Raw genomic sequence first — 222,675 nt, 5'->3', positions numbered from 1 at the left:
GCGGGGCGCTCGTCGATCGCCTTCGCCCAGCGCTGCACGTTCTTGTAATCCTGCACCGAAAGGAACTCGCCGGAATCATTGTACATGCGGCCGAGCGCCAGTCCGCCATACCAGGGCCAGACCGCCATGTCGGCGATCGAGTAGCCGGCGCCGGAAAGATATTCGGTTTCGGCCAGGCGGCGGTCGAGCACGTCGAGCTGGCGCTTGGTTTCCATGGCAAAGCGGTCGATGGCGTATTCGATCTTGGTCGGCGCGTACGCATAGAAATGACCGAAGCCGCCGCCGAGATAAGGGGCAGAGCCCATCTGCCAGAACAGCCAGGACAGGGTCTCGGCGCGCGCCGGCTGGTCGGTCGGCAGGAACTCGCCGAACTTTTCGGCGAGATAGGTGAGGATCGAACCGGACTCGAAGACGCGGATGGGCGTGGCGCCGCTGCGGTCCATCAGTGCGGGGATCTTAGAGTTCGGATTGACCTCGACGAAGCCGCTGCCGAACTGGTCGCCATCGTTGATCCTGATCAGCCAGGCGTCGTATTCGGCGCCCTTGTGGCCAAGCGCCAGCAGTTCCTCCAGCATGATCGTCACCTTGACGCCGTTCGGCGTCGCCAGCGAATAGAGCTGCAACGGGTGCTTGCCCACCGGCAGCACCTTGTCATGCGTCGGGCCGGCGATCGGGCGGTTGATGCTGGCGAAGGCGCCGCCGCTCGGCTTATTCCAGGTCCATACTTTCGGCGGAGTGTATTCGGTCATCGCAGGGCCTCGTATTGTGGGGAGAGACAGGTTGGAAGCGGGACTGGCAGTTGCACCTACAGCTAGGGCTGCAAACGGGAAAGTTCAACTTGCGTTGAACTATTGTCAATGACCATCCCTCTCATCTTCCCTTCGGGCTTCGAAAGGATGGAGGGGATGCCCCCCCTTGCGCCTTGGTTCGCGTGCCATACCTATAGGAACGTGACCCCCAAGCCCGTCCAGGACAAGAGCATGCCCATCAATCCCAACAGACGCTCCGTCGTGGCGGTGCGCGCCACCATTCCAGACGATGCCTTTACTGCCGGGGCATTAGGCACGCTGCGCGAAGGCAGCGGCGTCGTTATCCGCGACAATGGGTTGGTGCTGACCATCGGCTATCTCATTACCGAGGCGGAAGAGGTGTGGCTTACGACCCATGACGGCCGCGTCGTGCCGGCGCATGCGCTGGCCTACGACCAGGAATCGGGCTTTGGCCTGGTTCAGGCGCTGGCGCCGCTTGGCCTGCCGGCGGTGGCGCTGGGCGACGCCGGCAGAGCCAAAATCGGGGACAACGTGGTGCTCGCCGACGGCATCGGCCAGTCGGTTCAGGCCAGGATCGTCACCAAGCAGGAATTCGCCGGCTATTGGGAATACCTGCTCGAGGAAGCGATCTTCATTGCGCCGGCGCATCCTTCCTGGGGCGGCGCGGCGCTGTTCGATGCAAAGGGCGCGCTGCTCGGCGTCGGGTCGCTGCGCCTGCAGATGAGCCGCAACGGCGAGGTCGCCGATATCAACATGGTGGTGCCGATCGACCTGTTGCCGCCCATCCTCGACGATCTCCTGACGCGCGGCCAGGTGGCGCGGCCGCCACGGCCATGGCTCGGCGCCCTCTCGGCCGAAAGCGACGGCCGGGTGGTGGTGATGAGCGTGACCGAAGGCGGTCCGGCCGCCAAGGCGGGCCTGCGCGAGGGCGACGTCATCTCCGACATACGAGACGGCGCGGTCGACGGGCTGGCCGATTTCTATCGCAAACTATGGGAGAGCGGTTCGGCCGGGGCCGAGATCCCGATGCGGGTCCTGCGCGACGGCCGTGAAACCTGGCTGCGCGTCAAATCCGCCGATCGCGACAGTTTCCTGAAGAAGCCGCAGTTGCAGTGAGCGCGTTACCTTCTCGGCAGCAGAGAAGGAAAGCCTTCAGCCCAGTCCGAAAAGAAAAGCCGCCGTCGCTTGCGCGAGGGCGGCTTTTCCCTGGGACGACGTCAGGAAAAAACGATCAAGGGATTCAAGATACCGTTCTATCTCCTTGTTCGGGCTTGAGAAGATCAAGCCGCGGCCTTGTGCTTCCTGACGGCGTGCTTGTGGCTGTGCTTGCGTACAGGCTTCTTCACATGCCTGCTGGCGTGCTTGCGATGCTTGACATGCTTGTGCGCGGCCGCCTTGACCGGCTTCTTCACGGCAGCGGCAGCGAGCGGAGCCGCGGTCGAGGCTGCCGCGGTGGTGGCGGCCGCGTTGGCGGTGCTGGCGCCGAGAACCGGCATTGCGAGACCGAGTGCAATGGCCAGGCCGAGCGCGGAGAGGAGAGGCTTGTTCATGAAAGGCTTCCTTGTTTCAGAGATAGATGGTGGACGTCACTGGTTCAGATCGACCGGTGTCACGCCCAGAAGTTTCAAGGCGTTGGCGAAGGTACGGATGCCCTGCGCCTCCTTGCGTTCGGCACAAAAACGGCTGGCCTTGTTCTGGAGCGCGGTTGCCTCGGCCAGATGGATCGCACTGGCACCGAGGTCGTTTTTCGTCTCGATGGCTCCGTCGAGTTGAAGACCGAGCCGGCTGCAGGACTCGCTGCGGGTAACCGCCGCTTCCGCACCCGACGGTGCGACCGCATTGATGGCAAACGAAATGCCAAGCAGGGCACCCATCCATCCGGTCGAACGTGGTTTCATTTTCGGGACCATCCCTTTGCGTTGCGCCGCGACCGGTTCCGGCCGCCGCGGGGGTGGTTATCGCAGCACCGCTTTTCTCCAGTTTTTCCCGGACGTTGAATCTTGTTTCTGAAGTGTGTCTGGAGGGCGCTTCTCCCTCCTCCGCTGTGGGAAAACGTAAGAGCGCTGCGCCCGCTGCGGCGCTTCTGCCTCTTTCCCCGCCGCTGTCATTCGCGTATGGGCCGGGGCAACTCCCGCACCCTCACATCAGCCTCCCGGACCACTCATGATCAGACTTGAAAACATCGGCAAGCAGAACGGCCGTCAGCTTGTCTTCATCGAGGCGTCGGCCGCCTTGCAGAAAGGCGAAAAGGTCGGGCTCGTCGGCCCCAACGGCGCCGGCAAGACAACACTGTTTCGCATGATCACCGGGCAGGAACAGCCCGACGAGGGCCAGGTGCAGGTCGATCGCGGCGTCACGATCGGCTATTTCAGCCAGGATGTCGGCGATATGGACGGCCGTAGCGCGGTGGCCGAAGTGATGAACGGCGCCGGGCCGGTGAGCGAAGTGGCGGCCGAGATGGCGGCGCTGGAGGCGGCTATGGCTGATCCCGACCAGGCGGACCGGATGGACGAGATCATCGAACGCTATGGCGAGGCGCAGCACCGCTTCGAGGAACTCGACGGCTATGCGCTCGACGGCCGGGCGCGGGAAGTGCTCGACGGTCTCGGTTTCTCGCAGGAGATGATGGATGGTGACGTCGGAAAACTCTCCGGCGGCTGGAAGATGCGCGTGGCGCTGGCACGCATTCTGCTGATGCGGCCCGACGCCATGCTGCTCGACGAGCCGAGCAACCATCTCGACCTGGAAAGCCTGATCTGGCTCGAGCAGTTCCTGAAGAATTATGACGGCGCGCTCCTGATGACCTCGCACGACCGCGAGTTCATGAACCGCATCGTCAACAAGGTGGTGGAGATCGACGGCGGGTCGCTTACCGCCTATTCCGGCAATTACGAATTCTACCAGCAGCAGCGCGCGATCGCGGACAAGCAGCAGCAGGCGCAGTTCGAGCGCCAGCAGGCGATGCTGGCCAAGGAGATCGCCTTTATCGAACGGTTCAAGGCGCGCGCGTCGCATGCGGCCCAGGTGCAGAGCCGGGTGAAGAAGCTCGACAAGATCGATCGCGTCGAGCCGCCGAAGCGCCGCCAGACGGTGAATTTCGAGTTCCAGCCGGCGCCGCGCTGCGGCGAGGACGTCGTGACGTTGAAGAACGTCCACAAGGCCTATGGCAGCCGTTCGATCTATGAAGGGCTCGACTTCCAGGTGCGCCGGCGCGAGCGCTGGTGCATCATGGGCGTCAATGGCGCGGGCAAGTCGACGTTGTTGAAGTTGGTGGCCGGCGCGTCCGATCCCGACCAGGGTTCGGTGGCGCGCGGGCCTAGCGTGAAAATGGGCTATTTCGCCCAGCATGCCATGGAGCTGCTCGACGGCGAGCGCACCGTGTTCCAGACGCTGGAGGACAATTTTCCGCAGGCCGGCCAGGCGCCGCTTCGGGCACTCGCCGGCTGCTTCGGTTTTTCCGGTGACGAGATCGAGAAGAAGTGCCGGGTGCTTTCGGGCGGCGAAAAGGCGCGGCTGGTGATGGCGCTGATGCTGTTCGACCCGCCCAACCTCCTGGTGCTGGACGAGCCGACCAACCATCTCGACATCGTCACCAAGCAGATGCTGATCGAGGCGCTGTCGCAATATGAGGGCACGATGCTGTTCGTCTCGCACGACCGCCATTTCCTCGCGGCGCTGTCCAATCGCGTGCTGGAACTGACGCCGGAAGGCATCCACACCTATGGCGGCGGCTACACCGAATATGTCGAGCGCACCGGGCAGGAGGCACCGGGGCTGAGGGGATAAGCACAGAGGCTATTCTCCGGAAGCGGCCGTGGCACGCTGCGCCGTCATTTCCGAAAAGAGCCAATCGCGAAAAGCCTTCACCTTGCGCCGGCGGACCGCGTCCGGCGGGTAGACCAGGTAGAAGCTGGAAACCGATTTCAGCGCGTGGCCGAAAGGGCGGACAAGCCTTCCGGTGGCGAGGTCGGCCGCCACGAGCATGGTCCGGCCAAGTACCACGCCTTCACCTTGCACGGCCGACTCGACGGCGAAAGTGGCGGAATCGAAGGTAATCCCGCTCCGCGGATCCACGCCTTCCACTCCCGCGCTGGACAGCCAGGCCGCCCAGCCGATCGGGAAACCATCATGGATCAGCGTGTGATGCCTGAGATCGTCGGGCTTCTCCAGGGGCCAGGCGCCTTGCATGAGCCTCGGGCTGCACACTGGAAACACCTCCTCGCCAGTGAGGAATTCCGATGTGAGACCCGGATAGTTTCCGGCGCCATAGCGGATGGCGACGTCGATGCCGTCGCCAAGGAAATTGGTCAACTTGCCGGTCGTCGAAATCCTGACGTCGATGTCGCCATGCGCGCGATGAAAGCGATAGAGCCGCGGCACCAGCCATTTTCCCGCGAAGCCGTCGGAGGTGGAGACGTTCAATGTCGAGCCCGCATGGGCGGCCGTCGCCGATTGGGTGGCGGCCGCAAGCTGGTCGAGCATCTCGTGGACCGCCCTCGCATAGGGCTCGCCCACGGCGGTGAGGCGCACCGAGCGCGTCGCGCGCTCGAACAGAAGCACGCCGAGCTGTTCCTCAAGGTGCTTGATCGCCCGGCTGACGGCGCCGTGCGTGACGTTGAGCTCGTCGGCTGCCCTGGAGAAATTCAAATGCCGCGCGGCGGCCTCGAAGGCCGGCAGCGCGTTGAGTGGGGGAAGTCTGCGGATCATGGCCAATCTGTGAGATTTGATCACAAATCCTTGCCAAAGTTTGGATTGTCTGTCCAGCGCATGCTGGACAGAATGCTCGCAGGATTTGTGATCAAACGTCACGAGAGCAGCATGGCTACCGTTCACCCCTTCCTCTGGTTCAATCTCAACGCCGAAGAGGCGCGCGACTTCTATCTGTCTGTGTTCAAGAATGGCCGGGCGCTTGAGGCGATCGAATTCACCGATTTCGTCGGCGGCACGAATAAAACGGTGCCGCACGCGATTTTCGACTTCGAGCTCGAGGGCCAGCGCTTCACCGCGCTCAATGCCGGCTCGATGCCGCCGTTCAACGAGCGGATCTCGCTCTACATCGAGACCAAGGACCAGGCCGAGACAGATTATTACTGGAACGCGCTGACGGCGGGCGGCGGCGCAGAAAAGCCTTGCGGCTGGCTGAGGGACAAATTCGGCGTCTACTGGCAGGTGATCCCCGAAGCGGCGCTGCGCCTGATGAACGACCCGGACCGCGACAAGGCGGGCCGGGCGCGGCAGGCGATGTACAAGATGAGCAAGATCATTGTCGCCCACATTGAGGCGGCCCACGCCGGCAAGGCGTAATCCAGCAGTCCATCCTGAAGACGGAGGTTCCCATGGCATCGCTCAAGGGCAAGAGAATTATTGTCGTCGGAGGCAGTTCCGGCATAGGGCTCGGCGTAGCGGCAGCCGCGCTGGAGCGCGGCGCGGAGCTGGTGATCGTCGGCCGCTCGGGCGAAAAGCTCAAGGCCGCGGAACGGACGCTCGGCCCGGGCGGTCGCGTGCGAAGCCTTTCCGCTGATATGACGAAAGAGGCGGATATTGCCCGGATATTCGACGAAACCGGTGCCTTCGACCACCTCGTCTCGACGGCCGGCACGCCGCCGCCCAACGACCCGATCGGCCAGACCGACATGGACTTCGTGCGACGCTTCGTCGACAACAAGCTGATCGGCGCCGTGATGCTCGCCAAACATGGCGGGCGCATGCTGAAAGCCGGAGGGTCCATGACCTTCACCTCAGGCATCAACAAGGACCGCCCGCCGGTTCCTGGAGGCTCGATTGTTTCCGCGATCGCCGGTTCATTCGGCTATTTCGCCCGGGCGCTGGCGCTGGAACTGGCCCCGACGCGCGTCAACATCGTGTCGCCGGGATGGGTCGACACGCCGATGTGGGACGAACTCGTCGGTGAGGCCAAATCCGGTTTTTTCGCCGGCATGGCCGCCCGCCTGCCCGCGAGGAAGGTCGCTACGCCCGCCGACGTCGCCCCTGCCTATCTCTACCTCATGGAAAGCGAATTCACGACCGGCGAGACGATCCGCATCGATGGCGGACAGAACCTGATCTAGTTGGCATCGCAGGGTCGTCAAACGTCACGCTTCGATGCGACGCCACCTGGGTTTGAACGATACCGTCCGCAGTCCGGCGTCGCGCACGCGATTGACGAATGCGTCGTTGACGAACACCGGGGACGCGCGCATCGGCAGCTTGAAAATTTCGGCGGTGCCGATCTTGTCCGCATCGAATTCGTATCGCTCGATCGCGAGAATGGCGCCGTCATCAAAATAGACGATTCCAGACCGCTCCTCGTCCAGCGCATCGATCACGGTGGTCGCGTTGAAAAGCCAGACCTCTTCCCCGCGCAACGGGATCAGCTGGCCATAGGGCAGCAGATATGCCTTCAGCGCGTCGACGGCAGGCTTGCGCAAAAGCGGCGCATGCTCGCCAAGCCAAGGGAAGTCCGAATAGAGGGGGTCGCCCTCCGACACGCGACGCATGACCGGTGGATCCCAGTTCTCGAGGGGTGTTCCGTCAAGGGAGGAGAAGACCTCGTAGTAGGCCTCGTCGACCGGAAGCACCCATTCCTGGCCCTCGACAACCGCGAATTCGTAAATGGTCGTCATCGCCGGCGTTCCCAAGTTCAGGCCTGCTTCCGCTTCTGCGATCCCATCAAACGCTGGCCTGCCTTCAGAAGCATCAAAGCATATCATCTATGGATATTTTGTCGTGGCCGGGGGGCTCGGCTCGCCCGCGAGTTCGTTCGGCAGCGGCAAACTCGAGCACTGCAAATGTATCCTGCGGGCGAATATCTTGCGCTCCTTTTGCTCGTGCTCCTTGATGGCTGCCGCGAGACCCAATCCGTAAGGGCCAAGGAAGACACCGGTCCCCCAACCGGGATGCTCTTTTTCACGCGCATCATAGTTCGAGGCCTCGACCCGGGCCTGTGGGCATTCCGGCGATATCCATTTCGGGTCTTGCGTCGAAAGCGAGGCCCCATAATCCACCGGAGAGCTCACACATCCAGTTGCCACCGTGGCTAGCACCACCAACACCACAAGTCTCATCCCGGGTCTTCTCCGCGGCATTTTCGAGAGCACAGACCCTCCTTGCTACACGGGGAAGGCCGGCGCAAGGCGGTTGACCCGGCAGGCCATCCGGCCGATAGGTCCGCTAAAAACCTCGAGAACCCCATGACCACACAGCTCCACGATGCGACGACGGCCGCAGCTGAGCCCGTTTCCGATGCCGACGCCGCCTGGCAGGACGACATCCGCGCCGGCGTGCGCCATGTGCGCGACCTGGCCGTGCAGCCGCTGTCGCCAGGCGAACGCGCGACGGCCCAGGAAGCAGCCTCCCGCCACAAGGTGCGTATCCCCAAATCCTATCTCGACCTGATCGACTGGGAAGACCCCGCCGATCCTATCCGGGCGCAAGTCATCCCGTCTCCCGACGAGCTGGTGACCGGCGAAGGCGAGCTCGACGACCCGATCGGCGACCACGCCTTCAGTCCGGTGCCCAGGCTGACGCATCGCCATGCCGACCGGGTGCTGCTGTTTCCCACCTATCAATGCGCGGTCTATTGCCGCTTCTGCTTCCGCAAGGAGTCCCTGACCTCGATCGGACGCGGCTATACGCGCGAAGCCCTGGAGCCGGCGCTCGCCTATATCGCTTCCCACCCCGAGATCCGCGAGGTGATCCTGACCGGCGGCGACCCGCTCTCGCTGCCCGACAAGGCGCTCAACGAAATCCGCGCCCGCATCGAGGCGATCGCGCATGTGCGGCTGATGCGCATCCACACCCGCGTGCCGGTCGCGCTGCCTTCACGCATCACGCCAGGGCTGATCGCTGCCTTGCAAGGCCGGCTGATGATCACGGTCGTCACCCATTTCAACCATCCGCGCGAGATCACCGATGCGACCGAGGCGGCCTGCCGCGGCTTGCGGCAGGCGGGATTCGTGCTGCTCAACCAGAGCGTCCTGCTCAAGGGCGTCAACGACACTGTCGAGGTGCAGGAGGAACTCTGCCGCGAGCTGATGTACCGCCTGGGGGTAAAGCCCTATTACCTTCACCACGGCGACCTCGCGCGCGGCATGGCGCACCGCCGCACCACGATCGCCGAAGGCCAGGCGCTGGTGGCCGCGCTGCGCGCGCGCCTGTCCGGCATCTGCAATCCGGTCTACGTGCTCGACCTGCCCGACGGTGGCGGCAAGGTGCCGATCGGGCCGGGTTACGTGGAAGACCGCGACGGCGGCAACTGGCGCATTCGTGGGCAGGATGGAAAGGTGAGGGAATATACCGAAGTGGTGAGCCAGCTCTGAGCCGACATTCTCGGCGGACGGCCATGCAATCAGGCGTTGTCGCGCCCCGGCATAAATGCATATTGTGAGCGGTTCGCGGATTGCGGGGGCATGGCGGGTGGCAGCAGCAGACAGCGGTCAAAGCGTTGTGCCGCAAAGGCAATTCGTCGATGCCGGGGTTCGGCGCTGCGTGCTGGACACGGTGGGCCTCGCGCCCCGGCAAGCCGTTGCGTTGTGGCAGGAGAATATCGGCCTGCTCTACGACGTTCGCCTGCGCAACGCCGGCGATGACCGGTTTCATTTTCACGCCGATGCCTTTCACTTCGGCGAGATCGTCCTCACCTCGTATGGATGCATCGCGCAAAGCTTCGACCGCTCGCGCGCCCGGATCAGCCGCGACGGCCTCGACCACATCACTGTGCAGGTCTGCCTGCGCGGAAGCCATGGACGGCGCGATGGCGCATCGGATGAAAAGGCCTCATCCGGGGACCTGATCGTGGCCGACCTGGCACAGGCCCAGTCGACAGGCACCTCCGATTTCGACAGCCTCAACCTGACCATGCCGCGCCGCCTGCTGGCGCCATTCCTGAAGGCGCCGGACGAGCACAATATGCGCGTCATTTCCGGCAACGCGCCGTTGGCGGCGCTGTTGCGTGGGCATCTTGTGGGCCTCTACGGGGCCGCGCCCGCAATGAGCCGTCAGGACGCCGAGGCGGTGATCGGGCCGACGCTGGAACTCGCCGCCGCAGCCGTGAATTCGGCCGTGGCGGAGGAAAACGCCGCCTCGGTCCACCTGGCGCTGACCAGCGAGATCCGTCGCCACATCGACGCGCATATCCGCAGCCGGCACCTCACCGCCGAGGCCATCGCCGCCATGTTCGGCATGTCCATGCGCAAGCTCTATTACCTCTTCGAACCTCATGGCGGTCTTTCCAGATATATCCAGGAGGAGAGGCTGCGCCGCTGCCGCGCCGAGCTCGCCGATCCCGGCCGCCGGCACGAAAGCATTGCCGAGATCGCCGGTCGCTATGGTTTCGGTCACCGCAAGAGCTTCGTGCGCGCCTTCCGCCGCTCCTTCGACATGACCCCGCGGGAGATGCGGGCACATGCCGCCCATGGGCGCAGCCAGTCCCTCGGCCATGGCGAGAACCGCACCATGTGGCACTGGATCCGCGAACTGCGATAGAGGCGGCGTGCCAGCCGAAAGACAAATGAATCAATGGACAAGCGGTGTCCGATCAGCAGGCATGTGAAGAGCCTTCCCGTGCTTTCCGAGGCGATTTCCCCGATCGGTTGCACCAGCGGCCACATTCCCTGCGCCTCATGCCACATTTGCGCGGAGCCCTCACATAGGTCTTGAAATTCTGCCGCAGCCCGCGCGAAAAGCGGCCGAAGGCTCACACCACGTCGAGGGCACTGGAGGGGTTCATGGCACTGTCTAGAGCGGAGAGGCAGCAAACGGCGCCCGCCATCGGCGGCACCCCGTGAGGTTCTGAGCGGGGATCGAACGCAGGTGGCCGACCAGGACACCATCATAGTTCTGTCCACGGACGCGATCGCGGCCCGAGAGCGCGAAGCTGCCGTGCGCGAGTTCTATGGCCGCATCTGCATGCGGCTGGACCTTGCGCCGCTTGAACGCGGCGAGTTGCGGCTGAGCGCCTCCACCACCATCCTGCCAGGGGTGAGCGTGGCCCACGGGCAGGTCGCGCCCATGGCTTGGGAACGCACGGCCGCGCTCCAGCAGGACGCCAATGACGACCTGGTGGTGTCCTGGATCGCGGGCGGGTGGCGTTTCGATACGGCACGGCACGAGGCGGTTGAGACCTCGCCCGGTGCGCCCTGCATCATGCCGATGGACCGGAGCTGGCGAGCGAGGGCGCAGAACGGCGATTGGACGATCTGCGCGCGATTTGCCCGATCGACGCTCACTCCTCTCCTTCGCCATGTCGGCGATCTCAGGCCGGATGCCATCAATCCCGGCACGCCTGAAGCGCGGCTTCTGCTGGCCTATGTCGAGGCGGTGGCGGGTGGGGCGATCGGCCCCGGTCTGGCGCCGCTGGCCGCCCAGCACATTGCCGATCTGTTCGCCGCGGCGGTCGGCGCCAACCGCGAGGTTGACCAGGTGGTCGCCGGCCGCGGCGTTCGTACCGCCCGCATGCATGCCATCAAGCGTTATATCGAGGAGAACCTGCACCGAGCGCGCCTCTCGGCAGAGACGGCGGGCCGGGGGCTGGGGCTCAGCCCGCGCTACATCAGGCGCCTTTTCGCCGAAGAGGGGCAGGGGTTTTCCGACTATGTCATGCAAAGACGGCTGGAGCGGGTCCACCGGCAGCTCGCCAGCCCGCTTTTTTCAGCAAGGCCGATCGCCGACCTCGCTTTCGAGGCGGGGCTGGTCGAACCCTCGACCTTCTACCGGCAGTTCCGGTCCCGCTATGGCATGACCCCATCGGAGGTGCGCGCCGGCCGCGCGCCGTGAGACGCATGCGGCCGCTCACGCATGGCAAACCCGGTCACCTGTTCCGTCAGTGCCACTTGCCTGTGCCGCCAGTGCGATACGCCTTTATCCCCGGTGCGGGCATGGTCGCGCCGGCGGACGCGGGTGCAACGGCATGCGCGGGAGCGGGGGCGAGCGGCCAGGCCTCCGTGACATCGGAAAGCTGGCCCTGGAGATAAAAATGCGTGCGGCGAGAAGCTTGATACTGGGCATTACGGTTTTCTGCGCAATTCTTCCGACCGAGGTCTTCGCGGCCTACAAATGCATGAATCCGGCAATCTGCAGGGCGGTCTGCGGCAGCGAAACATGCGGCAAGATCGCCGCGCGCGATCCCGACATGAAGGCGCTGGACCTGTCCAAAGGCGCGTCCGGGCAGATCGCCGCTTCCAGCAGCGGGTCTTCGTCCGGGACCAGCTCGAGAAAAACCTACACCTGTTCGAACCCGGCGATCTGCATCGCGGTCTGCGGCAAGAAGACCTGTCCGTAACCAGAACGGACTCGGCGTATCATCAGAGGCGCCGGCGCGCTGCGCCGGCGCCTTTCGTGCGTGCACGCGGTCGGCGTGCCGGAACGCGGCGGCATTCCCAGCCTGGTTCCTCTCGCTAATATTCGTGGGCGAGGACTTCAGTCCTGGCCGCCGAGCCCCTGATTTTTCTCCTTCAAAAGAATCTCATCGCGCCCGGGAATAAAGCGCGGGGCTGCAGGGTCTTCACTGTAGCGGGCCAATCTGACGGCCCGCGCCGAGGAAACGAAACAAGGACCTAGCCAAAATGACCAAGCTCGCTCTCAGCGTGGCTGCCATGATGCTTGCCTCGAGCGCTGCCTTCGCCGGCAGCGATCATGGCGCCAATAACGCCAACCAGCCGGTCGCTCCGGTCGACACCAATGCCACCGGCTCGATCGCCTACACCGCACGCCCCAATGGCGCCGACACCAAGATAAAGACGGGGCCGAGCCAGGGGTCGGTGCAGGACATCATCACCAGACACAACAACGACAGCCTCTGGGGTCGCTGAATTCATGGGGCCGGGCCGGCTCCCGACGGGTACCGGCCTCTCCTCGTCATTCCTTCCAGGACTTTGGCCATTCGCGACTTTTAGCCACCACCTCGAACAGGAGATCACCATGTTCACCATGACACGCCGCACAGTGCTTGGCACCGCCGCCGCTGCTGCCGCCTTCGGCCTTGCCGGTAAGCTTGAATTCATCCGTCCGGCCTTCGCGCAAGCTCCGGTGGAGCCCACCGTCGGCTTCTACGGATACAAGGTCGGCGATATCGAGATCACCGCCATCTATGACGGCATCTGGCGCAAGCCGCACGACCCGGCCTTCATCAAGGATGTCTCGGTCGAGGACACCAAGGCAGCACTCGCCAAAGCGGGGCTGACCACCGACTTCATGCCCATCCCGCTCACTGTCGTCGTGCTCAAGATGGGCGGCAAGCTGATCATGATGGATGCCGGCTCGGGCGTCGGCCAGTGGCAGGCCAATGCCACGCATCTGCCGGCCAACATGGCCGCGGCCGGCATCGACTACAACGCGATCGACACCGTCATGATCTCGCATTTCCACCCCGATCATGTCTGGGGCCTGATGGAAAAGGGCACCAACGCGCCGGTGTTCCCCAATGCCGAGCTCATCGTCAACGCCACCGAATACAAGTGGTGGACCGACCCAAGCCGGCTGGCCAAGCTGCCCGAGGGCCGCAAGCCGGCGGGCAAGCGCATCGCCGAGAACTTTCCGAAATGGAAGAACTGGAAGCTGGTCGAGGACGGCGCCGAGGTCACGCCCGGCATCCAGATCATCGCCGCGCCCGGCCACACACCAGGCCATTCTGTCTACCTGGCCAACTCCGGCAAGGAGCAGATCATGATCTCGGCCGACACTATGTATGTGCCGGCGCTGCTGGCGCCGCATCCGGAGTGGCAGGGCGCTTACGACCAGGACGGACCGACGGCAATCGCCACGCGCCACAAGATCATCGACCGGGTGATATCGGACAATATCCGCATTTCCGGGTCGCACTTCCCGTTCCCGGGCACCGGCACCTTCGTCAAGGACGGCAAGGCATACGGATTTACCCCGGTCCAGATCTGAGCACGAGCTTCCAACGCAAGCGAGAAAGACAATGAAACGATCCCTTTTGAGCAGAAATGCCCTGTCGGGCAGACATGCCCTGTTCGGCCTGCTCGGCGCCATTGCCGTGCTGACCGTGCTTCCCGTTGCGACAATCATGCCGGCCCATGCGGTCGACGACATCGAAGGCGCCGACGCGCCGGATCTCACCGCCATCAAGGCCAAGATCGATGCCAAGGACTATTCCGGCGCATTGGCCGAGCTGCGCGATCTGGCGCAGGACACGCAGCAGGCGGACGTCTACAACCTGCTCGGCTTCACCCTGCGCAAGACCGGCGACTACAAGACCGCGCTCACCTACTACACCAAGGCGCTGGAGCTGAAGCCCGACCACAGAGCCGCCCGCGAATATCTGGGCGAGCTCTATGTCGAGACCGGCGACATGGACAAGGCCAAGGAGCAGCTGGCCTCCCTGCAGCAGCTGTGCCCGGCCGGGTGCGACGAGCTTTCCGACCTGCGGCAGGCCATCGACACCAAGGTGACGAAGTAGGACCTTTTCTCTTCCCCACAAATGGGGAGAGCTGGCTCGGCGTAGCCGAGACGGAGCAGGGGCGTTGGCACCGAACTCGCCCCTTCGTCCACCACGGTTGGGCGCTCGTGGCTGGCGCGCTTTGCCGGAGCCGGCATCCTCTCCCTCGCGCCGGCTCCGGCCTTTTCAACATCAGGCGCTTGGCGCCTGCCCGTGCCAAAAAGATCGGAGGCTGACCATGACATTGACCGAACGCTCCGCGAAGCTGCAGGGTCTTGCCGCTAAATACCACCTCGGGGACGTGGGCCTGCTTGCCGGCCGCCTGCTTCTGTCTCTCATCTTTTTGCATGAGGGCGCCACGCGGGCCGCCCATTTCAATGCCGCCGCCAAAGCCATGGCAGCGCTTGGTGTCAACCTGCCGCTGTTTGTCGCCACCGTAGCGTTGCAACTGGGGGCAGGGCTCTCCCTCGCGTCAGGCCTGCTGACGCGGCTTGGCGCCATCGCGCTCGGCCTGTTCTGTTTGGCAACGGCCATGCTGTTCCACACCAATTTCGGCAGCCAGAACGAACTGCTGCATTTCGAAAAGGACCTGGCGATATCGGGCGGCATGTTCGTGCTGGCCGTTGCCGGGGCCGGCAGGGTCTCGCTGGACCGGCTGTTGGCGCTCCATCTGCGGCAGCGCCAGCGCGGCGAGGACATGCCGGCCGCGTTGCCCACAGCGGAGACCCAATTGCCAGTGGACGTGAAGCAGCTGGTTTGAACGGCGCCGCCTTCGCATTCGCCCAGCGGAGCGCCGCGCCTATTTCCCGCGCTTTGCTGGAACCAGCCTTGACCCCCCGCATTGCTTTAGCAGGGGCTCAAGGAGCGCGGCGTGAAAGCATTGTTGGGACTGGTCTGCGGTTTCGTTTTGACCCTTGCGGTGTTCGGTAGCGGTCTGGCCTTCGCCGTCTGGCTAATCACCGCGAACCCACCGCGCCAGGCACCGGCCACCGTCAGTATGGCGGAGCTTTGGACCAAAACGGCGCGGCCGGTGGACAGAACGGCGCAGAATCTCGAGCGCCTGCCGGCCGAGCAGCCCGCGCCCGCCAATATCGAGCCCAAGCGCCAGGCCGGGGAGACCGATCCCACCGCCACCGGCGCCATCGCGCCCGCCACGGCCGAACTGCCGCAGCCGCATGTCGCCTGGTGCGCGAGCCGCTACCGCTCCTACCGGCCGCAGGACAACAGCTACATGTCCTATAGCGGGCAGCAGCGCCCCTGCATCTCGCCCTATCTCGACGCCGACCGTGCCGCGCCGCCCGCCGCCGAGGCCAGCTACGTCGAGGACAACGGCACTGGGCCGGGCGCCTATGCGGCCGCTGGCGATGATGACCATGTCGCCTCCTGCTTCAGCCGCTACCGCTCCTACCGCCCGGAAGACAACAGCTACCAGCCCTATTCCGGCGGGCCGAGGCGGCAATGCCAATAGCGGGCGCTGCGCTTTCCGGCTGCATTCCACGCAAAATTCCACTCCGGCAAGGGTTTCTACCACGCTGCCTACCACGCCCACACAAACACCACGCCCTTATCAAGCCGCCAACAGCGCAACAACGGACCGAGACGGTCGTGCGCTGAACGACCTGTCACTGCAAGATCCAGTGGGATCGCGGTTGGCCGGTTTCGCCTGAAACAACAAACACGGTCCCATGAACGCGGGCGGGCGGCGCGTCGGGGCCAAATGTCAACTTCAAAAGATGGAAACCGAAATGAAGAAGATCGTATTGACCGTTGCCTCGTTGTTGTTCGCCTCCGGCATGGCTTTTGCCGGCAGCGACCACTTTGGCTCCGACTTCATCCCTGCCGCAAGCAGCTATCCAACCGCCCATGCCATGATGTCGGGCGGCGCCAAGGCGGTTGTCCCGAGCGTCACAAACAGCATCACTGACAGCGCAATGGGGGCAAACTCGAACTCCGACATGCCTGCACAGGGCTATGGTCAGGGCGTCTGGGGACGCTGACAACAAAGCCGGCCGCCGCGGCCGGCATCCAGGCGGCGGGGGGACCCGCCGCCTGGATCATTTCGCTCCATGACCGGGCTCTGCCCGGCGCGCCTCGTGTCATCCCAATCTCCAACGACCCGGCCCGGCGATCACGCAAATTCTTTGGATCGTTCGGAGGCGGGCGGCGTTCAGATGCTACCCAATGGAGGATTTGAGAAATGGGCGACGACCAACGGCATGGGAAAATCCGGGAGCGCGCCTATCGGATCTGGGAGCGCGAAGGCGGCGGCGACCCCGAGCAGCACTGGCATCGCGCGGAGGCCGAGATCGACAGGGAGCTGTCGATGGCGGCGGGCAACGCGCCGCCGCGCGAGATTGCCAGCACCGACGTGCTTACGGTCGAGGAGCTGGCCATGCGCACCGGCATATCAGGCAAGCAGGCACAGGACCTGATCGACAGGCTGGGCAACGACCGCGCCGCGATCGAACAGGCAGCACTCGGGCTGAAGGGCAAGCGGCGGCGAAATCCCGGTCAGGGAGAGGCCAAATGATCCGCAAACTCAAGGACGGAAAATACCGGCTCTATTCGCGCAAGAAGGATGAGAAGACGGGCAAGCGACGGAACCTGGGGACTTTCGATAGCCGCGAGGCGGCGGAGAAGCATGAGCGCGAGGTGCAGTATTTCAAGCGCCATTGAGGAAATCGACTCGTTGGTCCTTTATTCTCGGCGTTGTCCCTGCCGCTCACAAAATCCGACCCACCAATTGTAGGCTGCATTGGATTTTGGAACACGAGGCAGATGCCAATCGTGATGCGAAGATGCGGCCCTTGCCCTCGCCACGAGGACATATAGGGCATATAGTTGAAGATCGCCGGCTCGGACCTGACAAGCTGGCGATTGAGAGCGGAGACGTCGCTTTAACTACGGCGCGCTTCTAACTCGGGTTGTTTCACACGCTCTCATAATTGCCCGCCGCGGCCGGCCTCTGCTTTGCGCGATCCCGGTCGCTATTGCATCTATCACTGAAGGAGAACTGAGCTTTTCACTGGAGGAGAAGTCGTCATGCATTACCTTCCCAGACGTGAATTCATCGTTCAAGGCGGGGCAGCCCTCGCAGCGTTGGCGTCCTTTCAATCGCGGATTGCCTCTGCCTTTCCAAGCCGGGCCGGCGAGGAAGTCATCAAATGGTTGGATCAGCTGCCGCCGAACCCGGTTCCGGAAGTCATCAAAAATCAGCTGGTGTGGGAGGATCTCGATTCCTGGGTGACGCCCAACGACAAGTTCTTTTCAATCGCGCATTTCGACCGGCCGGTGATCGACGAAAGCACCTGGAAACTCGAAATCGGCGGCTCCGTTAAAAAGCCGACAACCCTGACGCTCGCCGACATCAAGGCTCGACCGCGCCAGGAAGTCACCTTCACGGTCGAATGTTCGGGCAATACCGGTCTGCCGTTTTTCAATGGCGGCATTGGCAATGCGCGCTGGGCGGGCACGCCGCTCGCGCCGATCCTCACGGAGGCCGGAGTCCTCGACACTGGTATCGAGGTCGTCTTCTGGGGCACCGATAAAGGGGAAATCAAGCGGGCCGACGACGTCAAGTTCACGCAGAATTTTGCGCGCAGCATGTCACTTCCCGACGCCATGGATCCCAAAAACATCCTTTGCTACGAGATGAATGGGTCCCCCTTGCCTCCTGACAACGGCTTCCCGCTGCGGCTGATTGCGCCGGGATGGTACGGGATCGCGAACGTCAAATGGATCAAGCGCATAGACGTGAACGATCAGCGCTTCGAGAACCGGTTCATGGGACGCGATTATGTCACGCTGCGCGAGGAAGACCACAACGGCGAGACAGTATGGGTGGAAACTTCGGTCGGGCGGGCGAGGCTGAAATCGGCACCGGCCCGGGTCACTCATATCGGCGATGACTACCGGATCGTCGGGGCCGCCTGGGGCGCACCGGTCGACCGGGTCGAGGTGAAGATCGATGACGGGCCATGGATGCCGGCGGCCATCGACGAAACCGACAAGGCGGACTTTGCCTGGAAACTATGGTCCGTCGACTGGCCCAAGCCTTCCGCCGGAGAGCACGCCGTCACCTCGCGCGCGGTTGATACGGGAGGGCAGGTCCAACCCGCAATGGACGATCCCATCATTGCCAAGAAGCATACCTATTGGGAAAGCAACGGTCAGGTGACGCGACGTATCAACATTCACTGACTGGCGGGCAGTCGTATCAAAGTGTCTGAGAGCGATGTGCCCCCATGTCTTTGGCATGGGGTCACCCACATCCGACCAGGCGCCGGCCTGAAGCTGGCCAGAGACGATGCGATGACGACTCCATCGCAGCGCCAAGAGCGGTGTTTAGTGACCTGCGCGGACGCGGAGAAAACTTGAACGGCTGGCGTTCCTCGTCCTTCGCCGAGCCCGGTGGCCGTCACCGAGCTCGACTTTATGCGCGACGAGGACGGCGCCACGCCGTGACCCAATGGACCAAGGACCAGCTGAAAGGAGTGCCGGAGCACCGAGACTGAAGGGCCCGACCGTGGCCCTTTTCGAAAGGAGAGTGAGATGATCCGAAAGTGCCCGGACAAGGGCAATTCGCCGTGCCTGAGGGTGGTAGTGCTTAGTGACTTCGGCCAACCGAGAGTCTAGGCTGGCATCGGTTCTGTCAGCGCGAAGACCGTCACATGCCCCGCTTTCTTGCCGTCTACACCATGAAGCCTGAAGACCTTGCCCGCTTTCGCAGCCTGCCCAAGCCCGAGCAAGATGCGATTGATAGCGTCGGCCTACAGCAGTGGACGGACTGGGAGGAGAGAAATGCCGCATCTTTCCCCGATCGCGGCGGCATGGTCGGGAGGACGACGCGCGTTACCAAGGATGGGGTCGCAGACGCCGTGAACCCTTTCTGCGGCTACATTGTCGTCGAGGCCGATACAATCGATGCCGCCGCCCGCCTGTTCGAAAGCCATCCGCATTTCACCGTCTTCCCGGGAGACGGCGTGGACATCATGCCTTTCGTCACTGACCCTCAATGACTTGAAACTCCGGCTGTCGCTTTCTGATGTCGAAGGCTGTCTGTCAGCTCTCGGGGAACTTTTCCCCCGCGGAACCGATCCTGGCGGTTCGCGTCAGATTCAGGTTGAGAGCACGCTGACTTCCTGAAGTCCCCAAAACGTTTCCGGCCCCTTTGAGTTCTCGGGGAGGGATCGTTGGGGCGGCGCTGATCAAGCCGGTCGCGCCTCTTCGACGTTGCGCGCGCTCCAATGGCGCCAGATGACGGGAATGGTCAGAACCAGGCCGAGTAGGGACGAATAGAGTTCGGGCGCCACCAGAAGCAGGGCGGCCAAGACCAGCAACACGTTTTCCCATGGCCGGGTGCGCACGAGCAGGTAGCGCGAGAGGGCGGCCCCCAGGCAGGTGATGCCGAGCACGCAGCCAAAGAAAGCCAGGAAGAAGTTCGGCCAGGTGAAATCTTTCGTCACCAGCAGAAGCGACGGCGAGAAGACAAAGACAAAGGGCACCAGCGCCTTGCCGAGCCCGAGCCGAAAGGCAGTGTTGCCGGTCTTGAATGGATCAGCTCCCGCCATGCCGGCGGCAGCGTAGGCAGCCAGCGCAACCGGCGGCGTGATGTCAGCCAGCAGGCCATAATAGAAAACGAAGAAGTGGGCGACGATCGGCTCGGTGCCGAGCATCACCAGTGCCGGCGCGGCAATCGTCACCATGATGATGTAGTTCGCTGTCGTCGGGATGCCGCAACCCATCAGGATGCAGACCACGCCGGTCATGATCAGCGTGAACAAAAGGGTCAGCCCGTGCGTCGAGAAGATCGCTTCGGGGATAAAGGTGCCGAACAGCAGCGACAGATGGCCTGCCGTCGAAGTGACGATGTAGGACAGCTTGAAGCCGACGCCGGTCAGGGTGACGACGCCGACGACGATGCCGACCGTGGCGGCGGCAGCGCCGACGGCGAGCGCATACTTGGCGCCGTCGCGCAGGCACACCACGATGTCGGCGACAGACATGCGCCGGCGCGGGTTAAACAGGCCGACCAGGATGCACAGGGTAATGCCCCAGAAGGCAGCCATGTAAGGCGTATAACCCGCAAGAAGCACGCCGATCAGGACGACGAGAGGGATGATGGTCGGCCAGTCCCGTTTCAATGCCTCGACCACGTCGGGCATCTCGTCCGGCCGCAGGCCGCGCAAGCCGGTGCGCTTGGCCTCGAAATGCACCTGCATGAACACGCCGAAGAAGTGCATGAAGGCCGGCACTATCGCTGCCAGGATGATGGTCGTGTAGGGCAGTTCGAGGAACTCGATCATCAGGAAGGCGGCGGCTCCCATGATCGGCGGCGTCACCTGCCCGCCGGTGGAGGAAGCCGCCTCCACCGCGGCGGCGAAATGCTTCTTGTAGCCGAGCCGGATCATCGCCGGGATGGTAAGCGAGCCGACGGTGACGGTGTTGGCGACCGACGAGCCAGAGATCATGCCAAACAGGGCCGAGCCGAAGATCGATACCTTGGCCGGACCACCGGCGTAGCGGCCGGCGACCCATGCCGCGCAGTCGAGAAAGAGCTGGCCGAGACCGATGCGGGTGGCGAAGACGCCAAACAGGACGAAGTGGAAAACGTAGGTGGCGACGACGCCGAGCGCGATGCCGTAGATGCCTTGCGTCGTCAGGTAGAGGTGGTCGACGAGCTGGGAGACGGACGCGCCGGGATGCACCAGGATGCTCGGCATATAGGGGCCGAACAGCGCATAAGCCATGAAGAGGATGGCGATGATGGGCAGCGGGATGCCGACGGACCGGCGCGTCGCTTCCAGCAGGAGCAGAATGAGGGTCAGCCCGAGCACCACGTCCGTCGTCGTGGGGTTGCCGACGCGGAAGGCAAGATCGTCGAGCGGGATCATCGGCACGTGCAGGACCGCTATCACCGCGGCAAGCGCCAGCAGCCAGTCGAAAACCGGTATGCCGAGCGGCCGCAGAAAGCTGGATTGGGCGGGCTGGTCGTAGCCCTTCTTCACCAGAGGGAAGACGAGGAAGATCAGCGACAGCACCATCGACAGGTGGATGCCCCGGTGCAGCATCTCCTGCAGCAAGCCGAATCCAGCCGTGTAATAGTGAAACAGCGACAAGGCCACCAGGAGGAAGCCGACCAGCCAGCCGGCGGCCCGGGTCAGCGGCCGGAACCGGATCTCGGAGTCGAATTTCTCCTCCAGTTCGCGAGCCTTTTCCTCGTCGAACTCCATGCCGGAAAGCCTGATTTTGTCGTCGTCGCTCATAGTCGGTTCCGTATCCTGAATCCCCAGACAAACGAGGCGGAAAGCACGCCTTCCGCCTCGTTGTCGCCAGTCTGTTGATGGCCTCTTATTTCAGGGCGCCGACTTCCTTGTAGAATTTCTCCGCGCCCGGATGGAACGGAATGCCGGCGCTGGTGACCGCGTTCTGGAGCGTGATCAGCTTGCCCTTGGCATGACCAGCCTGCAGCGCCTTCTGGGTCTCGTCGCTGTAGAGCGACTTGACGATCTTGTAGATGAGGTCATCGGTCTGCTTGGCGCTGGTCACCCATTGCGCGGCGACCGAAATGGTCTTGGTCTCGCCGACATTCTTGTAGGTGCCCGCGGGCACGATGTCGGTCGAGAAGAACTTCTGTTCGGACAGGAGCTTGTCGGCCTCGGGGCCGGTGATCGGCACCAGCGTGATGTTCTTGGTGCTGGCAAGCTCGACGATGGCGCCGGTCGGATAGCCGCCGACGAAGAAATAGGCGTCCATGGCGCCGTCCTGCAGGCGCTCGCCGGCCGGGCCGGGCTTGAGATATTCGGGCTTTACGTCCTTCTCCGTTAGACCGTAGGCGCCGAGCACCAGGCGCGCATCAACGATGGTGCCGGAACCCGGCTCGTCGAGGGAGACGCGCTTGCCCTTCAGATCCGCCACAGTCTTGATGCCGGCGTCGGCGCGCGCGACCAGATGGATGGTTTCAGGATAGAGCGTCGCAATGAGGCGCAGATCCTCTACCTTGGGCTTGCCCTCGTAGAGGCCGGTGCCCGAATGCGCCCAGTAGGCGACATCGGATTGCGTGAAGCCCGATTCGGAAGCGCCCGACTGGATGGCGCTGATGTTGGCCACCGAACCGTTGGAGGACGTGGCGCTGGCAACCAGGCCCTCGACGCCGGCCGGCCCCGTCGCCGAGATCGCGTTGGCGATCAGCCCGCCCACCGGATAGTAGGTGCCGGACGTGCCGCCGGTGCCGATACGGAAAAAAGCCTGCTGCGCGCGCGCCGGCGAAAACCCTGCCGCGGCCAGCGCCAAAGTGCCCGCGCCGACGGAAAAGACGCGACGGTTGATCGAAACAGTCATACTACCTCCCGGTCAAAGATCGGCAGGATGTTGCATCAACCCAAGGATTGTCAACCTGCGCGCGCCTTTCGGGAGGGGATCTGTCGTCGCTGGCGGTGCCCCCTCCCTGTTGCCGTCATGGCGCATTTTGAGATCTAGCTTGTCGATTGAACGGCGGTAATCCGCTTGCTGACGCGGCGCTATCAACACATTCCGCGTGTTGTCAGCCGGCATCCGCAACTGGCGGTTAGCCGACCCTCCAATTTCTGGCGGCTTCCAAGGTGCCAGCCGTCTTTATTAACCATTTGTTAACCATTCGGCCGGCACCCTTTAACCATTGAGTAAGGATTCGCCAGCCGTGACCTTTGCCGCTCCCCTGGAGACCAAATCCATTCGCTTTCGCGCCCGTTCGTTCGTCGCTTTCACGCTGACGCCGGAGGCGCCGATCGGTGCTTGGCTGGAGGGGCTGGATCATTGGATCGGCAATTCGCCGGGCTATTTCTCAGGGCGGCCGGTGGTGCTCGATCTCAATGCGCTGAAGCCTGCGGCCGACGAGATCGCGGCGCTGGTCGCTTCGCTCGGCACGCGTGGCATCCGGGTCTATGCCATCGAGCTCGAAGGGGCCTCGCTCGGGCCCGAGCTGCCGCCGCTGCTGGCCGGCGCCAAGGAGGCCACTTCAGATGGCCTGCTGGCGCAGCCCGGCCGCAACGGCAAGGCAGGCCTGGCGGAAGAGGCCGGCAAGACGGAAGCGGTGTCTTCGGAACGCGGCAAGGAAACGGGCAAGCCCGACGAGGGCAGGGCCGAGGCTGGAAGGGTCAAGGCAGCCAAGACAGAACAGCAAGCCGGCGCGGCGGAGCCGGCCCTGGCCGGAACGCTGATGGTCAAGTCGCCCCTTCGCTCGGGCCAGTCGATCTTTCATCCGCATGGCGATGTCATCGTGCTTGGATCGGTCGCTTCCGGTTCCGAGATCATTGCGGCGGGCTCGATCCATGTCTACGGCACGCTGCGCGGCCGCGCCATTGCGGGCTCGGAAGGCAATATTTCGGCGCGCATCTTCTGCCGCAGGAACGAGGCCGAACTGCTCGCCATCGACGGCTGGTACACCACGGCGGAGGACATGGAAGGCGCCTCGCGCGGCAAGCCGGTGCAGGCCTTCCTCGAAGACGGCGTGCTGCGCGTCGTGCCGCTGAACTAGGGCGCCGGGATGAAAACGCCGGACCAGTTCTTGTTTTGCGCGACCGCGAACAGGACGTTCAGGTCCGCAAGGTTGGGACCGGTTTCGCGTGGGATGATGGCAGGTTCCAACAATAGCCGTGCGATGCACGGAGCAATAACAAACGACAACATCAGGCGACGGAGGCTTTTTTCATGGGCAAGGTAGTGGTGGTCACCTCAGGCAAGGGAGGTGTCGGCAAGACGACCTCGACGGCCGCATTGGGGGCCGCGGTCGCCAGGACCGGCAAGAAAGTGGCGCTGGTCGATTTCGACGTCGGCCTGCGCAATCTCGACCTGATCATGGGCGCCGAACGGCGCGTGGTGTTCGACCTCGTCAATGTCATCCAGGGCACGGCCAAGCTGTCGCAGGCGCTGATCCGCGACAAGCGCGTCGATACGCTGTTCCTGCTGCCGGCCTCGCAGACGCGCGACAAGGACGCGCTGACCGAAGAAGGCGTCGGCGAGGTGATCGAGAAGCTGCGCTCGGTGTTTGACTATGTGTTCTGCGACAGCCCGGCCGGCATCGAGCGCGGCGCGCAGCTCGCCATGCGCTTCGCTGACGAGGCGGTCATCGTCACCAATCCGGAAGTGTCGTCGGTGCGCGATTCCGACCGCATCATCGGCCTGCTCGACGCCCGCACCATGCGTGCCGAACAGGGCGAGCAAATCGCCAAGCACGTGCTGGTGACGCGTTACGATGCCGGCCGCGCGGCTCGCGGCGAGATGCTGTCCATCGACGACGTGCTGGAAATCCTGTCGGTGCCGCTGCTCGGCATCATCCCGGAGAGCCAGGATGTGCTCAGGGCCTCCAACCTCGGTTCGCCGGTGACGCTGAGCGATCCGCTGAACGCCGCCGCCAAAGCCTATATCGAAGCGGCGCGGAGACTGGAAGGCGAAGACCTGCCGGTCGTGGTTCCCTTCGAGCGCAAGGGCTTCCTCGACAGGCTGCTCGGAAGGAGGGCGGCATGAACATTCTCGACCTCTTCAAGCGGCGCTCCAGCGCGCCCGTGGCGCGTGAGCGGCTGCAGGTGCTGCTCGCCTACGAACGCCGCAGCCGTGGCCAGCCCGATCTCGTCTCCGTGCTGCGCGAGGAGATCATGGCCGTCATCGCCAAGCACGTGCAGATCGACCAGGACTATCTGCAAATCTCGATGGACCGCGGCGAGACCATGTCGACGCTGGAAATCGACATCCAGATCCCCAACAAAAGCGCCGTGCCGCTGGCCATGGCGGGCTGACTTTTACCCTCCCCTTGTGGGGAGGGTCGCTGCAAGCAGCGGGCGGAGTTGGCGCGGCGCTACAGGACGAGCATCCTCCAGCGCCAGCGCCTCAGTCCTACCTTCCACGAGGGGAAGGTAGGATCCAGGATTTTCCGCATCAGATTCCACCCAGAAATTGGGTGCGTCAATTCTGCAAAAAGACGGCCGCGGCACTGGTCGCCCGCCGCATCCCAATCCCAAATGTCCAACTTTACGCTCCCCCTAATGGGGGGCTTCCCCTGCGCAATCAGTGGATGTAAGCATACATATTAGCCAATTATTAAATACTGAATGGGGTATGCGTAAAGGGCATTCGTTATGAATTTCAAGGGTCTGATCAAGCGTGCCGAAGACGTAGATGATGCACTCCAGGAGCTGCAGGCCGATCTGGCGGACGCTCTGGATGCCAGCCTCGATACCGAATACGACGCGCCGCCGGACAGCGGCTATATCCCAGATTCCGCGCCAGGAGCCGAGGCCTCGGCACCCGAGGCCAATGCGGATGATGCGGATAATCCGGACGGCGCGGGCAACGCCGACGATACCGAAACCGCACCACGACTGACGCCCCATACCCAGACCCGGATGGCGGCATTGAGTGCCTTCGAAGGGATGTTCCATGACGCCAGGAACTATATGGACGAGATCAACGGCAAATTGTCGGAGATCGCTACCTCACACCATTTGACGCGCGAGTTCCTCAACATCCTCCACACCGATATTCTTCGCGCCAACGAGCTGGAGCTCGCAAATGGCGACCTGGTCGCGGAACAAAGAACGCTGTCGGAAAAGCTGCACGACACGGCAAGAAAGCTGCGCGAGCGTGAAAGCGCCTGCGAATTGCTGCAACAGCGCGAGACAAGCCTGGTCCAGGACAGGGAGGCGCTTCGCGCAGCGCTCGCAGCGGCCAGGCTGGAACTTGCCGAAACGGCCAATGCGGGCGCAAAACGCGACGCGGAGTTCGGCGACATCGCCAAGCGGCTGACGGCCAGGGCGGTCGAGGCCAACAGGCGCCTGCGCGAGAGCAAGATGCTGCGGGAAAAACATGTCAGCCTGTCGATCGAGCTTGATAAGGCGCTGAAGCGGGAAACCCAGACGCGCCACAGGCTCGACGAGCTCTCGACGATCCATGCCAGCGAAGCAGCGCGGCTTGCCGAACTGCTGGCCGCGCTCGGCAAGAGCGAGAAGGAGGAGATAAGGCTCCAGAAGTCACTCGAGACTGCCCAGGCAAAGCTGTCGGAAATGACCGAAGCGGCCAGCATGATGGAAGGCGACAGGCAAGCTGAACTCGCGCGCAGCCAGATGGAAATGCGCGGATTGCGTTCCGAGATCCAGGACCTGCAATCACGGCTGGAGCGGGCCTCGCACGAGAACAGCGAGGCCACAGCCGAGATCGCCAGGCTCAAGACCGACTTGAACGACACCCTGGCCGAAAAGAAAATCGCCGATCAAAAGTTGTCCTCGCTCACCGACGAGAACGAAAACGACAAGACGAGCCTTTCGAAAGCGAACGCCAATCTTTCGCAGCTTGCGCTGCAACAAGCATCGGAACAGATACAGCTGGATGTCCAGAGGCAGGAATGCGAGGACCTCAAAGCTGAAATCGCGTCGCTCAATGCCCGGATCAAGGAATTGCTGCCTTACGAGCGGCTCCACAAGGCCACCAACGGCAGATCGCGCGAGGCCGACGTGGTCGACATCGCCGCCGTGGTGGCGGAGAAAGCTCGTGGAACGGGCAGGCGGCGCATCCGCAGGAACCTCCGCGCCACGCCGTAGCTCATTTCGCCGGCATGGCCGCAGGTCCCGCTGCGGGGCAGCGTTCCGCGCCCGCTGCCTCAACGCGATCGCACGCCGCCGCCGCGGCGCAAATCGCTGAACTGAGGGAGCGGAAGGCCGTCCGTCAAGACGGCGCCAAGCCATCTGCTTGGCTGCGAAGCGTTAGCCGCAGCAAGGTTGGGGTCCGGCCGAAGGTCCGCAGCAGGCCTTGGCTTTCCTTTCCTCCTCCAGCCAGCGGTCGCGCGGCTTGCAGCTTGCCGGCCGCGGCGAAAGCTCGACATGCACCGCATCACCCGCGAGCCGGGGGAGCGCGGCGCGGTAGAGCTGCATCGGGCGCACGCCGTCGCTGACTTCGAAAGTAAGCTTGGCGGAATGGTCGAGGCCGACATGCTCCGTCACCTTGCGGATGATCGCCGAGAATTTCCCGGCCGGCATATGCGTGCGGTCCTCCTCGACGTCCCAGAGCTGCACGAAGATCTCGGCCCAGGATTCCGGGTTTGCACCGCAGTCCAGCGCAGCGAACTGGCCGGCCTTCACCTCGGTGACGTGGTAACCAGGTCGCACCGGCCGGCCGTCATAGAAGAACACCAGCGGCCGGTCCTTGTAGCCCGCCAGAAACTCCAGCAGGCCAGCGATGGTGATGTCGTCGGGATCAACGACGTCAGCGGGTTCAAATTCCCGATTGTCAGAAACGAGCATGTGCGGTAATCCTTGTTTCAACGTTTTTAGGATTGTTGAAATATGGATGAACGTCAAGCCCTTTCCGCCTTTGCGGCCCTTTCGCAAGAAACTCGCCTGCGCATCTTGCGGCATCTGGTGATTGCCGGTCCGGACGGGATTGCCGCCGGCGCCATCGCCGAAAAAGTCGAGGTCTCGGCCTCGAATGTGAGCTTCCACCTGAAGGAGCTCGAGCGGGCAGGGCTGGTCAGCGTGCGGCGCGATTCGCGCTCCATGGTCTACAGCGCCGAATATGACGCGTTGAGCGGCCTCATCCGTTTCCTGATGGAGGATTGCTGCTCCGGCCGGCTGGAGATCCGCGCTTCGGCGTTGGCTCCAGACTGCTGCGCCGCCGATGTGAAGGGACCGGTTCAGTGATCGTCGCGCCGACAGCCCGGGCGATCGTCCCGACCGCGCCGCATCAGCAATCCGAAATCCAACCTCTTGCCGTCGAGGCCAAGCCATGACCGCTACGATCTTCCACAATCCCGACTGCGGCACCTCGCGCAACACGCTTGCCATGATCCACGCGAGCGGCGAGAAGCCTGACATCATGGAGTATCTGAAACATCCGCCCAGCCGGGACCGCTTGCGCCAGCTGGTCGCCGCCATGGGAATTCCCGCGCGCGCCTTGCTGCGCGAAAAGGGTACGCCCTATGCCGAACTCGGCCTGGGTGACGCCAAATGGACCGATGAACAGCTGATCGACGCCATGCTGAGGCATCCGATCCTGATCAACCGGCCGATCGTCGAGACGCCCAAGGGGACGCGGCTGTGCCGTCCGTCCGAGCTCGTGCTCGATCTGCTCGACCATCCGGTGGCCCGCTTCGCCAAGGAAGGCGGCGAGGTAGTGATCCATGACCGTGGCATCAAGTGATCGAAGCCTTTCCGATCTCGAATTCCCGGAGCGCTCGCCGCTGACCGCCATTGCCGCCCTCGGCGTCACCCAGATCATCGGCTACGGCACGCTGTACTACAGTTTCAGCATTCTCGCCGCCGATATGGCCAGGGATCTGGACTGGCCGACCGAATGGATTTTCGGCGCGCTCTCGGCGGCTCTGCTGGTTGGCGGCCTGACGGCGCCCTGGCTCGGAAACTGGATCGACCGCTTCGGCGCCGGCAAGATCATGACCGCCGGCTCGATCCTTGCCGCGGCTGCGCTCGCCGCCTGTGCCTACGCGCCGGCGGCCGGGGCCTTCGTGGCGGCGCTGATCGTGCTGGAAGTGGCATCGAACCTGGTCCAGTACGGCGCCGCTTTCGCGCTGCTTGTGCAGATAAGGCCGCGCGCGGCGCAACGTAGCATCACCTATCTCACCCTCATCGCCGGCTTCGCATCGACCGTGTTCTGGCCGATCACCTCGGCCCTGCACACGCAGATGTCATGGCGAACCATCTATCTCGTCTTCGCGGGGCTGAACCTGCTCGTCTGCCTGCCGCTGCACGCCTGGCTCTCCCACGGGCTGGCCAAGAGCAGGCGCTCGGCGACCGAGCCGCCACGGCATGTCCAGGGATCGCTTCCGGCCTCGGCGCGGCCGCTCGGCTTCGCGTTGATGGTCATCGCCTTTTCGCTGCAGAACCTGCTTGGCGCCGCTGTCCTGGTGCATATGGTGCCGCTGCTTTCCGGACTTGGCCTCGGGGCGACCGCCGCCGTCGTCGGAACGCTGTTCGGGCCGTCACAAGTGTTGAGCCGCTTCATCAACATGATCTTCGGCATCAACCTGCCGCCATTGACGCTGGCCATCATCTCGGCCGGCCTGATGACGAGCGGGGTCGTCGTGCTGAACTGCACGGCGCCTTCCGTCGCAGGCGCGATGGTTTTCGCCGTCGTCTTCGGCATGGGCAATGGGCTTTTCAGCATCGTCATCGGCGCCCTGCCGCTGACATTGTTCGGCAGTGCGGACTATGGCCGTCTGCAGGGGCGCGTCACATCGGCCCGGCTGCTCGTTTCGGCCGTCGCGCCGTTTGCGCTGGCCTTTGCCATCGTCAATGTCGGCACTGCCTGGTCGCTGGGGGCCATGGCGTTTCTGGGCGGCACCGCGCTGTTGGTCCTGACAGCGATCACGAGACTGCCGAACGCGCGCAACGGCCGCGTCTGAGGGCGGCCGGCTCGTCCGGCCCTTTCTTGCCCCATCGAGATGCCGGTCCTGCCTCACGACGGACGGGCCGGTTCGCCCTATCTCCCATGACGCAGCGTTTGCCTGATGGTGCACGGAGGACGGGATCAAGTGACATCGACGCCGGTTGTCGGTCGTGAAGCGGCGCCTTTGCCTGTGATGGCGCTGTTGGGGGCCATGGTGTCGATCCAGATCGGCGCTACTTTCGCCAAGAGCCTGTTTCCGGTGATCGGCGCGCAGGGCACGACGACGCTGAGGCTGGTCGTCGGCGCGCTGATGCTGATCGCCGTGCTGCGGCCCTGGCAGATGCGGCCTTCGCGCGCCACCATGCCGTGGCTGGTCGCTTATGGGGTAACGCTGTGCGCGCTCAACCTCCTGTTCTACGCCGCGCTCGCCACGATTCCGCTCGGCGTTGCGGTGGCGCTGGAGTTTTCGGGACCGCTGCTGGTGGCGACGCTGACCTCGCGGCGCGCCGGCGACTTTGCCTGGATCGCGTTGGCGGTCGCCGGCATCGTGCTGTTGTCGCCCTTCATCCGTTCGTTCCAGCCGCTCGATCCGACTGGGGTGATGCTGGCGCTGGCGGCCGGCGGTTTCTGGGCGCTCTACATCGTGCTGGCGCAGAAGGCGGGCGCGGAGCTCGGCACCCGCACCACCGCCTACGGCATGGCGATCGCCGCCGTGCTGGTGCTTCCTTTCGGCGTGGCGCAGGCGGGAGCTGGCCTTCTCGCGCCGTCGATCCTGGTCAGTGCCTTGCTCGTCGGCCTGTTCTCGAGCGCGCTGCCGTTCTTTCTGGAGATGGTGGCGCTGACCCGGATGCCGGCCCGCATCTACGGCACGCTGACCTGCCTGGAGCCAGGGCTCGGCGCGCTGGCCGGCTTCCTGTTCCTGCATGAGAGCCTGACCGCGCCGCAACTGGCCGGCATCGCCGCCGTCATCGTCGCGGCCGCCGGCACCGCACTGACGTCGAAGCCGCCGGTGCCGTCGCCGGAGTAGGGGCGGGTCAACGTACAGGTTCGTGCTGCAAAGCCGTTTCGTGACCGTCGTTCAGAACTTCACGCCCAGATCGACCTTGGCGCCCTGGTCGACCGTGCCACTGCCGAACTGGCCGGTATAGGACAGGCCGAGCGTCGCATTGGCCGACATGTTGAGATCGAGGCCGGCCTCGATCACCGCGGCATCCCTGGCGATCGGCACGCCGGCGATGGTGAATTGATCGCCGCCGGCGAAGGCGAAAGCGGAGGTCGGCGTGACATCGCCGAAGGCGTGACGCCAGCCGAGCATGCCGCGAGCGGTGGCATCGATGCCGCCAAGCGCGAAGTCGGTCGCGCCGCGAAGGCCGAGCGTGGTGAAGGTGGCGTCGTTGTTTGTGCTGGCGCTGGTCAACGCCGCGGCACCACCCGTTTCGGTGAAGCCGTCGGTGTGCACGCTGACATAGGCGAGGTTGGCGAAGGGTTCGAAATGGAAGCCACCGGCATCAGCCTTGTAAGCGAGTTCGCCGAACACTTGCGCGGTGCCGGCGTCGTAGTCCGCCGACAGTTGATCGGCAAAGCCGTTGAAAGCAGCCGAGCGCCTGGTCGAGATGCTGCTCCAGCTATAGGCTGCACCGCTGCGGAAGGCGATGGCGCCCCAGTTCGTGCCGCCATAGAGACCGAGATGGTAGCTGTCGCTCTTGCCTGACGAATCGCGGTCGTCGGCATCGAAGGAGGAATGGCCGTAGCCGCCGAGCACGCCGACACGCCAGCCGCCGACCAAAGTGTCGGCGCCGGCCAGCAGGCCGCCGGTCGAGCGATCGAAGGCGGCGGCATTGCCGTCGCTGTCGGTGTTGCTCCACGAACCGAACACCTGGCCCCAGACAGCGAAGCGGTCGGTATCGGCCGCCACCATTTCCGGTCCACCCTCGCCATAGGCCATGACCGGCAGCGCCGCAGCGCCGCCATCGCCAAAGGCAGCAGCAATGCGATTGCTGGCCACGTCGCGGACGAAGCGGCTGTCTTCAAGCAGCATGCTCTTGGCCGAGGCGTGGATTTCGCCGGAAAGCTGGTCGAAGGCGTCCTGGGCGGCTGCTTCGCTCGGCAAAGCAAATATCGCATCGAACAGCGGATTGCCGCTGCCAAGACTTTCGGCACCACCGCCGGTGGCGATCTGGTTTGGCGTCAGGCCGACATCGGCGAAGGACTTTGCCTGCACCGCGTCGATGTAGACATGCGTCGGATCGTAATTGGCGTAAAGGCCGGTGAAAAGGCCCAGTCCGCTGATTGTGTAGGTGCCGATGACGCCCGCGTCGGCCTGCAGAACCGTGTAATGCGTGCCCGGCACGTAAGGCGCTGCGTCCGTCTTGACCATTTGGAGGATCGCGCCGGAGGCGATGCTCGCCGTGCCCGTCGCGTGGACGAGATCGGACTGGCCGGTCGAGGTCAGCTCGACCTGGTAGATCGAGCCGGCCGCCTGGTCGAGATCGCCGGCGACGTGGAGCGTACCGATCGAATTGCCGGGTGCGATGATGCCGCCCGACCGCGCCATGACGCCGCCCACCGTGCCGTTGCCGCCCAATATGCCGCCGAAGATCGTCACCAGCGAGTTGGCCAGCGAACCGTTCACGGCCAGTCGCCCGCCATCCACATTGGTGGCACCGGTGAAGCCGCTCGAATCGGCGGTAAGGTTCGTCGTGCCGGCGATCTGGTTGATCGCGCCGACACCGCCGATCGCCGATGCGAAGGCGTAGTTCGTGTCGGTGTGGTTGAAGTTGATCGCACCCGCGCCCGGCCCGAACTGGACGCTAGCCGCATTGAGCGTGCCCGCGGCCGCCGCTGGCGATCCGCTCGCCGCACCGATGTTGAGCGTGCCGACGGAGCCCGCCATGGCGGCGATGTTGACCACGCCGCCGCTCGACACCGCGCCGCCATTGGCAATCGTCAGCGCGCCTGTTCCACTAACGCCGATATTGAGATCTCCGCTGCTGGCCCATGTCGAGCCGGCGTCGCTGACGTTGGCCATGCCGATGGATCCGGCATAAAAGCCCAGATAACCATCGGTGTTGGCGACCTTGCCACCGTTCGAGACGGTCAATGATCCCGTGCCACCCTGACCGACCTGAAGGAGGTTGCTGCTGGTCCAGCTCGAGCCTGCGCCGCTGACGATTGCCGTGCCCAGGGCCCCGGCGTCAAAACCCAGATAGCCAGCAGCGCTGGAGACGATACCTCCGTTTGAGATCGCCAGCGTGCCGGTGCCGTCTTCGCCGAGATAAAGGGAAGCATTGTTGGCCCAAACCGAGCCGACGCCGTCGACTGTCACCGAGCCGATGGCGCCCGCGGCGGAGCCTACGGTGCTCACCAGGTTGACGACGCTGCCGCCGTTCGAGATCGTCAACTTGCCCGTGCCGGAATCGCCGATGCGCAGGTCCGAGAAATTGATCCAGTGCGAACCCGACCCATCAACGGTGGCGATGCCTGTGGAACCCCCAGCCTTGCCCAAATAGCCGGTCTGATTGCTGGCGGTGCCGCCATTGGTGATCGCCAGCGTGCCCGTACCTTGGTCGCCGACGCTCAGGTTCGAACTGTTTGCCCAAATCGAGCCGGCACCGTCGACCGCTACCGTGCCGAGCGAACCCGCGGCGTAGCCAATCAAGCCCAAGCCATTGCTGACCATGCCGCCGTTCGAAACCGTCACCGTGCCCGTGCCAAAGCCTCCGACATAGAGGTCCCCGCTGTTCGTCCACTTCGATCCCGCGCCGTCAACCGCCGCCATGCCGGTCGAACCGGCAATGTAGCCGATATAGCCCCAGCCATTGCTGACCGTGCCGCTGTTCGAGATCGTCAGAGTACCCGTGCCGAAACCGCCTACGAACAGGTCCGAGCTGTTGTTCCAGGCCGACCCCCCACCGTCGACCGTTACCGTGCCCGTCGAGCCCGACAATGTGCCCACATAGCCTGTGGTATCGCTGACCTTGCCGCCGTTCGAGATATTCAGCGTGCCGGTACCCTGATCGCCGACGAACAGGTTGGAACTGTTTGTCCAGGTCGATCCCGTGCCGTCGACCGTCACCGTGCCGGCGGAACCCGAATCGAAACCAACGAAGCCCAGGCCACTGCTGACCGCGCCGCCGTTGAGGATGTTCATTTCGCCGGTGCCGGCGGAACCGACAACAAGAGCTACGCTGGCCCAGGTCGAGCCTATACCGTCGACCGTTGCCGTGCCGGTGGAGCCCGCAACGTTGGCTAAAATGCCGTTCTGATTGCTGACCGCGCCCTTGTTCGAGACCGCCAGCGTACCCGTGCCCTGATCGCCAACGATGAGGTCCGAGCTGTTGGTCCAGGTCGAGCCGGCGTTTTCGACGAACACAGTGCCGGTCGAATCTGCTTTCGCGCCAATGACCGCCGAGCTGTTCTTGACGACCCCGCCGTGGGAGATCGCCAGTGTTCCGGTACCGAAATCGCCCACAGCCAGATTGGAGCTGTTGGTCCAGGTCGAGCCGGCGCCGTCGACGAACACGAAACCGGTTGAACCTGCTTTCGCGCCGATATTCCCCGAGGCGTTGCTGACCACGCCGCCGCTCCCAACCAAGAGCGTGCCGCTGCCGCTATCGCCGACGAATAGATCCGAGCTGTTGGTCCAGGTCGAGCCGGAACCGGTGACCGTCGCGAAGCCGATAGAGTCCGTCAGCGCGCCGATCGTGCCGATGGCGCTACTGACCGCGCCGCCGCCCAAGATTGTGAGCGCACCCTGGCCTTGGTCGCCGATGAACAGGTTGGAAGTGTTTGTCCAGGACGATCCGTTACCGTCGACCGCCACCGTGCCAGTGGAGCCCGCGGCATAGCCCGCATATCCCACCGAACTGGTGACTTTGCCGCCATTCGTTATCGTCAGCGTGCCGAAACCCCCGTTGCCGACCGCGAGCGCGGCGTTGGCCCAGGTGGAGCCAACGCCATCGACGGTTGCCGTGCCACTGGAACCCGCCAGGTTACCCAAAATGCCGCTCAGGTTGCTGACTTTGCCGCCGTTCGAAACCGTCAGCGTACCGGTGCCCTGATCGCCGATGAACAGGTGGGAAGCGTTGGTCCAGGTCGAGCCCGTGCCGTCGACGATGACCGTACCCGTGGAGTTTGAATTCTTGGCAATTGTGCCTACGCTGTCGGTCACCTTGCCGCCGGCGGAAACGATCATCGCGCCCGTGCCAGTCTGTCCAACCGTCAGGTTCCCGCTGTTGGTCCATGTCGACCCCGTGCCGGAGACATTGACTGTGCCGTGGGAGCCGGCATTCGCGGCGACAACGCCGGTCACATCCGTCGCCGTTGCTCCGCTGAAGATGTCCAGAAATCCGGTGCCCTGATCGCCGACAGTTACCTGGGAAGCATTCGTCCAGGCCGAGCCTAGCCCCGTCACCACAACGGTGCCGGAGGCCGAGAAACTCCCGCCAATATTGGCAAGATCATCCGACAACAGGCCGCCATTTGAAACCGTCACCGATCCGGTGCCGCCGAAACCGACATAGAGATTGCCCGCGCTGTTCCATTGCGACCCGGTGCCGTCGACCGTGGCCGTTCCAACGGAGCCGGAATTATAACCGACAAAACTACTGCCATCATTCATAACACCGCCGCTGGCAACGTTCAGCGTGCCGGTGCCGCCATATCCAAGGGCGAAACTAGCGAAAGTACTCCACGAGGAGCCGACGCCGGTGATCGTTGCCGATGCATTGGCGGTTGCCGAATATGCCAATGTACCGTCTTGGCTGGTCAGAGTGCCGGCATTCGAAATGGTCAGATCACCGGTCGAGGAAGAGCCATTTGCTATGGTGACACCGGCGGCAAAAGCATTTGCGCCGTTGATGACAGTCGGGTTGACGGCGCTTGTGTTGATAGTGACATTATCGGCCGCTGTCGGCACCGACGCTGGGGTCCAGTTTCCGGCCGTGAACCAGTTCGTGGAGGCAGCACCGGTCCAGATCTCGGCTGCCGCCGCGGTGAGCGGCTGACCAAGACCGACCAGCGCGGTCGAAGCCAGCAACAGATACTTCATCCCCGTCGCCTTGCGGCCTGCAAATGTGTTCTGCGGCATCCAAACCCCTGACATGACAGTCGTTTCACCCTGAGGCTGACATGTCATTGGAGCCCGGGCTTGTCTTGGGCAGGGCCGCACTGGAATTGGACTGGAGCGAAAAGCCGTGCCTTTTGCGCGCACTGTGGCAGTTCTGCGCCACGAGCGCGCAGGCGCCGCTCCACCGGCCTCTCAAAGAGAGAATCGGACCCCGCGCCAGGGCCGGCCACAGAAAATGCCGCAATCCTATCTGGCGCTGGTCGGCGTGTAGCCGAAACGGCGACGAAAGCAGCGATTGAAATACGATACATCGCTGAACCCGCTCGTCATCGCGACATCGCTGACCCGCATGTCGCTGTGTCTCTGAGAAAGCATCCTGTGGGCGCTCTGCAAACGCAGCTCGAGAACGCGCTCGGAGAAGCTCACTCCCGTTTCCTGAAGGAGATCATGGACGTAGCGCGCCGACAGGGCGAGCTGTTGCGCGACACCTTGGGCGGAGATGCCAGGATCGGCGAAATCCTCGGCAATCGTTGCCAGGATCGCCTCCAGCCTGGCGGCGCGCAGGCCGCGAAGGCCGACCAATTCGGCAGCCCGGCCTTTCGCCCCGGTCACCAGGCCGATCAGGTCCACGATCGTGTCCGTCGCATGGGTTATGAGATCGGCCGAGGCGATCGGGCTGCCGCTTTCAAGAAGCTGGCAATAGCGCTTGAGAAGATCGAGGGCTTCGTTGTCGGCGCCGATCTTCAACCCCAGCCGGTCGTCGATCTGCGGGAAGGCGCGCATGAGGACAGCGCGTGGGACCACCACATTGGTCCAGCTATTGCTGTCGGCACCGGTCATTTTCAGCGCCTCCGAGGCCGTGACGAGGACCGCTTCTCCCCGACCGACGGCATATTCGCGGCCGACCTGCACGCCCGACAAGAGGGTGTCGGCCTTGTTGATCAGCAGCAAATAGCCGTCATTGTCGTCCTCGGCGATGTTGCTCGCCTTCCTTGTCGCCTGCTTGATCGTTCCGGACATCTGGCCGAGAACCAGTGAACCGACAGCCGTGGCTTCGATCGAGGCCTCGAAGGGCAGGTTTTCCGATATGCCGTATTCCACCGACCATATTTCCGCGACGTGGATGTCCTGCCAGAGGGAAAATCGCTCGCGTTCGCCAAGATGCGGTGGCAACTGAGCCGATGAAAACACCGTCTTTCGCGACAATGGAAAACCTCGATAAAGTATCCGCGCTTAAAAAATACCGATCGCCATACTTTCAATCGGCAGAATAACCGGCAACAGTGGCCGCTGGCGTCAAGCAATCGAGTTGAATCTTAATCGAGATCGGCCAGGAGTGGCGTCATCCAAAAGTATGACGCCACAAAATTCTCCGAGGCGAGATCGCAGTGTGTCTGGAGGCGTGGTGGAGAGGCTGAGCAGCGAAGTCCTTGGTTCCATTATCGGCGATATTTACGATTGCGTTTTGAACCCGGAAGGCTGGGCCGGCGTCATGACCCGGATCACGACCGCCATGGACGCGGCCTATACGACCATCGCGCTCGCCAGCACCGCCGACAATCATGGCCGCTTCGCCGCTCAATCGCCCTGGGATCCCGTGCAAATGCGCGTGCTCCAGGATTATGACTTTGACGCAATTCCCGGTCTGAAGACGGCGGTCGTCGGCGATGTCGACACACCCGTCGCGACGCTGTCGTTGATGAGCGAAGCCGAACTCGGGCAGACGGCATTTTTTCAGAACTGGGCCAAACCGCAGGGACTGCGCGAAGCCTGCATCATTAAGTTCGTCCACACATCGGACCGCATCGGGCTCATGGGTTGCACCACATGGGCCGACAGGGGGACCATATCAGCCGAAGACCAACATTTCCTGGCGTTGCTCTCGCCGCATCTGCGCCGTGCTTCCCTGATCGGAGACCTGCTCGACCAGGCTCGCGTTACCGCCAGCCTTTACCGCCAGGCGCTCGACAATCTCGCAGTGCCTGTCGTGCTTGCCGGCGCCAACGGGGCCATCCTCCATGCCAATGGCGCTGCCGAACGGATGTTGTCGGCGCAAGGTCCGATTCTTTCCAGGAACGGCCTGCTCCAGGCGCAGAATCCGGCGGTCGCCCGCGCCCTGCTGGAAGCGATCGCCAGCGCCGCGAACGCGGATGCTTCGCTTGGCGCCCGGGGCATAGGACTGCCGGTCTCGGCCCCAGGCCAGCCGCCCGCCGTCGCCTATGTGCTGCCGCTGACCGAAGGAACCGCGCGCGCGGCTTTCCGGCCGGCATGCGCGGCTGTCTTCATATCGACCACGACGTCGGCTTCTCCTCTCCCGGAGGCCGTCCTGACCACGCTGTTCGACCTTACGCCCGCGGAGGCGCGGGTCCTGCTGCGGATCGGCAGCGGATTGTCGGCGTCGAAGAGCGCTTTGTCGCTCGGCATCGGCGAAAACACCTTGAAGACACACCTCAATCGTATCTTCGCCAAAACCGGGACGAGACGCCAAGCCGACCTCGTCAAGCTCGTCTCGGACATAGGCACGCCCCTGGCAGCGCATTGAGGCTGAAGGCGTAGTCCGCAGCGCGAGATCGGCTCACCGCCTCCAGAGCGGCTCCGGCGCGAAGCGCTCGCTCGCCGGGATCGCGCCTGGCCGCCCCCCTCTGGCCTGCCGGCCATCTCCCCCTCAAGGGGGGAGATTACTCGCTTCCACCGCTCAGATCAGCTTCTCCAGCGTGATCGGCAAGTCGCGCACCCTTTTCCCCGTCGCGTGGAACACCGCGTTGGCGATCGCCGGCGCCACGCCGACGATGGGCAGTTCGCCGACGCCCTTGCCGCCGAGCACAGAGGAGTGCGGGTCGGGGATGCCGACCGAAATCACCTCGATGTCGGGAATGTCGGCATTGGTCGGCACCAGATAGTCGGCGAGGTTGTTGTTGACGATGCGGCCGTGGCGGCGGTCGATGATGCCTTCTTCCAGCAACGCCTGGCCGATGCCCATGATGATGCCGCCCTTCCACTGGCTTTCCGCCAGCTTCGGATTGTAGAGCCGTCCCGAATCCAGCGCCGACACGACGCGCGAGACCCGCACGGTGCCGAAATCCTCGTCGACGCGGACCTCGATGAAATGCGCGCACCAGGAGTGGCGGGAATAGTCGCCTTCGGTGTGCGGCAGCGCCATGGCGATGGTGGTGTAGTTCCTGTAGCGGTCCTCGGCGCTCGAATTGGCCGGCATGGTATCGCCTGTCGCCTCGATGCGATCGCGGCCGACGCTTTTGAGGAGCTCGGCGATCGACACATCGGGGCCGTCGCCACGCGGTGCGGTGATGCGGCCATTGGCGACGACCAGCGTGTTGGCCTGCAGCGCATGGAAGGGCGAGCGCGGGTCGCTGATCGCCAACCCGACCAACTGGTCGAGCGCCGAGGTCGCGGCCTTGTAGACGGCGCCCGTCATGACGCCGGCCAGGCGCGAGCCGCCTGCGACGCCGGCGCGGGGAAAGCGGGAATCGCCCAGCTTCACCACGACGTCGTCGGCCGGCACGCCCACCGTCTCGGCCGCCGTCTGCGCCAGGATGGTGTAGGTGCCCTGGCCCATGTCGATCGAGGAGCTTTCGACCTCCACCGAGCCGTCGGCCAGGATGCGCACGATCGCCTCGCCATAGGCGCGCCGCACCGGATAGGTACCGGCGGCTACGCCCCAGCCGATCAGCTGGTTGCCGTCGCGCATCGAACGCGGCTCCGGTGAGCGCCTGGCCCAGCCGAAGCGCTCGGCGCCCGTGGCAAAAGCCTCGCGCAACTGCCTGGTGGACCAGGCTTTTTTCACTTCCGGGTCCTGCTCGGCATAGTTCCGCAGCCGGATCTCCAGCGGGTCGATGCCAACCTCATAGGCGAGCTCGTCGATGGCGCTTTCGATGCCGAAGGCCGAAGGGTTCTCGCCCGGCGCGCGCATGGCGCCCGGCACCACGGAATTCACCCGCACGACGTTCTGCCGGGACGAAAAGTTCGGCGTCGCGTACATGATCGAGGTAACCGAGGCCAACGGCTCCACCCACATGCCATCGATCGACGTTTCATTGACGCCGCGATGCACGATCGACTGGATTTTTCCTTCCGCATCCGCGCCGAGCGCCACCGTCTGGCGCGTCGCGGCGCGGCCGCCATAGCCGGTGAAGGTCTGCGGGCGCGTCATCACCAGGCGCACCGGCCGGCCGAGCATTTTGGCTGCACTCGCGGCAACCGCGCCGTGGCCGAGCGCCAGCGCCTTGGAGCCGAAGCCGCCGCCGATATAGGGCGAGACCAGCCGCACATTCTCGAACGGCACATCGAACCACTCGGCATAGGTGCGCGCCATCCCATCGAGCCATTGGCTCGGCTCCCACACGGTGAGCCGGTCGCCCTCCCAGCGGGCGATCAGGCCGTGCGGCTCCATCGGCGCCTGGTATTCGCGCGGCGTGTTGTAGGCGGCGCAGATCCGGACCGGGGCGGACGCAAAGGCAGCCTGCGCGTCGCCCCATTCCTTGGTCATGGCCTCGATCGGAATGCCGTCGCCGGCTTTGGCATCGTTGAGGTCGACGATGGCCGGCGTCTCGTCATAGTCGACCTTGACCAGGGCCGCTGCCGCAACCGCCTGCTCGAAGGTTTCCGCGACCACGGCGGCGATATGCTGGCCCGAAAAGCTGATGTCGCGCGCCAGCGGGCAATAAGGCTTGTCGGGCGGGGGCGTGCCGAACCAGTCCGACGCGGTTTTCAGGGCCATGATGGTGTCCGGCGTCAGCACTTGCAGCACGCCGGGCGCCGCCTCAGCCTGCGCCGTATCGATGGCGCGCACCTTGCCGGACGCGATCGTGCTGTCGACCAGCACGCCATAGGCCAGGTCTTCGAGCTGCTGTTCGACGGCGTATTTGGCTGCGCCGGTGATCTTGGCCGGGCCGTCGACGCGCGACAGCCGGCCTCCGACGGCTTGTGCCAGCACGCCGTCGGAGGCGTCGCCATGTCTTGCGATGTGAACGGTCATGCCGCTTCTCCCAGTTTGAGGATCGCTCTGGCCACCACGCGCGGCGCGAGCTCGATCTTGTAGTGGTTGGCGCCATGGTCGACGGCGCCCTCGACGGCGAGCAGGCTGGCCGCGCGGACAACCTCAGGCTCCAGCACCTTGCCTTTAAGCGCCTCTTCCACGGTGCGCGCCCGCCAGGGCTTGGTGGCAACGCCGCCGAGCGCGACGCGCAGGTCGCGGACGGTGCGCCCGTCGGCCTCGAGTTCGAGGCCGACGGCGGCACTGGCGGCGGCGAACTCGTAAGACTGCCGGTCGCGGACCTTCACGTAGCTCGAGCGGCGGGCGGCGGCGGATCCCGGGATTTCGATGGCGGTGATCATCTCGCCCGGTTCGATCGCGTGTTCCTTCTGAGGCGTGGTGCCGGGCAGCAGGAAAAAGTCGTCGACCAAGACGCGGCGTTCTCCGAGATGGACCACCGCATCGAAGGCGACCAGCGCGGTGGCGAGGTCGCCGGGATAGGTGGCGATGCAGGCCTCGCTGGTGCCGAGCACCGCATGGCCCCTGGTGACGCCGCCGATCGCCGAACAGCCGCTGCCGGGCTCGCGCTTGTTGCAGGCGGCAAAATTCGAGGGATCGCGGAAATAGGGGCAGCGTGTGCGCTGCATCAGATTGCCGCCGACGGTCGCCATGTTGCGGAGCTGCGCCGAAGCCGCCTGCCACAGCGCCTCCGAGACGGCGGGAAAGCCGCCCTTGATGCCGGCGTGGTCGGCGACATGGCTCATCCTGGCGAGCGCGCCGATGACGGCGCCGCGCTCGTCGATCTCGATGGTATCGAGCCCCTTGAGATGGCTGATGTCGACCAGGCTATCGGGCTCGGCGACGCCGCATTTGGCGAGGTCGATCAGCGTCGTGCCGCCGGCCAGCAGCATGGCGCCGGGCAGGGCGGCCGCTTGGCGTGCGGCGTCGACCGAGGCGGCGCGAAGATAGGAAAAATCCCTCATGACGCGGCCTCCAGCGCTGCCTGGCGCACGGCGGCGATGATGTGCGGATAGGCGCCGCAGCGGCAGAGATTGCCGGCCATGTATTCGCGGATCTCGTCATCGGAGCCGGCATGGCCTTCGCGGATGCAGGCGACCGCCGACATGATCTGGCCAGATGTGCAATAGCCGCACTGGAAGGCGTCCTGATCGAGGAAGGCAGCCTGCACGGGATGCAGTTCGCCCTCCCGTGCAAGCCCCTCTATGGTGGTGACGGTGCGGCCTTCGGCCTGTGCCGCCAGCGTCAGGCAAGCCAGCACGCGCTCGCCGTCGACATGCACCGTGCAGGCGCCGCACTGACCGTGGTCGCAGCCCTTCTTGGTGCCTGTCAGGCCGAGGCGGTCGCGCAAGGCGTCGAGCAGCGTGACGCGCGGTTCGAGGTCCAGCGTATGCGGCTGGCCGTTGATATCGAGATGGACGGGGATTGTGGTGTTCGTCATGGGCGTCTGGCTCCAGTTGCTTGACGCTGAGGGAAATGAAGTGGTGTCGGGCGGGGAAGGGCAAGGCGCAATGTGGTCAGCTTGGCCGATCTCCCCCCGCGGGGGGAGATTACGCTCTTCGGCGCCTTCACCAATCCCTGACGAATATCGGCCTTGGCTTGCAAGCTTTCAGCACGTGACATACCGGTTCCCCTGATTATATGATAAAGGTGCTCCACTAAAGCGGAGGCGCCTCCGTTTATTACGTGGGGGCTGACCCGATGGGGTTCAAGCCCCATATTTCGACAGTGGAGAAAAAATTGGCCGCAGAGCCGTCCGCCATCCCCGACCAGAAGACCGCAGAGGCCAAGCCGTTGCGCGCCGACGCGCAGCGCAACCGCGACCGGCTGGTCGAGGTGGCGGCCTCGGTCTTCGCCGAGCGCGGGATCGATGCCTCGCTGGAGGAGATCGCGCGCCGCGCGGGCGTCGGCATCGGCACGCTCTACCGCCATTTCCCGACGCGCGAGCACCTGGTCGAGGTGGTCTACCGGCGCGAGGTGGAAGGGCTGTGCGCGGCCGCCGACGAACTGGCGACAAAGCATCCGTCCGACGTCGCGCTGGAAGAATGGATGCGGCGCTTCGTCGACTATATCGCCACCAAGCGAGGGCTTGCGACCAGCCTGCGCATCCTGTTGACGGCGAATGCCAATCTCTATTCCGACACGTCGGGTCGGGTCTCGGCGGCGTTGCGGCAATTGGTCGAGGCGGCGGTGGCCGACGGCACCATCCGTGGCGATGTCGACGCGTCCGACGTGCTGCACGCGCTGGGCGGCATCTATTCGGCGCCCGACACCCCGGATTGGCGCGATCGCTCGCGCCGGCTGGTCCGGCTGCTGATGGACGGATTGCGGTTCGGCGCCGCCAAGGCTAGGTGAGGGCGACTGGAGACTGGCCTGCGGCTAGCGGGCACGTCCGCGATTTGGGGGCATCTTATGTATGTGGGCCGTTCCTACAAGGTGATGGATTTCGCGCTCTGGTCGCGGCGCAGCGTCATCTACATGGTGGTGGTGAGCGGACTGGCGGTGGCCGCCTACCGTTTTCCCGGACTTGCCGGGTTCTCGGTGCCGTGGTCTGTCGTGCTGGTGCTCGGCACCACGGTGTCACTGGTGGCCGGCTTCAAGAATTCGCAGGTGTTTACCCGCAGCGGTGAAGCGCTGCAGGCGTTTGCGCAAATCACGGCCAGCAGCCGGTTGTGGTCCAATTTCTGCAGGGACTTCACCGACGCCCCGACAGCGAAGCAACTCATCTATCGCCACATCGCCTGGATGACGGCGCTGCGTTTCGCGCTGCGGCGGCCGATGCCATGGGAATCCATGGCGCGGGCCGCCAATATCGAATACCGGCGGCGTTACCATGTCCAGGAGGATACGGGCTCGATTGCCGACGAATTGCGGCCGTTGCTGGCCGAGCAGACCGAGGGCGTCCTGAAATCGCCCCGCCCGGCGATCGCCTTGCTCGAAATGCAATCGGTGCAGGTCAACGGCTTGTTCAAGGATGCCAAGATTCCTCCGCAGATCTATGGCGAACTGACAAAACTCATCCGCGACTTCCACGACCAGCAGGCGCGCTGCGACCGCATCAAGAACAATCCCTATCCCCGCCAATACGCCATCGTCAGTTCCATGTTCGTCATGATCTTCTGCACGCTGTTGCCGTTCGGCGTCGTTCCGGTCTTCGCTGAGATGGGCAAATTCGGCGGGGCGCTGGGCTCGATCGCGATCTGGCTGACGATCCCGTTCAGCACGCTGCTGGGCTGGGCATACATGTCGCTCGACCAGGTCGGCGAGAGCAGCGCCAACCCTTTCGAGGGCAACGCCAACGATGTGCCGATTTCGCAGATCTGCCGCGACATCGAGATCGAGATGCGGACCGGGCTCGGCGAGGTCGACCTTCCCGCGCCATTGCTGCCTGTCAACGACATCGCGACGTAAACGCCAGCGCGCTTGGCGGCGATGAGCAGGGCGAACGGCCGGCTTCATTGCGCCTGGGCGGCGCGCCGCTCCGCCGTCGAAGCGTCAGGTCTTTTCGGGCGTGCACCAGGGGCAGCCCTTGGCGGGTTGCGACGGCTCGTCGCCGCGCCGTGTCGGCTCCGCCTCGATCGGCTCCCGTGTGTCGGGACCGTGCGTATCACTCGTCCGTGTCATGGTTCTTCTCCTCGATGGGTTGCATCGGCGATTCAAACTGCTTGCGCAATGCTCTGTTTTTGCAGAGTTTTCTCCAAGCGCTTTGCTTTCTCCCGGCCCGCCTGCCTGTTGGAAATCACGCGCAGCCAAGGCGCCAGATGGAAGGCGCTCATCAGCAGGTACATGGCCGGCATGCCGGTGAGCGGCGAAGAGGTGCCCATGCACAGCATCGCCTCATCGCCGCCGAAGATGCCGGCCAGCAGCGCCATCAGGGCGAAGGTCGGCGCTGCGGCGAGGCCCAGCCAGTCGGCGATGCCGAGGCGGGCCGCGTCCTGATCGGGACAGGGAAGGGCGTCTGTATGGATGTCGCTCATGTCTTTCTCCTCGGTTGCGCATTGGCGCGAGCCCGGAAAGCAGCAGCAGTCCTGGGAAAGCTGCCGTCTTGCGAAGAGCGTCCGGCTGCGCTTGCGTCGAGCCGGCGCTCTAGCCAGGCTCTACTGGACGTCCTTGTTGCGGAACGCCGCCTCGCCGGCAGCAGACACTTCGTCCCATTTCCTGTCCGGTGTGGTGTCGGCGTCGTAATTGTCGCTCCAGTTCCACCATTTGTAGGTCGGGGTCTGCGGATAGCCTTCGGGCGAGTCCTCCCAGACCTCCTGGCGGCCGAGCGGCGTGGCGTCGAGGTAGCTCCAGACGGTGCCCATCGCCTCGTCGCCGCGGTTGTTGATCAGATAGGTGCGGAAGATGCGGTCCCCGTCGCGGATGAAGACGTTGTGGCCGTGCCATTCGTCGACGCCGAAGTCTTTGTCGAAGCTGTCGGTGATGGTGTACCAGGGCATTGCCCAGCCCATCCGCTTCTTCAGCCGCGCAATGTCGGCCTGCGGCGCGCGCGAGGCGTAGGCCAGCGTGGTGTCGCGGGCGTTGAGATGGGCGAGGTTGGAGACCTGGTCGGCGCCCAGCGAGCAGCCGCGGCAGGCGTGATCGGGCCAACCATACACACCCGGCTCGAAGAAGGCGCGGTAGACGATCAGCTGGCGGCGGCCCTCGAACAGGTCGAGCAGGCTCGCCTTTCCGTTGGGTCCTTCGAACGTGTAATCCCTCTCGACGGCCATCCACGGCATGCGCCGGCGCTCGGCGGCCAACGCATCCTTGGCGCGGAGCGTCGCCTTCTCCTTTACGAGCAACTGCTGGCGCGCCGCCTCCCATGCTTGCTGGGAAACGATCGGCGGTGTGTGCATTTGCTTGGTCATGGCTTTTGCCTCGCTGTTCCGGTTTGATGTGACGCGACTGACATAGCGCCGGACAGCGGGATGGTGAGAGTTACAAGTGTGGCGGGATTCGCCGTGGCGGGATTTTTTTGATGGATTCGCTGATCACGGCCGCGGGGCTGTTGCTGGCGGCGGGTGACCCGCTCGGCGCGCTCGACCGCGTGGCGTTGCGCGAGGACGCGCCGGCGCTGGCGCTGCGCGGCATCGCCATGGCGCAGCTCGGCGATCTCGACCGGGCCAGGGCTCTGCTGCGGCGGGCGGGGCGCACCTTCGGGCCGAGGGAAGCGGTGGCGCGCGCCAGATGCGTCATCGCCGAAGCCGAGATCGCGCTGGTTTCGCGCGACCTCGGCTGGCCGGCCAAGGCGCTCGACGCGGCGCGGGCGACGCTGGAAAAGCAAGGCGACCGGCTGAACGCCGCGCATGCGCGGCACCTGGAAGTGCGATTCCTGTTGCTGATCGGCCGTCTCGACGAGGCCGAGCAGGTGCTGGCCGGGCTCGATGCGACGCCGTTTCCGCCGGCTTCGCGGGCCGCGCACGAGCTGGTCGTCGCCGGCATCGCCATGCGGCGCCTCAGGACGAAGACCGCGCGCGCGGCACTCGAGCGGGCCCGCCACGCCGCATGGCGGGCCGGCATTCCCGGACTGATGGCCGAGGTCGACAGCGCGTTCCGGGTGCTGGCAACGCCGGCGGCGCGGCTGATCGCGAACGGCCAGGAGCATCCGCTGCTGCTCGAGGAAGTCGAGACCTTGCAGGCATCGGAAGCGCTGGTGGTCGACGGTCTTCGTTATGCCGTGCGCAGACAGGAGGCGCGGGCCTCTCTGGCGACGCGCCCGGTGCTGTTTGCGCTGGCGCGCGCGTTGGCCGAGGCCTGGCCCGGCGACATGCCGCGTGCGGCGCTCATCGCCAGGGCCTTCGGCGGCAGGCACGCCGATGAATCACATCGCGCCCGGCTGCGGGTCGAGATCGGCCGGCTGCGCGCCGAGCTGCGCGGGCTGGCCGACATCCAGGCGACGAAGCGCGGTTTTTCGCTGGCGCCGATACGGGGCGGCGAAGTGGTGGTGCTGGCGCGGCCTCTCGAGGAGCGGCATGCGGCAGTGCTCGCCTTCCTCGCCGACGGCGAAGCCTGGTCGAGCTCGGCACTGGCGCTGGCGCTCGCATCCAGCCAGCGCAGCGTGCAGCGCGCGCTGGAGCAGCTTGCCGAGACCGGCAAGGTGCAATGGTTCGGCCACGGCCGGGCGCGCCGCTGGATGACGCCGCCGGTGGCGGGTTTCACGACCACCTTGTTACTCCCGGCGCCGTTGCCGAACGGCTAGGAATGGATCACACGATCAAGGGTGAGGATGAAGACATGAAACATGCGGCGGCCGAAATCCTGCGTGAATACGGCCCCTTTGCGGGCGTGGACAGCGTGCATGGGGTGAGCTTCGATGGGCAGAACGTCTGGTTTGCCTCGGGCAAGGGGCTCACCGCCTTCGACCCGGAGAGCGGGCAGGCGGTGCGCTCGATCGATGTCGCCGCGCATGCCGGGACGGCCTATGATGGCCAGTACCTCTACCAGCTCGCCAAGGACCGGATCCAGAAGATCGATCCCGGCACCGGCGCGGTGCTGTCCACCATTCCGGCGCCCGGCGGCGGCGGCGATTCCGGCCTCACCTGGGCCGAGGGCACGTTGTGGGTGGGGCAGAACCGCCAGCGCAAGATCCACCAGATCGACCCTGAGACCGGGGCGATCCTGCGCGTCATCGAATCCAACCGCTTCGTCACCGGCGTGACCTGGGTCGATGGCGAGCTGTGGCACGGCACCTGGGAAGGCGACCAGAGCGATGTGCGGCGCGTCGACCCGGAGAACGGAGACGTGCTGGAACGGCTCGACATGCCGCCCGGCAAGGGCGTGTCGGGGCTCGAATCCGACGGCGGCGACCGCTTCTTCTGCGGCGGCGGCCCGGGCGGCGTGGTGAGGACCGTGCGCCGACCGAAATGAGGGCTGATCTTTGCGGTGAGCTCACGTGCCGACGCCTGCGGACAAGCGACAGGAGCATCGTCTGTGTCGATCACAGATTCGGCAATTTGTCCGCCGCCGGCTGGCCGTTGCCCGATGCCGGGCCTAGATAGGCTGGACCATCTTCGCAGAGGACCAGACCATGCCTGAACAGATTTCGTTGAACGACGGCTCGACCATTCCCCGGCTCGGCCTTGGCGTGTGGCAAGTCGATCCCGCTATCACCGCCAAGGTGGTGGGTTGGGGGATCAAGGCCGGCTACAGGCTGATCGACACCGCCGAAGGCTACCAGAACGAGAAGGGCGTCGGGGAGGCGATCCGGAGCGCGGGCGTGCCGAGAGGCGAGCTGTTCATCACCTCGAAGCTGCGCAACGGCGCGCACCAGCGCGATGCCGCATTGCGCGCCTTCGACGATACGATGGACAAGCTCGGCATCGAACAGATCGACCTGTTCCTCATCCACTGGCCGGTGCCCAGCCAGGACAAATATGTCGAGGCCTGGCAGACATTGATCGAGCTGCAGAAAGCCGGCCGGATCAAATCGGTCGGCGTGTCGAATTTCAACCGGGATCACCTGGAGCGCATCATCGGCGAAACCGGCGTCACGCCAGCCGTCAACCAGATCGAGCTGCATCCGCGTTTCCAGCAGCGCGAGATCAGGGAGCTCCATGCCCGGCACAACATCCACACCGAAAGCTGGAGCCCCCTCGGTAGCGGCAGGCTGCTCGGCGACCCGACCATAGCAGGCATCGCCGCAAAGCACGGCAAGTCCGCGGCGCAGACGATGATCCGCTGGCATCTCCAGGAAGGGCTGATCGTCATCCCGAAATCGGTCCACCAGGACCGCATATCGGCCAATTTCGACGTCTTCGATTTCGAACTGGACGCGCAGGACCTGAAGGCCATCCGCGGCATGGATTCAGCCGACGGCCGCGTCGGGCCGAACCCTGCGACGGCGGCGTTCTTGTTTTGAGGCCACCAACGTTTTTACTCTACGGCGCCCCCCTCTGTCCTGCCGGACATCTCCCCCACGAGGGGGGAGATCGGCTGTCGTGAATCGCCAATTTTCAACTTTGAAAAATGTGGCGCTGGAGCCAAAGCTGCCAATCTCCCCCCTTGTGGGGGAGATGCCCGGCAGGGCAGAGGGGGGCGCTGTCCCGCCAGCCTGTCAGGGCGCGTCTGCCAAACCAGCCGCGATAACGATATGCTGGCAGACATTGTCTATGTCGCGGATGACATCGTCATTCCAGAAGCGCAAGACGATCCAGCCATCCTGTTCCAAGCGTTTGGTTCTGGCCTCGTCAGCATTGGCAAGACCCGGGTCGCCATGTTGTGAACCGTCGACCTCTGCAATCAGCTTTTTCTCCGGGCAGGCGAAGTCTACGATGTAGCCGGCGATGGGGAATTGCCTGCGAAAGCCCAGGCCCATCAGCCTATGCGCACGCAGCTCGTTCCAGAGCTTTAGTTCGGCATCGGTCATGATCCTGCGCATCGATTTCGCGTTAGCGCGGTGTCTTGGGGGCAAGGGTGTGTGTGGCATGGTGTGAGAGGCTTGATGCTGAAGTTGGTCACCAACGTTTTTACTCTACGGCGCCCCCCTCTGTCCTGCCGGACATCTCCCCCACGAGGGGGGAGATTGGCAGCTTTGGCTCCGGCGCTACATTCTTCAACGTTGAAGATTGGCGAAAGCATTCGCGACAGCCGATCTCCCCCCTTGTGGGGGAGATGCCCGGCAGGGCAGAGGGGGCTGTCCCGCCGGCGTCTCAGGAGATCAGCAGCTTCAGTGCCTCAAATCCCCGAGCCGTCCAGCTGCTGGGCGTCGTCGCCTTCCCAGGGCGAGGGCATGGAGGCGCGGGCGAGGTTGGCCGAGGGCATCGGCATCCAGCATTTCAGCTCCGGCTCGGCATATTCGACGATGCGGCCCGGCGAGGAGTCCGACGCGCGCCAGCCTTCTTCGCCGAACTGGTCGCCATCCGACCAATAGGCGAGGTCGACTTCCGCCGGCCCCTGCTCGGACGGCCGGACCGTGACGAGGATCCGGCTGCCGTCCTTGGGCGCGCTTGACATGTGGCGCCAGCGGTCGGGCTCATCCATCGCTCATCCTCCTCGAGATCCATTGCCATGCTTCGAGAGGGATAGTCGCCTCGCGTCCGGAAGCGGTCAACCCGGACTTTTCGCAAAACCGGTCCTTGCGGTCGCGACCGCATTGTCGGATTCGATCGGCGCTATCCGTCCTTGGCGTGCATGCCGCAACAAGGAGCGAGGCGATGGCGAGTGACAAGGTCGGGCCGAAACCGCACGGGGCGGACGCGGAGATGAAACTGTTCTTCAGCCGCAACCCCAATCCGCGCCTGGGAGTCGCGGTGGCCCGTCACCTCGGGGCGAAGGTCGCGTTCGAATTCGCTTCGCCTATGGCGCCGGGGCAGGCGGAGCGGTTCCGCCCGCTCAATCCCAATCTTTCCCTGCCCTTGCTGGCCTGGCCTGGAGGGAGCCTCTGGGAAGCGGACGCCATAGCCTGCCGGCTTTCGCGCGACATGGGTTCGGATTTCTGGCGCGCGGGCGACGACGAACCCGAGATGATCCGTTGGCTGAGCTGGGGCAAGGAAGAGTTCGTCAGGGCCTGTGACATCGTGCATTTCGAGCGCGGCACCAAGCAGCGCTATGGCATCGGTCCGATCGACGCGGAAAAGGTCGCGGAGGGACTGGAACAGTTCCACAGGACGGCGCTGATCCTCGAGGCGGCACTTGGCCGGCGGCCATGGCTGGCCGGGACTTCGGTTTCCTATGCCGATTTCCGCATGGCGACGTTCCTACCCTTCAACGACGCCGCCCGCTTGCCGCTCGGCGACTATCCCGAGATCGAGCGCTGGTATCGCCGGCTCGAAGAGATCGAGGCCTGGCGCGATCCGTTCCAGGGGCTGGACGCGCCCGCATTGGCGCCGGTCCCCGGACGGTGATGCCCGCGTGAGACGACGCGGGAGCGGCCGACCAGGCTTCAGGATTTGATTCGCGATTCCGCTTCAACTGCTTGTTTTCACGTGCATCCGAAACGATTGCGCGCTTGTCATGCGATCGTTCAGCCGGTCCGAGGTTCGCATCAGGCAGGCAGCATTCGCACAACTGTGCGCAACGCCCAACCGGCGGCCATCGGCGCTCGACGCTTTGCAATCGGATTGATAAGTCCCTCTGCGAAGGAGCGGCTGAGTCTGACATGACCGTTGCGATCGAGATGGGACAGACGACCGCCGGCGCGCCGGCGGCGCTGGACCTTGAGGAACTGCTGGCGACGCGGCTTTTGGTGCAGGGCAATTCGGGCTCCGGCAAATCTCATTTGTTGCGCCGGCTGCTGGAGCAGAGCGCGCCCTGGGTGCAGCAGACCATCATCGACCCCGAAGGCGACTTCGTGTCGCTGGGCGAACGCTTCGGCCATCTGGTGATCGATGCCGAGGAACATACCGAGCGCGGGTTGCAGAGCGCCGGCGAGCGGGCGCGCATCCACCGCGTCTCCACGGTGCTCAATCTCGAAGGGCTCGACGCCGAGAACCAGATGCGGCGCGCCGCCGCCTTCCTCGGCGGGCTGTTCGAGGTGGCGCGCGACCATTGGTACCCCATGCTGGTGGTGGTGGATGAGGCGCAGCTTTTCGCGCCGGCGGTGGCCGGCGAGGTTTCCGACGAAGCGAGAAAGCTTTCGCTCGGCGCCATGACCAATCTGATGTGCCGCGGCCGCAAGCGCGGGCTTGCCGGCATCATCGCCACGCAGCGCCTTGCCAAGCTTGCCAAGAATGTCGCGGCGGAGGCTTCCAATTTCCTCATGGGCCGCACCTTTCTCGACATCGACATGGCGCGCGCGGCAGACCTGCTTGGCATGGAGCGGCGACAGGCGGAGGCCTTTCGCGACCTGGAGCGCGGGCATTTCATGGCGCTGGGCCCGGCATTGTCGCGCCGTCCGCTCGGCCTGCGCATCGGCCCGACGGATACCAGCCCGCGCAACGGCACGCCGCGCCTGATGCCGTTGCCGGAAGCGGCATTGGAGGACGCCCGCGCGATCATCCTGGCGGCACCGCCGCCGGAGGCCGTGCGGCCGCAGCGGCGGGTGACATCGCCGGACCTGCTCGACCAGCTGATGGCGGCGAAGTCCGCGGCGCTGGAGATCCGCCCCGAACCGGCCGAGCCGGCGCCCAGCGCCGAGGACCTGGCGGAGCGGCGCGAGCGTATGGACCGCATCCTGCGCGCCATATTGGCGGAGCCCGACGCGGGCTTCCGCGTCATCGGCGTGCTCTACCAGGAGTTCGTGGTGCGCTGCCGCATCGAGGGGCTGGCGTCGGTCGTGCCCGATCTGCAGGAGTTCCGCCGCATGCTGACGCGCGCCCGCGCCGGCGTGGGTTCCGATATGGCCGAGGACGATGCGTGGCGCGACGTCTCCGTGCGCGCCTCGCTGCTGCCCGAGGACATGCAGGGCGTGTTCATGATGATCGCCCGCGCGGCAAAGGAAGGCTGGCCCTGCCCGAGCGACGCCGCGATCGCCCGCGCCTATGGCTCGCACTCCATGCGCCGCGCCCGGCGCCTGCTCACCTACATCGAGGAGCAGGGCCTGATCGTGTGCCAGCTCGACGGCACCGGCCGGCGCACCGTGACGCTGGTGGAACTCGCCTGGGCGACGGCGCCGGGCGACCCCAATGCGGCGCCGGGCGACCGCAACGCGGCGCCGGGCGATCCCAATGCCGAGGAGGCGGAGCAGGGCAGCCTGGCGCTGTGATGGCGTGGGCGGGACGGTTGCGGTTGTCCACTGGAACATAACGAGAACATGTGATACTCTATCGCATCGGTGAGTCTTGCGCGGTACGGTCGAGGGCGATGGGAAAAATTTCACAGATTCGTGGGTCGAAATTGCCTGCCGTCTTGCGCTCGGCGGCTGATGCATTGCGAGCGGCGCGCGCGGAGCTGTCGAAGGCTCGCCTTCTGGCACGCGCATGGTGCGAGACGATCGACGAATGCGACCGCGAAACCTATGCGGTTTCGCTGACCCGGCGCGCGCTGGAGGCCTTGTCGGCGGCCCTCGGCATTTCTCCGGCGATCTGCCCCTCGCTCGCCTTCGAAACGGAAGCGCTGGACGAGCCGGCCTCCGCGCTTGCGCACAGCATCGGAGAGACCGCCGCGCGGCTGCCGATCCTCGAAGCGCTGCATCTCGTCACCAGCCTCTATCCGGTCCTGCTGCCGACCAGGGAGCGCGGTGAGCGCGGTGCCTTCTACACGCCGCCGGCGCTGGTCAACCGCCTGCTCGACCAGGCCGAGGAAGAGGGCCTGGACTGGCGCAGCGCGCGGGTTCTCGATCCCGCCGCCGGCGGTGGGACGTTTCTGTTTCATGCCGCGCACCGCATGATCGCCGCGCTCGGCGATTGCGAGCCCGCCTTCGCGCTCAGCCATGTCGGCACCAGGCTTGCCGGTTTCGAGCTCGATCCTCTCGCGGCGCGGCTGGCGCAAGGCGCCCTGGAGATCGCGCTCGCCGATATTGCGACCAGGGCCGGGCGCGCCGCCCCGGCCATGGTGACGGCCTGCGACACGCTTGAAGCCGATCCGGAACCCGTCTTCGATCTCGTCGTCGGCAATCCGCCCTATGGGCGGGTCTCGCTGCCGTCGCGATTGCGCGAGCGCTATGCGCGCGGCCTCTACGGGCACGCCAATCTCTACGGCGTTTTCACCGACGCCGCGCTGCGCTGGACCAAGCCTGGCGGCCTCATCGCCTTCCTGACGCCGACAAGCTTTCTCGGCGGCCAATACTACTCGGCGCTGCGCAGCCTTCTGGCCAACGAGGCGCCGCCCGTCGCGATCGACTTCGTGCATGCGCGGCGCGGCGTTTTCGAGGATGTGCTGCAGGAGACGCTGCTTGCCGTCTATGTCAACGGCGCGCAGCCGCGGCGCGCGCAGATCCACTACCTGACCGTCGCCTCCGAGACCGATGCCGGGATTGCCCGCAACGGCACGATAGGCTTGCCATCCGACCGCGCCATGCCTTGGCTTGCGCCGCGCACGCCGGAGCACAGCCGGCTCATCGCCCGGGCCGAGACGATGACGCATCGCCTCGTCGACTGGGGCTATGGGGTTTCGACCGGCCCGCTGGTCTGGAACCGCTTCAAGGGTCAATTGCGCGATCGCGCCGGCGGCAAGGGCGTGCATCCGTTGATCTGGGCCGAAGCCGTGACCTCCGACGGCCAGTTCGCCTATCGCGCGCGCAAGAAGAACCACGCCCCTTACTTCAAGCTGGAGGCCGGGGACGGTTGGCTGCTTGTCGAGGAACCCTGCATCCTCGTCCAGCGTACCACCGCCAAGGAACAGGCTCGGCGCCTGATCGCCGCCGAACTTCGCCAGGAATTCATCGATGCGCATGGCGGCGTCGTCGTCGAAAACCATCTCAACATGGTCCGCGCGACCGGCGGCATCAAGGTGCCGGCGGCGGTGGTGGCGGCGCTTTTGAACAGCCGCGTCATCGATGATCTTTTCCGCTGCATCAGCGGCAGCGTCGCCGTTTCCGCCTTCGAGCTGGAAGCGCTGCCGCTGCCGCCGCCCAAGAGCACCAGCACGTTGGCGAAGCTCGTCGCAGCCGGTGCAACGCGCGAAAAAATCGAGGCGGAATGCAGCCGCCTCTACGGTGAGCCTGCATGACGGCACGGCCGCCCTATGCGACGCGCGATCTTGTCGCCGGGCGCTTGCCGCTGATCTTTCCGGAAGGCACGCCGAACCGCATCTATTGCATCCGCGAACTTGCCGCCAGCACCGTGTTCGCCGCTCTCTACATCGGCGCCGTCGAGGGTTCGGGGCGATTCCTGGGCCCTGTCCATGTTTATCGCATGACCCGCGAGCAGGCGGCGCTGGCGGACGATGCAGATCGGGATGCCTACGCCGCAACTGTCCTGCGCAAGAACGGCGCCGTCGCGGGATCACGCTGGTACGCGGACAATACGCGCGAGCCCATCCGCGACGAGACGCTGCGGGACGGGCTGGTGGCGATCGGCGCGGTGCTGCGTCGCGAGGATCTGCCGACGACTTCAGGCCAGCCCCGCTACGCGCTGAGGGCGGCGTTTGCAGCCCTGTTCGACCCGGCGCTGGAAGGCGAGGCGCTGGAAACCGCCATCGCGGACTTCCAGGAAACGCATCTCAGCAAGGGCGCGCTGGCCCGCGTGACCATCATGCGCGCCGGCGCCGTCGCCAACACCGCCGGCATCCGCGTCACGTTTCCGAACGGCGACACGAGGCTTTTGGCGCCGGGACCGAGTTCGGTCATCGCGCAAGCCGTCATCGAGGTGTTCGCCAAACGGTTTCTCGCCGCCCCTGCCATGTTGTGGCTGAGCGAGAGCGGCAACAAGGTGGTCCTGCGCGACGACGCCATCGCCAGTGCGATCGGCCTCAAGATCGAGGCCGACAGGAACCTGCCCGACATCATCCTTGCCGATCTCGGCCGCAAGGAGCCGTTGATCCTGTTCGTGGAAGTGGTGGCGACCGATGGCGCGATCACGGATCGCCGGCGCGATGCCCTCCATGCCGTCACGGACGCGGCCGGTTTCGACCGAAAACAGATCGCGTTCCTGACCGCCTATCAGGACCGCCAGTCCGCCGGCTTCAAGAAGACCGTCGCGCAGCTTGCCTGGGGTTCGTTCGCCTGGTTCGTCTCCGAACCCGGCCAACTCCTCGTGCTTCATGACGGCGCGGCCGACGGGCGTCCATTCGGCAGCTTGCCTTGGACAGTGATGTAATAACGCTTCCCCAGCGTCACTAGGACAGCCGGTCGATACACGGATTATCCGGTGTTGCGCTCCGTTGGCGGCCTAGCCTGCTATGTTTAATGTTGGAGTTATTGTATAGGAATAAGGTCTGGCGAATAGCACTTCGTTTGTTGGGAACGAGTAGCATTTCGTTTGATGGCGAGGGGAGCGCCAAACGATGAAGTTCAACTTCGATGGACCTCCAGTGGATGAATCCGAGGCTGACATCCCGCTCGCCTGCCAGCGCCAATTGTTGCCTCTCGTGGGCGAAATCGTCGAGGCGGCTGTCGCGGCCGGCTGGGACAAGGATGATGTGCTTCTGGCTTTTGTGGAACTCGCGTGGGATCTTTACGAAAAAGGTCGCGGGGACCCGCAATAGACGGCCGTGAACGACTGGCTCCGCGCCGCGCCGTTGCGTGCCACTGATGCCGAACAACGCTGTCGAACCACAGGGCCGACACAGCCTCGCATGTGAACTCCTCCTTCGTGACCGATGCGTTGCCGGCTTACGCCCGGGCCGACGAATCCGGAAGCGAAGATCCGTCAAGGCTTATCGCTATTGACAGAAATGCTGCTGAACTTCCTTCGACGGTCAGTTCTTCTTTCTTATCTCGAATAAAGAATTTTCTTTGCGCGTGGAAGTTCTTTTCAATTCGAGGCGTGTGCGTTACGTTGATTCCGGGTCAGGGGAAGGGGATACCAAGCGGCGGTAAGCCGGCTGAGGCAACACGTATGAAACATGCGGGCGGGGCTCGGGAAAGCGGCGATTCCCAGGGCGTCGATCAAGAGCGGACAGCTCGATACGTCCTGGATATCATTCCGGAAAGTGCTGGTCCCAGAAGAGCCACCGCCCGCGGAAGCGTCATCTATTCCGTCCGCAGTCCGGGATCGCAGAAATTCCTGGCCAGGGAGCATTCCACGGGGATTGTGCTGAGGCCGGCACGCAAGCTGAGAGCCTCGCTCGGCAGTGACAGGATCACGCAGTACGATGCGCCGGTCGGCTGTCTCGTCGTCAATCCGGCGGGCGTCGACAGCACGCTGGCCTGGTCGCAGACCAGGGAGAACGCCGTCGTTTCGATCTCTCCCGAAGCGCTGTCCGAGCTGGCGGCCCATGAGTTCGACCTCCCGGACGTCAAGCTCGAGCCGCCCGCGTTCGGCACGGTTGACCTGAGGGCGCTCAACATAGCCCAGATGATCACTGCCGAACTGACCGACAGGCTGCCGCCGAACGAGCTCTATCTGGACTCGCTGCTGACGGTGTTCGGGGTGCATCTGCTGCGCGGTTATACGGGTCGCAAGAGGCAGGCCGCGTCGCCCAAAGGCGGGCTCTCCGCCGTTGGCGCCCGACGCGTGCGAGAGTATCTCGACCAGAACTTCGTGCGGAAAGTCATGGTCGCCGAACTCGCGTCGGTCGCGGGGGTGTCACCAAATCATTTCATAGCAAGGTTCGCCGGGACATTCGGCATGCCGCCGCATCGGTATCTGATCAACCTGCGCCTCGATCTCGCGGAAAAGCTGCTGGCCGGCGGAGAGTTGCCGATTGCCGAGGTTGCCTACCTTGCCGGATTTTCGGATCAGAGCCACCTGGCCGCGACCATGAAGAGATACAGGGGAAGGACGCCAGGCGGGCTGGTGACGCTATCCGCAGGAATTGAAAGCCCGACCATGGCAAAGTAGCAACAGCTGCTGGCCAGCGATCCAAGACCGGAATTTCCTACAAGGCTTCCGGAGTTTTTCAAAATACGTCCGTCACCACCTGTGCCCCAAGCTTTGCTGGAGTCATTTGGAATGCCATTCAGTTCGCGCATTGCTTGCCATCCGGCCGGATCGATCACATGAGCGGGGTTGGCGATGCGGGCCCGCTTCGATCAATCACGAATTGTTTTTCAGGGGAACGGGGAGGGAGGCCTCGGGTTGAAGTTCATCTTGGAAATATCGGGAGGCCGAAAAATGCCGGGCGATGATGGTCCCCCCGGATCGGTTTCCGGAGCCAATCCGGCCCGGCAGCCGCCGCGCAACGTGAAGGGCGGGCTTTCCGTCCGCAGTGCGCGCAAGGTGCAGGAGTTCCTGAACGAGAACTTCTCGCGCAAGCTGGCGCTTGCCGAAATGGCCGCCGTCTGCGGATTTTCATCGTACCACTTCGTGCGCGCCTTCTCCAAGACGTTCGGCATGCCGCCGCATCAATATGTTCTCGATCTCAGGCTGGACTTCGCGGAAAGACTTCTTGCCGACAGCCGCATGACCATCGCCGACATCGCCCATCTCAGCGGGTTTTCGAGCCAGAGCCACTTCACCACCATGATGAAGAAATACCGGCAGATGACGCCGATGCAGGCGCGGGCGGCCAAGTTTAACGCAAATATTAGATGAAGCCGCGCTCTCGTCATTATTTGATTACTTGATTTTAAAGCAGTTGCTAAGGTAACGAGCCGTTAACCTCCGCGTATATGCTCGTATCTTTTCTCACAAGACAGCAATTTCGTGAAATACCGCGAAGGGGAATCATGTCTTCCTGCTGTGGAGTGGAAGTGTCAGACATTTCGTGCCGGCCAGCGGAGAGGGAACCATGACCGACAATCATATTTCGGGCGGCCATATTTCGGGCGGCTCGCTCCTTGTTCAGCGCCGTGCGGCGCATTTCGCCAGTCACTGGATCGCGAATGGCGATTCCCGGTCCCGCTCGGCCCGGCGCCGCTTGATGGCGGTCCTGCGCATGGCGCATCGTGCGCTGGGCATGGGGCGCAAGCGCTTGGGGCTGGGAACGCTGGGCGTCGGCGGGGCGCTCGGGACAGCCGTGACGCTGGGCGCCTTCGCGATCGGCATGGCCGCGACGCCGGCTCAGGCGCAATATCAGGCCGGCGGCGGGTCCGCGGTAGGCGGCAATGCCGTCGCCATCGGTAACGGTGCTCAAGCGAATGGCGCGAACACCGTGGCGTTGGGCACCGCCAACAGCGCAACGGGCGATGCTACGATCGCCATCGGCTATGCGATGAGTGTCAATGGCCTCAATTCCATCGGCATTGGTGTTTTCGCGAGTGCGACCGGCGTCAACGCCCTCGCGTTAGGCGGGAACGCCCATGCCAACGGAGACGCAGCAAGCTCCATTGGCGTCAACTCGGTTGCAGCCGCAGGCGCGGCCGCCTTTGGCCTGAATGCGCGTGCCGACGGATTGAACTCCACGGCGATCGGCTACGTTACCCGGGCGACCGGGCTGCGCGCCACCGCGCTCGGGTTTGGGGCAACAGCATCCGGGCTGGATTCGATTGCGCAAGGTAACAGCGCCGTCGCAACCAACCAGAATGCCATCGCCATCGGCTTCCAGGCGACCGCGACCGCGATCAACGCCGTCAACCTTGGCAACCGAACCGTTGCGGGAATGGGCGCCCTTCAAGAGAGCGCCATCGCCATCGGCACGGACGTACTGGCGTCTCAGGTTGACGCCACTGCGATCGGACGCCAAAGCAAGGCAACGGGCACGAGCGCCACGGCGATGGGTAAGAACGCCAGCGCCTGGGGCAACCAGTCGATCGCGCTCGGGCTGGGCGCGATTGCAGGCGTTCAGGCCAACACGGCTCTGCCCAACAGCATCGCCATCGGCACCAACGCGCTCTCTTCCGGCGCTTTCGCCACCGCGATGGGCGCTGCCTCGGTTGCGAGTGGTAACAACAGCACAGCGGTCGGCAACACGGCCGCTGCCAGTGGCACCAACGCGCTTGCGGTGGGCTTTCAGACCATATCCAGCGGCAACAATTCGGCAGCCTTAGGCGTAACCGCTACGGCGTCGGCCAACGGCGCGATGGTGTTGGGCAACGGCTCCACCGCTTCGGGTGTTAATTCCGTCGTGGTGGGCACAAGCGCGCTCGCGGATCACCTCAATGGAGTGGCTATCGGCATTCTGAGCAAAGCCACTGAAACCAACGCCGTCGCGATCGGCCCCCAAGCCGGTGCGACTGGGGTAAATTCGACGGCGCTCGGCAACCTCGCGACGGCTTCGGGTGGCTTCTCGCTGGCCCTGGGCAATTCGGCAGTGTCGAGTGGCGTGGGGTCGATCGCGACGGGCTCGGGAGCCCAAGCCACTGCCGTCTCCGCTACTGCGCTCGGTAACAACGCGACGGCGACCGCAGCGCAAGCAACCGCGCTGGGACTGGGCGCAACGGCCAGCGCCACGAGCGCCATCGCGGTCGGCACGAGCGCCAGGGCGGATTCCGTCGAAGCGGTCGCCATGGGCACCAATGCGGTGGCGACCGGCGGCAAGGCCGTCTCCATCGGCTCCGGCAACACCGCCTATGGCGACGGCGCGGTATCGATCGGCGATCCGAGCTATGCCAGCGGCACCGGCGCCTTCACCGGCGGCGCCAACAACATCGCCAACAGCGACGGCACGGCGACCGCCACCGCGGCCAACATGGCCAACGGCGCCGTCGCCATCGGCAACAGCAACAAGGCGATCGGGCAGGGCTCGGTCGCACTGGGCAACGGCTCGACGGCGGGCGCGGCCGGCCTCGCCGGGAATATCGCACTGGGCGATGGCGCCACGGCGGCGGCAAGCTCCGGCGACGTGGCGCTCGGCTCGGGCAGCGTCACAGACGTCGCCGTTGGCACGGCCAGCGGGGTGGTCAACGGCACCACCTACGCCTTCCAGGGCACCAACCCGACCTCGACGGTCAGCATCGGCGCACCCGGCGCGGAACGCACCATCACCAACCTGGCAGCTGGGCGGATCAGCGCGCTCTCGACCGACGCCGTCAACGGCTCGCAGCTCTTCGCCACCAACCAGGCGGTCGATGCCATCGGCGCCGTCGTCAACAACATCAATGTCGGCGGCGGCATCAAGTATTTCCATGCCAACTCGACGCTGGCGGATTCGCAGGCGCTGGGAGCCGATTCCGTCGCTGTCGGCCCGAATGCGGTCGCCAACAATGCCGGCGATGTCGCGATCGGCCTGAATTCGACGTCGGGCGCCACGACCAATGTCGGCGGCACGACGATCGGCGGCGTCAACTATACCTTCGCCGGCGGCACGCCGGCGGGCGCCTTCTCGGTCGGCTCGGCCGGCGCCGAGCGCCAGATCCAGAACGTCGCGGCCGGACAGTTGAACGGCGGTTCGACGGATGCGGTCAACGGCTCGCAGCTCTTCGCCACCAACCAGCAGGTGACGCAGAACACGACCGACATTGCCAATATCGGCGCTGGCGTGACCAATCTCGGCAACACGATCAACAACATCACCGGCGACACCTCGACCGTCTTCACCGACGCCAATGGCGAAGGCATCCGCTATGCCCGCACCAATGAGTTCGGGCTGGCGCAGACCGATTCCTTCGCCCAGGGCGTCGGCTCCACAGCGGTCGGCTACAATGCGACCGCCACCGGCGTCAGCGCGCTGGCGCTCGGCCGCGACAGCAATGCCAGCATCGACGGCGGCGTGGCCCTCGGCTCGGGTTCGCTCTCCGATCGCCCGATCGCTCCGGCTACCGGGCAACTGCCCGCCGGCCCGTCCAACTTCATCGAGTACAACACAACCGACAAGGCGCTGCTCGGCGCCGTTTCGGTCGGCAACGCCACCTCCTACCGGCAGATCACCAATGTCGCCGACGGCACGCAGGACCAGGACGCGGTGACGGTGCGCCAGCTCGCGGGCGCCATCGGCGCCGTGTCGGCCACCTCGACCAAGTATTTCCATGCCAATTCGGTGGCGGGCGACTCGCTGGCGGTCGGCGCGGAATCGGTCGCGGTCGGCCCGACCACGGTTGTCAACGGCGATAACGGCATCGGCATCGGCAACGGCGCCATCGTCGACCAGACGGCGCCCGGCGGAACCGCCATCGGCCAGAACGCCCATGTGATGCTGGCGGACGGTCTGGCCTTCGGCACCAATTCGCTCGCCTCCGGCATCCAGTCGGTGGCGCTCGGCGCCGGCGCCCAAAGCACCTTTATCAACAGCGTGGCGCTGGGCGCGCAGTCCATCACCTCGGTCGGCGCGCAGGCCGGCTACGCGGCCTTTGCCCTGACCGCCCCGCAGACCTCGGTGGGCGAGGTGTCGATCGGCGACGCCGGAGCTGAACGCAAGCTCACCAATGTCGCGGCGGGCTCGGCCGACACCGACGGCGTCAACGTCTCGCAGCTGCGCGGCGTGTCGCAAAACGTGACCAACCTGTTCGGCGGCACCACCACGCTCAACCCCGACGGCTCGATCACCGGGCCGACCTACACCGTCCAGGGCAACACCTACACGACCGTCTATGACGGGCTCACGGCGGTCGACAATGCCTTGACCACCATCAGCAATGGCGGCGGCATCAAGTACTTCCACGCCAATTCGTCGCTGGCCGACAGTATCGCCGGCGGCACCGACGCCGTGGCGATCGGACCCGAAAGCGTGGCGAGCGGCAACGACAGCCTGGCCGCCGGCCATGGCTCGACGGCTACCGGGGCGGGCGCGGTCGCGCTCGGCCAGGGCGCGCAGGCCAACAACGCCAACGATGTGGCGCTCGGCTCCGGCTCGGTGACGCAGACCGCCGTCGGCACCTCCAGCACCGTCATCAACGGCAAGACCTACGCCTTTGCCGGCACCACGCCGACCGGAACAGTCAGCGTCGGCGATGCCGGCGCGGAGAGGACGATCACCAATGTCGCAGCCGGACGGATCGCCGCCGACAGCACCGACGCGATCAACGGTTCACAGCTCTTCGCCTCCAACCAGGCGATCGAGGCCCTGCAAACCGGCGTCGGAAATCTCAACCAGAATGCGGTGACCTATGACACGCAGGGCAGCGCCAAGACGAACACCATCACGCTGCAAGGCGGCGACGTCAACGCGCCGGTCGTCATCTCCAACGTCGGACCCGGCGTCGCCGGCACCGACGCGGTCAATGTCAACCAGCTGACCAAGGGCCTGGACACCGCCATCAGCACATCCAACAGCTATACTGACAAGGTGGCGGCCACGACCCTGCAACAGGCCAACGACTATACCGACCAGAAACTCGGCCAGCTGAATTCGGACATCAGCGGCATCCGCGACGAAGCCCGGCAAGCGGCGGCAATCGGCCTCGCCGCCGCCTCGCTGCGCTACGACGACCGTCCCGGAAAGCTGAGCGTCGCGGCGGGCGGCGGCTTCTGGCGGGACGCCAGCGCCTTTGCCTTCGGCGCGGGCTACACCAGCGAGGACGGCCGCATCCGCGGCAACGTCTCGGGCACGGCGGCGGGCGGAAATGTCGGTGTCGGCGCCGGCCTGAGCTTCACGTTGAACTGAGGCGGGAATGAACGGGGCAACCAGCCGTCATGCCCGGCTTTTCCTCCTGACCTGCCTGGCGCTTGCCGGCGGCCTGTCCTTGGCCGCCGGGCCAGCCGCCGCGCAAGCGACCGCGCCCTACAGGATCAAACCGTCCGACGTGGCGGTGCCGCCGGATGTGAAACTGGGCCAATACCAGCGCACCATCCGGCCCTTCGAGAATTGGACGCTGATCTGCGACGAGAACCTCAAGGCGCGCAAGAAGGTCTGCAATGTCTCGCAGGTGATCGAGGACGGGGCCGGCAAGATGGCCTTCAGCTGGTCGCTCGCCGCCACGCAGGACGGCAAGCCCTACATGATCCTGCGCACCGCGCCGAACGCCAAAAGCGACGGGCTGGTGTCGCTGAAGTTCGACGGGCGCGACCCGATCGACGTCCACTTGAATGGCTGCAACGAAGTGGTCTGCGTCGGCATGCTGCCGGTGGGGCCCGTCATGCGCCAGCAGATAGTGCAGAAAGCGACGCCAGCGATCTCCTACCCGACCGTCGACGGCCAGACGATTACCGTGACCGCAACGCTCAAGGGGCTGTCCGAGGCCCTTGCGCCAATCAAATAACCGAGGCAGCACCGTGAACCAGCAAGACCCGTTCATCTCCCCAGCGCGCGGCCCGAGCGTGGAGCCGGACCGCAAGAGGATCGTCGAGCCCGATCGCAAGAGGGTCGCCGAGCCGCAGCGGCGGTGGCCGCGCGTCCTAGCCTTCTCGCTGCTGGGGCTGGCCATGATCGGCATCGGCTTCGCTGCCGCCAACTATGCCGCGATCGCCGGTCTCGTCGGCACCCCGACGGCCGCACAGGCCGGGACCGCGCCGCCCGCATTGCCGGACTCGCCTTTCCTCGAACATGTCAAACAGGCCGGCGTGCAGGCCTGCTCGACGATCTTTCCCGTGCTCGGACAGGTTCTGACGACGGGCTCGAAATACAGCGTCAAATCCTTGTGGAACGACCAGGCCGCCGACAAGCACGCCGTGCAGGCCCTCGTCGGCATGGATTATGCGACGGAAAAATACAGCGGACCGGCCGCCGGCGTGGTTTTCGCATCGCCCACCGCTTCCGGCTGCGAAGGCGCGATGGTGCGGGTGGCGCCGTTCGCCAGCCCGTGTTCGGAGATCCCGTCCGTTCTTCCGCAAGGCAGCAAGATCACCGACCATCTCGGCCAGGTCGAAGTGTATGAACTGGGCGGCAATTCGGGTGAAGCGCTTCTGCTGCCGACCGGCAATAGCTGCGTGGTGATTTCCATCGCGTCGGCGTCGAAGTGAGACACGGGATAGGCGAATGGGCGAGGGCTCCTGGAAAGGATTGCAGACCATGATATCGCGACGTCTGGCAGTTTTGTGCATGGCCCTGCTGTGGAGCGGGCAGGTTGTCTCGGCCGACCTTGTGGCGCCGCCGGAGCCGGAGCCGAAGGAGGAAAAGGGCATCTGGGGGGCGATCGCCTATTCCAGCATCGATACCAAGCACGGCTTCTTCTGGGGCGCCGACAAGCGCCAGGAGGCGAAGGACGCCGCGATGAAATATTGCGAGAACGCCGGCGGCAAGGGCTGCACTGTTGTCACGGTGTTCCGCAATCATCGCCATTGGACAGACGACGACGAGACGGGCTTTCCCTACAAGCACTGCGGCGCCCTGGCCGTGGCTAAGGAGAAGCAGAGCGACCGGCTGACGCCCTGGGGCGCGAACTCCGCCGAGACCCGCAAGGACGCGGAAGATCTCGCTCTGCATGCCTGCGAGGCGGCGGGAACCGAATGCAAGATCCGCGAGTGGGTCTGTACCTGAAGCGCGCCGCGCTCACACGGCGCGCTTTGGAATTGCTTTTGCACGCTGCGTGAGGCAGATGACCATGCCCGCGGCCCCGAAAATCCCATCCGGTTTTCGGGGCCATGCGCGTGAACCCCGAAAGAGAAAGTCGCCATCGTTGTTTGACAGATTTGTTCTTCTGAAGGCGGCCGCAATCTGCGCGGCGGCGCTGGCCGCATCGAGTGCCTGTGCGCAACAACAGCAGGCGGCCACGCTTCCAAACGGCGCGTCGTCGCTCCAGGAGACCTATCAGGACTGGAGCCTGGCCTGCACCATCCAGGACAATGCACGCGCCTGCTCGGTTTCGCAGGACCAGACGCAGAAGAACGGCCAGAGGCTGCTGGCTGTGGAGCTGCGCGCGGGACCGAAGGGTGGATTGACCGGAACCCTGCTTCTGCCGTTCGGCATCCTGTTCGACCCAGGCGTGACGATCCAGATCGACGACCAGCCGCCCCTCGGCCAGTTGCGGTTCCGCACCTGCCTGCCGAACGGATGCGTGGCGCAGTTTCCGATCGACCGGGCGCTGGCGCAGAAGCTGAAGGCGGGCGGCGTATTGACGCTCAACGTCGTCACCGACGCCGAGACCAAGCTCAACTTCCCCGTCTCCCTGAAAGGCCTCGGCGCCGCCCTCGACCGCGTCGCGGCGCTGAGCGGGCGCTGAGGCGGGACGAAGTCGGCTTTAGTCCAGCTCGCGCGGCCTTTGGGCCGCAGCGCCGGAGCCCCACAAGGCGCGCCTGAGCAGGTTCCGTCCGCCCTTGCGCGGGACAAGATTGATATCGCTGACAAGCTTTGCGCCGCCCTCGCGCCGCTCCAATGTGATCTTGCGGCTGTGGAAGGCTTCCAGCTCGGCGCGATGCGCGACGCTTATGATGGTCACCTTCGGTAATTCATGGATGACCGTCTCCATCATCTTGTCCTGGCTCTTCTCATCGAGCGCAGACGTCGCTTCGTCCAGAACGACGATATCGGGATGATGCAGCAGGAGGCGCGCGAAGGCGAGCCGCTGCTTTTCGCCACCCGACAGGGTCTGGTCCCAGGGCGCGTCTTCCTCGATCCGGTCCTTGAGATAATCGAGCCCCACCTTGTCGAGGGCGGCGTTGATCTTCTCCAGCGTCCAGTTGTCGGCGGCGGCCGGATAGGCGACCGCGCGGCGCAGCGTTCCGGAGGGGATGTAGGGACGTTGCGGCAACATGAACAGCCGCCTGCCGGGGTGGAAGTCGACGCTGCCGCCACCCCACGGCCAAAGGCCTGCGACGGCCCGCACCAGCGTGCTCTTGCCCGAACCGGATTCGCCGGCCACCAGCACCCGCTCGCCAGGCTCGATCTCGACCTCGGTTTCCTTGACCACGCCGGTGCCGTCGTCGAGCGACACCGAGAGATTGTCCAGGCTGAGCATCGCACCGTCTTCGGTTTCGCCGTGCCTGATGCGGCCCAGCGCGTCGCTGCGTTCGGCGCGCTCCAGCCCGTCAAGCGACATCATCAGCGAGGCAATACGCCGTGCCGAGGCGTTCCAGTCGGCGAGGCGGGGATAGTTGTCGACCAGCCATCCGAACGCGGCCTGCACGATGGCGAAGGCTGAGGCGGCCTGCATGATCTGTCCAAGGGTCATGCTGCCTTCGAGAAATTTTGGCGCGCAAAGCAAGATCGGCACGACCGGCGCAAACAGGCTCGACCCTTGCGACACCAGCGCTGTGCGCATGTGCTGGCCTGTCAGCAGCGCCCATTGCCGGAGCACCGTGCCGAACGTCTTGTCGATGCCGCTGCGCTCCTCCTCCTCGCCGCCGAGCAAGGCGATGCTCTCGCCGTTTTCGCGCACGCGCGTCAGCGTGTAGCGGAAATCGGCTTCCGCCTGGTTCTTCTGCTCGGAGAGCCGCACGAAATGGCGGCCGATGACCACCATCGAAGTGGAGGTGATGGCGGCGTAGATCACCGCGGTCACGACCAGGAAGCCGGGAATGGTGACGCTCCAGCTTCCGATCGGCAAAGTCAGCGCCCCGCCGATCGTCCACAGCACCACGATGAAAGTGGAGGCCGACAAAAACGCGTTGATCACGCCGGAGATGAAATCGACGGGCGATTCCGTGGCGATCCGCAAATCCTCCGCGATGCGTGCCTCGGGGTTCGTGTGGTCGCCGCCCACGAGGTTCAGCTGATAGTAGCGGCCGCTTGCGAGCCAGCGCGCGATGATGGCGGTGGTCGACCAGGAACGCCAGCGGCGCTGGATCGTCATGCGAAGGTAGACTTGCGCGACGACAAGGCTTGCGCTTCCAACCACCAGCGGCGGGAACACGGCGCTGAGCACATAGACGGTGTGGGCATCGCGCTGCTCGATGGCGTCGAAGATCGAGCGGTTCCAGATGTTGATCCCATACTGGAAACCGACATTGATGCATATCAGCATCAACAGCCCGATCGTGAACGGCCAGGCCAGCTTGTCGCCGCGCGTGCTCCAGTAGCCGCGCGCGCTGATCCAGAAGCGCCTCAGCAGGTATCGCTTGCGCGCCTGCTCGGCCTCCTGCGGCGTCAGCTCCGGACCGGGTTCGATGGCCCCGGGCGGCGGCGCAGCCTCGCCCACGACCTCGGACGCAACTTCGACTGTCGAGGCCTTCTCCTGGTGCGACTTCTCTGCCTTGCGCCGCCTGGCGCCGTCGACCGTTTTCGGCATGAGTTCAGCCTCGGATGTAACGGCGACAACGGCCTAAAAATCAAAAAGTTTCACCAGGCCCGCTCCAGACGGCGCCATGGGTCTCCCCGTGCTCCCCTGCTCGACCCGCGATGCCGCCAGCCGCCGCTGGACAATTCGCCAGCCGGCGGGCCCGTTTAGCGACGGTCTCCTCGCAGCCGGAACGAGACCGTGTGCTTGGAACCAATGATGGGCGAGACTGTTTAGCCATGAACTTCGATGCGACGCCGACGTCCCGGCCCGGTCGGGTGAGCAGCGAGCTTGAGGAGCCCCTTGTCATGAAGATTTCGTCCAGATTTCGTTCAGTCGCCATCGCCGTCATCACTGCCGCGGGCGTTGGCTTTGCCAGTGTCGCGCACGCCGACACCGGAACGATCCGCTTCTCCATCTACAAGGCGGCCTTCTTCATCGGCGGCGCCGGAGGCGAGGGCACGCTGACCTTCCATGGCCGCCGGTATCCGATCTCGGTCGGCGGCATTTCGGGCGGCCTCGCCTTCGGTGCCTCCAAGACCTATTTCCGGGGCACCGTGCGCCATATCAAGCGCGCCCGGGACGTGACGGGTGTGTACGGCGCGGCGGGCGGCGGCGGCGCGCTCGGCAAAGGCGCCCAGGTGATCGTCATGACCAACGACAAGGGCGCCCAGCTCGAGCTCACGGGCAGACAGGTAGGGCTGCAAGTCAACGCCGATCTCAGCGGCATGAGCATCACGGTGAAGTGAGGGCGATCACTGCGTCGGTGTTTCCAGGGATGAGCCGGCGGCCCCTCCCTACCGCTCCTCCACGATCCGCAGATAGGCCGCCGTCACGAACAGCACGATCAGGCCGAACAGGATCCTTCTTGCCCCCTCCGGCATCTGCAAAATCGTCAGCAGCGTCGTCAGCACGGTCAGGATCAAGGCACCGATGATGGTGCCGGTATAGCCGCCGCGGCCGCCGAAGATGGAGGTGCCGCCGATGACGGCGGCGGCCACGGAGGGCAGCACCAGCGGTTCGGCGAGGGACAGGGAAGGGGCCTTGATCAAGCCGATATAGAGCAAGCCGGTGATGCCGGCGAGCAGGCTGGAGAGGACGTAGAGCGCGGTGATGACCTGCCAGTAGCGCACGCCGGAAAGGCGGGTCGCGCGCTCATTGTCGCCGACGGCGTAGAGCAGGCGGCCGAAACCGGTGCGGTTGAGGCCGAAGACGATCAGCACCGCGACGGGGACGAACAGAAGCAGCGCGTTGGGAAACCCTGCGGTCACGCCGGTGCCGAGCCAGGCGAGGAAATCGGGGATCTTGGCGCCCGAGGCGATCACCGTGCGTTGATAGACCTGCAGGAAGCCGGTGCCGATCAGGCTGGTGCCCAGCGTCATGATCAGCGGATGGACGCGGAAGACGCCGACGCCGATGCCGTTGACGAGGCCGATCAGCACCGCCGGCATCATCGCCAGGAGGAAGGCCACGGCTGGGTCCTGGTTGACGGCTTGCGTAGCCATGATGAAGGCGCTCATCGTCGCCACCGTGCCGACAGAGAGATCGATGCCGCCGGTCAGCATGGTCATGGTCTGGCAGCCGGCAAGGATCGCCAAGGGAATGGCGAATTTGATGGTGTTGGCGATCCAGCGCTCGTTGACGATGCCGGGGCGCAGGATCTGCAAAATCACAACCAGGATGACCAGCAGGATGACCAGCGGAATCAGCGGCCGGTCGGCCATGAAGCGTTTGACACGGCGGCCGAAGGGGACGGGTTGGGGCGTGATTGCTGACGTGCTCATGGGGTGGCTCTTGTCTGCAAATGTAGCGCCCTACGGCGGCCCCCTCTGTCCTGCCGGACATCTCCCCCTCTAGGGGGGAGATCGGACGGGGTGACGGCTTTCGCAAATTGTCGGCGTTGCAAGAATGAGCGAGACGCCGAAGCTGCCAATCTCCCCCCTTGAGGGGGAGATGTCCGGCAGGACAGAGGGGGGCGCCGTAGAGCGCTATGCGCCAATTCATTCTCCCTCATCATTGCCGACCCCGCATCGTAATGAAAGCCCCGAACATCACCACGGCGACCATGATCAGGCCCTCGATGATGGCGGTGACGTTGGGGTCGATGGCAAGCAGGGTGAGGTCGGTGCGCACCAGGCGCAGCACGAAGACGGCGGCGATGGGGCCGAGCAGGCCGCCCTTGCCGCCGCCCAGCGCCACGCCGCCCAGCACCACGGCCGCGACGCTGGCGAGCAGATAGGGGCCGGGAATAGGAGCGCCGATGCCGGTGCTCATGGTCAGCGCCAGGCCGCCCATGGCCGCGAACAGGCCCGACAACGCATAGGCGATGATGCGGGTGCGCTTGACCGGCACGCCGCTGCGGAACGCCGCCAGCTCGCTCGAGCCGATGGCGTAGATGGACAGGCCGAGGCGCGAGCGCCTCAGCGGTATCCAGACGATGCAGAGGCAGATGATCAGCACCAGCAGAGCCTTCGGCAGCCAGGCGTCGATGTTCTGCGGCAGGCCGGGTATCGGGACCGTGCCTGAAATCATCGCCTTCAGCCATTCGGCGGCGGCGCCGCCCGGCGCGCCGAGCACCAGAAGAGCCGCCCCTTGCAGCACGAACAGCATGGCGAGCGTCACCACGATGTCGGGGACACGGGTGGCGACAATGAGCAGGCCGTTGAGCGCGCCGAGCACAAAACCCATGGCCAGTACGAAAGGCACCACGAACAGCGCGTATTCTTCCGAGGCGCCGGCCATCATCGAGGCGGCGGTGACGCTGGTCAGCGCCATCATGGCGGCGACCGACAGGTCGATGCCGCCGGCGATGACGACGACGGTCTGCGCGGCCACGGCAAAGGCGTAGGGCAAGACGGCCCGCGCGAGCGAGCCGAAATCGCCGCTGCCATAGCCGGGCTGGATCAGCTTGGTGACGACGAACAGCACGACGAGGAGGGCGAACAGGCCGGCGACCCAGCCCTGGCGGCGCAGGAGATGGCTCATGGCGTCGCCTCCGGTGCATCCGGGGTATTTGCTGTGGGGTCCGCCAAAATGCCGACATCGGCCTTGGCGCCGCGCGGCAGGCCGTAGGCGGCGCGCATCAGTGCCGGCTCGTCCGCCTCCTCGACCGGGAAGATATCGACGACGCGGCCGCCGAAGATGACGATGACGCGATCGCAGACGCGCTGCACCTCTTCGAGTTCCGAGGTGTAGAACAGCACCGACTTGCCGTGGCCGGCGAGCTCGCGCAGCAATTTATAGATCTCCTGCTTGGTGCCGACATCGATGCCGCGCGTCGGGTCGAAGCACAGGATGGTGCGGGCATCCGCCGCTATCCAGCGGGCGATGGTCACCTTCTGCTGGTTGCCGCCGGACAGGCGCTGCACCTCGCCTTGCGCGCGGGTGTCGATCTGGAGGCGCGCGATGGCGCTCGCCACCGTGGCGCGCTCCTTGCGCATGGCGATCGGCCCCCAGTTGCGCAAGGCGGCGCTGAAGGGCAGCGCGATGTTCTCGCGCACCGAGCGCTGCATGGCGAGGGCCTCGGAGCGGTCGCCCGGCACATAGGCGATGCCGGCGCGGATGGCGTCGATCGGATGGGTGAATTTCGCCGGCTGGGCGTCGACCTCGATCGTGCCGCCGGACGGTTTGATCGAGCCGGCAAGGGCGGCGAACAATTCATCCTGGCCCTGGCCTTCGAGCGCGACGACGCCGGCGACCTCGCCGTCGGCGAGATCGAAGGAGACGTCGTTGAGCTTGGTGCCGACACGCAGATTGCGCACGGCGAGACGCGGGCGGACAGGGGCCGACGTGGCGGCCTGGCCGGCGGCGCGGGCTGCCATCTTGGTCTTCTCGATGCGGGCGCCGAGCATCAGCTCGACGATCTTTTCCTCCACGCCGGGCTCGATGTCGAGAACGCCGACGGTCGCGCCGTCGCGCAGCACGGTGGCGCGGTCGCAGAGCGCCGAAATCTCGACGAAGCGGTGCGAGATGAAGATCACGGCGCGGCCGCTGTCGCCTTGGCGACGCACGACTTCCAGCACCTTTTCAGCGAGGTTGGCGGGGAGCGCCGCGGTCATCTCGTCGAGCAGCAGCACGTCGGGCTCGACGGCGAGCGCCCGCGCCAGATCGAGCACGCGCAGCACCGCCAGCGGAATGTCGCGCGCGGTGTCGCGCAGGTCGAGGTCGGGAATACCAAGTTCGCGCACCCAGGCACGGAACGGCTCGACGGGCGTGCCGGTGAGCCGCAGATTGGACAGTATGTCGAGATCGGGGATCAAGGACGGTTCTTGGTAGACCGGCAAAAGGCCAGCGCGGCGCGCGGCGGCGGGCGAGCGTATGTCGCGCGCCTCGCCGCGGATCAGCACGCGCCCGGCGGAGGCAGGAACCGCGCCGGTCAGGATCTTCACCAGCGTCGACTTGCCGGCGCCATTGGCGCCCATCAGGGCATGCACCTCACCCGGCAGGACGGACAGCGACGCGTCGCGCAGCGCGGCAACCGCACCGTAATTCTTGGCGACGCCGGAGGCGTCGAGGAGGGGACTGGTGGTCAAATTGCTGTCCCTATCAGAAACTCAATTGCTGGCGCTCTACGGCGCCCCCCTCTGTCCTGCCGGACATCTCCCCACAAGGGGGGGAGATCGGCCGTAACTTCGGCTTTCGCCAATTTTCAACGTGGCAAGACGAGAGCCGGCGCCGAAACTGCCAATCTCCCCCCAAGTGGGGGAGATGTCCGGCAGGACAGAGGGGGGCGCCGTAGAGCGCTAACCTATCAAACCTTTGGTTGGCGAGGACGGCAAACGCCATTCTCGCTAGCCAATCAAAATAGCCCTTACTCCCCCGGCCCCTTGCACGCCACGATCTGGTCCTTGGTGTAGGTCGTCCAGTCGGGGATCGAGATCGAGACCGGCCATTCGGGGCTGAGCGACGGATCGGCGGCGGCCTTCAGCTTGGCCTTGCCTTCCTCGGTGGCGTTTTCCCAGAGCTGCGGCTCGACCAGAACGGTCTGCTGCGCCGGCTTCTTGCCGTCGAGGATCTGGAGCGCGAGCGTCACGCCGGCGCCGCCGATCGAGCCGGGATTGGTCACGGCCGCCCCGACCAGGTCCTTGACCGAATTCAGCTGGCCGACGAAACCGGCATTGTCGGCGCCGACCACGGGCACCATCGGCGCCTGCGATTCCACCAGCGCGTCGACGATGACGTTGTCGATGCCCGAGGTCCATACGCCGTTGAACGGCGTGCCGGTGGCGAGGAAGGACAGCATCTGCTGCTTTGCCTGGTCCTGCTGCCAGCCGGTGAACACTTCCTGTGCGACCTTCACGTCGGGGAATTCGGCCAGCGCCTTCTTGAAGCCCTTGTCCCGATCCGAGTCGGCCGAGGCGCCGGCGGCGCCGCGCATGTAAAACACCTCACCCTTGCCGCCCATCTGCTGGAACAGCCATTTGGCGCCGAGATAGGCATATTGTTCCTGGTTGTTGGAGATGATGTAGGCCGAGGGTTCGGTGACCGCCTGGTCGACGGCGACGACGACGATGCCGGCCTTGGTGGCTTCCTCCAGCCCCGCCTTGATGCCGGCGGGATCAGCCGGATTGACGACGATGGCGTCGACCTTGGCGCTGATCAGGTTGCGGATGTCCTCGAGCTGCCCGGCGGCGTCAGTGTTGCGGTGGGCGATGTTGAGCTTGCTCACTTCGCCCGAGGCCAGCGCCTGCGCCTTCATGGCGCAGACCATCTCCTCGCGCCAGCCATTGCCCTGCACGGTGTTGGAGATGCCGATCGTGTATTTGCCCTCGGCGGACGAGGCGCCCATCGAGGCCAGCAAGGCAGCGCCGGCAAGGAGCGGCACCATGGTCAGGTATTTCTTCATTTCAGATTTCCTCCACTTTGATTTTCGTTTCGATTCCAAGTCGTTACACCGGGCCGCGCAGAAAGAGATTCAGGCGGCGCCTCGATGTTGTTTTTGCGCCTTCATTTGACGAAGGGACGCAGCACGTCGCGGGCAAGCAGGAAACCGCGCTTGACCTTATCGTCGCTGCCCTCGAACCACCGGTCCTCGTGCTCGATGATGATCGGGCCGTCGTAGCCGGCACGATAGAGGCCGGAGAAGAAGCCGTTCCAGCCGACATCGCCCAGCCCCGGCATGCGCGGCACCTGCCAGCCTATGCCAGACGAAAGGATTCCGCGCTCGTACAAACCATCATGATCAATCATCAGGTCCTTGGCATGGACATGCAGCATGTAGGGGCCGAATTCCCTGATGAAGCGGGCCTGGTCGATCATCTGCCAGACCAGGTGCGAAGGATCGAAATTCATCCCGACATCGCCGCCCCAGGTTTCGAGGATGCGGCGCCAGACCAGCGGCGAATAGGCGATGTTGTGGCCGCCCGGCCATTCGTCATAGCTGAAGATCATCGGGCAGTTCTCGAAAGCGAGCTTGACGCCGTGATCGCGCGCATGGGCGACGATATCGGGCCAGATTTCGAGCGCGTGCTGCCAGTTGACGTCGACGGTCTTCGAGGCATCGCCGCCGCAGAAGGTGTTGACCAGGGGCACGCCCATATTCGCGGCCAGCACGATCACCTGCTTCAGATGGTCGATCACCGTCTTGCGGTGGGCGGCATCGGGATGCAGCGGGTTGGGATAATAGCCGAGACCGGAAATGGTCAGCCCCTTGCCGGCAAGGTTTGCCGCGATATCCCTGGCCTGCGCCGGCGAGGTCGCGGCGGCGTCGATGTGGCTGGTGCCGGCATAGCGGCGGCTGGCGCCCGAGGCTTTCGGCCAGCAGGCGATTTCCAGCGCCTCGAAGCCGGCCGAGCTTGCCCAGTCGGCGACCGCGTCGAGCGGCGTCTCCGCGAACGGTGCGGTGAGCAGTCCAAGCCTCATAATGCCTCCCCCGGTCGTGAATTCACGACCGATTCCTACTATGCAGATCGTGCCGGTTGCTTCAACCGCTCATCTGCCGGTTGCGCGCATGCATGCCTGACGGTTGCCATCGGATCGTCCGACAACAGCCCGTCGAGCGCCGATGTGACGGCCTTGCGGAACATGTCGTTGGCGGCGAGGGCGGGATCGAAGATGGCGTCGATCGCCAGGATGCCCGCGGCCAGCGCCGGGATGTCGCGTCCGCTTGCCTCCGCTAAGCCAGCGACCTTGCCGGCATAGGGGTCCGACACCGGCCAGCGCCGGCCGAACCGGGATGAAGCCTGGATCAGATAGGCCATCCAGCCGGCGACGGATACCGACAGCAGCGCAATGCCTTTTTCCTCGCCCAGCCGATCGCGGATCGGGTTGAGCAGGCGCTGCACGATCTTTTGCGAGCCGTCGGTGGCGATCTGGTGGTTGCGGTGGCGGATCGCGGTATTCTGCAGACGGCCAAGGCTCTGCTCGACATAGGCTGATGGGTCCATGCCGGGCACCGGCTTCAACGTTGGCAGCGTCTCCTCGACGAGCATGCGGCGCACGAAGGCCGATAGCAGCGGGTCCGCCATCGCATCGAAAGTGTGTTCGAGGCCGGCCAGCACGCCGAGATAGCTGAGTGTCGTCTGAGCGCCGTTCAGCACACGCATCTTGAGATGCTCGAATGGCGTGACGTCGTCGACGAAGGTTGCCCCCACCAGGTCCCAGCGCGGCGCGCGGCCGGCGAATTTCTGTTCGATCACCCATTGCCGGAACGGCTCGCCGGCGACGACGGCTCCATCGCGATAGCCGAAAAGCTGCTCGACGCCGTCGAGATCGGCCTTCGTGCTCGCGGGCACGATGCGGTCGACCATGGCGCAGGGGAAGGCGGCATTGGCCGCGATCCAGCCGGCAAGGCCGTTGCCGCGCCGTTCGGCAAAAGTCCGCACGACATTTTCCAGGATGGTGCCGTTCGCCGGGATGTTGTCGCACGAGAGCAGCGTCAGCGGCCGGCCGTGCGTGGCCATGCGTTGCTCCAGCGCCCGCGCCAGAATGCCGGGCACGCTGCGCGGCATCAGCGGGTTTGCGAGATCGTGGACGATGTCGGGATGGTCGAGGTCGAGCGCGCCGCTGGCCGGAATATGGCAATAGCCCTTTTCGGTAACGGTCAGCGTCACGAATTCGATGTCCGGGGAGGAGAGCACTTCGAGCGCGGGCATAGCGCTCGCCTGGCTATCGACAATGCGCACGATGCTGCCGATGACGCGGGCCTCGACATGGGAATCCTGGCGGATGAGCCTGGTGTAGAGCCCGTCCTGAGGGCCGAGCGTATCGGCGAGCGCCGGCGGACGGATGTTGATGCCGACCACGCCCCAGCGGCCGAAGCTCCGCGCCAGGAGGTCGTCGGTGTATTCGGCCTGGTGGCAGCGGTGGAAGGCACCGACGCCGAGGTGCGCCATGCCTGCCTGGAGCAAGGCACGGTTATAGCCGGGCCTTTGCACCGTCGCCGGCAGGCGGCCGAGCAAGGCCGGACCGAGCGTCTCGGGCGCGGCTGTGCTCACCGGTTGGCTCCGATCACCCACTGTTCCTGGTCGATCAGCGAGCCGGTCATCGGTCCCGCGGCGTCGGAGAGAAGGAAGACGGCGAGCCTGGCCACGTCCTCCGCCGAGAACAGCCGGCCGAAGGGCTGCGCGGCGTTGGCGGCATCGAGCCAGCCGGCGCCGTGGCCGAGCGTCTCGGCCTGGATGACGCGCTCGGCGGGCGTATCGGTCCAGCCGACATTGATGCCGTTGACGCGGATGCGGTCGAAGCGGTGGGCGTTGGCGGCGTTCCTGGTCAGCGTCGCCAGCGCGCCCTTGGTGGCGGAATAGACGGCGAGCTCGGGCGAACCGCAATGGGCATTGATCGACAGGATGTTGACGATCGCGCCGCCCTGGCCCCGCTTCCGCATGTCGGCAATCGCCGCCTGCATGAGGAAGAAAGGGGCGCGGGCATTGACGGCGAACAGCGAGGCCCAGTCGTCGGGGGTCGCATCGAGGAAGGAGGCCCGGTCGGTCAGGCCGGCGGCATTGACGAGACCGTCGATACGGCCGAAGCGGTCGATGCAGGCTTGCGCCAGGAGGGCAGGGGCTGCCGGGTCGGAAAGCTCGGCGGCGATGAAGTGTGCCGGCGTGCCCGCTTGCGAGAGCTCCGCAGCAACGGCCTCGCCGCGCGTCCCGTCGCGGCCAGTGACCAGCAGGCCGCCGGCGCCGGCACGCGCCAAGGTTTCGGCGACTGCCCGGCCGATGCCTTGCGTCGCGCCGGTGACCAGCACCATCTTGCCGTCGAGCTGAAGCTCCATTCCTCCTCCCGGAACAAAGTTTCTATTTCTGAAGATATGGAATGTCAGTTCCCGTTAGTCAACCGCGCAATCATTCTGCCCGTTGGGCCACGACACCATGGACCAAAGCCATGCCGACGGCGAGCGACGCCGCCAGCGAGCGGAAGCCTGCGAAGTCCTGTTCCACAACTTCCAGCCAGGTGTCCGAGAACTTGACCAGCGGAGAAAAAGTGCTGTCGGTGATGGTGACGATCCGCGCGCGCCGCTCGTGGGCGACCGCGACGAGGTCGGGCGTGATCGAATTGTAGGGACTGAAGGAGACCGCCAGCACCGCGTCGCGTCTGCCGATGCAGCCGACCTGGTCGAGCGCGGTGGAGCCGACATTGTCGACCAGCACATTGCGCACGCCTTGCTGCGACAAGGTCAGCGAGAGATAGCTGGTGACGGGAAAGGCGCGCTTGGAGCCGATGACGTAGATCAGCTCGGCGGCCGAAAGCAACGCCACCATTTTCTCGAAGCTCTCGATATCGAAGCCGGTTTCGATGCGGCCGAGCGAGGCCTGCGAGGCGCCGACCATGCCGCGCAGGAAATGCAGGTCGGCATTGGATACGCGCGGCGTGCGTTCCTGGCCGCGCCCTTCCGGCCAGGACGCCTTGACATGGTCCTTGAACAGGCCCTGGAAATCGGAAAAGCCGGCATAGCCGAAGATCTGGGCGAAGCGCACCAGCGTCGAAGGCTGCACCCCTGCCTGCGCGGCGACCTGTGCGATGGTGCCGAGCGCGACGTCGCTCGGATGCTGCCACAGGAAGATCGCGACCTGGCGCAGCCGCTTGGGAAAATGGACCGTGCCCGACGACAGCACCGCGCGCAGCTCCTCGTAAGTCTGCGGCTTGATATAGCCGAGCGCCGCCAGCGAGCGCCCGCGCTTGCGGGTCGTCGCCTCGTCGGCGCTGGACCGTCCGGATGATTTGCGCGCCCCGCTCATGATTTCAGGCTAGCGCGATACGATCGTTTTACAATATGAAAATTGGAAATCCTGTTCGAGGGTGGTAGCTGTTCTGCAGCGAAGAAGTTCGATGCATTCAACATAGCACCCTATGGCGCCCCCCTCTGTCCTGCCGGACATCTCCCCCACAGGTGGGGAGATTGGCGGCGTCGACCGCGACGCCTTTCATGCAACGCTGGCAATTTGGCGAAAGCCGGCGTGACATCCGATCTCCCCCCTTGTGGGGGAGATGTCCGGCAGGACAGAGGGGGGCGCTACAGAACTCGACGGTGGGTGCTGGCTTAACATCCTTAAATCGGAGGAGACAAATATGGTCTATGCGACATCGGACGGATCGGCGGGCAAGCGTTTGCGCGTCGGCATGGTGGGAGGCGGGCAGGGCGCTTTCATCGGCGCGGTGCATCGCCTCGCCATGCGGCTCGACGACCAGATCGCGCTGGTGGCCGGAGCGCTGTCGTCCGACCCCGGGAACGCCGCCGCCTCGGCCGCCGAGATCGGCATCGCGCCGGAGCGCAGCTATGCCGATTACCGCATGATGGCAAAGGCGGAGGCGGCGCGCCCGGATGGCATCGAGGCGGTCGTCATCGTCACGCCCAACCACCTGCACGCGCCGGTCGCGACAGCCTTTCTGGAAGCCGGCATCGATGTGATCTGCGACAAGCCGCTGTCGACGACGCTGGGCGAGGCGCAAGCCCTGGTGGCGCTGACGCGGGAGAAAAATCGCCGCTTCGTCGTGACCCTCAACAACACCGGCTACGCCATGGTGCGCCAGGCGCGCGAGATGGTGGCGGCGGGCGAACTCGGCCGCATCGTCTCCGTGCACGGCGCCTATATCCAGGACTGGCTGACCAGGCCGATCGATGCCGACGGCCAGAAACAGGCGGAATGGCGCACCGACCCGGCGCGCGCCGGCCAGTCGGCGGTGCTGGCCGATATCGGCGTGCATGCCTTCAATCTGGCGAGTTTCATCAGCGGCCGCGAGGCCGAGACGGTGTCGGCCGACCTGTTCACCGCCGTGCCGGGACGGCGGCTCGATGATAACGCGCATGTGCTGGTGCGCTGGGCGGGCGGGGCACGCGGCACGATCCTGGCCAGCCAGACGTCGCCCGGCCACTATAATGATCTCTCCGTGCGCATCTATGGCGACAAGGCGGGGCTTGAATGGTCGGGCACGCGGCCCGAGGAACTGCGCTTCTCCAGATATGGCGAGGAAACCCGCACGCTCGTGCGCGGCGGCCATGGCTCGACCGAGCAAAGCCGGCGCGTGTCACGCATGCCGGCCGCCCATCCCGAAGGCTATATCGAGGCCTTCGCCAATTTCTACCGCGACGCCGCCGACATCATCCGCGCGCATCGTTCGGGCGCTGCTGTCGATGCGGCCCGGGCGGCGCAGGTGCCCGATGTGGTCGACGGCGCGCGCGGCGTGAAGTTCGTCGCCGCGGCGGTGGAGTCGAACGCGGCTGATGGGGCGTGGACGGCGGCGAGGTTTGGGTGAGGGTGTGCCATCCAATGTGAAGTACGCCATCGCGGCCACGTCGACGGTGCCGCGCGGTTGATGGCGATCAAGAGTTGGCCGTCCATTCGGGCCGCGCTGAGTTCCGCCATTTTTCAGCTCGTTGCGAGGCTGGTTTCGAGGGCAGCAGCCGGTTGACTCTGCTTCCAAATCGTTGCCGCCGACCTTGCGCGAGGTGATTGCGACGCTATGTCAGGCGCATCCGCGTTGCTCCCCGCCCGCGCATTCGGCAATCTGTCGCTTCTTCGGCGTTGAAGGCTTGCTCCGATGGAACTCGGTCTCATTGGATACTACAGCGACTTCGTGGTTTACCCCCTGGCGATCGCCCTGCTGGCTGTGGCCGGGCTTATCGAGGCCGGCGAAGAGAGCGCGCCAGGCTGGCTGGCGACGGCGCTGGCGTGCCTGTGTCTGTGGACGCTGATCGAATACGTCATGCACCGCTTCGTCCTTCACCACATTCCCTGGATCAGGGATCTGCACGCCCGCCATCATGTCGAGGAGCGCAGTCCGGTGGGCACGCCGACCTGGCTCAGCCTCGGCGTGCATGCGCTTGTCGCGTTCTTTCCCGTATGGATGGTCTCGGATTTCGCGGTCGCCAGCGCGGCGAGCTGCGGGCTGATGCTGGGCTACCTATGGTACGTCAGCATCCACCATGTGATCCATCACTGGCATCCCACTCATCCGAGCTATCTCTACACGCTGAAGCGCCGCCACGCGCTGCATCATCATGTCGACGAAAACGTCAATTTCGGCGTGACGTCGCTGTTCTGGGATCGGGTCTTCGGCACGATGCGGCTCTGAAGCCAACTGGTGTGCGCCATTCGGGAAGCGCAGACAGCCATTCCCGCTTACAATTCCTTCTGCGCCAATTCCCTGAACTCGTCGGGCACCGAGCGGGCCGCCTCCAGCGCCACGGTGCCGTAGCCGACGGCCTGTTTGCCGAAACGCTCGCGGATCTTGTCGATGGCGCGGTCGGCGCCGAAGCGTGCGAGGCCCTTCCTGGTGCCGGGGCGGCGCTTTTCGTCGGCGAGGCCGAGCGGCAGTTCGAACTGCAATTCGGCACTTTCCTCCAGATGCGAGACCGAGATCGCCAGCAGCGAAATCGTCCTGTCATGCGGATGATCGGCAAGCACGCCCCGGACCAGGTCTGTCGCGATCTCGGCCAGCATCACCGTCGCCGAGATCGGCTGGTCGAGCGTGATCGAGCGGGTGACGGCGCTGAGGTCGGCGAAGCGCACGCGCACCGTCACCGTGCGGCCGGGGCGCGCCTTGGCGCGCAGCCGGCTGGCGACCCGGTCGGCCAGATGCAGCAGGACGGGTATGTAGACGCATTCCAGTGCCGGCTTGCGGCCAAGCGCCGACTGGGCACCGGCCGAATGGGCGCGGCGACGTGTTTCCAATTTGCGCGGATCGCGGTTCCCCGACAAGGCGGCAAGCTTTTCGCCGGCGGCAGGGCCGAGCAGCCGCGCCAGCGCGCCGCTGTGCGTCCTGGCCAGTTCGCCGATTGTCTGGACGCCGATCTCGGCCAGCCGCGCGCTGGTCGCCGGGCCGACGCCCCACATCAGGGAGACCGGCAGGTCATGCAGGAAGGCGATCTCGGTGCCGGGCTCGACCACCACCAGCCCATCGGGCTTGGCCACCTGCGAGGCGATCTTGGCCAGGTGCTTGGTGCGCGCCACGCCGATCGAGATCGGCAGGCCGAGTTCGCTTCGCACGCGGCGGCGAATGGTCGAGGCGATCTCCCGCGGCTGGCCGAACAGATGCGTGCAACCGGCGACATCGGCGAAGGCCTCGTCGATGGAGATGCGCTCGACCAGCGGCGTGAAATCGTCGAGCACCTTCATCGCGGCGTCGCCGAGCCGCTGGTAGTCGCGGAAATTTCCGCCGACGAAAATCAACTGCGGGCAGAGCTCGCGCGCCTTGCGCCCCGGCATGCCGCCGCGCACGCCGAAGGCGCGGGCTTCGTAGGAGGCGGCGAGCACGACGCCGCCGCCGACCGCGATCGGCTTGCCGCGCAGCGACGGGTCGAGAAGCTGCTCGACCGAGGCGTAGAAAGCGTCGAGATCGGCATGCAGGATGGTGGGCTCCATCCCCGGTTCCTCGCGACGTTGTAGAGTATGGAACATAAAGAGAACAAACATTGCTCGCTGTCAAGCTAGGTCGCGATCCGCCGGAACATTGTCGCTCACAATCGCGTTGACGGCCGAAGGGCGCCGCGTGCGGAGGCTGGCATGGGCAACTTTGAAATGATCGATCTGGTTTGCGTCGTCAACGCCTGCTCGACCGACCGCGCCGCGGGGCGGCTGGTTTCGATGGCCAAGGCCGTGGAGGAATTGCGGGTGCTGACCGGCGATTTCGTCTCGGCCGACGAAACAGTCGCGAATGCGCTGAGTGAAGTCGCGCTGCAGTGCGGCTGCGCCGTGCTGTTCGATGAGCAGGCGGGCGCCGACATATTGCGCACGCCATAGCTCGTCGCCGGCGTGCTGCAATGCATCACGCAACCGTTCCAATTGCTTGTTTTTGCGCTATTCCGAACAGAGGGCCGTGACGCACTTTCTAACGCGCGTTGCCTGTGCGGGTCGTTGTCCCCGAGGCCACCTTGGCGACATCCATCAACCGAGATGCTCCGCCCGCAGCGCCTGCTTGAGGCGCTCCAGCGCCGGCTCGCCGTCGGCAGCGAGCTTATCGGCGATCCTTGCCAGATCATCGTCGGCCTTGCGGTGCTTGCTGCCCCAGGCGCCGAGCGTGGCCAGCACGGGCAAAAGGTCGATGCCGGCCTCGGTCAGGCGATAGATCGCCTTCAGCCCATGCGTGGGATCACCGCTGCGGGTGAGGATGCCTTCGTCCTGCAATGTCTGGAGGCGCTCGGCCAGCGTACGCGAGGAAATGCCCTCATCGGATTGCAGGAATTCGCGAAAGTGCTTTTTTCCGGCGAAGACCAGGTCGCGGATGATGAGCAGCGTCCAGCGGTCGCCGAGCAGTTCGAGCGACAGGTTGATGGGGCAGCCAGACCGGTCCCGTGTCGACATGTGTATGGTTCCATTTTTAAATCGCTTTACTATTGACATCATTTTCATCTCAGGTCAATAGTTCCAAATGTAAACCATCGGCAACCGTGCCGGCCGGACGGGTAAAACGAGCCGCTCGGCCCTTGACTGGGAGAACCATAATGAAAAAGCTGATCCTCCAGATGCAGATGTCGGTCGACGGTTTTGTCGGCGCCGCCGGGGATCATCGCTGGCAGCTCTGGGAATGGGGCGACGACAGCGCCTGGGACGAGGAGCTGAAGCGGGACTTCAACGCCGTCTTCGCCGGCATCGATACCATCCTCTTGAGCCGCAAGATGGCCGAGGAAGGCTACCTTACCCATTGGGGCAATGCGGCGAAGAGATATCCGCGCGACCCGTTCTATGCTTTCGCCCAGCGCATCGTCGAGGCGAGGAAGGTGGTGCCGAGCGACAGGCTCAAGGCCTCGCGATGGGAGGGCACGACAGTGGTCAGCGGCGACCTGCCGCGGGAGGTCGACTTGCTGAAGAGGGGTGAGGGCGGCGACATCGCGGTGTTCGGCGGCGCCGGCTTCGCCTCGGCGCTGATCGCGGCCAGGCTGGTCGACGAGTTCCAGCTGTTCATCAACCCGGCCGTGCTGGGCGCCGGCCGCCGCATCTTCGACCAAGGCGGGTTCGGCAGGCTGCGGCTGCTCGGCTCGAAATCCTATGCGAGCGGCATGGTGGTGAGCCGCTACGCGCCGGCCGGCTAATCGAAAGGCATTGCACTGATATCATGCCTGCCGTTGAGCTTGGGCATGGCAGTCGGCGATGCAGCACCAAGCGCGGTTGTGCCTTAGCCCCAGGGGCGAAGGGAACACGCGCCTCGATGTACTCTTGGTCAACACCTTGGCCTCACCAATTCACTTCGCATCATGAAAAATGATGCCCACCGTGTGCCGCATGCCCGAGCGCAGGCGGCTGACGCCGTGGCGCAGATTGACGCGGTAATTGCCCTTGGTGCCCTGCACCGGCCGATTGTGGACGGCGAAGGAGACGGCATCGCCCTGGCGCAAGGGCACCACTTCCACCCGGCTCTGCATGCGCGGCCGCTGTTCGGTCAGGGCGAACTCGCCGCCGGTGAAATCCTCGCCGGGTTCTGAAAGCAGAACCGCCACCTGCACCGGAAAAGCGAGGTCGCCATAGAGGTCCTGGTGCAGGCAGTTGAAGTCGCCGGGCACATATTGCAGCAGAAGTGGCGTCGGCCTGACCTGGCCGGCGGCGTGGCACTGCTTGAGAAAGGCGGCATGCGTTTCGGGATAGCGCGTGGCGATGCCCATGCGTTCGTTCCACCGGTTGGCGACCTCGGCGAGCCTGGGATAGAGCGCCGTGCGCAGCCCGCCGATCAGGTCTGGCAAGGGGTAGCGGAAATAGCGGTATTCGCCCTTGCCGAAGCCGTGCCTGGCCATGTGGATATGGCTGCGGAAATGTTCTTCATGCGGATAGAGCCCGGCGAGTTGTCGGCACTCCTGCGGCGTGAGCAGCTTTTCCATCACCGCACAGCCGAAGCCGTCGAGTTCGGCGGCTAGGGCTGGCCAGTCGTAAGCGGCAACGCGTTCCTCGGCGGCTTTCACCACCGATGCCGCAACCTTGGCATGGGCGTTCATATTGCGGCCTCTTTGTCGAGCAAAGCGTGCTTGCGCTCAGTGCCCCAGCGGTAGCCGGAGGGCGTGCCGTCGGCGCGGACGACGCGGTGGCAGGGAATGCCGAGCGCGATCGCGTTAGCGGCGCAGGCCGTCGCCACGGCGCGGGCGCCGTTCTGTTGGCCGAGACGCTGGGCAAGGGCGGCGTAGGTGATGGTTGCGCCGCGGCGGATGCTGCGAAGCTCGCCCCAAACTTTTTGCTGGAACGGCGTGCCGTGGCTGATGTCGAGCGGCAGGTCCAGGCCGGCGGCGGGCGTTTCGATGAAACGCGTTATCGCCGCAAGATCGCCTTGCAAGGCGGTCTCGTCCTCGACCAGCATCCTGCCGGGGAAGCGGCTGGCGAGATCCTGCGCCAGCGCCTCGGCGTCGGAGTCGATCAGGATGGCGCAGACGCCGAGGGAACCGCGCGCGGCGAGGATTTTGCCGATCGCGGATTGGGCGATGGCGTAGGTGATGGTGTCGGCGCCGGAGGCTGTCGCCGGCGTGTGGGTTTGCATGAGGTTCATTGCTTCACTCCTTCTGTGTGCCTGAACCCTAGCCGCGTGCCTTCCGTTCCTCACTCCGATGCTTGCTTTCAAATTCAATTTCCGGAACGGTGCGGAGGTAAGTACCCTACGGCGCCCCCCTCTGTCCTGCCGGACATCTCCCCCACGAGGGGGGAGATTGGCAATTTCGGCGCCCCACTCATTCCTGCAACGTCGTAGATTGGCGAAGGCGGTTGTGACAGCCAATCTCCCCCCAAGTGGGGGAGATGTCCGGCAGGACAGAGGGGGGCGCCGTAGAGCGCTGATTTATGCGATACGAATGACAGCAACCTCGCCAAGCAAAAAAACCTCGCCTGATAACAGCCGCAGTTCGATCTCGCCGGTCGCGCCACGGCTCCACTCGGCCTTGCCGCTCTCGACAAGCTCCCCGAGCGCAGCCATCACCAGCGACCGCGCATCTTTGGCGCGTCTGACGGCGCCGCGATGGGGGATCCCAATGTCCGCATCGGTGGTGGAAGACCTTGCCATCGCGCCCATTGCCGCTCCTCCTCAGGCCTCGCGGCCGAGCAGCGCGCGCTTGCGCTCCGCGCCCCAGGCGTAGCCGGACAGGGCGCCGTCCTTGCGGATCACGCGGTGGCAGGGAATGGCGACCGCGAGCGCGTTGGCGGCGCAGGCGCCGGCAACGGCGCGGGTCGCCTTCGGCGCGCCGATGCGCCCTGCTATCTCGGCATAGGAGACGGTGCGGCCGGCCGGGATGTCCCGCAGGGCCTGCCAGACGCGCTGCCGGAACGCGGTGCCGCGCAGGTCGAGCGGCAGGTCGAGACCAAGCCTTGGAGCCTCGACGAAACCGACGACGCGGGCGACGAGCGCCTCATAATCGCGGTCGGCGCCGATCAGGCGCGCCTTGGGGAAACGGTCCTGCAGGTCGCGCACCAGCGCGTCCGGGTCGTCGCCGAGCAGGATCGCGGCGACGCCCTTCCTGCTCGACGCGACAAGGATGGCGCCGAGCGAGCATTCGCCGACGGCGAAGCGGATCTCCTCGCTGGCGCCGCCGGCGCGGTAGCGCGTCGGCGTCATGCCGAGCATGCCGGCCGACTTCTCATAGAAGCGTCCGCTCGAATTGAAGCCGGCATCGTAGATCGCCGCTGTCACGCTGGCGCCGTCTTCCAGGCGCCGGCGCACCCTTTCGGCGCGCCGGGCGGCCGCGTAGTCCTTTGGCGTCAGGCCGGTGACGGCCTTGAAGGTGCGGTGGAAATAGCCGGCGCTGCGGCCGGCGGCGGCGGCCAGTTCACCGAGCGACGGTTCCTCCTCGCTCTGTTCGATCCTGCGGCAGGCCTCGGCCACCATCGCGGCGTTGCAGGCCTCGAGCGAAGGTCCGTCGGGATTGCAGCGCCGGCAGGCGCGAAAGCCGGTCGCCCTGGCCTCGTCCAGCGTGTCGTGGAGCTGCACGTTCTTCGGGTTGGCGCGCCGCGACGGGCAGGAGGGCCGGCAATAGACGCCGGTCGTCGCCACCGAATACCAGAAGCTGCCATCGGCCGATTTGTCGCGCGCCACGACTTGCGTCCAGCGCGGATCGTCGGCGACCGGCAGCGGCGCGGGTTTGAGATCCTTGGCAAGGGTGATGAACATGGCCGGCATTGAAGCCGCAGACGACCCGCGTCGCCACCCGTTTCCTGCCAATTGAGAGGTGGACGCGAGCGTATTCGTCGGGACACACAAAGGATATGACAAGATTGATCCGGAGAAGGTGTGATGGAAAACATTCGACCCCTTAAGACCGAGGCCGATTACGATCGGGCGATTGCCGAAATCATCCAATATTTCGAGAACGAGCCGGAAATCGGCTCTCTTGGCGATTACCGGTTTGATGTTCTCGCGACCTTGATCGACGCTTATGAGGATAAGCACTACCCTATCGAAGCACCCACATCCCGTTGAAGGTTATTCACTCACACATTCAACCTGTCGCGAAAGGCGAAAGCCGCCGCACCCGGTGCCCGATCGCTGTTCCCCGAGCCCTCGTTTCTACGCCGCCCGTTTGGGCTCGACCGCGAACGGGCTGAGGCCGAGCCAGGTCTGCATCTTCCTTGCGATGTGCTGATCTCCGGTCAAGGCGACCTTCGCGCCGGCCTTCTCGACGGTGATCAATCCCATCCAGATCGCCGTCATCGTGTGCAGGTCGGTCGAGACGTAGAGGTCGATATCGAAGCCCGGATCGTACCAGCACAGATCGACCTCGCCATGCTTTTCGACGATCAGCCACCACGACCGTTTGGACGCCGGCAGCTCCTGGTACAGGAATTGTATCACGGTGCGCCCGTCGGGCAGCGGCGAGGGGTTCAGATTGCGCCGCATGTCCCACATCAGCAGCGACGGATCGAGGTTCTTGAGGGACAGCCGGGACTCGACCCATTTCTGTCCCCAAAAGCCCATCGCCTCGACGACGGGGCGCAAATCCCGGCCGGCCTCCGTCAGCCGGTATTCGGAGATGCCCTTCTCGCCCGGCACCTCCTTGCGCTCGACGATCCCGGCGAGCTCGAGCTCCTTCAGCCGTTGCGACAGAAGGCTGGGCGACATTTTGGGGACGCCGCGGCGCAGGTCGTTGAAACGGGTCGAACCCGCCACCAATTCGCGCATCAGCACCATCGTCCAGCGGGTGCACAGCACCTCGGCGGCCATCGATAGCGGGCAGAACTGCTTGTATCCGTGCTGGGCCATGATCCGACGTCCTCCCTCGAAACTGGGCTGAACATTAGGCCTTCATGAAGGAAGCGGCCAGTACGGAAACTGTACCGGCCCGGTACAGATCGCGGACTGGCCGGCGCCGGCCCTGCCATGCGAGCCCTTTGACCGGCCGCGGGGATCTCCCCTGTGCGCCGTAACAGGGAGAAGACCATGACCACATACGTCATTGCAGACATCAAGGTGAAGAACCCGCAGTGGATGCCGGCCTACGCCGCATCGGTGCACGACCTCGTCCACAAGCATGGCGGCAAGTATCTGTCGCGCAGCGGCAATGTGAAGACGCTTGAAGGCAAGCCGCTCGACACCACTCTGATCGCGCTGATGGCATTCCCGTCGGAAGCGGCGGCGCGCGCCTTCGCCAACGATCCGGCCTACGCGCCCTTCGTCTCGGCCCGTCAGGACGGTAGCGACAGCCGCTTCCAGATGATCGACAACACAGACCTGGCGGGGACGATCCCGTATCTGCCGAAGGGATGAAGCTTTCCTCCATCCGTCGCATCGCTTTCGGGCTCTCCGAGCAACGACAATCACGGCGCTTGCCTGCCGCGCCTCCGTATTTCCGGCGGCCGGCGCGCTGGGCCTTTTCAAGAAGAATGGAATGAACATGATACGCAAATTCCACGACGGGCTTCTCATGGCGGGGGCCATGCTGGCCGTCTGCGCCACTTTCGCCCAGGCCCATCAGGACGAGGTCGCATTTACATCCGGCGCGAATCCACTGGCCGGTAAGGTGCGGGCGGCGAACGGCCGGTTCCTCGACGTCAAGGTCGCCACGGACGAAGGCTATGCGCCCATTCCCTGCGCCAGCGGCATCACCGGCGGCGCGATGGGCATTCACTATGTCAACGGGCAATACCTGAAGGACGACAAGATCGACATCGCCCGTCCCGAGGCCGTGATGTACGAGCCGATGGCCGACGGCACACTGAAGCTGGTGGCGGTCGAATACATCACCGCCAAGGGGCCGGCGTCACTGGACGGCCAATTGTTCAACTTCAACAGTGCGCCCAACCGTTACGGCCTGGGCGAATTCTACGAGCTGCATGTCTGGGCCTGGAAGGGCAACCCGACCGGCACCTTCGCCGACATGAACCCGAAAGTGTCGTGCGAACACGCGGTGGCGCCCAGCCAGTAAGCAATGAAGCCAGGCGGTGAAGGCCGCCTGGCTCGACGCTGTCCGCTCCGGCCCGTTATCGCGGCGCGGGATTGGGGGCCGCCGATCCCGTATCGGAAGACTGTTGGGCCACGTCGGAAGCCTGCTGCCCCGATGCCGGTAGAACGAAGCGTCCGGTCAGGTACCAGAGCAGAGAGACCACGATGATCGACAGGTAGCCGTCCACGGCATAGTGCCAGCCGGTATAGACCGAGCCGAACAGGATGAGTGCGGCGAACGACCAGCCGGCAACGGCCCAGCGGCGACCAAAGCCGGTGAGGAAGAAGGCATTGAGCGTGACGATGGCGACATGCATGCTCGGCATTGCTGTGATGCCGCTGCCCAGCGCGGAGCTGCCGCTGTCGTGTGCATCGAGCAGATAGCTGGCGGCGAACCGCACCGGCAAGGCATACGGGTCTGCCATCAGCGCTGCGAGCACCCCGGCAAATCGGCTGCCGCCATAGAACCGGTCGTAGAATATCGGCCCGCTGGATGACAGCATGATTGGAAGAACGGTGCCACACAACATCATGGTGAGCGCGAACGCCCAGAGATAGCGGATGCGCCGGGCGGGACTGTTCCAGAAGGCGACGAAGAGCACGACGCCAAGCCATTGCATGAACCACCAGGACATATAGGCCTTGAAAACCAGCATGGAGGCGGGCTCTGAAACGATGCCGTGCGTCCATACCCAAGGATCGACGCCGTGCAGCCAACGATCGAGGTCGGCCAGCATGGGATCGGCATAGTAAGGCACGATCTCCGGTATGGTGATCCTGAATGTCGTGAAAGCGATGATGCCGAGAAAGAATAGCAAGACGACCCGCGCGGCCGCCGGCCCGCGTTCCTTGAGTATGTGCACCATGAATCTTGTCGGCCTGGGCCCGCCATACACCAATGCCGTTAACCCGAGGCCAACCACCAGCAGCACCGGCAGCAAGCCGAGGAATGTCCCGAAGTACTTTATGGACAGCAGAAGATATCGCTCAGGCCGCAGGCAAAGCGCCGTCGCGACGCAGACCAGGCACAGGCCCGTCAGCAGCCAGCTGCTTCTGGTTGTCGCCACGCCAAGATCAACAGTGGAAACCGATCGGAGATCGCCGCCCTGTGTTCCGGTGTAACCACTCATCAGGGAGGTCCCGCCAGCTTTCGAACTTGTCATGAATGTTCTGGCGGCAACGTATTAATATCTTGTTGCACCCGTAATGGTGTCTGGTTTCCAATGTAATACTCAATAGTGTAGTATTGTATTCAAATACGGGCTGAGGACGATGGCGGTGCTGGCCCTGTGTTGGGTTGCTGCCAAGAGGCCTTTCGTCACGCACGTGCAATCGAGAGGGACCACTGCCTGGACGGCGATGGTCCCTCTCATTCAAGCCGCCTTGATCAGGCCGAGCTGGGTCAACGCCGCGACGCCGTCGTCGAGGCCGATCTCCTCGACGATCCTGCCCTCGATCACCTTCAGCACCGTGGTGCCGGTGAAGCGCATGGTGCGGCCGGTGGCGGCGGGCAGCGAACCGACGAGGAAATCGCTGAAGGCCGGACCGGCATGGGTGCCGCCGCCTTCCCACTGGCCGACGACATAGTCGCCTTCGGCGATGAGGTCGGCGGTGGCCCAGAAGTTGAGGTCCGGGAAGGCAGCGCGGAAATCGGTCATGAAGGCCTTGATGTCCTCGCGGCCGCGGCGCGGTTCATGCAGCGAATATTTGAGGAGCATGTCGGGCGCGGCGATGGCGTCGACGACGGAAAGATCGCAGGTTTCACCCCAGAAATCAGTGAACCATCTAACGACGACGGCCTTGTTGTCTTCCTGTTTGGTCATGGGAAAAGTCCTCTTGTGTTTGCACGAGATCGCCAGGGCGGGCGGCGACCCCGCGCAAACACTAGGAGGATCGGCGGGCGGGCAAACTCCGCTTCTTGCCCGCCAATCGAAAGTCGGGACCGCAAGCGAGGAACGCGGCGGAGGCACCGGCGTGGTAACGCTTTCTTCTCTGGTTTTGCCGCAGATTGTCCCCGGCGGGGTTGGACGAAACGGAAGATGGCGGGTCAGGACAAGAAAAGCCGTGATGGAACGTTCTGGGAGAAGGCCCTGGGGCGCGCCCAACTTGGCGTCTGGGACTGGGACCTTCGGACAGGCGAGTGTTTCTATTCCGCCACCTGGGCGCGGATGCTGGGCTATGACGAGGACGAGCTCGCCAACAGCAGCGACCTCTGGCTGCGGCTTACCCATCCCGACGATCGCGAGCAGGCGCTGGCCAGCGGCGACCGTCACATCGCCGGCCTGACCGACACCATCGAGACCGAGCTCAGGCTCCGGCACAAGCAAGGCCACTGGGTCTGGGTGCTCGACCGCGGCGGCATCGTCGAACGCGACGGCGACGGCCAGCCGATCCGGCTGATGGGCGTGCAGACCGATATTTCGAAACAGAAGGCGGCAGAGGCCGCGCTGGAACAGGTCAACATCCGCTTCCGCCTGGCGCTCGCGGCCAGCGGCACCGGCATCTGGCACTACGACATCGCCAGCAACAAAAGCTATTGGGATTTCCGCACCAGGGAAATTTTCGGCCTTGTCGCCGTTACCGACGAGGTGACGGCCGACCTGTGGCACAGCTACCTGCATCCCGACGACAAGCAGGCGGCCGAACGCGCCCACAGGGCGCCGCTGGAAACCGACGGCGTCATTGCCGCGCAATATCGCATCATCAGGCGCGACGGCGATATCCGTCATGTCGAATCGCTGGTGCGTTTCGTCGCCGCCGCCGGTGCCGCCGGCCAGATCCTCGGCACGGTGCGCGACATCACCGAAGACAAGCTGCGCGAACAGGAACTGGCCCATGCCGCCCGCCACGACGCGCTGACCGGCCTGTGGAACCGCGCCGCCTTCGACAGGCTGCTTGGCGAGCATATTGCGGTGGGGGCGCCGCTGGCGGTGTTCTATGTCGATCTCGATTACTTCAAGGCGCTCAATGATTTCGCCGGGCATGCCGCCGGCGATCTGGCGCTGAAGAGCGTCGCGGGGGGCATACGCGGCTGCCTGCCGTCGTCGGCGCATGCGGCGCGCCTGGGCGGTGACGAGTTCGCGCTGCTGGTGCCGCATTGCGACGCGGTGCAGGCCGAGCGGATCGCCGGGGCCGTGCTTGGGGCGGTGCGCGAGGCCGATCTCGGTCCGGCCGCGTCATCGCGCCGACTGGCGGCCTCGATCGGCATCGCCTTCATCGATGACGCCACGACCACCGTGGCCGATGCGCTGGCTTGCGCCGACGACGCCTGCTACGCGGCCAAGGCGGCGGGGCGCAACCGCTTCGCGGTGTTTTCGGCCGCGGCGCGATCGGGAGCCGCCGGCCTCAATGCGGCGCGCATCGCAGCCGACACCGTCGATGCCATGGACGACGGGCGGCTGAAACTGTTCGGCCAGGAAATCCATCTCCTGGGAAAGCCATGGCAAGAGTGCCGGCACGTCGAAGTGCTGGCGAGGCTCGCCGCGCGCAACGGGCGGCTGGTGCCGCCGAGCGAATTCATCCCGGTGGCCGAGCGTTTCGGCATCGCCTCGAAACTCGACCGCTGGATCATCCGCACGGCGCTTTTGCGGCACGGACCGGCGCTGCGTGCCGGGGCGCTGACGCTGGGCTTCAACCTGTCGGCTCAGACATTGAGCGATCCGGGGCTGTGGGATTTCGTCGACAACACCATCGAGGAAACCGGTGCGCCGCATTCCGGCATCGGATTCGAGATCACCGAAACCGCGGCCGTCACCAATTTCGATGCCGCGGAGGACTTCGTGCGCAAGGCGCGTGAGCGACGCTGCCGGGTCAGCCTCGACGATTTCGGCGCCGGCATGAGCTCGTTCGAGTATCTCAGGCGCTTTCCCGTCGATGCGATCAAGATCGACGGCTCGTTCATCGAACATATCACCGACAGCCGCTTCGACCGCGAGATCGTGCTGGCGATGACCGGCATTGCCAGGAGCCTCGACTTCGCCGTGGTGGGCGAAAAGATCGAACGGCACGATACGCTGGCCATGCTCCAGGACATGGGGGTCGCCTACGGTCAGGGCTTCTTTCTGCATCGTCCCGAGCCGCTGGAGGCGATCGTTTCGCGCGCGACGGCCGGAACGCCCGACAGGCGGCGCGCCTGAAGCGGGCAAGCCGCCCGCCAGAATCGCCGAGCCACTCCAACACTCCATTAGGCAATCCCGAAGAGCTGTATTAGGCAATCCCGAAGAGCTGTTAAGCACGGCCCCTGGAACGGCTCCGGGCGGTCGGCCGGGCGCGGCGGAACGATCACTGGCGGTCGGCGAACCGTGCCGATCGCGGAAACTCCAACACCTCTGCCTCCGATCGCCTGTGCTGCGCCTCCGCGACCGCTTCGATCAGCAGGTCGAGGGCTTCGCATGCCGAGCGGCTTGTCTCGTCATCGCCGCGCAAATAGTGATAGGCGCGTTCGAGATGCACCCGGGCGGCTGAAAAATCGCTGGTCAATGATCCCTCCATTACCTCGCCCTAATATATCTTGGCCGGTCTGGCGGAACACAGGGTAAATATCCACAGGCGGATTTTATTCAAATGCCGGGATTCCGATAAGGAAGAGCGAGGCCGTGGAACTGCCGATCTCCTCCACAAGGGGGAGATCGGCAGTTCCACCGGCCGCTGTCAGGAGAGACAACGCCCAACTCTTTGCCATGCCTTGCCACGCAGCTAGAGTGCTGGCTCCCTTGTACGAGGATGGCAGCCATGATCGTCCAGGCCTGCATCAATGGCGCACGACCGCGCGATTTTCATCCGAAATTGCCGCTGACGGCGCAGGCGATGGCGAGCGATGCGGCCGCCTGCATCGCCGCGGGCGCGGCCGAGCTGCACATCCATCCGCGCGGCGTGGACGGGCGCGAGAGCCTGGCCGCCGTGGACACGACCGTGCTGGCGGTGCGCCGGGCCTGTCCCGGCACGCTGATCGGCGTGTCGACAGGCGCCTGGATCGAGAATGACGTCGAGCGCACCCGCGCCGCGATCGCCGGCTGGCGCGAACTGCCCGATTATGCTTCGGTCAATCTTTCGGAGGCCGACGCGCCCGCCGTGATGGAGCTTTTGCGCCAGCGCGGCGTCGGCATCGAGGCCGGCCTTGCCACAACGGAAGATGCCCAGCGGTTCGTCAGTCTTGCCGATCACGGCCGGGTGCTGCGCATCCTGATCGAGATCGACATACAGGAATTGCCCGCCGCACTCGCCGAGGCGCACGGCATCGCCGCCGCGCTGGACCGCGCCGGGGTGCGGCGGCCGATCCTGCTGCACGGCGCCGATGCCACGGTCTGGCCGTTCGTGGAGCTCGCGCGTCGAAGGCGCTGGTCGACGCGGGTCGGACTGGAAGACGGCAGGACGCTTCCCGATGGAAAGGTGGCGCTGGACAATGCGGAGATCGTCGCGGCGACGGCGGCGGTGTTTTGGTCGAAAACCTGAAGGGTCTCAAGCGCCTTGGCTGTGCAGCCGGTGCGACAAGCCGACCCGACCTGCTCCGCCATAAATCGTTCTCACTCGAGGCGCACTAAATAAAGGCAAATTCGGCCTGGCGCGGGGAGCCTTGTGCAACTGCCGCGGAGTTCCTGCATGTCACTGTCCGGTACCACAACTCGCTACGGAAGCCTTGCCCAGGCATTCCACTGGTTGACGGCACTGCTCGTGCTCATCGCCTTCCTGGTCTCGGCAGGCGGTCCTCCTACACGCGTTTATTCAGCGCCCAGGGCCTCGATGCTGCTGCTTCATGAGTCGCTCGGCTTCGCGGTTTTCTGGCTGCTGGTGATCCGCCTGGCCTGGCGGCTGTTCGATCGCATTCCCGACGCTCCGTCCATGCCCGCCTGGATGTATGTCGGGTCGAAGGCGGTACATTGGGCGCTCTACGCGTTGATGTTCGCTGTGCCGGTGACCGCCATGCTCGGCGCATGGTTTGGCGGCCATCCGGTCACGGTGTACGGCTTCGGTCCGATCGGTCCGCTTTTCGCCCCATGGGACGTCGGCGCTTCGCTGGCGGAAATCCACGGCACGCTTGGGGACATCCTCATGTGGTTGGCCGGCCTGCACGCCGCGGCGGCCGTCTTCCACCACGTTCTTCTGCGAGATCGCGTGCTCAGCCAGATGCTGCCCGGCTTGGCTGCTCCAGAATGATCCGGATCGCCTGATCCACCACGGGATGCAGGCCGCTGGCCTGGAAGGACAGGCGGTTGCCGGAGCCGACATTGCTGGTCATGGCGATGGTAAGACCGGTCGCCGGATCATGCAGCATGACCGCGACATAGCCCGGAATGCTGCCCTGATGGCCGTAGAAGGCGCGGTCGGCATAGGCGCTCTGGAACATGCCGGCGCCGGTCTCGCGCATGCGGGTGCCCGGGAAGCTCGCCGGCACGCGGCGTTCGAACATCTCGGCGAAGAAAGGCGGCGACAAGAGCTTGCCGGAGAACAGGCTGCGCATGAAGCTCACCATGTCGGACGGCGTCGACACCATGTCGCCGCAGCCATAGGCGGCGCCGAATGGGAAGGAATCGGAAGAATCCTGCAATTCGTCGGAGTAGGGCAGCACGCCGTCCATGCGCCACATCTCGCCGCCGGAAGCGATGTCTGTCGGTGCGCCCGGCGCCAGCGGCGGCCGGTGGTAGTAGCCGCGCACCATCGACCTTTCCGGGAATGCTTCGGCGGCTGGCGACCAGGTGTTTTCCAGGGCGAGCGGCCGCAGGACCGCGCTTCTGACGTAGGCGCCGAGCGACTGGCCGGTGACGGCCTCGATCACCATGCCGGCCAACACATAGCCGGTGTTGTTGTAGACAGCGGGTCCGCCCGGTGCCTTCTGTTTGTCGGAGGCGAAGGCGATGTCGACCAGCTGCTGCGGCGTCCATTGCCGGCCCGGATCCATCGGTATGTAATATTCGAATTCCGGCAGGCCGCTGCGATGGTTGATCAGCTGGCGCACCGAAATATTCCCTGCGCCCGGCAGATCCGGGAACCAGGAGGAGATCGGCGCGCCGAGCTCGAGCTTGCCGGTCTCGGCGAGCTTGACCAGGGCGGCGGCGACGAAGGTCTTGGTGCAGCTGCCGATCTTGAACAACTGGTCCGGTGTGACTGATGTGCCATGTGCGCGATCGGCTAGGCCCGCGGTGAGGGCGATTGGCGCGGCGCCTGTCGAATAGGCCAGCGAGGCACCCACCGCGCCGTCGGCGAGGTAGCTGTTGAGGAGGGAGGTCAGGTCTTTCGGCATTGATATCGCTTTCTTTTTTCCTTCTCCCCCTGTGGGAGAAGGTGGCCTCGCGAAGCGAGGTCGGATGAGGGGTGCTCCAGGGAACACCAACGTCTCATTCCGCTGGAACACCCCTCATCCGTCTCGGCGCTGCGCGCCGATCCACCTTCCCCCATATGGGGGAAGGACAGGGAGCGCTGCCCTCACTCAGCCACATCGACCGCGGCGAAATTCTGTCGGCCGAAGGGGTCAAGGATGTAGTTGAGCACGCTCTTGCGGATCGGGATCGCCACCAGCGAATGGGCGATCGGCGCCACCGGCACCTCGGCCTTCAGGATTGCCTGCGCCCTGCCGTAGATCGCGGCGCGTTCTTTCGGGTCGGCGGCGATGCGGCCTTCATCCAGCAGCTTCTCGAAATCCTTGTCGCACCAGCGCGACCGGTTCGAGCCACCCTTCACGCCGTCGCAGGACAGGAGATAGCTCAGCATGTTGTCGGGATCGCCATTGTCGCTGCTGCCGCCGAGCAGGAAAGCGTCCTGCTCGCCCGCGGCGGTGCGCTTGAGATATTCGCCCCATTCGAAGCTGACGATCTCGGACTGCACGCCGACCTTCGCCCAGTCGGCCTGGATCATCTCAGCCATGCGCTTGGCGTTGGGGTTGTAGGGGCGCGACACCGGCATCGCCCACAGGCTGATCTTGAGGCCGCTTTCGTGGCCTGCTTCCTTCAGCAGTTTCTTCGCGCCGTCGGGATCGTAGTCGATGCCGGCATCGGTGACGGCGCCGAGCTGCGCCGGCGGCACGACGCTGCCGGCAACGGTGCCGGCGCCGGCATAGACGGCATCGACGATTGCCTTGCGGTCGACGGCCTTGGCAAGCGCGGTGCGCACGCGGACATCGCCCAGCGGCTGATGTTCGACGTTGAAGCCGAGGATGCCGATATTCTGGCCCTTGAGGTCGAGGACCGTGATGTCTGGATCGGCGCGCAATTCGGCGACGGCACTGGGCGGAGGCGGGGCCGCCACCTGGCATTCATTGGCCTTGAGGCGCTCGACGCGGGTGGTCGGCTCGGGCGTGACGGCGAAGACCAGCGTGTCGATCTTCGGCGCGCCGCGCCAGTAATCCTTGTTGGCGGCGTAGCGCACCTGGCTGTCGGGCACATAGGCCTCGAGCATGAACGGGCCGGTCCCGACCGGCTGGCTGTCGATCAGCTCCGGCGTGCCGGCGGCCACCATCTTTTCGGTCTGCTCCAGCGACAAGATCGAGAGGTAGTCGAGCGCCAGCCCGGCCAGGAAGGTGACGTTGGGGGCCGTCAGCGTGAAGCGCACGGCGTAATCGTCGACCTTGTCTATTTTGTCGATCAGCGTGCCCATGCCCAGCGCGTTGAAGTATTCGTAAGAGCCGCCGCCGAGCTTGTGGTAGGGATTGTTGGCGTCGCGCTGGCGGTTGAACGTGTAAAGGACGTCGTCCGCGTTGAACTCGCGCGTCGGCGTGAAATGCTCGTTCGACTGGAATTTCACGCCTTGGCTCAGGTGGAATGTGTAGGTCTTGCCGTCCGGCGAGACATCCCAGCTCTCGGCCAGCGCCGGTCCGACTTCGGTCGTGCCCGGCTTGAACTCCACCAGCCGGTTGAAGATCGTCTTGGCGGCGGCATCCATGGTGGAGTCGGCGATGCCGATCGCCGGGTTGAAGGTCTCGGGATTGGCCTCCGAGCAATAGACGAGCGTCTTGGCATGAGCCTGCCCGCCGAGAAGGACGGACGAGGCCAGAAGGGTCGAGCCAAGCACTGTGCGCAGAATGGTGGATTTCATCGCAAACGCTCCTGATGACACTTTTTCTGGTTGAGGGAAGGGCATGAAATTCATGGCGTCGCCGCCGGGGCCAGGAAGCGGTCGGGCGCCAGCCCCGCGGCGGTGACGCCAAGCGCGGTGACATCGTCGGGCAAGGGTTGGCCGCGCATCAGCGCCGAGCCGAGCCGCGCCAATGTCAGCGACACCTGGAAACCATAGCCGCCCTGGCCGCCGAGCCAGAAGAGGCCGGGCAGGCGCGGGTCGAAGCCGGCGACCGGCGTGCGGTCGGGCGCGAAGGTGCGCAGGCCGGCCCAGGGCGTCGACGGGCGGCCTATGCGCATGGACGTTGCCTGCTCGATCCGGTCGACGGCGATGGCGACGTCGATGTCTTCCGGCCAGGCGTCGCAAGGCTCGGAATCGGTTTCGTCGGCCAGCGAGCCGATCAGCCTGCCCGCGTCTGGCTTGAAGTAGAATTGTTCGTGCAGATCGACCACCAGCGGCCAGCCGGCAATGTCGGCCCCCGCGGGCGGGTCGAACAGGAAGGCGGTGCGCCGCTTGGGCTGGAAGCCGAGGCCGGTGAGCCCCGCCAGGCCGGCCACGACATCGACCCAGGCGCCGGCGGCGTTGACGACGATGTCGGCGGGATAGGCGCCGGCACTGGTGGCGACGCGCAAGCCATTGCCGGCGGTCGCGATCTCGCGCACCTCTTCGCCCGTGCGCATGATGCCGCCCCTGGCCTTCAGTGCCGAAGCGCAGGCCGCAAGCATCTTGCCGGTATCGACGTCCACCGCACCCGGTTCATGGACACCGCCGCATGTGGTTTGCGGATCGATGACGGGAACCAGCGCATGCAGCTCAGCGGCGGAGAGGCGGCGTACGCTCGGCACCATGGCCTGCAATTCGCCGGCCAGCCGGTCGACGGCCGCGCCGTCATCGGCGCGGCCGACATGCAGCGCGCCACGTTGATGCGCGACGAAGCCGCCGTCGAAGATCGCGCGGCGGCTCGCCAGCGTCAGCGCTCGCACCACGCGGTTGCCATAAGTCTCGGTGAACAGGGCAGCCGAGCGGCCGCTGGCATGATAGCCGGGCTGGCTCTCGCGCTCGATCAGGGTGACGTCAGCCCAATCCGCCACCTCGGCGGCAAGCGAGAGGCCGGCAATGCCGCCGCCGATGACAACGATTTTTGGGAGGGAATTCGACTGCATCGATTAGTCGTAAAAATAATTTCTTATCCGGTCAATATTTAGCGTATAAGAAAATTGTTGATGTTGTTGATGGCGACGGGGAGTTCAACTACCTAGGGATGGAGCTGCGCGATCCCGCAGCATGGAGCTGACATGTCGGAGCAACCGAACCTGGGTGATTGCCTGCGCGGCTTGAGGAAGACGCATGGCTGGACCCTTCAGGAGGTGAGCAGGCTCACCGGGGTCGCAGTGTCGACGCTGTCCAAGGTCGAGAACGACCAGATGTCGCTGAGTTACGACAAGCTGCTGCAGATCTGCGAAGGGCTCGGCATCCATGTAACGGAACTGCTCAGCGGCGACCGCAAGCAGCCGGCGGCGCGCACCCGCCGCTCCGTGACGTCACCGTCCAACACACTGCGCCAACTGACCCGCAATTACGACTACCGGTACCTGGCCACCGACCTGGTGCGCAAGCGCATGGTGCCGATCCACGCCTATGCGCGCGCCCGCACGCCCGAGGAGTTCGGGCCGCTGACGAAACATGCCGGCGAGGAATTTTTGATCGTGCTCAAGGGCGAGATCGAGCTGCACACCGACCAGTACGCGCCGGTGCGGCTGAAACAGGGCGAGAGCGTCTATATCGATTCCACCATGGGCCACGCCTACCTCTCTGTGGGCGACGGCGACGCCGAAATGCTGTGCGTCTGCTCCGGCGACGAGCCCGACATGGAAGGCACGCTGCTCAGCGTGCTGGAGACGGTGGAAGGCTAGGGCGGTTGGCGCGTCGCATTTTTCTGCAGGTCGGTTCAGCCTTTCTGGTTCGAAGCGGCCGACGAAACCGGCTATATGACCGCTGAGACCGCAACTCCCGCCAACCCCCTTGAGAGGAAAACCCAATGAGTTCAGAAAAAGTGGCTGTCATCGTGGCGGGCGGCAGCGGCATGGGGGCGGCAGCGGCCAAGCGGCTGGCGGCGGACGGGTTCAAGGTCGCCATCCTGTCTTCGTCCGGCAAGGGCGAGGCGCTGGCCAAGGAACTGGGCGGCATCGGTGTCACCGGCTCCAACCAGTCGAACGAGGATCTGCGGCGCCTCGCGGACCTGACGCTGGAGCACTATGGCCGCATCGACGTTCTGGTCAACAGCGGCGGCCACGGGCCGCGCGCGCCGATCCTGGAGATCACCGACGAACAGTGGCACGCCGGCATGGACGTCTACCTGCTCAACGTCATCCGGCCGGTGCGCATCGTGGCGCCGCAGATGGTCAAGCAGAAGGCCGGCGCCATCATCAACATCTCGACCGCCTGGGTGGTGGAGCCGAGCCCGATGTTCCCGACCTCGGCCGTGTTCCGCGCCGGCCTTGCCGCCTAACCAAGATCTTCGCCAATACTTATGCAGCGGACAATGTGCGCATGAACAATGTGCTGCCCGGCTGGATCGACAGCCTGCCGGCGACGGAAGAACGCCGCGACTCCGTGCCGATGCAGCGCTACGGCACGTCGGAAGAGATCGCCGCGACCATCGCCTTCCTGGCTTCGGACGGCGCCGGCTACATCACCGGCCAGAACATCCGCGTCGACGGCGGGATCATTCGCGCTATTTGAGGCGGGTCCGGGAGGGGAGGCCTGTCCGACGCGCGCCGCGGAGGGGGTCCGGCATCCCGCCTGGCGCGACGACATCTCGCACCAAGGAGGAAAAATGCGGCTTCTGATACTTGGCACCGGCTGGATGGCGCAGGAACATGCACGGCAATTCAGCGCCATCGATGGCGTCGACATTGTCGGGGCCGTCGACCTCGATCCGGCGCGCGTCGGCGAATTCGCCGACGGCTTCAACATCCCCAACCGCTTCACCGCGCTGGACGAGGCGCTCAAATGGGGCGCTTTCGACGCCGTGGCCAATGTCACGCCGGACCGCATCCACCACCCGACCACCATGCAGCTGATCGCGGCCGGCAAGCCGGTGCTGTGCGAGAAGCCGCTGGCCGAGAATTTCGGCAAGGCGATCGAGATGGCCGAGGCCGCCGAGAAAGCCGGCATCGTCAACATGGTGAACCTCACCTACCGCAATGTCGCTGCGCTGCAGAAAGCCCGCCGGATGGTGCAGGCCGGCGAGATCGGCACGGTCCGGCATGTCGAGGCGTCCTATCTGCAGAGCTGGCTGGTGTCGAAATTCTGGGGCGACTGGCGCAGCGACCCGAAATGGCTCTGGCGGCTGTCGCGCGGCCACGGCTCCAACGGCGTGCTTGGCGATGTCGGCATCCACATCCTCGATTTCGCCAGCTATGGCGCGGCCCTCGGCATCGATCATGTGTTCTGCCGGCTGCGTTCCTTCGACAAGGCGCCGGGCAACCGCATCGGCGACTACGGGCTCGACGCCAATGACAGTTTCGCCATGACGGTGGATTTCTCCAACGGCGCCTTCGGCGTGGTGCATGCCAGCCGCTGGGCGACCGGCCATCTCAACGAATTGCGCCTGCGCATCTATGGCGATCGAGGCGGTCTCGAAGTGGTGCACAATCTCGACGGCTCGTCGCTCAAGGCTTGCCTCGGCGAAAATGTCGACGACGGGATATGGGAAGAGCTCGACGCCGGCACGGTGGCCACCAACTACCAGCGTTTCGCCGACGCGGTGCGGACCGGCGTGCAGGCCGAACCGTCCTTCCGCCACGCCGCCGAACTGCAGAAGGTGCTGGATCTGGCCGTGGTGTCGGACGAGAAGCGGGCGGAGCTCGCGGCGAGCGCGCAGACGCGGTGAGGGTGGCGCCTTCCTCTCAGGGACCGGTCACGAGGCCAAAAACCAGTTTTTGCAAATTGCCGCCATTGCCGAATTCGACGCGGTCGAAATCGCGGCTTGCCCGCCGCTGCGCCTGCGACAATTCGGAGAGGCGCCTGGTCATCTCGGTCCGGATCTTGGCGCATTTGGGATCGTCGGCAACGCTGAGGCCGACGGTCGCCGCCTCGATCTTGCGCACCATGGCGATGATATCGGCGCCATGCACTTTCTCATGGGCGGCGACGCCGGCGATGAAGCTGTCCCAGCTCTTCTGCACGGCCGGCGGCAGGGAGCCTGACGGCTTCGGCAAGGCATAGGTGATGATCAGCTTCGGCCTGGCCGATGCCAGGACGCAATCGCCGCCCTTGTTCTGGTAGTCCCTGGTCCAGGTCAGCTTGAAATTGGTGTAGGCGATGGTGCGCGTTTTGGCGCCGCGGATCAGCGGTCCGTTCTCGCCGATCGACCGGTAGAGCTCCTGTCCGGTCCGGCCTGAAATGGCGTAGGGCTCGACCGTCTCGACGGGCTTCCATTGGGCATGGGCGACAAGCGGCAAGGCGAGCACCGCGACCAGCGACAGGCACAGACGAACACACGCTCTCAACACCGCTCTCCGCGAAACCAGGACCGGCGCCGACGCCAATGCCATCTTGTGGCTTTTCCTATATGCTGCCGGCGGGTGCTGCAAATGTGTTGGGGGGAGGCGCTGGCGCCGTGCGGTAAGACCAGGATGGGTATGGGGTTGAAGAAGTTCCCTCGGTTCGTCATCCTAGGGCGGAGCAAGGAGCGAAGCGACGCGGCGCAGACCCTAGGATGACGAAGATAGGGTGAGGCTTCCAAACCAACGGCCTTGCCGGCGCCGGCGCGTCGCCGTAAGTCGTGCTCATGATCACCTTCCGCAAGGCCCTGGCCTCCGACCTGCCTGCCCTCGTGGCCATGCTGGCGGACGATCCGCTTGGCGCGGCCAGAGAGGATGCCTCGCTGCCGCTGGCGCAGGGCTATGTCGATGCCTTCAACGCCATCGATGCCGACCCCAACCAGTTGCTGGCGGTGGCGGTCGATGGCGCCGACGTGGTCGGCACCTTGCAGATCAGCTTCCTTGCCGGGCTGTCGCGGAAGGGCGCCTGGCGCGGTCAGATCGAGGCGGTGCGGGTCGCCGGGCACCGCCGTTCCGAAGGCATAGGCAGGCTGATGATCGAATGGGCTGTTGATCAATGCCGGGCGCGCGGTTGCGGCCTCGTCCAGCTCACCACCGACAAGACCAGAGCGGACGCGCACCGCTTCTATGAAAGCCTCGGCTTCACCGGCACCCATCTCGGCTACAAGAAGACCTTGTAGCGCAGGCGGGGCCGTCGCTTTCCGCTAAGGCGGGCGGCTGGCGCATGCGGGAAGGCTAGCAGGCCCTATTCAATTTGCGGCGAGACCAGATATAGGTCAGCTAAGTTGACCTATATTCGATGCGTCCGGGGAGGCGTGCTTGACCCTTATGAACCTGTTGGCGTCGCGCTCGTCGCGCATGAAGGCCTCGGAAATCCGCGAGCTGCTGAAGCTGCTCGACCAGCCGGACATCATCTCCTTCGCAGGCGGCATTCCCGATCCGGCGCTGTTTCCGGCCGAGGCGATCCGCGACGCCTATGCCGACGTGCTCGGCGGCGGCGAGGCGGGGGCCGCGCTTCAGTACCAGGTGAGCGAGGGCTATCTGCCGCTGCGGCGATGGATCGCCGGGCAGATGGGCAAGCTCGGCGTCGCCTGCGAGGAAGCCAACATCTTCATCACTTCGGGCTCGCAGCAGGCGCTCGATTATATCGGCAAGCTGCTGCTGTCGCCCGGCGACACCGCACTGGTGACGTGGCCGACCTATCTCGGCGCGCTGCAAGCCTTCAACGCCTATGAACCGCGCTACGACCGGCTGCGGCCGGAAGGCGGCAACATGACGCCGGATGCCTATCGCGCGGCGGCGGCGGCGAATGGCGGCCGGGTCAAGTTCGCCTATCTGGTGCCGGATTTCGCCAACCCGACCGGCAACACGCTGGACAGGCAGCAGCGCGAGGCGGTGCTCGACCTTGCCGGCGAGCTCGACATCGCCATCGTCGAGGACGCCGCCTACCGGGCGCTGCGCTATGATGGCGAAAGCGTGCCGCCGATCCTGGCGCTGGACTGCGCCCGATCCGGCGGCATCGACAAGGCGCGCACGCTCTATTGCGGCTCGTTCTCGAAGATCCTGTCGCCGGGCATGCGCGTCGGCTGGGTCTGCGCGCCGCGTCACGTGGTGGAGAAGCTGGTGCTGATGAAGCAGGCTTCCGACCTGCACAGCCCGTCGATCAACCAGATGGTGATGCACCGGGCGGCCGAAGCGGTGTTCGAGGCCCAGGTCGAAAAGCTGATCGGCGCCTATCGCGAACGCCGCGACGGCCTGCTCGGCGCGCTCGCGGCCAACATGCCGGAAGGCGTGACCTGGAGCCGCCCGGAAGGCGGCATGTTCGTCTGGGTGACGCTGCCGGAAGGCGCTGACGCCACCACGCTCCTGGCGCGCTCGGTGAAGGAGGCGCGTGTCGCCTTCGTGCCCGGCAGCGCCTTCTTCGCCGATGGCACCGGGCGCAACACGCTGCGGCTGTCCTTCACGCTCGCTGACCGGCGCGCGGTGAGCGAGGGCATTCCGCGGCTGGCGGCGCTGCTCAAGGCTTAAGGCGCCGGCCAAACGACGGCGCATCGCTCCAGCGGCGAACAAACCCGGGTTGCCCTGACTTGTTGCGGGTGCAAAATAGCCTTGTGTCCACGAACGCGGGTTCATGCGCCATGACCGACCTTTCCGGTATCTACCGCGACTACATTGCCTGCCTCAACCGGCAGGACTGGCCGAACCTCGGGCAGTTCGTCGACGACGACGTGTCCCACAATGGCAGGCGGATCGGTCTCTCCGGCTACCGCGCGATGCTGGAGAAGGATTTCGACGACATTCCGGATCTTCGTTTCGATATCCGGCTGCTGGTCTGCGATCCGCCTCATGTCGCGAGCCGCCTGATGTTCGACTGCACGCCCAGGGGAAATTTCCTCGGGCTTGCCGTAGACGGCCGGAAAGTGTCCTTCGCCGAGAACGTCTTCTATGAATTTCGCGGCGCGAAGATCCGGCTCGTGTGGTCCATCATCGACAAGGCCGCCATCGAAGCCCAGCTTTGAACCACGAACCTCTCCTGGCGTGCTCGGTGAAGGAAGCGCGTGTCGCCTTCGTGCCCGGCAGCGCCTTCTTCGCCGATGGCACCGGGCGTAACACGCTGCGGCTGTCCTTCACCTTGGCCGACCGCCGCGCTGTGACCAAGGGCATTCCCAGATTGGCCAAGCTGCTGAGGAACTAGCAACCGACCGGATTCCTGGCCCCGGGGCGTCAGGCCGGCTTGTCGGCGGCCCTTGTGCGCCTGGCAAGGCGTGCGGTAAATGCGGGCGTGCCTTTGCCGGTCGAATGAGGATGTCATGGTCTCCGCAACGCCCAGAGTGACGCTGCTTCTCGGCAGCGCGCCCGACGTCGTGCGCTGCGCCGCCTGGCCGAAGGAGACCTTCGCCAGCATCGTCGCCATCAACAATGCCTGGCGTGTGCGCCCCGACTGGGACGTGCTGGTGCATGCCGGCGATTTCCCGTCCAACCGGATGCCGCCTCTGGAACCGCTGCGGCAGGCCGAGATCTTCAGCGCCGCGCATTACGTGCCGGCCCAGAATACTTTCGGCGGCTTCGTCTATGCCGGCGCCACCATGTCGCTGACGGCGGCCTATTGGGCCGTCCACAGCCAGAGGCCGGACGTGCTCGCCTTCCTCGGCTGCGACATGATCTACGACACGGCCGGCGACACCCATTTCTACGGCATCGGCCGCGCCGACCCGCTGCGCGACGATGTCACGCTGCAGAGCCTCGAGGCCAAATCCGCCCGCCTGCTCATTCATGCGCTGCGACGCGGCACGCTCTGCATCAACCTGTCGGACCTGCCGCAAAGCCGCCTGGTCTTCCCAAGGCTGTCCTTCGAGGAATTGCGGTTACTGTCCCCCGAGCGCCTCGCCGGCATGAAGATGGATGCGCGTGCGGGCATCCATCACCATAGGGTCGAGGCGGCCGAGCAAATCGAGCGCGAGCTCGGCTATTTCTACGAGGATGGCATGTACTGGAACCATCTCGACGAAATCGACCGCGCGCAGCTAGCCGACATCGACCGGCTCTGGATCTCGGCGATCGGTCCGCCTGCGGCTGAGCCGACCGAAGAATGCAGCGCGGCGGAATAGCGCCGTCGGCAGCCCATGTCGGGAGGATCGACGGTTCCCGCGGCTCCCACCAGCAGTTTCACGCCAAATTGCCTAATTTCGGGCCGCTTTTCGGCTAAACTCGTCGGCATCTTGGCTGGAAGTGGAGGAAGCCATGAGCTTGCGCCTCGGTTTCGCCGTGCTGGTGCTGTTCGGCCTCGCCAATCAGGCGGCGGCTTTCGAGATTTCAAGCCCGTCGGTTTCCAACGGCAAATGGGCCGAAAAATATCTCGGCGACAAGGCCGGCGGCTGCAGCGGGCAAAGCGTATCGATCGCCTTGAGATGGAAGGACCCGCCGGCAGGCACCAAGAGCTACGCGCTCACCATGTTCGACCCCGACGCCGGCGGCGGCAAGGGTTTCTGGCACTGGCTGGCCTGGAACATCCCGGCAAGCGCGAAGGGCCTGGCCGAAGGGGCTGGCTCGAAGCGCGGCAAAGGCTTGCCCAAGGGTACGGTGCTCGGCAAGGGTGGCATCGGCCGCGCAGGCTATTTCGGGCCATGCCCGCCGCCCGGCAGCGGCACGCATCACTATGTCTTCACGCTCTATGCGCTCGGCGCGCCGAAGCTGCGCGCGCCGGAGAATCCCTCTCCGGAAATGGTGGCAGTGGCCGCGAAGAGCCAGGCGCTCGGCGAGACCAGCGTGACGTACACCTATGGGCGGTAGGCATGACCGGTTCAGGCAGTCGCCCGGGCCACCAGCGCATTGACGACGCTGTTGGCAAACACGTTCCAAGAGATCGTTTGAATTCCGTTCCGGTGGCCATCTGGCGGCTTTGCGCGCGGCCTCGGCCGGCGCGTCAGCGCGTCCAGAAATCGCGATGCGGCGCGATCAGCTCGTCCTCGATCTCGGGGAAGGGGCCAAAGACCTCGATCTTCTTCTGGCCCGAGGCGAGCACTGTGCGCGAGGGCAGGCTCATCGTCGGATTCTCGGCGTGATCGCCGGTGAGCGCCAGGAGCTTCGTCTCCTCGAAGCCGTAGACCAGGCGGCCGATATTGGCCCAGTAGAGCGTTCCGGCGCACATCGCACAGGGTTCGCCGGTCGAGACCAGCGTGCAGGACCAGAGGAAATCCGGCTCGTAGGCAGCCGCGGCGCGCCGGGCGAGCTCCGTCTCGGCATGGCGCACCGTGTCGAGGTTTCCCTGGCGCATAAGCACGCGATCGTCCGGCCCGACCAGTACGCAGCCGAACGGATGATGGCCGTGCACGGCCGCGTCGCGAGCGACGGCGTCGGCAGCACGGAGGTGGGCGAGCATCTGGTCGCGGGTCATTGCGCAATCCTAACACGACGGGCGAGGAGAGGAACCGACGCCCGGCGACCGGCTTCGTAGGGCTGAGAGTGCGCCGATCGGCGGGCATTGGCAAGCTTCGCCCGGCGGGCAAAACCCGAGCGCGGACCATCGCCTGATCAGGTTTGAAGCACTGTTCTCCGCTCTCGTATCCCTGTATACGAAATTGAAATGATCTGTTTTGAGGAATTGATGAGCCCACCGCCTGGGACCGTGCCGTTTTTCAGCCAGTGGGAGACGCCCGATATGACTTCGGCCGTCCTTGCCGATGGCGCCGAGGTGGCGCTGCGGCACGATCCGCTGTGGGAGAACTCGGGCGCGCGCACACTCGACGAATACGCGCTGTGGGCCGCCAATGTCTGCGGCATGGCGTGCCTCAAGATGATCCTGGCGGCGCGCGGCCAGATCGTGCCGACGATCGAACTGGCCAGGCGCTGCACCGGATATGGCGGCTATGTCGTCACCGAGGGATCGATCAAGGGCCTGATCTACGCCCCGTTCGTCAGCTTCGTGAAGGCGGAATTCGGCCTCGAGGCAGAGGTGATGACCAATGTCGCGACAGCCGACATTGAGGCGATCCTCGGGCGGTCGCGCTTCTTCATCGCCTCGGTCAGCAGCTCGATCCGCTGGCCCGAGCGCGAGCCCCCGTCCAAGGGCGGCCATCTGGTGCTGGTCATGTCGGCATCCGATGAGGGTTTTCGTTTTCACAATCCGTCCGGCCATACCGGCGCCACACGGGCAAATGCAGTGTTGGCGCCGGCCGATTTCGACCGCTTCTTTGCCAATCGCGGCATTGCCGTCAGCATTTGATCTCGAGGGATTTCGATGAAGGACAAGGCTTTTCAATGAAGAACAAGATTAGGGTCGCCGTCCTCTATGGCGGGCGTTCGGCCGAGCATGACGTGTCGCGCCTTTCGGCCGCCAATGTGCTGAAGGCCATCGACCGGACGCGCTACGAGGTGGTGCCGATCGCCATTTCCAGGGACGGTCGATGGCTGCTGCAATCTTCGTCCGAAGCCGGCGACGACAGAGCAGGGGCGCCGGTGTCAGAAGAAGGCGTGGAGGTCGCATTGTTGCCCGGTGGCAGAGGCAGGTTGGTGGCCGCACCAGGCGGCGGAGCACAGCCCGACCTGCCGCCGGTCGACGTCGTCTTTCCCGTGCTGCACGGTCCTTTCGGCGAGGACGGCTCGGTGCAGGGCTATGCCGAGGTCGCCGACGTCGCATATGTCGGCTGCGGCATTCTCGCCTCGGCCGCCGCCATGGACAAGGATATCGCCAAGCGGCTGCTGCGCGAGGCCGGGCTGCCGGTTGCCCGTTCCGTCACCGTGCATCGAAACGATGTCGGGCCGTTCCAGGAGATCGCCGGCGCGCTCGGCCTGCCTTTCTTCGCCAAGCCGGCGCGCCAGGGCTCGTCCTTCGGCGTCAGCAAGGTGAACGACCGGGACGGCTTCGAACGGGCCGTCGAGACGGCTTTCCGCTACGACGGCAAGGTCCTGATCGAGGAGTTCGTCGACGGCCGCGAGATCGAATGCTCGGTGCTGGAGCGAGCCGACGGAGCGCTGACCGTATCGCTGCCCGGCGAAATCATTCCGGCCGGCAAGCACGGCTTCTACACTTATGAAGCCAAATATCTCGACGCCGACGGCGCCGTGGTGAACGTGCCCGCCGATGTCCCGGCCGCGGTCGCCGACGAGGCAAGGGAGATGGCGGCACGGGCTTTCCAGGCGCTCGGCTGCGAGGCGATGGCCCGCGTCGACTTCTTCCTGCGGGCTGACGGCTCGCTGCTGGTCAACGAGGTCAACACGCTGCCCGGCTTCACCGACATCTCGATGTATGCCAAGGCGCTGGCGGCGATCGGCATCGGCTACAGCCAGGTCATCGACGTGCTGATCGAGCACGCACTGGCGCGGCATGCCGCGCGAAAGTCCTGACGTTCGGCGCGGCATTGACGCCGGATCATGCGAAGCTAGATTCGAACCCTTGGCGAGAGGAAAGCTTGCATGGAAGAACTGCATCGCGGCCGGCTCATCGATCATATCCAACTGGTGGTCAGGGACATCGCCGCCAGCCGCCGCTTCTACGAGGCGGTGTTTCGAGTGCTCGACATTCCGATCGGCGGCAGCGCTGCCGATTATTTCTGGGCCGACGAGCTTTTCATTTCAACCGCCGACAGCCGCGCGGCCCGGGGAGAGTTGACCGGTCGCCATCATCTGGCATTCCAGGCGAAGGACCGCGCCATGGTCGATGCGTTCTACAAGGCCGGGCTGGACGGCGGCGGCAGGGACAATGGCGGGCCGGGTGAACGCCGGTACCACCCCGGCTACTACGCCGCTTTCCTTCTCGACCCGGACGGCAACAACATCGAAGCGGTGCATCACGGGGCGGCCAACCGCAGTGCCGCCTCGGTGAAAATCACGTTCTAGAATGCGCCGACAAGAGGCGGGTGGTTTTGCCTTGATGTGGCCGGTCTCGTTGATCCCGATCGGGTGGAGGGAGCTCGATCCACGCGGAGGCGACCCGTCCGTGGGGCAGGCCTTGAAGGCCATGTGAGGCATAGTTACATCAACCATTAAGCGTGCGTTTGCACGCGAATACAACGCTTTGGCCAAGCTTCATCTATGGAGGTTGTCATGGCAAATACACTCATGGAAGGAAAGAAAGGCCAGGACTGGCTCAATCTGGTCCTTGCCGTCTGCCTGTTCATCTCACCCTGGATAATCGGCTTCGCTGCTGAAACCGCTCCCGCATGGAACGCCTGGATTGTCGGCGTCGTGCTGGGCGCGGTGGCCGTGGCGGCGCTTGCCGCCTTCGCCGAGTGGGAGGAATGGGTAGGTGTCGTTCTCGGGCTCTGGCTGATCGTGTCGCCCTGGCTGCTCAAATTCATGGCGAACACGAATGCGATGGCCACCCACGTCATTCTCGGCGTGCTGGTGGTTGCCGTATCGGGTTGGGCCGTCTGGGACGTCCGTCACCCGCACGCACATGCGTGACCGCTGACCAAGGACGGGGCCGGCGCGCGAGCGGGGCCCCTTCCGGCTTTGAACGTCTGCCCATTGCGTTTGCCGCCGGCTGCGAAGGGCAGGGTCGCCGGCTTGCAATCTGAGGCCAGGCCATGGATTTCGACGGACCGAACGCCATATCCTGCACAGCATATCCCGCGTAATCCAGGGAGTTTTGAGCGTGACCCTCGCGCGGATGGCGGTTCTGGCAGCGGCCTTCATGGCCGCCGCGGCCGCCAGTCACTCTTCCGTGACCGCGGAGGCTACGGAGAAGGTCGCGTTGCGCGTCGTGATCGACGGCGCCATCGGCCCGGCGAGCGCCAGGCAGCTCAACGAAGCGCTGGCCAAAGCCGCCGAGCGGCACGCCGAAGCCGTTGTCCTCGAGATCGACACGCCGGGCGGGCTGGTCACCTCGATGCGCGAAATGATCGCCGATATCCTTGCCTCGCCGGTTCCCGTCATCGGCTATGTCGCGCCCGCCGGCGCGCATGCGGCAAGTGCCGGAACCTATATCCTTTATGCCACCCATGTCGCGGCGATGGCGCCCGGCACCAATCTGGGCGCCGCCACGCCGGTCGAGCTTGGCGGGTTGCCGCCCCTTCCCGGTGGCGACGAGAAGGACAAGGGCGACCAGAAGAATGCCACCGGGCCTCCGGCCGGCGACCCGATGGTGACAAAGGTGACGAACGACGCGGTCGCCTTGATCCGTTCGCTCGCCGAACTGCGCGGCCGCAATGCCGACTGGGGCGAAAAGGCGGTGCGCGAGGCAGCCAGCCTTTCCGCCAATGCGGCACTTCAGGCACATGTAGTCGACCTCGTCGCCCGCGACACCGCCGAACTGCTCCAGCTTGCCGACGGCCGCACGGTCGAGGTGGCCGGCAAGCAACAGGTGCTGGCGACCAAGGGCGTGGCGGTCGAGACGCTCGATCCCGGCTGGCTGATCCTGCTTCTCGCCGTCATCACCGATCCCAACATCGCCGTCGTCCTGATGCTGGCCGGCGTCTACGGCCTCGTCTTCGAGTTCACCAGCCCAGGCGCCGTGGCGCCCGGCGTGATCGGGACCACCTGCCTGCTGCTCGGGCTCTATGCCCTCAATCTACTGCCGATCAGCTATACCGGCCTCGCCCTGATGCTGCTTGGCATCGCCTTCCTCGTCATCGAGGCCTTCAACCCGACCGTGGTGCTCGGGCTTGGAGGCGTGGCAGCCTTCCTGCTCGGCGCCGCCATGCTGCTCAAGGTCGAGGGCCCGGGCTTCGAGATGTCGTGGGCGCTCATCGGCACCGCCGCGGCGCTGACGCTTGGCCTGGCGCTGCTGGCCGGCAGCTATCTGTGGAGGGCGCGCAGGAGCCTGCCGCGTGTCGGCGCGCAGGCCATGCACGGGCTGCCGGCCAGGATTCTCGACTGGTCGGGTAGCGAAGGCCATGTGCTCGCGCAGGGCGAGCGCTGGCGGGCGAAAGCCGATGAACCGCTCGCCCCCGGCGACAGCGTCGAGGTGGCCGACGTCAGGGATCTCGTGCTGACGGTCCGGCGCAGGAACAATGGAGCAAGGCAATGATCATCGGTTACGTCGCCTATCTGGTGCTCGCCCTCATCGTGCTGATCTTCCTGTCCGCCGCCATTCGCATCCTGCGGGAATATGAGCGCGGCGTGGTCTTCACGCTCGGCCGCTTCACCGGGGTGAAGGGCCCCGGCCTCATCCTCCTCGTCCCCTTCGTCCAGCAGATGGTGCGGGTCGACCTGCGCGTGGTGGTCCAGGACGTGCCGCCGCAGGACGTGATCTCGCGCGACAACGTCTCGGTGAAGGTGAACGCGGTGCTGTATTTCCGCATCGTCGACGCCGAGCGGGCCGTCATCCAGGTCGAGGACTTCATGGCCGCGACAAACCAGCTCGCGCAGACCACGTTGCGCTCGGTTCTCGGCAAGCACGAACTCGACGAGATGCTGGCCGAGCGCGACAAGTTGAACAGCGACATCCAGGAGATCCTGGACCAGCGGACCGACGCATGGGGCATCAAGGTGTCCAATGTCGAGATCAAGCATGTCGACCTCAACGAGAACATGGTCCGCGCCATCGCCAAGCAGGCCGAGGCTGAAAGGCTGCGGCGCGCGAAGGTGATCAACGCCGATGGCGAGCAGCAGGCGGCGGCAAAGCTGGTCGAGGCCGGCAAGATGCTGGCGCAGGAGCCACAGGCCATGCAACTGCGCTATTTCGAGGCGCTGCACGACATCGCCGGCGAGCGCTCGTCGACGGTGGTGTTTCCGCTGCCGATGGACCTGCTCACGATCTTCAACAAGCAGCCGGGCGCCGGGAAATAAGCCTGGGAGGGGTTTGGCAGCCTGGCCGCGGGCCGGCGAGCTCGGGACCGGCATGATCACCCGGCGATTCCCCGAAGTTGCGATCTCCACGCCAAGCGCCGCCGGTCATTTGCTGTCAATTTTAGGAGTTTTATTCAGAATTCGGCAATATATAGCGAGCTTTTTAGCGGATTCATTGTTTTTAATTAGCTTAAGCTTTCGATATGGATTCTCGACTAGGGTGACGGCGAAATGATCGAGAGCCCTGACGGCGTGGCGGCTTGCCCTGCCTGTCAGGTAAATCGCTTTCTACAAGTCAAGCTTCGGTTGCATAAATGAGTGGGCCCATGTCGATTGCCGGCATCATCGAAAGGATCCTGGACAAGTTGTCCGGCTCCAGCCTGCTTGCGGCCGGCCTCTTGCTGCTGACCGCGCTGGGCAGCGCCCTGATCGCCTATTGGCGGACGGCGGAGCGCAAGAGCTTCAGGGAATTCTTCGATTTCGTCTTTCCCAACGAGATCGTCACGCATCCCTCGGCGCGGGCGGACCTGCTTTTCTGGATCACCCGCAAGGCGATTATGCCCTTCCTGATGCTGCCCGCGGGCGTGACCTTCGTCGTCGCCGTCGGCTACGCGACGAATCGGACGCTGGCGGCACTCCTCCAGATCGAGCCGCCGCTGCTGCCGGGACCGCCGGGAGCGGTGACGATCGTCATCTTCACGGTGACGATGCTGATCGCCTACGACATATCCTATTACCTCTACCATGTGGCCCAGCACCGCTTCCCCTTCCTGTGGGAACTGCACAAGGTGCATCACTCGGCGGAGGTGATGGTCGGGATCACCAAGGACAGGGTTCATCCGCTCGACGAGCTCATGAACCGCGCCTGGGACGGCGTCATACCCGGGATCTGCTTCGGCATCTGGACCCTTTTGTCGCTTAACCTCGTCGAAGTGACGATCTTCGGCGTCAACGTCTACGTCATGCGCAATATCCTGATGATGGATTTCGTCAGGCACACCCATTTCAAGATATCGTTCGGGCCGCTCAACAACATCGTGCTGTGCCCGCATTGGCACCAACTGCACCACAGCGTCGATCCAAGACACTACGACAAGAATTTCGGCTTGCTGTTCTCGTTCTGGGACCGGCTATTCGGAACGTTGTGCGTGCCCAAGCCCGATGAGGATTTCAGGTTCGGATTGATGGAACGCGGCGCGCGCGACTATCAATCCCTGTCGGGGCTTTACGTGCTGCCGCTCAAGAAGATGTGGGGGCACATCGCCCGGCGGTTTCGCCGCCGCGCTTCGTCCGAGCCGACACGGAGCCCGCAGCCATGAACGCTCACGCCGCGATCGAGGGCCGGAAGGCCGGCGCTTTGGAGATCGTCACCTCCGAGGAGCGCCTCGCGTCGGTCGGGCCGGCCTGGACGGAGCTGTGGCGCCGGGCGGAGGGGCTGATCTTTCAAAGCCACGCCTGGGTCACGGCGTGGTGGCAGACGGCCCCGGACCGGGAGCTGCGTGGTCTCAGGATCGGCCTCGTCTGGAACGGTGGCCGGATCGACGCCGTCATCCCGCTGGCGACGGTGCGGCGCAAGGGCGTCAACGTCCTGGAATGGGCTGCCAAGGACCACAGCGACTATGGCGACGTGCTGGTCGCGCCGGACTGCGATCCGGCGGCGGTCGCGGCGCTATGGCAGGAAATTTCGGCCGCGGGCGGCTTCGATCTCGTCTATCTGAACCGCCTGCTGCCGGACGCCGCGATGCGCACGCTGCTTGCTCCCGCTTCGGCGCCCAAGATGGCGCTGCGCCCGAACCGCCGCAGCGAAACCAGCTTCCGGGTCGCCGGGCCATGGCGTACGGGCGCGGACTGGTTCGGGGAACAAACGAAGAAGATGCGCCAGAATTATCGCCGTGGCCGCAAATTCCTCGAGGAAGGCGGCGAAGTGCGGTTCCGCCTCATGTCGCCGGACGAGCCGATGCAGCCCGTCCTCGACAGGCTCGCCGAGTTCAAGCGCAAATGGCTCGCCGCGCGCGGACACGAATCCAACCTGTTCGATGAGGGGTCGCCGGCCCTGGCCGCGCTGGTCGCGGTGCTGGCCAGGGAAGGGCTCCTGCATGTCTTCGTGCTGGAATGCGCCGGGATGGTGGTGGCGGTCTCGATCAATTTCGTCCAGCGCAACACGATGATGGCCTTCGTCACGACCTACGATCCGGATGTCGAACGGGCGTCTCCCGGCATGGTGCTGATGATGGACTACATCCAGTGGTCGATCGACAGAGGGCTGACGATGGTCGACTTCCTGTGCGGCGGCGAGGACTTCAAGCGGCGCTTCGCGACCCAGTCGGTGACGCTGGATTCGGTGCTGGGAACAAGGACCTTGCGCGGAACACTCGCCGCGCTGGCGGACCGGACCCTGCACGCCGGCAGGGAACTTCACCAGCGGTTGCGGCCCGATCCTCGGCAAAAGCCCGCACCGGTGGAATAGGCCCGATTCACCGGCGACGTGCGAACCTATCGGTCGATCATCATCATGGTGCGGTCGCCGTAGCGCGGGCCGGAGACCTTCCCCGGGGCCAGCGCGTCGTCGAGCGCCGCCATCTCGGCGGCCTCCAGTTTCAGCGACGCAGCGGCGACATTTTCTTCCAGATATTTGATCCGCTTGGTGCCGGGGATCGGCACGATGTCGACACCGAAGACGTTGCCCTTCTCCAGGAGCCAGGCCAGCGCGATCTGCCCTGGCTTGACGCCTTTGGCGGCGGCGATGTCGCGGACCTTTGCGGCGGCCTCGACATTGGCGTCATAGTTCGCACCCTGGTAGCGCGGGTCGCCGCGGCGGTAATCGCCTTCCGGATAGTCCTCGGCGCGCTTGGCGCCGCCGGTCAGGAAGCCGCGGCCGAGCGGTGAGAACGGCACCAGGCCGATGCCGGTTTGCCGCAGCAGGGGAATGATTTCCGGCTCGAGATTGCGCTCCCACAGCGAGTACTCGCTCTGCAGCGCCGAGACCGGAAACACGGCGTGCGCCCGCTGGATGTTCGCGGCTCCCGCCTCCGACAGGCCGAAGAAGCGGACCTTGCCCTGTTTGACCAGTTCGCCGACCGTGCCGGCGACATCCTCGGCCGGCACGGCTGGATCGACACGGTGCTGGTAGAGAAGGTCGATATGGTCGGTGGCGAGCCGCTTCAACGACCCTTCAACCGCCGCCCTGATGGTTTGCGGCCTGCTGTCGCGTTCGGTGCCGACCTGCCGGCCATTTTCGATGCGAAAGCCGAATTTGGTGGCGATGGTCACCTGGTCGCGCTTGCCCTTCAAGGCGCGGCCGAGCAGCGCCTCATTGGCGTAAGGGCCATACACCTCGGCGGTGTCGAGGAAGGTGCAGCCGAGTTCGATGGCGCGGTGCAGCGTGGCGATGGATTCGGCTTCGTCGGCCGGGCCGTAGGACTGGCTCATGCCCATGCAGCCGAGGCCGATGGCAGAAACCCGCAGCCCCTGGCTGCCGAGCTTGCGTGTGTCGAGCGTCATGGCGTGTTCTCCGGAGGGGAATTCAACACCATATAGCGCGCGCGCTCAATTTCCACAGGTAGGCCGCGTCCAGCGGGCTCGCCCGGCCACCGGAGCCCTGATGCAGGTCGCCCGAAATGACTTAGCGCGTCGCCTCAAATCTGTTCAGACGAGGCGCTTCAGGGCAGGGGCCGGTCCGCCGGGGCGGCCGTTGACATGAGCGTCCGGCAAGCGGTCGATCATGGTCAGGCCCTCGAATTCGATGGCGGCGCCAAGCAGTTGGGCGGCCGCCAGGACCAGGTGCTCGACGTCCTCGAGAGCAACGTTTTCGTCGAGGTTCCTGAGCCTGATCCGTTCGGCCACCGCGGTGATGTTGACGATGCCGTACGTCCTGAAAGCCGTGGTGACCGCGGATTGAACGTCATCGCGCAACCGCGTCGAGTAGTCATACCGCATGGAAACCTCCTGGACTGGTTTTGCCTTTGTAGCATGCGCCTCGCATCGGTGTGTGGCAAGCGGAAATCTGAAAATACTCGATATATATCAGTTAGTTAGCATGGTTACGCAAAGGCGCGCCCGACGCTTTATAGTCATCATGAGCAGGATGGGGAGGTCGCGTATGTGCCGGCCTTGACGTGTTAGGATTGCTATCCTAATTATTAGTGGAATGAGACAGATACTCATTCACGTATTCGGTTGTGCGAGGAAGTGCCGTGACTGAACTGGAACGTCCTGAACGCTTGCAGGTCATGCTGACCGCCGATGAACTGGCGGCATTGGAGAACTGGCGCTTCGACAAGCGCATGCCGAGCCGCTCGGCCGCGGTCAGGGAGCTCTTGCGGCGTGGCCTCGCCTCGGACGGATTCCTGGCGGCGGAGCAGGGCGTCAAGTCCCAGGACTTCGGACTGCTGTCCACCCCCGGCGGCAACGGCAATGTGGGCGACGGCCACTCTGACTGAGGTGCGGTGACATTCAGGTGATGCCGGCCCGCAAGGACGGCTTCTGCGCTTCCGGTGCCCATAGACTTGAATGTCCGCCCTGTCCTGGTGCTCGAAAAGCCTTTGTATGGTCGCTGGCGTCTTCGATGCCGGCTCCGCCTGATCTGCGGAACGACCTCCCCTCGATTATGTTAGCCGGCGAGGCGATTTCGATGAAGTTGAAGCAGCAGGCCGCTTCAAGGTGATTGCCTTGTCCGGCGCACGCGTTATCTAGTGGCTATAGGCTGACACCTGGCGGGGCAATGGCTGACATAGCAAGCGGTGAAAAACAGGACGCAACGGCCGATGCGCAGCTGGCGGCGATCGTCGATTCCTCCTTCGACGCCATCATCAGCAAGGACCTGAACAGCATCATCAAAAGCTGGAACCAGGCGGCCGAACGCATGTTCGGCTACAGCGCGGAGGAAGCGTTGGGGCAGTCGATCCTGATGCTCATCCCCGACCACCTCAAGAACGAGGAAACCGAGATCATCGCCAAGGTCCGCCGCGGCGAACGCCTCGCGAGCTACGAGACGACGCGAAAGCGCAAGGACGGCACCTTCATTGCCGTTTCGCTGACGGTGTCGCCGATCAGGAACGCCAGCGGCGAGATCGTCGGCGCCTCGAAGATCGCCCGCGACATCAGCGCCAGCAGGGAGAACGAGCGCCGGATCAAGATGCTGATGCGCGAGGTCAACCATCGCGTCAAGAACCAGTTTGCGGTGATCCTGTCGATGGTCAGGGAAACCAGCAAGCGCTCGCAGGACCCGCGCGAGTTCGAGGAGATGATCCGCGCCCGCATCATGGCGCTGTCACGCTCGCACGATCTGCTGGTCACCTCGAACTGGGCGGGAGCCAGCCTGTTCGACCTGGTCCAGGAACATCTCAAACCGTTCGGCCGCGAGGAGCAGATACTGCTTTCGGGACCGCTGCTGACCTTGCAGTCGAATGCGGTGCAGAATCTCGGCATGGCTTTCCACGAGCTCGGCACCAATTCGTCCAAGTATGGAGCGCTCGCCAGCGATTCCGGCCGGGTCGAGGTGACCTGGAGCATGAGCGACGACGCTCTGGCCGAACGCGAATTCCAACTTGTCTGGGAGGAGCGGTCGCCCCCCTATAGCGGCGGCGACGAGCGCGACGACACCACGCGCAAGGGGTTCGGCACCGTTGTCCTGCAAAGGGTGGCGCCGCAGTCGCTCGGCGGGTCCGCCGTGATCGAGCGCTCGCCCGGCTATTTCAGATGGACGCTGAACGCGCCGCTGGCGTCGATCATCGTGCCGCAGCACCCTATGGAAGACGCCGGCCAGACGATCGGCTTAGGCATCTGAAAGCCGCCGCCGTGGCCAAGGCGCGCCGCATTTGCGGATTCAGGGGGCTAGAGGATGTTGGCCGTCACCTCGACGATGATCGCAGCTCCTTCGAGCGAGCCGTCGGGCACATGCACGACACGCGAAACGCGCAGGTCCTGGGCGTTTCCGTCGACGGACAGCGAAACGCTCTCGCCGATCCGGGGCACGGCCTGGAAAACGGCCTCGATCGATTGAGGCCGGTTGTCGATGGATACGCGGCAGTTGACGTCATGGGCATCTCCTGTGGCGGCCACCCCACGCGTCAACGCGGCCCCCTCGGAATGGTTTCAGGCAGGGATGCGGCAATCCCCGAACGTCGATGCCGGCGCCTGGCCGACCGGTCAATTCGGGAAATTGTTGACCGGCTCCTCGCAGCGGTAGACCGGACAGTGCCCGTCGCGGGCCGGGATATAGGCCGACATCGGCACTTCGGGCCAATCGCATTCATTGCCGAACTGCCTGACATAGCGGTCATAGGTATTGGGGCCGGTGGTCAGCACGACGGCGCGGTGGCTGTGGATCATGGCGCGGATCTGCGCGCAGCTCATGGCGCGGCTGTCGGGCCGGGCTTCGGCCAGGCCGGTGGCGGCAAGCATGGCAGCCACGGTCGGCAACAGGATTCGAACGGACATGGCGGTCTCTCCAAGGCATGATCCGCAACGCCGGGCGATCAAGCTTGGTTGCGGCATGCCGGGGAGATTCGCACTTTGTCTGGCGGTTGCGCAACAGCCGGCGTCTTCTCTTGCGAGGGACGGCGCGGGCGCGCAACCAAATCGCGCCTCGCGCATTGCTGGGCATGCTCGGCAGGAAGCCTTACCAAACCCCGCGATGGCCGCCCGGGAACAGGGAACGCGAAGCCATGTGCTGTTCGTTCTGCGGCGGCCGCGACCACGGCTACGAGGACTGTCCGCAAAGGCCGTCGTCCGACAATCCGGCCGAGCCCAACTTCGATGATCCGCCGGGCGACGATCTGATCAAGAGCGGCCCGGGCGAGGGCAGGCAAGGCGCATAAGAATTTCGCGATCCGGTCGCCCCGCGCATCAATGGGCGTGCGCTTCGTTGCGCTTGCGGGTCGCGGCTGCCTTCCTGGCCGATGCCGACCGGCTCGCGGCCGAACGCGAGGCGGAAGCCTTGCCGCCCTTTTCGCCGCCCTTGTGCGCGGCGGGATGGCCGGTGTGCTTGCCGCGGCCGGAGCCGCCCTCCTTCTTGCCGCCGCCATCATCCTTGTTGACGGTGGCCCAGGCGCGGCGCTCGGCTTCCTTCTCGGACACGCCGCGATGCTCGTAGCCCTCGGCGATGTGGTCTGCCTTGCGCTCCTGCTTGTCGGTGTATTTGGATTTTTCTCCGCGTGGCATGGTTCTGCTCCCGGGTTCATTCGATGCCCCTGCAACTGCGCAGCCAAGGATGTGGTTCCAATTCCCTTGGTCGCGGCCGGCTGGGAAGGTTCCCGCTGAACCGCTCCAGACGTTTCGACGCGATTCCCCAGGGAAAGTGGTACGTGGGAAACCGCTAGGCACTTTTCCTGACATTGCCCTCTCGGGCGGTGGTTTCGGGGCCGGCGAAGAAAGCGCTCAATTCGGCGGCCGTTTGCGCGGGTGCTTCTTCGGGAAAGAAATGCCCGCCCTGGACCGCATGGCCGCGCAGATCGCCGGCCCAGCCGCGCCACAAGGCCAGTGGTCCGCCTTCGCCGGCATACCATTCAGCGAGCGCGCCTTGCCCGCTCCACAGCGCCAGCACCGCGCAGGCTATGCGCCGGCCGGCGGCGCGATCGGCATGGTCGTGCTCGCGGTCGAGCCTCGCGGCCGCCCGGTACTCCTCGCAGATCGCATGGGCATGGGCGGGATCGCGCAGCGCCTCGACATAGGCCTGGCGCACGCCGGCGGAAAACGTCTCTGGCGCCGAGCCCCAGCCGCCCAGGGCGGCATCGACGATCGCGTCGGCCGCGCCGGCCAGGAGCTTTTCCGGCAGCGGCTCCGGCTGCGCCAGCAACGACCACGGCCAATAGCCGAGCGCCAGCCTGGCGTCGGCCCGGTCCCAGGCGTCGGCGGTGGGCACGATGTCGAGCACGGCAAGCCTTTCGACGCGGTCGGGATGGTCGAGCGCGAGGCGGTAGGCGACACGTCCGCCGCGATCATGGCCGGCGACCATAAAGCTGGAAAAGCCGAGCTCGGCCATCAGCGCCACCATGTCGCGGGCCATGGCGCGCTTGGCGTAAGGGGCGTGATCGGCGCTCGACGCCGGGCATGAGCTGGCGCCGTAGCCGCGCAGGTCGGCGCATATGACGGTGAACCGGTCCGCCAGGCGTGGCGCCACGTCGCGCCACATCAGATGCGTCTGCGGAAAGCCGTGCAGCAAAAGAACGGCGGGCCCGTCGCCGGCGCGCCGGGCGAAGATGCGGGCATCCCCGCAGTCGACCTCGAGGGTCTGAAAACCTTCGAACATGATTGCCTCCGGCAGGCGAAACGGCGGCAGGATGCGAGGGTTGCAATGTGCGCCTGCGAAAGCCGCCAACTTTTTCCGCCGACATGCGTTGTCCCTGCGAGCAAAACGTTTGGACCGAAGACATCGCGAACAGTTCCGCGCGTTGCGCGAGGAGGTTCGGGATGTCTCCGGTCCAAACACAGAGGAGATGACCATGCCGACCAGCACCCAGAGCGACAGTTCGAAAGCAACCAGCAAGCAGCGCAGCATCCAGCGCAAGGTCGACGCCAAGGACCGCGCCAAGGCCAAGCCCAAGGGCGACGGCGCCATGCAGGCCGGCGCGCGAAAATATCCCGCGCCGCCTTTTCCCGCCCAGCATCATCCCAAGCCCGGCGAGGAATGGGCGATCGAGCCGGCCCCGCTCTATGACGCGCCGTTCTGGCGCGGTTCGGGAAAGCTGGAGGGCAAGGCGGCATTGATCACCGGCGGCGATTCCGGCATCGGCCGGGCGGTGGCGGTGTTGTTCGCGCGCGAAGGTGCCGATATCGCCATCGTCTATCTCAGCGAGGACCGCGACGCGGAGGCGACCAAGCAAGCGGTCGAGGCGGAGGGCCGCCGCTGCCTCGCCTTGCGCGGCGATGTCGGCAATCGCGCCTTCTGCGCCAAGGCCGTGGCAAGGGTCGTGAAGGAACTGGGGCGGCTCGACGTGCTGGTCAACAATGCCGCCTTCCAGATCCATTCAACCGATTTCGCCGACCTGACCGAGGAGCATTTCGACACCACGCTAAAGACCAACCTCTACGGCTACTTCCATATGGCGCAGGAGGCGGTGGCGCATATGAAGCCGGGTTCGGCCATCATCAACACCGGTTCGGTCACCGGCATCGAGGGATCGAAGGACCTGGTCGACTACTCCATGACCAAGGGCGGCATCCATGCCTTCACCCGGGCGCTGTCGGGCAACCTCGTCGGCAAGGGCATCCGCGTCAACGCGGTGGCGCCGGGACCGGTGTGGACGCCGCTCAATCCGTCGGAGAAGGAGGCGCAGGACGTATCGCAGTTCGGCGCCAAGACGCCGATGAAGCGGCCCGCCCAGCCGGAGGAAATCGCGCCCGCCTATGTGTTCCTGGCCTCGCCGCAATGCTCCAGCTACATCACCGGCGAAATCCTGCCGATCGTCGGCGGTTATTGAGGCAAGCCTGTCGAAGGCACGCCATCGACCATTGGGCGGCCGGTGAGGGCGGCCCAACCTGGAAAGGAGGCCGAGATGAGACTTCTCGCCATCATGTCCGTCAGCCTGATGCTCGCCGCGCCCGCCGCGGCGCTGGCGCAGGCCGAGCAGCAGAACCCCGACAAGCAGGCGCCCAGCGAAAAATGCCGGGCCAAGCCCGACGGCAACCAGCAGCCGACCGACAACACGCTGACCGAGACGCTGAACGATTGCGGCGGCGTGCTGAAGCCGCCGCCGACAGGCGACCAGGGCATGGCCGCGCCGGCGCCCAACGAAGGCAAGACGCCGGTGATCAAACCGGGTGAAGTGCCGCCGCAGCCGCCGAAACAGTAGCCGGCGGCTTGCCGCGATGCAGCTATCGGGTTCCGGACCGCCCCTTGAGGCGGCAGGCTTTCAGGATTTGCCGTTGCCGGGCAGAAATTCCGCCTCGCGCCCGGCATCGATCATGGCCCGCATCGCCTTCTCGGCCGGGGTCCAGCCATCGAGGGCATCGCGGCAGCTGCGCCATGCGGCGCGGTAGCGCCGGCCGTGCTTGCCGGGCCAGTCGCGCAGGCATTCCAGGCCTTCCCAGGCGCTGCGCACCACGCGCTCGCGGGCCGGTTCGACCTTCAGCCTGACCGGACGGGGAAAGAACTTGTCGTTCACGGCGATCTCCATTGAAACTGAGGCGCCCAATAACGCCGGCCGCCGTTCCGGGGTTCCGTCGCAGCCGCTAAACTTTTCGACTAATTTTCAGCCGCCGGGAGCTGCGTCCGACAGCGGCCTCGGCGGCGGCGGGCCGGGAGCCTGCGCGGCGGGCCGGTCGTGCTCGAACTGCCGCGTATCGGGCAAGGCATGCAGCCAGGATTCGCGCCGGCCGATCCACAATTCGTACTCCGGCATGAGATCGGTCGGCGCCACGTCCAGGCTGCCGATCATCACCTCGGCTTCGTCGTCGCTGAGCGAGGCGACACGGCTGCCGCAGGTCGGGCAGAAGCCGCGGCCGGCATAGGTGCCGAGGAGGCCCGATGTTTCGAAGGCCTGGCGCGGCCAGATGGCGAAGGCGGCAAAGGCGGAGCCGCTGGTCTTGCGGCAATCCTTGCAATGGCAGAGACCCACCCGCAGGGGCGGACCGCTGACGGTGAACTGCACGCCGCCGCAAAGGCAACTGCCGGTTCTGCGCGCGGTGTCGGGCATGGCCGTGGCCTCCAACCATTCGGTGCCGCAATGAGCCCGGGATCTTGCCCGGGCAACGCTTCCAAAGCCAGTCGCGCCGAGCTATCCGCGCGCGGCCATGTGGTTGTCGAGCTTCTTCCTCGAGGGCCCGTAGCGCTTGATGATGGTCTGGGCCTCGCTCTGCGGGATGCCGTATTTGCGGGCGAAAGCGGCAACCTCATAGGTTTCCTCGCTCGAAACCAGTTTGCGATCCTGCTTGATCTTCGATTTGTCGTCCGCCATGCCGAGCCTCACTTTCCACCCCCGGCGCGCCGCCGTCGCGGCGCGACCCTGCGGTCATACATAACAGCATTTGACGCCGCTGGTTCCATAGCGGCTTTTGCGCGCTTTGGCGATCACCGACCGGAATATCGGCTCCGCTGCCTCAGGCCGGCTTCAGGCGCATGGCGGCGAGATACATCAGGGCCGATGTGGCCCACTTCATCAAGGAGCCGGCAAACCGGACTCCGGTTTTTGCGGCAGCGGCCCGATCATGTGGCGCCGATCGCGACATCCGGAAAAAACTTCGGCGGATATGTCGGATGCGCGGTGCGTGGCGCGTCCTAGGAGCAATTCCAGGAAAGTTAGGTTCCATCCGGAATTGGGTAAGACAAGCAAACGAAACGGGAGAACAACCATGCCGTCGCCAATCGTCCAATCGCCGTGGCAGACCGCCGCCTTGCTCATCGCCCGCCTGATCTTCGCCGCCGTCTTCCTGATGGCGGTGACGTTCAAGTTCATGGGCATGGGCGCCACCGCCGGCTATATCGCCGCCGCCGGCTTTCCGTTTCCGCTGTTCCTGGCCTGGTGCGCGGCGATACTGGAGGTGCTGCTGGTGATCGCTTTCCTCACCGGCGCCTTCTTCACGCCGGCCGCACTGGTCGCGGCGGTCTACGTGCTGTTCCTCGGCTTCGCCTTCCACGGACCGAGCCACTGGGCCGGCAACCAGGCGGAATTCGGCTTCTTCGTCGATCATTTTTCCTTCCTGGCCGGGCTGCTGTTCGCCGCCGTGCACGGGCCGGGCCGCGTGCTTTCGCTCAATCCGGGATGGCCGGGCAGGGCGTAGCTACATCTGGTCGTTGTAGGGTTCCTTCATCTGGCCGACCATGCGCGCCAGTTTCGAAAAGGACGGCATGTCAGCTTCGGGCTGGCACTGGTTGGCGAGCTCCAGCAGCCGGATCGGGAAATTGACGGCGTCGCGGCTCGACGCCGACATGCCCTCGGACCGCTCCTCGCTGGTTTCGCCGGCTTCGGCCTTGCGCAGGGCGATGTCGATCTCCTCTGATGTCAGCACGCCCTTCCTGACCAGGACGTGGTTGATCGATGCGACGGCCATCAGCAGGCCCTCGAGTTGCAGGTTGGCGACGTTCATGGCGGTTGCTCCCATCGGTGAGGCGCGTCACGCTGAACAGGGCCCGTGCGACGCACTTGCAGGTATCGGCCTACGCATGTCGCCCAAAACCGAGGTCACTTTGAGGCGGCGTGCATAGGCGTTCAGAACGCGCGGACATCCATTCGCGATCCGCGCTCGGCAAGGAAAATAGTTCAAGACCGATGTCGGGCTGCAGCGCAGGCTTGTTCGTCATCGCCAGGAAGCCCAGGAAACAGGCAAGGAAGCGGATGCAATGACAATCACCATCACGGCATTCAAACGGTCGCCCGACGGCGGCAAGGGACTGGCGCGCGACACGCGCGTTCGCTGGGCGCTCGAGGAAGTGGGCCAGCCCTACGAGGTTCGTCTTGTTTCCCATGCCGAGATGAAGGCGCCCGACCATCTGGCCATTCAGCCCTTCGGCCAGATCCCCACCTACGAGGACGGTTCGCTCTGCCTGTTCGAGACCGGCTCGATCGTCTTCCACCTTGCCGAGCGGTATCCGGGGCTGCTGCCGGAGGATCGCGATGCCCGCGCCCGCGCCATCACCTGGATGTTTGCCGCGCTCAACACCATCGAGCTGCCGATCCTCGAACTGACGACGGCAAAAATATTCGAGGCCGACAAGCCCTGGAGCGAGGAGCGCCTGCCATTGGTGAAGGACCGCGTTCGCGCCCGGCTGGACAGGCTCTCGGCCCATCTGGGCGGCGCCGACTGGCTCGACGGCGCGTTCAGCGCGGGCGATCTGTTGATGGTATCTGTGCTGCTGCGGCTCAGAATGTCGGGCATTCTGGACGAATATCAAAACCTGGCTGCCTATGTGGCCCGCGGCGAAGCCCGGCCCGCCTATGCCAGGGCGTTCGCCGCGCAATTCGCGGTCAATGCTCCAGCACCCAACTGACAAAGCCGGGTAGGCCGGGGGAGGATCACGCTGGGACGGGCAAGATAGGATTCTTTTCTTAAAGACTGTTGACGGGTGAAGGCAACTATGCTATGTTTTTATCTATGGTGCTGAGTTGCGCCGATGACCCGCCCCCGAGGCGGGTTTTTGATTCTGGCGGGTGCTGTGCTTCAGGCCTGTCTTCTGATCAATTCTCTGCCAACGCGCTTCGCGATTTCCACAGCGAGGCTCCGGTTCGTAAGTTCGGCTGATCCTGTCTGCCATTGCCGTGACGGCGGCGTTCGCTGCGCGGGGCAGTGCTGAAAGTTTTGAGGAATTTTTTCCTAAAACCTGTTGACGGGGTGAAGGCAACTATGCTATGTTTTTATCTATGGTGCTGAGTTGCGCCGATGACCCGCCGCTGAGGCGGGTTTTTGATTCTGGCGCCGCCGAAACAAGAGCGCCGGTCGTGCTGGGTATTGGCGCGATATTCGAGCGGATCTTCATTCAACGCGCTTGGCGACCTTCACAGCGAGATTGTGACGAAGCCCCGGTTCATTAGTTGGGCTGATCCTGTTCGCCCATGCCGTGAAGGCGTGCATTCGCTGCGCGGGGATGCCTAAAGCCGATAAGGAATTTTTTCCTAAAAGCTGTTGACGGGGTGAAGGCAACTATGCTATGTTTTTATCTATGGTGCTGAGTTGCGCCGATGACCCGCCGCCGAGGCGGGTTTTGTTTTTGGTTTTGCTTTTCTCCTCGAATGATGGCGCTCTACGGCGCCCCCCTCTGGCCTGCCGGCCATCTCCCCCACGGGTGGGGAGATCGGCTGTTGTCCCGGCTTTCGCCAATCGCCAACGTTGGAGAAAAAGCGAGGCGCCGAAGCTGAAATCTCCCCCCTCGTGGGGGAGATGTCCGGCAGGACAGAGGGGGGCGCGAAGGGACGCGACATCACATGCACTCTCCTTGCGGCCACGCTGCTTACCAGAGAACCCGCCATGCCACGCTATGCCACCATCATCACCGGGGATGACGGCCTTGAGGTCGTCAGCGCCATTGGCGAATTCGAGGGTGCGGCACCGCAGACGCGGCTCGGCCGGATCGAGCAGGTCGCGCCCGGCGTGCTGATCGGCATGGTTCGGGACGCGGCCGGCGGCTTCGCTTTCCCGCAGGCGACAATTCATAGCGGCGCCATCGGCCTCGCCATGGCGGGCCTGAAGGATCTGCCGGGCGTCGCAAAACCTGCCCGGCGGCCGAAGGGCGCCAGGAACGTCAGGAGGAAATCCACCCGCTCGAAGAAGAAGCGGGTCCGGTCGGTCAAGTCCGTGCCGTCGAAGGCCAAGGCCGGCGATGCCGAGGCGGTGACGGGCCATGGCTGACGAAACCGCCGCAGTGCCGGCGCGCGGCAAAGGGCGCAAGCCGGCCGCCAGCCGGAGCGCAAGCCCGGAGGCCGCGCCGGAGACCCGCCGCAAACGCCGGAAGAAAACGCTGGGCGACGACTTTCTCGCCGCCGTGCGCGCCGATTTCCGCGCCCATGGCGCCGGCGTCATCGCCGAAGTGCGGGCCGACAAGCCTGACCAGTATCTGAAGATCGTGCTTTCGGTGCTGCCCAAGGATTTCGATGTCGCCGTCAACCATCTGGATGCCCTGAGCGATGAAGAGATCCGCAGCCGCATCCGCGCGCTCGAAGCCGCGGTCAAACCGTTCCTCGAAGACATCGCCGGTGGCGGCGAGGACGGAATATCTGGCGCTGCTGGCGGAGCTTGACCGCAGGCGTCGTACCAACCAGCTTGCCGCCTACCGGCCCTATGCCAGGCAGGCGGCGTTTCACGCGGCAGGCGCCGCCAACCGCGAGCGGCTGTTCATGGCCGGCAACCAGCTCGGCAAGACCCGCGCCGGCGGCGCCGAATGGGCCATGCACCTGACGGGCCGCTATCCCGCGTGGTGGCAAGGCAAGATTTTCGATGCGCCGGTGCGGCTGTGGGCCGCCGGCGTGACCGGCGAGGGCACGCGCGACAATCCGCAGCGCGTGCTGGTCGGCCCGCCGCAGCAGCAGGCGCAATGGGGCACCGGCATGATCCCGGCCGATGCCATCGTCGACACCATGATGGGCCGTGGCGCGCCGGGCGCGCTCGACAGCGTCGTGGTGCGCCATGGCGGCGGCGGCGATGTTCAGGCCGGCGAGAGCGTGCTGTCGTTCAAGAGTTTCGAGAAAGGCCGCGAGAAATGGCAGGGCGAAACGCTGCACGGCGTCTGGTTCGACGAGGAACCGCCGCTCGACATCTATTCCGAGGGCCTCACCCGCACCAACGCCACCGGCGGCATCACCATCGTCACCTTCACGCCGCTGCTCGGCATGAGCGATGTGGTGCTGCTGTTTTTGAGCGCGGCGGAGGTGGAGGGAATGGCGAAGGGGTGATGAGAAGAAACTGATTGGGGACGAGCGGCATCGCACTTGGCGCTTGCTCGCCTTCGTCGGCGCTGCCCCTCATCCGGCTGCCGCCACCTTCTCCCCGTAATGACGGGGAGAAGGGAGCTGGCCGCAATCTCGGCGCCGATTCTTGAACGTTCGCGATTGGCGAAACCGTCGACAACAGCACCTCTCTCCCCGTCACTATACGGGGAGAGGATGCCGGCAGGCAGGTGAGGGGCGGCGCGACGTTGGTCCGAAAAACCTAGCCTTCACAAGACGCTACATCGATTATCTCGAAAGTGATTCAGGATCCCCCATGTCCCGTCACGTCACCTTCATGACCATCGACGACGCCGAGCATTATTCGCCGGACGAGCGCGCGGCGATCGTTGCCGCCTATCCCGCGCATGAGCGCGAGGCTCGCGCCCGGGGCATTCCCGTGCTGGGGTCCGGCCGCATCTTTCCGGTGGCGGAGGAGTTGATTGCCTGCGCGCCGTTCCGGCTGCCGCGCTACTGGCCGCGCATCGGGGCGCTCGATTTCGGCTGGGACCACCCTTCCGCCGCGGTCGAGCTCGCCTGGGATACAGAGGCCGACGTCGTCTATGTCGCCAAGGCCGCGCGCGCCTCGCAGCAGACTCCCGCCATGCAGGCGCTGACCCTGAAGCCTTGGGGCGAATGGCTGCCCTGGGCGTGGCCGCGCGACGGCCGCCGCGAGACGCTGGAAGGGGCGGGCACGGCGCTCGCCAAGCAATATGCCGCGCATGGGCTCAACATGCTGACCCGCCACGCGCAATTCCCCGACGGCTCTGTCTCGGTCGAGGCCGGGCTGATGGAGATGCTCGACCGTATGCAATCCGGCCGCTTCAAGGTGTTTTCGACGCTTGTCCCCTGGTTCGAGGAGTTCCGGCTCTACCATCGCAAGGACGGCCAGGTGGTGAAACTGCGCGACGATTTGATGGCGGCGACGCGTTATGGCGTGATGATGCTCAGGGAAGCGGTGGTGGATCCAGCGGAGTTCAAGGCGGCGCAGCGGAAGGTGGGGCAGAGCGACCCGCTGGGAGCGTTTCGGTAGGGCGAAGTGCCCTCACTTCGTCATCCTCGAGCAACGATCCCATACCGTGACTTCGGAGCGTCGCGGCGGCGCAATTCTCGCTGAAGTGAACGGGCGCTCCGGCGCCGGCCCGATAGCCCGCGCTGCGATGTCCCTGCGGGGCCTACTCCACGATTTTCCAATATGAATCCTTGCGGATCACCTTGCCGTCGCGAAACGTGTAGAAGTCGCAACCCCTGACCTCCTTTTTCTCCCCCTCGCGGGTGGTACCTGTGAGGATCCATTTCGAGATGCCGGTATTGGCGGTCGAATCCACAAAATGCTCGGCGTTGCCGTAGTGGACATCGGGCAAGCCTTCAAAGCGTGTCGCCAGTGCTTTCCGTACGTTTGCCTTGCCCTCGAAACGAGAACCCCAGGGCTTGCCTCCCCTCGGCATCTCCAGAATGCAGTCGTCGGAAAAGAACGCCATGATCCGATCGAGATCGTGCGCGTTGAAGGCCTCGCATAGCTGCGTCAGCGTCGATCGAATGTCCATTCGCCCGTCTCCCTTCAATTGGATGACCGATGTCTTTGCTCCCGCATTCGATGGTCGAAGTAGGTCACCGGCGAGGAGACCGGTCAAGGGCGTGGGCCTTTCACAGGCTCCGCTGCACTCACAAAGATGAACCGCATTCCCGCGGCTCTGGCATCCGCATGACCTTCCGCATCGTCCCCGCCACCCTGCGCGACCTCTCCTACATCGCCGCCAATTTGCGGCCCGAGGACCGCGCCGAGATCGATTGCCAGCTCGACCACTGGTCGCCGGCGCTGCTGGCGCTTACCGCGCTGCAAGGACTTGCCTATGTGGCCGAGCTCGACGGCAATCCGGAGGCGGGCTTCGGTGCGGCCGAGCAGCGGAGCGGGCTTTGGATCGCCTGGAGCTGGGGCACGCGCCGCATGAAGCGTTGCGTGCCCGGCATCACCGGATTTTTTCACACTGTGCTCGGGCCGCAGATTTCCGCCCGCGGCGCCTGGCGGGTCGAGGCGCGGGCGCTGGCCGGCAATGAACTGGCGCTGCGCTGGCTTGGGCGGCTCGGCGCCACGCAGCGCTGCCTGCTGCCTGGATATGGCAGGAACGGCGAAGATTTTTTCCTTTACGACTGGACAAGAGAAGGCTGGAACCATGTGTCTGTTTCAAAAACCACCGGAACTGAAGCCGCTGCCGGCAGTGCCGACGGCGCAGGACAAGGACGTGCAGGCGCGCGAAGCAGCACTTCGGGCTGAGCTCGAACAACGCCAGGGCACGGCCAGCACCATCAAGACCGATTTGGCGCCCGGCAGCCTCGCCGGCCAGCGCCGCGTGCTTTTGGGGGTGTAACCATGACCGCGATGAAGCGCAGTGTTCGCCGGCGCGTGCTGGACTGGTGGTATTGGAGACGGCATGCAAGGTTGGTGAAAAGGCGTGGCGGGTGAACGCTGCCAATCTCCCCCCTCGTGGGGGAGATGCCCGGCAGGGCAGAGGGGGGCGTGAAGGAACGCCGACCTCTCAGTTTTCAACCTGCGATGGCTTGAGGGATCGACCATTCAGCTGACAGGTCGGCGGGAGAGCGCCCCCCTCTGGCCTGCCGGCCATCTCCCCCACGAGGGGGGGAGATTGGCAGCTTCCACCGCTCATCCCTTCTTCGCGAACGCCCAGACCATCATCGGGTATTCCTCGTCGTTGCTGAGGTCCCGCCACAGGCCGTAGGCGCGGACCGGGCCGCCTATGTGGGCGCGGGCGCAGGCCTTGTTGCCCCAGCCGAACGCCTGGACGTTGTCCTCGGCGAAGCCGCCATCGACCATCAACTGCTTCAGGCCGGCCGGCGTCCACCTGTTGTAGTCGTGCGGCCTGGCGTGGACGCGAAACAGGAAGGGCGTCGCCACCATCGCCCAGCCGCCCTCGCGGGTCATGGCGTGGATGTTCCGCGCCGCCGCCTGCGGCCGCTGTACATGCTCCAGCACCTGATCGGCGATGACGATGGAATATTGCTCGTCGGTGCGATCCTTGCAGATGTCGAAATCGGGGAAGTCGACCGAGCGATAGTTGGGGCACATCGCCTTCCAGTAGCGATTCCAGCCGGGCGAGATCTCGATCACGTCGCGCGATTTGCGGTTGGCGGCCGTCAGGAAGGTGGTGAAGGCCTCGATCTGGCGGATGCGCAGCCAGTTGCGGGAATCGTAGCCGATGAGCCGTTTAACGGTACGTTTGCTCTGGTTCTTCAGGGCGGCAAGGCTTGTCGTCGTCACATCGACCTCCTGCAAAACCCCGCCGCGAGACGTTCCTAGACCAAGAACCGCGCAAAAGAATGACATCGTCGGCTGAAGCTGCCGATCTCCCCCCTTGAGGGGGAGATGTCGCCGGAGGCGACAGAGGGGGTCGCCTCGCATGAAGCGCTAACCTCCTTCTGTTGCAGAAGGCCGAACCCGGTCGATCCGACCCCCTCTGGCCGCTTTGCGGCCATCTCCCCCTCAAGGGGGGAGATCCCCCAGTTTTAACGAGGCCCCCATGACCAGCGATTCCCGTGCCCGCGATATTCTTTCCCGCCAGTCCGAGCTCGAGAGCGAGCGCGCCGCCTACGAGCCCGTATGGGAGGCGGTGGCGGAGTTCTGCGATCCCGATGCGCCCGATATCCTGTCCGGGCGCGGTGCCCGCCGCGGCGACAGCCAGGCCGAGCGGCAGGAGCGGCGCGGCGCCCGCGTCTATGCCAACACCATCAACTCGGCCGCCAACCGGCTGGCCGCCGGGCTGGAAAGCCTGATCATCCCGCAGTCGGAGAAATGGCACGGGCTGACCACCGCCGAGATGGACGACGAGGAGACCGACGAGGAAAAGGAATGGGCGGAAAACCTGCGCGACTTCCTGTTTTCGCTGCGCTACTCCGCCAATTCCAATTTCGTGCCGGCGACGCAAGCCTGCCTGCGCAATGTCGTGCGCTACGGTCCGGCCTATCTCTATGCCGAGGAAGGGTTCGGTTCGACGCTGATCCGCTACGCCTCGATCCCGGTGGTGGAAGGCTATCTCTCGCGCAACCGCTGGGGCCAGGTCGACATCTTCCACCGCCGCTACGAACGCACCGCGCGCCAGGCGGCGCAGCTGCTCGGCTATGAAAAACTGCCGGCGCGCATCAGGACGCTGGTCGACGACCCCGCCAAATGCGAGGAGAAGATCGCGCTCATCCAGTGCATCCAGCCGCGTGACGAGCGCCGCATGTACCGATCGGGCGGAAGCTACCGCTATCTCGACGCCGCCTTCGCCTCCTACCATGTCATCGAGGACGAGGAGGAGATCGTGCGCGAGAGCGGTTTTCGCACCTTCCCGGTGTCGGCCTTCAACTGGCGCCGCTACGAGGGCGACGCCTATGGCATCTCGCCGACCATCGAAGCCTTGACGACCGTGCGCGAGGAAAACGCGGTCCGCCGCTCGGGCCTGCGCGCGCTGCAACAGATCACCGATCCGCCGACGGCGTCGAAGGCCAGGCTCGACTATGTGCCGGTGCTCGATCCGGGCGAGAATTATCCTGGCCTCATCGACGACAATGGAAGGCCGCTGATCGCGCCGATCACCACCGGGCAGAACCCGAGCTACGCCTTCGACTATGCGGCGAGCCGGGCGGAGGAGATCCGCGACATGATGTTCGTCAACCTGTTCCAGACCCTGGTGCAGAACCCGCAGATGACCGCCACCGAGGCGCTGATCCGCCAGGAGGAGAAGGGCGCGCTGCTGGGGCCGTCGGGCTCGATCATCCAGGCGGGCTTTGCCACCAATCTCGACCGCGAGCTCGGCATATTGGAGGACAAGGGCCTCTATGACGAGGACAGCCGGTTCCTGCCGCCGGCGAGCCTGGCGGGCAAGGCGGTGCGGCCGACCTTCACCGGTCCGCTCGATGTCTTGCGCCGCTCGGCGGAAGCGCGCGACACCATCCAGCTGGTGACCACGGCCATGCAGATGGCGCAGTTCGACCCTGATGTGATGGACAATATCGACAGCGACGAGGCGCTCAAGATCGTGCAGAGCGCCGGCCGCAGCCCGCAGCGCATCTTCCGCCGCAAGGATGAGGTGGCGGGCCTGCGCGACGCGAGGGCCAAGGCCAGCCAGGCGCAGGCCGGCATGGCGGCGATCGCCACCGCCGGCAAGGTGGCCAAGGATGCCGTGCCGGCGGCCGTGCAGGCGCGCGACAGCGGCCTGCTCGAAGGCCTGCAAGGCATGCTGCAGGGCGGCACCGCCGATGGGCCGGCACCTGATGCCGGCGCCCAGGGCGCGATGCCGGCCGGACAGCGCGCATGAGCCGCAAACGCTTCGCCCACGCGTCGCAAAACGGTGGCCCCGCCAAAGCACGCGAGGCGCTGGTCAAGGCGTATCTGCGCGTGTTCTCCGGCGAGGACGGCGAAATGGTGCTGGCCGATCTCGCGGCGACGGTCGGCTATTTCAGGCGCCCGTCATACGGCGAGTGGATGGCGCGGACCAGAACCCCCAATGGCTTCGAGCTGCACAGCGCGCTCAGCAACGCGCGCGCCGAAGTGGTGCAGCACATTATGGGGTTCCTGACGCTGGACGAGGCGCAGCTCGTGGCGCTGGAAAAGGCGGCACGGGAGGAGGAGAGGTGAGGCGCTGAAGCGCCGATCTCCCCCCTCGTGGGGGAGATGCCCGGCAGGGCAGAGGGGGGCGCTGTCCCGCCGGCCTTGCCGTGTTCATCGCACGGCGATCAAATCACGAGCGGTCGCTCAAGCCGGGCCCTAGACGACAAACATATGGCCATGTTCAAAGTTCGGCGGCGACCGAGGTCGGCGCTCTACGGCGCCCCCCTCTGTCCTGCCGGACATCTCCCCCACGAGGGGGGAGATCGGCCGTCGTGCATGCCGCGCCCCACTATTTGCCCCTTGGCTCCCGCGCCGCCGCCCCGGCAACGGCGGTCTGTGACCTTGCGGTGACCACGACCCGCTTCGGCCGATCATCGTGCAGAATTACCGTGACAGTGCACTTTTAAAGATTGCACCCACGTGATTGGAGTGAAGCGCCGTACTGCCACATGGAAAAGAGTGCACTGTCACCGTAATTCTGGTTCGGCAGCGCCAGCTTTTTCAAGCTTCGGCGCTGCCCCTCAACCCCCTGCCGGGACCTTCTCCCCGTGAACGGGGAGAAGGCGGCTAACGATCAATAATTGCCGTTGTAATAGCGGTCGTCGCAAGGCGCGGTGTAGATGCGGCCGTAGCGGTCCTGGTAGCGGCAGAGCTGGTCGCCGCGGCGCTGCGGGGTGGTGGCCGAGCCGACGACGGCGCCGAGCAGGGCGCCGCTGGCCGCGCCTATGACCGTGCTCTTGGTGTTGCCGCCGATGGCCTGGCCGACGAGGGCGCCGCCGGCGCCGCCGATCAGCGCACCGGTTCCGGCCCGCTGCTGGCCTTCCGTCTGCGCGCAGCCCGCCAGCGCGGCGGTCATCAAAACGGCGGCAATGACTTTATGAAGGTTCATGTGACGTCTCCCTTGAAGGATTGAAATCCCTATCGGTCGTCCCGTGCGGCCGCATTGCGGCGGAACGGCGGCACAGGCTCTCACGATATAAGACATGGTTTCTCGGGCGTTGATGAACCGGGAGGCGAAAACACCTCTTTCGAACAAGGCGCTAGCGCCGATGCCTGTCAAAATGATTCAGCCTGAGCGGTCCCGGCCGTGTCTGGCCGCCCTTCCTGCCGCGTAGACCGCTCCTCACCCTCACACAAGGACGATTGGCGGCGCCACCAAGCTCACTTTCAACCTAACCCTCAAAAGGAACATCACATGACAGATCTGGCAGATGCCGGGTCCGTGGTTGCCTCGTCGCAGCCGGCGGGCAACCCGGAACGGCCACCGGCAGGCGCGGATAACGGGTCCGCCGGGCTTGCCGGCAAAAGTTGGTTTGACGGTCTTTCCGAAGGCAACCGCAAGCTTGCTGAAGCCAAGGGCTGGACCAAGCCTGAAAGCCTCGATCGGGTTTTCACATCCTATGCGGAGCTGGAGCGGCGGCAGGGCGAAAGCCTGCGCGTTCCAGCCAGGGACGCGCCTAAGGAAGACTGGGACAAATTCCATGCCCGGCTGCCCGAGGCGATGCGTCCGCTGACATCGCCCGAAAAGGTCGAATACCGGCGGCCCGACGGCCTGCCGGAAACCTTCGCCTATTCGGACGAACTCGCCCAGGCGTCCAAGGCCTGGGCGGTCGAAGCCGGCGCCACGCCGAAGATCGCCCAGGCCTATCATGACAGGTTCGTCGGCTACATGGCCGAGCAGGCGGCGGCCCAGCAGGCAGCGCTCGCCCGCTCGGTCGAAGCCACCCATGACGATCTTGTCAGGGATTGGGGGCCTACCGACAGCGATGGCTTTCGCCAGAAGCTGGAGGTGGCCAACCGGGCGATGAAGAAGCTCGGCCTGGTCGATGCCTACAAGCAGAAAGGCATCCTTCTGCCCGACGGCGCCCTGACCGATCCGCAGATCGCCAGGGCCTTCCAGGCGATCGGCGAGGCGATGTTCCGCGAAGACACGATCGACGCCGACGCGGCGCCGCGGGGGCAAAACCCCTTCCGGCGCAACGCCGCCGGCGAGCGCAACGTTTCGGCCATTTCAGCCCTTGTCAAAAGCGACCCTCAACGCGCCCGGCGGCTGGCCAGGGAAGCGGGCGAAAACCCGGATCTCTGGATGCCGAACAACCCGCTCTGATCCCGACGCATCAGCCGCCGATCAATCTCTCAAAGGAAAGACAAAATGGCAGACGCCTATACCCGTATCGCGGACGCGATCGTTCCGTCCGTTTATGCCCAATACGCTTTCGAGGAGCACGTCCAGTCGCTCGAAATCTACCAGGCCGGCATCCTGTTTTCCGATCCGGCCATCTCCTCGAAACTGTCGATGGGCGGCCGTTCCGTCGACATGCCCGGCTGGAAGGACCTCGGCAACGATCCGTCCGAGCCGGTCAATGACGACCCGGCCGATTCCATCGAGATGAAGAAGATCGGCTCGCGCCGCGAGGTCGCCGCCCGCAATGTCCGCGCCCAGGCGTGGGGCGTTCCCGACCTGACCTCCATCCTGGCGGGCGACGATCCGCAGAAGCTGATCGTCAAGCGGCAGACCGAGTACTGGCAGCGCGCCAACAAGCTGACCCTCATCGGCATGCTCAAGGGCGTCGTCGCCGACAATCTGGCCAATGACGGCGGCGACCTGGTGCGCGCCACCGGCGCCTCCATCGTCGACACCGACATCATCGAGGCGGCCTACCTGATGGGCGACCGCGCCGACAAGTTCCGCACCCTCTGGATCCATTCCAAGCAGATGAAAGCGCTGAAGCTCGCCGACCTCATCGACTATGTGCCGTCCTCGCAGCAGGGCGGGCCGCTCATCCCCTATTACATGGGGCTGCGCTGCGTGGTCGACGACGACATCCCGCAGGCGGCGGGCGTCTACACCGCGTTCATGTTCAAGGACAAGGCGATCCTGTGGAACGAGCTGCCCGTGAACACCGAAGGCGGGCCGCTCGAGTTCGACCGCAAGCCGCGCCAGGGCCATGGCGGCGGGGTGACGGAAATGGTCGGCCGCCGGCATTTCGTGCCGCATGTGCCGGGCACCCGCTTCCTCGACGCCTCCACCGCCGGCGAATTCGCCACCGACGCGGAGCTGGCGCTGGCGGCGAACTGGGACCGCACCGCGTCGAGCGTCAAGACCATGACGTTCATCGCTCTGAAGACGACCGAGGCATAGGGTTTCGTCTCCCGGGAGGTGGGCCAGGCCCACCTCCTTCCTGCGAGCGCCGGCGCTTGAACATTGACGCCAACCGTCGATGCCGGCGCTGCCCCTCATTGCCCTGCCGGGCATTTCTCCCCGTGAACGGGGAGAAAGACGCACTTCCCCCAATCACAACCCACGGAGGCCTTACCCATGGCCATAACCCCGACCGACATCGCCAATATGGCGCTGGCCGTCCTCGACGAGGCGCCGATCGACAGCCTTGACGAGGACATCAAGGCCGCGCGCTTGCTCAACATGCATTTCGACCTGACCCGCGAGGCCGAGTTGACGAAATACGCCTGGGTGTTCGCCATCCTTTCGGCATCCCTGGCCGGCAGCGATACCGGTTCCGGCGATTGCACGCTGAACTGGGTCTATGAACTCCCCGTCGATTGCCTTCGCCCGCTGCCGCTGACCCACAATGGCGAGCCGGACGGCATCGCGATCTCGTGGCGGCAGGAGGCGGGGCTGGTCTACAGCGACCGGGCGGGACCGCTCACCATCCGCTATGTCGCGAACCTCACCGACCCCAACGACTGGGACGCGCCGTTCACCGAAGTGCTGGTGGCGGCACTCGCCGTCAAGATCGCGCATCCGCTGACGCACAAGGCCGGCATGATCGACATTGCCCGTTCGGCCTACGACCGCGCGCTGGACGCCGCCTTCACCGCGCAGGCCATCCAGCGCGGCGGACGGCTTTCGACATCGAGTTGGGCGCGGCAGCGCGGCGACAGCCGGTTTTATGCGGGGGCCATGCGCTGATGGCGACGCTCTATCCGGTCCAGGACGTCTTCACCCGCGGCGAGATCTCGCCACGCCTGCACGCGCGCGCCTCGCTTGATCTCTACCGCGCGGCGCTGTCGAAATGCGAAAACTTCGTCACCCTGCCGCATGGCGGCATCCGCAAGCGCGGCGGCACCTGTTTCGTCGGCGAAGTCAAGACGTCCGCCAAGGCGACGCGGGCGATCCCGTTCATCTTCTCGGCCGACCAGGCCTACATGCTGGAGTTCGGCAATCTTTACATCCGCGTCTACGCCTATGGCGCGCGTGTCGGCACGGTCGAGGTGGCCTCGCCCTATCTTGAAGCCGACCTGTTCGATCTCGACTATGTGCAGTCCGCGGACCAGATGTGGATTTCCCACAGGGATTATCCGCTCAAGGTGCTGACGCGCACCGCCCATACGGCATGGGCGCTCGACGACTACGCGATCGACGACGGGCCCTATGACGACATCAACGATAGGCCGACCACGCTGACGCCCGCGGACTATGGGGCGCTGACGCCGAAGATGACGTCGAACACCGCGCCTTCCGGCACGGTCTCAGGCATGGGCGGGGCAGGGGACGCCTTCCAGCTTTTCGACAAGGCGACAGAGACGGACAGCGGCATCGCCGGTGCCACCAACGGCTCGGTCACCTACCAGCTTGCCGGTGGCGCGCAGGCCATCGTCGAAAACTACTATCTGACCGCACGCACCGGCGGAACGGTCGACCGCACGCCGACTATCTGGGTGCTTGAAGGATCGAATGACGGCGCGACATGGGTGACGCTCGACAGCCGCACCGGCGAGACCGGCTGGTCGGGCGGCGAAACCCGCTACTATGAATTCCTGAACAAGCTGGCGTTCGAGTATCACCGCTTTACGTGGAAGGCGATCAACGGCGCTTCGGACAGCGCGTTTTCCGAACTGAACCTCAACCGGGCGGCGGCCAGCCAGACCCCGTTCGACCTCACGGCGTCATCGACCGCCGGCATCAATGGCGGCGCCGGCTTCCAGGCTTCTGACGTCGGCCGGGCCATTCGCCTGCTAGCGTCCGACGGCCGCTGGCGCTGGGCCAAGATCACCAGCCGCACCAGCGCCACGGCGGTGAAAGTCCAACTGCATGGATTTGCCCTGCCGGACCTCAGCCCGATATCCCGCTGGCGCCTGGGCACGCTTGTGCCGGGGAAATATGTCGAAAGCGGATCGCTCTACGAGGAGCGCCTGGCCTTCAGCCGCAAGTTTTCGGTCTACGCCTCGGCAACGGGGGATTTCAACAATTTCGCATTGGGCGAGAAGGATGACGACGCGCTGGAATTCCTCCAGGCCGGCGGCGGCCAGGCGAACGACATCACGTGGATCGCGGAATCGGACGGCGCGCTGCTGATCGGGACGCTCGGCGGCGTCCGCGCGCTCTCCGGCTCCGGCATCGACGAGGCATTGACGCCCTCCTCGTTCAAGAACCGGCGCTCGCGCACATCGGGCTGTGCCCGCATCCGCCCCGTCGATGCAGGCCAGTCGTTCCTCTATGTCACGCGCTCGCGCCGCTCGATCGCCGAGCTGACGCAGGCTTCGACCGGCCGCTTCACCTCCGACGATATCGGCCAGATCTCCGAGCATATCGCAAAGCGTGGCGTGGTCGAGCTGGCGTTCCAGACCGACCCCGACCCGATGCTCTGGTTTCCGCTCGATAATGGCGAGCTCGGCGGCTACACCCACCAGCCCTCGCAGGAGGTGCGCGGCATGCACCGCCACCGCCTCGGCGATACCGTCGCCGGTTCCGGCTGGGCGGCCGTCGAAAGCGCTGTGGTGACGCCCGGCCAGGATGGCGTCGACGACATCTGGCTGATCGTCAGGCGGACCATCGGCGGCGTGACCAGGCGCTATATCGAGATCATGACGGCGCCGTTCGAATATGGGGCGCTGGAGGACGCCTTCCAGGTCGATTGCGGCCTGACCTATTCGGGCGCCGCCGTCAACACCGTGTCCGGGCTTGCCCATCTCAACGGCGAAAAGGTCGACGTGCTGGCCGGCGGCAAGGTCTATCGCGGGCTGCCGGTCGCCTCCGGCCAGGTGACGCTGCCCGGCGGCGCCGTCGCGGCCAGATGGCAGGCCGGGCTTGCGTTCCAGTCGCAGGCCGACACGCTGGAGCTCGACGTCGCCGGCCGGGACGGCTCGATCCTCGGGCGGCGCAAGAAGGTGGCGGGTGTCATCCTGTCCCTGCTCGAGACCGACACGACAGGGCTTCAGGTGCAGTCGCTGATCCGCGGCCGCTGGGAAAGCGTGCGCATGCCCTCCCTCGTCGCGCCCGACGGCAAGGCAAGCCTGTTCACCGGCAATGTCGAGGTGCCCATCGACGACAGCTGGGAAGGGCAGGGCCGGGTGCGGATCCGCCACGTCAACCCGACGCCCTGCACGATAAGGGCATTTACGCCAGTGTTCGACGCCGAGCCGTAGGGCGAGCTGGCGTTCCTCGCCCCCGCGAGGCGGGGGAGAGGTGGCCGCGAAGCGGTCGGAGAGGGGGCCTTCGTAAGGCGCAGGCGCTTCTGCCGGAGAGTCCGGCACAGGTCGGCGCCATCCCCTCTCCGTCTCGGCTTCGCCGAGCCACCTCTCCCCACTTGGGGGGGCGAGGAACCCAGGCTGAATCAACGCCGCGATCCTTCGCGCCTCCCTCTGCCCTGCCAATCTCCCCCACAAGGGGGGAGATCGGCGCTCCACCGCCTCCAGCCCACCACAAGGAACCCATCCCGTGACCACATCCCCCCATGCCGAACAGCTCGGCAGGGCGCGGACGGCTGCCGAATATGCTGCCGTCATCGCCTTGCTCGATGCCGACCTCAATGATGCGATCGCCCGCCGGCGCGGCTGCGAACAGGCCGAGGACCGCGCCGTTTTCGGCGACGGCGATCTTTCCGCCGCGCGCATCGCGCTGGACGACTGCAACGACGTCGTCGCGCTGCTGGAGAAGATTATCGCTGCCGCGGACAAATGCCGTGCCGCGGCCGCCGCGGCAGAGGCGCGCGCGGCCGTCGAGGCGCTGGGCGGGCAAGCGAAAACCAAGGCAGAGGTGCTGACCGAGCGCTGGCGCGCGGTGCGCCGCCTGGTCGAGCTGTTGCGCCAGGAACTGTTCGAGGCCGATGCGCTCGCCCGCGCGCTCGCCACCGCCAACGGCCTCTTCGACGCCGCCGGCATGCCTGACCTGAAGGTGAACCTGGCCGTTGCCCGCCGCGCCGCCATGGCCGGGCCGCGCGCGCCGGCGCCGGCGCGCCTCAGCCGCCCGGCGATCCAGGCCGACAGGCTGCTTCTGTCGTTCACCAACCCCGGCGGCGCGCTCGACCCGCGACCGGCACTCGGCGCGCGGGCAGCCAGGAAACCCCCCATTGCCGCATCCCAGCGAGGCTGACCATGTGCACATTAGCCCTTCTCGGCACGGCCATCTCGGTGGGTGGCGCATTGATCGAAGGCCGGCAGCAAAACCAGGCGGCCGGTTATCAGGCCAAGGCCTACGGGCAGCAGGCGCAGGCCGATGCGCAAAGTGCCGCCTTCGAACAGAGCCAGGAACGCCACAGGCAGGATCTCCTGCTTTCGCAGGCGCGAGCCCGGGCGGGCGCCTCCGGCGTCGGCCTATCGGGCTCGCCCACCGAGGTGCTGGCGGCCAATGCCAGGCAAGGCCAGCTCGACCTGAAGGCGATCCAGTACGGCTCGGCGCTGCGCCGCAACACTCTCGACAGCCAGGCGGCGCTCGCGCGCTACTCCGGCAGGCAGGCCGCGGCGGCGTCGATCTTCAAGGCCGGCGGCAGCCTCGTGTCCGGGCTCTCCCGTCTCTACGACCCGACCAAGGCCGTGACCTTCGGCAAGGGCGCCTTCCCGCCGGCGCCGGGCGGCGCCTTCACGGGAGGGCTCTACTGATGGCGACGATTCCTCTCCAGCTTGCCCAGCGCCGGCTCGAGGCCGGCAATGGCGTTTCCTATCCCGAGGGGTCGCCGGCCGGCAGGGCGATGCAGGATCTTGGCGACGAGCTCTCGGCCGTCGCCGAGCGCTACCGGCAGATGAAGGAGCGGCAGGAGGCGTTCGACGCCGAGCTGGCGCGCCGACGGTTCGCCGACCGCATCGCGCAGGCGGAAGACGAGGTGGCGGCGAACGCGCCGGCCGACGGCAGCGGCCTGCACGATGCGATGTATGGCGAGGTCGATCCGCGCACCGGGCAGGTCGTCAAGCCCGGCCTGTTCGACACGCTGTTCGACGAGACTCTGCCTGAGATACCCGAGAGCCGGCGGGCCGCTTTCGCTAGGCAGAAGGAGCCGATGCGCGCGGCCGGCTCGCCGCGCATGGCGCAGCGGCAGCAGGAGCAGCGCGATGAATATGAGCTGGCGGAGTGGGCGAAGGTCGACACCATGTCCACCAGCTCCATCGCAAAAGGCGACCCGAACGACATCGGAGCTTTCGAGGCGATCCGGCAGAACGGGTCCGATCTGATCGCCAAGATCGGAAACCCGGTTATCAGGCAAGCGGCGGAAGTGGCCTGGCGCAGCAACACGGCCAAGGCACTGGTTCAGGCGATGATCGCCCAGGATCCGAAGCGGGCCGCCGAGATGTTGGGCGGGGCGCCGGCAGACTCTTCCAGCAGCGATGCCTCCGACGTTAGCTGGATCCGTCTTGCCGGCAGTTCAGATACGGCGGCAGCGAAAGGCAATCGTGTTGGCAAGCTCGCGCCGGATGAAATTGTGGCACAAGCATTTGGGGAAGACATTCCACAAGACGACCGGTCGGCGCTGCTCCAACAGGCGCAGGCGGCTCACGCTTCTCAGCAAGTTGAGATGCGCACCCGTATTGGCCTCGCCGAACAGAACGCACCTAGGGCGATCAGGGACACTGGCAGCTATTCGGGCCCGACCTTCACGCCAGAACAGTTCGTGGGGCTCTACGGGGCGACGGAAGGGTTCAGGCGTTTTCAGGCTCTCCATCAAGCGCTTGATGTCAGTCGCCAGTTCCACGGCATGCGCACAATGTCCAATGACGCCGTGCAGGCCATGGTCAAAGAGTCTGCGCCCAAGGCCGATAGTGCGACGCCAGAAGAGGATCGGGCGCGTTATGATGCAATAGCCGCCGCGGCGGACCTGACATTTCAAGCGAGGCGAGGCGATCCGGGCGGTTATGTACGCAAGACATTCGCGGCCCTCGACGCAGCTTGGAATAATCTTTCGAAGCCGGAGGACTATCAGACCGCGATCGTTGGCTCGATTGCCGCCCAACAGCAGTTGGGCCTCAACCCCGTCCAGCCGTTGCCGAATTCTGTGGCAAAAGGCGTTGTAGGGAAATTTAAAGACGAAGCTCACCCGCCCAAATCTCAGCAGACAGAGCTGCGCAATGTGCTTGCCGCTCTGCCGAATCAAGAGGCGCTTGAAGCGGTGCTTGGCCATCTTTTGCAGGCCAGTGCGTCGCAAGCAGACAACGATGCCGCGAACAGCTCGCTTCGGGCAGCAGGCGTCGACCCGATGGGCGTGCTCGATTTGCAGAACACCGTCCAGTCGGGATGGTCGGTACCAACTGGGTACGCAACCAACCGGTACCTGACGGCTCGAGAGCGGTTAGGGAACCTAATAGCTGGCGATAGTGAACCGGGAAGTCTGTGGCGGTTCGCCGCGCAAAAGCTTGTAGGCTCTGAGGGCCTCGGCAATGACGGTATTTCGGTAGCCGACTTCACACCTGTCGTGGGAGCTTCGTTGGCGCTCGACGAAGCCCTGAATGCCGCCCTGGATGGAAACTACAGCGATGCAGTGCTCGACGCCTTAGGTACCTTTCCCGGCGAAAAGTTGGTGGGTGAGGTTTTCCAGGGCGCCAAAAGTATTGCCAAGCCCTGGGTCGAGAGCTCTTCCGTATTTTCGAAGCGATCGGCTGAACTTGCCAAAGGCGGCGAGATACTTGTTCGTGGCGTCGACGCCGAAACCCTTCGATCCCAACAAGCCATTGCTCGGTCGGTCTCTCGGCAGTCTCGACGCCGTAGAACGCGATCCGGTGAGATATCCGAAAGTGCTTTTGAAGCTGCAATGCTGGCTTCTCTGCTTTCTAGGGACGCCTCCATGATTAAATATGCCGGTGCAAAGGTTGGGTGGACGAAATCAAAAAACTACCGAAAAACGTTCTTTAAAGCGAATCCCGCACTCAACGAGGGAGATTATGTTGTTCATCATAGTGTCGAGCAAAACGTTCTTGATAGATACCCAGGGCTTTTTGCAAGTGAAGAGATACATTCACTCGAAAATCTCCGTGGTGTCCGAAAGGAATTCGACGTAAATTTGCATTTAAAAGTGATTCGAGCCGAGTGGGATGAATTCTATAAGACGCACATCACGGCAACCCGGCAGCAAGTGCTTGACTACGCAACTGAGTTAGACAAGAAATATGGGCATCTGTTCGACCCACCGATAGGTGAATAATGCGATATTATGAAGTTAGGCCTGACGTGGCTGGTGGGCTGGGTGAGAACACTGTTATGGACACCAGCGTCCATCCGCCTGCCGTGAGCAAGCTCCACTATCAGGTTGAGGGATGGTTCGGCGACGCGCTTGTCACCACTTTTCCTTGTTTCCTGGTGACGGAAGAAGCCAAGCGCGGATTGCTCGATATTGGCATCTCCGGCGCTACATTCGCTCCTGCCGAAGTGACCAAATCCGAAAATTTTCTGGAGCTGCAGCCCGATGTCGAGCTCCCTCCGTTTGTTTGGCTCAAGGTGGACGGTAGAGCAGGTCACGACGACTTCGGCGTCAATCAGAAACTGAACCTCGTGATATCGGAGCGCGCCTTCGATGTGCTTGATGAACTGGGACTTCCTTCCGCATCCATCCAACCGTTCGACGTCGGCAATAAGTAGTGGGGTCGCCCGCGTCGTTGCCGACGAACGTTAAAGCGCCTCGGATAAGTGTCGAGTTAATCATGACGATCAATGCCAAATCCAATTTTGAGCAGCGTCACACATCTGCCTTCGGTTTAATGTCAGCCGGGCTCGACGAAAAGATCTTATCGTCGCCAATGGTGGGCTAGATCACGTATCAAATATTAAGCCTCGTACCAGGGAAGAGCACATAAGGCTCCACATGGAAGCCGGCGATTTTCAGCGCTGGGCTAGGAGACGATGGCTGCGGACTAAGATAAGTAGTGGAGAGAAACTGTGAGCAAAATTACCCCGGATCTCGGTAAAGTAAGCCGTCTTCCTCTACCAGCAGACGACCCAGGTGCAGATGATGACCTTGACAGCGCCCTTCTGGAAGCTCGTGAATATATCCAATCTTACGACTGGGTAAGGAGAATCGAAGGCGAGTATTTCGGATATGGTGCCGAAGGGATAATATACATTTTTCTCTTCGAGATTTCACCCGGGAAACCAGATGTGCCACGATGGATATGGGTGCTCGTCGGTGATGTACCCCCAGCGTACATGCCCGGTGACGATTTGGAGACCCCGTACGAGGCGCTGGACGGATATATCGGTGCAATGGATGAGTGGGTTGAAGCTGCGCGGCAAGGGAAGTCCGTGGCGAAGCTCATTCCCGTTAATGTCCCGGCGAATCCCGCCAACGCCGAGATGTTGAGTGGACGGCTTAAATTCCTCGACGAAAAGATTCTGCCGCTGCTTCAAGAATGATGTCTCGGCAGGCAGAAGAGCCTAAGATATGGATAAATGGAAGTTCGAAGATCCAGAAAATTTGGCCGTCATATCGACCGGAAAAATATTTGGTGGTGGCGGCTGGGTTGCCTAGGCCTCACATGATGCCGATGATGAGTCGTGGCAATTCTACGGAGATGAAGCTGAAGTTGATCAAGGCGACCTAATTTTGGTAGCCACAATATATGGTGCTGCGTCTGTCCCCTTCTCCCGGTCGACTAGCGTAGGCTGGGGCTAAGTTGGCACGATTCGGGTGTTGTCAGTATCTCGCCAATTCGGAGATCGGTCAGGCCTTGACGCTCGCCAGCACCGGACATACTTTCTATAAGCAAGTTGCGTAGGGATCGCGTTTGCAGCCCGATGACGTGGAACTCATTCTGGACGCCGACATCTCGGAGGACCCATGCCTCCTCTTTGATGTCGTCACGCCGGATGGCGTGCTTCAGCTATTGGGAGAAGTGGAAATGGGCGGCAACCATCTGGTCGTCCGTGACCTCCATATTGGGGGCGATGCCCAGGTCCAATGGGGTTGGTCCAACTTGCGCAGGCTCGGTCGAGTGATCGCGGAGAAGCTTAATGTCGACTACATCGAAGTTCATGGAGCGGTTCGGACAACGGGTGCGAACCCGGGACGTCGTCCGGGTGTCGTCAGGCTCTCCCGTCCGGCTGAGCCTCAGCTTTCTACACGGCGCGAATACTCCTGAAGCTGCTCGGGTTCTCGTCAGGAGGCATCTGCCGCTGAGGACGGCCCATGCGGTCCTCACTGAGATGGTCGATCACGGCAAGGCGTTCGTGACCGTTCCTTGCGTCGACGACCTGCGAGCACTGAAGGACGAACTCTCGTCCGCAGGAGTGATCGCGAAGGTTCATGCGCCGCGGCCGATAAGCGTTCGCGAAGTTCGGGATAGCACGAAGCTGTCCCAGGAGGCGTTCTCCGTGAGGTATGGCCTTGATCTGGCAACGCTTCGAAACTGGGAGCAAGGCCGTTCGGAACCGGATGCAGCTGCGAATACTCTCCTTTGGACCATCGCCCGGAATCCGGAGGCAGTCGAAAAATCGCTCGACATGGAGGACGAAGTGGCGGCGCCGTCTCCCTAGTAGTCTAAACCACGGTTGCCGACCGTCTCGACCGCTCCGGCGATCCATATCTGGTTGGCTTTGCTGCTGCTGCCATCCATCTCCAGCGCGTCCTCCTTGCGCCGATATGGGATGGCGGACTCGTCCACGTCGACAGTTCCGAAAAGCGGTGTCCGGTTTACCATTACCCGCCGGAGCTTGCGGAGCACCAGCCGGCGGTTTTGTAGAGACACCCAGTTCAGGTTGGAGCTGCAGCGCTGAAATGGAGTTGGAGTGCGTCGCCCTCAGGTACGCCGCCAGGAACCATTTGCGCAGCAGCGGGTGCGTGCCCTGCATGACGGTCCCAGCGATCATGGAGGCTGTTTCCAGCACCCAGGCCCCCTTTGCCTGCGCATCCGAAGCCACGGCCGGCCCTCGAGGCGCCATGCTTTTCTGGAATCGCAGCATGGGCATGTGAAGCCGCCCGGCCAGCGCTTGTTGACAGGTAGTCGGCGCTCCACGAACTCCTCGACCGACGATGGCGGCACCGATGGCCAAAGAATACAATTTTAAGCAAATGTTTCCGGATTGGTCTATTCTGTTACCTGGGGGCAGTTCAGGTGCAATACAGCGGAAACACCCACGGAACACCTTGGCTTTAGGGCTGCCAGTGCACTTCGATGGCGCAGCTGGCAGCTCTGCGATGTATAATATTAGCTAGGCGTAAACTTTGGCATGTTCGTTGCACCTTACCCCTTGAGGGGGCCACAGGGGTTGGAACCGATGTATCGAAATGACACAGAACTGTTCGCGCGGGCGAGCGAGCGGGGCATTACGATCTACCAACGCTCGAAAACGGTGTGGATTGCGGCCGGAAGCTACCGGGACCGCGACTATGCGGTGAAGGGGCGGACACCCGCCCTTGCGCTCGCATTGTGGAAGGAGGCCACCAGATACAGCGGGTCGGGACTTTAGAGCCTGTCCTTGCCGTCTGGATGAAGCCTCAAAGGCGATCTAGACGCCCGCTACGCGACAGAACATCTGCAAAGCCGTCAGGGCGCGGGCCTCGGTCGGCTCTTCGCCTGCTGCCTGTGAATCCGCCGGCGCCGCTACCGCTCCAACGGATTTGTACCGGGAAGCGAACGGCCTTTCTTCTGCCGTGCGGTTGTCGTTTGCAGCGACGACAATCGCGGATTTTTTCATCGGAAATCACACCTTGTGGAAGCGCTGCGACATTGACGCTCCCATAGCGCAAGCCACCGCAGTGCGCGGGTGTTAACACGGCAGCCAGTCCGGGAGCAAGCCGGCATTGCTGCTTGTTCAGGAAGTGCGTGCCCGAGGACGGAAAACCGACCGCTGAATTGTCTCTCGCCTGGCCGAGCGATCGTGACCAAACTTCTCAAGGAAGAACCTGAATGACCGTGGCGCCGTGGCCGCACGGGCCAGCGCTTATCCCCTCCGAACCCATCGCCAAGCCGCCAACCAACCCGAATTCCAAGCCTTGCTTTCGCGAGGCTTTTTTTATGGAGCAAGCCTCATGGCCCGACCCGCAACTGCCGCCGTTCGCCTGCTGACGGGCGAGCGCGAACCCGTGCGCCTGGCGACGACGGCAAACCTGGAGACGGTCATCGTCGACGGCGTTGCCTGGATCCTCGGCCTGAAGACGATCGACGGGGTTTTGACCGCCGTCGGCGACCGGGTATTGGTCAAGAACCAGTCGGACGCCCGGCTGAACGGCATCTATACGGCGAGCGAGGGCTACTGGTACCGCGCGGCCGACGCCCGCACCGCGCGCACGATGCAGAAGGGAACGACCGTTCACGTGCAGGAGGGGGTTGTTTCGGGTGGCTTGGTCTACGCTTTCCAGACCCTCAATCCTGTGATCGGCACGAGCGACATCGTGATCTCCTACTATCTGTCGGATGATCCGCTCGGGGATATCGGCGGAGCGCTGGCGGCAGTCATCCACATCGCGGAACTCGCGCGCGACCTGGCCCAGCAATACGCCGCCGACGCCGCGCAGGTTTCGGGCGTCAACGTGCCGATCTACGCTTCCGTGGCGACGGCATCGGGCTCGACGATCGCTGCCGGCGTCAAGAGCATCAGGACCCAGTTCTACGCCCCGGTCTTCACGACCCCGGCAACCCTGGTGGGCGGCGCCAACTATGCCCGCATGTCGCGCGCGGCGATCACCGCCGGCGGCTACCCGGCGCTGGCCTATTTCCGCTCCGCCGACCGTTTCATGCCGGACGGCACGACCGATGCGGTCAATGGCGGCTTTTGGGTATTGAATGAAAGCGTCGTTGACTTACGTCAACTGGGCAGTGGGTTCGGCAACGCAGCGGCCGACACCGCGGCGCTGATTGCGGCGGTCCAGATCGTCGACGGCAAGGATCGCGGCACAATCCGCCTGCCACCAACGAATATCACGATCAACCAAACGATCGACATCGCTCTCGGACTATTCGATGTTGAAGGCTTCGGCCGCGACGTTTCGACCATCACAAGCGCAATGATCAATGGCGCGCCGCTGTTCCGTCTGGTCGGCCACACATTGCGGCTCGGATTTCGCGATTTTAAAGCGCTTGGCAATCAATTGACCGGGGCCGCCGGCAACGGCCATGCCTTCGCGCTATGGGATACGGATGGTTTTCAAAGCGGCTCTGCACTGCCGCAGGGCGTCGTCATGGAGCGCATCTGCATCGACGGCTTCCGTGGCACTGGGCCAGAGGGGGGGCCGCTCGACAGCTTGGGCACCATCGCGGCTTGTGGTGTCAACAACAAGGGCGGCCTCGGCTGCACGTTCCGTGACATCGAGATACTTCGGTGTGGCGGCGGCATGTACATGGGCTACACCCAAAATTGCCTCATCGACAGCCCGCTCTTCTCCCAGATCGACCGTTTCGGCATTCTCGATTACCGTGCGGCATCACTTCGTATTCAGAACGGCGACGTGCAGGACTGCTGTGGCGACGGCACAAATCTGACCGTTCCAGAGGCGATGCCCTGCGCCAACATTATCTCTTTCTTTGGCAATGGGACGATCATCGAAGGGGTGAAGACGAAGGGGGCCGGTGGCAACTGCCAGATTTATGTCGTCCACGGGGCTGGCATCAAGGTCGATAAAAACTGGCTCCAAGTCTACATGCTCAACGATGTGCCGCACAACGGCATCATCATCCATAGGACGACTGGCTTCTCTTGCGACAACAATACGTTCGCGATGTCTCAGTCTACCTATGTGGCTAGTCAGAAAAACCAGGGCATTCAGATCACCAACGATCAGGCCAACGACCCGGTGAGCGGATCGGTGCGCGGCAACCAGTTTACGTTCTCTCCAGGCATGGGTATCTCGTCCTTCATTCGCATCGGGGCACCTTCAGGCAATCGCCTGTTCAGCGGCTTGATTGTGGAGGGGAACGTCTTTGGCGGCTTCCTCCCACCGAGTTCCGGCCTCACCGTCGACAACGGCATTCTTGTGGAGAATGCCAAGCTTATCGGGTGTCGTATTGGTAACAACGTCTTCGATGCCACAAACGGAGTGACGTTCACCAACGGCATCCGCTTTGCCAACGTCACCGATGGCGGCAAGAACTGGCTCGCGGGCAATGCGATGAACCTTAGCCTGGGCACGATCACCACGCCCTTCAACGGCATATCTGAAAGCGAGCTCCGCACCATTGGACAGGTATTCCTCAATCCGACGCCAGGCATCCCGACGGGGACAAGTCTGACTGTGCAGGTTGCCGTACCAGGTGCCGTTCGTGGTGACTTGGTAACGGGCATTGGATTTAGCGCCGACCTGCTGGGCTGCACGATTAAGTACGCCGGGGTCGTCACCGCTGACATTGTCGACATAATCATTGCAAACGATACAGGGGTAACGAAGGACCCTGGCAGCGGCGTGATGACTGTTGTGGTCCGCAAATGGCAGTTCGGAGGCTAATCAACGGATCAACGAATCACCAAAGAACATAGCCAGGAGGTTGCCGGCGACCATCAACCAGAAGAAGGCTCGGAAAAACGCGTTCCTCCAGACTAAGCCGAACACCTCGACACATGCAATCCGCCAACGATCTCCTTCGGCAAGATACTGGTGGGCCATCCATCGCAAGGTTTTCACTAGAGAATACCTTTGGCCCAATAGCCGAAGAAAACAACCTGTGACGCGAGAGCCGCAATTAGTGTAAGGCGGCGCCAGTGAAGATCGGGAATGCTGGAGATTGCAACCGCAAGCGCTGGAATCGCAAGAGCGACGAACCGGATGCCATTCTGATTGTAGAGGTACATCCCGAAGCAGAGTGATGAAGCGAGAACTACAACAAACGCGGCAAACTTCCTGCTGAACAGGTGATCAAAGAAGAGGAAAGGGACAGCATACGCCGTTACCATCATCGTCAGCAGGAATCCGCTCGTAGTAATTTCTATCGTCGCTCGCCTGTCGCCGATCGAGCCCAGAAGGTAGCTTTTGAGGATGGTCACGGCGACAACTATGACCGCTATATAGCATGTCGAAATTAGCACATGTCGGCGCCCGCAAATATCGGAGCCCGTGATAATTTGGCCCACTGCGAACGCGCCGGCAAAGACCAGAACCGCAGAATGAATAAAGGGTGCAATTCCCACCAATGCATATTTGACCAGGCGCCATGGCAATAGGAGGGCCAGATAGATTGCGGCCATGGCGACAGCCGACCGTACTTGAGAGAATACGAGATCGATTAATTGAGGGTGGATTAGCAAAAGGATGTAGGCTGGGGACGAGGCTTTGACTGCCACGTAGACGCTGATGACTACCAAGGAGATTAAGGTCAGGGTAGAAAAGATGCTGGCTAGTTCGAAGCTCTCTTTGAGAGCGTAGATACCCTTCCGCCAAAGGTATTCTTGGGCATACCAATCGATCAGTGAAGCGGTATCAGGAGAAACATAGTATGCCCTTTTGTCGAAATTCTGGATGTAGTTCTGCAGATCGGGAAACGGCGTTCCTCTGACCATCACCCAGTTCACCATCCATATGCACAGGGCAACCGCTACGCCGATCGTGGGCTTTGTCAGTCTTTGTAGCTTCCCCATAGTCTGACGAGTCTGGGAGGCATACGATTGGTTCACCCACATTTCATGCCCGACGCGCCAGCATAGTCTTCTCTCAAAGTGTTCGTCTTGAGTTGCAATTTTCTAACCATGTGCGGTCAGGCGCGCAAGGCGATCTTAAGTTTGACACACATCGACAATTATCGCTGGTGGACAGAGCGGTAGCTTTCCAACCTAAACCAAGCCGAGCCGGCGATTGAAACCCATGGCCGCGCGGTCAGGCTCAATCGCTGGGTGGTGCGCTAGTTCGATTTCTTGCAGGATCAGCAATGCTTCGTCGCCATCGGGAAGTACGGCACCTTCAGGTAGTCATCGGCCGCCATGGGGCGGGGTGTCGATGTTCCGGCGCATGCCGAGATAAAGCCTGCGGGCGATATTTCTGAGCAAGGTCTCGCCTCCGATGGTTTATCCGGGCTGTCGTCTCGTCACCGCCTGATGCCCCAGGCATAGGTTCTTTGCTTGGACGCGTTCAGACGGCGCACCTCGTACCGGCCCTGCCGCTCGATCTCGGCGACCGCTTCGACCACGCCATCGAAGGACCCTGGCGTGACGTCGTCGAATACGACCATGTCGCCCTCGCGCTGAACGCCCGAAACGCAGCGATGCTCGGCCAGCACGTTCTTCCTGGTGTGCTGCGCGTCGATGAAGGCGAAGTGGATCCGGTTCACGCCGACCCTGGGCAATTGAAGGAGTGAATCGCCTTGCAGGAAAATGATCCGGTCGGCCAGCGGCTGCCAAGGCCGAAGCAGTTCGGCGCGCGACTTCCTGCCGTCATGGTCGTCGATGCAATTCCAGTAGAAGCGATGATGGTGCGGCAGGACGTCGAGCGTGACGACATGCCCGCAGGCGCCGGCATCGGCGAGTGCCTTGGCCATGCAGATCGCGGAGAAACCACGCGCGGTGCCGGTCTCGACGACGGTGGTGAACGGCCTTGGGCTGTCGGCCAGCTGGCGGCGAAGAAGACTGTAGAGCACCCGCCCGTGCGGGTAGGCGAGCGCGCTGGTCTTGATGGCGATCTGGGTGTGGAGGGCCAGTTCGTCGAGCCAGTCGCGATCGACGGCAAAGCCGGTTTCGGCCTCGAGCCTGTCGATCTCAGCGAATGAGACGCGCCGGGTGGCTTCGAACAGCCTCAGATATTCCTTTTTCGAGGCACGCGGCGCCGAGCCCAGCGGGTCGACGTTCCAGCGGCGATCGATGGCGGCCGACAGCCTGTTGAAGGCCAGGCGCCGCGCGGCGCCAACAAAGTCTCTCATCCCAGACCTGTTCGTCCCAAAATTGTATTTTTTCTAACCATGCGCCGGCCGGCGCGCAAGGCGACCTCCGGTTTTGACGCACTGCAAGTAGGCACCGAGGCGCGCGCAACGGCGACTATCCGCACCCCTGTGCTGCCGGCGATCACCCACTCACCTCATCCACCAAGAAATCGAAAGGGATATCATGGACCGCAATTTTACGCGGGCGCTTGCGCTCGTCCTCAAATCCGAAGGCGGCTGGTCGGACAATCCGGCCGATCCGGGCGGCGCCACCATGAAGGGCGTCACGCTCGCCAATTTCCGCCGCTACGTGAAGGCGGATGCCGCCAAGGCGGATCTCAGGAAGATCAGCGATGCCCAACTCGCCACGGTGTACCGCCGCTTCTACTGGGATGCGGTGGCTGGCGCCGAGTTGCCCGACGGCGTGGATTACGCGGTGTTCGACTATGCCGTGAACAGTGGGCCAAGCAGGGCGGCGAAATATCTTCAAGCAGTGGTCGGCACCGCCCAGGACGGCCGCATCGGGCCCGAGACGCTCGCTGCCGTCGGTTCCAGACCGGCCGCCGTCGTCATCGACAATCTCTGCGATGCCCGCCTGGCTTTCCTGAAGCGGCTTCCGACCTGGCCGACTTTCGGCAAAGGCTGGTCGAGGCGGGTCGGATCCGTCCGCGCACAGGCGCTGCTGCTGACGGCTGTCGGGGCAGGCGAGGCATCGGCCACGCGGCCAGATCCTGCACCGGCCGCTGCTGCGGCGGCGCCGGGCGGCGCTGCTGCCGTAGATGCCGTCGAACCGGTCGCGGCGGCGCCTGCCGGCGCCAACATCCCAGCTGCCACCAAGGCGGGCGGGATCATTGTCGCGTGCCTGCTCGTCGCCTACGCCGCCTGGCACCACATCGCCGCCGCCTTGCAAGGAATGTTCTGATCATGGCCACCACAACCCAGCCGACCATCCGCCCGACCAACAAACTGACGGCCGCGACCATCGCCGCCGCCGCCGTTTCGATTTCCGGCGTCTTCGTGCGCAATGTCTGGCCATCCTGGTACGATGCCGAGACATGGGCCACGCTGCTGCCGCTAGCCGTCTTTGCCGTCGGCTATCTCGTCAAGGACGCGCCAAACCAATGAGCGCGCTCCTCTCCTTCCTGCTCAGCAATTCGACCGTTCTCGGCATCGGCGCAGCCATCGTCGCTGCGTTTGGCTGGGGTGTTCGCCAGCGGCTTGCCGGCGAGCGCGCCGAACGTAGCCGGCAGGCCGCGGCCGAGGCGGCGGCGCGCGACGTCGCCGACCAGGTTGACAACGACATCGGCGCGCTACCCGCCGCCACTGCCCGAAAGGAGCTCAGGTCATGGGCAAGGGATTGATTGTCGCAGCGGCCGCAGCACTTGTCGCGGTAGCCGGCTGCACCACCGTCACCGGCGGATTTTGCGCGGTCTCGAGCCCGCTGCGCTTGTCCGCATCCGCCGTCGCAGCACTGTCGGATGCGGAAGTCCGGACGCTGCTGGCGCACAACCGCAAGGGCGAGAAACTGTGCGGGTGGAAGCCATGACGATCGTGTTGCCGCTCGATTCGGGCCCTGCTGCTCGGGGACCGCTCATCTTCGGTGCCGGATCGGTCGTTCTGTTTCCTGATCGCGAGACAATGAAATGATGCATGATCTTTTCGACCTGCTCGGTATCAAGGTGCCGGTGGTGGTCGCCGGCCTTTCCGGCGGCATATTGCGCGCGCTGTCGCGCCACCGCTACAAACCGCGCGAGATGGTGGCCTCGCCGATCTGCGGCGCGCTAGCCGCCGCCTATCTGACGCTGCCCGTGGTCCAGTATTCCCGCGCCATGGGCCTGCCGATGGCCAATGACGACACCACGACCCTGGCGGCCGCATTCCTCATCGGCGTCTGCGCGATGTGGATATCGGATATCGTATTCGAGGTCGTGGTGCGCAGGTTCAGGCCTGGGGAGTGACGCCGCGCGTCCGTGGTGATCGGCAGCAGGACGCGCCCGTCGACTGGACGAAGCCGACGACAATGCCCATCTATGGGAAATCCTGGAGCGGCTGTCATAGCGCCGGGCCTCCAGTTTTATCGTGCGCAATTCCGGACGGAAACGGCTACAACCTTTCCCCGGAGTTGCTTTGGGGAGATTTGATATGGCGACTTCAAGCGAACGCGCGGTGCTTGCCGGCGGCTGTTTCTGGGGCATGCAGGATCTGATCCGACGCATCCCGGGCGTCCTGTCCACGCGCGTCGGCTACAGCGGCGGCGACGTGCCTGATGCCACCTACCGAAACCACGGCACCCATGCCGAAGCCATCGAGATCAATTTCGATCCCGCCAGGGTGAGCTACCGTACGCTGCTGGAGTTCTTCTTCCAGATTCATGATCCGACGACACGCAACCGCCAGGGCAACGATGTGGGGATGAGCTACCGTTCGGCGATCTACTACACCAGCGATGAGCAGAAGCGCGTCGCCGAAGACACCATCGCCGACGTCGACGCCTCGGGCCTGTGGCCCGGCAAGGTGGTCACCGAGGTGGCTCCGGCCGGCGCGTTCTGGGAAGCCGAACCCGAGCATCAGGACTATCTGCAGAAATACCCGAACGGCTACACCTGTCATTTCGTCAGGCCGGGCTGGAAGCTGCCGGTTCGCGAAAAGGCTGTATCGTAGACGGCGCCCGAACCGAGACGAAGGCCGATGGCGGTTTACGTCTCAGGCGCCTGCCTGTTCGGCGAGGGTGAAACATAAAGAGACGGAAACGCCACGGAACAGACGCCCCGTGGCGTTCTCCAGCAGTTTCGGCGAATGGCTACTTGCCGCAATGCTTGTCATTGACGGTCGGCGAAGCGGTGCCCGGAGCGGTGTGGCTGGCATCCGGCTGAGCACCTTGTGGGCTGGCCGGACAGTTCCGGTCCGCGTTCGAATTCATGCCGTCGGGCATGACGGTCGTGCTGCCGGTCGTGCCAGGATCCACCGTGTTCGGCGATGCCGGCGTGTTCGGGTCGACCGTGACCGACTGGCCGCTGCCGGGCCCATTATTGGCGCCGTTTCCGCCAGCACTTTGCGCCATCGCCGAAGTCGCGAGACCAATGGTAAGAGCCGAAGCTGCGAGGATTTTCATGAGCATGGTTTGTCTCCATTTCTGTGAAGTCTTCGCTCGTTTCCACGAAGTTCGTCGCGTTTGCGACTATAGGGACAACCACTCGTCGTGGCTAAGGTTCCGGACAAATTTCCCTCAAGACCGGGCCCGACGGAACCGCCCATAAATCAGGCCTGGCGCAATGCATTTCCGGCGATGGTCCTGAAAAAACAGCTTTCATAGCCGCCCGATTGGTGCTTTAACGCGTCCATCCACAGGGGTGCTCCGTACGGTCGGGGCTGAGACGGGGGCGGCAAGCCCACAGACCCTAGAAGCTGATCTGGGTAATACCAGCGGAGCGAGGCGGGCGATGTTTTCAGGCGCACAGATTTCCCTATATCCCATGTCCAGCGATTTTGTCGGCGTCATCCTTGGCGCGCTCGGGGCACTGGACCCTTATCGTGATCGACTGCGGATCGAGACCGACGATATCTCGACCTTGCTGGTCGGACCGCCCGAGGTGCTGTTTCCTGCCATGCGCGACCTGTTCGTGGCGGCAGCGCGCAGCGGCAAGCATTGCGTGCTTTCGGCCGCCATCTCGCGCGGCTGCCCGGGCGAGCCGGACGATCTGATCTGCCGCTCCGACGCGTTTGGCGGACCTGCCGGGCCGCTCGGCCCGCGCAAGGAAGCCGCTATCGCCGCCGTGCGCGGCGTGGCCGCCACCGGCCAGCCGGCGGCGGCGCAGTTCTCGCTTTATGTCATGGGCACCGACGACCACATGGACGAGATCTATGGCTGCATCGACTTCCTGAAGCAGTCGGGCGTATATGAGCGCTCCAAGCATTTCTGCACAAAGTTGCGCGGCGACGCAGGCGCCATTTTTACCGCACTCAACGAGGCCTTTTGCCGCTTCGGGCCGGGTGCCGGCCACGTAACGCTCGACGTCACCGTCTCGGCCAACAGCCCCACCGCCGTCTGACGGCGCGCCGCGCGCCATCCGCTCCGGGTACCTGCGTGTCCTCCCCGTCCGCCCCTTCGCGTCCGATCGTGGACCTCATCGCCAGAACCGCTCCGGCGATGCTTTCGGTGGGGCTGCTGCTAGCCGCGTGGGAACTCTATGCGCGCTTTGGTGGCATCAAGCCGACAATCCTCCCGGCGCCATCGCGCGTCTTCGCTCAGGCAATGCTCAACCGGCACGCGCTGGCCGATAACGCCGTGCCAACCCTCCGTGCCACGCTCGCAGGCTTTGCCTGTTCGCTCGGCGGTGCCTTTGCGCTGTCGATATTGATCGACTTCTCCCAGCCATTGCGGCGCGCCCTTTTTCCGGTCTTCGTGGTCAGCCAGACCTTGCCGCTGGTGGCGATTGCACCGCTGGTGGTGCTGTGGTTCGGCTTTGGGCTGATGCCCAAGATCATGCTGGTGGCGCTGGTCACCTTCTTTCCGATGTTGGTGGCTTTGGCCGAAGGATATGAGGCGACGGAGGCTGAGATCGGCCAAATGCTGCGCGCCATGGGGGCAGGGCGCTGGCGTGTCTTCGTCCTGGCGCGGCTGCCCTCGGCGCTGCCCTACTTCTTCGCCGGTGTCAGGATCTCGATCACCTATGCTGTCGTGGGCGCCATCTTCGCCGAATATGCGGGCGCGGCGAAGGGCCTCGGCATCTACATGCTCAACGCCAAGAACAACTTCCGCCCGGACCTGGTGCTGGCCGCCGTCGCCGTCAGCGCCGTGCTGACGCTCGTCCTGTTCGGGCTGACGATGCTGGTCCAGCGCCTTGCCATGCCATGGGAACGGACCGCCGGCGGGCGGGCCGCAGGAAAGGGGCCGTGGCGATGAACCGGCTCGAACTGCGACATGTGCGCAAGGCCTTCGAAGGACTCGACGTGCTTGCCGACATTTCGCTCAGCGTCGGCGCCGGCGAATTCGTCTCCATTCTGGGCCCCTCCGGCGCCGGCAAGTCGACGCTGTTCCAGTTTCTGACCGGCGCGCTTCACGGCGAGGGCGAGATATTCTTCGACGGCAAGCCGCTCGATGACCACGGCCGGCATTTCGCTTTCATGCCGCAGCGCGACGCGTTGATGCCTTGGCGGCGCATTCTTGACAACGCCACGCTCGGGCTTGAGGTGCAAGGTGTCAGGCGCAAGGCTGCCCGCGCTCGCGTTGCTCCGCTGTTCGAGGAATTCGGGCTTGCCGGTTTCGAACGGCATTTTCCGGCGCAGCTTTCCGGCGGCATGCGCCAGCGCGCGGCCTTGCTGCGCACCGTGGTGCAGGAACGCGATATGCTGCTGCTCGACGAGCCGTTCGGCGCACTCGATGCGCTGACCCGCGCCGCCATGCAACGCTGGTTGGAACAGATGTGGCGGCGCCACTGCTGGACGGCGCTGCTGATCACCCACGACGTGCGCGAAGCTGTGTTCCTGTCCGACCGCATCTATGTGCTTTCGGCGCGGCCGGCGCGCGTCGTCGCTGAGATCACCGTGCCGCTGCCGCGTCCACGCGAACTGGCCGGCGGCGCTGCACGGCAGGCCGGCACCCTCGAAGCCGAGATCCTCGACATCCTCCTCAACCCGAGCCACCAGAAGGACACGGACCATGACTGACCTGACGCGCCGGCAAGCCTTGCTGCTCACTGCCGCTGCCGGCCTTCCCCTTATAGCCCGGCCAGGCCGATCTCTTGCCCAGGCGGCCGCCCGGAAAGTAACGGTGGCGCTGGACTGGACGGTCAACACCAACCATATCGGCCTGTTCGTCGCTCGCGACAAAGGGTTTTACAGCGAGGCCGGCCTCGAGGTCGACATCCTGCCCTACAGCGATACCGGTGCAGGCACGCTGGTTGCCAACCGCGTTGCCGATTTCGGCATCAACGGCTCCATCGGCCTCTTCACCCAGAAAGCCGCCGGCGCCGATCTCAAGGCGGTCTATGCCGTGGTGCAGTCCGAAACCGGACGGCTGGTGTTCAATGCAGCGCGTGACGAGATCAAAACCCCCAGGGATCTTGACGGCCTGACCTATGGCGGTTTCGGCAGTGCCTGGGAAAACGCGCTGATCTCGACCATCATCCGTCACGACGGCGGCAAGGGGGCTTTCGAAACGGTGACGCTCGGCACGTCCGCCTATGAGGCGCTGGCCAACGGTTCGGTCGACTTCACGTTGGAGGTCTCGACCTGGGAAGGCGTCGAGGCAGAACTGAAAGGCGTTAAACAGCGAAGCTTCGTCTATGCCGACTACGGCGTGCCCGACGAGCACACCACGCTGATCTCCTCTAGCGATGCGTATCTGCGTGCAAATCCGGAATTGGCGTCGGGCTTCATACGGGCAACGCGGCGCGGCTACCAGTTCACCGTCGATCATCCCGAAGAAGCGGCCACACTGCTGATCGCCGCCAACAAGGACGCCCTGACCAATCCGGCATTGATCCACGCCTCGCTGAAGACGCTGATCGACGGGCACTATCTGCGCCGGCGAAACGGCGCCATAGGCAGCATGGACCCGGCCAAGATGGAAGCGATCGGTTCCTATCTCTTCGCCGCCGGCATCCTCCGGAACGGGGACGGCGAGCCCGTTGCCCGGCAACCGGATTTTGGCAACTATTTCAGTAACTTCTATTTGGGGTAGGGATCAAACCGCATCGGGCGCCAGCGCTGCTCAAGCTGATTGCCTTTCGTCAGCCTCGTCAGAGCTGCGCCCAAGGCAAAACCTTTACCGCAATAAAGCACAGAGCGGCGACTGCCATTACGCCCAAACCACTCCAACGCAAAATCCGCGCCCTCCCGAAAAGCCCGTCTAATCTACCCCAAGGCTCAGTGCCTTCTTGCGATCGGCCTGAGCACGCTTGCGGTTGCCCTTGGCTTCCCACGCCCGGCTCCGCGCCTCGTAGGCGGTTGCGAAATCCGGCTTAAGCCTTATCGCCTGGCTGAAATCCGCGATGGCCCCTTCATAGTCCGCTCTGCTGGTTCGGATCACGCCTCGACCGAAATAGCCAAAGGGGTTCTTGTGATCGAGGCTGATGGCCTTTTCGAAATCGTGCAGCGCGGCGACGTCCTCGTGCCCTCCCATCCATAGGAGGCCTCGATCGGCATAGACCCTTGCGTCCGCGGGGTTGAGATTGATGGCCTTTTCGAAGTCGGCAAACGCCCCGTCGTAGTTTTCCTGGAAACTGAGGTTCTGGCCGCGACTGTAGTAGGTCTCGGCTATATTCGGATTGATCGCGATCGCCTGCGTGTAATCGGCAACAGCATGAGCATAATCGTTCTTGGCCTCCCAAGCCATGGCCCGGGCCAGATAGGCGTCATGAAATGCCGGGACCAGTGCGATCGCCTTGCCATACAGGGCTATGGCGCCGTCATAGTCATTTTTCTCATGCAGCCTCCGACCCTTGGCGAAAAGCGCCTTGGCGGCCGAATCAGTATCGCTCGGTGCGGCCGAACCGGCGGCTGAACTGGCGGTGGCCGCCGCCGAGCTGACGGCGCCGAGCGTGGCGGCCGCCATATCGCCCTGTCCCTTCGCAGCCACAGCCGCCTTGCGGGCGACCGCGTAATCGCGATTGTCGGGATCGAGCTTGATCGCCTGGCCGAAGTCGGCGATTGCCTCGTCATAGTCCTTCCTGTCAGCACGCGCCATGCCGCGCCCGTAATGGCTGGCGTCGTCTTTCGGATCGATCTCGATGGCTACCGAATAGGCGGCAATCGCGCGCCCCGCGTCGCCCTTGGCGTGCCAGGCCATGCCCATGCAGAAGTAGGCGTCGCGCGCTTTTGGATCGAGTGTTGAAGCCCGGCTGCAATCGGCAAGAGCGCCTTCGGCATCGCCTGACGTGATCTTGGCGAGGCCCCGGCGAGAATGAGCCGCAGCAAAATTGGGGGCGAGCTGGATGACCGTGTCGTAATCGGCGATCGCTTGCTCGTAAACGCGTTTGGCGGCCTGGGCCTTGCCGCGGCCGTAATAGGCGAACCGGTTGTTCGGATCGAGCGCAATCGCTTTGTTGTAGGCGCCGATCGCCTGATCGTACTTGCCCATGTCCAGGAAGGCATCGCCGCCAAGGATCGCTTCGAGGGCGCGCGGATCGGTCGCCTCCAGAACCCTTGCGGCCAGCGTGTCTTGGGTAGCAGTGATATCCGGAACGACGGCTCGCTGCTTTTGCTGTTGGGTGTCCGGCAACGGTGCCGGCTTGCTTTGGTCGGCGGCGAGCTGAGCGCCGCAGCTTCCTGCCCGCGTCGGATCAAGCTCGATGGCGCGCAGGCAATCCGCCGCCGCTCCGGCGCTGTCTCCCTTGAGTGTCCTTGCGCGGCTGCGCCCGAGATAGGCGTCCGCATTGTCGGGATCGAGGCTGATCGCCTTGTCGAAATCGAGAAGCGCGCCTTCGAGGCCATATTTCGACAGCCGCATCCCCGCACGCTCGATCAAGGTCTTTGCGGCTGCGCGATTGCTGGTCGTATCCTTGGCGGCGGATAAGTCCTCGCCGGGCGCCTGTTCAGCATCGTCATCGGTGACAGTGGGATCGAACTCACTCTCGGCGGCGCGGGCGATACCGCGTTTGACATTGGCCAATATGTTGTTGGGATCGATACGGACCGCCTCGTCATACTCGGCCAGGGCCTGTTTCGGGTCGCCCATCCTGTCCCAGGCGATGCCCAGGCCCGCATGCGCCTTGCCATTCTGAGGGTCCGCCTCGATTGCCTGTTGGAAATCGATGATGGCCGCGTCGATCTTGCCCTTGTGCAGGAAGGCGAGGCCACGGTTGCTGTAGGCATCGCTGGAGGACGGCTCCAGGCTGATGGCGATGTTGAAGTCCGCGATCGCACGGTCGTCGTCTCCATTGCTGAACCAGTCGGCGCCGCGGTTGAGATACGCGGAAGCGTCGTTCGGATCGAGCGCGATCGCCTCGCTGTAGTCGGCGATCGATCGGTCGTATTGCTTCTGGTCGCCGAGAGCGACGCCCCTTTGGAAATAGGCTGTGGCGCGGCTGCGCGCTGGCTCTGCGGCGTCCTCCGCAATCGCGGAGCAGGCAACAATGCGCTTGTCCGGCTCGATGTCCTCGCCGAAGCAGGTTGCATAATCCTTCTCGGCTGCGAGCGCAGGCGTGTTCCGGGCGAGAGCGGCGCCAAGCCCGGCTGAGGGCCACCGGTCGGGCGCAAGGCTTGTCAGCGCGATCGCGGCGGCGAGGAGCCCCGCATCCTTCCACCTCATCATATCGCTGGTCCCCCCAAAACTTTAATCCGCCTTGGCAGCTAGGTTCCTACTGTTCCTTATTTGTTCCAGAAATGCAAGCATGAATTGCAAATCCGCTCTCACAGATCTGACGATGCAAGATCGAGATAAGTCGAAGTGGATCCGATCTTGACGCTCAACCGCCTGTTTTTGCTGTCGGCTTTATCCTTCTACAATCTCGCCGTTTACGTCGTAATCACGTTCCTTCAGCTTTATCGCATCCTGCGCGTCGGCCGGTCGGAAAGCCCCGCCATTGCGGCAGGACTGCTGCACGAATTGCGCCGTCGCCTTCTCGACGTCATGCATTAGGTGGAACGCGAACGCGTTCAAAGCGTTGTCTGTGAGCAACATTCTCAACCCAGAAGTGCCGAACCGGCGCGCAAGTGCCTGCGGGAGTGGAAGCCATGAGTCTTGGAACCATCCTTATCATCATCCTTATCCTCGCCCTGCTCGGCGGCTTCAGCGGCCTCGGCGGCGGTCCGTTCTACGGAACCGGTTATTATGGTGGCGGCGGGCTGGGGCTTGTGTTGCTGATCGTCATTATTCTGGTCGTGCTCGGACGCATCTAAAGCGCGTCGTGCACGTCGTTCTCACAAGGCGAGAGCCGCTTTTGGGCGACATGCATTGTTTGGGCACATGCATTGGTCGCTGATCGCGATCCCGTGACCAATGTCGATGCCGGTGCGCACCGGATCGTGATGCGGGCAAACAGGCTTGTGATCGGGCCTCTGGCGAAACTCCCGTAAGGTGATTTCGGTCCACACCCCCCGTGGAAAGCAAGAGGAGAGGTCCCACCCCTTGTCCTCCTCCAAGGCCCGCCCCGGTTCCCGGAGCGGGCTTTCGTTCTTCTGCCGGTAGGGTCACCGCAGCAGGATCGCGACACGGTGCGACGCGTCCAGCACTGGGGAAATTCCTTCTTCGTTGCCGCTGCGGCCGGCGGATCGTCGAAAGCAGTGCATCGGGGCACATGACCCGTCCCATTGACAAGTCCGCTATACGAGGAGAGATTAAACAGGACTAGACAGGTTCACTATACAGGTACGAATATGAAGCGGAGCGCGATCAAACTGTCTCCCGGCACGGGCAAGCCCGAGCAGATCGCCACCGTTCTGGAATACGAGATCCGCTCCGGCGTGCTGGGTTTCGGCGACCGTCTGCAAAGCGAAAACGAACTCGTGCAGCGTTTCTCCGTCAGCCGCAACACGGTGCGCAAAGGCTTGGAGGAACTTTCCAGCCGCGGATTGATCACCACAAAGGTCGGTATCGGCTCCTTCGTCACCTTTGACGGCAAGCCGGTCGATGATGCGATCGGCTGGTCGCGCGCGCTGGCCAATGCCGGCGCCAACGCCGAAACGCGGACGCTGCGGCTGGAGGTGATCGAAGACCACGACCTTGCCGTGCTGTTAGGCGTCGAAAGTCCGCTCTTCATCGCCGTCGACCGGGTCCGCACCAATGCCAGCGACGGCCATGCCATCTCCATCGAACGCAGCCGCCTGCCACTGTCGCCAGAGCTGGAGGACGTGCCTCTGCGGGGCTTGCGCGAAGGCTCGCTGCACCAGACGCTACGCGAAGCGGGGCTTGTACCCGACCATGGCGAGGAGTGGGTCGACATCGAGATGTTGAACGCCCATGACGCCGCTATCCTCGGGTGCCCGCAAGGCACACCCTTCCTGCGCGGCCGTCGCCTGACGCGTGCGGCCGATGAGCGGCCGGTCGAATATGTCACCAGCCTGCTCAATCCCGCCCATTTCGCGCTGCATATGAGGTTCTGAGCGATGCCGGAGAACGAGCTTGAGATGGACCGCGCCATGGGTGCGCTCGTCGGCGGGGCGCTGGGCGACGCGCTCGGCATGCCGACGCAGCTTCTGTCGCCTCAGCGCATCGCCGAACTCTACGGCCATGTCGAGGATTTCGTCTCGCCCTTTGCCGATCATCCGGTGTCGAAAGGGCTGCCGGCCGGGACTATCACCGACGATACCGAGCAGGCGCTGCTGCTCGGCCGCATCCTGGTTGCCTCAGGCGACCGCTTCGACCATGCGCGCTGGGTCAACGCGCTGCTCGACTGGGAGCGCGAGGTCAAGGCGCGCGGCAGCTACGACCTTTTGGGACCGTCGACCAAGCGCGCCATCGACGCCATCAACAAGGGCGTGCCAGCCGAGGAGGCTGGGCGCGGCGGCGACACCAATGGCGCGGCCATGCGCATCGCGCCGCTCGGCATCATGATGCAGCCGGAGCCGCTGGATGCGCTCGTCGACAAGGTGGCCGAAACCTGCCGGGCGACACACAACACCTCGATCGCCATTGCCTCCGCCGCGGCGGTCGCGGCCGCCGTCAGCCGCGGCATCGCCGGCGGCGACTGGCGCGCCGCGTCCGACAGCGCCGTCGCGGCGGCGAGGCGGGGGGCGACACACGGCCACTGGGTGACCGGCGGCGACATCGCCGCGCGCGTCGCCTGGGCGCAGGATCTGATCCGCGGCAAGGCGCCACGAGACGCGGTCCGGCTGATCACCGATCTGGTCGGCACCGGCGTTGCCAGCCAGGAGTCCGTTCCGGCCGCTTTTGCTGTGCTGGAGGTCGCCGGCGGCGATGCTTGGCAAGCGGCGGTCATCAGCGCCAATCTCGGCGGCGACACCGACACGATCGGCGCCATCGCCGCAGGCATGGCCGGCGCCTGCACCGGCCTTTCACGATTGCCGCAGGACCGCATCGCCCGCCTCAAAGGCTTTGACATGGCGGGCGTTCGTGCGCTCGCCGCCGATCTCGTCGCGGCGCGGACCTCGCACAGTCGCCTGGAGCAGGCCGGCCCCGGCAAGGACGCGGCGGCATGAGCGCGCGTCTCGTCCATATCGGCAGCGCGGTGGTCGACTATGTCTACCGTATCGATGCCTTGCCGGCGCCGGGCACGGAGAAGACGGCTTCGAGCTATGCGCAGGTCGCCGGTGGCGGTTTCAACATGATGGTCGCGGCAATCCGCACCGGGATGAAGGTGGTATTCGCAGGCCAACTCGGCAGCGGACCCAATGGCGACTTCCTGCGCGCCGCCTTCGCCGTCGAAGATATCAACATTCTGACGCAGCCTTCGCCTCTGATGGATAGCGGCAACTGCGTCGCCATGATCTCCAGCGATGCCGAACGCACCTTCGTGTCGTGGCCGGGGGCGGAGAGCGTGCTCAGCCTCGACATGATGGCTCCGGTGCTGGTCTCGACCGAGGATTGGGTGTTCACGTCAGGCTATACGCTGAGCTATCCCGGCAGCCGCGACGCGCTCACCGACTGGATCGAGACGCTGCCGGCGGACATTCCACTTGTCTTCGACCCGACGCCGGTCGTTTCGGACATTTCGCGCGCCACCCTGTCGCGGGTGCTCGCCCGCACGACCTGGCTGAGCTGCAATACGACGGAAGCCGCCGACATTGCCGGCCCGGGCGATGCCGACGCCCTTGCGGCGCGATTGCTTGCCGATCATTGTCCCAAGGCCGACGGCGTCGTCATCCGCTGCGGCGCCAGGGGCTGCCATATCCGACTGGCGGACGGTTCCGCCGGGACCATTCCCGGTTTCAAGGTGGCGGCGGTCGATACCAACGGCGCCGGCGACACTCATATTGGCGCCTTCGTAAGTGCGCTCGCGCGCGGCATGCCGCCTTTCGAGGCGGCGCGCTACGCCAATGCGGCGGCGGCCATTTCGGTCACTCGCCATGGCGGTTCCTCCGCGCCCACAGACGCGGAAATCCAGACTTTCCTGAGTCATGCCGACGGTGGCTCGACCGGCGCGCGAGGCCAGAACCGGAAGGCCCATCAGACAGCCTGACTAAGCCCGGGAAGCGGGCAAACAAAAGAGAGGAACGAACATGCGCATGCCTGACTTCACTGCCCTGCTGACGGCGACGGCCGTCTTCACCTCCGCACTTACTTTTGCCGCCAAGGCCGATGAAGTGCACGTGCTCAACTGGAAGGGCTACGGCGCCGACGAGCCATGGGCGATCGCCGCCTTCGAGAAGGCGACCGGCCATAAGGTGGTCAACGACTTCTTCAATTCCGAACAGGAAATGCTGACCAAGATCCGCACCAATCCCGGCCTCTATGACGTCGTCATGATCAACGCCGCCTTCAACGACCAGGCAATGGCTGAAAAGCTGATCCAGCCGATCGACACCTCCAAGCTGCCCAACTATGCCGACATCAGCAAGGACAAGGCGAGCTCGCCGATGCTCGACCATGACGGCAAGGTCTATGGCGTGCCGTGGGTGTGGGGCCTGACCGCCCTTGCCATCAACGAAAAGTCCTTCGACAAGCCGCCGACGTCGATCGCCGAAATGTGGAACCCCGCCCACAAGGGCCGCGTCGTCATCCGCGACGACGCCGTCGAGGCGGTGCAGTTCGGCGCCATCGCGACGGGCCAGAACATCAACGACATCAAGGATATGGACGCGGTCAAGACGAAGCTCACCTCGCTAATGCCGCAGATCAAGACCTTCTGGAGCTCGGAGAACGACTGGAACCAGATGGTGGCTTCCAACCAGATCGACATCGGCACCTATTGGAGCGGTTCGGCCGACCGCGCCAAGACGCATTTCAAGCTGCCGGTCTCGCTCGTGATCCCGCAGGAAGGCGCCGTCGCCTGGCTGGACGCCTTCTCCATCCCGGTTGGCTCCAAGAATGTCGCGGGCGCCGAAGCCTTCATCAATTACATGATCGATCCGAAATTCTATGTCGAATGGGTCACCAAGGTCGGTGCACCGGTGTCGGCCAACACCAAGGCGGTGGAAGCGTTGCCCGAGGATTCGTTCAACCGCAAGGTGATGGGTGATCCCACAGTCGCCAAGCGCATCCAGTTCCAGGCTCCGATCACCGATGCGCAGCGCAAGGCCTATCTGGCGCTCTGGCAGCAGCTCAAGGTCGACGTGAAGTAAAACCCGCGCCAGGGCCAGCCGGCGTTCGCGCCGGTTGGTCCTTCCAATCCGGGGAGGAGGATAGCATGGCAGCAGAGGGTGCGGTCGCAGTGCGCGGCGGGCTGAGGTCGGCACTGCCGCTGCTGGCGCCCGCCTATCTCTGGCTGACGGTGGCGATCTTCCTGCCGTTGTCGGCCATGGTGTTCTTCTCGTTCATGACCGACCTGCCGCTGACGGGAAAGCCGTGGGCGTTCACGCTTGGCAACTACGCCGCCTTCTTCTCGCAAAGCCTGTACCTGACACTGCTGCTTGCCTCGCTGCGCCTCGGCCTCGAGGTGACCTTGTGGTGCATCGTCATCGGCTATCCCGCGGCTTATGTACTGGCCAAGGTGCTGAAGGGGCGCAGCCGCGAGGCGATCTTCCTGCTCGTCATCCTGCCGTTCTGGTCGAACGGGCTGGTGCGCATCTTCTCCTGGGCGATGGTTTTGCGCGAAGGCGGCATTCTCGACACCGCGCTCAACGCTGTGCTGCCGTTCAAGATCAACATCGACCTCATGTATTCCTATCCGGCGATCATCATCGGACTGGTGCACTCCTATGTGCCCTACATGGTGCTGACCTGCTATCTCACTTTGCAGGCGATCGACGATTCATTGCTCGAGGCCGGACGCTCGCTCGGCGCCTCGCGGCTGCAGGTGCTGAAGCGGGTCATTGTCCCGCTATCGATGCCGGGCCTGGTGGCGGGCGCGGCCCTCATATTTGTGCCCGTCGTCGGCTCCTTCATGGAGCCGCGGATCCTCGGCGGCCGCAGCGGTACCTTTTACGGCACGGTGATCGAGGACCAGTTCGTCGCCGTGTTCAACTGGCCGCTGGGAGCCGCACTCTCCTTCATTCTGCTGGCCGTCGTGCTGATCATTCTGGCGCTGGCCGCACCGGTGCTGCGGAGGGTGGCGTGATGGCGACGACGCGTATCCTGGAGTGGCTCGGCCGCCTCTATATCGCGGTGCTGCTCGCCTTCCTGTATTTGCCCATCATTATCATGGCGCTGATGTCGTTCAACGTCTCGCCATTCTACCAGCTGCCGTTCGAGTGGACGACGGAATGGTACGCCTCGCTGTGGCAGAACGACCAGCTCATCGCCGCCACCTGGAACAGCATCGAGATCGCCGTCATCACCACGGTCATCTCGACCGTGCTCGGCTCGGCCGCGTCCCTGGCGCTCTACCGCAATGAATTCCGCGGCAAGAAATTCCTGCAGGCGCTGTTGTTCCCACCGATCGCCATTCCCTGGCTGATCACCGGCACGGCGATGCTGATCTTCTTCTTCGGCATCGGCATTGGACGCGGCCTGTTCGCCATCCTGCTCGGCCATGTCGCGCTGGCATTGCCCTATGTCATCGTCGTCGTCTCGGCCCGGCTGCAAACTTTCGCACCGGAGCTGGAAGAGGCGGCGCGCTCGCTGGGGGCCAATCAGTGGCAGGTAACGAACCGGGTTACGCTGCCGTGGATCATGCCGGGTGTGATCGCGGGCGGCTTGTTTGCGTTCGCCGTGTCGTTCGACCAGTTCGTGGTGTCCTACTTCCTGGCGACGCCGGGGCAGACGACGCTGCCGGTCGAGATCTACGCCGCGATCCGCAAGGGTTTCACGCCCGAGATCAACGCGGTCTCCACCATCATAATCGTGGTGTCGATGGCGCTGATGCTGCTCACAGCGCGCTTCTTCAAATTCGGCGGAGAGAAATAATGGCGGGCGTTCAGGTATCAAACGTCTCGCGCAGCTTCGGCGCGCACAAGGCGTTGGACGACGTCTCGATCGATTTCGTCGATGGCGGCTTCTACGCGCTGCTTGGGCCATCAGGCAGCGGCAAGACCACGCTGCTCAGGCAAATCGCCGGCTTCGATTTTCCCGACAGCGGCCGCATCGCCATCGGCGGCGAGAGCGTCGAGCGGGTACCGGTCGAGAAGCGGCGCATCGGCATGGTGTTCCAGAACTACGCGCTGTTCCCCAATATGAGCGTCGCCGACAATGTCGCCTTCGGCCTGTCGGTGCGCGGCGAGGCCAAGGCGGTGATTGCCACCGAGGTGCAACGCGCGCTCGACCTCGTTCAGCTCGGCTCGCTCGGCGGTCGCAAGCCGCATCAGCTCTCCGGCGGCCAGCGCCAGCGGGTCGCGCTGGCGCGCGCCATCGTCACCAAGCCACGCGTGCTTTTGCTCGACGAGCCGCTCGGCGCGCTCGACAAGGCGCTGCGCGTCGACATGCAAATCGAGCTCAAGCGCATCCAGCGCGAGATCGGCATCACAACCATTTTCGTCACCCACGACCAGGAAGAGGCGCTGACGATGAGCGACCGCATCGGTATCTTGCGCGATGGCCGGCTGGTGCAGGAAGGGCCGCCGGAGGAGATCTACGACAGGCCGAAAAGCGAATTCGCCGCCATCTTCCTCGGGGATGCCAACATCTTTCGCGGCGATACCACCGGCAACGGCATCCGCTTGGCGGACGGCACGACGATCGCCGCCGGGGCCGGCGCCAGGCTTGCCGCCGGCGCAAAGGCAAGCTGCGCCGTGCGTCCGGAGCGTATTCGGATTGCCCTGGATGCCGGAACTTCGGGCGGCGATGCCAACATACTGAAGGGCCAGGTTTGCAAACGCATCTTCGCCGGCAACAACAGCACCTACTTTGTCGAGCGTGCCGGCCAGACGCTGAAGGTCATCGTCCAGAACACCGGCGCTGACAGGCTGGCGGAAGGTCAGCATGTCGTACTACGCTGGTCCCCGCAGAGCACGGTGTTGATCCCTGCGGGGTAGTTCACTGAACTGCTGGCGTTCCTTCGCGCCATAAGATCGAGTAGGGGCCAGAGCGGCAATGACGTTGGAATTGACTGCCGAGGACCAATCCATGCTCGACGGCGAGCAAGGGCCGTCGGCGGCCGCGGCCATGAAGATCCTCGTCGCCTTTTCCAAAGCCGTCGGAGCGGACAGCCTCCTCGACATTGCCGGCGCCCATATCGATGGCTGCCTCTACCATGGCACGGCAGGGCTCGATTTCGTCGAACGGCTGGTCGAGGGCGGCGGCCGCGTGCAGGTGCCGACGACGCTCAATGTCGGCTCATTCGATCTCATCCATCCCGGCATGGTGAAGATGCCCGCGGCGGAGGAAGCGCCGGCGCGGCGGCTGATGAAGGCGCATATCGAGCTCGGCTGCCAGGCGACCTTCACCTGCGCGCCCTACCAGACGCGGTTCCGGCCAGATTTCGGGCAGCAGATCGCCTGGGGCGAATCCAACGCCATCGTGTTTGCAAATTCGGTGATCGGCGCGCGCACCAACCGCTATGGCGATTTCATCGACCTGTGCTGCGCCATGACGGGCCGCGCGCCGGCCTGGGGCCTGCATCTGAGCGAGAACCGGCGCGGCCGCATCCTGTTCGAGCTGGACTTTGCTGAGCCAGAGCCGAGCGACGCCCTGTTCGTCGGCGTCGGACTGATCATCGGGCAACCCAGCGGCGATCGCGTTCCGGTTGTCACAGGTCTGCCACGGCCGCGCGACGAGGACCAGCTGAAGGCGCTGGGCGCGGCAGCAGCGACTACCGGCGCCGTGGCGCTGTTCCATGCGGTCGGCATCACGCCCGAAGCGGGAACGCTCGACGAGGCGTTCCATGGTCAAGCGCCGGAAGAGACGATCCGCATCACGCGCGCCGATATCGATCATGCACTGGCCAAGCTGTCGCGCGTACCCGACGGGGCGCCGCTGGCGGCCGTGTCGCTGGGCACTCCGCATTTCTCGCATGCGGAATGGATGCGCCTGCTGCCCTTGCTGCGTGCCATCGCGCCGGGCAGGGGCATCCCGATCTATGTCAACACCGGTCGCGCGACGCTGACGCGATTGCAGGAGGAGGGCGCGCTTGATGGCACACAGGCGTTCGGCCTGATCCCCGTCGCCGACACCTGCACCTATGTCACTGCGATTCTGGAACGGCTCGACGGCGTGGTGATGACCAATTCCGGCAAATGGGCGCATTACGCTCCGGGCAATATCGGCGTGACGGTTGCGTTCGCGGATATGGCGGATTGCATCCGCTCCGCCGCGGTGGGGCATGTCATGCGGGGCGCGTCATGACCGCGCCGGTGGAACCGGGCGTCGTCCAGCGATCCGGCACCTTCCAACTGGCCGGGAGTGCCGAGGGCCGGGCGTTGGTATTCTCGCAACCGCTGAGCTTCTGGGGCGGCGTTGATGCCACGACAGGCGACATAACGGATCACTCGCATCCTGGCCTCGGCCAGAACGTCGCCGGGAAAATCCTGATCATGCCGAGCGGGCGCGGCTCCTCGTCCTCATCCTCGGTGCTGGCCGAGGCAATCCGCAGGGGCACGGCTCCGGCCGGCATCCTCCTGGAACGGCCTGACCCGATCCTGGCAGTGGGCGCCATCGTCGCGGAATTTCTCTACGGGATCAGCATGCCGCTGGTGGTCTGCGACATTAACGGCATTGTTTCCGGCGAGCGGATCGCGATCGATGTCGGCGGGGATGACAGGGCAATTGTCCGCAAGGAAACCGTTTCCTGACCAAGCTCGACGCGGACGACGAAGGCAGTTGCGGCTTCGCTCCCCGCCAAATCTCATTTCTTTCAAAACGGCCTTCCGTTCGAACAAACTTTTCGCCCGGCCCGAAACATTGGCACGATATTCCAAGCGGCGCGGTTGACCGGAGGCGGGTTGTCTAGCCTATAATTCTACTAAATTCATAGACTAACTTCGTCCGGCGCTGCACGGCATGGTCCGTCTGAGCGGCAGCAAGAAGGGAGCGCATTGATGCCGAAGACAGAATCCAACTCGATCGAGCTTGGCACCAAAGCGGCCGATTTCCTGCTGCCCGACGCACAAGGCGTGCTGCACCGGCTCGGCGATTTCGATGCAAAGCCCGCCTTGCTCGTCGCCTTTATCTCCAACCGCTGCCCTTTCGTCGTGCTGATCCGCGAGCAGCTTGCCGCTTTCGCCAGGGAATATGCGGGCAAGGGGCTGCAAGTGGTGGCCATCAATGCCAACGACCATGAGGCGCATCCCGAAGAGACGCTGGCCCGCATCGGCGAGGAAGTGGAGAAATTCGGCTATTCCTTCCCCTATCTCAAGGATGCCTCGCAGCAGACGGCGAAAGCCTATGGCGCGGCCTGTACACCCGACTTCTTCCTGTTCGGCGCCGGCCGGCGGCTTGCCTATCATGGCCAGTTCGACGATGCGCGGCCGGGCAATGGCAAGGCGGTGACGGGTAACGACCTGCGCGCGGCGGTCGACGCGGTGCTGGAGGGCGGCAGGCCCGCCGCCGACCAGGTGCCGTCGATCGGCTGCAACATCAAATGGAGCGCCGGCAATGAGCCGGCGTGGTTCTCGGGCGCTGCGCGCGCTGCTTAGCGCCTCGCACTCCTTCGCAGAGCATCCATGTCCATGCCTCAAAGATCCGCGTCCGACAGGCTGCAACTCCAGACCGACGTGCTCGTGCTGGGCGGAGGCCCGTCCGCAGCCTGGGCGGCGGTCGCCGCTGCCGAAAGCGGCGCGCAGGTGGTGCTGGCCGACAAGGGCTATCTCGGCACCAGCGGCGCCACCGCGCCGTCCAATACGGGTACCTGGTGCGTACCGCCGGGCGACAACAGGCATGCGGTGGTCGAGCGACGCTGGCAGCGCACCGGCGAGCTTGCGGACCAGCGCTGGATGCTGCGCTGCGTCGACACGGCCTATCGCAACCTGCTCAGGCTTTCCGAGTGGGGCTATCCGTTCCCGAGCGAGGATGACGGCCGGCTCTACATCGCCAATCTGCGCGGGCCCGACTACATGCGCTTCATGCGCCGCCGTGTGCTTCTGGCTGGCGTTACCGTGCTCGACCATCATCCGGCGCTGGAACTCCTGTCGGATGGCGATGCCGTCGTAGGCGCGGCCGGTATCGGCCGGCAGGCCGGCCAGGACTGGCGCGTCGACGCCAACGCAGTGGTGCTGGCGACCGGCGGCTGCGCTTTCCGTGAGCGCATCCTCGGCGGGACTGGACTGACCGGCGACGGCTATCTGATGGCGGCGGAGGCCGGTGCCAGCCTGTCGGGCATGGAGTTTACCGGCAAATACACGTTGGCGCCCTTTGGGTCTTCGCTGAACAAGGGGCTGCCGTTCCGCTGGGCCTCATTCCATCGCGAGGATGGATCGCCGATCCTGGGCCCTGCCGGTGAGCCGCTGCGCAACGGCATCGGCGACCGCGAGGACGAGGTGGCGCGCGCATTGATCGGGGGACCGGTCTATGCGCGGCTCGATCAGGCGGAGCCGGCGCTGCAAGGCTGGTTGCGCCAAGGGCAGCCGAACTGCTTCGTGCCTTATGACCGCGCCGGTGTCGATCCATTCACCGAGCTGTTCCGCATCACCCTGCGCGCCGAAGGCACGGTACGCGGTACCGGCGGCATCGACATCGTCTCCGACGACTGCGCCACCGGCGTGCCCGGCCTCTATGTCGCAGGCGACGCCGCCAGCCGCGAGATCATGACCGGAGCGGTATCGGGCGGCGGCGCCGTCAATTCCTCCTGGGCGCTGGCCAGCGGCTGGTGGGCGGGCAAGGGCGCCTCGACCCATTCGAAGCGTCGCGGCGGCAGGGCGTTCCGCGACACCGTCGAACCACTCGGTCAGGCCGGCCTGCGCCCGGCGGCCTCGCCGCGTGCCGACATCGCTGCAGGCGAGGTCATCGAGGCGGTGCGCAACGAGGTGACGCCGCTCGACAAAAATTTCTTCCGCAACGGCGAGAGCTTGGAGAAAAGCCGGGGGCGGCTGGAGAGTGTCTGGCGCGACGTGCGCGACCATCTGCGGGGCGAAGGGGTGGACCGGGTCCGCGCGCGCGAGGCGGCGTCGATCGCCGCCGCGGGGCGCTGGTCGGTGGCGGCCGCGCTGCATCGGACAGAAAGCCGCGGCATGCATCGGCGCACCGATCTGCAGGGCAAGAACCCGGCCCTCGCGCATCGGCTGGTCATCACCGGCGTCGACGACTTCCGCATTGCCGGGGCGCCGGAGCGCCTGGCGGAGCTGGCGTCATGATCGAGATCGTCTCGGCCGCGCGCTGCGTCGAATGCGACATCTGCGTCAAGGTGTGCCCGACCAATGTGTTCGACGCTACCAAGGACGGCGCGCCTGTGATCGCCCGTCAGGACGACTGCCAGACCTGCTTTCTCTGTGAAATCTACTGCCCGACCGACGCGCTTTACGTGGCCGAGTTCGCCGAGGGGCCGACCGGCATCACGGAAGCGCAGGTCGAGGCACGTCAACTGTTCGGCGGCTACGCCCGCGCGCTCGGCTGGAAGCGCGGCAAGGCCGGCGGCTCTGAATTCGACCCGACGCACCGCATCCGCGTGGCGCAATAGGAAGCGACAGGACATGGACCGCATCGTCGTCAGCGATATCAAGAAGACCTTTCTGCTCAAGCCGGGGCAGTTCGTCACCGTCGACGGCGAGGAGACCGACCGCGTCACCGTGCTCGACGGCGTCGATCTTTCGATCCGCAAAGGCGAGTTCATCACTTTGGTCGGCCCGAGCGGCTCGGGCAAATCTGTGCTGCTCGACATCATCGGCGGGCTGACGCAGGCGAGCGGCGGCGATGTCCAGCTCGACGGCCGGCGCATCACCAGGCCGGATCCCAAGACCGGCTATGTCTTCCAACAATATGCGCTGTTTCCCTGGCGCACGGCGCTGGCCAACATCGAATACGCGCTGGAGGTGCGTGGCGTCGCCAAGGCCGAGCGCACGGTGACGGCGCGCCATTTGTTGTCGTTGTTCGGTCTTGCCGGTTTCGAGGACCGTTTCCCCAACCAGCTCTCCGGGGGCATGCAGCAGCGCGTGGCGATCGCCCGCGCCTTGGCGAGCAACCCGGAAGTGCTTTTGATGGATGAACCCTTCGCCGCACTCGACCAGCAGACGCGCGAGCTCCTGCAGGGCGAGTTGCTGCGGATCTGGGGCAAGATCAAGACAACAGTGATCTTCGTTACCCATTCGATCGACGAGGCAATCTTCCTCGCTGACCGCGTGGTGGTGATGACGGCGCGGCCGGGCGCGGTGAAGGAGATCATAGACATCGACCTGCCACGGCCGCGCGACGGGGACATCCGCGCCAGCGCCGGATTCAACGGATATCGCGGCCGCGTCTGGGACGCGCTGCGCGATGAGGTCAACAAGGCGCAAAAGGACTGGACGCTGTCGCCAGCCTTCAGTCATTGAGGAGGTAGAGCCATGGCTTATCTTACCGAAAAGTTCGGGCCTGACGGCGCTCTTCATCTGTTTGCCGGCGCCGGCGAGACGGCGGCCGCCGCAAGAGTCCCGGCCATCACCGCCCACAGTGCCAAGGTCCGGCGCAAAGGGACGAGCCACGGGACTTTCCTTTACGGCTTGCCGCTGCTCGGCCTGTTCTTTCTCGTGTGGGAAATCGCGCCACGGCTCGGCTGGCTGAACCGCATCTTCTTTCCGCCGCTGAGCGAGGTGCTGGTCGCTTGGTGGAACCTGCTCGCCTCGGGCGTTCTGGTCAAACATATCGGCATCAGCCTGCAGCGCGCTGCGATCGGCTTCGCTCTCGGCGTGGTGGTGGCCATTCCGCTCGGCCTGCTGATGGGGCGCTACTCGCTGTTCGAGAAGGTCTCTGACCTGCTTGTGCAGACGCTGCGCAACACCTCGCAATTCGCGCTGCTTCCGGTGTTCATCCTTTTGCTCGGCATCGGCGAGGAATCGAAGGTGGCGATCACCTTCTACTCCTCGGTCTTCTTTCTGCTGGTCAACACGATCAGCGGCGTCAAGTCGGTCGATCCGCTGCTGATCAAGGCGGCGCGCTCGATGGGTACGTCCGACTTCGACCTGTTCCGGAAGGTTATCCTGCCGGCCAGCATCCCCTCTGTTGTCGCCGGCGCAAGGCTGGCGGTGAAGTCGTCGCTGTTCGCGGTGATCGGCGCCGAGATGCTGGCGGCCAAATCCGGCCTCGGTTTCCTTATTCAGAACTCGCAGTTGATGATGGAAACGGCGGACATGTATGCCGGCATCCTGACGCTGACCGTCATCGGGCTCACCGTCAACTATTTGCTCGTCTGGTTCGAGCGCTGGGCGACCGCCTGGAAAGGCCAGTCCGAGTCCTCGCTCATCTGAGCCGTTCACTCATTCCAATCAGCAAGGATTTTCCTCATGTCCAACATTGCATTCGACGGATTTCGCCGGCTGTTCCTGAAGGGCGCCATTGCCGTCGTCATCGGCCTTGGCGGCATGCCCGCCTTCGCGCAGGACAAGCCCGAATTCATCCGCATCGGCAGCACCGCGCCGGGGCACCTCAAATTCGTCCTCGCACAGAAGGACGGCTGGTGGGAAAAGGAGTTCGCCAAGGACGGCATCAAGGTCGAACTTGTCACCTTCAATGGCGGCTCCGAGGCGACGACGGCGCTTGCGACAGGCGCCATCGAATTCACCTATACCGGCAACAATCCCGCGTTGCGCGTCGCCGCCTCCGGCGCCGATGTCAAGCTGATTGGCCTGTCGAGCTATGTGCGGTCGGGCGGCTCGTATATCGTGGTCAAATCCGACTCTCCACTGAAGACGCTGCAGGACCTCAAAGGCAAGAAGGTCGCCTATCTCACCGGTACGGTGCGGCACTCGAATTTCAGCAAGGCGCTGAACAGCGTCGGCCTGACGACCGGTGATGTCGAGGGATTGAACCTGCCTTTCGAGGCATCCGGCCCGGCACTGCTGCGCGGCGACATCGACGCCCTCGTCGAAACGGATTCGACCGCGGCCAAGCTGGTCGACACCGGCGAGGCACGGGTGCTCTTCGACACCAGCACCCATCCGGAATGGAACGTGCCGAACGTCATTTCGATCAACGGCGCCTTCGCGGCGAAATATCCCGACCTGGTCAAGCGGCTGCTGAAGGTCGACATCGAGATTTCGCGCTGGGCCGATGCCCATCCCGACGAGACGATCAAGACATTCGTCGAGGCGACCAAGTCGTCGGAGAAATCGGTACGCAAGACCTATGCGGACGGCGTCTTTCACCAGGATCCGAGGCTGACCGACGATGCGATCGAGGCGCTCAAGGGCGAAGAGAAATTCATGGCCGGTGCCGGGCTTTTGAAGGGCTCGATCGACTACGGCAAATGGATCGACAAGAGCTTTGTCGACGCGGCCGGCGCGGAAGTCGCGGCCGTCCAGTAGCGGGCGTGCTGAACGGGCAGGGGTTCCGGCGCCGCTCCATTTCAGAGAGTGTCAGATCTCCGGGATGTTCTCCTTGAAGATCACCTGGAGCCTCGGCTGGTGCAATTCGTAAGGCAGTCTCCGGACCGCATGGGTCAAGGTGTTGAGCGCTTCGCGCGCTTCGACGCGCGGGTTCTGGTCGATGACCGCGTCGAGCGTGCCGTCGAGCAGAAGCTCCTTGGTGCCTTCGGTTACCTCATGGCCGAGGAAAACCATCGATATCGCACGGCCGCGCTCCTTGAGCGCGCGGGCAATGCCGGTGTTGCCCGCGCCGACATTGTAGATCGCGGCCAGGTCGGGGTGCCGCTCCAGAAGGGCTGATGCCTCCGAATAGGCCTTTTCGCGGTCGTCAAGCATCTCGCGCATTTCGACGATCTCCAGATTGGGCGATTCCTCGGCCAATATGTGCCGGAATCCCATCTCGCGTTCCTCATGGCCGCGATAGGAGAGCGAGCCGGCGAACAGCGCCACCTTGCCAGGATGTTCCGACCCCATGAAACGGTTGAGCAAATAGCCCGCCAGCCGCCCGGCGGCGCGGTTGTCGATGCCGATATACGCGACCCTTGGCACATGCAGGATGTCGGAGGCGATGGTCACCACCTTGACGTCGTTGGCCGACAGCGAGCGGATCGCCTCGCGCACCGTCGGATGGTCGAGCGCGATGACGCCGACGCCCTGAGTCTGGCCGCGCAGATCCTGCAAAAGGCGTGCGAGCCGGTCGGGATTGAAGCCCTCTATGGTGGCGATGTGGACATCGAGATCCGGCCGCGCCAAGGCTTGGGCTTCGATGTGGCGATGCAGCATCTTGATGAAGGAATTGGTGCCGGCCGGCAGCGCGAAGTCGAGCCGGATGACATCGCCGGACAAGGGCTTGAGAGGTGCCCCGTTCGCGCCTTCGGCGATGTAGCCAAGACGCTGCGCCATTTCGAGCACGATTTCGCGCGTGCGCGCCCGCACCCCCGGACGGTTGTTGAGAACACGGTCGACGGTGGCGGCGGAAACGCCGGCTTCCCGGGCTATGTCAGTCAGGGTGGAACGCACCGTCTTTCATCTCCTCAATGCATCAGGATCACGCAATGCCGACCGCCGGCCGGGTGGCGACTGCTCTTCGCCATCCGCGATTCTGATGGGAAATGATGTATCCGGCCTTGGCCGATGCGCAAGCCGCCGGGCTAAATCAGACCGCCCGGCAGGATCGCATCGCCGTGGGAAGATAGATTTCCCATCAAATCGAGGCATCAGGAGCGGTGTATGGATTCCGGTATGACGCATTCCTTCGCCTTTCTGCTAGATTGTGAGGTGTTTTGATTATTCATGATGTTGACAGCCTTCCGTGACTGCCGTCAATATCCCTCATGGGCTCGTGGAGGAAACATTGGCCCCGAGGGAGGGAATTCCAATGCCTGATCCGATCCGCATGCCGCGGCTCCGGTTGCCAGCATCTGGAGGCGCGTTGGCGAGATGACGACGGCCGCGAAGACAGAATTCTGGGAGGAAGACATGGCAGGCAAAGGCTTCGAGCCGGACGTGAAGGTTCGCACCAGCGAATTCAAGATCGGCTGCGTCGGCGCCGGCATGATCATGGCTGAATGCCATCTCGCGGCCTATAAGGAAGCAGGCTTTCCTGTCGTGGCGATCGCTTCGCGTACAAGGGCGAATGCGCAGAAGGTCGCCACGCGCTGGGGCATTCCGACCGTCCACGACACGCCGGAACGACTAATCGAGGATCCGCAAGTCGAGATCATCGACCTGGCTTTCCCACCGGACCAGCAGCCGGCGCTGATCCGCCACGCGCTGAAGCAGAAGCACATCAAGGCGATCCTGGCGCAGAAGCCGCTGGCGCTGTCGGTCGAGGAAGCGGTGAAGCTGCGCGACGAGGCGGCGAAGGCGGGCAAGATCCTCTCGGTCAACCAGAACATGCGCTACGACCAGTCGATGCGCGTGCTGAAGCAGATCATCGACAGCGGCGCGCTCGGCAACGTCGTCTTCGCGCAGATCGACATGCATGCGATCCCGCACTGGCAAGGCTTCCTCGAGGAGTACGACCGGCTGACGCTTGCCAACATGAGCGTGCATCATCTCGACGTGCTGCGTTTCCTGTTCGGCGATCCCGATGAGATCACCACGCTGACGCGCAAGGATCCGCGCACGACTTTCGAACACACCGACGGCATCACCGTCTCGACGCTGCGCTTCCCGTCCGGCGTGCTCGCCGTGTCGCTGGAGGATGTCTGGTCCGGTCCGCGGCAAGAAGGCTACAAGGACGACCAGCACATCAACTGGCGCGTCGACGGCACCAAGGGCGTCGCCAAGGGCACGATCGGCTGGCCGACCGGTGCGGCCTCGACGCTCACCTATGCCTCGGCCGAGACAACGGATGGCGAGTGGGTCAGCCCAAGCTGGGACACGATGTGGTTCCCGCATGCTTTCATCGGCGTGATGGAACAACTCCAGCACGCCGTCAAGACAGGCACGCCACCGGCGCTTTCCGTCGCCGACAACGTCAAGACCATGGCGCTGGTAGAGGCGGGCTATCGCTCGATCGCTTCGGGCCGCACGGTCAAGCTTTCCGAAATCTCGACAAACCCGATCAATTGAAATCACTGGTAACTGAATCGCTTACAGGGAGGAATTCACACCATGATGCAGGCAGGTATTTTCACGGGCTATTTCCCGTACGGCCTCGAAGAGACGGCGAAGAAGATCCGCGGGCTCGGTTTCAACACGGTGCAGCTCGACCTGCATTTCAGGGATATCGACCTGTCCGCCGGGCAGATCACCAAGGACAAGGCCAAGACCGTGCGCGATGTCTTCCGCGACCACAACCTGCCGGTCTGCTGCGTGTCGGGCTACACCAACATCATCCATCCCGACAAGGCAGAGCGCGACAAGCGCGTCGGCTACCTCAAGGAGATCATCCGCAACGCCCGCCATTTCGGCTCGCCCTACGTGATCTCGGAAACCGGCACCTACAACACCGAATCCGACTGGGTGCACCACCCCAAGAACAAGACCGAGGAGGGGTTCGAGGAATGCCGCAAGGTGATATCAGATCTTGCCCAGACGGCCTATGACCATGGCGCGGTCTTCCTGCTCGAAACCTATGTCAACAACGTCGTCGGCTCGGTCGAGGAGACGGTCAAGATGTTCGCGCAGGTCGATCACCCGGGCCTTGGCCTGCTGATGGACCCGACCAACTATTTCGAGACGCACAACATCGACCGGATGGACCAGATCCTGAACCAGGTGTTCGACACGTTGACGGACAAGATCAGGATAGCGCATGCCAAGGACGTCAAGCGCTCGGGCAGCGACAAGTCGGAAAAGCACGCCGACATCGGCGATGAGGATGCCATGGAAAGCCACACCTTCCGCGGCGTCGGCGAGATCGAACTGCCGGCGCCCGGCCTCGGCTCGCTCAACTACGACCTTTATCTTCAGCGGCTTGCCGAGAAGCACCCGAACATTCCGGTCATCATCGAGCACCTGTCGGAAGACGACGTGCCGCGCGCCAAGACATTCCTCGACGGGAAGTTCCGCGCCAACGGCCTGTGACGGCCGGCCGCGCCGCCTGTGCATGGCGGCACGGCTCCAAACAAGGAGGAAAGCAATGTTGAAATTTGCATTGAAATTGGCGGCCGCCGCGACTGTGCTTGCCGGCATCGCGTTCGGGTCGGCCGCGCAGGCACAGGACGGCCAGAAGACCTTTTATCTACTGTCGCATGGCGGCCCGTCGGATGCGTTCTGGATCGACTGGAACGCCGGCGCCACAAAGGCCTGCGACCAGCTCAAGGTGACCTGCAAGATCTCCTTCAGCGGCGGCGACATGGCGGCGCAGAAGGAAGCCTTCAATTCCGCGCTTGCCGCCAAGCCCGATGGCATCGCCACCACCTCGGCGCAGCCTGGCCTGTGGACCGAGGAGGTCAAGGCGGCGAAGGCCGCCGGCATCCCGATCGTGTTCTTCAACACCGACGATCCGGCGACGGGGCGGCAGGCCTATGTCGGCGCCGACCTGAAGGAGGCCGGCACGATCTGGGCAAAGTATCTTGTCGACCACAAAATGGTGAAGCAGGGTGACAAGGTCTTTCTGCCGGTCGAAGTCCCCGGCGCAAGCTACCAGCAGCTCGAGACCGAAGGCATCGCCAGCGTCTTCGATCCGCTCGGCATCAAATATGACGTGGTCGATTGCGGCACCGATCCGGCCGGCATCATCGCCAAGATGACCGACTATATGGTTGCCAACAATCCGCCGGCGATCATCGCGCTCGGCGATTCCGTGGCGGCCAGCGTCAAGCGGGTCTTCGACGGCGCCGGCGTGCCGGCAGGCAAAATCCCGGTCGTCGGCTGGGGCAATTCGAAGGAGACGGCGCAAGCCGTCCAGGACGGTTTCGTCAACGCTGCGGCCTGGCAGTACCCATCGGCGCAGGGCTTCATGCCGGTAGCACTGCTCGGGCTTGCCGCCTCGGGCGAGCCAATCGGCTACGACATCCACACTTTCGGTCTCTACGACGCGTCGAGCGTCGAGCCGATCCTCAAACTCTACGAGAAGAAGTGAAAATGGACGCCCGCCGCGCCGGCGGCGGGCGCCTGCAAACAGCATGGTTCAGAACGTCATGGCAATCACCGCGGAAGAGGGCGCAGCAAGCGCCAGGAGCAGGTCGAGGCTGATGCGCTCGCCGCAATTTTCCTCGTTCATCATCCTCGTCGTCCTTCTCGTGGTATTCGCGATCGCGGACGGCAATTTCCTGTCGCCGCTCAACATCTCCAACATGATGGCGTTCCTGCCCGAGCTCGGCATCATCGCGCTCGGCATGACGCTGCTTCTGACGGCCGGCGAGTTCGACCTGTCGGTCGGTGCCGTATTCGGCCTGGCGCCAGTGGTCGTGATGCTTCTGGTGCAGAACGGCGGGGTGGATATCGGCGTCGCCCTTCTGGCTGGACTTTTACTGTGCATCGCGATTGGGGCGATCAATGGGGTGATCGTCACCAAGATCGGCATCTCGTCATTCCTGGTGACCCTGTCCATGCTGCTGATCGTGCGCGGCGCGGCCCTCTACATCACGCAGGGTTTCCCGCTGAAGTCGTGGGACCAGCCTGGCTTCTTCGTGACGCTGCTTGCCGGCAGCTTCAATATCGGCTCGTTCCGCTTCTACACCTCGCTGTGGTGGTTCGTCGGCCTGTCGTTGCTGGCAATCTACGTCCTGCGCTATGCCAAGCTCGGCAACTGGATCAGCGCCATCGGTTCCAACCGCAACGCGGCAGTGGCCCGCGGCGTGCCGGCGGACGCCGTCAAGATATGGCTGTTCATCGCCACCTCGGTGCTGGCCGGGCTTGCCGGCATGATCAGCGCCTTTCGTATTTCGGCCGCTTCGCCGGTGGCCGGCACAGGCTATGAGCTCGAAGTGATCGCCATGGTGGTGGTTGGCGGCACGGCGCTGACCGGCGGACGCGGCACCATCCTGGGCACCATCGTCGGCGCGCTGATGCTGCGCGCCATCCGTAACGGCATCGTGCTCGTCGGCGTGCCCGGCCTCGCCTACAACATCTTCGTCGGCGTGATCATCCTCGCCATGCTCATCCTGCATGCTTTGCTGCAGAAAAACGCGGCAAGGAGCTGACTATGATGCAAGAAGTGCTTCGGCTGCAGAACCTGCAAAAATCCTTCGGCAGCGTGCGCGCGCTGAAGAATGCCTCGCTGACGCTGAGAGAAGGCGAGATAGTGGCCCTGCTCGGCGACAATGGCGCCGGCAAATCGACGCTGATCAAGGCGATCTCCGGCGTCTTCCCGGTCGATCGCGGTGACATCTATGTGCGCGGGCAGAAGGTTTCGATCCGCTCGACGCGCGACGCGATGGATCTCGGCATCGAGACCATCCACCAAGATACGTCGCTGGCGCCGGATCTCAGTATCGCGCGCAACCTCTTCCTCGGCCGCGAACCGGTCAATTTCAAATGGTTGGGCGTGTTTGCGCCGCTCGATCTCGCCAAGCTGCGCGATGCTGCCTCCTCCCTGCTGAAGCGCGTCGGCATCTCGAAGAAACTCGACGCCGACGCGCTGGTCTCAACGCTGTCGGGCGGCGAGCGCCAGTCGATCGCCATTTCGCGGGCCATGCAGTTCGCCGCCAAGGTGATCATCCTCGACGAGCCGACCAACAATCTCGGCGTCGAGGAAACCCATGGCGTGCTGCGCTTCGTCAAGGAGATGCGTCAGGCCGGCCATTCGGTGCTGCTCATCACCCACAACATCCATCACGTGTTCGAGGTTGCCGACCGCATCATCGTCATGCGCCGCGGCGAGATCGTTGCCGAGCAGACGGTCGCCGATACCGATCTGCTGACCGTGGAAAGCATCATCACCGGCGCCGACCTGTCGGCTCTGATGATGAGGGCGCAGTGACGGCATGGTAGAGCTTTACGGCAAGACGCTCTCGCGCCGGCAGGTCTCGGAACGCTCCGGCATGCTGTCGCAGTTCGCCGGCGTGCGGCTGATGACGCTCGGCGACGGGGTGGAGCGCGGTGTCCGCATGCTGGAGTTCCGCACCGGCTCCGGCCTGCGCTTCACCGCACTCGTCGACCGCGCGCTCGACATCGCCGATTGCGACTTCAAGGGCCAGGCGATCGGCTGGCACTCGCCGGGCGGTTTTCGCAACCCCGGTCTTCACGACTATGAGGGGGAAGGGGGGCTGGCCTGGGCGCGCTCCTTTTCCGGTTTGCTGGTCACCTGCGGCCTCGACCATATACTGGGTCGGGAAGAGGTGCCGGCCGAGAACTACAACTATCCCGGCAAGAAGACCGTGATCCATTCGCTGCATGGCCGTGTCGGCACCATCCCGGCGCGGCTGACCGGCTACGGTGAGGCGTGGGACGGCGACCGCTGCGTGCTGTGGGCCGAAGGCATCGTCCAGCAATCGGCGGTATTCGGCGAGGATCTGCATCTGATCCGGCGGATCGAGGCGGATGTCGGCGGCAACGAGATCCGGCTGTCCGACCGCGTCGTGAACCATGGCTTCAATCGCACGCCGCATATGTATTTCTACCATGTGAATGTCAGTCATCCCCTGCTTGACGAGGGCTCACGCTACCTCGCGCCAATCCGCGACGTGGTGTGGGCCGGCCATGCCGGCGAGCGCTATGAGGCGCAGAAGGTCGGCTACCGCACCGTGCCGGAACCGCGAATGGGGTTCAGCGAACAGGTCTGGCAGCATGAAATGGACGCCGATGGAAAGGGCGAGGTACCAGTGGCGGTGGTCAACGACCGGCTCGGCCTCGGCTTCGAAATGGTGACGCGGAAAGACCAGCTGCCTTGCGCCTATCAATGGCAGAATTTCCAGGCCGGACACTATGCGCTGGGCATCGAGCCATCGACGCATCATGTGCTCGGCGATCTCGCCGCGCGCGAACGCGGCGAGATGATCTGGCTGGAGCATGACGAAGGCCGCGCCTACGATGCCGTGTTCCGGGTCCTGGACGGCAGGGAAGCGATCGCCGGCGCCGAAGCCAGGATTGCGGCGATCGCCCGCCAGCCCGAACAGGATTATCCTCGGCCTTCCGGCAATTTCCGGAGACTGGCGGGCCCGGCATGAGCGCGACATGTATTCAAAGCAAGCCCTCCGGCCGGCGGACCGGATTGTGAGCGGTGCGAGAAGTTTGGAGGCCCGTGTGAAGACGATGGCAAAAAAGCGGGATTACAGTCTGGTCGGTGAAAGCACCAGAGCCGCGATCGAGACCGGCCTGGCCTCCGCCGAATGGTACCACACCGATGTCCCCCGCAAGGTGATGAAGGAGCTGATGCAGCGTTCCGACGGGCCGGCGATCCGCGACACCATCATCTGGATTGTTGCGATCCTGGCCTCGGCCGCCGGCATCATATGGTTCTGGGGCTCATGGTGGGTGGTGCCGTTCCTATTCATCTACGGCGTGCTCTACGGCTCGTCTAGCGACTCGCGCTGGCACGAATGCGGCCATGGCACGGCCTTCCGCACGCGCTGGATGAACGATGTCGTGTACCACATCGCCTCCTTCATGCTGATGCGCAATCCAGTGCAGTGGCGCTGGAGCCATGCCCGCCACCACACCGACACCATCATCGTCGGCCGCGATGCCGAGATCGCCGTCATGCGGCCGCCGGACCTGTTGAAGGCGGCGCTGGCCTTCACCGGCATCCTCGATTTCCGCTACTCGCTGCCGACGCTCGTGCGCCAGGCGTTCGGCAAGCTGTCCGACGAGGAAAAGAGCTATGTTCCGGAAATGGAATGGGCAAAGGCCGTGACGGCCGCGCGGTGGCATGTTGCCGTGTACATTGCGACGATCGCTGTCGCGGTCGTCCTCAGGTCATGGATACCGGTGGTGCTGATTGGGTTGCCGCGCCTCTACGGCACCTGGCACATGGTGACCACCGGCCTGCTGCAGCATATCGGGCTGGCCGACAATGTCGTCGACCACCGGCTCAACACGCGCACCGTCTACATGAACCCGATCAGCCGGTTCATCTACTGGAACATGAACTATCATGTGGAGCACCACATGTTCCCGATGGTGCCCTATCATGCGCTGCCCAGGCTGCATGAGCTGATCAAGCACGACCTGCCCGTGCCGAACCCGTCGATGTGGCATGCCTATCGCGAGGTCTGGCCGGTCCTGCTCAGGCAGCTGAAATACGAGGACTACTACCTCAAGCGCGAGCTGCCGCCGACGGCCAGGCCCTATCGCGGCGAATTCCATGAGTTCGACATGTCGGCGGCGGCTGAATAAGGATCGCGAATGCTTGCGGGAGACAGAGATGGTCGATTGGATTGAAGCGTGTGCGGTGGACGATGTCGAGGAAGAGGATGTCATCCGCTTCGACCACGGTGGCCGAACCTTCGCGATCTATCGCTCCCCGGACAATGAATTCTTCGCCACCGACGGTTTCTGCACGCATGAGAAGGCACATCTCGCCGACGGGCTGGTGATGGACGACATCATCGAATGTCCCAAGCACAATGGCCGCTTCAACTATAAGACCGGCCAGGCCAAGGGCGCGCCGGTCTGCGTCAATCTTGCGACCTATCCGGTGAAGATCGAAGCTGGCAAGGTGATGATCGAGATCTGAAGCGCGGCACACCGATCCGGCACCGCGGCAAGCAAAAGAGGAACGTTTAATGAGCCGAAAGAGACCGACCGTCGCCGACCTGCGCGCCATGAAAGGCAAGCGTCAGCTGACCATGCTGCGCGTGCTGACCCTGGACGAAGCGGAAGCTGCCGAGCGGGCAGGGGTCGATATCGTCTCCGTGCCGCCGGAACTCGTGCTCAACCCGCAATACCGCGATGCGGCACCGAGCCTGTTCACCATGCCGGGAGACAATTTCTACGAAATCGGCACATCGGATGATTTCCTGCGTTGGGCTTTCCGGCTCTACAAGGCCGGCGCCGACGCGGTCTATTGCAGCGCGGGCTACGCCACCATCAAGCGGATGGCGGACGATGCCATCCCCGTCATCGGCCATGTCGGCCTCATTCCATCCCGCGCGACATGGACCGGCGGCTTCAAGGCGGTCGGCAAAACCGCCGACACCGCCATGCAGGTGTTCGAAGCGGTGAAACAGCTCGAGGGCGCCGGCGCGATCGGCGCCGAAATCGAAGTGGTGCCGGTCGAGGTCGCCAAGGCGATCTCCGAGCGTACCTCGCTGATCATGCTGTCGATGGGCGCGGGCACCGGTTGCGACGCGCAATATCTGTTCGCCGAAGATATCCTCGGGCAGAATCGGGGCCACATGCCACGACACTCCAAGGTCTATCGCAACTTCTCCGCTGAATATGATCGGTTGCAGGCGGAGCGGGTGGCCGCATTCTCCGAATATGTCGCCGACGTCAACAGCGGCGTCTATCCCGAGGACAGGCATGTGGTGCACATGGACCCGGCCGAGCTACGCCTGTTCCTGGACAAGGTCGGCCGGGGCTAAGATCGGCTGCCATCTGTCGCTGGCGAGCGCAGCATGAAGCGTTTCGGCTTCGATGCCGAGCGGCCGATCCTCCTTCAGCGCCGGCACCAGCGCGCGTATCGCCGTATGGATAGCGACTGTGCGCGACGCCAGCGTCAGCCCGTCGCGCAGGTCGACGGCCTGGGCGGCCGCCATCAGTTCGAAAGCGATCAACCGGCGCCACAGTGCGATCATGGCGGCGCATTTCGAAATGGCCAGCGGCGTCTGCGTGGCATGGTCCTCGACGCCCTCGGAGACGGGCAGGAAATCGAGCATCACCGGATTGGCCTCGTGGCGGATGGCGGCCAGGATCGATGTTACCGTCTTCTGCAGCGGCACGAAGCCGGCCGACGCGCCGCCGACCGACAGGTATTTCGGACCGCGCTCATCGTGCCATAGGGCAGGACCAGCGCCCACGCTTGATCCACTCGGTCTTCAGCAGCGGCTGCGGTTCCGGCAGCCGCGAGGCCTCGACGACGATGTCGGCGCCCTCGACGCAACTTTGCCAATCGGCCACAGCCTTGACCGGCTTGCCGAGATCGGTGGAGAGCCTGGCGGCAAAGCCGTCGCGGCTTTCCGGCCGGCGCGAATGGACACGGATCTGGACGCCGTCGGTCAAATGCTGTTCAAAGCGGTCCGTCATGACTGCCATTCCCGAGATTGAAGCTTCAGCCGACCCAGCCAGGAATTCGCGGCGTGTGGCGCTGATCGTCGCCATTGCCTTCTTCATGCAGCTCTTGGATTCGACGATCATCTCGACGTCGCTGCCGCAGATGGGCGCCTCCTTCGGCGTGCCGGCGGTGGCGATGAGCATCGGCATCACCATCTATATGCTGACCATGGCGGTGTTCGTGCCGCTGTCGGGCTGGCTCGCCGACCGGTTCGGCGCGCGCAACATCTTCCTGGTGGCGATCGCACTGTTCACGCTGGCTTCGCTCGCCTGCGGCTTCTCCGAGAATCTCACCGAGTTCGTCGCGGCGCGCGCCGCGCAAGGGCTGGGCAGCGCATTGATGACGCCGGTCGGCCGCATCCTGGTGCTGCGCAACGCGTCGAAATCGGAACTGCTCAACGCAACCGCGCTCATCACCTGGCCGGCGCTGTTCGCGCCTGTCGTTGGTCCGGTGCTTGGCGGTTTCATCACCACCTATCTCTCCTGGCACTGGAATTTCTTCATCAACATCCCGCTTGGGCTGATCGGGCTGGCGCTGGTCGCCCGCTTCATTCCCGGTGACCGTGAAGCCGATCCCAAGCCACTCGACTGGCCGGGTTTCTTCCTGACATCGGCGGGACTTGCTTGCCTGCTCTGCGGCCTCGAGCGTATCGCGCATCCCGACGACGGCGTGCTGCCGACGGTGCTGCTGGTCGCGGCAGGGATCGTCATCGGCTGGCTGGCGGTGCGGCATCTCCGGCGCGCGCCCCATCCGCTGCTCGACCTGTCCTCGTTCAAGGTGCTGACCTTCGCCATCTCGACACTTGCGGCCGGCACCATATTCCGCGTCGCGATCAACGCCACGCCGTTCCTGCTGCCGCTTTTGTTCCAGGTCGGCTTTGGCATGAGCCCGGTCGATGCCGGCATGATGATCCTGGCCTATTTCCTCGGCAATCTCGGGATGAAGACGGTGACGACGCCGATGCTGCGCCACTTCGGCTTTCGTTCGGTGATGGTCGTCAACGGTATCATCGCGTCCGCGTCCATCATGGCCTGCGCGGCGATCTCGCCGCAGACGCCGCAGGCGCTCGTGGTGGGGCTGATGCTGATCGCCGGCCTGTCGCGTTCCATGCAGTTCACGGCGCTGAACACGCTGGCCTTCGCCGATATCGCCGCGGCGCAGCGCAGCTCGGCGGCGACCCTGTCCTCGATGCTGCAGCAGGTGGCAATGCTGTTCGGTGTGGCGATAGCTGCGGCGATCCTCAACCTGTCGCAGATCGCCAGGGCCCAGCCGGCGCTGGACCTTGTCGATTTTCGAGTCACCTTCCTGGTGATCGGCGTCATCGGGCTGGTGGCGTCGTTCCGTTTCCTGGTGTTGCCGAGGACCGCCGGCGCCGAGGTTTCCGGCCACATGGCCGGGAACCGAAAATTGAATTTTCCCATCCACCGCAGGGTTAAATTCCATCTTCGCCTTGCGCCTTGGTGTCGTGCTTGCGCAAGACGCAGGGATGGCGCAAACAATTGCTAAAAGCGCTGAAGTTTCCAGGCATTGCGCCAGCATCAGCAATCAATGCGTCCACATCCGAGTCTCGTCGGCAGTCCGTGTTTTGAACGCGGATTCATTTGACGAACCGACGTTGAGCCGATTAGCTTTCTTCCCAGGGGCGGCAGCGCTGCCGCCGGGGTGAAGACAGACAATGAACGCGATCGGTCGGCCGAGTTTCAAGAGCCTGAACCAGGAAGGTATTGTCTTTGCCATAGCGGTGATGCTGTTCATTGCCGCGGCCATAGGCCTGCCGGGCTTCATCGCTCCGAACAATCTCGTTGCCATCGTTCGTTCGGTCTCGGTACTGGGCATATTGGCATTGGGCATGGCGGTCGTCATCATTGGCCGTGGCATCGACCTCTCGGCGGTGGCGATCATGGCGATGTCGGTCGCCTGGTATCTGCAGTTGATGAATTCAGGAACGCCTGACGGGCTCGCCTTCGCCTATGTGCTGGCCGGCGTGCTCGCCATCGGCCTGCTCAACGGCTTTCTCGTCGCTTACGCCGACGTGCCGGCGATCTTCGTGACGCTTGCCACCGGCTCCTTCGTCTTCGGCTATGTGCGCTCGCAACTGATCACGCAGGATGCGGTTCCGGTGCCGCAGGGCCATTGGGTGGAACTGCTTGGCGGCCTGCGCTTCCTCGACATTCCCATCGAGGTGTTCGTCTTCGCTGGGCTCGCCTTCCTGTTCTTCCTGTTCCTGCGCTACACCAAATGGGGACGCTACGTCTATTTCGCCGGCGACAATCCGGTCGCCGCGCGCAACATCGGTATTCCAGTGCGGCCGATGCTGGTGCTGCGCTATGTGCTTTCCGCCTTCGTGGCGCTGATCGCCGGCCTGCTGACAGCGGCCAGCCTGCATTCGATCAACACCCGCGTCGTCAACTCGACGCTGCTCTACGACATCGTGCTGGTGGCGGTGATCGGCGGCATCGGGCTTTCGGGCGGACGAGGCGGGGTGCGAAACGTGCTGGTCGGAGCGGCGCTGATCGGCATCCTGCTCAATGCGATGACCATCATCGACATTCCGCTGCTCTACCAAAACCTGATCAAGGCGGCGATCCTGCTCGGTGCCATCATCGTCGACGGCATCATCAATCCGCGTGACGAACAGACGGCGCAGCAGGGCGACATCTAGAGCATGATCCCGAAAAGTGGGAACTTTTCGGAAAAGATCATGCTCAAACAGGAAGACTAGACCAAAGCGGACGGTTGGGGCCGGCCGTAAATAACAACGACCAACCAGAGGATGTGACATGAAACTGATCAAAACATTGATGGCCGCCGCGACGGCGCTTGCGGTCACCGCGTTCGTGGCGCCGAGCTTCGCTGCCGACGATCCGGGCCCCGCTGCCTATGCGCAGGCACTCAAGGGCAAACGCGTCATGCTGGTGCCGCTGGCGATGGGCTTCGACCTGGCGCAGGGCTGGGCGCACTATTTGAAGACCGAAGTCGAGGCCTGGGGCGGCACGTTCGAGACGCGCGATCCGAACTGGGTCGTCGATGCCGGCGCGCAGGCGATCACCGATGCCATCTCCTCCGACACCAGGCCTGACGTGCTGATCATCCACGCGCCCGACCTCAATTCCTACTCCAAGCTGATGAAGAAGGCGCAGGCAGCCGGCACCTACGTGATCCTGGTCGACAATCCCGCCAATTTCCCGGCCGATGCCTTTGTCGGCAGCGATTGGGACCGGCTCGGCCAACTCGAGGCGGAAGCCGCGATCAAGGGCTGCGGCGAGAACTCGTCCAAAAAGATCGGCCTTGTGCAGGGCGATCAAGCGAACTCCTCCAGCCTTTATCAGTACGCCGGCATCATGAAGGTACTGGAAAAGCATCCCGAGTTTCAGGTCGTGGCCAAGCCCGACTCCAACTGGGATGCGACCACCTCGCGCAATGTCACGACGACGATGCTGCAGCAGAACCCCGACATCTGCTCGATCATCGACTTCTGGGATGGTGATGCTACCGGCGCGTCGGCCGCGATCCGTGACGCCAAGCTCGACGGCAAGGTTTTCCTGGTCACCACCGGCGGCGGCGAAAAGGCGGCCGACTGCGACAAGCTGCAGGACGGCACTTATGGCGCGGTTGTCATGACCGACCTTGCCCGGCAGTCGGGCGACATGAATGCCATCATAAAGTTCCTGCTGCAGAGCGGCCAGCCGGCCGGCACGTCGCACACCTACATCTACACGCTGGAGAAGGCGACGACCAAGGCCGACCTCAAGCCCGACAGCTGCTGGGACCTGAAGGCGTTGCAAGCGGAAGCCGCGGCGAAGTAGGTCGCGAGTTTACGCCTGATATCAACATGGCGGCCGGGTTGTACGTGGACAATCGCCAACCTCGGCGCTGCCCCTCACCTTACCCTCTCTTCGAAAAAACGGGGAGAGGGGGCGTCTTCACGGGGAGAAGGTGCCGGCAGGCGGATGAGGGGCAGCGGCGAAGTTGAGAATTGCTCCGGAGCGATTACCCGGCCACCTTTTTCTCTTCTCTCGCAATAGCAGTGACCTGATGTCCTTTCGCGAACGCCTCCAGGCCTGGCGCTACAATCTCGTGCCCGACCATCTGGTCGGCGAGATACTGACCAAGCGCTGGACCGACAATGCCATTCCCTTCCTGGCACTGGTGGCAACACTCGGCGTGTTCGGTTCGATCATTCCGGGCTTCTTCAAACTGACCTCGCTGCAGGAATCGACCCGCCAGCTCGGTGAATTCTCGATGGTCGTCACCGGCATGACGGTGGTGATGCTTGGCGGCGGCATCGACCTGTCGGTCGGCTCGATCTTTGCGCTGTCCTGCTTTTCGGCCGTCTATGTCTTCTTCATCCTCGAACAGTCGATCTGGCTGGCGCTGGCCGCTTCGCTTGCCGCCGGCCTCGTCTTCGGCGCCGTCAACGGCTATCTCGTCGGATACCTCAGGCTGCGCGCCTTCCTCACCACGCTGGTGACCTTCATTTTCGGGCGGGCGCTGTTCGACATCCTGGTCACCACCTATGCCGCCGATGTGCAGCTGTCCCAAGCCACCTCCGATGTGCTCGACTTCATCGGCGACGGCACCTTCTGGGGCCTGTCGGTCTCGGTGTGGCTGGCCATTATCCTCGCCATCGTCACTCATATCGCGCTGACGCGCTCGCGGCCCGGCTGGCATGTGCTGGCGGTTGGCGGCTCCCGGCGCTCTGCCCACAATGCCGGCATCCGTGTGCGCAGCACCGTGTTCATGACTTATGTCTTCTCAGGCTTCTGCGCCTCGATCGGCGGCTTCCTCATAGCTTGCCGGCTGAGCGGAGCAGGGCCGGGCACCGGCCTCAACCTCGAGATCATGGCGCTGACCGCGGCGGTGGTCGGCGGCGTCAGCCTCGGAGGCGGGCGCGGCTCGGTGATCAAGGGGCTGATGGGCGCCATCATCGTTTTGACCATGACCAACGGCCTGATCAGGCTGGGCTACGGTACCGGCACCAACCAGATGGTGCTGGGCATCATGCTGGCGGTGGCGGTGACGATCGACATCCGCTGGCTGAAGAACCGCCACAAGGTGCTGAACGAGGTCTATGTCGCGCCGGTCTATCTCAGGATGGGCGAGACGCAGTCGGCGGCGCCCGGCTCCGGCACATCATACGAACTCGACGACAGGCTGTCGGGCGCCGACCATATCGGGCTCGGCGAACTGGAGGGACCCGAAGATGTCATCCTCGACCGTGACGACCACCTCTATTGCGGCACGCGCCATGGCGAGATCGTACGCTTCTTCGCACCGGACTATGTGAAGTCGGAAGTGTTCGCTCATATCGGCGGCTTTCCGCTCGGCCTTGCCTTCGACAAATCAGGCAATCTGATCAGTTGTGTCGGCGCCATGGGGCTCTATTCCGTCTCGCCCGATCGTGAGGTCAAACGCCTGTCGGCCGAAACGTCGCGCTCCTGGACATCGGTCGTCGACGACGCACGGCTGCGCGATCCCAACGACTGCGACATTGCACCGGACGGCCGCATCTATTTCACCGACTCGACCAAGCGCTACGACGCGCATGACTGGGCGCTGGATTCGATCGAGAACCGCGCCACCGGCCGCCTGCTGGTCTATGATCCGAAGGACGGATCGACCAGGACGCTGCTCGACGGCTACCGCTACACCAACGGCGTGTGCATGGCGCATGATGGCAAGTCGCTGTTCTTCGCCGAGAGCTGGGCCTGCCGTGTGCATCGCTACTGGCTGGAAGGGCCGAAGGCCGGCACCGCCGAATGCGTCATCCGGGACATGCCGGGCTACCCCGACAACATCAACCGCGCTTCCGACGGCAATTACTGGATGGCGTGGCTCGGCATGCGCACCCCGAGCTTCGACCTGTCGCTGCGCCATCCCGACATGCGCAAGCGCATGACACGGCGGCTGCCGCAGGACGAATGGCTGTTCCCCAACATCAACACCGGGGGCGTGGTGAAATTCACGGAGGAGGGCGACATCGTCGAAGCGATGGGCGACCTCTCGGGCGGCGCGCATCCGATGGTCACCTCGATGCGTGAGCACAAGGGATATCTCTTCGTCGGCGGCATCCTCAACAACCGCATCGGCCGCTACAAGATTGCTGGCGCCGACCCGAATTGGACCAGCCCGGCTTCCTATTGGGGAGCAAAGCCATGATCCTCGATCCGGTCCTGGATATCTTTCGCGGCAAGGCCGTCACCATCCCGCCGCTGGATGGCGCTTTCCGACCCAACACGCAGCTCGACGATGCGCCGGCTTTTGCCGAACTGGCCGAACCGGACAACCTGCTGAGTGCTGGCGACAAGCTGCTCGTTTCCAGCGGCAACGCAGTCTATTCGATTGCCGCCGGAACCGCGCCCAAGCTGGTCGAGACCTTTTCGTCCACCATTTCCGCGCTGGCGCTCTCGCCATCGGGCGAGCTGACGGTCGGATTGGAAAGCGGCAAGCTGCTGGTCGGCGGCAGGGATGTTTCGCTACCGGCCGGTGTCAGCTGCATCAACGCGCTCGCCTATGCCGATGACGGCGCTCTGTGGCTGGCCAATGGTTCGGCCGAATTCGCACCATCACAATGGGCGGCCGACCTGATGAAGAAAGGCGCGTCCGGATCGCTTTGGAAGCAGGATGCGGCAGGCAGGACCTTCCGCAAGGTGGCCGGCGCCATCGCCTTTCCCTATGGGCTCCATCCCATCGGCAGGGATGTGCTGGTGAGCGAGAGCTGGCGCCATCAGTTCATCCGCTTCGAGGCGGCAAGCGGCAGCCGCTCGACGGTGTTGACCCATCTGCCCGGCTATCCCGCGCGGCTGTCGCCGGCAGCCGATGGCGGCGCCTGGCTGACCCTGTTTGCGCCGCGCAACCGGCTGATCGAATTCGTGCTGCAGGAGACGCATTACCGTCAGGACATGATCGAGCAGGTGCCGCCGGCCTATTGGATCGCACCGGCTCTGGCCTCAAGCCGCAGCTTCCTCGAACCGCTGCAATGCGGCGGCATCCGCACGATGGGCATCCACAAGCCCTGGTCGCCGAGCCGCTCCTACGGTCTGGTGGTCAGGCTCGACCAGAACATGCAGCCTCGGTTCAGCCTGCACAGCCGCGCCAACGGCATACGTCACGGCATTTGCAGCGTGGTTGAAAAAGATGGCGAACTGTTCGTCGCCTCGAAGGGCGGCGACTGCGTGTTGGCTGTCGATGCCGGGGGGGGTTGATGGAACCGATCGTGCGCCTGGAGAACATCACCAAAAATTATCGCGGCGTGCCCGCGGTCAAGAATGTCAGCTTCGAATTGCGCAAGGGCGAGATCCACGCGCTGCTCGGCGAAAACGGCGCTGGAAAATCGACGCTGACCAAGATCATCGCCGGAGTGGTCGACGCCAGTTCGGGCAAGATGTTCCACAAGGGACGCGAGATCGCTTACGCCTCGCCGCATGCGGCGCTCGAGGCGGGCATCGCAATGGTGTTCCAGGAGACCAGCCTGGTGCCGTCGATGACGGTGGCGCAGAACCTCTATCTCGGCACCGAGAAATTCCTCAACCGGCTGCGCGGCACCTACATTTCGGCGCAGCAGTTCCTGCAGTCGCTGAATTTTCCGGTCGACCCGAACGCCATGGTGGCGACGCTTGGCGCGGCCAAGCGCCAGATGGTCGAGATCGCGCGCGCCGTGCACCACAATGCCGAGATCATTATCTTCGACGAGCCGACCGCGACGTTGACGCCGGAGGAGAAGCGGCACTTCTTCGCGCTGATTCGGCGGCTCAAGGCGCGCGGCGTCTCCATCGTCTTCATCAGCCATGCGTTGGAGGAGGCGCTGCTGATTGCCGACCGCATCACCATCCTGCGCGATGGCGAGTTGGTCATCACCGACGACACGTCGGCCTTCGATCGCGACCGGATCGTTGCCGCCATGGTCGGGCGCACGCTATCGGGGCAGATCTATCGCCAGCGCGACGAGGCCAAGCTGCGCAAGGCGGGCAAGAAAGTGCTGTCGGTGCAGGATATCTCAATGAGCAATGTCGTGCGCAACAATTCGTTCTCGATCTTCGAAGGCCAGATCACCGGCGTCTTCGGGCTGATCGGCTCCGGCCGCACCGAGACGTTCAAGATCGTGTCCGGCATTTACAAACGCGATTTCCTGCGCGGCGGGGCGATCGAGCTAGACGACAGGCCGGTGCGCTATCTCGTGCCGAGCGAAGCGGTGGCCGACGGCATCGTCTACGTCACGGAGGACCGCAAGAGCGAAGGTATTTTCGAGACGATGGGCATTGCCGAGAACCTGTTCGGCGGGCTGCTGGCGGCCGGCCGCGAAAAAGGCTGGGTGATCAATCAGCAGGAGATGCGCGCGCTCTCCGCCGAATGGACCAAGACGCTGAACATCAGGGCGATCAACGACAATGCGCGCGTGGTCGAGCTTTCCGGCGGCAACCAGCAGAAGGTGGTGATCGGCAAGGGGCTGGTGCAGAAGCCGCGCGTCGTCATCTTCGACGAGCCGACGCGCGGCGTCGATGTCGGCGCCATCGCCGAGATCCACCAGATCATCAACCGGCTAGCCGACCAGGGTCTGGCCGTCGTCGTCATCTCGTCCTACCTGCCGGAGATCATGAACCTGTCCGACCGGATCCTGGTCTGCCGCCAGGGCCGTATCGTCGAGGAGTTTTCGCCGGCCGAGGCGACGGAGGAGAAGATTATGTATGCGGCGGTGCATTAGAGAGTGTGTCGGTATTCAGGTGAGGCCGGCCTGCAAACGCCGACTTCCTGCGCTTCCGGCGCTCACGTACTTCAAGTACGCTCCGCTCCGGTTCTCGGAACCCGTCGTTTTCGACTCGGCCTGACCTGAATCTCGACACACCCTCGCGGTGCTGTTTGCGTCGCAAAAGGCGAATAGGCGAATGAAGTGAATGGATTGGCGGCGGCTGTTCAGCGTCCGATTCAAACGTTCGGCATTGAAAAAACGAAAGGAAACACCATGGCCACCACCAGACTCCTGAGCGATGCCGAGGTGGAGAAAATCCCGGCCTTAAAGGCGGTGTTCGACGACATCCGCGCGACGCGCAAATCCGATTTCGTCAATAATTTCTGGCGCGGGCTGGCCAATGATCCTGCGGCGCTGAAGCGTATCTGGGAACAGCTCAAGGCGGTGATGGTTGCAGACAGTGCGATCGATCCGTTGACCAAGGAGATGATCTACATCGCGGTGTCGACCGCCAATGGCTGCTCCTATTGCGTCCATTCGCACACCGCGGCGGCGCGCGCCAAGGGCATGACAGACGCACAGCATGGCGAACTGGTGTCGATCATCGGGTTGGCGGGACAGACCAACCATCTGGTGACGGCAATGCAGATCCCGGTCGATCCACAGTTCGAGGTGAAGTGAGGAAAGACGCGCTACACCGGCCTGTAAACCTTCTCCGCCGCGTTCCAGAAAATGTCGGCTTCCGCCGCCGTGCCATGCTTCTCCACCGCATCGCGGTGCGCCTTGATCAGTTCGGCGTGGCCGGTCCAGAGCTTCTCGATCGGGAAGTTCGAGCCGAACATCAGATGGTCGCTGCCAAGAATATCGATCGCATTGTCGATGATGTAGGCGATCAGCGCCGGGTCGTTGCGGTGAACGAAGGTGCCGAGGCCAGACAGCTTGGCGTAGAGATTGGGCGCCGCCGACAGTGTGCGCAGGCCGGCCTTCCAGGCTTCGGTGGTTTCCGGTTCCATGCCGGTCAGCATGCCGGCGTGGGTCAGGATGAAATTCGTCTCCGGGTTTTCGCCGACCAGCGTCAGCCCGTCCTTCATCTGGGCGGGGAAGAGCTGCAGGTCGAAGGACAGGCCGTAATCCTTCAGCCGCGCGACGTTGGCGCGGACCTTGGGGTCGATCACCTGGTCGGCCGAGGCGGCGAAGCGGAAGGCCGGAGTCTCGTGCCAGTGCAGTTGCATGCGCACGCCGCGCAGCAGCCTGTATTTCATCAACCGGTCGATCTGCGGCCTGACATCGTCCACCGTCATGTCGGCATAGCCGACGATGGCGTGCGGCCAGCCGGTCTCGTCAGCGGTCTTCTGCAGGAAGGCGACCTCCTTCTCGAAATCCTCCTTGGCCCAATTGGTCTGGACATAGACGGCTTTTTCGACGCCCGAACCTTTTTGGTCGGCCAAAAATTCATCGATCGGATAGTCGCGGCGGATCGGTTCGTAAAGGCCGAAGATGCGCGGCACCATCGGGCCGACCAGCCATGGTTGGTCCTTCTGGCGCCAGATGTGGAAATGCGCGTCGATGGCTTTCTGCATCACGATACCCTTTTCCAGATGGTCGCGGCCGCCGGGGCGGGGCGTGCGAGCGACAGGATGAAATCGGTGAGGCCGGCCAGCGACGAGCCGTCGACCAGATCGTCGAGGTCGGGCAGGATGGCGCGCAGCGCCGCTGTCGCCGGCTGGAAGCGCGGATCGCCGGCCAGCGGGGTCGCCAGCGACAGCCGGAAGGCGCGGGCGCTAAGCCTGCGCATGGCAATCTCCAGTTCGGCATGGTCGCCGCGCTCCAGCGCGTCGGAGAGAATGACGACCGCGGCGCCGCGCGTGAACGACGAAAAGCGCGGCACCGAGAGGAATGCCAGCAGGGTCGGTCCCATGCGGGTGCCGCCATCCCAATCGTCGACCTGGGCCGCCGCGCGCGCCAGCGCCTGATCGCGGTCGCGGATGCGCAATGCCGAGGTGATGCGGGTGAGCCGCGTGCCGAAGGTAAAGATCTCGGCGCGGTCCGCGCCCTGCACGGCGGCATGCGCCAGCTTGAGATAGTCGGCGGTGTGCAGCTTCATCGAGCCGGAGACATCGATCAAGAGCAGCAGTTTGCGCGGCACGGTCTGGCGGCGGCGCAGCAGCGGCGAGGGGACATCGCCATCTGCGCCGACGATTTCCCTGAGCGAGCGGCGCAGGTCGAGCTTGCCGCGCGAATGGGTACGCACGGTGCGGAAGGAACGTCGGGCGGGCAGGGCCGATGACAGCTTTCGGCGAAACGCGGTCAGACTGTCGTCGTCGCGCTGGAAGTCGCGCGAGCTCAACTGCTCCAGGGCGGAAGACAACTCGCCGCCTTCCTGTTTCTGCTCGGCCTCGATCCGTTCGTCGTCGGCACCGCCATCATCCTTGATGCGCGTTTCCTCGTCTGCATCGCCTTCGATCACAGCTGACGCGTTGCCATAGAAATGGCTCTGGAAATGCGCTTCGAATTCGTCGCGGCGGTCAGGCGGCGGCGCTAGTGTGGCCAGGGCCGCCTCACGGATGTCCGCCATCGAGCGCGGCCCCAGCAGGGTCACGGCCTGCATGAAACGGGAGACTTGTTCCGGGGCAATAGCGAAGCCGTAGCGGCGCAGCAGGCGAGCGAAGCTGAGCAAGGGCGTTGCGGCGCGGGGGAGATGTCCGGCAGGACAGAGGGGGGCGCTGTCCCGCCCGCGTTGCTGAATGACGTCGCGGCTCACGCCAGCACCTCGTCGACGATCCGGCCGAGCTCGGGCGCGATGTAGGACAGATCCTCCTCGTCCTTGATCAGCACGCCGATGGCGCGGCGGAAGGCTTCCGGCCATGGACTGCCGCCTTTTTCGAGAATGGTCGCGGCATTGGCCCATTCGACCGCCTCGGCGATGCCGGGCGGCTTGGCGAGTGGACGCGCGCGGATGGTCTGCACGGCTGTGGCCACGGCGCGTGCCGTTGCCTCTGCGACATCGCCGGCGCGCAGCATGATGATGGCCGCCTCACGCTCGGCATCGGGATAGCCAATCCAGTGATAGACGCAACGCCGCCGGAGCGCTTCGGCGAGTTCGCGGGTGCGGTTGGAGGTCAGGATGACGATCGGCTGTGCGGTGGCGCGGATGGTGCCGCGCTCGGGAATGCTGATCTGGAAGTCGGAAAGAAACTCCAACAGCAGCGCCTCGAATTCGTGGTCGGAACGGTCGATCTCGTCGACCAGCAGGATGCGCTGCTCCGGCGCCTTCAGGACCTGCAGCAGCGGGCGGGCGATCAGAAAGCGGTCGTCGTAGATATCGACTTCTTGCTCGCCGGCATGGCGGATGGCGAGCAGCTGGCGCTGGTAGTTCCACTCATAGAGTGCATGCGCGGCGTCTATGCCTTCATAGCATTGCAACCGCACCAGATCGCGGCCGAGCAGCCCGGCGATTGCCTTGGCCGCTTCCGTCTTGCCGACGCCCGGAGCGCCTTCGAGCAGCAGCGGCTTGCCCAGCCGGATCGCCAGGAAGATAGCCGTCGCCAGGCTTTCATCAGCCAGATAATGCGAGGCAGCGAGGCGCTCGGCGACCGCTTCTGGCGAAGTCGCGACCGTTTCGGCGTTTACCTCGGGCATGTCGGTCCTCAGGTCGTCGCTTGCGCCTTGAGCGCACGCAAAATGCGTTCCGGCGTGATCGGTAGCGTGTCGATGCGCACGCCGACAGCGTCGAAAACGGCATTGGCGACCGCCGGAATCTGTGGATTGGCGCACATTTCGCCGGGCCCCTTGGCGCCGTAAGGACCATCTGCCGAGGGCCGCTCCAGCACGATGACCTCGGTTTCGGCCAGATCGCCGGGACCTGGCATCAGATACTGATTGAAGTCGGTGCCGCCGTGGTCACGGCTGGGATAATAGGGCTCGGTCGTTTCGTAGAGCGCGTGGCTGATGCCCATCCAGGAGCCGCCGACCAGCTGCTGCTCGACCATCTTGGGGTTCAGCGCACGGCCGATCTCGAAGACGTTCTTCACCGCCAGCACCGTCACCTCGCCGGTCTCGTCGTCGACCTCGACCTCCGCCACGGTGCAGGCATGCGCGTAGCAGGTCGACGGCTTCATCGCGCCGGTCTCCTTCTCCGGATAGGAGCGCGGGATGAGAAACATGCCGCGTCCCGAGATCGAGCGGCCGCGCTTGAAATGCGCCGAAAGCGCGACGTCGAAGATCGAGATCGATTTCTGCGGCGCCCCTTTCACCAGGATGTTGCCCTGGCCGTCGGTCTCGAGGTCGGAGGCGTTCACCTCCAATTCCTCCGCCGCCACTTCCAGCATCACCTGGCGGGCTTCCCTCGCCGCCTGGATGACGGCGTTGCCGGCGCGGTGCGTGCCGCGCGAGGCGAAAGTGCCCATGCAGTGCGGGCCGGTGTCGGTATCGGCGGTGTCGACGACGACGCGGTCGGTCGGCACGCCGATTGTCTCGGCGCAGATCTGCGCCATGATCTGCTTCATGCCCTGGCCGAGATCGACCGATGATAGGGTCACCATGAAATTGCCGGTTGGGGTCGAATGCACCAGCGCCTGGGTGGGATCGCCGCCAAGGTTCATGCCCGTGGGATAGTTAATCGCGGCGACGCCGCGTCCACGCCTGATCGCCATCTCAAGCTCCCTTCACGTAGGAGGACATTGCCATGTATTTCTCAGCCACGGGCCAGTTGGCCGCGCGCGAGGCCTCCTGCATGCACTCTATGAGGGCCGCCCCTTCGGTCGGCTGGCGATGCGCCTTCATATCGCCGTCGCGATAGGCGTTGATGAAGCGGAATTCGAGCGGATCCATGCCGATCAGCCGCGCCAGCTTGTCCATCTGCACCTCCAGCGCGAAGTCACCGATGGTGACGCCGAAGCCGCGCATGGCGGAGGAGGGGGTGCGGTTGGTGTAGACGCAGTACGTGTCGATCCAGACATTGGGGATGGTGTAGGGGCCGGGATAGTGCCCCGCGCCCTTCTGGGCGCCATAGGGCGAATGGCGGGAGTAGGCGCCGGCGTCGGTGTAGCCGGTGACTTTGCGCGCGACGATGCGGCCGTCCTTCATCACGCCGTCCTTGATGACGACCTTTTCGGCCGCGCGAGGTGACGAGATCTGCATCTCCTCCTCGCGGCTGTAGGTAAAACAGACCGGTCGCCCTGTTAGCTTGGCTCCGAGGATCGCGATCGGTTCGACGATGACATCGACCTTGCCGCCAAAGCCGCCGCCGACCGTGCCGCCGACGAAATGCAGCTTGCTGCCCGGCATCTGCAAAATGATCGACGTGTTGTCGAGGGTGAAGAACATCGCCTGCGTGTTGGTATAGCAGGTGAAGCGGTCATTGCCCTCCGGTGCCACGATACAGCCGGTGGTCTCGGTCGGCGCATGCTCTATCGGCGAGGACTGGTAGCTTTGTTCGAGGACGTAGTCGGCCTCGGCAAACCCCGCCTCGACATCGCCGAAGCGCACCTTGCGGCACTCGCCGCTGTCATAGAGATAGTAGTTCTGGCCGTGATACTCGTTGACGAGGGGCGCGCCGGGCTTCAGCGCTTCCTCCATGTCGAAGACGGCCGGCAGCACCTCGTAGTCGACCTTGACCTTGGCCGCGGCTTCCTGGGCGGCGCGCTCCGTCTCGGCCAGCACCGCCACCACGGCCTCGCCCTTCCAGCGCACCTTGCCGTCGGCCAGAACCGCCTCGTCCTCCGGCCCGATCTGGATCAGGATCAGGATGGTGTAGACATTGTGCGGGACGTCCCTGGCGGTGAGAATTTTCACCACGCCCGGATGTTTTTCCGCTTCGGACGTATCGATCGATCGGATGCGGGCATGATGGTGCGGGCTGCGCACCATCTTCAGATGCAGCATGCCGGGAAAGTTGCGGTCGGCGAAATAGGCGGTTTTGCCGGTGACATGGCCGGGCGAATCCGAGCGGGGCCTCGGCTGGCCGATCTCGTTGAGGTCATCCTTGCGGACGTCCGAAAAATAGCTTTTGCGCAGTTCCATCTTGCTTCCCTCAGGCCGCGTTCTGCGAGTTGGCGCGAGCGGCGGTGAGCACCGCCTGGATGATAGGCTCGTAGCCTGTACAGCGGCATATGTTGCCCGACAGCGCTTCGACGACATCGTCGCGGCTGGGATCGGGCGTGTGGTCGAGCAACACCTTGGCCGCCATGAGCATGCCCGGTGTGCAGAAGCCGCATTGGGTGGCGAAGGCGTCGAGAAAGGCGCGCTGCAGCGGATGCAGGACGCCGCCTTCGGCAAGACCCGATGTGGTGGTGATGGCAGCGCCGTTGCAGGTTTCGGCGAGCGTCAGACAGGACAGCCGGAGCTCACCGTCGACGATCACCGAGCAGGCGCCACAGGTGCCTTGATGGCAGCCGCCCTTCGGCGAAGTGTCGCCGATCTTGTCGCGCAAGGCGTTGAGCAGCGTGGTGCCGCTTTCGACGAATTCGGCCTTCTCAGAACCGTTGAGCGTGAACTGGACGGGAACCTTTGCCATTCTTCCTCCTTGCGCGCCTGCCCCGCAGGGCAAGCGCGCGCCCCGAATGTGACTAGCTGAGCAGCAGCCGACCGAGATGAACCGGCAGCACTTGCGCGCGATACCAGGCGCTGGCGATCGGGTCGGTGATTGGTGCGGTGCCGTCGCCCGCGGCGGCCAGTGCCGAAGCGATGCCGTCCGCGTCCAGTGTCCTGCCGAGCAGCGCTTTTTCGGCTGTCTTGGCTCGCATCGGCCGGTCGGCCATACAACCGAGCGCGATGCGCGCCGAGGATATCGTGCCGTCGCCGGCTTGTTCCAGGATAGCGGCGATACTGAGCACCGAGACGCCCTTGGGCTTTACCCGCGAGACCTTCACGAATCGAAAGCTTCCCTGTGCCGGCCGCGTGAAGCTGACCGAGGTGACGATCGCGCGGCTCCCGCCCCGCTTGGCCAGAAACGCTTCCATCGGCATTTCGCCGTCATTGGTGCTCACCATGGCGTCCAGCGCCAGCAGGGCGACTGCGAAATCGCCATAGGGGCTTGGCGCAAACAGATTGCCGCCGACGGTCGCCATGTTGCGGATCGCCGGACCGCCAACCGCACGCGCGGCCTTGGCAAGCTGGCCGAGCTCGGGATGGCGGGCGATCGCCGCCATGGTCACCGAAGCGCCGATGCGGATCGTGCCGCCGGAGACCGTGATGACCGACAAGGCCGGGTCGGTCGACCTGACAAGGCCGGAGACCGAAACGTCGCCCTCATTGGCGGCGCGCAAGACGAGCGTGCCACCGCCGAGATAGCGCGTGCCGGCGGCTTTCAGCGCCGCGCTGGCGTCTTTCACCGTTGCAAAACTCTGCAATGCCAGCGCCACGGCCCGCTCCTCAACCCTGGCCGGCGAAATGGCTCTTCAGGGCGTTGAAGCCGCCCTGGAAGACATTGGCGCCCATGCCCTCGGCCAGCTTGTCGGCTTCTTCGGGTGCTGCGTCGAAGCTGGCGGTCCATTCGGCATAGGTGCGGTCGCCGTCGGTGACGCGCCGCAATTGCAGCGTAGCCCTGTGGTTGGTGAGCGGCTGCGGCGTTTCCAGGATCGAATAGCTGACGAGGAAATTCTCATCGGAGAAATCGAGCAGCTTTTCGCGCAGCCGCGCGCCGCTGGCCAGCTGGAAGTTGCGCACGCAGCCGATCGTGATGGCGTCCTTGCCGTCCTCGATATGGCTTTCGACCATGCGCGGATGCCAATTCGGCAGTCCGTTGAAGTCGCGGATGCGCGCCCAGACCTTTTCGACCGGCGCGTCGATGACGGTGGAGATGGTGACATCAGCCATATGCTCTTTCCCTTGCAAACATTCTGCTTAGGACGGTAGGCCGACCGTGGTCGCGGTGCTTATCAATGCGTCTTGGGCACGTATCAATCAGTCTGAAAATAGCCGCTTTCCGGCCCGTCAGGACACTGCTCGCGCCGCTTCGCGATAGAGCGTCGGCGGCACGCCGACATGGTCGCGGAAGAAACGCGAGAAATTGCCCTGGGTGGTGAAGCCGAGATTGCAGGCGACCGATATCAGCGGCTCATGCGACCACTGGAGCTGGCGCACCGCTTCCTCCATGCGCAGCGTGTTCCAGTAGACGTTGGGCGTCAAACTGGTCTGTTCCTTGAACAGGGCGAAGAAATGCGGCCGCGACAGGCCGACGCTGCGCGCCACGTCATCGAACGAGATACGCTCGCAGACATTGGCTTTCATCAGCTGGATCGCCTTGCGGACGCGGAAATCCTGCATGGTGTTCACGCGGCCGCGCGGCTCCTGCGGAGCTGAAGCGTCGGCGGCATCCAGCACCGAGTCGATGAAGCGCTCGATCTCGTAACTGGCGACATCGTCGATGCTCTCATTGTCGGTCAGATGATCGAGCAGGCCGGCAGCAGCCTGGTGCAGCCAGGGTTCGAGCGTGATTGCCGCCTGCGCGAAAAGCGGCGCGGACGAGGGCAGGTCACGGCGCCGCCGTGCCCAGTCCGGGTCGATGTAAAAGGCGAGGAACAGGCCTGGGGTGCCGTCCTGCGACAGCACATGGCTATGCGGCTGCAGCGAGTTGATGCCGGCAGCCGTGCCAGGTCCAAGCAGGACCGTCTCACGGCCGATGGTCATCTCGCCGGCGGTGCCTTCCAGCCAGATGATGAGATGTGCCTCGACATGGGCATGGGTGACGAAGTCGCTCGCGACATTCAGGACAGAAACATGTCCGAACCGGCCCCAGTAGAGCCTGATCGCTTCCGTCATGGGTATATCCTCCCGCAGGCGACTGGCCTCCCTTCGCCTGCTTGGGGATTGTGCGGCCGGTTTTCCGTATCCGTCAAGGCATAGCCGCACGCCCGGTATTCGCAGCAGGCCGCTTCAGCCGATTTTCAGACTGAGCGATAGGACCGAAATGAACGCCGCTTCGGCGAAGACAGGCTTTTAGTCGCTTCGCCTGAAGTTGCGGATGCGGTCGAACAGCACCGCCAGCAGGATGGCGCCGCCGATGAAGGTGCCCTGCCAAAAGGCGTTAATGCCGAGCAGGCCGAGGCTGTTGCGGATCACCTCGATGAGGGCGGCACCCACGATGGCGCCGAAGGCGGTGCCGACGCCGCCGGCGAGATTGGCGCCGCCGATGACGGTGGCGGCGATGACTTGCAGCTCCATGCCGTTGCCGAGATTGGTCGTGACGGCGCCCAGCCAGCCGGTCTGGATGATGCCGGCAATTCCCGCCGACAGCGCCGAGATCATGTAGACGGCGACCTTGATCTGGCGCACCGGAACGCCGGTCAGCGTCGCCGCATGCTCGTTGCCGCCAATGGCGAAGATATGCCGGCCGAACTTGGTCCAGCGCAGGATGAAGCCGGTGATCAGCGCCAAAAGGATCATGTAGAGCACCGGATTGGCGATCCCGAACAGCCAGGCGCCGCCGCCCAGCGCCAGCAGCTTGTCGTGATCGGGCCCGAACTGGAAGACGACGGTGTTGTTGGAGGCGACCATGGCGAGGCTGCGGGCGATCGACAGCATGCCGAGCGTCACCACGAAGGGCGGAAAGCCGAGATAGGCGATCAGAATGCCGTTGAAGCCGCCGATGACGAGTGCGGTGGCGATCGAGGCCAGGATGCCGACTTCGATCGAAAACCCTGCATGCATGGTAACGGCCAGCACCATCGAGCAGAGGCACAGCACCGAACCGACCGAGAGGTCGATGCCGCCGGTGATGATGACGAAGGTCATGCCCAGCGCGACAATGGCGACGAAGGTGACGTTGCGGGTGATGTTGAAGAGGTTCTTCGGGGTGGCGAAGGCATCGGTGGCAAAGGACAGGAAGATACAGGCGAGGATGACGGCGATCACCACCCAGAACGTCTGGCTGGAGAGCAGCCGCGACAGAAAACTGTGCTGTTTCTGCGCGATCGTCTGATCAAGGGTGACTGCCATTATCGACCTTTCCTGCCGGCAGCGAAACGCGCCAGCGCAATGAAATCCGGTTTTGCCGCTCTCACACCACCTGCTCGATGGCGCCGGTGATCAGCCCTGTCACTTCCTCGGGCGAACTCGAGGCGATCGCCTTGTCGGCGACTTTCCTGCCGCGCCGCATGACGATGACGCGGTCGGCGACGTCGAAAACGTCGGGCATGCGGTGGCTGATCAGCACCACGGCGATGCCCTGGTCGCGCAAATGGCGAATCAGGTTGAGGACCTCCGCCACCTGGCGGACCGAAATCGCCGCTGTCGGCTCGTCCATCAGCACGATCTTGGCCTGTGACAGCATGGTGCGGGCGATCGCCACCGCCTGGCGCTGACCGCCGGACATCTGCTTGACGAGGTCGCGCGGGCGCGTCTCGGATTTGAGCTCGGCGAATATCTGGCCGGCGCGCTTGTACATGGCGGCATAGTCGAGGATACGGAAGGGCCCGACGCCGCGGCGCAGTTCGCGGCCGAGATAGACATTGGCCGCCGCCGTCAAATTATTGCACAGCGCCAGATCCTGGTGGACGATCTCGATGCCGTGCTGGCGGGCCTCGACCGGCTTGTGCAGGATCAGATCCTTGCCGTCCATCTGCATGGTGCCGTGGCTCGGGCGGAAATTGCCGGCGATCATCTTGACCAGCGTCGACTTGCCGGCGCCGTTGTCACCCATCAGGCCGACGACCTGGCCGGGCTCGATCGACAGCGACACGTCGTTCACCGCCTGGATGGCGCCGAAATGCTTCGAGATGTTGGTGAGTTCGAGAACCGCCACCAGCCTTTTGCCTCCCATGTCTGGCCGTCTGTCCCGGAAGGGGCGACGGCTTCGGTTCGCTACCCCAGCTCCTCCCGGAAGCAGCGACGCGGTCATTTACGCAAATGCCTGCATGGGCGTCAATTGTCTGACGAATAAGATTTGGGCAATTGTCGGACGAATGAGATCCCGCCTTTCGGGAAAAATCCGTTTTGTAGGACAAATAGCAATTGACGTTGGCGGCAAGCCGTTATTAGTTGAGCGTCGGAGGAAGATATGCCGGCTTTGACGACGTTGTTTGGCGGCGCAACCGGTAGAGGATTATCGACCGTGCCGGCATCGTTGCCGGGCTGGTCGCATCTGAAAATACTTATCGGCCTGGCCTGACGGCACGAGCGCTTGCTTCTGTCATCTCGCATTCGGCCGGTCTGTGTGGCGGGCACGCCGTGTCCGTCTGTTTCCAAGGGAGGACTGACATGAGGAAAACAGTTTTGCTCGCCGCCGTCGCCGCCATGGCGTTGGGCGCCGGGCCGGCTTTGGCCAAGAAGCAGCTCGTCATCGTGGTGAAAGGTCTCGACAATCCGTTCTTCGAGGCGATCCACCAGGGCTGCGAGAAATGGAACAAGGAAAACGCCAGCTCGGAATATGAGTGCTTCTACACCGGTCCGGCGTCGACTTCCGACGAGGCCGGCGAGGCGCAGATCGTGCAGGATATGCTGAGCAAGCCGGACACGGTGGCGATGGCGATTTCGCCGTCCAACGCGCCGCTGATCGCGCAAACGATCAAAAGCGCCAACCCGTCGATCCCGATCATGACCGTCGATGCCGATCTTGCCAAGGAAGACGCAGCACTTCGCAAGACTTATCTCGGCACCGACAACTATCTGATGGGCAAGAAGATCGGCGAATACATAAAGAAGGCCAAGCCGAAGGGCGGCACGATCTGCACCATCGAGGGCAATCCGGCGGCCGACAACATCCTTCGCCGCGCGCAAGGCATGCGTGATGCGCTGTCGGGCAAGGAAGGACTTGCAGCCCTTGCCGGCGAAGGCGGCTGGACGGAAGTGGCGGGCTGTCCGGTGTTCACCAATGACGACGGCGCCAAGGGCGTGCAGGCGATGACCGACATCCTTGCCGCCAACCCCAAGCTCGATGCGTTCGGCATCATGGGCGGCTGGCCGCTGTTCGGCGCGCCGCAGCCCTATCGCGATCTGGTCGGACCGCTGAAGGACAAGCTGGCCAGCAACGACTTCGTCATCGGCGCCGCCGACACGATCGGCGACGAGGTGGCGATCGCGCGGGATGGCCTTGTCACGGCGCTGGTCGGCCAGCGGCCGTTCGAGATGGGCTACAAGGCGCCGTCTGTGATGATCGACCTGGTCGAAGGCAAGAAGGTCGACGATCCGGTGTTCACCGGCCTCGACGAATGCACCAAGGATACGGTCGACACCTGTATCCAGAAGTAGGCGTCTCGATCGGGGCGCTCGCCAACGGGCGCCCCGCCACCTCTGCTGACGAACAGGGACACGCATTTCAGGGGCAGCGGCTCCGGCTTTGGCGCGCCCGAGGTTCGAATTTTTCGGCAATGGCATCGGCGGACCGACAGTTCCTGACCGGAACAGGTACGGCCGACGCATTGGAACGTGGATGCCGGACGAAAAGTCAAACAAGCGAGCCATTCGGACCAAGGCACAGGCCGGCCGCCGTCCGGTCGCCATGCGCCGGCCCGATGCGGCGCACTTTCCCGGTGCCAGCGTGCACGCCTCGCTGGCCAGCGAGATCGGGCTCAGGATCGTGCGCGGCGACTATCCGCCAGGCACCATCCTGCCCAACGAAGCCCAATGGTCGCAAACGTTCAACGTCAGCCGCTCGGCGGTGCGCGAGGCGATCAAGATGCTGATGGCCAAAAGCCTGCTCGCTTCGCGCCCCAAGATCGGCAGCTGGGTCGAACCGAAGGAGCGCTGGAACCTGCTCGACCGCGACGTGCTCGCCTGGTACGCGACCGCGCCGGACCGTGAGGTGTTCCTGCGGACGGTACAGGAGTTCCGCCATATCATCGAGCCGGAAGCGAGCGCCTTTGCCGCGGTGCGGCGGACCGACGAGCAGATGGCCGAGATCAGCCAGGCCTGCCGCGAGATGGGCGAGGCGGCAAGCCTTCAGGAGCGCATCCGGGCCGACACGCGCTTTCATCTCGCCATCCTGCGGGCCTCCGGCAACGACCTGCTGGTGCCGCTCGGCGTGCTCATCGAGTCGGCGCTTGACCATCTCTTCGTCTTCACGACTCAGCAGGTCGGCGACCAACGGCGGGCCCAGAGGCTGCACGAGGCGATCGAGAAGAATATTCGTTTGCAGCGCCCCTCAGCGGCGCGCAACGCCGTGCACAAGCTACTCGCCGATACCGATGAAGGGATCGGAAGAGGGCGAGGGTGATCGACGCTCGCGCTTGGTGATCACCTTTCTATGGACGATGCGTAGCCTTCTGCGGCCTTTCGCAGGCTCCCGGCGTTTGAAGCTCGAAAAGCCAAGCTATTGGCTTTCATCCGGTGCGCGGACCGCTTCTTACCCTTAAATCGTCTGTTTCTTTCCATCTTTCATCGGCATCAGATCGACACCGTTGACCTTGCCGATATGGGTGGCCAGCATCGGCACGTACTGCTCGGCCGGTCCGGTGGCGTGTGCTCCGGCGAAAGCGTTCTTGGTGGCGTTGCCGAGGGGGTTGGCAATGCCGGCAGAACCCGCCATCGATTCGAGGTAGGTCAAGTCCTTGAAGGCGTTGGCAATAGTGAATTTGTGGGCGTCGCGGTCGCCCTCCAACGTCCAGCGCATGAAGGTCTGGTAGAAGCCGCAATCCATGCGGCCGTTGCGGATGACGCTGTCGAAGCGCTGCGGCGAGATGCCGACCTTCTCGGCCAAGGCCAATGCCTCGGAATAGATCGCCGCATAGCCCAGCGAGACGAAATTGTTGAGCAATTTCATGCGGTGGCCGTCGCCGGTGTCGCCGATATGGACGATACGGCCGGCCCAGGTTTCGATCACCGGTTTGACCCTGGCAAAGACGGCGTCGGGTGCGCCGACCATGGCGTCGAGCGTGCCTTCCCAAGCCTCCTTCGGCGTGCGGCTGAGCGGTGCATCGACATAGTTGACGCCGAGCGCCTTGAGTTCGGCGGCCAGCGCAGCGGTCGAGACCGGGTCGGAGGTCGAGCAGTCGACGACTACCGAGCCTTTTCTCAATCCTTCCTTGAGACCGCCGGGGCCTCGAATGATGGCTTCGACCTCACGCGAACCGGTGACGCAGATGAAGACGATCGTCGATGCCGCCGCCACGTCGCGGGAGGTCGAGGCTTCGTGGGCGCCGCGATTAGCCATATCCTCCGCCGGCTTGCGATTCTTGCGGCCGAGGAAGGTCAGGTGATAGCCTTTATCGACGATGTTCTTGGCGATGCCATGACCCATCAGGCCAAGGCCGATGAAGCCGATCTTCTCGCTCGCGGCGGTCGTGTTCATTCTGTCTGTCCTGTGTTGCGATTATCGATAATGTCGCCGCTCTTTTAGCCGCAAGCGGTTGCAGAAAGCAATATTGTCTGACAATACACATAATTCCTGAGCTTTCGTGGAGACCAGAATAATGAAGCGGATCATGTTCACCGGCGGCAGCGGCAAGGCTGGGCGCCACGTCGTGCAATATCTGGTGGAGCAGGGCTGCCAGGTGCTCAACATCGACACCAAGCCGCTCGACAATCCCAAGGTGCGCACGCTGATCACCGACATCACCGACAGCGGGCAGGTGTTCAACGCGCTGTCGAGCTATGCGGGCTTGCATGAATTCGACCCGTCGCTGCGCCCCCAGCCCGTCGACGCCGTGGTGCATTTCGCCGCGATCCCGCGCATCATGATCACGCCCGACAACGAAGTGTTCCGCATCAACGCGCTCGGTACCTACAATGTCATCGAGGCGGCGGTGAAGCTCGGCATCCGCAAGGTGATAATCGCCTCCAGCGAGACGACCTACGGGCTGGTCTTCGCCAACGAGCCGCGCACGCCGAAATATTTCCCGCTCGACGAAGAATACGACGTCGATCCGATGGACAGCTATGCCCTTTCCAAGGTGGTCAACGAGAAGACGGCACGGGCCTTTGCGCAGCGCGACGGTGCCGACATCTATGCATTGCGCATCGGCAACGTCATCGAACCGCACGAATACTCCCTGTTTCCGAAATGGTTCGCCGATCCCGGTTTCCGCAAGCGCATCGCCTGGAGCTATGTCGATGCGCGCGACCTCGGCCAGATCACGCTGCGCGCCATCGAGAAGGATGGGCTCGGCTACCAGGTGTTCAACGCTGCCAATGACGACACGTCGTCGGACCTGCCGACCGCGGAACTGCTGAAGCGCTTCTATCCCGGTGTGCCGGTCAAGGGTGAGCTCGGCGAATTCGAGACGCTGCTGTCCAATCGCAAGGCGCGCGACATGTTGGGCTTTCGGCCGGAACACAGCTGGCGCAAATACGTGAGGATCTCTTGAAAACAGGCCCCGCCGGGGGGTTGAGCTGTGCACAGAAGCCGGCGTTGCGGGTGAACCCGCTTGCCGTGCTTGACAGCTTGCTCAATCCGGACTTTCTGGAGCCTATGCGGGACGCGAAGCCGAACAAGGAAAAATCGCCGGCAAAAGCGGCATCGGCCGAGCGTCAGGCCGGCGTTCGCCGCACCGATGCGGCGCGCATTCCGGGTTCCAGCGTGCACACCTCGCTGGCCAGCGAAATCGGGCTCAGGATCGTGCGCGGCGACTATCCGCCCGGCACCATCCTGCCCAACGAAGCCAAATGGTCGGAGACCTTCAGCGTCAGCCGCTCGGCGGTACGCGAGGCGATCAAGATGCTGATGGCCAAAAGCCTGCTCGCCTCGCGCCCGAAGATCGGCAGCTGGGTCGAGCCGAAAGAACGTTGGAATCTGCTCGACCGCGACGTGCTTGCCTGGTACGCGACCTCGCCGGACCGCGAGGTATTTCTGAAGACGGTGCAGGAATTCCGCCACATCATCGAGCCGGAGGCATCCGCTTTTGCCGCCATGCGGCGGACCGACGAGCAGATGGCCGAAATCAGCCAGGCCTGCCGCGAGATGGGCGAGGCACCAAGCCTGCAGGAGCGCACCCGCGCCGACACGCGCTTTCATCTCGCGATCCTGCGGGCGTCTGGCAACGACCTGCTGGTGCCGCTCGGGGTGCTGATCGAATCCGCCTTCGACCATCTCTTCACCTATACGACGCGGGAACTCGACGATTTGCAGCACGCACAGAAGATGCATGAGGCGATCGAGAAGAACATCCGCCTGCAGCGGCCCGACGCGGCGCGTGCCGCGGTGCGCAAGCTGCTCGCCAACACAGACGGCGTGATCAGGTCACGATAAGCCGTTCCAGGAACCCGTCACGCGGCTTGCTGCCTACTCTTCCTTCTCACGTCCGAACGCCGCGCGCAGTTCGTCCTTGGCGTCCTCGAGCACCTTCTTCTGCTTCGCCGGCAGGTTCTTGCCGGCACGGTTGATGTAGAAGTTCAGCATCGACATGGCGGACTGGAACGGTTCGGCCTTGCGCCGGTCGCTGTGTTCGGCCGACCGCTTGAGCGAAGCCGCGATCTTCTTCGGGTCGTGGGATTCGAAGACATGGTCTTCGAGATCCATGGCATTGCTGTGCTCGGTCACCTCAGCCGACCATTTCCGTTTCGCGGTCATGGCAATCTCCTTCGCGTTGAGCCGATTGCAAAACGTCCTTCATCGTCGCACGTTCCGGTGAGCCCGGAACCGGCGAACCCTGGAACCATGGAATTACCCACGTGGCGCTGCTCGGCGCCGCGAATGCGCCGATAGTGGTGGAAGGACCGTCGGCCGCTAGGCCGCATGACCGCGACCATGGTCAATGTCGATGACGGAATGGGAAACAGCTTGGCCTCGATCTTCTCCTCACCAGCAGCCGGCAATGCGGTCGTCGACAGCTCGCATGCATGGATACGGCTGGCGGTGTCGATGCTTTTGTCAACAGTCGGCGGCGTCGGCATGTGGGCCGTGGTCGTGGTGCTGCCGGCCGTGCAGGCCGAGTTCGGCGTCGACAGGGCCGACGCCGCTCTGCCCTACACCGCGACCATGGTCGGCTTTGCCGCCGGAAACGTTCTGGTCGGGCGCGCCATCGACCGTGTCGGCTACTGGATCCCGGCGCTTGTTTCCTCGATGGCGCTGGTTGCCGGCTTCCTGCTGGCGGCGCTGTCGACCTCGATCCTGCAGTTCACGCTCGCCCAGGGCTTGCTGATCGGGGTCGGTACATCGGCGATCTTCGGGCCGCTGATCGCTGACATCTCGCATTGGTTCAACCGCCGGCGCGGCGTCGCCGTGGCGGCGGCCGCGGCCGGCAGCTATCTCGCCGGAACGATCTGGCCTACCGTCATGCCACCCCTGATGAAGGCGGAAGGCTGGCGCTTCACCTATGTGGCCATCGGCATCTTCTGCCTGGCGACCATGGTGCCGCTGGTGCTGATGCTGCGGCGCGGCGCCCCGATCGCGGCCGCCGGTTCCGCGGGCAGCCGGCTGGTGCAGCCGATCTCGTTGTCGCCGACGGCACTCCAGGTGCTGCTTGTCATTGCTGGTCTTGGCTGCTGCGTGGCGATGTCGATGCCGCAGGTGCATATCGTGGCCTATTGCATGGATCTTGGCTACGGCGTCGCGCATGGCGCCGACATGCTGTCGATCATGATGGCGGCCGGCGTGGTCAGCCGCGTGGCTTCGGGCTTCGTTGCCGACCGCATCGGCGGAGTGAAGACCCTGCTTATCGGCTCGGTGCTGCAATGCCTGTCACTGTTCTTTTACATTCCCTTCGACGGGCTTGCCTCGCTCTACGTCGTTTCGCTGGTCTTCGGCCTGTCGCAGGGTGGCATCGTGCCCTGCTATGCTATCATCGTGCGGGAATACATGCCCGCCAGGGAGGCCGGCCAACGCGTCGGCATTGTCATCATGGCGACCATTTTCGGCATGGCGATCGGCGGCTGGATGTCGGGCTGGATCTACGACCTGACCGGCTCCTACGCCGCCGCGTTCCTGAACGGCATCGCCTGGAACCTGCTGAACATCCTGGTGATGGTGCTGGTGCTTTGGAAGGCAAGACGCGGCGCAACGGCGATGGCCTGAGGCAGAGCGGAAGCACTCGCCCGCAAGCGCCTCGGCTTGACAACGGGCCGGGGCTGCGCGACGCCAGAGGCGAGTGGTGCGGCACAGGCTGGTGAAATGGCGACAGCAACGTCGATCGTATTGCGGCAGCGCCTTGGCGGCCACGCACCGCATGGAGCCTGTCCTTGATCAAGCCGCGCTCGCGCCGAGGCGGCGGCCGCCCGACCATATCAGACGTCGCGCGCAAGGCGGGCGTAGGCGCCATCACCGTGTCTCGCGCCTTGCGCGAGCCGGAGCGGGTCTCGCAGGACCTGCGCCGCCAGATCCAGGCCGCCGTCGACGAGCTCGGTTATGTGCCGGATCCCAACGCGCGGGCGCTGGCCTCGGCCCGCGCCGAGGTGTTCGGCGTGCTGGTGCCGTCGCTTACCAACAACGTCTTTGCCGAGGTGGTGCGTGGCATCTATGACAGCCTGTCGGATAGCGCCTTCCGCATCCAGCTCGGCAACACCCACTATTCCGGCCTCGAGGAAGAACGGCTGCTGCAGGTGTTCGGGCCGCAAAGGCCGGCGGCGCTGATCGTGGCCGGCATCGACCAGACGCCGGCCTCGCGAAAACTGCTGGAGAATGCAGGCTGCCCGGTGGTCCAGGTCATGGAAACCGGCCCGGATCCGGTCGATATGATGGTCGGCTTCTCGCATCTGGACGGGGGCAGGGCGGCGACTGAGCATCTGCTCGAAGCGGGTTACCGCCGCATCGGATTCATCGGTGCGCGCATGGATCCGCGCTCGCAGCGGCGCTTGGCCGGATACCGCATGGCAGTGGAGAAAGCCGGCCTATTCGATCCACGACTGATCACCACCACGCCGGTGCCGTCCAGTGTGACGCTGGGACGCGAACTTTTCCGCGACGCGCTGGCCAAGATGCCGACGCTCGACGGCGTATTCTGCAACAATGACGACATCGCGCTAGGCGCGCTGTTCGAGTGTCATCGCGCTTCGATCGGTGTGCCCAAGAGGATCGGCATCGTCGGCTTCAACGATCTCGACATGATGCAGGTGGCGTTTCCCTCCGTCACCAGCATCCGCACGCCCCGCTACGAGATCGGACGGCGGGCAGTGGCCATGGCGCTGGCGGCGATAGGAGGCGAGCCTCCGCAGCAGCGCGTCGTGGATCTCGGTTTCGAACTCATGCGCCGCGAGAGCACGGCGCGCTAAACACGCTTTCGCGATCAAGAGAAAGGGCGCTTTACACACCGTTCATGGTAGCGCTACCGTCGTCGTCGGACAGGAAAGAGAAATGCAACGGTACGGCGCCTGTCTATTATACATAAGCGACAACTAATTCTTGTTTATTATGTATAATATGCTATTTTCCCAGCAACCTGGGAACGACGGGGGAGGAGGCATCGCATAGACCATTGGCCATCGGAAAGGCAGGTACGGCAAGGCAGGAGGAGCCGGAGCCGACCGTGCGAAATTCACATCGCGAAACGACGTCAGAATTACAAAATGGGAGGATTATCGATGATCAAGTCACTGGTAGGTGGCATCGTTGCCGCCAGCGCATTCGTCATGCTCAACTCGGCCGCCATGGCCGCCGGCCCCGAGATCGTGCCGGGCCCGGCCGCCCAAGCCGACTGCTTCGCGCCTTGGAGCGCGGACACGAAATTCTTCAAATATCCCAAAAAGGAAGGCCCATACCGCATCGCCTTCGCCAATGGCTATATCGCCAACACCTGGCGCATCCAGATGGTGCAGACCGCAAAGGCCTATGCCGCCCAGCCGGACGTCAAAGCCAAGATCAAGGAATTCAAGGTCGTCTCGACCGGCGAGGACGTGCCGGCGCAGATCTCGGCGATCAACAACTTCATCGATTCCGGCTATGACGCGATCGTCACCGACGCGCAGAACCCGACTGCTTTCGGCCCGGTCATCAAGCGCGCCAAGCAGGCTGGCATCGTGCTGGTCGCCTTCGACAACATCCTCGACACCAAGGATGCCATCAACGTCAATGTGGACCAGAAGGGCCTCGGCGAATTGTGGGCCAAATGGCTGGTCGCGAAGGTGCCGAATGGCGGCAAGATTCTCGAAGTGCGCGGCGTTGCCGGCACCTCCGTCGATACCGATCGCCACAACGGCATCCACGAGGTGCTCGACGCTTCCGGCAAGAAATGGGACGTCACCGAAGTCGCCGGCAAGTGGGACGACGGCGTGGCACAGAAGGTCACCGCCGACGCGATCGCCACCAACGGGCCATTCGACGGCATCACCGGCCAGGGCGGCGACACCGGCATCGTGCAGGCGATGATCGATGCCAAGCATCCGTTCGTGCCCTTTGGCGGTGAAACCGAAAACGGCTTCCGCAAGTTCTGCGCGGCGCATTCGGCCGACGGGTTGAAGTGCTCTTCCGCGGGCTCGGGCCCGGCCCAGGTCGCCGTCGCCATCAAGACCGCGATTGCAGCGCTCGAAGGCGAAGTGGTGCCGCAAGAGGTGAAGCTGCCGCTGGCGATCGCCGAAGATCCGAACATGAAGGAAGGCACGGATTACTTCCCGAAAGAGTCGGACAATTTCTTCGTCGGCAACTCCTTCCCAACCTGCGGCATCAACTTCAGCGCCCAGGAAATCATGGGTCAGACCAAGGAAAATCAGTAGTTTCCAGTGGATATCGTTTCGGCGCCGCGGCTAAGCCGCGGCGCCGGTTCTTGAATGTTCGAGCGCCCTGGGAGGGTTGATGGACGGTGCGGCTCCGCTCTTGCGCATGGAAGGCATATCGAAGCGCTATGGCGGCGTGCGGGCGCTGGAGAAGGCCGACCTGTCGGTCGAGGCCGGCAGCATCCACGCCATCCTCGGCGAAAACGGCGCCGGCAAGTCGACGCTGATCAAGATCATGGCGGGCGTCGTTGCGCCCGACGAGGGCCGCATGGTGCTGGACGGGCGAGAGGCGACCTTCGCCTCGCCGGGCGCCGCGAACAAGGCCGGCATAGTTTGCATCTTCCAGGAGTTGTCGCTGATTCCCGAACTCAGCGTCGCCGACAACATCGTCATATCCGATCCGCCGAAACGCTTCGGCATGATCGACCGCAAGGCGCAGCGGCGCATCGCCGAGGACGCGCTGGCGCGTGCGGGAGCATCCGACATTCATCCGCTGGCGCTGGTCAAGGACCTGCCGCTGTCACGCCGGCAGATGGTCGAGATCGCCAAGGCATTGGCCAGGAAGCCACGCATCCTGATCCTCGACGAGGCGACCTCGGCACTGACGGCGGCGGATGTGTCGAAGATCTTCGCTGTGCTGAAGCGGCTGCGTTCGGAAGGGCTGGCGCTGCTCTACATCTCGCACCGCATGAACGAGATCGCCGAATTGGCGGACCAGTGCACGGTGTTCCGCAACGGCCGCAATGTCGCCAGCTATCCCGCCGGCTCGAAGAGCGACAGTGAAGTCGTCGAACTGATGATCGGGCGCGAATACAGCCATATCTTCCCGCCCAAGCCGACATTCGCGCCGGCCGTCACCGCGCCGGTGCTCGAAGCCCGCAAGCTCTCCTGGACGGATCGCCTGCACAACATCTCGCTGTCGGTCAGGGCAGGCGAGGTGGTCGGCCTCGGCGGCCTCGACGGGCAGGGCCAACGCGAATTGCTGCTCGCTTTCTTCGGCGTCCTGCGTGGCCTTTCCGGCCAGATCCTGGTCGACGGTAAGCCGGTCGGCATCGCCAGCCCCGCCGCCGCACGCGAGAACGGCATCGGCATGGCGCTCATTCCCGAGGATCGCAAGACCGAAGGCCTGATGCTGCCGATGACGGTGCGCGAGAACCTGTCTTTCGCCGCACTCGACCGGCTGTCGAAAGGCGGCATAATAGACCGCGCCGCCGAGCAGCGGCTTATCGACGACATGGTCGGCCTGCTGGCGATCAAGACGGCCGGCCTCGACATTCCGGTCGGCGCGTTGTCGGGCGGCAACCAGCAGAAGGTCGTCATCGCCAAATGGCTGATGCGCCAGCCGCGCATCATCCTGCTCAACGATCCGACGCGCGGCATCGATGTCGGCACCAAGCAGGAGCTGTATCAGCTGATGCGCAAGCTGGCGGACGCGGGGGCGGCAATCCTGTTCTATTCGACCGACTATGACGAGCTGATCGGCTGCTGCGACCGTGTGCTGGTGCTCTATGACGGGGCGGTCAAGCGCGAATTGGTGGGCGCCGAAATCACCGAACGGGCTCTGATATCAAGCGCGCTCAACATGCCTGGCGGGGATAGCCCGGTGAACCGGGGAGCGAACGCGTGAAAGGGATTTTGGCGTGAAGGATTGGCGCTACTGGTTGGCGGAGCAGCGCGGAACGCTGCTGGCGCTTGGCATCTTCATCGTCATGTTCGTCATCTACACCGCGAACCATCCGGCCGGCTTCACCGCCAATGTCGTGCAGACGGCGGCCAACAAGGGCGTGCTGCTGGCCTTCGTCGCCATGGCGCAGACGCTGGTGGTGATCACCGCGGGCATCGACCTTTCCGTCGGCATGATCTTCCTGTTGACCAACTGCCTGGCCTCGTGGCTGGTGGTGGGCACGCCGGTGCAGACGGCGCTTGGCGTGTTGGCGGTACTGGCCGTCGGACTGCTGTGCGGGGCGATCAACGGCGCCATCGTCATCTACGGGCGGCTGCAGCCGATCGTCGCCACGATCGCCACCGGCGCGGTCTATTATGGCATCGGGCTTCTACTGCGGCCGTTCCCGGGCGGATCGGTCAACGAGGATCTGGCTGACGCGCTGACGGGCCGTGTGTTTGACGTGGTGCCGGCCAGCATGGTTGTGCTCCTGGCCGTCGTGTTGGTGATCTGGGTGCCGTTCAGCCGTTCGGTGCTTGGCCGCGCGGCCTATGCGGCAGGGTCGTCGGAAATGGCGGCCTACATGTCAGGCGTGCCCATCCGGCGCGGCAAGTTCGCAGCCTATACGCTGGCGGGGCTGCTGGCCTCGATCGGCGGCCTGTTCCTGACGTTCTTCACCTATACGGGCGAAGCGGCCTATGCCAGCGGCAACTCCTACACGCTGTTTTCCATTGCCGCCGTGGTGCTGGGCGGCGTCTCGCTGTTCGGCGGCAAGGGGAGTGCCATTGGCGCGATCTTCGGCGCACTCGCCTTCCGCACCATCGGCGATCTGTTGTTCGTCTTCGATTTCGATCCGCTGTGGCAGCCGCTGTTCCAGGGCGTTATCCTGCTGATCGCCGTCAGCCTCGGCGCCTTCGCCCTGTTTCGAGTCCGCAACCGGCTGGAGTGGTTCCTGTGAGCGAGACGACATTGGGCGGCATTGCCGGCCGCATGCCGAAATTCATTCGCCGCGCCGACCCCGCGGTGTTGACGGCCTTTGCCTGCATCGTGGTCCTGCTCCTGCTGGGCAGTCTTTATTCGCGCAGCTTCCTGTCGCCTGAATATCTCTTGCAGCAGCTCAAGGTGGCCTCGTTTCTCGGCGTCATCGCCACCGGCATGATGCTGGTCATCCTGCTCGGCCAGATCGATCTGTCGGTGCCGTGGTCGGTGGCGGCGGGCGCGATGATGGCTTGCGCCGCTGCCGCGTATGGCCCGGCCGGCGTTGCGTTGGCCATTCCATTCGGCATCCTGTGCGGGGTGCTGATCGGCATCGTCAACGGCATCGGCGTCGCCTATCTGCGCATTCCCTCCATGATCATTACGCTCGCCACAAACGCCGTCGCGCAAGGGCTGATGGTGGTCTACACCGGCGGCTTCTCGCCCCAGGATTCGGCCACCGGCGCCATGCGCTACCTGGCCACCGGCTTTGCCATTCCGGGAGTTCCCAACGCGGTCATCATCTGGGCGCTGATCGGCGCCGCGATGGTGTTCGTTCTGACCCGCACCGGCTTTGGCCGCACCGTCTACGGCATCGGCAACCGCGAGCGTGCCGCCTACCTCTCCGGCATCGACACAAGGCGCGTGGTGATGATCGCCTTTGCCGTCTCCGGCGGGCTCTCCGCCTTCGGCGGGGTGCTGCTTGCCGGCTACGCCTCCAAGGCGGCGCAGTCGATGGGCGACGCCTATCTCCTGCCGTCGATCGCGGCCGTCGTGCTGGGCGGCACCTCGATCCTTGGCGGGCGCGGCTCCTATCTCGGCACTGTCGCCGGCGTCATCCTGATCACGCTCCTGCAATCCATACTGTCGGTCATGCAGATGCCGGAGGCGGGTAGGCAGATCATCTACGGCGTCGTCATCGTCGCCATGCTGCTGCTCTACGGCCGCGCGCCGGCAAGCCGCTGACAGTGGACGAAAAGGCTCAGCGGATGGCGGAGGCCGCCCCCGGCTCTGTACCCCCAGCCATTGTGGTTATGGGTGTCGCCGGATGCGGCAAATCGGTCGTCGGTGCAGCGCTGGCAACCGCGCTGGGCGCGGTCTTCATCGAGGGTGACCGTCTTCATCCCCCCGAGAACGTCGCCCGCATGGCAAGCGGTCAGCCGCTTACCGATCAACTGCGCGAAGGCTGGCTCGATGCAATCGGCGAGCGCATCGCAGCGTCGGCCGGTGAGGGGCGGGGCGTGGTCGCTGCCTGCTCGGCGTTGAAGCGAAGCTACCGCGAGCGCCTGCGTGGCATTTGCCGAGACATCGTCTTCCTCTATCTGGAGATCGATCCGGCCATGGCGAGGCTGCGGGTCGCCAGCCGCAAGGGCCATTTCATGCCGGCAAGCCTGGTCGACAGCCAATTCGCCATTCTCGAGCCACCGGCGGCGGATGAGCGGGCGCTGACGCTCGATGCGACGCGCCCGATCGCCGACCTCGTCGCCGAGGCGGTGCGCATGACGCGGCGGTTCTGAACCTTGATCGGCGCCATACCGGCATGCGACTTACGCCGGCAAGTGCGGCGCATGCGCAGGATCTAGATCTGCGACGTCAACTCGACCGGAAAATCATCATTGTCGGCATCGCGCATGGCGGCAAGGCTGCGGTTGTCCAGCACCTCGGCGATTGCCTGGCGCACCTCGAGCATCATGTGCCGGACCTGGCACGTCGCTTCGTCGCAATCCTCGCAGCGCTGATACTGCGTGCGGCTGGCGCATGGGATCGGCGCCAGCGGCCCGTCCAGCACACGCACCACATGGCCGATCTTGATCTCCGAGGCCGGGCGGGCGAGGCGATAGCCGCCTTCCTTGCCTTTGCGGCTCTGGACGAAGCCGGCATTGCGCAGCTCGCCCAGAATGGCATCGAGGAATTTTTTCGGGATGTTGTTGGCGACCGCGATGTCGTTGACGAAGGCCAATTGGCCAGCCGGCAAGCCGGACAGATGCACGAGGGCCTTGAGGCCGTATTTGCCTTTTTTAGTCAGCATGCCCGAGTCAACCCATGAAGCCCCAACAATCCGCATCTGGCGGCTGTTTGTGTGCAAATGATGACGGGGCTTGTGGAGCGCTGCCGTTTCGCGAACAAGCCGATTTGTCGGCACGTTAGGCGCAAACGCGTTGATTCTTCGTAACCTTTTGCGCGGCTGGCGTCGTATTTGCCATATTTTGCCGCAAACGGCGAAAGCCGGCAAAGCGCCGGCTTTCCTGATTTGCTTATCGTAACGTGCTATCGCGCCGCGAAAACCTTATCGGCTGCCATAGGCCTGGTCGAGCAGGCCGCCGGCGGCGAAATGCTCTTTCTGGATGTTGTCCCAGCCGCCGAAGACGTTTTCCACCGTCAGCAGGCGCACGTCCGGGAAGTCGGCCTTGTGTTTGGCGGCGACGGCCGTGTCGCGGGCGCGCAGGCCATTGTCAGCGGCGATGTCCTGCCCTTCGGGCGTATAGAGGAAATCGAGATAGCTTTTGGCCAGATCACGCGTGCCATGTTCGTCGGCGACCTTGTCGACGATCGCCACCGGGAATTCTGCCAGCAGGCTGACGGAAGGCGTGACCTGCTCGAATTTGTCGTCGCCATACTCCTTGCGGATGCCGCGGGTTTCGGATTCGAACGTGATCAGCACGTCACCGATCTCGCGCTGCACGAAAGTGGTGGTGGCTGCGCGCCCGCCCGTGTCGAAGATCGGCACGTTGTTGAACAACTTGGTGATGAATTCCTTCACCTTGGCGTCGTCGCCCTTGAAGGCCTCCTTGGCGTAGGCGGTCGCCGCCAGATAGGTGTAGCGCGCATTGCCCGAGGTTTTCGGGTTGGGGAAGATCACCTGCACGTCGTCGCGCACCAAGTCGTTCCAATCCTTGATGTGCTTGGGGTTGCCCGCCCGCACCAGGAAGGACGGCAGCGAATAGAAGGGCGAGGCGTTGTCGGGAAAATCCTTCTGCCAGTCGGCCGAGACGAGGCCCTTCTTGACCAGGAAGTCGATGTCGGTGACCTGGTTGAAGGTGACGACATCAGCGCCGAGCCCTTCGGCGATGGCGCGTGCCTGAGCCGAGGTGCCGGCATGCGACTGGTCGATGCTCACGCCCGGGTGCTTCTCGATGAATGCCTTGTTGACCTGGACGAACAGTTCGCGGCCGACGTCATAGGAGGCGTTGAGCAGCTTGTCGGCAGACCAGGCTTGGGAAGATGCGAGGAACAGGCCGGCGACGGTGGCGACGCCGAGGAGAAATCGCTTCATGAAATAAGGCTCCGCGTAGTGCTTAATCGCCCGACCATAGCCCTGCGCCACTGGCCCGACGAGGCACCTGCAATGGTTTCGCGGGTGCCGCCGTAAGAAAAAATGTCGTCAAGAGCGCTGTCATTAGAATTCTGTTCCTCCCAACGCTTCCTTACCCTTGCATTGCTGAGCCAGCATGCATGTACAATATGCATATACAAAGGGAGGCAACCATGCCCCGACATCGCCATTCAACAACGCGGCCGTCGAAGGAGGCGAAGCTGTTTCGCAATAACCGCAGCCAGGCGGTGCGCATTCCTGTCGAGTTCGAGCTCCCCGGCGAGAGGTCCTGATCAGCCGTGAAAGCGACCGCCTTGTCATTGAGCCGATCCGCAAAGCTGGGCTCGGCGCGTTGCTCGCCCAATGGGCAAACGAGCCGCCGCTCGGCCCCGAGGGCGATCTTCCCGAAATCAATGATGCGCCGGTCGAATCCGAGGACATTTTTTGATGCGGTTTATGCTGGACACCAACATCATCAGTGACATGATTCGAAATCCGGCTGGCAAAGCGGCCAATGCAGTGGAGCGCGAGGGAGACGACGCCATTTGCACAAGTATCGTGGTTGCCTCGGAATTGCGATATGGCTGTGCCAGGAAGGGATCAACCAAGCTGCTCAAAAAAGTCGAGCAATTGATGGCCGAGATTCCGGTCTTGCCGCTCGATGTGCCGGCGGATGCAGAGTATGGCGCCCTTCGTGCAGAACTGGAGGCCGCCGGCCAACCCATTGACCATACGACCTTTTTATTGCTGCGCACGCCTGCGCTGTGGGCATCACTTTGGTAACGGCCAATACGGGCGAGTTCATGCGAATCCGCAACCTCAAGATCGAGAACTGGCTGGAGTGGTGCTCGGTCTAATATCAAGCAGCCGGAAACAGCTTCCAGCGGCCCGGGCGGAACGCTACCCGGCTCTTCTGTGCCGCGGGGTGGTCGACGGGCAGCTCGATCT

The 222,675-nt window shown here is 64.3% G+C and carries 225 protein-coding genes, 8 pseudogenes and 1 riboswitch (1 of these 234 only partly in view); of the genes and pseudogenes, 154 read left to right on the top strand and 79 right to left on the bottom strand.

Going from position 1 to position 222,675, the window contains the following annotated elements; all coding sequences use genetic code 11:
• Positions 1–749: the 5' portion of a glutathione-dependent disulfide-bond oxidoreductase gene (gene yghU, locus FJ867_RS16280; protein WP_140499040.1), read on the bottom strand. Its footprint begins 118 nt before the window's first position; the window shows 749 of its 867 coding nt (coding positions 1–749); it begins with the start codon at positions 747–749; its stop codon lies beyond the left edge, outside the window.
• Positions 750–980: 231 nt separating this feature from the next.
• Here yghU and FJ867_RS16275 point away from each other — a divergent pair, with 231 nt between their 5' ends.
• Positions 981–1,886, top strand: coding sequence for a S1C family serine protease (locus FJ867_RS16275; RefSeq protein ID WP_140622917.1), 906 nt, complete (start codon positions 981–983; stop codon positions 1,884–1,886).
• Positions 1,887–2,050: 164 nt separating this feature from the next.
• Here the strand turns inward: FJ867_RS16275 and FJ867_RS16270 are convergent, their stop codons facing one another.
• Entirely contained in the window at positions 2,051–2,320 is a 270-nt protein-coding gene (locus FJ867_RS16270) for a hypothetical protein (protein ID WP_140556396.1), read from the bottom strand.
• Positions 2,321–2,356: 36 nt separating this feature from the next.
• Positions 2,357–2,668 (bottom strand): hypothetical protein, encoded by a 312-nt coding sequence (locus FJ867_RS16265; RefSeq protein ID WP_246672659.1) that lies wholly within the window; start codon positions 2,666–2,668, stop codon positions 2,357–2,359.
• A 265-nt stretch (positions 2,669–2,933) separates the two neighbouring features.
• Between FJ867_RS16265 and FJ867_RS16260 the strand changes: the two genes are divergently transcribed.
• Complete coding sequence (locus FJ867_RS16260) at positions 2,934–4,556, top strand: ABC-F family ATP-binding cassette domain-containing protein (protein ID WP_140817925.1); 1,623 nt, start codon at positions 2,934–2,936, stop codon at positions 4,554–4,556.
• A 9-nt stretch (positions 4,557–4,565) separates the two neighbouring features.
• Here FJ867_RS16260 and gcvA read toward each other — a convergent pair whose 3' ends face one another.
• Positions 4,566–5,477: a transcriptional regulator GcvA gene (gcvA, locus tag FJ867_RS16255; RefSeq protein ID WP_140817923.1), complete on the bottom strand. Its 912-nt coding sequence runs from the start codon at positions 5,475–5,477 to the stop codon at positions 4,566–4,568.
• Positions 5,478–5,588: 111 nt separating this feature from the next.
• On the opposite strand from gcvA, the gene FJ867_RS16250 reads away from it, so the two are divergent.
• The gene (locus FJ867_RS16250) at positions 5,589–6,074 is read left to right on the top strand and encodes a VOC family protein (protein WP_140728424.1); all 486 of its coding nucleotides are present in this window, start codon (positions 5,589–5,591) and stop codon (positions 6,072–6,074) included.
• 32 nt (positions 6,075–6,106) lie between these two features.
• Positions 6,107–6,838 carry an SDR family oxidoreductase gene (locus tag FJ867_RS16245; protein WP_140817921.1) on the top strand — a complete coding sequence of 244 codons (732 nt, stop codon included), beginning with the start codon at positions 6,107–6,109 and terminating at the stop codon, positions 6,836–6,838.
• A gap of 24 nt (positions 6,839–6,862) precedes the next feature.
• Here the strand turns inward: FJ867_RS16245 and FJ867_RS16240 are convergent, their stop codons facing one another.
• Positions 6,863–7,408 (bottom strand): DUF1629 domain-containing protein, encoded by a 546-nt coding sequence (locus FJ867_RS16240; RefSeq protein WP_246675063.1) that lies wholly within the window; start codon positions 7,406–7,408, stop codon positions 6,863–6,865.
• A gap of 72 nt (positions 7,409–7,480) precedes the next feature.
• Positions 7,481–7,834, bottom strand: coding sequence for a hypothetical protein (locus FJ867_RS16235; protein WP_140817919.1), 354 nt, complete (start codon positions 7,832–7,834; stop codon positions 7,481–7,483).
• 126 nt (positions 7,835–7,960) lie between these two features.
• On the opposite strand from FJ867_RS16235, the gene FJ867_RS16230 reads away from it, so the two are divergent.
• The 15 genes and pseudogenes from FJ867_RS16230 to FJ867_RS16160 all read left to right on the top strand — a co-directional run bounded on the left by FJ867_RS16230 (position 7,961) and on the right by FJ867_RS16160 (position 19,184).
• A complete protein-coding gene (locus FJ867_RS16230) occupies positions 7,961–9,088 on the top strand; it encodes a KamA family radical SAM protein (RefSeq protein WP_140671025.1) in 1,128 nt (375 codons plus the stop codon).
• 97 nt (positions 9,089–9,185) lie between these two features.
• Entirely contained in the window at positions 9,186–10,253 is a 1,068-nt protein-coding gene (locus tag FJ867_RS16225; protein ID WP_181168373.1) for a helix-turn-helix domain-containing protein, read from the top strand.
• Positions 10,254–10,580: 327 nt separating this feature from the next.
• Entirely contained in the window at positions 10,581–11,543 is a 963-nt protein-coding gene (locus FJ867_RS16220; RefSeq protein WP_140499017.1) for an AraC family transcriptional regulator, read from the top strand.
• A 199-nt stretch (positions 11,544–11,742) separates the two neighbouring features.
• A complete protein-coding gene (locus FJ867_RS16215; RefSeq protein ID WP_140499015.1) occupies positions 11,743–12,048 on the top strand; it encodes a hypothetical protein in 306 nt (101 codons plus the stop codon).
• A gap of 283 nt (positions 12,049–12,331) precedes the next feature.
• On the top strand, positions 12,332–12,577 hold the full coding sequence (locus tag FJ867_RS16210; protein ID WP_140499012.1) for a DUF680 domain-containing protein: 246 nt from the start codon (positions 12,332–12,334) through the stop codon (positions 12,575–12,577).
• Between the two features lie 109 nt (positions 12,578–12,686).
• Positions 12,687–13,658 carry an MBL fold metallo-hydrolase gene (locus FJ867_RS16205; RefSeq protein WP_140499010.1) on the top strand — a complete coding sequence of 324 codons (972 nt, stop codon included), beginning with the start codon at positions 12,687–12,689 and terminating at the stop codon, positions 13,656–13,658.
• A gap of 31 nt (positions 13,659–13,689) precedes the next feature.
• Positions 13,690–14,187: a tetratricopeptide repeat protein gene (locus tag FJ867_RS16200; protein ID WP_140521451.1), complete on the top strand. Its 498-nt coding sequence runs from the start codon at positions 13,690–13,692 to the stop codon at positions 14,185–14,187.
• 217 nt (positions 14,188–14,404) lie between these two features.
• The gene (locus FJ867_RS16195; RefSeq protein ID WP_140817915.1) at positions 14,405–14,926 is read left to right on the top strand and encodes a DoxX family protein; all 522 of its coding nucleotides are present in this window, start codon (positions 14,405–14,407) and stop codon (positions 14,924–14,926) included.
• A 111-nt stretch (positions 14,927–15,037) separates the two neighbouring features.
• A complete protein-coding gene (locus FJ867_RS16190) occupies positions 15,038–15,634 on the top strand; it encodes a BA14K family protein (RefSeq protein WP_140521453.1) in 597 nt (198 codons plus the stop codon).
• Between the two features lie 277 nt (positions 15,635–15,911).
• Positions 15,912–16,163: a hypothetical protein gene (locus tag FJ867_RS16185; RefSeq protein ID WP_140521454.1), complete on the top strand. Its 252-nt coding sequence runs from the start codon at positions 15,912–15,914 to the stop codon at positions 16,161–16,163.
• Positions 16,164–16,363: 200 nt separating this feature from the next.
• Positions 16,364–16,696 (top strand): DUF2934 domain-containing protein, encoded by a 333-nt coding sequence (locus FJ867_RS16180; RefSeq protein ID WP_140521455.1) that lies wholly within the window; start codon positions 16,364–16,366, stop codon positions 16,694–16,696.
• Positions 16,693–16,842, top strand: coding sequence for a hypothetical protein (locus FJ867_RS16175; RefSeq protein WP_127204769.1), 150 nt, complete (start codon positions 16,693–16,695; stop codon positions 16,840–16,842). Before FJ867_RS16180 ends, FJ867_RS16175 begins: the two co-directional genes overlap by 4 nt.
• Before the next feature lie 366 nt (positions 16,843–17,208).
• Positions 17,209–18,366: a sulfite oxidase gene (locus FJ867_RS16170; RefSeq protein ID WP_140516107.1), complete on the top strand. Its 1,158-nt coding sequence runs from the start codon at positions 17,209–17,211 to the stop codon at positions 18,364–18,366.
• Positions 18,367–18,576: 210 nt separating this feature from the next.
• A pseudogene (locus FJ867_RS28995) lies at positions 18,577–18,680 on the top strand (PRC-barrel domain containing protein); the annotation flags it as partial.
• 156 nt (positions 18,681–18,836) lie between these two features.
• A complete protein-coding gene (locus tag FJ867_RS16160; RefSeq protein WP_140500147.1) occupies positions 18,837–19,184 on the top strand; it encodes a hypothetical protein in 348 nt (115 codons plus the stop codon).
• Positions 19,185–19,373: 189 nt separating this feature from the next.
• Here FJ867_RS16160 and FJ867_RS16155 read toward each other — a convergent pair whose 3' ends face one another.
• Entirely contained in the window at positions 19,374–21,431 is a 2,058-nt protein-coding gene (locus FJ867_RS16155; RefSeq protein WP_140521456.1) for a TRAP transporter permease, read from the bottom strand.
• An 85-nt stretch (positions 21,432–21,516) separates the two neighbouring features.
• The gene (locus FJ867_RS16150) at positions 21,517–22,506 is read right to left on the bottom strand and encodes a TAXI family TRAP transporter solute-binding subunit (RefSeq protein WP_140516103.1); all 990 of its coding nucleotides are present in this window, start codon (positions 22,504–22,506) and stop codon (positions 21,517–21,519) included.
• A 337-nt stretch (positions 22,507–22,843) separates the two neighbouring features.
• Between FJ867_RS16150 and minC the strand changes: the two genes are divergently transcribed.
• From minC to FJ867_RS16130, 4 genes are all read left to right on the top strand, one after another.
• Positions 22,844–23,680 carry a septum site-determining protein MinC gene (minC, locus tag FJ867_RS16145; protein ID WP_140521457.1) on the top strand — a complete coding sequence of 279 codons (837 nt, stop codon included), beginning with the start codon at positions 22,844–22,846 and terminating at the stop codon, positions 23,678–23,680.
• 173 nt (positions 23,681–23,853) lie between these two features.
• Positions 23,854–24,669 (top strand): septum site-determining protein MinD, encoded by an 816-nt coding sequence (gene minD, locus FJ867_RS16140; protein WP_140500139.1) that lies wholly within the window; start codon positions 23,854–23,856, stop codon positions 24,667–24,669.
• Complete coding sequence (gene minE / locus FJ867_RS16135) at positions 24,666–24,938, top strand: cell division topological specificity factor MinE (protein WP_140500137.1); 273 nt, start codon at positions 24,666–24,668, stop codon at positions 24,936–24,938. Before minD ends, minE begins: the two co-directional genes overlap by 4 nt.
• 339 nt (positions 24,939–25,277) lie before the next feature.
• The gene (locus FJ867_RS16130) at positions 25,278–26,735 is read left to right on the top strand and encodes a hypothetical protein (RefSeq protein ID WP_140500135.1); all 1,458 of its coding nucleotides are present in this window, start codon (positions 25,278–25,280) and stop codon (positions 26,733–26,735) included.
• 162 nt (positions 26,736–26,897) lie between these two features.
• Here FJ867_RS16130 and FJ867_RS16125 read toward each other — a convergent pair whose 3' ends face one another.
• Positions 26,898–27,434: a DUF6428 family protein gene (locus FJ867_RS16125; protein ID WP_140582464.1), complete on the bottom strand. Its 537-nt coding sequence runs from the start codon at positions 27,432–27,434 to the stop codon at positions 26,898–26,900.
• A gap of 42 nt (positions 27,435–27,476) precedes the next feature.
• On the opposite strand from FJ867_RS16125, the gene FJ867_RS16120 reads away from it, so the two are divergent.
• The 4 genes from FJ867_RS16120 (at position 27,477) to FJ867_RS16105 (ending at position 30,559) form a co-directional block, all read left to right on the top strand.
• Positions 27,477–27,830, top strand: a complete 354-nt coding sequence (locus FJ867_RS16120; RefSeq protein WP_140516097.1) for a metalloregulator ArsR/SmtB family transcription factor — start codon at positions 27,477–27,479, stop codon at positions 27,828–27,830.
• Positions 27,831–27,915: 85 nt separating this feature from the next.
• Positions 27,916–28,329: an arsenate reductase (glutaredoxin) gene (gene arsC / locus FJ867_RS16115; RefSeq protein ID WP_140817913.1), complete on the top strand. Its 414-nt coding sequence runs from the start codon at positions 27,916–27,918 to the stop codon at positions 28,327–28,329.
• Positions 28,310–29,548 (top strand): arsenite efflux MFS transporter ArsK, encoded by a 1,239-nt coding sequence (gene arsK / locus FJ867_RS16110; protein ID WP_140817911.1) that lies wholly within the window; start codon positions 28,310–28,312, stop codon positions 29,546–29,548. The genes arsC and arsK overlap by 20 nt, the downstream gene beginning before the upstream one ends.
• Positions 29,549–29,677: 129 nt before the next feature.
• The gene (locus FJ867_RS16105; protein ID WP_140516091.1) at positions 29,678–30,559 is read left to right on the top strand and encodes a DMT family transporter; all 882 of its coding nucleotides are present in this window, start codon (positions 29,678–29,680) and stop codon (positions 30,557–30,559) included.
• A 51-nt stretch (positions 30,560–30,610) separates the two neighbouring features.
• On the opposite strand, the gene FJ867_RS16100 is transcribed toward FJ867_RS16105, so the two are convergent.
• Together FJ867_RS16100 and FJ867_RS16095 are read right to left on the bottom strand one after the other, a co-directional pair.
• Positions 30,611–35,581 carry an autotransporter domain-containing protein gene (locus FJ867_RS16100; protein WP_181168372.1) on the bottom strand — a complete coding sequence of 1,657 codons (4,971 nt, stop codon included), beginning with the start codon at positions 35,579–35,581 and terminating at the stop codon, positions 30,611–30,613.
• A 264-nt stretch (positions 35,582–35,845) separates the two neighbouring features.
• On the bottom strand, positions 35,846–36,805 hold the full coding sequence (locus tag FJ867_RS16095) for an AraC family transcriptional regulator (RefSeq protein ID WP_140817907.1): 960 nt from the start codon (positions 36,803–36,805) through the stop codon (positions 35,846–35,848).
• A gap of 286 nt (positions 36,806–37,091) precedes the next feature.
• On the opposite strand from FJ867_RS16095, the gene FJ867_RS16090 reads away from it, so the two are divergent.
• Positions 37,092–38,141: a helix-turn-helix transcriptional regulator gene (locus FJ867_RS16090; RefSeq protein WP_246675062.1), complete on the top strand. Its 1,050-nt coding sequence runs from the start codon at positions 37,092–37,094 to the stop codon at positions 38,139–38,141.
• Between the two features lie 153 nt (positions 38,142–38,294).
• On the opposite strand, the gene FJ867_RS16085 is transcribed toward FJ867_RS16090, so the two are convergent.
• The 3 genes from FJ867_RS16085 to FJ867_RS16075 are packed head-to-tail and all read right to left on the bottom strand — an operon-like array spanning position 38,295 to position 42,048.
• Positions 38,295–40,592, bottom strand: a complete 2,298-nt coding sequence (locus tag FJ867_RS16085; protein WP_140817903.1) for a xanthine dehydrogenase family protein molybdopterin-binding subunit — start codon at positions 40,590–40,592, stop codon at positions 38,295–38,297.
• Positions 40,589–41,572: a xanthine dehydrogenase family protein subunit M gene (locus FJ867_RS16080; RefSeq protein ID WP_140516081.1), complete on the bottom strand. Its 984-nt coding sequence runs from the start codon at positions 41,570–41,572 to the stop codon at positions 40,589–40,591. The genes FJ867_RS16085 and FJ867_RS16080 overlap by 4 nt, the downstream gene beginning before the upstream one ends.
• Positions 41,569–42,048: a (2Fe-2S)-binding protein gene (locus FJ867_RS16075; protein WP_140516079.1), complete on the bottom strand. Its 480-nt coding sequence runs from the start codon at positions 42,046–42,048 to the stop codon at positions 41,569–41,571. Before FJ867_RS16075 ends, FJ867_RS16080 begins: the two co-directional genes overlap by 4 nt.
• 299 nt (positions 42,049–42,347) lie before the next feature.
• Between FJ867_RS16075 and FJ867_RS16070 the strand changes: the two genes are divergently transcribed.
• Together FJ867_RS16070 and FJ867_RS16065 are read left to right on the top strand one after the other, a co-directional pair.
• Entirely contained in the window at positions 42,348–42,962 is a 615-nt protein-coding gene (locus FJ867_RS16070) for a TetR/AcrR family transcriptional regulator (RefSeq protein ID WP_140556440.1), read from the top strand.
• A 57-nt stretch (positions 42,963–43,019) separates the two neighbouring features.
• Positions 43,020–44,018, top strand: coding sequence for a bestrophin family ion channel (locus FJ867_RS16065; RefSeq protein ID WP_140556442.1), 999 nt, complete (start codon positions 43,020–43,022; stop codon positions 44,016–44,018).
• Between the two features lie 84 nt (positions 44,019–44,102).
• On the opposite strand, the gene FJ867_RS29310 is transcribed toward FJ867_RS16065, so the two are convergent.
• The 3 genes from FJ867_RS29310 to FJ867_RS16055 form a co-directional block, all read right to left on the bottom strand.
• Positions 44,103–44,231 (bottom strand): hypothetical protein, encoded by a 129-nt coding sequence (locus FJ867_RS29310; RefSeq protein ID WP_263486928.1) that lies wholly within the window; start codon positions 44,229–44,231, stop codon positions 44,103–44,105.
• 32 nt (positions 44,232–44,263) lie between these two features.
• Positions 44,264–44,584, bottom strand: coding sequence for a hypothetical protein (locus tag FJ867_RS16060; RefSeq protein WP_140817901.1), 321 nt, complete (start codon positions 44,582–44,584; stop codon positions 44,264–44,266).
• A 120-nt stretch (positions 44,585–44,704) separates the two neighbouring features.
• On the bottom strand, positions 44,705–45,457 hold the full coding sequence (locus tag FJ867_RS16055; RefSeq protein WP_140817899.1) for a DUF899 domain-containing protein: 753 nt from the start codon (positions 45,455–45,457) through the stop codon (positions 44,705–44,707).
• Positions 45,458–45,567: 110 nt separating this feature from the next.
• On the opposite strand from FJ867_RS16055, the gene FJ867_RS16050 reads away from it, so the two are divergent.
• From FJ867_RS16050 to FJ867_RS16040, 3 genes are all read left to right on the top strand, one after another.
• Positions 45,568–46,788: a helix-turn-helix domain-containing protein gene (locus FJ867_RS16050; protein ID WP_140817897.1), complete on the top strand. Its 1,221-nt coding sequence runs from the start codon at positions 45,568–45,570 to the stop codon at positions 46,786–46,788.
• A gap of 35 nt (positions 46,789–46,823) precedes the next feature.
• The gene (locus tag FJ867_RS16045; RefSeq protein WP_140521471.1) at positions 46,824–47,456 is read left to right on the top strand and encodes a glutamine cyclotransferase; all 633 of its coding nucleotides are present in this window, start codon (positions 46,824–46,826) and stop codon (positions 47,454–47,456) included.
• Between the two features lie 160 nt (positions 47,457–47,616).
• Positions 47,617–48,447, top strand: a complete 831-nt coding sequence (locus FJ867_RS16040; RefSeq protein ID WP_140817895.1) for an aldo/keto reductase — start codon at positions 47,617–47,619, stop codon at positions 48,445–48,447.
• A 195-nt stretch (positions 48,448–48,642) separates the two neighbouring features.
• Here FJ867_RS16040 and FJ867_RS16035 read toward each other — a convergent pair whose 3' ends face one another.
• Together FJ867_RS16035 and FJ867_RS16025 are read right to left on the bottom strand one after the other, a co-directional pair.
• Positions 48,643–49,014: an endonuclease domain-containing protein gene (locus FJ867_RS16035; RefSeq protein ID WP_140521473.1), complete on the bottom strand. Its 372-nt coding sequence runs from the start codon at positions 49,012–49,014 to the stop codon at positions 48,643–48,645.
• Between the two features lie 248 nt (positions 49,015–49,262).
• Positions 49,263–49,568: a hypothetical protein gene (locus FJ867_RS16025; RefSeq protein ID WP_140500102.1), complete on the bottom strand. Its 306-nt coding sequence runs from the start codon at positions 49,566–49,568 to the stop codon at positions 49,263–49,265.
• 221 nt (positions 49,569–49,789) lie between these two features.
• On the opposite strand from FJ867_RS16025, the gene FJ867_RS16020 reads away from it, so the two are divergent.
• The 12 genes from FJ867_RS16020 to FJ867_RS15965 all read left to right on the top strand — a co-directional run bounded on the left by FJ867_RS16020 (position 49,790) and on the right by FJ867_RS15965 (position 64,980).
• A complete protein-coding gene (locus FJ867_RS16020; protein WP_140500178.1) occupies positions 49,790–50,431 on the top strand; it encodes a glutathione S-transferase family protein in 642 nt (213 codons plus the stop codon).
• Between the two features lie 254 nt (positions 50,432–50,685).
• The gene (locus FJ867_RS16015) at positions 50,686–52,230 is read left to right on the top strand and encodes an ATP-binding protein (protein ID WP_140500100.1); all 1,545 of its coding nucleotides are present in this window, start codon (positions 50,686–50,688) and stop codon (positions 52,228–52,230) included.
• Between the two features lie 131 nt (positions 52,231–52,361).
• Positions 52,362–54,134, top strand: coding sequence for an N-6 DNA methylase (locus FJ867_RS16010; RefSeq protein ID WP_246675061.1), 1,773 nt, complete (start codon positions 52,362–52,364; stop codon positions 54,132–54,134).
• The gene (locus FJ867_RS16005; RefSeq protein ID WP_140500097.1) at positions 54,131–55,222 is read left to right on the top strand and encodes a BsuBI/PstI family type II restriction endonuclease; all 1,092 of its coding nucleotides are present in this window, start codon (positions 54,131–54,133) and stop codon (positions 55,220–55,222) included. The genes FJ867_RS16010 and FJ867_RS16005 overlap by 4 nt, the downstream gene beginning before the upstream one ends.
• Positions 55,223–55,409: 187 nt before the next feature.
• A complete protein-coding gene (locus FJ867_RS16000) occupies positions 55,410–55,610 on the top strand; it encodes a hypothetical protein (RefSeq protein ID WP_140500096.1) in 201 nt (66 codons plus the stop codon).
• Between the two features lie 107 nt (positions 55,611–55,717).
• Positions 55,718–56,908: an AraC family transcriptional regulator gene (locus FJ867_RS15995; protein WP_246675060.1), complete on the top strand. Its 1,191-nt coding sequence runs from the start codon at positions 55,718–55,720 to the stop codon at positions 56,906–56,908.
• Between the two features lie 174 nt (positions 56,909–57,082).
• Complete coding sequence (locus FJ867_RS15990) at positions 57,083–57,601, top strand: AraC family transcriptional regulator (RefSeq protein ID WP_140817891.1); 519 nt, start codon at positions 57,083–57,085, stop codon at positions 57,599–57,601.
• A 196-nt stretch (positions 57,602–57,797) separates the two neighbouring features.
• On the top strand, positions 57,798–62,486 hold the full coding sequence (locus FJ867_RS15985; RefSeq protein ID WP_140817889.1) for a YadA-like family protein: 4,689 nt from the start codon (positions 57,798–57,800) through the stop codon (positions 62,484–62,486).
• Between the two features lie 7 nt (positions 62,487–62,493).
• Complete coding sequence (locus FJ867_RS15980) at positions 62,494–63,081, top strand: invasion associated locus B family protein (RefSeq protein ID WP_140561110.1); 588 nt, start codon at positions 62,494–62,496, stop codon at positions 63,079–63,081.
• Positions 63,082–63,094: 13 nt separating this feature from the next.
• On the top strand, positions 63,095–63,781 hold the full coding sequence (locus tag FJ867_RS15975) for a hypothetical protein (RefSeq protein WP_140817887.1): 687 nt from the start codon (positions 63,095–63,097) through the stop codon (positions 63,779–63,781).
• A 49-nt stretch (positions 63,782–63,830) separates the two neighbouring features.
• Positions 63,831–64,298: a DUF4189 domain-containing protein gene (locus tag FJ867_RS15970; RefSeq protein ID WP_140558900.1), complete on the top strand. Its 468-nt coding sequence runs from the start codon at positions 63,831–63,833 to the stop codon at positions 64,296–64,298.
• A gap of 58 nt (positions 64,299–64,356) precedes the next feature.
• Complete coding sequence (locus FJ867_RS15965) at positions 64,357–64,980, top strand: invasion associated locus B family protein (protein WP_246675059.1); 624 nt, start codon at positions 64,357–64,359, stop codon at positions 64,978–64,980.
• 18 nt (positions 64,981–64,998) lie between these two features.
• On the opposite strand, the gene FJ867_RS15960 is transcribed toward FJ867_RS15965, so the two are convergent.
• On the bottom strand, positions 64,999–66,984 hold the full coding sequence (locus FJ867_RS15960; RefSeq protein ID WP_140561106.1) for an ABC transporter ATP-binding protein/permease: 1,986 nt from the start codon (positions 66,982–66,984) through the stop codon (positions 64,999–65,001).
• A gap of 296 nt (positions 66,985–67,280) precedes the next feature.
• Between FJ867_RS15960 and FJ867_RS15955 the strand changes: the two genes are divergently transcribed.
• On the top strand, positions 67,281–67,721 hold the full coding sequence (locus tag FJ867_RS15955; protein ID WP_140500175.1) for a hypothetical protein: 441 nt from the start codon (positions 67,281–67,283) through the stop codon (positions 67,719–67,721).
• Between the two features lie 48 nt (positions 67,722–67,769).
• Here FJ867_RS15955 and FJ867_RS15950 read toward each other — a convergent pair whose 3' ends face one another.
• The 8 genes from FJ867_RS15950 to FJ867_RS15905 form a co-directional block, all read right to left on the bottom strand.
• A complete protein-coding gene (locus FJ867_RS15950) occupies positions 67,770–68,756 on the bottom strand; it encodes an ABC transporter permease (protein WP_140516049.1) in 987 nt (328 codons plus the stop codon).
• Between the two features lie 229 nt (positions 68,757–68,985).
• Positions 68,986–69,957, bottom strand: coding sequence for an ABC transporter permease (locus FJ867_RS15940; protein ID WP_140817885.1), 972 nt, complete (start codon positions 69,955–69,957; stop codon positions 68,986–68,988).
• Positions 69,954–71,504, bottom strand: a complete 1,551-nt coding sequence (locus FJ867_RS15935; protein ID WP_140674299.1) for a sugar ABC transporter ATP-binding protein — start codon at positions 71,502–71,504, stop codon at positions 69,954–69,956. Before FJ867_RS15935 ends, FJ867_RS15940 begins: the two co-directional genes overlap by 4 nt.
• A 278-nt stretch (positions 71,505–71,782) precedes the next feature.
• Positions 71,783–72,817 carry an ABC transporter substrate-binding protein gene (locus FJ867_RS15925; RefSeq protein ID WP_140817883.1) on the bottom strand — a complete coding sequence of 345 codons (1,035 nt, stop codon included), beginning with the start codon at positions 72,815–72,817 and terminating at the stop codon, positions 71,783–71,785.
• 101 nt (positions 72,818–72,918) lie between these two features.
• Complete coding sequence (locus tag FJ867_RS15920) at positions 72,919–73,833, bottom strand: sugar phosphate isomerase/epimerase (protein WP_140622968.1); 915 nt, start codon at positions 73,831–73,833, stop codon at positions 72,919–72,921.
• Between the two features lie 38 nt (positions 73,834–73,871).
• The gene (locus tag FJ867_RS15915; RefSeq protein ID WP_140817881.1) at positions 73,872–75,407 is read right to left on the bottom strand and encodes a mannitol dehydrogenase family protein; all 1,536 of its coding nucleotides are present in this window, start codon (positions 75,405–75,407) and stop codon (positions 73,872–73,874) included.
• Entirely contained in the window at positions 75,404–76,186 is a 783-nt protein-coding gene (locus tag FJ867_RS15910) for an SDR family oxidoreductase (protein ID WP_140817879.1), read from the bottom strand. Before FJ867_RS15910 ends, FJ867_RS15915 begins: the two co-directional genes overlap by 4 nt.
• Before the next feature lie 70 nt (positions 76,187–76,256).
• Positions 76,257–77,150: a MurR/RpiR family transcriptional regulator gene (locus FJ867_RS15905; RefSeq protein WP_140500070.1), complete on the bottom strand. Its 894-nt coding sequence runs from the start codon at positions 77,148–77,150 to the stop codon at positions 76,257–76,259.
• Between the two features lie 331 nt (positions 77,151–77,481).
• On the opposite strand from FJ867_RS15905, the gene FJ867_RS15895 reads away from it, so the two are divergent.
• Complete coding sequence (locus FJ867_RS15895; protein ID WP_140557839.1) at positions 77,482–78,666, top strand: Gfo/Idh/MocA family oxidoreductase; 1,185 nt, start codon at positions 77,482–77,484, stop codon at positions 78,664–78,666.
• A 285-nt stretch (positions 78,667–78,951) separates the two neighbouring features.
• Entirely contained in the window at positions 78,952–79,485 is a 534-nt protein-coding gene (locus FJ867_RS15890; protein WP_140500066.1) for a sterol desaturase family protein, read from the top strand.
• A gap of 47 nt (positions 79,486–79,532) precedes the next feature.
• On the opposite strand, the gene dinB is transcribed toward FJ867_RS15890, so the two are convergent.
• The gene (dinB, locus tag FJ867_RS15885) at positions 79,533–80,774 is read right to left on the bottom strand and encodes a DNA polymerase IV (protein WP_140817876.1); all 1,242 of its coding nucleotides are present in this window, start codon (positions 80,772–80,774) and stop codon (positions 79,533–79,535) included.
• Between the two features lie 141 nt (positions 80,775–80,915).
• On the opposite strand from dinB, the gene FJ867_RS15880 reads away from it, so the two are divergent.
• Positions 80,916–81,152, top strand: a complete 237-nt coding sequence (locus FJ867_RS15880) for a hypothetical protein (RefSeq protein WP_140500063.1) — start codon at positions 80,916–80,918, stop codon at positions 81,150–81,152.
• A 144-nt stretch (positions 81,153–81,296) separates the two neighbouring features.
• Here FJ867_RS15880 and FJ867_RS15875 read toward each other — a convergent pair whose 3' ends face one another.
• Entirely contained in the window at positions 81,297–81,713 is a 417-nt protein-coding gene (locus tag FJ867_RS15875) for a helix-turn-helix domain-containing protein (protein WP_140521490.1), read from the bottom strand.
• 140 nt (positions 81,714–81,853) lie between these two features.
• On the opposite strand from FJ867_RS15875, the gene FJ867_RS15870 reads away from it, so the two are divergent.
• Positions 81,854–82,441 (top strand): dihydrofolate reductase family protein, encoded by a 588-nt coding sequence (locus FJ867_RS15870; RefSeq protein WP_140516033.1) that lies wholly within the window; start codon positions 81,854–81,856, stop codon positions 82,439–82,441.
• A 150-nt stretch (positions 82,442–82,591) separates the two neighbouring features.
• On the opposite strand, the gene FJ867_RS15865 is transcribed toward FJ867_RS15870, so the two are convergent.
• The 4 genes from FJ867_RS15865 to ada form a co-directional block, all read right to left on the bottom strand.
• Positions 82,592–83,335 carry a 2OG-Fe(II) oxygenase gene (locus FJ867_RS15865; protein ID WP_140521491.1) on the bottom strand — a complete coding sequence of 248 codons (744 nt, stop codon included), beginning with the start codon at positions 83,333–83,335 and terminating at the stop codon, positions 82,592–82,594.
• Positions 83,332–83,877 carry a methylated-DNA--[protein]-cysteine S-methyltransferase gene (locus FJ867_RS15860; RefSeq protein WP_140817874.1) on the bottom strand — a complete coding sequence of 182 codons (546 nt, stop codon included), beginning with the start codon at positions 83,875–83,877 and terminating at the stop codon, positions 83,332–83,334. The genes FJ867_RS15865 and FJ867_RS15860 overlap by 4 nt, the downstream gene beginning before the upstream one ends.
• A 285-nt stretch (positions 83,878–84,162) precedes the next feature.
• Positions 84,163–84,393 carry a hypothetical protein gene (locus tag FJ867_RS15850; RefSeq protein WP_140500055.1) on the bottom strand — a complete coding sequence of 77 codons (231 nt, stop codon included), beginning with the start codon at positions 84,391–84,393 and terminating at the stop codon, positions 84,163–84,165.
• Positions 84,394–84,405: 12 nt separating this feature from the next.
• Positions 84,406–85,485: a bifunctional DNA-binding transcriptional regulator/O6-methylguanine-DNA methyltransferase Ada gene (gene ada / locus FJ867_RS15845; protein WP_181168370.1), complete on the bottom strand. Its 1,080-nt coding sequence runs from the start codon at positions 85,483–85,485 to the stop codon at positions 84,406–84,408.
• Between the two features lie 123 nt (positions 85,486–85,608).
• Here ada and FJ867_RS15840 point away from each other — a divergent pair, with 123 nt between their 5' ends.
• Positions 85,609–85,794, top strand: a complete 186-nt coding sequence (locus FJ867_RS15840) for a transcriptional regulator (RefSeq protein ID WP_140500052.1) — start codon at positions 85,609–85,611, stop codon at positions 85,792–85,794.
• A gap of 87 nt (positions 85,795–85,881) precedes the next feature.
• Here FJ867_RS15840 and FJ867_RS15835 read toward each other — a convergent pair whose 3' ends face one another.
• A complete protein-coding gene (locus tag FJ867_RS15835) occupies positions 85,882–86,574 on the bottom strand; it encodes a helix-turn-helix domain-containing protein (RefSeq protein ID WP_140500050.1) in 693 nt (230 codons plus the stop codon).
• A 177-nt stretch (positions 86,575–86,751) separates the two neighbouring features.
• On the opposite strand from FJ867_RS15835, the gene FJ867_RS15830 reads away from it, so the two are divergent.
• Both FJ867_RS15830 and FJ867_RS15825 read left to right on the top strand, forming a co-directional pair.
• Complete coding sequence (locus tag FJ867_RS15830; protein WP_140500048.1) at positions 86,752–87,078, top strand: DUF1330 domain-containing protein; 327 nt, start codon at positions 86,752–86,754, stop codon at positions 87,076–87,078.
• Between the two features lie 121 nt (positions 87,079–87,199).
• Entirely contained in the window at positions 87,200–87,736 is a 537-nt protein-coding gene (locus FJ867_RS15825) for a hypothetical protein (RefSeq protein WP_181168369.1), read from the top strand.
• A 55-nt stretch (positions 87,737–87,791) separates the two neighbouring features.
• Here FJ867_RS15825 and FJ867_RS15820 read toward each other — a convergent pair whose 3' ends face one another.
• The gene (locus FJ867_RS15820; protein ID WP_140817871.1) at positions 87,792–88,883 is read right to left on the bottom strand and encodes a phosphatase PAP2 family protein; all 1,092 of its coding nucleotides are present in this window, start codon (positions 88,881–88,883) and stop codon (positions 87,792–87,794) included.
• A 243-nt stretch (positions 88,884–89,126) separates the two neighbouring features.
• The gene (locus FJ867_RS15815) at positions 89,127–89,576 is read right to left on the bottom strand and encodes an ester cyclase (RefSeq protein WP_140516026.1); all 450 of its coding nucleotides are present in this window, start codon (positions 89,574–89,576) and stop codon (positions 89,127–89,129) included.
• A gap of 216 nt (positions 89,577–89,792) precedes the next feature.
• On the opposite strand from FJ867_RS15815, the gene FJ867_RS15810 reads away from it, so the two are divergent.
• A complete protein-coding gene (locus FJ867_RS15810) occupies positions 89,793–91,889 on the top strand; it encodes an EAL domain-containing protein (protein ID WP_140817869.1) in 2,097 nt (698 codons plus the stop codon).
• A gap of 145 nt (positions 91,890–92,034) precedes the next feature.
• Here the strand turns inward: FJ867_RS15810 and FJ867_RS15805 are convergent, their stop codons facing one another.
• Positions 92,035–92,232 carry a hypothetical protein gene (locus FJ867_RS15805; RefSeq protein ID WP_181165267.1) on the bottom strand — a complete coding sequence of 66 codons (198 nt, stop codon included), beginning with the start codon at positions 92,230–92,232 and terminating at the stop codon, positions 92,035–92,037.
• A gap of 252 nt (positions 92,233–92,484) precedes the next feature.
• Here FJ867_RS15805 and FJ867_RS15800 point away from each other — a divergent pair, with 252 nt between their 5' ends.
• Complete coding sequence (locus FJ867_RS15800; RefSeq protein WP_140622990.1) at positions 92,485–93,204, top strand: 3-keto-5-aminohexanoate cleavage protein; 720 nt, start codon at positions 92,485–92,487, stop codon at positions 93,202–93,204.
• A 147-nt stretch (positions 93,205–93,351) separates the two neighbouring features.
• Positions 93,352–93,906 (top strand): cytochrome b, encoded by a 555-nt coding sequence (locus FJ867_RS15795; protein ID WP_140500038.1) that lies wholly within the window; start codon positions 93,352–93,354, stop codon positions 93,904–93,906.
• Here the strand turns inward: FJ867_RS15795 and FJ867_RS15790 are convergent.
• The 3 genes from FJ867_RS15790 to FJ867_RS15780 form a co-directional block, all read right to left on the bottom strand.
• The gene (locus FJ867_RS15790) at positions 93,869–94,990 is read right to left on the bottom strand and encodes a serine hydrolase domain-containing protein (protein ID WP_140817867.1); all 1,122 of its coding nucleotides are present in this window, start codon (positions 94,988–94,990) and stop codon (positions 93,869–93,871) included. The two genes, FJ867_RS15795 and FJ867_RS15790, sit on opposite strands and share 38 nt — an antisense overlap.
• 182 nt (positions 94,991–95,172) lie before the next feature.
• Positions 95,173–96,777 (bottom strand): ABC transporter substrate-binding protein, encoded by a 1,605-nt coding sequence (locus tag FJ867_RS15785; protein ID WP_140817865.1) that lies wholly within the window; start codon positions 96,775–96,777, stop codon positions 95,173–95,175.
• A 50-nt stretch (positions 96,778–96,827) separates the two neighbouring features.
• A complete protein-coding gene (locus FJ867_RS15780; protein ID WP_140685686.1) occupies positions 96,828–97,961 on the bottom strand; it encodes an FAD-binding oxidoreductase in 1,134 nt (377 codons plus the stop codon).
• A 132-nt stretch (positions 97,962–98,093) separates the two neighbouring features.
• Here FJ867_RS15780 and FJ867_RS15775 point away from each other — a divergent pair, with 132 nt between their 5' ends.
• From FJ867_RS15775 to FJ867_RS15765, 3 genes and pseudogenes are all read left to right on the top strand, one after another.
• A complete protein-coding gene (locus tag FJ867_RS15775; protein WP_140685687.1) occupies positions 98,094–98,711 on the top strand; it encodes an XRE family transcriptional regulator in 618 nt (205 codons plus the stop codon).
• 125 nt (positions 98,712–98,836) lie between these two features.
• A pseudogene (locus FJ867_RS15770) lies at positions 98,837–99,540 on the top strand (SDR family oxidoreductase).
• Between the two features lie 94 nt (positions 99,541–99,634).
• Positions 99,635–100,693, top strand: coding sequence for a Gfo/Idh/MocA family oxidoreductase (locus FJ867_RS15765; RefSeq protein WP_140521504.1), 1,059 nt, complete (start codon positions 99,635–99,637; stop codon positions 100,691–100,693).
• A 16-nt stretch (positions 100,694–100,709) separates the two neighbouring features.
• Here FJ867_RS15765 and FJ867_RS15760 read toward each other — a convergent pair whose 3' ends face one another.
• Positions 100,710–101,357, bottom strand: coding sequence for a DUF922 domain-containing protein (locus tag FJ867_RS15760; protein ID WP_140817863.1), 648 nt, complete (start codon positions 101,355–101,357; stop codon positions 100,710–100,712).
• Between the two features lie 236 nt (positions 101,358–101,593).
• Between FJ867_RS15760 and FJ867_RS15755 the strand changes: the two genes are divergently transcribed.
• The 6 genes and pseudogenes from FJ867_RS15755 to FJ867_RS15730 all read left to right on the top strand — a co-directional run bounded on the left by FJ867_RS15755 (position 101,594) and on the right by FJ867_RS15730 (position 105,656).
• Positions 101,594–102,046: a GNAT family N-acetyltransferase gene (locus FJ867_RS15755; RefSeq protein WP_140500024.1), complete on the top strand. Its 453-nt coding sequence runs from the start codon at positions 101,594–101,596 to the stop codon at positions 102,044–102,046.
• Between the two features lie 148 nt (positions 102,047–102,194).
• Positions 102,195–103,394 (top strand): PLP-dependent aminotransferase family protein, encoded by a 1,200-nt coding sequence (locus FJ867_RS15750; protein ID WP_181167687.1) that lies wholly within the window; start codon positions 102,195–102,197, stop codon positions 103,392–103,394.
• Between the two features lie 110 nt (positions 103,395–103,504).
• Positions 103,505–103,885 (top strand): ester cyclase, encoded by a 381-nt coding sequence (locus FJ867_RS15745; protein WP_140500021.1) that lies wholly within the window; start codon positions 103,505–103,507, stop codon positions 103,883–103,885.
• 11 nt (positions 103,886–103,896) lie between these two features.
• A pseudogene (locus FJ867_RS15740) lies at positions 103,897–104,061 on the top strand (PLP-dependent aminotransferase family protein); the annotation flags it as partial.
• A 115-nt stretch (positions 104,062–104,176) separates the two neighbouring features.
• Entirely contained in the window at positions 104,177–104,974 is a 798-nt protein-coding gene (locus FJ867_RS15735; protein ID WP_140817861.1) for a hypothetical protein, read from the top strand.
• A 133-nt stretch (positions 104,975–105,107) separates the two neighbouring features.
• Positions 105,108–105,656, top strand: a complete 549-nt coding sequence (locus FJ867_RS15730; protein WP_140500017.1) for a YbhB/YbcL family Raf kinase inhibitor-like protein — start codon at positions 105,108–105,110, stop codon at positions 105,654–105,656.
• 133 nt (positions 105,657–105,789) lie between these two features.
• On the opposite strand, the gene FJ867_RS15725 is transcribed toward FJ867_RS15730, so the two are convergent.
• Positions 105,790–106,260 (bottom strand): nucleoside deaminase, encoded by a 471-nt coding sequence (locus tag FJ867_RS15725; RefSeq protein WP_140657713.1) that lies wholly within the window; start codon positions 106,258–106,260, stop codon positions 105,790–105,792.
• Positions 106,261–106,470: 210 nt separating this feature from the next.
• On the opposite strand from FJ867_RS15725, the gene FJ867_RS15720 reads away from it, so the two are divergent.
• The 8 genes from FJ867_RS15720 to FJ867_RS15685 all read left to right on the top strand — a co-directional run bounded on the left by FJ867_RS15720 (position 106,471) and on the right by FJ867_RS15685 (position 114,060).
• Positions 106,471–107,088, top strand: coding sequence for a C39 family peptidase (locus tag FJ867_RS15720; protein ID WP_140657787.1), 618 nt, complete (start codon positions 106,471–106,473; stop codon positions 107,086–107,088).
• A 35-nt stretch (positions 107,089–107,123) separates the two neighbouring features.
• Entirely contained in the window at positions 107,124–108,209 is a 1,086-nt protein-coding gene (locus FJ867_RS15715; RefSeq protein WP_140817860.1) for a D-alanine--D-alanine ligase family protein, read from the top strand.
• A 69-nt stretch (positions 108,210–108,278) separates the two neighbouring features.
• The gene (locus tag FJ867_RS15710) at positions 108,279–108,701 is read left to right on the top strand and encodes a VOC family protein (protein WP_140500011.1); all 423 of its coding nucleotides are present in this window, start codon (positions 108,279–108,281) and stop codon (positions 108,699–108,701) included.
• Positions 108,702–108,908: 207 nt separating this feature from the next.
• Positions 108,909–109,268, top strand: coding sequence for an SPW repeat protein (locus FJ867_RS15705; protein ID WP_140500009.1), 360 nt, complete (start codon positions 108,909–108,911; stop codon positions 109,266–109,268).
• A 190-nt stretch (positions 109,269–109,458) separates the two neighbouring features.
• Positions 109,459–110,832 carry a nodulation protein NfeD gene (locus tag FJ867_RS15700; RefSeq protein WP_140817859.1) on the top strand — a complete coding sequence of 458 codons (1,374 nt, stop codon included), beginning with the start codon at positions 109,459–109,461 and terminating at the stop codon, positions 110,830–110,832.
• Positions 110,829–111,593 (top strand): slipin family protein, encoded by a 765-nt coding sequence (locus tag FJ867_RS15695; RefSeq protein ID WP_140623014.1) that lies wholly within the window; start codon positions 110,829–110,831, stop codon positions 111,591–111,593. The genes FJ867_RS15700 and FJ867_RS15695 overlap by 4 nt, the downstream gene beginning before the upstream one ends.
• A 326-nt stretch (positions 111,594–111,919) precedes the next feature.
• Positions 111,920–112,912 (top strand): sterol desaturase family protein, encoded by a 993-nt coding sequence (locus tag FJ867_RS15690; protein WP_140500004.1) that lies wholly within the window; start codon positions 111,920–111,922, stop codon positions 112,910–112,912.
• Positions 112,909–114,060: a GNAT family N-acetyltransferase gene (locus FJ867_RS15685; protein WP_140817857.1), complete on the top strand. Its 1,152-nt coding sequence runs from the start codon at positions 112,909–112,911 to the stop codon at positions 114,058–114,060. The genes FJ867_RS15690 and FJ867_RS15685 overlap by 4 nt, the downstream gene beginning before the upstream one ends.
• 26 nt (positions 114,061–114,086) lie before the next feature.
• Here the strand turns inward: FJ867_RS15685 and FJ867_RS15680 are convergent, their stop codons facing one another.
• Together FJ867_RS15680 and FJ867_RS15675 are read right to left on the bottom strand one after the other, a co-directional pair.
• A complete protein-coding gene (locus tag FJ867_RS15680; RefSeq protein WP_140500000.1) occupies positions 114,087–115,094 on the bottom strand; it encodes an aldo/keto reductase in 1,008 nt (335 codons plus the stop codon).
• 144 nt (positions 115,095–115,238) lie between these two features.
• A complete protein-coding gene (locus FJ867_RS15675; RefSeq protein ID WP_224519116.1) occupies positions 115,239–115,529 on the bottom strand; it encodes a hypothetical protein in 291 nt (96 codons plus the stop codon).
• 257 nt (positions 115,530–115,786) lie between these two features.
• On the opposite strand from FJ867_RS15675, the gene FJ867_RS15670 reads away from it, so the two are divergent.
• Positions 115,787–116,032 carry a hypothetical protein gene (locus FJ867_RS15670; RefSeq protein ID WP_140499998.1) on the top strand — a complete coding sequence of 82 codons (246 nt, stop codon included), beginning with the start codon at positions 115,787–115,789 and terminating at the stop codon, positions 116,030–116,032.
• 281 nt (positions 116,033–116,313) lie between these two features.
• Positions 116,314–117,378, top strand: coding sequence for a PAS domain S-box protein (locus FJ867_RS15665; RefSeq protein WP_140499996.1), 1,065 nt, complete (start codon positions 116,314–116,316; stop codon positions 117,376–117,378).
• A gap of 47 nt (positions 117,379–117,425) precedes the next feature.
• Here FJ867_RS15665 and FJ867_RS15660 read toward each other — a convergent pair whose 3' ends face one another.
• Together FJ867_RS15660 and FJ867_RS15655 are read right to left on the bottom strand one after the other, a co-directional pair.
• Positions 117,426–117,665, bottom strand: coding sequence for a hypothetical protein (locus tag FJ867_RS15660; RefSeq protein WP_246675058.1), 240 nt, complete (start codon positions 117,663–117,665; stop codon positions 117,426–117,428).
• A 75-nt stretch (positions 117,666–117,740) separates the two neighbouring features.
• Positions 117,741–118,031, bottom strand: a complete 291-nt coding sequence (locus FJ867_RS15655) for a hypothetical protein (RefSeq protein ID WP_140547516.1) — start codon at positions 118,029–118,031, stop codon at positions 117,741–117,743.
• A gap of 227 nt (positions 118,032–118,258) precedes the next feature.
• On the opposite strand from FJ867_RS15655, the gene FJ867_RS28775 reads away from it, so the two are divergent.
• Positions 118,259–118,411 carry a hypothetical protein gene (locus tag FJ867_RS28775; RefSeq protein ID WP_181168368.1) on the top strand — a complete coding sequence of 51 codons (153 nt, stop codon included), beginning with the start codon at positions 118,259–118,261 and terminating at the stop codon, positions 118,409–118,411.
• A 28-nt stretch (positions 118,412–118,439) separates the two neighbouring features.
• Here the strand turns inward: FJ867_RS28775 and FJ867_RS15650 are convergent, their stop codons facing one another.
• Together FJ867_RS15650 and FJ867_RS15645 are read right to left on the bottom strand one after the other, a co-directional pair.
• The gene (locus FJ867_RS15650; RefSeq protein WP_140515975.1) at positions 118,440–118,754 is read right to left on the bottom strand and encodes a plasmid stabilization protein; all 315 of its coding nucleotides are present in this window, start codon (positions 118,752–118,754) and stop codon (positions 118,440–118,442) included.
• 154 nt (positions 118,755–118,908) lie between these two features.
• Entirely contained in the window at positions 118,909–119,841 is a 933-nt protein-coding gene (locus FJ867_RS15645; protein WP_140817855.1) for an alpha/beta hydrolase, read from the bottom strand.
• Positions 119,842–120,034: 193 nt separating this feature from the next.
• On the opposite strand from FJ867_RS15645, the gene FJ867_RS15640 reads away from it, so the two are divergent.
• Positions 120,035–121,012 carry an SDR family oxidoreductase gene (locus tag FJ867_RS15640; RefSeq protein WP_140499988.1) on the top strand — a complete coding sequence of 326 codons (978 nt, stop codon included), beginning with the start codon at positions 120,035–120,037 and terminating at the stop codon, positions 121,010–121,012.
• 75 nt (positions 121,013–121,087) lie between these two features.
• Positions 121,088–121,384 (top strand): hypothetical protein, encoded by a 297-nt coding sequence (locus tag FJ867_RS15635; protein ID WP_140499986.1) that lies wholly within the window; start codon positions 121,088–121,090, stop codon positions 121,382–121,384.
• A 60-nt stretch (positions 121,385–121,444) separates the two neighbouring features.
• Here FJ867_RS15635 and FJ867_RS15630 read toward each other — a convergent pair whose 3' ends face one another.
• The 3 genes from FJ867_RS15630 to FJ867_RS15620 all read right to left on the bottom strand — a co-directional run bounded on the left by FJ867_RS15630 (position 121,445) and on the right by FJ867_RS15620 (position 122,488).
• Positions 121,445–121,696, bottom strand: coding sequence for a DUF982 domain-containing protein (locus tag FJ867_RS15630; RefSeq protein ID WP_140817853.1), 252 nt, complete (start codon positions 121,694–121,696; stop codon positions 121,445–121,447).
• Between the two features lie 87 nt (positions 121,697–121,783).
• A complete protein-coding gene (locus FJ867_RS15625) occupies positions 121,784–122,227 on the bottom strand; it encodes a GFA family protein (protein WP_140515971.1) in 444 nt (147 codons plus the stop codon).
• An 81-nt stretch (positions 122,228–122,308) separates the two neighbouring features.
• On the bottom strand, positions 122,309–122,488 hold the full coding sequence (locus FJ867_RS15620; RefSeq protein ID WP_115144153.1) for a DUF3606 domain-containing protein: 180 nt from the start codon (positions 122,486–122,488) through the stop codon (positions 122,309–122,311).
• A 394-nt stretch (positions 122,489–122,882) separates the two neighbouring features.
• On the opposite strand from FJ867_RS15620, the gene FJ867_RS15615 reads away from it, so the two are divergent.
• Entirely contained in the window at positions 122,883–123,311 is a 429-nt protein-coding gene (locus FJ867_RS15615) for a DoxX family protein (protein ID WP_140817851.1), read from the top strand.
• On the opposite strand, the gene FJ867_RS15610 is transcribed toward FJ867_RS15615, so the two are convergent.
• Complete coding sequence (locus tag FJ867_RS15610; RefSeq protein ID WP_140499979.1) at positions 123,312–123,617, bottom strand: hypothetical protein; 306 nt, start codon at positions 123,615–123,617, stop codon at positions 123,312–123,314.
• A gap of 253 nt (positions 123,618–123,870) precedes the next feature.
• Between FJ867_RS15610 and FJ867_RS15605 the strand changes: the two genes are divergently transcribed.
• The 5 genes and pseudogenes from FJ867_RS15605 (at position 123,871) to FJ867_RS15580 (ending at position 127,979) form a co-directional block, all read left to right on the top strand.
• The gene (locus FJ867_RS15605) at positions 123,871–124,518 is read left to right on the top strand and encodes a glutathione S-transferase family protein (protein ID WP_140817849.1); all 648 of its coding nucleotides are present in this window, start codon (positions 123,871–123,873) and stop codon (positions 124,516–124,518) included.
• 974 nt (positions 124,519–125,492) lie between these two features.
• On the top strand, positions 125,493–125,873 hold the full coding sequence (locus FJ867_RS15595) for a hypothetical protein (protein WP_140521518.1): 381 nt from the start codon (positions 125,493–125,495) through the stop codon (positions 125,871–125,873).
• Positions 125,866–126,261 (top strand): hypothetical protein, encoded by a 396-nt coding sequence (locus tag FJ867_RS15590; protein ID WP_140817846.1) that lies wholly within the window; start codon positions 125,866–125,868, stop codon positions 126,259–126,261. The genes FJ867_RS15595 and FJ867_RS15590 overlap by 8 nt, the downstream gene beginning before the upstream one ends.
• A pseudogene (locus FJ867_RS15585) lies at positions 126,218–126,877 on the top strand (terminase family protein); the annotation flags it as partial. The gene FJ867_RS15590 and the pseudogene FJ867_RS15585, both read left to right, overlap by 44 nt.
• A 346-nt stretch (positions 126,878–127,223) precedes the next feature.
• On the top strand, positions 127,224–127,979 hold the full coding sequence (locus FJ867_RS15580; RefSeq protein WP_140817842.1) for a terminase family protein: 756 nt from the start codon (positions 127,224–127,226) through the stop codon (positions 127,977–127,979).
• 142 nt (positions 127,980–128,121) lie between these two features.
• On the opposite strand, the gene FJ867_RS15575 is transcribed toward FJ867_RS15580, so the two are convergent.
• Positions 128,122–128,580, bottom strand: a complete 459-nt coding sequence (locus FJ867_RS15575) for a nuclear transport factor 2 family protein (RefSeq protein WP_246675056.1) — start codon at positions 128,578–128,580, stop codon at positions 128,122–128,124.
• A gap of 71 nt (positions 128,581–128,651) precedes the next feature.
• On the opposite strand from FJ867_RS15575, the gene FJ867_RS15570 reads away from it, so the two are divergent.
• Positions 128,652–129,221, top strand: coding sequence for a hypothetical protein (locus FJ867_RS15570; RefSeq protein WP_140817840.1), 570 nt, complete (start codon positions 128,652–128,654; stop codon positions 129,219–129,221).
• Positions 129,222–129,608: 387 nt separating this feature from the next.
• On the opposite strand, the gene FJ867_RS15565 is transcribed toward FJ867_RS15570, so the two are convergent.
• On the bottom strand, positions 129,609–130,223 hold the full coding sequence (locus FJ867_RS15565) for a methyltransferase domain-containing protein (protein ID WP_224519113.1): 615 nt from the start codon (positions 130,221–130,223) through the stop codon (positions 129,609–129,611).
• Positions 130,224–130,482: 259 nt separating this feature from the next.
• Here FJ867_RS15565 and FJ867_RS15560 point away from each other — a divergent pair, with 259 nt between their 5' ends.
• Complete coding sequence (locus FJ867_RS15560) at positions 130,483–132,261, top strand: portal protein (protein WP_140817838.1); 1,779 nt, start codon at positions 130,483–130,485, stop codon at positions 132,259–132,261.
• Complete coding sequence (locus FJ867_RS15555; protein ID WP_140515949.1) at positions 132,258–132,581, top strand: hypothetical protein; 324 nt, start codon at positions 132,258–132,260, stop codon at positions 132,579–132,581. Before FJ867_RS15560 ends, FJ867_RS15555 begins: the two co-directional genes overlap by 4 nt.
• Before the next feature lie 547 nt (positions 132,582–133,128).
• On the opposite strand, the gene FJ867_RS15545 is transcribed toward FJ867_RS15555, so the two are convergent.
• On the bottom strand, positions 133,129–133,443 hold the full coding sequence (locus FJ867_RS15545) for a YMGG-like glycine zipper-containing protein (protein ID WP_140817835.1): 315 nt from the start codon (positions 133,441–133,443) through the stop codon (positions 133,129–133,131).
• 306 nt (positions 133,444–133,749) lie between these two features.
• Here FJ867_RS15545 and FJ867_RS15540 point away from each other — a divergent pair, with 306 nt between their 5' ends.
• The 10 genes from FJ867_RS15540 to FJ867_RS15495 all read left to right on the top strand — a co-directional run bounded on the left by FJ867_RS15540 (position 133,750) and on the right by FJ867_RS15495 (position 145,245).
• Positions 133,750–134,661: a hypothetical protein gene (locus tag FJ867_RS15540; RefSeq protein WP_140817833.1), complete on the top strand. Its 912-nt coding sequence runs from the start codon at positions 133,750–133,752 to the stop codon at positions 134,659–134,661.
• 45 nt (positions 134,662–134,706) lie between these two features.
• A complete protein-coding gene (locus tag FJ867_RS15535; RefSeq protein WP_140515933.1) occupies positions 134,707–135,696 on the top strand; it encodes a Coat protein in 990 nt (329 codons plus the stop codon).
• A 177-nt stretch (positions 135,697–135,873) separates the two neighbouring features.
• Positions 135,874–136,485: a hypothetical protein gene (locus FJ867_RS15530; protein WP_140561078.1), complete on the top strand. Its 612-nt coding sequence runs from the start codon at positions 135,874–135,876 to the stop codon at positions 136,483–136,485.
• Positions 136,485–138,941 carry a hypothetical protein gene (locus tag FJ867_RS15525; protein ID WP_140817831.1) on the top strand — a complete coding sequence of 819 codons (2,457 nt, stop codon included), beginning with the start codon at positions 136,485–136,487 and terminating at the stop codon, positions 138,939–138,941. The genes FJ867_RS15530 and FJ867_RS15525 overlap by 1 nt, the downstream gene beginning before the upstream one ends.
• Positions 138,942–139,233: 292 nt before the next feature.
• The gene (locus FJ867_RS15520) at positions 139,234–139,887 is read left to right on the top strand and encodes a hypothetical protein (RefSeq protein WP_140817830.1); all 654 of its coding nucleotides are present in this window, start codon (positions 139,234–139,236) and stop codon (positions 139,885–139,887) included.
• A gap of 2 nt (positions 139,888–139,889) precedes the next feature.
• Positions 139,890–140,393, top strand: coding sequence for a hypothetical protein (locus tag FJ867_RS15515; RefSeq protein ID WP_140817828.1), 504 nt, complete (start codon positions 139,890–139,892; stop codon positions 140,391–140,393).
• Entirely contained in the window at positions 140,393–142,921 is a 2,529-nt protein-coding gene (locus FJ867_RS28770) for a hypothetical protein (RefSeq protein ID WP_181168367.1), read from the top strand. The genes FJ867_RS15515 and FJ867_RS28770 overlap by 1 nt, the downstream gene beginning before the upstream one ends.
• Before the next feature lie 56 nt (positions 142,922–142,977).
• Positions 142,978–143,355 (top strand): hypothetical protein, encoded by a 378-nt coding sequence (locus tag FJ867_RS15505; protein WP_224655991.1) that lies wholly within the window; start codon positions 142,978–142,980, stop codon positions 143,353–143,355.
• A gap of 297 nt (positions 143,356–143,652) precedes the next feature.
• Complete coding sequence (locus tag FJ867_RS15500; protein WP_140685701.1) at positions 143,653–144,126, top strand: hypothetical protein; 474 nt, start codon at positions 143,653–143,655, stop codon at positions 144,124–144,126.
• Between the two features lie 597 nt (positions 144,127–144,723).
• Entirely contained in the window at positions 144,724–145,245 is a 522-nt protein-coding gene (locus FJ867_RS15495) for a helix-turn-helix domain-containing protein (protein WP_140499942.1), read from the top strand.
• Here the strand turns inward: FJ867_RS15495 and FJ867_RS29305 are convergent.
• Entirely contained in the window at positions 145,242–145,373 is a 132-nt protein-coding gene (locus tag FJ867_RS29305) for a hypothetical protein (protein ID WP_263486248.1), read from the bottom strand. The two genes, FJ867_RS15495 and FJ867_RS29305, sit on opposite strands and share 4 nt — an antisense overlap.
• 1,367 nt (positions 145,374–146,740) lie before the next feature.
• Between FJ867_RS29305 and FJ867_RS15485 the strand changes: the two genes are divergently transcribed.
• On the top strand, positions 146,741–149,149 hold the full coding sequence (locus FJ867_RS15485; protein ID WP_140663774.1) for a hypothetical protein: 2,409 nt from the start codon (positions 146,741–146,743) through the stop codon (positions 149,147–149,149).
• Positions 149,150–149,325: 176 nt separating this feature from the next.
• On the opposite strand, the gene FJ867_RS15480 is transcribed toward FJ867_RS15485, so the two are convergent.
• Together FJ867_RS15480 and FJ867_RS15475 are read right to left on the bottom strand one after the other, a co-directional pair.
• The gene (locus FJ867_RS15480; RefSeq protein WP_140817826.1) at positions 149,326–150,210 is read right to left on the bottom strand and encodes a hypothetical protein; all 885 of its coding nucleotides are present in this window, start codon (positions 150,208–150,210) and stop codon (positions 149,326–149,328) included.
• Between the two features lie 509 nt (positions 150,211–150,719).
• Positions 150,720–151,547 (bottom strand): class I SAM-dependent methyltransferase, encoded by an 828-nt coding sequence (locus FJ867_RS15475; RefSeq protein ID WP_140674251.1) that lies wholly within the window; start codon positions 151,545–151,547, stop codon positions 150,720–150,722.
• Positions 151,548–151,731: 184 nt separating this feature from the next.
• Between FJ867_RS15475 and FJ867_RS15470 the strand changes: the two genes are divergently transcribed.
• The 6 genes from FJ867_RS15470 to msrA all read left to right on the top strand — a co-directional run bounded on the left by FJ867_RS15470 (position 151,732) and on the right by msrA (position 154,208).
• Positions 151,732–152,469 (top strand): glycosyl hydrolase 108 family protein, encoded by a 738-nt coding sequence (locus FJ867_RS15470; protein ID WP_140499935.1) that lies wholly within the window; start codon positions 151,732–151,734, stop codon positions 152,467–152,469.
• A 2-nt stretch (positions 152,470–152,471) separates the two neighbouring features.
• Positions 152,472–152,672: a hypothetical protein gene (locus FJ867_RS15465; RefSeq protein WP_140499933.1), complete on the top strand. Its 201-nt coding sequence runs from the start codon at positions 152,472–152,474 to the stop codon at positions 152,670–152,672.
• Positions 152,669–152,908, top strand: a complete 240-nt coding sequence (locus FJ867_RS15460; RefSeq protein WP_140499931.1) for an ABC transporter permease — start codon at positions 152,669–152,671, stop codon at positions 152,906–152,908. The genes FJ867_RS15465 and FJ867_RS15460 overlap by 4 nt, the downstream gene beginning before the upstream one ends.
• The gene (locus FJ867_RS15455; RefSeq protein ID WP_140499930.1) at positions 152,893–153,093 is read left to right on the top strand and encodes a hypothetical protein; all 201 of its coding nucleotides are present in this window, start codon (positions 152,893–152,895) and stop codon (positions 153,091–153,093) included. The genes FJ867_RS15460 and FJ867_RS15455 overlap by 16 nt, the downstream gene beginning before the upstream one ends.
• A gap of 100 nt (positions 153,094–153,193) precedes the next feature.
• Entirely contained in the window at positions 153,194–153,505 is a 312-nt protein-coding gene (locus FJ867_RS15450; protein ID WP_140500166.1) for a hypothetical protein, read from the top strand.
• Between the two features lie 184 nt (positions 153,506–153,689).
• The gene (gene msrA / locus FJ867_RS15445) at positions 153,690–154,208 is read left to right on the top strand and encodes a peptide-methionine (S)-S-oxide reductase MsrA (RefSeq protein ID WP_140567593.1); all 519 of its coding nucleotides are present in this window, start codon (positions 153,690–153,692) and stop codon (positions 154,206–154,208) included.
• Positions 154,209–154,347: 139 nt separating this feature from the next.
• Here the strand turns inward: msrA and FJ867_RS15440 are convergent, their stop codons facing one another.
• Entirely contained in the window at positions 154,348–154,665 is a 318-nt protein-coding gene (locus tag FJ867_RS15440; RefSeq protein WP_140515911.1) for a hypothetical protein, read from the bottom strand.
• Between the two features lie 218 nt (positions 154,666–154,883).
• Positions 154,884–154,997: riboswitch (TPP riboswitch) on the top strand.
• Here FJ867_RS15440 and FJ867_RS15435 point away from each other — a divergent pair.
• From FJ867_RS15435 to FJ867_RS15420, 4 genes are all read left to right on the top strand, one after another.
• Positions 154,988–155,596 (top strand): YkoF family thiamine/hydroxymethylpyrimidine-binding protein, encoded by a 609-nt coding sequence (locus FJ867_RS15435; protein WP_140515909.1) that lies wholly within the window; start codon positions 154,988–154,990, stop codon positions 155,594–155,596. Its footprint overlaps the riboswitch before it by 10 nt.
• Positions 155,597–155,694: 98 nt before the next feature.
• Positions 155,695–156,450 carry an ABC transporter permease gene (locus FJ867_RS15430; RefSeq protein WP_140500165.1) on the top strand — a complete coding sequence of 252 codons (756 nt, stop codon included), beginning with the start codon at positions 155,695–155,697 and terminating at the stop codon, positions 156,448–156,450.
• A complete protein-coding gene (locus FJ867_RS15425; protein WP_140515907.1) occupies positions 156,447–157,214 on the top strand; it encodes an ABC transporter ATP-binding protein in 768 nt (255 codons plus the stop codon). The genes FJ867_RS15430 and FJ867_RS15425 overlap by 4 nt, the downstream gene beginning before the upstream one ends.
• The gene (locus FJ867_RS15420; RefSeq protein ID WP_140515905.1) at positions 157,207–158,229 is read left to right on the top strand and encodes an ABC transporter substrate-binding protein; all 1,023 of its coding nucleotides are present in this window, start codon (positions 157,207–157,209) and stop codon (positions 158,227–158,229) included. The genes FJ867_RS15425 and FJ867_RS15420 overlap by 8 nt, the downstream gene beginning before the upstream one ends.
• Before the next feature lie 168 nt (positions 158,230–158,397).
• On the opposite strand, the gene FJ867_RS15415 is transcribed toward FJ867_RS15420, so the two are convergent.
• The gene (locus FJ867_RS15415; protein WP_140817825.1) at positions 158,398–160,800 is read right to left on the bottom strand and encodes a tetratricopeptide repeat protein; all 2,403 of its coding nucleotides are present in this window, start codon (positions 160,798–160,800) and stop codon (positions 158,398–158,400) included.
• 147 nt (positions 160,801–160,947) lie between these two features.
• Here FJ867_RS15415 and FJ867_RS28990 point away from each other — a divergent pair, with 147 nt between their 5' ends.
• The 17 genes from FJ867_RS28990 to FJ867_RS15330 all read left to right on the top strand — a co-directional run bounded on the left by FJ867_RS28990 (position 160,948) and on the right by FJ867_RS15330 (position 175,907).
• Complete coding sequence (locus tag FJ867_RS28990; RefSeq protein WP_246675055.1) at positions 160,948–161,127, top strand: hypothetical protein; 180 nt, start codon at positions 160,948–160,950, stop codon at positions 161,125–161,127.
• Between the two features lie 95 nt (positions 161,128–161,222).
• Positions 161,223–161,387: a DUF3309 family protein gene (locus FJ867_RS15405; RefSeq protein WP_023757858.1), complete on the top strand. Its 165-nt coding sequence runs from the start codon at positions 161,223–161,225 to the stop codon at positions 161,385–161,387.
• A 477-nt stretch (positions 161,388–161,864) separates the two neighbouring features.
• Positions 161,865–162,590 (top strand): GntR family transcriptional regulator, encoded by a 726-nt coding sequence (locus FJ867_RS15400; RefSeq protein ID WP_140499919.1) that lies wholly within the window; start codon positions 161,865–161,867, stop codon positions 162,588–162,590.
• 3 nt (positions 162,591–162,593) lie between these two features.
• A complete protein-coding gene (locus tag FJ867_RS15395; RefSeq protein WP_140499917.1) occupies positions 162,594–163,646 on the top strand; it encodes an ADP-ribosylglycohydrolase family protein in 1,053 nt (350 codons plus the stop codon).
• Positions 163,643–164,626, top strand: a complete 984-nt coding sequence (locus FJ867_RS15390) for a PfkB family carbohydrate kinase (RefSeq protein WP_140561061.1) — start codon at positions 163,643–163,645, stop codon at positions 164,624–164,626. The genes FJ867_RS15395 and FJ867_RS15390 overlap by 4 nt, the downstream gene beginning before the upstream one ends.
• A gap of 40 nt (positions 164,627–164,666) precedes the next feature.
• Positions 164,667–165,728 carry an ABC transporter substrate-binding protein gene (locus tag FJ867_RS15385; RefSeq protein ID WP_140561060.1) on the top strand — a complete coding sequence of 354 codons (1,062 nt, stop codon included), beginning with the start codon at positions 164,667–164,669 and terminating at the stop codon, positions 165,726–165,728.
• 65 nt (positions 165,729–165,793) lie between these two features.
• Positions 165,794–166,663: an ABC transporter permease gene (locus tag FJ867_RS15380; protein ID WP_140515893.1), complete on the top strand. Its 870-nt coding sequence runs from the start codon at positions 165,794–165,796 to the stop codon at positions 166,661–166,663.
• Entirely contained in the window at positions 166,663–167,451 is a 789-nt protein-coding gene (locus tag FJ867_RS15375; protein WP_140499911.1) for an ABC transporter permease, read from the top strand. The genes FJ867_RS15380 and FJ867_RS15375 overlap by 1 nt, the downstream gene beginning before the upstream one ends.
• Positions 167,451–168,515: an ABC transporter ATP-binding protein gene (locus tag FJ867_RS15370; RefSeq protein WP_140499909.1), complete on the top strand. Its 1,065-nt coding sequence runs from the start codon at positions 167,451–167,453 to the stop codon at positions 168,513–168,515. The genes FJ867_RS15375 and FJ867_RS15370 overlap by 1 nt, the downstream gene beginning before the upstream one ends.
• A 58-nt stretch (positions 168,516–168,573) precedes the next feature.
• Complete coding sequence (locus FJ867_RS15365; RefSeq protein WP_140499907.1) at positions 168,574–169,824, top strand: aconitase X; 1,251 nt, start codon at positions 168,574–168,576, stop codon at positions 169,822–169,824.
• Complete coding sequence (locus FJ867_RS15360; protein ID WP_140499906.1) at positions 169,821–170,270, top strand: DUF126 domain-containing protein; 450 nt, start codon at positions 169,821–169,823, stop codon at positions 170,268–170,270. Before FJ867_RS15365 ends, FJ867_RS15360 begins: the two co-directional genes overlap by 4 nt.
• A 246-nt stretch (positions 170,271–170,516) precedes the next feature.
• The gene (locus FJ867_RS15355; RefSeq protein WP_140499904.1) at positions 170,517–171,113 is read left to right on the top strand and encodes a thioredoxin family protein; all 597 of its coding nucleotides are present in this window, start codon (positions 170,517–170,519) and stop codon (positions 171,111–171,113) included.
• Positions 171,114–171,140: 27 nt separating this feature from the next.
• Positions 171,141–172,766: an FAD-binding protein gene (locus FJ867_RS15350; RefSeq protein WP_140657752.1), complete on the top strand. Its 1,626-nt coding sequence runs from the start codon at positions 171,141–171,143 to the stop codon at positions 172,764–172,766.
• Complete coding sequence (locus FJ867_RS15345; protein WP_140499901.1) at positions 172,763–173,089, top strand: ferredoxin family protein; 327 nt, start codon at positions 172,763–172,765, stop codon at positions 173,087–173,089. The genes FJ867_RS15350 and FJ867_RS15345 overlap by 4 nt, the downstream gene beginning before the upstream one ends.
• 13 nt (positions 173,090–173,102) lie before the next feature.
• Complete coding sequence (locus FJ867_RS15340) at positions 173,103–173,939, top strand: ABC transporter ATP-binding protein (protein WP_140499899.1); 837 nt, start codon at positions 173,103–173,105, stop codon at positions 173,937–173,939.
• Positions 173,940–173,951: 12 nt separating this feature from the next.
• Positions 173,952–174,851, top strand: a complete 900-nt coding sequence (locus FJ867_RS15335) for an ABC transporter permease (RefSeq protein WP_140657754.1) — start codon at positions 173,952–173,954, stop codon at positions 174,849–174,851.
• A 36-nt stretch (positions 174,852–174,887) separates the two neighbouring features.
• Positions 174,888–175,907, top strand: coding sequence for an aliphatic sulfonate ABC transporter substrate-binding protein (locus tag FJ867_RS15330; protein WP_140499896.1), 1,020 nt, complete (start codon positions 174,888–174,890; stop codon positions 175,905–175,907).
• Between the two features lie 51 nt (positions 175,908–175,958).
• Here the strand turns inward: FJ867_RS15330 and FJ867_RS15325 are convergent, their stop codons facing one another.
• Positions 175,959–176,987 carry a LacI family DNA-binding transcriptional regulator gene (locus FJ867_RS15325; RefSeq protein ID WP_140817823.1) on the bottom strand — a complete coding sequence of 343 codons (1,029 nt, stop codon included), beginning with the start codon at positions 176,985–176,987 and terminating at the stop codon, positions 175,959–175,961.
• Positions 176,988–177,446: 459 nt separating this feature from the next.
• On the opposite strand from FJ867_RS15325, the gene FJ867_RS15320 reads away from it, so the two are divergent.
• The 9 genes from FJ867_RS15320 (at position 177,447) to FJ867_RS15280 (ending at position 185,887) form a co-directional block, all read left to right on the top strand.
• Positions 177,447–178,544 carry a Gfo/Idh/MocA family oxidoreductase gene (locus FJ867_RS15320; protein ID WP_140817821.1) on the top strand — a complete coding sequence of 366 codons (1,098 nt, stop codon included), beginning with the start codon at positions 177,447–177,449 and terminating at the stop codon, positions 178,542–178,544.
• Positions 178,545–178,586: 42 nt separating this feature from the next.
• Complete coding sequence (locus FJ867_RS15315) at positions 178,587–179,501, top strand: sugar phosphate isomerase/epimerase (protein ID WP_140499891.1); 915 nt, start codon at positions 178,587–178,589, stop codon at positions 179,499–179,501.
• 55 nt (positions 179,502–179,556) lie between these two features.
• On the top strand, positions 179,557–180,501 hold the full coding sequence (locus FJ867_RS15310; RefSeq protein WP_140817819.1) for a substrate-binding domain-containing protein: 945 nt from the start codon (positions 179,557–179,559) through the stop codon (positions 180,499–180,501).
• A 43-nt stretch (positions 180,502–180,544) separates the two neighbouring features.
• Positions 180,545–181,564 carry an ABC transporter permease gene (locus FJ867_RS15305; RefSeq protein ID WP_181168366.1) on the top strand — a complete coding sequence of 340 codons (1,020 nt, stop codon included), beginning with the start codon at positions 180,545–180,547 and terminating at the stop codon, positions 181,562–181,564.
• Positions 181,565–181,566: 2 nt separating this feature from the next.
• Complete coding sequence (locus tag FJ867_RS15300; RefSeq protein WP_140817817.1) at positions 181,567–182,343, top strand: ATP-binding cassette domain-containing protein; 777 nt, start codon at positions 181,567–181,569, stop codon at positions 182,341–182,343.
• Positions 182,344–182,347: 4 nt separating this feature from the next.
• Positions 182,348–183,529 carry an aldose 1-epimerase family protein gene (locus FJ867_RS15295; RefSeq protein WP_140499885.1) on the top strand — a complete coding sequence of 394 codons (1,182 nt, stop codon included), beginning with the start codon at positions 182,348–182,350 and terminating at the stop codon, positions 183,527–183,529.
• An 85-nt stretch (positions 183,530–183,614) separates the two neighbouring features.
• Entirely contained in the window at positions 183,615–184,697 is a 1,083-nt protein-coding gene (locus FJ867_RS15290; RefSeq protein WP_140500160.1) for a fatty acid desaturase family protein, read from the top strand.
• A gap of 28 nt (positions 184,698–184,725) precedes the next feature.
• Positions 184,726–185,037, top strand: a complete 312-nt coding sequence (locus FJ867_RS15285; protein ID WP_140515869.1) for a MocE family 2Fe-2S type ferredoxin — start codon at positions 184,726–184,728, stop codon at positions 185,035–185,037.
• A gap of 49 nt (positions 185,038–185,086) precedes the next feature.
• The gene (locus tag FJ867_RS15280) at positions 185,087–185,887 is read left to right on the top strand and encodes a 3-methyl-2-oxobutanoate hydroxymethyltransferase (protein ID WP_140728484.1); all 801 of its coding nucleotides are present in this window, start codon (positions 185,087–185,089) and stop codon (positions 185,885–185,887) included.
• Here the strand turns inward: FJ867_RS15280 and FJ867_RS15275 are convergent.
• Together FJ867_RS15275 and FJ867_RS15270 are read right to left on the bottom strand one after the other, a co-directional pair.
• Positions 185,852–186,283, bottom strand: a pseudogene (locus FJ867_RS15275) (aromatic amino acid lyase); the annotation flags it as partial. The gene FJ867_RS15280 and the pseudogene FJ867_RS15275 sit on opposite strands and share 36 nt — an antisense overlap.
• 28 nt (positions 186,284–186,311) lie before the next feature.
• Positions 186,312–186,527: pseudogene (locus tag FJ867_RS15270) on the bottom strand (ornithine cyclodeaminase family protein); the annotation flags it as partial.
• Positions 186,528–186,546: 19 nt separating this feature from the next.
• Here FJ867_RS15270 and FJ867_RS15265 point away from each other — a divergent pair.
• From FJ867_RS15265 to FJ867_RS15235, 7 genes are all read left to right on the top strand, one after another.
• Positions 186,547–188,082, top strand: coding sequence for a DHA2 family efflux MFS transporter permease subunit (locus FJ867_RS15265; protein WP_246675053.1), 1,536 nt, complete (start codon positions 186,547–186,549; stop codon positions 188,080–188,082).
• 169 nt (positions 188,083–188,251) lie between these two features.
• On the top strand, positions 188,252–189,238 hold the full coding sequence (locus FJ867_RS15260) for an ABC transporter permease (protein WP_140686671.1): 987 nt from the start codon (positions 188,252–188,254) through the stop codon (positions 189,236–189,238).
• A 118-nt stretch (positions 189,239–189,356) separates the two neighbouring features.
• Positions 189,357–190,382, top strand: coding sequence for a sugar ABC transporter substrate-binding protein (locus tag FJ867_RS15255; RefSeq protein WP_140562376.1), 1,026 nt, complete (start codon positions 189,357–189,359; stop codon positions 190,380–190,382).
• A 229-nt stretch (positions 190,383–190,611) separates the two neighbouring features.
• The gene (locus FJ867_RS15250) at positions 190,612–192,735 is read left to right on the top strand and encodes an SMP-30/gluconolactonase/LRE family protein (protein WP_140728486.1); all 2,124 of its coding nucleotides are present in this window, start codon (positions 190,612–190,614) and stop codon (positions 192,733–192,735) included.
• Positions 192,732–193,781: a hypothetical protein gene (locus FJ867_RS15245; protein WP_140728487.1), complete on the top strand. Its 1,050-nt coding sequence runs from the start codon at positions 192,732–192,734 to the stop codon at positions 193,779–193,781. Before FJ867_RS15250 ends, FJ867_RS15245 begins: the two co-directional genes overlap by 4 nt.
• A complete protein-coding gene (locus FJ867_RS15240) occupies positions 193,781–195,277 on the top strand; it encodes a sugar ABC transporter ATP-binding protein (RefSeq protein ID WP_140728488.1) in 1,497 nt (498 codons plus the stop codon). Before FJ867_RS15245 ends, FJ867_RS15240 begins: the two co-directional genes overlap by 1 nt.
• Before the next feature lie 258 nt (positions 195,278–195,535).
• The gene (locus FJ867_RS15235; protein ID WP_140499869.1) at positions 195,536–195,943 is read left to right on the top strand and encodes a carboxymuconolactone decarboxylase family protein; all 408 of its coding nucleotides are present in this window, start codon (positions 195,536–195,538) and stop codon (positions 195,941–195,943) included.
• An 11-nt stretch (positions 195,944–195,954) separates the two neighbouring features.
• On the opposite strand, the gene FJ867_RS15230 is transcribed toward FJ867_RS15235, so the two are convergent.
• From FJ867_RS15230 to FJ867_RS15180, 11 genes are all read right to left on the bottom strand, one after another.
• A complete protein-coding gene (locus tag FJ867_RS15230) occupies positions 195,955–196,842 on the bottom strand; it encodes an amidohydrolase (protein WP_181165281.1) in 888 nt (295 codons plus the stop codon).
• On the bottom strand, positions 196,842–197,918 hold the full coding sequence (locus FJ867_RS15225; RefSeq protein ID WP_181165282.1) for a VWA domain-containing protein: 1,077 nt from the start codon (positions 197,916–197,918) through the stop codon (positions 196,842–196,844). The genes FJ867_RS15230 and FJ867_RS15225 overlap by 1 nt, the downstream gene beginning before the upstream one ends.
• A 101-nt stretch (positions 197,919–198,019) precedes the next feature.
• A complete protein-coding gene (locus tag FJ867_RS15220) occupies positions 198,020–198,901 on the bottom strand; it encodes a MoxR family ATPase (protein ID WP_140515853.1) in 882 nt (293 codons plus the stop codon).
• An 8-nt stretch (positions 198,902–198,909) separates the two neighbouring features.
• The gene (locus FJ867_RS29300) at positions 198,910–199,914 is read right to left on the bottom strand and encodes a molybdopterin cofactor-binding domain-containing protein (RefSeq protein WP_140499865.1); all 1,005 of its coding nucleotides are present in this window, start codon (positions 199,912–199,914) and stop codon (positions 198,910–198,912) included.
• Position 199,915: 1 nt separating this feature from the next.
• Complete coding sequence (locus tag FJ867_RS29295; protein WP_140557949.1) at positions 199,916–201,283, bottom strand: xanthine dehydrogenase family protein molybdopterin-binding subunit; 1,368 nt, start codon at positions 201,281–201,283, stop codon at positions 199,916–199,918.
• Positions 201,284–201,293: 10 nt separating this feature from the next.
• Positions 201,294–201,776 carry a (2Fe-2S)-binding protein gene (locus FJ867_RS15205; protein ID WP_140499861.1) on the bottom strand — a complete coding sequence of 161 codons (483 nt, stop codon included), beginning with the start codon at positions 201,774–201,776 and terminating at the stop codon, positions 201,294–201,296.
• Positions 201,777–201,828: 52 nt separating this feature from the next.
• Positions 201,829–202,623 (bottom strand): FAD binding domain-containing protein, encoded by a 795-nt coding sequence (locus FJ867_RS15200; RefSeq protein ID WP_140499860.1) that lies wholly within the window; start codon positions 202,621–202,623, stop codon positions 201,829–201,831.
• Between the two features lie 10 nt (positions 202,624–202,633).
• On the bottom strand, positions 202,634–203,077 hold the full coding sequence (locus FJ867_RS15195; protein WP_140499858.1) for an SRPBCC family protein: 444 nt from the start codon (positions 203,075–203,077) through the stop codon (positions 202,634–202,636).
• A 117-nt stretch (positions 203,078–203,194) separates the two neighbouring features.
• Positions 203,195–204,022, bottom strand: a complete 828-nt coding sequence (locus FJ867_RS15190) for an AraC family transcriptional regulator (protein WP_140499857.1) — start codon at positions 204,020–204,022, stop codon at positions 203,195–203,197.
• Between the two features lie 177 nt (positions 204,023–204,199).
• Positions 204,200–205,198 carry an ABC transporter permease gene (locus FJ867_RS15185; RefSeq protein WP_140553834.1) on the bottom strand — a complete coding sequence of 333 codons (999 nt, stop codon included), beginning with the start codon at positions 205,196–205,198 and terminating at the stop codon, positions 204,200–204,202.
• A gap of 61 nt (positions 205,199–205,259) precedes the next feature.
• Positions 205,260–206,003, bottom strand: a complete 744-nt coding sequence (locus FJ867_RS15180; protein ID WP_140500157.1) for an ATP-binding cassette domain-containing protein — start codon at positions 206,001–206,003, stop codon at positions 205,260–205,262.
• Between the two features lie 455 nt (positions 206,004–206,458).
• On the opposite strand from FJ867_RS15180, the gene FJ867_RS15175 reads away from it, so the two are divergent.
• The gene (locus FJ867_RS15175; RefSeq protein ID WP_140499854.1) at positions 206,459–207,448 is read left to right on the top strand and encodes a sugar-binding protein; all 990 of its coding nucleotides are present in this window, start codon (positions 206,459–206,461) and stop codon (positions 207,446–207,448) included.
• Positions 207,449–207,629: 181 nt separating this feature from the next.
• Positions 207,630–208,412, top strand: coding sequence for a FadR/GntR family transcriptional regulator (locus tag FJ867_RS15170; protein WP_140557956.1), 783 nt, complete (start codon positions 207,630–207,632; stop codon positions 208,410–208,412).
• A gap of 135 nt (positions 208,413–208,547) precedes the next feature.
• Here FJ867_RS15170 and FJ867_RS15165 read toward each other — a convergent pair whose 3' ends face one another.
• On the bottom strand, positions 208,548–209,486 hold the full coding sequence (locus FJ867_RS15165; protein WP_140557958.1) for an NAD(P)-dependent oxidoreductase: 939 nt from the start codon (positions 209,484–209,486) through the stop codon (positions 208,548–208,550).
• A 118-nt stretch (positions 209,487–209,604) separates the two neighbouring features.
• On the opposite strand from FJ867_RS15165, the gene FJ867_RS15160 reads away from it, so the two are divergent.
• Positions 209,605–210,501, top strand: a complete 897-nt coding sequence (locus FJ867_RS15160) for an NAD(P)-dependent oxidoreductase (RefSeq protein ID WP_140500155.1) — start codon at positions 209,605–209,607, stop codon at positions 210,499–210,501.
• Positions 210,502–210,605: 104 nt separating this feature from the next.
• Positions 210,606–211,382: a FadR/GntR family transcriptional regulator gene (locus FJ867_RS15155; protein ID WP_140500153.1), complete on the top strand. Its 777-nt coding sequence runs from the start codon at positions 210,606–210,608 to the stop codon at positions 211,380–211,382.
• Between the two features lie 33 nt (positions 211,383–211,415).
• Here FJ867_RS15155 and FJ867_RS15150 read toward each other — a convergent pair whose 3' ends face one another.
• Positions 211,416–211,703: a DUF3175 domain-containing protein gene (locus FJ867_RS15150; protein ID WP_140499848.1), complete on the bottom strand. Its 288-nt coding sequence runs from the start codon at positions 211,701–211,703 to the stop codon at positions 211,416–211,418.
• 198 nt (positions 211,704–211,901) lie between these two features.
• Between FJ867_RS15150 and FJ867_RS15145 the strand changes: the two genes are divergently transcribed.
• From FJ867_RS15145 to FJ867_RS15115, 7 genes are all read left to right on the top strand, one after another.
• Positions 211,902–213,146, top strand: a complete 1,245-nt coding sequence (locus tag FJ867_RS15145; RefSeq protein WP_140500151.1) for an MFS transporter — start codon at positions 211,902–211,904, stop codon at positions 213,144–213,146.
• Between the two features lie 164 nt (positions 213,147–213,310).
• Positions 213,311–214,339, top strand: a complete 1,029-nt coding sequence (locus tag FJ867_RS15140; protein ID WP_140499846.1) for a LacI family DNA-binding transcriptional regulator — start codon at positions 213,311–213,313, stop codon at positions 214,337–214,339.
• A gap of 309 nt (positions 214,340–214,648) precedes the next feature.
• Positions 214,649–215,776 (top strand): sugar ABC transporter substrate-binding protein, encoded by a 1,128-nt coding sequence (locus FJ867_RS15135; protein ID WP_140515835.1) that lies wholly within the window; start codon positions 214,649–214,651, stop codon positions 215,774–215,776.
• 79 nt (positions 215,777–215,855) lie between these two features.
• Complete coding sequence (locus FJ867_RS15130; RefSeq protein ID WP_140623073.1) at positions 215,856–217,403, top strand: sugar ABC transporter ATP-binding protein; 1,548 nt, start codon at positions 215,856–215,858, stop codon at positions 217,401–217,403.
• 13 nt (positions 217,404–217,416) lie between these two features.
• Positions 217,417–218,397 (top strand): ABC transporter permease, encoded by a 981-nt coding sequence (locus tag FJ867_RS15125; protein ID WP_140499841.1) that lies wholly within the window; start codon positions 217,417–217,419, stop codon positions 218,395–218,397.
• Positions 218,394–219,380 (top strand): ABC transporter permease, encoded by a 987-nt coding sequence (locus tag FJ867_RS15120; RefSeq protein WP_140553852.1) that lies wholly within the window; start codon positions 218,394–218,396, stop codon positions 219,378–219,380. The genes FJ867_RS15125 and FJ867_RS15120 overlap by 4 nt, the downstream gene beginning before the upstream one ends.
• A gap of 23 nt (positions 219,381–219,403) precedes the next feature.
• Entirely contained in the window at positions 219,404–219,931 is a 528-nt protein-coding gene (locus FJ867_RS15115) for a gluconokinase (protein ID WP_181168365.1), read from the top strand.
• Positions 219,932–219,993: 62 nt separating this feature from the next.
• On the opposite strand, the gene FJ867_RS15110 is transcribed toward FJ867_RS15115, so the two are convergent.
• Entirely contained in the window at positions 219,994–220,443 is a 450-nt protein-coding gene (locus FJ867_RS15110) for an Rrf2 family transcriptional regulator (RefSeq protein ID WP_013530871.1), read from the bottom strand.
• A 258-nt stretch (positions 220,444–220,701) separates the two neighbouring features.
• Positions 220,702–221,688, bottom strand: a complete 987-nt coding sequence (locus tag FJ867_RS15105) for a sulfate ABC transporter substrate-binding protein (RefSeq protein WP_140499837.1) — start codon at positions 221,686–221,688, stop codon at positions 220,702–220,704.
• Positions 221,689–221,900: 212 nt separating this feature from the next.
• On the opposite strand from FJ867_RS15105, the pseudogene FJ867_RS28980 reads away from it, so the two are divergent.
• Both FJ867_RS28980 and FJ867_RS15095 read left to right on the top strand, forming a co-directional pair.
• Positions 221,901–222,175: pseudogene (locus FJ867_RS28980) on the top strand (antitoxin).
• A pseudogene (locus FJ867_RS15095) lies at positions 222,175–222,584 on the top strand (type II toxin-antitoxin system VapC family toxin). Before FJ867_RS28980 ends, FJ867_RS15095 begins: the two co-directional pseudogenes overlap by 1 nt.
• Positions 222,585–222,675 lie beyond the last annotated feature (91 nt).

Source organism: Mesorhizobium sp. B2-5-3, from assembly GCF_006441005.1.
GTDB lineage: Bacteria > Pseudomonadota > Alphaproteobacteria > Rhizobiales > Rhizobiaceae > Mesorhizobium.
Note: the sequence above shows the minus strand (reverse complement) of the source record. Positions and strands in the feature narration are given on the sequence as shown.

Bases quoted from the DNA above. Each gene is read 5' to 3' on its own strand.
- FJ867_RS16275 (WP_140622917.1), top strand. From the start codon at position 981: ATGCCCATCAATCCCAACAGACGCTCCGTCGTGGCGGTGCGCGCCACC.
- FJ867_RS16270 (WP_140556396.1), bottom strand. From the start codon at position 2,320: ATGAACAAGCCTCTCCTCTCCGCGCTCGGCCTGGCCATTGCACTCGGT.
- FJ867_RS16265 (WP_246672659.1), bottom strand. From the start codon at position 2,668: ATGAAACCACGTTCGACCGGATGGATGGGTGCCCTGCTTGGCATTTCG.
- FJ867_RS16260 (WP_140817925.1), top strand. From the start codon at position 2,934: ATGATCAGACTTGAAAACATCGGCAAGCAGAACGGCCGTCAGCTTGTC.
- gcvA (WP_140817923.1), bottom strand. From the start codon at position 5,477: ATGATCCGCAGACTTCCCCCACTCAACGCGCTGCCGGCCTTCGAGGCC.
- FJ867_RS16250 (WP_140728424.1), top strand. From the start codon at position 5,589: ATGGCTACCGTTCACCCCTTCCTCTGGTTCAATCTCAACGCCGAAGAG.
- FJ867_RS16245 (WP_140817921.1), top strand. From the start codon at position 6,107: ATGGCATCGCTCAAGGGCAAGAGAATTATTGTCGTCGGAGGCAGTTCC.
- FJ867_RS16235 (WP_140817919.1), bottom strand. From the start codon at position 7,834: ATGAGACTTGTGGTGTTGGTGGTGCTAGCCACGGTGGCAACTGGATGT.
- FJ867_RS16230 (WP_140671025.1), top strand. From the start codon at position 7,961: ATGACCACACAGCTCCACGATGCGACGACGGCCGCAGCTGAGCCCGTT.
- FJ867_RS16215 (WP_140499015.1), top strand. From the start codon at position 11,743: ATGCGTGCGGCGAGAAGCTTGATACTGGGCATTACGGTTTTCTGCGCA.
- FJ867_RS16210 (WP_140499012.1), top strand. From the start codon at position 12,332: ATGACCAAGCTCGCTCTCAGCGTGGCTGCCATGATGCTTGCCTCGAGC.
- FJ867_RS16205 (WP_140499010.1), top strand. From the start codon at position 12,687: ATGTTCACCATGACACGCCGCACAGTGCTTGGCACCGCCGCCGCTGCT.
- FJ867_RS16200 (WP_140521451.1), top strand. From the start codon at position 13,690: ATGAAACGATCCCTTTTGAGCAGAAATGCCCTGTCGGGCAGACATGCC.
- FJ867_RS16195 (WP_140817915.1), top strand. From the start codon at position 14,405: ATGACATTGACCGAACGCTCCGCGAAGCTGCAGGGTCTTGCCGCTAAA.
- FJ867_RS16185 (WP_140521454.1), top strand. From the start codon at position 15,912: ATGAAGAAGATCGTATTGACCGTTGCCTCGTTGTTGTTCGCCTCCGGC.
- FJ867_RS16180 (WP_140521455.1), top strand. From the start codon at position 16,364: ATGGGCGACGACCAACGGCATGGGAAAATCCGGGAGCGCGCCTATCGG.
- FJ867_RS16175 (WP_127204769.1), top strand. From the start codon at position 16,693: ATGATCCGCAAACTCAAGGACGGAAAATACCGGCTCTATTCGCGCAAG.
- FJ867_RS16170 (WP_140516107.1), top strand. From the start codon at position 17,209: ATGCATTACCTTCCCAGACGTGAATTCATCGTTCAAGGCGGGGCAGCC.
- FJ867_RS16160 (WP_140500147.1), top strand. From the start codon at position 18,837: ATGCCCCGCTTTCTTGCCGTCTACACCATGAAGCCTGAAGACCTTGCC.
- FJ867_RS16155 (WP_140521456.1), bottom strand. From the start codon at position 21,431: ATGAGCGACGACGACAAAATCAGGCTTTCCGGCATGGAGTTCGACGAG.
- FJ867_RS16150 (WP_140516103.1), bottom strand. From the start codon at position 22,506: ATGACTGTTTCGATCAACCGTCGCGTCTTTTCCGTCGGCGCGGGCACT.
- minD (WP_140500139.1), top strand. From the start codon at position 23,854: ATGGGCAAGGTAGTGGTGGTCACCTCAGGCAAGGGAGGTGTCGGCAAG.
- minE (WP_140500137.1), top strand. From the start codon at position 24,666: ATGAACATTCTCGACCTCTTCAAGCGGCGCTCCAGCGCGCCCGTGGCG.
- FJ867_RS16130 (WP_140500135.1), top strand. From the start codon at position 25,278: ATGAATTTCAAGGGTCTGATCAAGCGTGCCGAAGACGTAGATGATGCA.
- FJ867_RS16125 (WP_140582464.1), bottom strand. From the start codon at position 27,434: ATGCTCGTTTCTGACAATCGGGAATTTGAACCCGCTGACGTCGTTGAT.
- FJ867_RS16120 (WP_140516097.1), top strand. From the start codon at position 27,477: ATGGATGAACGTCAAGCCCTTTCCGCCTTTGCGGCCCTTTCGCAAGAA.
- arsC (WP_140817913.1), top strand. From the start codon at position 27,916: ATGACCGCTACGATCTTCCACAATCCCGACTGCGGCACCTCGCGCAAC.
- arsK (WP_140817911.1), top strand. From the start codon at position 28,310: ATGACCGTGGCATCAAGTGATCGAAGCCTTTCCGATCTCGAATTCCCG.
- FJ867_RS16100 (WP_181168372.1), bottom strand. From the start codon at position 35,581: ATGAAGTATCTGTTGCTGGCTTCGACCGCGCTGGTCGGTCTTGGTCAG.
- FJ867_RS16090 (WP_246675062.1), top strand. From the start codon at position 37,092: ATGACCCGGATCACGACCGCCATGGACGCGGCCTATACGACCATCGCG.
- FJ867_RS16085 (WP_140817903.1), bottom strand. From the start codon at position 40,592: ATGACCGTTCACATCGCAAGACATGGCGACGCCTCCGACGGCGTGCTG.
- FJ867_RS16080 (WP_140516081.1), bottom strand. From the start codon at position 41,572: ATGAGGGATTTTTCCTATCTTCGCGCCGCCTCGGTCGACGCCGCACGC.
- FJ867_RS16075 (WP_140516079.1), bottom strand. From the start codon at position 42,048: ATGACGAACACCACAATCCCCGTCCATCTCGATATCAACGGCCAGCCG.
- FJ867_RS16065 (WP_140556442.1), top strand. From the start codon at position 43,020: ATGTATGTGGGCCGTTCCTACAAGGTGATGGATTTCGCGCTCTGGTCG.
- FJ867_RS29310 (WP_263486928.1), bottom strand. From the start codon at position 44,231: ATGACACGGACGAGTGATACGCACGGTCCCGACACACGGGAGCCGATC.
- FJ867_RS16060 (WP_140817901.1), bottom strand. From the start codon at position 44,584: ATGAGCGACATCCATACAGACGCCCTTCCCTGTCCCGATCAGGACGCG.
- FJ867_RS16055 (WP_140817899.1), bottom strand. From the start codon at position 45,457: ATGACCAAGCAAATGCACACACCGCCGATCGTTTCCCAGCAAGCATGG.
- FJ867_RS16050 (WP_140817897.1), top strand. From the start codon at position 45,568: ATGGATTCGCTGATCACGGCCGCGGGGCTGTTGCTGGCGGCGGGTGAC.
- FJ867_RS16045 (WP_140521471.1), top strand. From the start codon at position 46,824: ATGAAACATGCGGCGGCCGAAATCCTGCGTGAATACGGCCCCTTTGCG.
- FJ867_RS16040 (WP_140817895.1), top strand. From the start codon at position 47,617: ATGCCTGAACAGATTTCGTTGAACGACGGCTCGACCATTCCCCGGCTC.
- FJ867_RS16035 (WP_140521473.1), bottom strand. From the start codon at position 49,014: ATGCCACACACACCCTTGCCCCCAAGACACCGCGCTAACGCGAAATCG.
- FJ867_RS16025 (WP_140500102.1), bottom strand. From the start codon at position 49,568: ATGGATGAGCCCGACCGCTGGCGCCACATGTCAAGCGCGCCCAAGGAC.
- FJ867_RS16020 (WP_140500178.1), top strand. From the start codon at position 49,790: ATGAAACTGTTCTTCAGCCGCAACCCCAATCCGCGCCTGGGAGTCGCG.
- FJ867_RS16015 (WP_140500100.1), top strand. From the start codon at position 50,686: ATGACCGTTGCGATCGAGATGGGACAGACGACCGCCGGCGCGCCGGCG.
- FJ867_RS16005 (WP_140500097.1), top strand. From the start codon at position 54,131: ATGACGGCACGGCCGCCCTATGCGACGCGCGATCTTGTCGCCGGGCGC.
- FJ867_RS16000 (WP_140500096.1), top strand. From the start codon at position 55,410: ATGAAGTTCAACTTCGATGGACCTCCAGTGGATGAATCCGAGGCTGAC.
- FJ867_RS15990 (WP_140817891.1), top strand. From the start codon at position 57,083: ATGCGGGCCCGCTTCGATCAATCACGAATTGTTTTTCAGGGGAACGGG.
- FJ867_RS15985 (WP_140817889.1), top strand. From the start codon at position 57,798: ATGACCGACAATCATATTTCGGGCGGCCATATTTCGGGCGGCTCGCTC.
- FJ867_RS15980 (WP_140561110.1), top strand. From the start codon at position 62,494: ATGAACGGGGCAACCAGCCGTCATGCCCGGCTTTTCCTCCTGACCTGC.
- FJ867_RS15970 (WP_140558900.1), top strand. From the start codon at position 63,831: ATGATATCGCGACGTCTGGCAGTTTTGTGCATGGCCCTGCTGTGGAGC.
- FJ867_RS15965 (WP_246675059.1), top strand. From the start codon at position 64,357: ATGACCATGCCCGCGGCCCCGAAAATCCCATCCGGTTTTCGGGGCCAT.
- FJ867_RS15960 (WP_140561106.1), bottom strand. From the start codon at position 66,984: ATGCCGAAAACGGTCGACGGCGCCAGGCGGCGCAAGGCAGAGAAGTCG.
- FJ867_RS15955 (WP_140500175.1), top strand. From the start codon at position 67,281: ATGAAGATTTCGTCCAGATTTCGTTCAGTCGCCATCGCCGTCATCACT.
- FJ867_RS15950 (WP_140516049.1), bottom strand. From the start codon at position 68,756: ATGAGCACGTCAGCAATCACGCCCCAACCCGTCCCCTTCGGCCGCCGT.
- FJ867_RS15940 (WP_140817885.1), bottom strand. From the start codon at position 69,957: ATGAGCCATCTCCTGCGCCGCCAGGGCTGGGTCGCCGGCCTGTTCGCC.
- FJ867_RS15925 (WP_140817883.1), bottom strand. From the start codon at position 72,817: ATGAAGAAATACCTGACCATGGTGCCGCTCCTTGCCGGCGCTGCCTTG.
- FJ867_RS15920 (WP_140622968.1), bottom strand. From the start codon at position 73,833: ATGAGGCTTGGACTGCTCACCGCACCGTTCGCGGAGACGCCGCTCGAC.
- FJ867_RS15910 (WP_140817879.1), bottom strand. From the start codon at position 76,186: ATGGAGCTTCAGCTCGACGGCAAGATGGTGCTGGTCACCGGCGCGACG.
- FJ867_RS15905 (WP_140500070.1), bottom strand. From the start codon at position 77,150: ATGAGCGGGGCGCGCAAATCATCCGGACGGTCCAGCGCCGACGAGGCG.
- FJ867_RS15895 (WP_140557839.1), top strand. From the start codon at position 77,482: ATGGTCTATGCGACATCGGACGGATCGGCGGGCAAGCGTTTGCGCGTC.
- FJ867_RS15890 (WP_140500066.1), top strand. From the start codon at position 78,952: ATGGAACTCGGTCTCATTGGATACTACAGCGACTTCGTGGTTTACCCC.
- dinB (WP_140817876.1), bottom strand. From the start codon at position 80,774: ATGGAGCCCACCATCCTGCATGCCGATCTCGACGCTTTCTACGCCTCG.
- FJ867_RS15880 (WP_140500063.1), top strand. From the start codon at position 80,916: ATGGGCAACTTTGAAATGATCGATCTGGTTTGCGTCGTCAACGCCTGC.
- FJ867_RS15875 (WP_140521490.1), bottom strand. From the start codon at position 81,713: ATGTCGACACGGGACCGGTCTGGCTGCCCCATCAACCTGTCGCTCGAA.
- FJ867_RS15870 (WP_140516033.1), top strand. From the start codon at position 81,854: ATGAAAAAGCTGATCCTCCAGATGCAGATGTCGGTCGACGGTTTTGTC.
- FJ867_RS15865 (WP_140521491.1), bottom strand. From the start codon at position 83,335: ATGAACGCCCATGCCAAGGTTGCGGCATCGGTGGTGAAAGCCGCCGAG.
- FJ867_RS15860 (WP_140817874.1), bottom strand. From the start codon at position 83,877: ATGAACCTCATGCAAACCCACACGCCGGCGACAGCCTCCGGCGCCGAC.
- FJ867_RS15850 (WP_140500055.1), bottom strand. From the start codon at position 84,393: ATGGGCGCGATGGCAAGGTCTTCCACCACCGATGCGGACATTGGGATC.
- ada (WP_181168370.1), bottom strand. From the start codon at position 85,485: ATGTTCATCACCCTTGCCAAGGATCTCAAACCCGCGCCGCTGCCGGTC.
- FJ867_RS15840 (WP_140500052.1), top strand. From the start codon at position 85,609: ATGGAAAACATTCGACCCCTTAAGACCGAGGCCGATTACGATCGGGCG.
- FJ867_RS15835 (WP_140500050.1), bottom strand. From the start codon at position 86,574: ATGGCCCAGCACGGATACAAGCAGTTCTGCCCGCTATCGATGGCCGCC.
- FJ867_RS15830 (WP_140500048.1), top strand. From the start codon at position 86,752: ATGACCACATACGTCATTGCAGACATCAAGGTGAAGAACCCGCAGTGG.
- FJ867_RS15825 (WP_181168369.1), top strand. From the start codon at position 87,200: ATGAACATGATACGCAAATTCCACGACGGGCTTCTCATGGCGGGGGCC.
- FJ867_RS15820 (WP_140817871.1), bottom strand. From the start codon at position 88,883: ATGAGTGGTTACACCGGAACACAGGGCGGCGATCTCCGATCGGTTTCC.
- FJ867_RS15815 (WP_140516026.1), bottom strand. From the start codon at position 89,576: ATGACCAAACAGGAAGACAACAAGGCCGTCGTCGTTAGATGGTTCACT.
- FJ867_RS15810 (WP_140817869.1), top strand. From the start codon at position 89,793: ATGGCGGGTCAGGACAAGAAAAGCCGTGATGGAACGTTCTGGGAGAAG.
- FJ867_RS15800 (WP_140622990.1), top strand. From the start codon at position 92,485: ATGATCGTCCAGGCCTGCATCAATGGCGCACGACCGCGCGATTTTCAT.
- FJ867_RS15795 (WP_140500038.1), top strand. From the start codon at position 93,352: ATGTCACTGTCCGGTACCACAACTCGCTACGGAAGCCTTGCCCAGGCA.
- FJ867_RS15790 (WP_140817867.1), bottom strand. From the start codon at position 94,990: ATGCCGAAAGACCTGACCTCCCTCCTCAACAGCTACCTCGCCGACGGC.
- FJ867_RS15785 (WP_140817865.1), bottom strand. From the start codon at position 96,777: ATGAAATCCACCATTCTGCGCACAGTGCTTGGCTCGACCCTTCTGGCC.
- FJ867_RS15780 (WP_140685686.1), bottom strand. From the start codon at position 97,961: ATGCAGTCGAATTCCCTCCCAAAAATCGTTGTCATCGGCGGCGGCATT.
- FJ867_RS15775 (WP_140685687.1), top strand. From the start codon at position 98,094: ATGTCGGAGCAACCGAACCTGGGTGATTGCCTGCGCGGCTTGAGGAAG.
- FJ867_RS15765 (WP_140521504.1), top strand. From the start codon at position 99,635: ATGCGGCTTCTGATACTTGGCACCGGCTGGATGGCGCAGGAACATGCA.
- FJ867_RS15760 (WP_140817863.1), bottom strand. From the start codon at position 101,357: ATGGCATTGGCGTCGGCGCCGGTCCTGGTTTCGCGGAGAGCGGTGTTG.
- FJ867_RS15755 (WP_140500024.1), top strand. From the start codon at position 101,594: ATGATCACCTTCCGCAAGGCCCTGGCCTCCGACCTGCCTGCCCTCGTG.
- FJ867_RS15750 (WP_181167687.1), top strand. From the start codon at position 102,195: ATGAACCTGTTGGCGTCGCGCTCGTCGCGCATGAAGGCCTCGGAAATC.
- FJ867_RS15745 (WP_140500021.1), top strand. From the start codon at position 103,505: ATGACCGACCTTTCCGGTATCTACCGCGACTACATTGCCTGCCTCAAC.
- FJ867_RS15735 (WP_140817861.1), top strand. From the start codon at position 104,177: ATGGTCTCCGCAACGCCCAGAGTGACGCTGCTTCTCGGCAGCGCGCCC.
- FJ867_RS15730 (WP_140500017.1), top strand. From the start codon at position 105,108: ATGAGCTTGCGCCTCGGTTTCGCCGTGCTGGTGCTGTTCGGCCTCGCC.
- FJ867_RS15725 (WP_140657713.1), bottom strand. From the start codon at position 106,260: ATGACCCGCGACCAGATGCTCGCCCACCTCCGTGCTGCCGACGCCGTC.
- FJ867_RS15720 (WP_140657787.1), top strand. From the start codon at position 106,471: ATGAGCCCACCGCCTGGGACCGTGCCGTTTTTCAGCCAGTGGGAGACG.
- FJ867_RS15715 (WP_140817860.1), top strand. From the start codon at position 107,124: ATGAAGAACAAGATTAGGGTCGCCGTCCTCTATGGCGGGCGTTCGGCC.
- FJ867_RS15710 (WP_140500011.1), top strand. From the start codon at position 108,279: ATGGAAGAACTGCATCGCGGCCGGCTCATCGATCATATCCAACTGGTG.
- FJ867_RS15705 (WP_140500009.1), top strand. From the start codon at position 108,909: ATGGCAAATACACTCATGGAAGGAAAGAAAGGCCAGGACTGGCTCAAT.
- FJ867_RS15695 (WP_140623014.1), top strand. From the start codon at position 110,829: ATGATCATCGGTTACGTCGCCTATCTGGTGCTCGCCCTCATCGTGCTG.
- FJ867_RS15690 (WP_140500004.1), top strand. From the start codon at position 111,920: ATGTCGATTGCCGGCATCATCGAAAGGATCCTGGACAAGTTGTCCGGC.
- FJ867_RS15685 (WP_140817857.1), top strand. From the start codon at position 112,909: ATGAACGCTCACGCCGCGATCGAGGGCCGGAAGGCCGGCGCTTTGGAG.
- FJ867_RS15680 (WP_140500000.1), bottom strand. From the start codon at position 115,094: ATGACGCTCGACACACGCAAGCTCGGCAGCCAGGGGCTGCGGGTTTCT.
- FJ867_RS15675 (WP_224519116.1), bottom strand. From the start codon at position 115,529: ATGCGGTATGACTACTCGACGCGGTTGCGCGATGACGTTCAATCCGCG.
- FJ867_RS15665 (WP_140499996.1), top strand. From the start codon at position 116,314: ATGGCTGACATAGCAAGCGGTGAAAAACAGGACGCAACGGCCGATGCG.
- FJ867_RS15655 (WP_140547516.1), bottom strand. From the start codon at position 118,031: ATGTCCGTTCGAATCCTGTTGCCGACCGTGGCTGCCATGCTTGCCGCC.
- FJ867_RS28775 (WP_181168368.1), top strand. From the start codon at position 118,259: ATGTGCTGTTCGTTCTGCGGCGGCCGCGACCACGGCTACGAGGACTGT.
- FJ867_RS15650 (WP_140515975.1), bottom strand. From the start codon at position 118,754: ATGCCACGCGGAGAAAAATCCAAATACACCGACAAGCAGGAGCGCAAG.
- FJ867_RS15645 (WP_140817855.1), bottom strand. From the start codon at position 119,841: ATGTTCGAAGGTTTTCAGACCCTCGAGGTCGACTGCGGGGATGCCCGC.
- FJ867_RS15640 (WP_140499988.1), top strand. From the start codon at position 120,035: ATGCCGACCAGCACCCAGAGCGACAGTTCGAAAGCAACCAGCAAGCAG.
- FJ867_RS15635 (WP_140499986.1), top strand. From the start codon at position 121,088: ATGAGACTTCTCGCCATCATGTCCGTCAGCCTGATGCTCGCCGCGCCC.
- FJ867_RS15625 (WP_140515971.1), bottom strand. From the start codon at position 122,227: ATGCCCGACACCGCGCGCAGAACCGGCAGTTGCCTTTGCGGCGGCGTG.
- FJ867_RS15620 (WP_115144153.1), bottom strand. From the start codon at position 122,488: ATGGCGGACGACAAATCGAAGATCAAGCAGGATCGCAAACTGGTTTCG.
- FJ867_RS15615 (WP_140817851.1), top strand. From the start codon at position 122,883: ATGCCGTCGCCAATCGTCCAATCGCCGTGGCAGACCGCCGCCTTGCTC.
- FJ867_RS15610 (WP_140499979.1), bottom strand. From the start codon at position 123,617: ATGAACGTCGCCAACCTGCAACTCGAGGGCCTGCTGATGGCCGTCGCA.
- FJ867_RS15605 (WP_140817849.1), top strand. From the start codon at position 123,871: ATGACAATCACCATCACGGCATTCAAACGGTCGCCCGACGGCGGCAAG.
- FJ867_RS15595 (WP_140521518.1), top strand. From the start codon at position 125,493: ATGCCACGCTATGCCACCATCATCACCGGGGATGACGGCCTTGAGGTC.
- FJ867_RS15590 (WP_140817846.1), top strand. From the start codon at position 125,866: ATGGCTGACGAAACCGCCGCAGTGCCGGCGCGCGGCAAAGGGCGCAAG.
- FJ867_RS15580 (WP_140817842.1), top strand. From the start codon at position 127,224: ATGTCCCGTCACGTCACCTTCATGACCATCGACGACGCCGAGCATTAT.
- FJ867_RS15570 (WP_140817840.1), top strand. From the start codon at position 128,652: ATGACCTTCCGCATCGTCCCCGCCACCCTGCGCGACCTCTCCTACATC.
- FJ867_RS15560 (WP_140817838.1), top strand. From the start codon at position 130,483: ATGACCAGCGATTCCCGTGCCCGCGATATTCTTTCCCGCCAGTCCGAG.
- FJ867_RS15555 (WP_140515949.1), top strand. From the start codon at position 132,258: ATGAGCCGCAAACGCTTCGCCCACGCGTCGCAAAACGGTGGCCCCGCC.
- FJ867_RS15545 (WP_140817835.1), bottom strand. From the start codon at position 133,443: ATGAACCTTCATAAAGTCATTGCCGCCGTTTTGATGACCGCCGCGCTG.
- FJ867_RS15540 (WP_140817833.1), top strand. From the start codon at position 133,750: ATGACAGATCTGGCAGATGCCGGGTCCGTGGTTGCCTCGTCGCAGCCG.
- FJ867_RS15535 (WP_140515933.1), top strand. From the start codon at position 134,707: ATGGCAGACGCCTATACCCGTATCGCGGACGCGATCGTTCCGTCCGTT.
- FJ867_RS15530 (WP_140561078.1), top strand. From the start codon at position 135,874: ATGGCCATAACCCCGACCGACATCGCCAATATGGCGCTGGCCGTCCTC.
- FJ867_RS15525 (WP_140817831.1), top strand. From the start codon at position 136,485: ATGGCGACGCTCTATCCGGTCCAGGACGTCTTCACCCGCGGCGAGATC.
- FJ867_RS15515 (WP_140817828.1), top strand. From the start codon at position 139,890: ATGTGCACATTAGCCCTTCTCGGCACGGCCATCTCGGTGGGTGGCGCA.
- FJ867_RS28770 (WP_181168367.1), top strand. From the start codon at position 140,393: ATGGCGACGATTCCTCTCCAGCTTGCCCAGCGCCGGCTCGAGGCCGGC.
- FJ867_RS15505 (WP_224655991.1), top strand. From the start codon at position 142,978: ATGGACACCAGCGTCCATCCGCCTGCCGTGAGCAAGCTCCACTATCAG.
- FJ867_RS15495 (WP_140499942.1), top strand. From the start codon at position 144,724: ATGTCGACTACATCGAAGTTCATGGAGCGGTTCGGACAACGGGTGCGA.
- FJ867_RS15485 (WP_140663774.1), top strand. From the start codon at position 146,741: ATGGCCCGACCCGCAACTGCCGCCGTTCGCCTGCTGACGGGCGAGCGC.
- FJ867_RS15475 (WP_140674251.1), bottom strand. From the start codon at position 151,547: ATGAGAGACTTTGTTGGCGCCGCGCGGCGCCTGGCCTTCAACAGGCTG.
- FJ867_RS15470 (WP_140499935.1), top strand. From the start codon at position 151,732: ATGGACCGCAATTTTACGCGGGCGCTTGCGCTCGTCCTCAAATCCGAA.
- FJ867_RS15465 (WP_140499933.1), top strand. From the start codon at position 152,472: ATGGCCACCACAACCCAGCCGACCATCCGCCCGACCAACAAACTGACG.
- FJ867_RS15460 (WP_140499931.1), top strand. From the start codon at position 152,669: ATGAGCGCGCTCCTCTCCTTCCTGCTCAGCAATTCGACCGTTCTCGGC.
- FJ867_RS15455 (WP_140499930.1), top strand. From the start codon at position 152,893: ATGGGCAAGGGATTGATTGTCGCAGCGGCCGCAGCACTTGTCGCGGTA.
- FJ867_RS15450 (WP_140500166.1), top strand. From the start codon at position 153,194: ATGCATGATCTTTTCGACCTGCTCGGTATCAAGGTGCCGGTGGTGGTC.
- msrA (WP_140567593.1), top strand. From the start codon at position 153,690: ATGGCGACTTCAAGCGAACGCGCGGTGCTTGCCGGCGGCTGTTTCTGG.
- FJ867_RS15440 (WP_140515911.1), bottom strand. From the start codon at position 154,665: ATGCTCATGAAAATCCTCGCAGCTTCGGCTCTTACCATTGGTCTCGCG.
- FJ867_RS15435 (WP_140515909.1), top strand. From the start codon at position 154,988: ATGTTTTCAGGCGCACAGATTTCCCTATATCCCATGTCCAGCGATTTT.
- FJ867_RS15430 (WP_140500165.1), top strand. From the start codon at position 155,695: ATGCTTTCGGTGGGGCTGCTGCTAGCCGCGTGGGAACTCTATGCGCGC.
- FJ867_RS15425 (WP_140515907.1), top strand. From the start codon at position 156,447: ATGAACCGGCTCGAACTGCGACATGTGCGCAAGGCCTTCGAAGGACTC.
- FJ867_RS15420 (WP_140515905.1), top strand. From the start codon at position 157,207: ATGACTGACCTGACGCGCCGGCAAGCCTTGCTGCTCACTGCCGCTGCC.
- FJ867_RS15415 (WP_140817825.1), bottom strand. From the start codon at position 160,800: ATGATGAGGTGGAAGGATGCGGGGCTCCTCGCCGCCGCGATCGCGCTG.
- FJ867_RS15405 (WP_023757858.1), top strand. From the start codon at position 161,223: ATGAGTCTTGGAACCATCCTTATCATCATCCTTATCCTCGCCCTGCTC.
- FJ867_RS15400 (WP_140499919.1), top strand. From the start codon at position 161,865: ATGAAGCGGAGCGCGATCAAACTGTCTCCCGGCACGGGCAAGCCCGAG.
- FJ867_RS15395 (WP_140499917.1), top strand. From the start codon at position 162,594: ATGCCGGAGAACGAGCTTGAGATGGACCGCGCCATGGGTGCGCTCGTC.
- FJ867_RS15390 (WP_140561061.1), top strand. From the start codon at position 163,643: ATGAGCGCGCGTCTCGTCCATATCGGCAGCGCGGTGGTCGACTATGTC.
- FJ867_RS15385 (WP_140561060.1), top strand. From the start codon at position 164,667: ATGCGCATGCCTGACTTCACTGCCCTGCTGACGGCGACGGCCGTCTTC.
- FJ867_RS15380 (WP_140515893.1), top strand. From the start codon at position 165,794: ATGGCAGCAGAGGGTGCGGTCGCAGTGCGCGGCGGGCTGAGGTCGGCA.
- FJ867_RS15375 (WP_140499911.1), top strand. From the start codon at position 166,663: ATGGCGACGACGCGTATCCTGGAGTGGCTCGGCCGCCTCTATATCGCG.
- FJ867_RS15370 (WP_140499909.1), top strand. From the start codon at position 167,451: ATGGCGGGCGTTCAGGTATCAAACGTCTCGCGCAGCTTCGGCGCGCAC.
- FJ867_RS15365 (WP_140499907.1), top strand. From the start codon at position 168,574: ATGACGTTGGAATTGACTGCCGAGGACCAATCCATGCTCGACGGCGAG.
- FJ867_RS15360 (WP_140499906.1), top strand. From the start codon at position 169,821: ATGACCGCGCCGGTGGAACCGGGCGTCGTCCAGCGATCCGGCACCTTC.
- FJ867_RS15355 (WP_140499904.1), top strand. From the start codon at position 170,517: ATGCCGAAGACAGAATCCAACTCGATCGAGCTTGGCACCAAAGCGGCC.
- FJ867_RS15350 (WP_140657752.1), top strand. From the start codon at position 171,141: ATGTCCATGCCTCAAAGATCCGCGTCCGACAGGCTGCAACTCCAGACC.
- FJ867_RS15345 (WP_140499901.1), top strand. From the start codon at position 172,763: ATGATCGAGATCGTCTCGGCCGCGCGCTGCGTCGAATGCGACATCTGC.
- FJ867_RS15340 (WP_140499899.1), top strand. From the start codon at position 173,103: ATGGACCGCATCGTCGTCAGCGATATCAAGAAGACCTTTCTGCTCAAG.
- FJ867_RS15335 (WP_140657754.1), top strand. From the start codon at position 173,952: ATGGCTTATCTTACCGAAAAGTTCGGGCCTGACGGCGCTCTTCATCTG.
- FJ867_RS15330 (WP_140499896.1), top strand. From the start codon at position 174,888: ATGTCCAACATTGCATTCGACGGATTTCGCCGGCTGTTCCTGAAGGGC.
- FJ867_RS15320 (WP_140817821.1), top strand. From the start codon at position 177,447: ATGGCAGGCAAAGGCTTCGAGCCGGACGTGAAGGTTCGCACCAGCGAA.
- FJ867_RS15315 (WP_140499891.1), top strand. From the start codon at position 178,587: ATGATGCAGGCAGGTATTTTCACGGGCTATTTCCCGTACGGCCTCGAA.
- FJ867_RS15310 (WP_140817819.1), top strand. From the start codon at position 179,557: ATGTTGAAATTTGCATTGAAATTGGCGGCCGCCGCGACTGTGCTTGCC.
- FJ867_RS15305 (WP_181168366.1), top strand. From the start codon at position 180,545: ATGGTTCAGAACGTCATGGCAATCACCGCGGAAGAGGGCGCAGCAAGC.
- FJ867_RS15300 (WP_140817817.1), top strand. From the start codon at position 181,567: ATGATGCAAGAAGTGCTTCGGCTGCAGAACCTGCAAAAATCCTTCGGC.
- FJ867_RS15295 (WP_140499885.1), top strand. From the start codon at position 182,348: ATGGTAGAGCTTTACGGCAAGACGCTCTCGCGCCGGCAGGTCTCGGAA.
- FJ867_RS15290 (WP_140500160.1), top strand. From the start codon at position 183,615: ATGGCAAAAAAGCGGGATTACAGTCTGGTCGGTGAAAGCACCAGAGCC.
- FJ867_RS15285 (WP_140515869.1), top strand. From the start codon at position 184,726: ATGGTCGATTGGATTGAAGCGTGTGCGGTGGACGATGTCGAGGAAGAG.
- FJ867_RS15280 (WP_140728484.1), top strand. From the start codon at position 185,087: ATGAGCCGAAAGAGACCGACCGTCGCCGACCTGCGCGCCATGAAAGGC.
- FJ867_RS15265 (WP_246675053.1), top strand. From the start codon at position 186,547: ATGACTGCCATTCCCGAGATTGAAGCTTCAGCCGACCCAGCCAGGAAT.
- FJ867_RS15260 (WP_140686671.1), top strand. From the start codon at position 188,252: ATGAACGCGATCGGTCGGCCGAGTTTCAAGAGCCTGAACCAGGAAGGT.
- FJ867_RS15255 (WP_140562376.1), top strand. From the start codon at position 189,357: ATGAAACTGATCAAAACATTGATGGCCGCCGCGACGGCGCTTGCGGTC.
- FJ867_RS15250 (WP_140728486.1), top strand. From the start codon at position 190,612: ATGTCCTTTCGCGAACGCCTCCAGGCCTGGCGCTACAATCTCGTGCCC.
- FJ867_RS15245 (WP_140728487.1), top strand. From the start codon at position 192,732: ATGATCCTCGATCCGGTCCTGGATATCTTTCGCGGCAAGGCCGTCACC.
- FJ867_RS15240 (WP_140728488.1), top strand. From the start codon at position 193,781: ATGGAACCGATCGTGCGCCTGGAGAACATCACCAAAAATTATCGCGGC.
- FJ867_RS15235 (WP_140499869.1), top strand. From the start codon at position 195,536: ATGGCCACCACCAGACTCCTGAGCGATGCCGAGGTGGAGAAAATCCCG.
- FJ867_RS15230 (WP_181165281.1), bottom strand. From the start codon at position 196,842: ATGCAGAAAGCCATCGACGCGCATTTCCACATCTGGCGCCAGAAGGAC.
- FJ867_RS15220 (WP_140515853.1), bottom strand. From the start codon at position 198,901: ATGCCCGAGGTAAACGCCGAAACGGTCGCGACTTCGCCAGAAGCGGTC.
- FJ867_RS29300 (WP_140499865.1), bottom strand. From the start codon at position 199,914: ATGGCGATCAGGCGTGGACGCGGCGTCGCCGCGATTAACTATCCCACG.
- FJ867_RS29295 (WP_140557949.1), bottom strand. From the start codon at position 201,283: ATGGAACTGCGCAAAAGCTATTTTTCGGACGTCCGCAAGGATGACCTC.
- FJ867_RS15205 (WP_140499861.1), bottom strand. From the start codon at position 201,776: ATGGCAAAGGTTCCCGTCCAGTTCACGCTCAACGGTTCTGAGAAGGCC.
- FJ867_RS15195 (WP_140499858.1), bottom strand. From the start codon at position 203,077: ATGGCTGATGTCACCATCTCCACCGTCATCGACGCGCCGGTCGAAAAG.
- FJ867_RS15190 (WP_140499857.1), bottom strand. From the start codon at position 204,022: ATGACGGAAGCGATCAGGCTCTACTGGGGCCGGTTCGGACATGTTTCT.
- FJ867_RS15185 (WP_140553834.1), bottom strand. From the start codon at position 205,198: ATGGCAGTCACCCTTGATCAGACGATCGCGCAGAAACAGCACAGTTTT.
- FJ867_RS15175 (WP_140499854.1), top strand. From the start codon at position 206,459: ATGAGGAAAACAGTTTTGCTCGCCGCCGTCGCCGCCATGGCGTTGGGC.
- FJ867_RS15170 (WP_140557956.1), top strand. From the start codon at position 207,630: ATGCCGGACGAAAAGTCAAACAAGCGAGCCATTCGGACCAAGGCACAG.
- FJ867_RS15165 (WP_140557958.1), bottom strand. From the start codon at position 209,486: ATGAACACGACCGCCGCGAGCGAGAAGATCGGCTTCATCGGCCTTGGC.
- FJ867_RS15155 (WP_140500153.1), top strand. From the start codon at position 210,606: ATGCGGGACGCGAAGCCGAACAAGGAAAAATCGCCGGCAAAAGCGGCA.
- FJ867_RS15150 (WP_140499848.1), bottom strand. From the start codon at position 211,703: ATGACCGCGAAACGGAAATGGTCGGCTGAGGTGACCGAGCACAGCAAT.
- FJ867_RS15145 (WP_140500151.1), top strand. From the start codon at position 211,902: ATGGGAAACAGCTTGGCCTCGATCTTCTCCTCACCAGCAGCCGGCAAT.
- FJ867_RS15135 (WP_140515835.1), top strand. From the start codon at position 214,649: ATGATCAAGTCACTGGTAGGTGGCATCGTTGCCGCCAGCGCATTCGTC.
- FJ867_RS15130 (WP_140623073.1), top strand. From the start codon at position 215,856: ATGGACGGTGCGGCTCCGCTCTTGCGCATGGAAGGCATATCGAAGCGC.
- FJ867_RS15115 (WP_181168365.1), top strand. From the start codon at position 219,404: ATGGCGGAGGCCGCCCCCGGCTCTGTACCCCCAGCCATTGTGGTTATG.
- FJ867_RS15110 (WP_013530871.1), bottom strand. From the start codon at position 220,443: ATGCTGACTAAAAAAGGCAAATACGGCCTCAAGGCCCTCGTGCATCTG.
- FJ867_RS15105 (WP_140499837.1), bottom strand. From the start codon at position 221,688: ATGAAGCGATTTCTCCTCGGCGTCGCCACCGTCGCCGGCCTGTTCCTC.